This window comes from Micromonospora sp. LHW51205 (assembly GCF_003315815.1).
GTDB classification, from domain to species: Bacteria; Actinomycetota; Actinomycetes; order Mycobacteriales; family Micromonosporaceae; genus Micromonospora; species Micromonospora chalcea.
Genome location: NZ_QMEZ01000003.1, coordinates 113,462 through 339,574, shown reverse-complemented (window position 1 = coordinate 339,574; position 226,113 = coordinate 113,462). Strand labels below are relative to the sequence as shown.

The 226,113-nt window shown below is 74.3% G+C and carries 212 protein-coding genes and 2 riboswitches (2 of these 214 only partly in view); of the genes, 121 read left to right on the top strand and 91 right to left on the bottom strand.

All coding sequences use genetic code 11. The features are described 5' to 3' along the window. The 3 genes from DQE82_RS13875 to DQE82_RS13870 form a co-directional block, all read right to left on the bottom strand. Positions 1-800 carry the 5' portion of an ABC transporter substrate-binding protein gene (locus tag DQE82_RS13875; RefSeq protein ID WP_113972900.1) on the bottom strand. Its footprint begins 55 nt before the window's first position, so only the first 800 of its 855 coding nucleotides appear in the window; its start codon is at positions 798-800; the stop codon falls past the left edge of the window. Positions 801-910: 110 nt separating this feature from the next. Next, positions 911-1,036 carry a hypothetical protein gene (locus DQE82_RS31325; protein ID WP_255361248.1) on the bottom strand — a complete coding sequence of 42 codons (126 nt, stop codon included), beginning with the start codon at positions 1,034-1,036 and terminating at the stop codon, positions 911-913. Positions 1,037-1,069: 33 nt separating this feature from the next. Next, positions 1,070-1,180, bottom strand: a riboswitch (SAM riboswitch). Positions 1,181-1,249: 69 nt separating this feature from the next. After that, a complete protein-coding gene (locus DQE82_RS13870) occupies positions 1,250-2,725 on the bottom strand; it encodes an NAD(P)/FAD-dependent oxidoreductase (RefSeq protein ID WP_069088492.1) in 1,476 nt (491 codons plus the stop codon). A 328-nt stretch (positions 2,726-3,053) separates the two neighbouring features. On the opposite strand from DQE82_RS13870, the gene DQE82_RS13865 reads away from it, so the two are divergent. Both DQE82_RS13865 and DQE82_RS13860 read left to right on the top strand, forming a co-directional pair. Then, positions 3,054-4,370, top strand: a complete 1,317-nt coding sequence (locus tag DQE82_RS13865; RefSeq protein WP_113972899.1) for a hypothetical protein — start codon at positions 3,054-3,056, stop codon at positions 4,368-4,370. Between the two features lie 64 nt (positions 4,371-4,434). After that, the gene (locus DQE82_RS13860) at positions 4,435-4,887 is read left to right on the top strand and encodes a hypothetical protein (protein ID WP_064445687.1); all 453 of its coding nucleotides are present in this window, start codon (positions 4,435-4,437) and stop codon (positions 4,885-4,887) included. A gap of 1 nt (position 4,888) precedes the next feature. On the opposite strand, the gene DQE82_RS13855 is transcribed toward DQE82_RS13860, so the two are convergent. Together DQE82_RS13855 and DQE82_RS13850 are read right to left on the bottom strand one after the other, a co-directional pair. Continuing rightward, positions 4,889-7,420, bottom strand: a complete 2,532-nt coding sequence (locus DQE82_RS13855) for a DUF6493 family protein (RefSeq protein ID WP_113972898.1) — start codon at positions 7,418-7,420, stop codon at positions 4,889-4,891. Continuing rightward, positions 7,417-8,751: an SWIM zinc finger family protein gene (locus DQE82_RS13850; protein WP_113972897.1), complete on the bottom strand. Its 1,335-nt coding sequence runs from the start codon at positions 8,749-8,751 to the stop codon at positions 7,417-7,419. The genes DQE82_RS13855 and DQE82_RS13850 overlap by 4 nt, the downstream gene beginning before the upstream one ends. A 59-nt stretch (positions 8,752-8,810) precedes the next feature. On the opposite strand from DQE82_RS13850, the gene DQE82_RS13845 reads away from it, so the two are divergent. Then, positions 8,811-9,353 carry a GNAT family N-acetyltransferase gene (locus tag DQE82_RS13845; protein WP_043323469.1) on the top strand — a complete coding sequence of 181 codons (543 nt, stop codon included), beginning with the start codon at positions 8,811-8,813 and terminating at the stop codon, positions 9,351-9,353. A gap of 38 nt (positions 9,354-9,391) precedes the next feature. Next, entirely contained in the window at positions 9,392-9,802 is a 411-nt protein-coding gene (locus DQE82_RS13840; protein WP_064445691.1) for a hypothetical protein, read from the top strand. A gap of 47 nt (positions 9,803-9,849) precedes the next feature. On the opposite strand, the gene pgi is transcribed toward DQE82_RS13840, so the two are convergent. Then, the gene (pgi, locus tag DQE82_RS13835) at positions 9,850-11,484 is read right to left on the bottom strand and encodes a glucose-6-phosphate isomerase (RefSeq protein WP_064446469.1); all 1,635 of its coding nucleotides are present in this window, start codon (positions 11,482-11,484) and stop codon (positions 9,850-9,852) included. A gap of 243 nt (positions 11,485-11,727) precedes the next feature. Here pgi and DQE82_RS13830 point away from each other — a divergent pair, with 243 nt between their 5' ends. The 3 genes from DQE82_RS13830 (at position 11,728) to DQE82_RS13820 (ending at position 15,581) form a co-directional block, all read left to right on the top strand. Beyond that, on the top strand, positions 11,728-13,698 hold the full coding sequence (locus tag DQE82_RS13830) for an ABC transporter ATP-binding protein (protein ID WP_113972896.1): 1,971 nt from the start codon (positions 11,728-11,730) through the stop codon (positions 13,696-13,698). Positions 13,699-13,777: 79 nt separating this feature from the next. Then, on the top strand, positions 13,778-14,827 hold the full coding sequence (locus tag DQE82_RS13825) for an aldo/keto reductase (protein WP_113972895.1): 1,050 nt from the start codon (positions 13,778-13,780) through the stop codon (positions 14,825-14,827). A 211-nt stretch (positions 14,828-15,038) separates the two neighbouring features. Then, the gene (locus DQE82_RS13820; RefSeq protein WP_113972894.1) at positions 15,039-15,581 is read left to right on the top strand and encodes an RNA 2'-phosphotransferase; all 543 of its coding nucleotides are present in this window, start codon (positions 15,039-15,041) and stop codon (positions 15,579-15,581) included. Positions 15,582-15,588: 7 nt separating this feature from the next. On the opposite strand, the gene DQE82_RS13815 is transcribed toward DQE82_RS13820, so the two are convergent. The 6 genes from DQE82_RS13815 to DQE82_RS13790 form a co-directional block, all read right to left on the bottom strand. Then, a complete protein-coding gene (locus DQE82_RS13815; protein WP_113972893.1) occupies positions 15,589-16,872 on the bottom strand; it encodes a sulfite oxidase in 1,284 nt (427 codons plus the stop codon). An 84-nt stretch (positions 16,873-16,956) separates the two neighbouring features. Then, positions 16,957-17,595: a hypothetical protein gene (locus tag DQE82_RS13810; RefSeq protein ID WP_113972892.1), complete on the bottom strand. Its 639-nt coding sequence runs from the start codon at positions 17,593-17,595 to the stop codon at positions 16,957-16,959. Further along, positions 17,592-18,998, bottom strand: a complete 1,407-nt coding sequence (locus DQE82_RS13805; protein WP_113972891.1) for a selenium-binding family protein — start codon at positions 18,996-18,998, stop codon at positions 17,592-17,594. The genes DQE82_RS13810 and DQE82_RS13805 overlap by 4 nt, the downstream gene beginning before the upstream one ends. A gap of 16 nt (positions 18,999-19,014) precedes the next feature. Beyond that, positions 19,015-19,740 (bottom strand): ABC transporter ATP-binding protein, encoded by a 726-nt coding sequence (locus DQE82_RS13800; protein ID WP_064445698.1) that lies wholly within the window; start codon positions 19,738-19,740, stop codon positions 19,015-19,017. Continuing rightward, positions 19,713-20,549: an ABC transporter permease gene (locus tag DQE82_RS13795; RefSeq protein WP_043323484.1), complete on the bottom strand. Its 837-nt coding sequence runs from the start codon at positions 20,547-20,549 to the stop codon at positions 19,713-19,715. Before DQE82_RS13795 ends, DQE82_RS13800 begins: the two co-directional genes overlap by 28 nt. Further along, positions 20,546-21,520 carry a sulfonate ABC transporter substrate-binding protein gene (locus DQE82_RS13790; protein ID WP_064445699.1) on the bottom strand — a complete coding sequence of 325 codons (975 nt, stop codon included), beginning with the start codon at positions 21,518-21,520 and terminating at the stop codon, positions 20,546-20,548. The genes DQE82_RS13795 and DQE82_RS13790 overlap by 4 nt, the downstream gene beginning before the upstream one ends. Before the next feature lie 140 nt (positions 21,521-21,660). Between DQE82_RS13790 and DQE82_RS13785 the strand changes: the two genes are divergently transcribed. After that, on the top strand, positions 21,661-22,827 hold the full coding sequence (locus tag DQE82_RS13785) for an LLM class flavin-dependent oxidoreductase (protein ID WP_113972890.1): 1,167 nt from the start codon (positions 21,661-21,663) through the stop codon (positions 22,825-22,827). 30 nt (positions 22,828-22,857) lie between these two features. Here the strand turns inward: DQE82_RS13785 and DQE82_RS13780 are convergent, their stop codons facing one another. The 7 genes from DQE82_RS13780 to DQE82_RS13750 all read right to left on the bottom strand — a co-directional run bounded on the left by DQE82_RS13780 (position 22,858) and on the right by DQE82_RS13750 (position 28,457). Then, positions 22,858-23,367 (bottom strand): NUDIX domain-containing protein, encoded by a 510-nt coding sequence (locus DQE82_RS13780; RefSeq protein WP_113972889.1) that lies wholly within the window; start codon positions 23,365-23,367, stop codon positions 22,858-22,860. Positions 23,368-23,408: 41 nt separating this feature from the next. After that, on the bottom strand, positions 23,409-23,999 hold the full coding sequence (locus tag DQE82_RS13775) for an NADAR family protein (RefSeq protein WP_043323490.1): 591 nt from the start codon (positions 23,997-23,999) through the stop codon (positions 23,409-23,411). A 287-nt stretch (positions 24,000-24,286) separates the two neighbouring features. After that, on the bottom strand, positions 24,287-24,928 hold the full coding sequence (locus DQE82_RS13770) for an SRPBCC family protein (RefSeq protein ID WP_113972888.1): 642 nt from the start codon (positions 24,926-24,928) through the stop codon (positions 24,287-24,289). After that, entirely contained in the window at positions 24,925-25,290 is a 366-nt protein-coding gene (locus DQE82_RS13765; RefSeq protein ID WP_104114089.1) for a helix-turn-helix transcriptional regulator, read from the bottom strand. The genes DQE82_RS13770 and DQE82_RS13765 overlap by 4 nt, the downstream gene beginning before the upstream one ends. Before the next feature lie 91 nt (positions 25,291-25,381). Then, positions 25,382-26,056: a peptidoglycan recognition family protein gene (locus tag DQE82_RS13760; RefSeq protein WP_113972887.1), complete on the bottom strand. Its 675-nt coding sequence runs from the start codon at positions 26,054-26,056 to the stop codon at positions 25,382-25,384. Between the two features lie 73 nt (positions 26,057-26,129). Further along, positions 26,130-26,876: a lysozyme gene (locus tag DQE82_RS13755; RefSeq protein WP_113972886.1), complete on the bottom strand. Its 747-nt coding sequence runs from the start codon at positions 26,874-26,876 to the stop codon at positions 26,130-26,132. A 126-nt stretch (positions 26,877-27,002) separates the two neighbouring features. Continuing rightward, positions 27,003-28,457 (bottom strand): NAD(P)/FAD-dependent oxidoreductase, encoded by a 1,455-nt coding sequence (locus tag DQE82_RS13750; protein WP_113973097.1) that lies wholly within the window; start codon positions 28,455-28,457, stop codon positions 27,003-27,005. On the opposite strand from DQE82_RS13750, the gene DQE82_RS13745 reads away from it, so the two are divergent. The 8 genes from DQE82_RS13745 (at position 28,449) to DQE82_RS13710 (ending at position 35,741) form a co-directional block, all read left to right on the top strand. Beyond that, the gene (locus DQE82_RS13745) at positions 28,449-28,799 is read left to right on the top strand and encodes a YciI family protein (RefSeq protein WP_064445706.1); all 351 of its coding nucleotides are present in this window, start codon (positions 28,449-28,451) and stop codon (positions 28,797-28,799) included. The two genes, DQE82_RS13750 and DQE82_RS13745, sit on opposite strands and share 9 nt — an antisense overlap. Then, positions 28,796-30,001 carry an RNA polymerase sigma factor gene (locus DQE82_RS13740; RefSeq protein ID WP_113972885.1) on the top strand — a complete coding sequence of 402 codons (1,206 nt, stop codon included), beginning with the start codon at positions 28,796-28,798 and terminating at the stop codon, positions 29,999-30,001. The genes DQE82_RS13745 and DQE82_RS13740 overlap by 4 nt, the downstream gene beginning before the upstream one ends. 140 nt (positions 30,002-30,141) lie before the next feature. Then, complete coding sequence (locus tag DQE82_RS13735) at positions 30,142-30,954, top strand: ABC transporter ATP-binding protein (RefSeq protein ID WP_113972884.1); 813 nt, start codon at positions 30,142-30,144, stop codon at positions 30,952-30,954. Then, positions 30,951-31,667: an ABC transporter ATP-binding protein gene (locus DQE82_RS13730; RefSeq protein ID WP_043323500.1), complete on the top strand. Its 717-nt coding sequence runs from the start codon at positions 30,951-30,953 to the stop codon at positions 31,665-31,667. The genes DQE82_RS13735 and DQE82_RS13730 overlap by 4 nt, the downstream gene beginning before the upstream one ends. A gap of 13 nt (positions 31,668-31,680) precedes the next feature. Next, the gene (locus DQE82_RS13725; protein ID WP_043323502.1) at positions 31,681-32,559 is read left to right on the top strand and encodes a branched-chain amino acid ABC transporter permease; all 879 of its coding nucleotides are present in this window, start codon (positions 31,681-31,683) and stop codon (positions 32,557-32,559) included. Continuing rightward, positions 32,556-33,701, top strand: a complete 1,146-nt coding sequence (locus DQE82_RS13720) for a branched-chain amino acid ABC transporter permease (RefSeq protein WP_113972883.1) — start codon at positions 32,556-32,558, stop codon at positions 33,699-33,701. Before DQE82_RS13725 ends, DQE82_RS13720 begins: the two co-directional genes overlap by 4 nt. A 52-nt stretch (positions 33,702-33,753) precedes the next feature. Further along, positions 33,754-35,025, top strand: coding sequence for an ABC transporter substrate-binding protein (locus DQE82_RS13715; protein WP_064445709.1), 1,272 nt, complete (start codon positions 33,754-33,756; stop codon positions 35,023-35,025). Between the two features lie 89 nt (positions 35,026-35,114). Beyond that, a complete protein-coding gene (locus DQE82_RS13710; protein WP_064445710.1) occupies positions 35,115-35,741 on the top strand; it encodes a TetR/AcrR family transcriptional regulator in 627 nt (208 codons plus the stop codon). Positions 35,742-35,757: 16 nt separating this feature from the next. Here the strand turns inward: DQE82_RS13710 and DQE82_RS13705 are convergent, their stop codons facing one another. The 4 genes from DQE82_RS13705 to DQE82_RS13690 all read right to left on the bottom strand — a co-directional run bounded on the left by DQE82_RS13705 (position 35,758) and on the right by DQE82_RS13690 (position 39,295). After that, on the bottom strand, positions 35,758-36,345 hold the full coding sequence (locus tag DQE82_RS13705) for a cysteine hydrolase family protein (RefSeq protein ID WP_043323509.1): 588 nt from the start codon (positions 36,343-36,345) through the stop codon (positions 35,758-35,760). A 10-nt stretch (positions 36,346-36,355) separates the two neighbouring features. Further along, the gene (locus DQE82_RS13700) at positions 36,356-38,443 is read right to left on the bottom strand and encodes a glycogen debranching N-terminal domain-containing protein (protein WP_113972882.1); all 2,088 of its coding nucleotides are present in this window, start codon (positions 38,441-38,443) and stop codon (positions 36,356-36,358) included. After that, positions 38,436-38,804, bottom strand: a complete 369-nt coding sequence (locus DQE82_RS13695) for an SCP2 sterol-binding domain-containing protein (protein ID WP_064445712.1) — start codon at positions 38,802-38,804, stop codon at positions 38,436-38,438. Before DQE82_RS13695 ends, DQE82_RS13700 begins: the two co-directional genes overlap by 8 nt. Positions 38,805-38,878: 74 nt before the next feature. Further along, a complete protein-coding gene (locus DQE82_RS13690) occupies positions 38,879-39,295 on the bottom strand; it encodes a MarR family winged helix-turn-helix transcriptional regulator (RefSeq protein WP_064445713.1) in 417 nt (138 codons plus the stop codon). A 90-nt stretch (positions 39,296-39,385) separates the two neighbouring features. Here DQE82_RS13690 and DQE82_RS13685 point away from each other — a divergent pair, with 90 nt between their 5' ends. Both DQE82_RS13685 and DQE82_RS13680 read left to right on the top strand, forming a co-directional pair. After that, complete coding sequence (locus DQE82_RS13685) at positions 39,386-41,167, top strand: ABC transporter ATP-binding protein (RefSeq protein WP_370446796.1); 1,782 nt, start codon at positions 39,386-39,388, stop codon at positions 41,165-41,167. A 103-nt stretch (positions 41,168-41,270) separates the two neighbouring features. Then, entirely contained in the window at positions 41,271-41,828 is a 558-nt protein-coding gene (locus DQE82_RS13680) for a M23 family metallopeptidase (protein ID WP_083297014.1), read from the top strand. 91 nt (positions 41,829-41,919) lie between these two features. Here the strand turns inward: DQE82_RS13680 and DQE82_RS13675 are convergent, their stop codons facing one another. Continuing rightward, entirely contained in the window at positions 41,920-42,717 is a 798-nt protein-coding gene (locus tag DQE82_RS13675; RefSeq protein WP_113972880.1) for a hypothetical protein, read from the bottom strand. 330 nt (positions 42,718-43,047) lie between these two features. Here DQE82_RS13675 and DQE82_RS13670 point away from each other — a divergent pair, with 330 nt between their 5' ends. Then, positions 43,048-43,593 carry a hypothetical protein gene (locus tag DQE82_RS13670; RefSeq protein ID WP_113972879.1) on the top strand — a complete coding sequence of 182 codons (546 nt, stop codon included), beginning with the start codon at positions 43,048-43,050 and terminating at the stop codon, positions 43,591-43,593. Here the strand turns inward: DQE82_RS13670 and DQE82_RS13665 are convergent. Together DQE82_RS13665 and DQE82_RS13660 are read right to left on the bottom strand one after the other, a co-directional pair. Beyond that, positions 43,521-43,826 (bottom strand): hypothetical protein, encoded by a 306-nt coding sequence (locus tag DQE82_RS13665; protein ID WP_113972878.1) that lies wholly within the window; start codon positions 43,824-43,826, stop codon positions 43,521-43,523. The two genes, DQE82_RS13670 and DQE82_RS13665, sit on opposite strands and share 73 nt — an antisense overlap. A gap of 2 nt (positions 43,827-43,828) precedes the next feature. After that, a complete protein-coding gene (locus DQE82_RS13660; RefSeq protein ID WP_064445717.1) occupies positions 43,829-44,104 on the bottom strand; it encodes a DivIVA domain-containing protein in 276 nt (91 codons plus the stop codon). Between the two features lie 299 nt (positions 44,105-44,403). Between DQE82_RS13660 and DQE82_RS13655 the strand changes: the two genes are divergently transcribed. From DQE82_RS13655 to DQE82_RS13635, 5 genes are all read left to right on the top strand, one after another. Beyond that, on the top strand, positions 44,404-44,643 hold the full coding sequence (locus tag DQE82_RS13655; protein WP_064445718.1) for a winged helix-turn-helix domain-containing protein: 240 nt from the start codon (positions 44,404-44,406) through the stop codon (positions 44,641-44,643). A gap of 58 nt (positions 44,644-44,701) precedes the next feature. Continuing rightward, positions 44,702-45,547, top strand: a complete 846-nt coding sequence (locus tag DQE82_RS13650) for an alpha/beta fold hydrolase (RefSeq protein WP_113972877.1) — start codon at positions 44,702-44,704, stop codon at positions 45,545-45,547. Between the two features lie 315 nt (positions 45,548-45,862). Beyond that, on the top strand, positions 45,863-48,772 hold the full coding sequence (locus tag DQE82_RS13645) for a M36 family metallopeptidase (protein WP_255423710.1): 2,910 nt from the start codon (positions 45,863-45,865) through the stop codon (positions 48,770-48,772). Positions 48,773-48,959: 187 nt separating this feature from the next. Continuing rightward, positions 48,960-49,400 (top strand): ribonuclease domain-containing protein, encoded by a 441-nt coding sequence (locus DQE82_RS13640; RefSeq protein ID WP_030499301.1) that lies wholly within the window; start codon positions 48,960-48,962, stop codon positions 49,398-49,400. A gap of 61 nt (positions 49,401-49,461) precedes the next feature. Continuing rightward, entirely contained in the window at positions 49,462-49,878 is a 417-nt protein-coding gene (locus tag DQE82_RS13635) for a barstar family protein (RefSeq protein ID WP_064445722.1), read from the top strand. A 199-nt stretch (positions 49,879-50,077) separates the two neighbouring features. Here the strand turns inward: DQE82_RS13635 and DQE82_RS13630 are convergent, their stop codons facing one another. The 9 genes from DQE82_RS13630 to DQE82_RS13590 form a co-directional block, all read right to left on the bottom strand. After that, positions 50,078-50,806: an HD domain-containing protein gene (locus DQE82_RS13630; protein ID WP_113972875.1), complete on the bottom strand. Its 729-nt coding sequence runs from the start codon at positions 50,804-50,806 to the stop codon at positions 50,078-50,080. 57 nt (positions 50,807-50,863) lie between these two features. Then, on the bottom strand, positions 50,864-54,127 hold the full coding sequence (locus tag DQE82_RS13625) for an ATP-binding protein (RefSeq protein ID WP_147265138.1): 3,264 nt from the start codon (positions 54,125-54,127) through the stop codon (positions 50,864-50,866). Between the two features lie 110 nt (positions 54,128-54,237). Then, positions 54,238-54,657, bottom strand: coding sequence for an ATP-binding protein (locus DQE82_RS13620; protein WP_113972873.1), 420 nt, complete (start codon positions 54,655-54,657; stop codon positions 54,238-54,240). A 281-nt stretch (positions 54,658-54,938) separates the two neighbouring features. After that, on the bottom strand, positions 54,939-56,282 hold the full coding sequence (locus tag DQE82_RS13615; RefSeq protein WP_113972872.1) for a polysaccharide lyase family 1 protein: 1,344 nt from the start codon (positions 56,280-56,282) through the stop codon (positions 54,939-54,941). 28 nt (positions 56,283-56,310) lie between these two features. Continuing rightward, positions 56,311-57,477 (bottom strand): Gfo/Idh/MocA family protein, encoded by a 1,167-nt coding sequence (locus DQE82_RS13610; RefSeq protein WP_113972871.1) that lies wholly within the window; start codon positions 57,475-57,477, stop codon positions 56,311-56,313. A gap of 25 nt (positions 57,478-57,502) precedes the next feature. Beyond that, positions 57,503-58,987, bottom strand: coding sequence for a mannitol dehydrogenase family protein (locus DQE82_RS13605; protein ID WP_113972870.1), 1,485 nt, complete (start codon positions 58,985-58,987; stop codon positions 57,503-57,505). Then, positions 58,978-60,279: an enolase C-terminal domain-like protein gene (locus tag DQE82_RS13600; RefSeq protein ID WP_113972869.1), complete on the bottom strand. Its 1,302-nt coding sequence runs from the start codon at positions 60,277-60,279 to the stop codon at positions 58,978-58,980. The genes DQE82_RS13605 and DQE82_RS13600 overlap by 10 nt, the downstream gene beginning before the upstream one ends. Further along, positions 60,276-61,709 (bottom strand): glucuronate isomerase, encoded by a 1,434-nt coding sequence (uxaC, locus tag DQE82_RS13595; RefSeq protein WP_113972868.1) that lies wholly within the window; start codon positions 61,707-61,709, stop codon positions 60,276-60,278. The genes DQE82_RS13600 and uxaC overlap by 4 nt, the downstream gene beginning before the upstream one ends. 17 nt (positions 61,710-61,726) lie before the next feature. Next, positions 61,727-63,055 carry a Gfo/Idh/MocA family protein gene (locus DQE82_RS13590; RefSeq protein WP_113972867.1) on the bottom strand — a complete coding sequence of 443 codons (1,329 nt, stop codon included), beginning with the start codon at positions 63,053-63,055 and terminating at the stop codon, positions 61,727-61,729. Positions 63,056-63,296: 241 nt separating this feature from the next. On the opposite strand from DQE82_RS13590, the gene DQE82_RS13585 reads away from it, so the two are divergent. The 8 genes from DQE82_RS13585 to DQE82_RS13550 all read left to right on the top strand — a co-directional run bounded on the left by DQE82_RS13585 (position 63,297) and on the right by DQE82_RS13550 (position 70,687). Next, positions 63,297-64,343 (top strand): LacI family DNA-binding transcriptional regulator, encoded by a 1,047-nt coding sequence (locus tag DQE82_RS13585; RefSeq protein WP_043323558.1) that lies wholly within the window; start codon positions 63,297-63,299, stop codon positions 64,341-64,343. A gap of 97 nt (positions 64,344-64,440) precedes the next feature. Beyond that, positions 64,441-65,784 carry an ABC transporter substrate-binding protein gene (locus DQE82_RS13580; RefSeq protein ID WP_113972866.1) on the top strand — a complete coding sequence of 448 codons (1,344 nt, stop codon included), beginning with the start codon at positions 64,441-64,443 and terminating at the stop codon, positions 65,782-65,784. Positions 65,785-65,805: 21 nt separating this feature from the next. Continuing rightward, positions 65,806-66,786: a carbohydrate ABC transporter permease gene (locus DQE82_RS13575; RefSeq protein WP_047892450.1), complete on the top strand. Its 981-nt coding sequence runs from the start codon at positions 65,806-65,808 to the stop codon at positions 66,784-66,786. Next, entirely contained in the window at positions 66,783-67,652 is an 870-nt protein-coding gene (locus tag DQE82_RS13570; protein WP_043323561.1) for a carbohydrate ABC transporter permease, read from the top strand. The genes DQE82_RS13575 and DQE82_RS13570 overlap by 4 nt, the downstream gene beginning before the upstream one ends. Beyond that, positions 67,649-68,257, top strand: a complete 609-nt coding sequence (locus tag DQE82_RS13565; protein ID WP_113972865.1) for a hypothetical protein — start codon at positions 67,649-67,651, stop codon at positions 68,255-68,257. The genes DQE82_RS13570 and DQE82_RS13565 overlap by 4 nt, the downstream gene beginning before the upstream one ends. After that, entirely contained in the window at positions 68,254-69,096 is an 843-nt protein-coding gene (locus DQE82_RS13560) for a PmoA family protein (protein ID WP_113972864.1), read from the top strand. Before DQE82_RS13565 ends, DQE82_RS13560 begins: the two co-directional genes overlap by 4 nt. Next, positions 69,093-70,076, top strand: a complete 984-nt coding sequence (locus tag DQE82_RS13555; RefSeq protein ID WP_113972863.1) for a sugar kinase — start codon at positions 69,093-69,095, stop codon at positions 70,074-70,076. The genes DQE82_RS13560 and DQE82_RS13555 overlap by 4 nt, the downstream gene beginning before the upstream one ends. Further along, positions 70,073-70,687, top strand: coding sequence for a bifunctional 4-hydroxy-2-oxoglutarate aldolase/2-dehydro-3-deoxy-phosphogluconate aldolase (locus DQE82_RS13550; RefSeq protein ID WP_113972862.1), 615 nt, complete (start codon positions 70,073-70,075; stop codon positions 70,685-70,687). Before DQE82_RS13555 ends, DQE82_RS13550 begins: the two co-directional genes overlap by 4 nt. On the opposite strand, the gene DQE82_RS13545 is transcribed toward DQE82_RS13550, so the two are convergent. The 17 genes from DQE82_RS13545 to DQE82_RS13460 form a co-directional block, all read right to left on the bottom strand. Then, a complete protein-coding gene (locus DQE82_RS13545; RefSeq protein ID WP_113972861.1) occupies positions 70,680-71,444 on the bottom strand; it encodes a hypothetical protein in 765 nt (254 codons plus the stop codon). The genes DQE82_RS13550 and DQE82_RS13545 overlap by 8 nt on opposite strands. A gap of 18 nt (positions 71,445-71,462) precedes the next feature. Beyond that, on the bottom strand, positions 71,463-71,939 hold the full coding sequence (locus tag DQE82_RS13540; protein ID WP_069088529.1) for a hypothetical protein: 477 nt from the start codon (positions 71,937-71,939) through the stop codon (positions 71,463-71,465). Beyond that, entirely contained in the window at positions 71,936-72,856 is a 921-nt protein-coding gene (locus DQE82_RS13535; RefSeq protein ID WP_113972860.1) for a hypothetical protein, read from the bottom strand. The genes DQE82_RS13540 and DQE82_RS13535 overlap by 4 nt, the downstream gene beginning before the upstream one ends. After that, a complete protein-coding gene (locus DQE82_RS13530) occupies positions 72,853-73,515 on the bottom strand; it encodes a phage tail protein (protein ID WP_113972859.1) in 663 nt (220 codons plus the stop codon). Before DQE82_RS13530 ends, DQE82_RS13535 begins: the two co-directional genes overlap by 4 nt. Continuing rightward, entirely contained in the window at positions 73,496-76,117 is a 2,622-nt protein-coding gene (locus DQE82_RS13525; protein WP_113972858.1) for a putative baseplate assembly protein, read from the bottom strand. The genes DQE82_RS13530 and DQE82_RS13525 overlap by 20 nt, the downstream gene beginning before the upstream one ends. Beyond that, on the bottom strand, positions 76,114-76,554 hold the full coding sequence (locus DQE82_RS13520) for a GPW/gp25 family protein (protein ID WP_069088533.1): 441 nt from the start codon (positions 76,552-76,554) through the stop codon (positions 76,114-76,116). The genes DQE82_RS13525 and DQE82_RS13520 overlap by 4 nt, the downstream gene beginning before the upstream one ends. Next, the gene (locus DQE82_RS13515) at positions 76,551-76,889 is read right to left on the bottom strand and encodes a hypothetical protein (protein ID WP_064445743.1); all 339 of its coding nucleotides are present in this window, start codon (positions 76,887-76,889) and stop codon (positions 76,551-76,553) included. The genes DQE82_RS13520 and DQE82_RS13515 overlap by 4 nt, the downstream gene beginning before the upstream one ends. Beyond that, entirely contained in the window at positions 76,889-78,460 is a 1,572-nt protein-coding gene (locus DQE82_RS13510) for a phage baseplate assembly protein V (RefSeq protein ID WP_113972857.1), read from the bottom strand. The genes DQE82_RS13515 and DQE82_RS13510 overlap by 1 nt, the downstream gene beginning before the upstream one ends. 49 nt (positions 78,461-78,509) lie before the next feature. Beyond that, the gene (locus DQE82_RS13505) at positions 78,510-79,268 is read right to left on the bottom strand and encodes a hypothetical protein (protein WP_113972856.1); all 759 of its coding nucleotides are present in this window, start codon (positions 79,266-79,268) and stop codon (positions 78,510-78,512) included. A gap of 1,410 nt (positions 79,269-80,678) precedes the next feature. Next, positions 80,679-81,161 (bottom strand): phage tail protein, encoded by a 483-nt coding sequence (locus DQE82_RS13495; protein WP_043323571.1) that lies wholly within the window; start codon positions 81,159-81,161, stop codon positions 80,679-80,681. A 1-nt stretch (position 81,162) separates the two neighbouring features. Further along, complete coding sequence (locus tag DQE82_RS13490; protein WP_064445747.1) at positions 81,163-82,404, bottom strand: phage tail sheath subtilisin-like domain-containing protein; 1,242 nt, start codon at positions 82,402-82,404, stop codon at positions 81,163-81,165. Between the two features lie 16 nt (positions 82,405-82,420). Next, complete coding sequence (locus tag DQE82_RS13485; protein WP_113972854.1) at positions 82,421-83,101, bottom strand: carboxypeptidase-like regulatory domain-containing protein; 681 nt, start codon at positions 83,099-83,101, stop codon at positions 82,421-82,423. Beyond that, positions 83,098-83,706, bottom strand: coding sequence for a glycine zipper family protein (locus DQE82_RS13480; RefSeq protein WP_113972853.1), 609 nt, complete (start codon positions 83,704-83,706; stop codon positions 83,098-83,100). The genes DQE82_RS13485 and DQE82_RS13480 overlap by 4 nt, the downstream gene beginning before the upstream one ends. A gap of 13 nt (positions 83,707-83,719) precedes the next feature. Then, positions 83,720-84,064 carry a hypothetical protein gene (locus tag DQE82_RS13475; protein WP_069088684.1) on the bottom strand — a complete coding sequence of 115 codons (345 nt, stop codon included), beginning with the start codon at positions 84,062-84,064 and terminating at the stop codon, positions 83,720-83,722. Positions 84,065-84,202: 138 nt separating this feature from the next. Beyond that, positions 84,203-85,039, bottom strand: a complete 837-nt coding sequence (locus DQE82_RS13470) for a DUF3153 domain-containing protein (RefSeq protein WP_233514659.1) — start codon at positions 85,037-85,039, stop codon at positions 84,203-84,205. 179 nt (positions 85,040-85,218) lie between these two features. After that, entirely contained in the window at positions 85,219-85,470 is a 252-nt protein-coding gene (locus tag DQE82_RS13465; RefSeq protein WP_233514658.1) for a hypothetical protein, read from the bottom strand. 32 nt (positions 85,471-85,502) lie between these two features. Further along, entirely contained in the window at positions 85,503-86,492 is a 990-nt protein-coding gene (locus DQE82_RS13460) for a LacI family DNA-binding transcriptional regulator (RefSeq protein WP_064445751.1), read from the bottom strand. A gap of 118 nt (positions 86,493-86,610) precedes the next feature. Between DQE82_RS13460 and DQE82_RS13455 the strand changes: the two genes are divergently transcribed. Beyond that, positions 86,611-87,870, top strand: coding sequence for an MFS transporter (locus tag DQE82_RS13455; RefSeq protein ID WP_113972851.1), 1,260 nt, complete (start codon positions 86,611-86,613; stop codon positions 87,868-87,870). An 88-nt stretch (positions 87,871-87,958) separates the two neighbouring features. Further along, the gene (locus DQE82_RS13450; RefSeq protein WP_030499339.1) at positions 87,959-88,291 is read left to right on the top strand and encodes a hypothetical protein; all 333 of its coding nucleotides are present in this window, start codon (positions 87,959-87,961) and stop codon (positions 88,289-88,291) included. Positions 88,292-88,300: 9 nt separating this feature from the next. Here DQE82_RS13450 and DQE82_RS13445 read toward each other — a convergent pair whose 3' ends face one another. Both DQE82_RS13445 and DQE82_RS13440 read right to left on the bottom strand, forming a co-directional pair. Further along, positions 88,301-88,663, bottom strand: a complete 363-nt coding sequence (locus DQE82_RS13445) for a CrcB family protein (RefSeq protein ID WP_113972850.1) — start codon at positions 88,661-88,663, stop codon at positions 88,301-88,303. A 22-nt stretch (positions 88,664-88,685) separates the two neighbouring features. Next, positions 88,686-89,156 carry a CrcB family protein gene (locus DQE82_RS13440; RefSeq protein WP_043330057.1) on the bottom strand — a complete coding sequence of 157 codons (471 nt, stop codon included), beginning with the start codon at positions 89,154-89,156 and terminating at the stop codon, positions 88,686-88,688. A gap of 230 nt (positions 89,157-89,386) precedes the next feature. Between DQE82_RS13440 and paaK the strand changes: the two genes are divergently transcribed. Together paaK and paaI are read left to right on the top strand one after the other, a co-directional pair. Beyond that, positions 89,387-90,694 (top strand): phenylacetate--CoA ligase PaaK, encoded by a 1,308-nt coding sequence (gene paaK / locus DQE82_RS13435; RefSeq protein ID WP_113973096.1) that lies wholly within the window; start codon positions 89,387-89,389, stop codon positions 90,692-90,694. Between the two features lies 1 nt (position 90,695). Next, positions 90,696-91,103, top strand: a complete 408-nt coding sequence (gene paaI / locus DQE82_RS13430; protein WP_043323587.1) for a hydroxyphenylacetyl-CoA thioesterase PaaI — start codon at positions 90,696-90,698, stop codon at positions 91,101-91,103. A gap of 76 nt (positions 91,104-91,179) precedes the next feature. Here paaI and DQE82_RS13425 read toward each other — a convergent pair whose 3' ends face one another. Next, positions 91,180-93,345 (bottom strand): adenylate/guanylate cyclase domain-containing protein, encoded by a 2,166-nt coding sequence (locus DQE82_RS13425; RefSeq protein ID WP_113972849.1) that lies wholly within the window; start codon positions 93,343-93,345, stop codon positions 91,180-91,182. A gap of 189 nt (positions 93,346-93,534) precedes the next feature. On the opposite strand from DQE82_RS13425, the gene DQE82_RS13420 reads away from it, so the two are divergent. From DQE82_RS13420 to DQE82_RS13405, 4 genes are all read left to right on the top strand, one after another. Next, positions 93,535-96,471: a LuxR family transcriptional regulator gene (locus DQE82_RS13420; RefSeq protein ID WP_113972848.1), complete on the top strand. Its 2,937-nt coding sequence runs from the start codon at positions 93,535-93,537 to the stop codon at positions 96,469-96,471. Positions 96,472-96,583: 112 nt separating this feature from the next. Next, the gene (locus DQE82_RS13415) at positions 96,584-97,354 is read left to right on the top strand and encodes a DUF5995 family protein (RefSeq protein WP_043323591.1); all 771 of its coding nucleotides are present in this window, start codon (positions 96,584-96,586) and stop codon (positions 97,352-97,354) included. 96 nt (positions 97,355-97,450) lie between these two features. Beyond that, positions 97,451-97,861 carry a hypothetical protein gene (locus DQE82_RS13410; protein ID WP_043323592.1) on the top strand — a complete coding sequence of 137 codons (411 nt, stop codon included), beginning with the start codon at positions 97,451-97,453 and terminating at the stop codon, positions 97,859-97,861. Between the two features lie 65 nt (positions 97,862-97,926). After that, a complete protein-coding gene (locus DQE82_RS13405; RefSeq protein ID WP_043323594.1) occupies positions 97,927-100,023 on the top strand; it encodes an amino acid transporter in 2,097 nt (698 codons plus the stop codon). Between the two features lie 8 nt (positions 100,024-100,031). On the opposite strand, the gene DQE82_RS13400 is transcribed toward DQE82_RS13405, so the two are convergent. The 6 genes from DQE82_RS13400 to DQE82_RS13375 all read right to left on the bottom strand — a co-directional run bounded on the left by DQE82_RS13400 (position 100,032) and on the right by DQE82_RS13375 (position 105,442). Beyond that, the gene (locus DQE82_RS13400; protein WP_113972847.1) at positions 100,032-100,994 is read right to left on the bottom strand and encodes a TIGR03557 family F420-dependent LLM class oxidoreductase; all 963 of its coding nucleotides are present in this window, start codon (positions 100,992-100,994) and stop codon (positions 100,032-100,034) included. A gap of 168 nt (positions 100,995-101,162) precedes the next feature. Then, positions 101,163-101,369: a hypothetical protein gene (locus DQE82_RS13395; RefSeq protein ID WP_030504423.1), complete on the bottom strand. Its 207-nt coding sequence runs from the start codon at positions 101,367-101,369 to the stop codon at positions 101,163-101,165. A 121-nt stretch (positions 101,370-101,490) separates the two neighbouring features. After that, positions 101,491-102,690: a low temperature requirement protein A gene (locus DQE82_RS13390; RefSeq protein ID WP_113972846.1), complete on the bottom strand. Its 1,200-nt coding sequence runs from the start codon at positions 102,688-102,690 to the stop codon at positions 101,491-101,493. 220 nt (positions 102,691-102,910) lie between these two features. Beyond that, positions 102,911-103,987 carry a helix-hairpin-helix domain-containing protein gene (locus tag DQE82_RS13385; RefSeq protein WP_113972845.1) on the bottom strand — a complete coding sequence of 359 codons (1,077 nt, stop codon included), beginning with the start codon at positions 103,985-103,987 and terminating at the stop codon, positions 102,911-102,913. A gap of 243 nt (positions 103,988-104,230) precedes the next feature. Continuing rightward, a complete protein-coding gene (locus DQE82_RS13380; RefSeq protein ID WP_030504426.1) occupies positions 104,231-104,578 on the bottom strand; it encodes a TcmI family type II polyketide cyclase in 348 nt (115 codons plus the stop codon). Between the two features lie 63 nt (positions 104,579-104,641). Beyond that, positions 104,642-105,442 carry a BTAD domain-containing putative transcriptional regulator gene (locus DQE82_RS13375; RefSeq protein WP_113972844.1) on the bottom strand — a complete coding sequence of 267 codons (801 nt, stop codon included), beginning with the start codon at positions 105,440-105,442 and terminating at the stop codon, positions 104,642-104,644. Positions 105,443-105,871: 429 nt separating this feature from the next. Here DQE82_RS13375 and DQE82_RS13370 point away from each other — a divergent pair, with 429 nt between their 5' ends. The 21 genes from DQE82_RS13370 (at position 105,872) to DQE82_RS13270 (ending at position 126,713) form a co-directional block, all read left to right on the top strand. Then, positions 105,872-106,225: a TcmI family type II polyketide cyclase gene (locus DQE82_RS13370; RefSeq protein WP_043323608.1), complete on the top strand. Its 354-nt coding sequence runs from the start codon at positions 105,872-105,874 to the stop codon at positions 106,223-106,225. After that, positions 106,222-107,946, top strand: a complete 1,725-nt coding sequence (locus DQE82_RS13365; protein ID WP_113972843.1) for an acetyl-CoA carboxylase carboxyltransferase subunit alpha — start codon at positions 106,222-106,224, stop codon at positions 107,944-107,946. Before DQE82_RS13370 ends, DQE82_RS13365 begins: the two co-directional genes overlap by 4 nt. Further along, positions 107,946-108,425: an acetyl-CoA carboxylase biotin carboxyl carrier protein gene (accB, locus tag DQE82_RS13360; RefSeq protein WP_113972842.1), complete on the top strand. Its 480-nt coding sequence runs from the start codon at positions 107,946-107,948 to the stop codon at positions 108,423-108,425. The genes DQE82_RS13365 and accB overlap by 1 nt, the downstream gene beginning before the upstream one ends. After that, positions 108,425-109,990, top strand: a complete 1,566-nt coding sequence (locus tag DQE82_RS13355) for an acetyl/propionyl/methylcrotonyl-CoA carboxylase subunit alpha (protein WP_113972841.1) — start codon at positions 108,425-108,427, stop codon at positions 109,988-109,990. The genes accB and DQE82_RS13355 overlap by 1 nt, the downstream gene beginning before the upstream one ends. Further along, on the top strand, positions 109,987-110,694 hold the full coding sequence (locus tag DQE82_RS13350) for an SRPBCC family protein (RefSeq protein ID WP_113972840.1): 708 nt from the start codon (positions 109,987-109,989) through the stop codon (positions 110,692-110,694). Before DQE82_RS13355 ends, DQE82_RS13350 begins: the two co-directional genes overlap by 4 nt. After that, positions 110,691-111,101: a cupin domain-containing protein gene (locus tag DQE82_RS13345; RefSeq protein WP_018784080.1), complete on the top strand. Its 411-nt coding sequence runs from the start codon at positions 110,691-110,693 to the stop codon at positions 111,099-111,101. The genes DQE82_RS13350 and DQE82_RS13345 overlap by 4 nt, the downstream gene beginning before the upstream one ends. Beyond that, positions 111,098-112,369 (top strand): beta-ketoacyl synthase, encoded by a 1,272-nt coding sequence (locus tag DQE82_RS13340; RefSeq protein ID WP_113972839.1) that lies wholly within the window; start codon positions 111,098-111,100, stop codon positions 112,367-112,369. Before DQE82_RS13345 ends, DQE82_RS13340 begins: the two co-directional genes overlap by 4 nt. Beyond that, a complete protein-coding gene (locus DQE82_RS13335) occupies positions 112,366-113,613 on the top strand; it encodes a beta-ketoacyl synthase N-terminal-like domain-containing protein (RefSeq protein ID WP_069088551.1) in 1,248 nt (415 codons plus the stop codon). Before DQE82_RS13340 ends, DQE82_RS13335 begins: the two co-directional genes overlap by 4 nt. A gap of 264 nt (positions 113,614-113,877) precedes the next feature. After that, complete coding sequence (locus tag DQE82_RS13330) at positions 113,878-115,275, top strand: class I adenylate-forming enzyme family protein (RefSeq protein WP_064446474.1); 1,398 nt, start codon at positions 113,878-113,880, stop codon at positions 115,273-115,275. A gap of 180 nt (positions 115,276-115,455) precedes the next feature. Next, positions 115,456-115,719 carry an acyl carrier protein gene (locus tag DQE82_RS13325; protein ID WP_043323623.1) on the top strand — a complete coding sequence of 88 codons (264 nt, stop codon included), beginning with the start codon at positions 115,456-115,458 and terminating at the stop codon, positions 115,717-115,719. Continuing rightward, a complete protein-coding gene (locus DQE82_RS13320; RefSeq protein ID WP_043323626.1) occupies positions 115,719-115,964 on the top strand; it encodes a hypothetical protein in 246 nt (81 codons plus the stop codon). Before DQE82_RS13325 ends, DQE82_RS13320 begins: the two co-directional genes overlap by 1 nt. Beyond that, positions 115,957-117,087 carry a beta-ketoacyl synthase gene (locus tag DQE82_RS13315; protein WP_069088552.1) on the top strand — a complete coding sequence of 377 codons (1,131 nt, stop codon included), beginning with the start codon at positions 115,957-115,959 and terminating at the stop codon, positions 117,085-117,087. Before DQE82_RS13320 ends, DQE82_RS13315 begins: the two co-directional genes overlap by 8 nt. Before the next feature lie 146 nt (positions 117,088-117,233). After that, entirely contained in the window at positions 117,234-117,674 is a 441-nt protein-coding gene (locus DQE82_RS13310) for a beta-ketoacyl synthase chain length factor (RefSeq protein WP_104115201.1), read from the top strand. Further along, positions 117,671-119,290, top strand: a complete 1,620-nt coding sequence (locus tag DQE82_RS13305; RefSeq protein ID WP_069088553.1) for a class I adenylate-forming enzyme family protein — start codon at positions 117,671-117,673, stop codon at positions 119,288-119,290. The genes DQE82_RS13310 and DQE82_RS13305 overlap by 4 nt, the downstream gene beginning before the upstream one ends. After that, the gene (locus DQE82_RS13300) at positions 119,287-120,549 is read left to right on the top strand and encodes a beta-ketoacyl synthase (protein WP_043323632.1); all 1,263 of its coding nucleotides are present in this window, start codon (positions 119,287-119,289) and stop codon (positions 120,547-120,549) included. The genes DQE82_RS13305 and DQE82_RS13300 overlap by 4 nt, the downstream gene beginning before the upstream one ends. A 60-nt stretch (positions 120,550-120,609) precedes the next feature. Further along, positions 120,610-121,707, top strand: a complete 1,098-nt coding sequence (gene hppD / locus DQE82_RS13295) for a 4-hydroxyphenylpyruvate dioxygenase (protein WP_113972838.1) — start codon at positions 120,610-120,612, stop codon at positions 121,705-121,707. Continuing rightward, positions 121,704-122,627: a phytanoyl-CoA dioxygenase family protein gene (locus tag DQE82_RS13290; protein WP_043323636.1), complete on the top strand. Its 924-nt coding sequence runs from the start codon at positions 121,704-121,706 to the stop codon at positions 122,625-122,627. The genes hppD and DQE82_RS13290 overlap by 4 nt, the downstream gene beginning before the upstream one ends. 2 nt (positions 122,628-122,629) lie before the next feature. After that, the gene (locus DQE82_RS13285) at positions 122,630-123,427 is read left to right on the top strand and encodes a DUF3050 domain-containing protein (protein WP_013286631.1); all 798 of its coding nucleotides are present in this window, start codon (positions 122,630-122,632) and stop codon (positions 123,425-123,427) included. After that, complete coding sequence (locus DQE82_RS13280) at positions 123,424-124,395, top strand: thiamine pyrophosphate-dependent dehydrogenase E1 component subunit alpha (RefSeq protein WP_113972837.1); 972 nt, start codon at positions 123,424-123,426, stop codon at positions 124,393-124,395. The genes DQE82_RS13285 and DQE82_RS13280 overlap by 4 nt, the downstream gene beginning before the upstream one ends. Further along, on the top strand, positions 124,395-125,360 hold the full coding sequence (locus DQE82_RS13275; RefSeq protein ID WP_064445768.1) for an alpha-ketoacid dehydrogenase subunit beta: 966 nt from the start codon (positions 124,395-124,397) through the stop codon (positions 125,358-125,360). Before DQE82_RS13280 ends, DQE82_RS13275 begins: the two co-directional genes overlap by 1 nt. Positions 125,361-125,363: 3 nt before the next feature. Next, positions 125,364-126,713 (top strand): hypothetical protein, encoded by a 1,350-nt coding sequence (locus DQE82_RS13270; RefSeq protein ID WP_043323644.1) that lies wholly within the window; start codon positions 125,364-125,366, stop codon positions 126,711-126,713. A 144-nt stretch (positions 126,714-126,857) separates the two neighbouring features. Here DQE82_RS13270 and DQE82_RS13265 read toward each other — a convergent pair whose 3' ends face one another. Genes DQE82_RS13265 through DQE82_RS13245 form a run of 5 tightly spaced genes read right to left on the bottom strand, consistent with a single transcriptional unit; the run spans position 126,858 to position 131,429 of the window. Then, complete coding sequence (locus tag DQE82_RS13265; RefSeq protein WP_113972836.1) at positions 126,858-127,538, bottom strand: SGNH/GDSL hydrolase family protein; 681 nt, start codon at positions 127,536-127,538, stop codon at positions 126,858-126,860. Positions 127,539-127,579: 41 nt separating this feature from the next. Beyond that, positions 127,580-128,212, bottom strand: coding sequence for an HAD family hydrolase (locus DQE82_RS13260; RefSeq protein ID WP_113972835.1), 633 nt, complete (start codon positions 128,210-128,212; stop codon positions 127,580-127,582). Next, the gene (locus tag DQE82_RS13255) at positions 128,209-128,601 is read right to left on the bottom strand and encodes an MmcQ/YjbR family DNA-binding protein (protein WP_113972834.1); all 393 of its coding nucleotides are present in this window, start codon (positions 128,599-128,601) and stop codon (positions 128,209-128,211) included. Before DQE82_RS13255 ends, DQE82_RS13260 begins: the two co-directional genes overlap by 4 nt. Positions 128,602-128,637: 36 nt before the next feature. Further along, complete coding sequence (locus DQE82_RS13250; RefSeq protein ID WP_113972833.1) at positions 128,638-129,858, bottom strand: MFS transporter; 1,221 nt, start codon at positions 129,856-129,858, stop codon at positions 128,638-128,640. After that, the gene (locus DQE82_RS13245; RefSeq protein ID WP_113972832.1) at positions 129,855-131,429 is read right to left on the bottom strand and encodes a class I adenylate-forming enzyme family protein; all 1,575 of its coding nucleotides are present in this window, start codon (positions 131,427-131,429) and stop codon (positions 129,855-129,857) included. Before DQE82_RS13245 ends, DQE82_RS13250 begins: the two co-directional genes overlap by 4 nt. A gap of 285 nt (positions 131,430-131,714) precedes the next feature. Between DQE82_RS13245 and DQE82_RS13240 the strand changes: the two genes are divergently transcribed. From DQE82_RS13240 to DQE82_RS13215, 6 genes are all read left to right on the top strand, one after another. Then, positions 131,715-133,025 carry an SGNH/GDSL hydrolase family protein gene (locus tag DQE82_RS13240; protein WP_043323654.1) on the top strand — a complete coding sequence of 437 codons (1,311 nt, stop codon included), beginning with the start codon at positions 131,715-131,717 and terminating at the stop codon, positions 133,023-133,025. Between the two features lie 66 nt (positions 133,026-133,091). Then, positions 133,092-134,315: a cytochrome P450 gene (locus DQE82_RS13235; RefSeq protein WP_113972831.1), complete on the top strand. Its 1,224-nt coding sequence runs from the start codon at positions 133,092-133,094 to the stop codon at positions 134,313-134,315. Further along, entirely contained in the window at positions 134,312-135,322 is a 1,011-nt protein-coding gene (locus DQE82_RS13230; RefSeq protein WP_231915428.1) for an alpha/beta hydrolase, read from the top strand. Before DQE82_RS13235 ends, DQE82_RS13230 begins: the two co-directional genes overlap by 4 nt. Next, the gene (locus tag DQE82_RS13225; protein WP_113972830.1) at positions 135,315-136,448 is read left to right on the top strand and encodes an alpha-hydroxy acid oxidase; all 1,134 of its coding nucleotides are present in this window, start codon (positions 135,315-135,317) and stop codon (positions 136,446-136,448) included. The genes DQE82_RS13230 and DQE82_RS13225 overlap by 8 nt, the downstream gene beginning before the upstream one ends. Before the next feature lies 1 nt (position 136,449). Then, positions 136,450-137,793: a PLP-dependent aminotransferase family protein gene (locus tag DQE82_RS13220; protein ID WP_113972829.1), complete on the top strand. Its 1,344-nt coding sequence runs from the start codon at positions 136,450-136,452 to the stop codon at positions 137,791-137,793. 27 nt (positions 137,794-137,820) lie between these two features. Further along, positions 137,821-138,072: a hypothetical protein gene (locus DQE82_RS13215; RefSeq protein WP_013286617.1), complete on the top strand. Its 252-nt coding sequence runs from the start codon at positions 137,821-137,823 to the stop codon at positions 138,070-138,072. A gap of 65 nt (positions 138,073-138,137) precedes the next feature. On the opposite strand, the gene DQE82_RS13210 is transcribed toward DQE82_RS13215, so the two are convergent. The 5 genes from DQE82_RS13210 to DQE82_RS13190 all read right to left on the bottom strand — a co-directional run bounded on the left by DQE82_RS13210 (position 138,138) and on the right by DQE82_RS13190 (position 143,620). Continuing rightward, a complete protein-coding gene (locus tag DQE82_RS13210; protein ID WP_030499908.1) occupies positions 138,138-139,574 on the bottom strand; it encodes a glycine hydroxymethyltransferase in 1,437 nt (478 codons plus the stop codon). Between the two features lie 18 nt (positions 139,575-139,592). Further along, positions 139,593-139,682: riboswitch (ZMP/ZTP riboswitch) on the bottom strand. Positions 139,683-139,803: 121 nt separating this feature from the next. Next, positions 139,804-140,304: a hemerythrin domain-containing protein gene (locus DQE82_RS13205; protein ID WP_030499909.1), complete on the bottom strand. Its 501-nt coding sequence runs from the start codon at positions 140,302-140,304 to the stop codon at positions 139,804-139,806. Between the two features lie 107 nt (positions 140,305-140,411). Further along, complete coding sequence (locus DQE82_RS13200) at positions 140,412-141,896, bottom strand: S8 family serine peptidase (RefSeq protein WP_069088562.1); 1,485 nt, start codon at positions 141,894-141,896, stop codon at positions 140,412-140,414. Between the two features lie 145 nt (positions 141,897-142,041). Next, positions 142,042-142,905, bottom strand: a complete 864-nt coding sequence (locus DQE82_RS13195) for an NAD(P)H-hydrate dehydratase (protein ID WP_113972828.1) — start codon at positions 142,903-142,905, stop codon at positions 142,042-142,044. Continuing rightward, the gene (locus DQE82_RS13190; protein WP_043323666.1) at positions 142,889-143,620 is read right to left on the bottom strand and encodes a histidine phosphatase family protein; all 732 of its coding nucleotides are present in this window, start codon (positions 143,618-143,620) and stop codon (positions 142,889-142,891) included. The genes DQE82_RS13195 and DQE82_RS13190 overlap by 17 nt, the downstream gene beginning before the upstream one ends. A gap of 135 nt (positions 143,621-143,755) precedes the next feature. Here DQE82_RS13190 and DQE82_RS13185 point away from each other — a divergent pair, with 135 nt between their 5' ends. From DQE82_RS13185 to DQE82_RS13155, 7 genes are all read left to right on the top strand, one after another. Beyond that, positions 143,756-144,085, top strand: a complete 330-nt coding sequence (locus tag DQE82_RS13185; protein ID WP_043323668.1) for a hypothetical protein — start codon at positions 143,756-143,758, stop codon at positions 144,083-144,085. 67 nt (positions 144,086-144,152) lie between these two features. Continuing rightward, complete coding sequence (locus tag DQE82_RS13180) at positions 144,153-147,836, top strand: DUF4132 domain-containing protein (protein ID WP_113972827.1); 3,684 nt, start codon at positions 144,153-144,155, stop codon at positions 147,834-147,836. Next, complete coding sequence (locus DQE82_RS13175; RefSeq protein ID WP_113972826.1) at positions 147,833-148,963, top strand: AAA family ATPase; 1,131 nt, start codon at positions 147,833-147,835, stop codon at positions 148,961-148,963. The genes DQE82_RS13180 and DQE82_RS13175 overlap by 4 nt, the downstream gene beginning before the upstream one ends. Next, positions 148,960-151,269: a DUF5682 family protein gene (locus DQE82_RS13170; protein WP_113972825.1), complete on the top strand. Its 2,310-nt coding sequence runs from the start codon at positions 148,960-148,962 to the stop codon at positions 151,267-151,269. Before DQE82_RS13175 ends, DQE82_RS13170 begins: the two co-directional genes overlap by 4 nt. After that, a complete protein-coding gene (locus DQE82_RS13165; RefSeq protein WP_113972824.1) occupies positions 151,266-152,378 on the top strand; it encodes a VWA domain-containing protein in 1,113 nt (370 codons plus the stop codon). Before DQE82_RS13170 ends, DQE82_RS13165 begins: the two co-directional genes overlap by 4 nt. A gap of 9 nt (positions 152,379-152,387) precedes the next feature. Continuing rightward, complete coding sequence (locus DQE82_RS13160) at positions 152,388-154,430, top strand: hypothetical protein (RefSeq protein ID WP_113972823.1); 2,043 nt, start codon at positions 152,388-152,390, stop codon at positions 154,428-154,430. Positions 154,431-154,464: 34 nt separating this feature from the next. Next, on the top strand, positions 154,465-155,445 hold the full coding sequence (locus DQE82_RS13155; RefSeq protein ID WP_113972822.1) for a DNA polymerase domain-containing protein: 981 nt from the start codon (positions 154,465-154,467) through the stop codon (positions 155,443-155,445). 5 nt (positions 155,446-155,450) lie between these two features. On the opposite strand, the gene DQE82_RS13150 is transcribed toward DQE82_RS13155, so the two are convergent. After that, complete coding sequence (locus tag DQE82_RS13150) at positions 155,451-155,957, bottom strand: Lrp/AsnC family transcriptional regulator (RefSeq protein ID WP_030499924.1); 507 nt, start codon at positions 155,955-155,957, stop codon at positions 155,451-155,453. A 72-nt stretch (positions 155,958-156,029) separates the two neighbouring features. On the opposite strand from DQE82_RS13150, the gene pdhA reads away from it, so the two are divergent. From pdhA to DQE82_RS13130, 4 genes are all read left to right on the top strand, one after another. Then, entirely contained in the window at positions 156,030-157,229 is a 1,200-nt protein-coding gene (gene pdhA / locus DQE82_RS13145) for a pyruvate dehydrogenase (acetyl-transferring) E1 component subunit alpha (RefSeq protein WP_199496010.1), read from the top strand. Next, complete coding sequence (locus DQE82_RS13140; protein ID WP_069088570.1) at positions 157,229-158,233, top strand: alpha-ketoacid dehydrogenase subunit beta; 1,005 nt, start codon at positions 157,229-157,231, stop codon at positions 158,231-158,233. Before pdhA ends, DQE82_RS13140 begins: the two co-directional genes overlap by 1 nt. A 92-nt stretch (positions 158,234-158,325) precedes the next feature. Then, the gene (locus tag DQE82_RS13135) at positions 158,326-159,678 is read left to right on the top strand and encodes a dihydrolipoamide acetyltransferase family protein (protein WP_370446795.1); all 1,353 of its coding nucleotides are present in this window, start codon (positions 158,326-158,328) and stop codon (positions 159,676-159,678) included. A 593-nt stretch (positions 159,679-160,271) separates the two neighbouring features. Beyond that, positions 160,272-161,543 carry an Ig-like domain-containing protein gene (locus DQE82_RS13130; protein WP_069088571.1) on the top strand — a complete coding sequence of 424 codons (1,272 nt, stop codon included), beginning with the start codon at positions 160,272-160,274 and terminating at the stop codon, positions 161,541-161,543. 60 nt (positions 161,544-161,603) lie between these two features. Here DQE82_RS13130 and DQE82_RS13125 read toward each other — a convergent pair whose 3' ends face one another. Further along, the gene (locus DQE82_RS13125) at positions 161,604-162,623 is read right to left on the bottom strand and encodes an SMP-30/gluconolactonase/LRE family protein (RefSeq protein ID WP_113972820.1); all 1,020 of its coding nucleotides are present in this window, start codon (positions 162,621-162,623) and stop codon (positions 161,604-161,606) included. Positions 162,624-162,797: 174 nt separating this feature from the next. On the opposite strand from DQE82_RS13125, the gene DQE82_RS13120 reads away from it, so the two are divergent. Then, positions 162,798-163,196, top strand: a complete 399-nt coding sequence (locus tag DQE82_RS13120) for an STAS domain-containing protein (RefSeq protein WP_083297017.1) — start codon at positions 162,798-162,800, stop codon at positions 163,194-163,196. A gap of 74 nt (positions 163,197-163,270) precedes the next feature. Here the strand turns inward: DQE82_RS13120 and DQE82_RS13115 are convergent, their stop codons facing one another. Then, entirely contained in the window at positions 163,271-163,639 is a 369-nt protein-coding gene (locus DQE82_RS13115) for an FKBP-type peptidyl-prolyl cis-trans isomerase (RefSeq protein ID WP_030499930.1), read from the bottom strand. Between the two features lie 154 nt (positions 163,640-163,793). Continuing rightward, positions 163,794-164,375 (bottom strand): hypothetical protein, encoded by a 582-nt coding sequence (locus tag DQE82_RS13110; protein WP_369799256.1) that lies wholly within the window; start codon positions 164,373-164,375, stop codon positions 163,794-163,796. A 217-nt stretch (positions 164,376-164,592) separates the two neighbouring features. Between DQE82_RS13110 and DQE82_RS13105 the strand changes: the two genes are divergently transcribed. Further along, on the top strand, positions 164,593-165,291 hold the full coding sequence (locus DQE82_RS13105; protein WP_113973094.1) for a CBS domain-containing protein: 699 nt from the start codon (positions 164,593-164,595) through the stop codon (positions 165,289-165,291). 14 nt (positions 165,292-165,305) lie between these two features. On the opposite strand, the gene DQE82_RS13100 is transcribed toward DQE82_RS13105, so the two are convergent. Next, entirely contained in the window at positions 165,306-166,025 is a 720-nt protein-coding gene (locus DQE82_RS13100; protein ID WP_113972819.1) for a helical backbone metal receptor, read from the bottom strand. 26 nt (positions 166,026-166,051) lie between these two features. Beyond that, positions 166,052-167,143, bottom strand: coding sequence for a DICT sensory domain-containing protein (locus DQE82_RS13095; protein ID WP_043323680.1), 1,092 nt, complete (start codon positions 167,141-167,143; stop codon positions 166,052-166,054). Between the two features lie 131 nt (positions 167,144-167,274). Between DQE82_RS13095 and DQE82_RS13090 the strand changes: the two genes are divergently transcribed. Continuing rightward, entirely contained in the window at positions 167,275-168,141 is an 867-nt protein-coding gene (locus DQE82_RS13090; protein WP_113972818.1) for a hypothetical protein, read from the top strand. Positions 168,142-168,412: 271 nt separating this feature from the next. Then, positions 168,413-169,705, top strand: a complete 1,293-nt coding sequence (locus DQE82_RS13085) for a hypothetical protein (protein WP_069088576.1) — start codon at positions 168,413-168,415, stop codon at positions 169,703-169,705. Positions 169,706-169,939: 234 nt separating this feature from the next. On the opposite strand, the gene DQE82_RS13080 is transcribed toward DQE82_RS13085, so the two are convergent. Further along, the gene (locus DQE82_RS13080; protein ID WP_043330078.1) at positions 169,940-170,287 is read right to left on the bottom strand and encodes an Lsr2 family protein; all 348 of its coding nucleotides are present in this window, start codon (positions 170,285-170,287) and stop codon (positions 169,940-169,942) included. A 245-nt stretch (positions 170,288-170,532) separates the two neighbouring features. Here DQE82_RS13080 and lon point away from each other — a divergent pair, with 245 nt between their 5' ends. After that, positions 170,533-172,869, top strand: coding sequence for an endopeptidase La (gene lon, locus DQE82_RS13075; protein ID WP_113972817.1), 2,337 nt, complete (start codon positions 170,533-170,535; stop codon positions 172,867-172,869). Between the two features lie 60 nt (positions 172,870-172,929). On the opposite strand, the gene DQE82_RS13070 is transcribed toward lon, so the two are convergent. Further along, on the bottom strand, positions 172,930-174,687 hold the full coding sequence (locus tag DQE82_RS13070) for a DEAD/DEAH box helicase (RefSeq protein ID WP_043323686.1): 1,758 nt from the start codon (positions 174,685-174,687) through the stop codon (positions 172,930-172,932). A 118-nt stretch (positions 174,688-174,805) separates the two neighbouring features. Beyond that, positions 174,806-175,633, bottom strand: a complete 828-nt coding sequence (locus DQE82_RS13065) for a hypothetical protein (protein WP_113972816.1) — start codon at positions 175,631-175,633, stop codon at positions 174,806-174,808. Between the two features lie 132 nt (positions 175,634-175,765). Here DQE82_RS13065 and DQE82_RS13060 point away from each other — a divergent pair, with 132 nt between their 5' ends. From DQE82_RS13060 to DQE82_RS13020, 9 genes are all read left to right on the top strand, one after another. Continuing rightward, entirely contained in the window at positions 175,766-176,911 is a 1,146-nt protein-coding gene (locus DQE82_RS13060) for a sensor histidine kinase (RefSeq protein ID WP_113972815.1), read from the top strand. Further along, a complete protein-coding gene (locus tag DQE82_RS13055; protein WP_064445796.1) occupies positions 176,908-177,513 on the top strand; it encodes a response regulator transcription factor in 606 nt (201 codons plus the stop codon). The genes DQE82_RS13060 and DQE82_RS13055 overlap by 4 nt, the downstream gene beginning before the upstream one ends. 44 nt (positions 177,514-177,557) lie before the next feature. Then, positions 177,558-178,091, top strand: coding sequence for a 2'-5' RNA ligase family protein (locus DQE82_RS13050; protein ID WP_113972814.1), 534 nt, complete (start codon positions 177,558-177,560; stop codon positions 178,089-178,091). Between the two features lie 85 nt (positions 178,092-178,176). Next, positions 178,177-179,121, top strand: coding sequence for an inositol-3-phosphate synthase (locus DQE82_RS13045; protein ID WP_043323695.1), 945 nt, complete (start codon positions 178,177-178,179; stop codon positions 179,119-179,121). A 57-nt stretch (positions 179,122-179,178) separates the two neighbouring features. Further along, complete coding sequence (locus tag DQE82_RS13040) at positions 179,179-179,922, top strand: helix-turn-helix transcriptional regulator (protein ID WP_113972813.1); 744 nt, start codon at positions 179,179-179,181, stop codon at positions 179,920-179,922. A 105-nt stretch (positions 179,923-180,027) separates the two neighbouring features. Then, on the top strand, positions 180,028-181,032 hold the full coding sequence (locus tag DQE82_RS13035) for a cytochrome P450 (protein ID WP_233514656.1): 1,005 nt from the start codon (positions 180,028-180,030) through the stop codon (positions 181,030-181,032). Next, the gene (locus tag DQE82_RS13030) at positions 181,029-181,823 is read left to right on the top strand and encodes an isocitrate lyase/phosphoenolpyruvate mutase family protein (protein ID WP_113972811.1); all 795 of its coding nucleotides are present in this window, start codon (positions 181,029-181,031) and stop codon (positions 181,821-181,823) included. The genes DQE82_RS13035 and DQE82_RS13030 overlap by 4 nt, the downstream gene beginning before the upstream one ends. 102 nt (positions 181,824-181,925) lie before the next feature. Then, positions 181,926-182,885, top strand: coding sequence for a hypothetical protein (locus DQE82_RS13025; RefSeq protein ID WP_113972810.1), 960 nt, complete (start codon positions 181,926-181,928; stop codon positions 182,883-182,885). A gap of 4 nt (positions 182,886-182,889) precedes the next feature. Continuing rightward, complete coding sequence (locus DQE82_RS13020) at positions 182,890-184,500, top strand: asparagine synthetase B (RefSeq protein ID WP_113972809.1); 1,611 nt, start codon at positions 182,890-182,892, stop codon at positions 184,498-184,500. 31 nt (positions 184,501-184,531) lie between these two features. Here the strand turns inward: DQE82_RS13020 and DQE82_RS13015 are convergent, their stop codons facing one another. Next, positions 184,532-185,407: a transglutaminase domain-containing protein gene (locus DQE82_RS13015; protein ID WP_113972808.1), complete on the bottom strand. Its 876-nt coding sequence runs from the start codon at positions 185,405-185,407 to the stop codon at positions 184,532-184,534. A gap of 122 nt (positions 185,408-185,529) precedes the next feature. On the opposite strand from DQE82_RS13015, the gene DQE82_RS13010 reads away from it, so the two are divergent. Next, a complete protein-coding gene (locus DQE82_RS13010; protein WP_113972807.1) occupies positions 185,530-186,003 on the top strand; it encodes a DUF1203 domain-containing protein in 474 nt (157 codons plus the stop codon). A gap of 48 nt (positions 186,004-186,051) precedes the next feature. Beyond that, positions 186,052-187,044 (top strand): carcinine hydrolase/isopenicillin-N N-acyltransferase family protein, encoded by a 993-nt coding sequence (locus DQE82_RS13005; protein WP_069088584.1) that lies wholly within the window; start codon positions 186,052-186,054, stop codon positions 187,042-187,044. A gap of 104 nt (positions 187,045-187,148) precedes the next feature. On the opposite strand, the gene DQE82_RS13000 is transcribed toward DQE82_RS13005, so the two are convergent. Further along, positions 187,149-188,591 carry an LVIVD repeat-containing protein gene (locus DQE82_RS13000; protein ID WP_369799352.1) on the bottom strand — a complete coding sequence of 481 codons (1,443 nt, stop codon included), beginning with the start codon at positions 188,589-188,591 and terminating at the stop codon, positions 187,149-187,151. A gap of 147 nt (positions 188,592-188,738) precedes the next feature. Here DQE82_RS13000 and DQE82_RS12995 point away from each other — a divergent pair, with 147 nt between their 5' ends. The 5 genes from DQE82_RS12995 to DQE82_RS12975 all read left to right on the top strand — a co-directional run bounded on the left by DQE82_RS12995 (position 188,739) and on the right by DQE82_RS12975 (position 194,838). Continuing rightward, positions 188,739-189,434: a DUF305 domain-containing protein gene (locus tag DQE82_RS12995; RefSeq protein ID WP_113972806.1), complete on the top strand. Its 696-nt coding sequence runs from the start codon at positions 188,739-188,741 to the stop codon at positions 189,432-189,434. 139 nt (positions 189,435-189,573) lie between these two features. Beyond that, positions 189,574-190,776, top strand: a complete 1,203-nt coding sequence (locus DQE82_RS12990; RefSeq protein WP_370446794.1) for a sensor histidine kinase — start codon at positions 189,574-189,576, stop codon at positions 190,774-190,776. Beyond that, the gene (locus tag DQE82_RS12985; RefSeq protein WP_113972804.1) at positions 190,773-191,438 is read left to right on the top strand and encodes a response regulator transcription factor; all 666 of its coding nucleotides are present in this window, start codon (positions 190,773-190,775) and stop codon (positions 191,436-191,438) included. The genes DQE82_RS12990 and DQE82_RS12985 overlap by 4 nt, the downstream gene beginning before the upstream one ends. A gap of 200 nt (positions 191,439-191,638) precedes the next feature. Then, positions 191,639-192,352 (top strand): ABC transporter ATP-binding protein, encoded by a 714-nt coding sequence (locus DQE82_RS12980; RefSeq protein WP_051611472.1) that lies wholly within the window; start codon positions 191,639-191,641, stop codon positions 192,350-192,352. A gap of 5 nt (positions 192,353-192,357) precedes the next feature. Then, positions 192,358-194,838, top strand: coding sequence for an ABC transporter permease (locus DQE82_RS12975; protein ID WP_113972803.1), 2,481 nt, complete (start codon positions 192,358-192,360; stop codon positions 194,836-194,838). A 63-nt stretch (positions 194,839-194,901) separates the two neighbouring features. Here DQE82_RS12975 and DQE82_RS12970 read toward each other — a convergent pair whose 3' ends face one another. Continuing rightward, positions 194,902-196,281, bottom strand: coding sequence for a serine/threonine-protein kinase (locus tag DQE82_RS12970; RefSeq protein ID WP_113972802.1), 1,380 nt, complete (start codon positions 196,279-196,281; stop codon positions 194,902-194,904). Between the two features lie 496 nt (positions 196,282-196,777). Between DQE82_RS12970 and DQE82_RS12965 the strand changes: the two genes are divergently transcribed. From DQE82_RS12965 to DQE82_RS12935, 7 genes are all read left to right on the top strand, one after another. Continuing rightward, positions 196,778-197,413: an RNA polymerase sigma factor gene (locus tag DQE82_RS12965; protein WP_069088687.1), complete on the top strand. Its 636-nt coding sequence runs from the start codon at positions 196,778-196,780 to the stop codon at positions 197,411-197,413. A 16-nt stretch (positions 197,414-197,429) separates the two neighbouring features. Then, the gene (locus tag DQE82_RS12960) at positions 197,430-198,149 is read left to right on the top strand and encodes a hypothetical protein (RefSeq protein ID WP_069088588.1); all 720 of its coding nucleotides are present in this window, start codon (positions 197,430-197,432) and stop codon (positions 198,147-198,149) included. 156 nt (positions 198,150-198,305) lie between these two features. Beyond that, complete coding sequence (gene egtA, locus DQE82_RS12955) at positions 198,306-199,541, top strand: ergothioneine biosynthesis glutamate--cysteine ligase EgtA (protein ID WP_069088589.1); 1,236 nt, start codon at positions 198,306-198,308, stop codon at positions 199,539-199,541. Beyond that, the gene (gene egtB / locus DQE82_RS12950; RefSeq protein WP_113972801.1) at positions 199,538-200,866 is read left to right on the top strand and encodes an ergothioneine biosynthesis protein EgtB; all 1,329 of its coding nucleotides are present in this window, start codon (positions 199,538-199,540) and stop codon (positions 200,864-200,866) included. Before egtA ends, egtB begins: the two co-directional genes overlap by 4 nt. A 9-nt stretch (positions 200,867-200,875) precedes the next feature. Continuing rightward, positions 200,876-201,622 (top strand): ergothioneine biosynthesis protein EgtC, encoded by a 747-nt coding sequence (egtC, locus tag DQE82_RS12945; RefSeq protein WP_113972800.1) that lies wholly within the window; start codon positions 200,876-200,878, stop codon positions 201,620-201,622. Positions 201,623-201,660: 38 nt separating this feature from the next. After that, the gene (gene egtD / locus DQE82_RS12940) at positions 201,661-202,626 is read left to right on the top strand and encodes an L-histidine N(alpha)-methyltransferase (protein ID WP_113972799.1); all 966 of its coding nucleotides are present in this window, start codon (positions 201,661-201,663) and stop codon (positions 202,624-202,626) included. A gap of 227 nt (positions 202,627-202,853) precedes the next feature. After that, positions 202,854-203,441 carry a TMEM165/GDT1 family protein gene (locus DQE82_RS12935; RefSeq protein WP_043323720.1) on the top strand — a complete coding sequence of 196 codons (588 nt, stop codon included), beginning with the start codon at positions 202,854-202,856 and terminating at the stop codon, positions 203,439-203,441. Positions 203,442-203,496: 55 nt separating this feature from the next. On the opposite strand, the gene nhaA is transcribed toward DQE82_RS12935, so the two are convergent. Next, positions 203,497-204,795, bottom strand: coding sequence for a Na+/H+ antiporter NhaA (gene nhaA / locus DQE82_RS12930; protein WP_113972798.1), 1,299 nt, complete (start codon positions 204,793-204,795; stop codon positions 203,497-203,499). 154 nt (positions 204,796-204,949) lie between these two features. After that, complete coding sequence (locus tag DQE82_RS12925; protein ID WP_113972797.1) at positions 204,950-206,797, bottom strand: nucleoside-diphosphate sugar epimerase/dehydratase; 1,848 nt, start codon at positions 206,795-206,797, stop codon at positions 204,950-204,952. 185 nt (positions 206,798-206,982) lie between these two features. Between DQE82_RS12925 and DQE82_RS12920 the strand changes: the two genes are divergently transcribed. Further along, positions 206,983-208,434 (top strand): polysaccharide biosynthesis tyrosine autokinase, encoded by a 1,452-nt coding sequence (locus DQE82_RS12920; RefSeq protein ID WP_043323724.1) that lies wholly within the window; start codon positions 206,983-206,985, stop codon positions 208,432-208,434. Here the strand turns inward: DQE82_RS12920 and DQE82_RS12915 are convergent. Continuing rightward, entirely contained in the window at positions 208,415-208,969 is a 555-nt protein-coding gene (locus DQE82_RS12915) for a protein-tyrosine-phosphatase (RefSeq protein WP_043330096.1), read from the bottom strand. The genes DQE82_RS12920 and DQE82_RS12915 overlap by 20 nt on opposite strands. A 144-nt stretch (positions 208,970-209,113) precedes the next feature. Between DQE82_RS12915 and DQE82_RS12910 the strand changes: the two genes are divergently transcribed. The 8 genes from DQE82_RS12910 (at position 209,114) to DQE82_RS12875 (ending at position 218,079) form a co-directional block, all read left to right on the top strand. Then, positions 209,114-210,355: a glycosyltransferase family 4 protein gene (locus tag DQE82_RS12910; RefSeq protein WP_113972796.1), complete on the top strand. Its 1,242-nt coding sequence runs from the start codon at positions 209,114-209,116 to the stop codon at positions 210,353-210,355. A 99-nt stretch (positions 210,356-210,454) separates the two neighbouring features. Continuing rightward, on the top strand, positions 210,455-212,239 hold the full coding sequence (locus tag DQE82_RS12905; protein ID WP_113972795.1) for a DUF4012 domain-containing protein: 1,785 nt from the start codon (positions 210,455-210,457) through the stop codon (positions 212,237-212,239). Between the two features lie 13 nt (positions 212,240-212,252). Beyond that, positions 212,253-212,873: a hypothetical protein gene (locus DQE82_RS12900; protein WP_043323730.1), complete on the top strand. Its 621-nt coding sequence runs from the start codon at positions 212,253-212,255 to the stop codon at positions 212,871-212,873. A gap of 98 nt (positions 212,874-212,971) precedes the next feature. Further along, on the top strand, positions 212,972-213,388 hold the full coding sequence (locus tag DQE82_RS12895) for a protein-tyrosine phosphatase family protein (protein ID WP_030499976.1): 417 nt from the start codon (positions 212,972-212,974) through the stop codon (positions 213,386-213,388). Positions 213,389-213,486: 98 nt separating this feature from the next. Then, positions 213,487-214,755 carry a D-alanyl-D-alanine carboxypeptidase family protein gene (locus DQE82_RS12890; protein WP_064445816.1) on the top strand — a complete coding sequence of 423 codons (1,269 nt, stop codon included), beginning with the start codon at positions 213,487-213,489 and terminating at the stop codon, positions 214,753-214,755. 54 nt (positions 214,756-214,809) lie between these two features. Beyond that, the gene (locus DQE82_RS12885) at positions 214,810-215,973 is read left to right on the top strand and encodes a glycosyltransferase (RefSeq protein WP_064445817.1); all 1,164 of its coding nucleotides are present in this window, start codon (positions 214,810-214,812) and stop codon (positions 215,971-215,973) included. After that, entirely contained in the window at positions 215,970-216,692 is a 723-nt protein-coding gene (locus DQE82_RS12880) for a polysaccharide deacetylase family protein (protein WP_069088599.1), read from the top strand. Before DQE82_RS12885 ends, DQE82_RS12880 begins: the two co-directional genes overlap by 4 nt. Positions 216,693-216,792: 100 nt before the next feature. Beyond that, positions 216,793-218,079, top strand: coding sequence for a D-alanyl-D-alanine carboxypeptidase family protein (locus tag DQE82_RS12875; protein ID WP_113972794.1), 1,287 nt, complete (start codon positions 216,793-216,795; stop codon positions 218,077-218,079). Positions 218,080-218,094: 15 nt separating this feature from the next. On the opposite strand, the gene DQE82_RS12870 is transcribed toward DQE82_RS12875, so the two are convergent. Next, positions 218,095-219,120, bottom strand: a complete 1,026-nt coding sequence (locus DQE82_RS12870; protein WP_113972793.1) for a LacI family DNA-binding transcriptional regulator — start codon at positions 219,118-219,120, stop codon at positions 218,095-218,097. A 199-nt stretch (positions 219,121-219,319) separates the two neighbouring features. Here DQE82_RS12870 and DQE82_RS12865 point away from each other — a divergent pair, with 199 nt between their 5' ends. Genes DQE82_RS12865 through DQE82_RS12855 form a run of 3 tightly spaced genes read left to right on the top strand, consistent with a single transcriptional unit; the run spans position 219,320 to position 221,709 of the window. Further along, a complete protein-coding gene (locus tag DQE82_RS12865; RefSeq protein WP_043323736.1) occupies positions 219,320-220,285 on the top strand; it encodes an acetylxylan esterase in 966 nt (321 codons plus the stop codon). A 48-nt stretch (positions 220,286-220,333) separates the two neighbouring features. Beyond that, positions 220,334-221,158, top strand: coding sequence for a M15 family metallopeptidase (locus DQE82_RS12860; protein WP_113972792.1), 825 nt, complete (start codon positions 220,334-220,336; stop codon positions 221,156-221,158). Positions 221,159-221,202: 44 nt separating this feature from the next. Next, positions 221,203-221,709, top strand: coding sequence for a DinB family protein (locus tag DQE82_RS12855; protein WP_064445820.1), 507 nt, complete (start codon positions 221,203-221,205; stop codon positions 221,707-221,709). 10 nt (positions 221,710-221,719) lie between these two features. Here the strand turns inward: DQE82_RS12855 and DQE82_RS12850 are convergent, their stop codons facing one another. Further along, positions 221,720-222,493: an alpha/beta hydrolase family protein gene (locus tag DQE82_RS12850; protein WP_113972791.1), complete on the bottom strand. Its 774-nt coding sequence runs from the start codon at positions 222,491-222,493 to the stop codon at positions 221,720-221,722. 147 nt (positions 222,494-222,640) lie between these two features. Here DQE82_RS12850 and DQE82_RS12845 point away from each other — a divergent pair, with 147 nt between their 5' ends. From DQE82_RS12845 to DQE82_RS12835, 3 genes are all read left to right on the top strand, one after another. Further along, a complete protein-coding gene (locus DQE82_RS12845; protein ID WP_113972790.1) occupies positions 222,641-223,033 on the top strand; it encodes a hypothetical protein in 393 nt (130 codons plus the stop codon). 76 nt (positions 223,034-223,109) lie between these two features. Next, positions 223,110-223,784, top strand: a complete 675-nt coding sequence (locus DQE82_RS12840; RefSeq protein ID WP_064445822.1) for an HAD family hydrolase — start codon at positions 223,110-223,112, stop codon at positions 223,782-223,784. 373 nt (positions 223,785-224,157) lie between these two features. After that, positions 224,158-225,357, top strand: coding sequence for an RtcB family protein (locus tag DQE82_RS12835; protein ID WP_064445823.1), 1,200 nt, complete (start codon positions 224,158-224,160; stop codon positions 225,355-225,357). A gap of 32 nt (positions 225,358-225,389) precedes the next feature. Here the strand turns inward: DQE82_RS12835 and DQE82_RS30810 are convergent, their stop codons facing one another. The 3 genes in view from DQE82_RS30810 to DQE82_RS12825 are tightly spaced (each overlapping or abutting the next) and all read right to left on the bottom strand, a layout consistent with a single transcriptional unit that may run on beyond the window. Further along, entirely contained in the window at positions 225,390-225,554 is a 165-nt protein-coding gene (locus DQE82_RS30810) for a hypothetical protein (RefSeq protein ID WP_166455878.1), read from the bottom strand. Continuing rightward, the gene (locus tag DQE82_RS12830; protein ID WP_030499989.1) at positions 225,551-225,769 is read right to left on the bottom strand and encodes a helix-turn-helix transcriptional regulator; all 219 of its coding nucleotides are present in this window, start codon (positions 225,767-225,769) and stop codon (positions 225,551-225,553) included. The genes DQE82_RS30810 and DQE82_RS12830 overlap by 4 nt, the downstream gene beginning before the upstream one ends. Further along, a protein-coding gene (locus DQE82_RS12825; protein WP_043323747.1) for a DUF2975 domain-containing protein crosses the window boundary here: on the bottom strand, positions 225,769-226,113 show its 3' portion. Its footprint extends 135 nt past the window's final position; only the last 345 of its 480 coding nucleotides appear in the window; the start codon falls outside the window, past its right edge; it ends in the stop codon at positions 225,769-225,771. Before DQE82_RS12825 ends, DQE82_RS12830 begins: the two co-directional genes overlap by 1 nt.

Genomic DNA, 226,113 nt, shown 5'->3' with positions numbered 1-226,113 from the left:
TCGGCCGGGATCGGCCGCCCCGGGTAGTACTCCGCCTGCAGGCGGCTCCACGTGCCGTCCGCGATCACCTCGTCGAGGCCCTTGTTCAGCGCCTCGCGCAGCTTGTCGTTGCCCTTCGCCACGGCGAACGCGGTCGGGGTGGGGCTGAGCTGCTTCGCCGCGACCTTGATCTTGCCGTTGCTGTCGGCGGCGGACTTGTCGCCGATCTCCGCCGGGGCGATCCAGGCGTCCGCGGTGCCGGCCTTGAGCTGGTTGATCGCGCTGTTGTAGTCGGGCACGCGCACCGGGTCGAGGTTCTGCTTGGTGGCGTAGTCGTCCTGCACGGTGCCCTGCACCACCACCACGCGCTTGCCGGCGAGCTGGTCGAAGCCGGTGAGCGTGGAGCCGGCCGGCACGTCCAGGCCGAAGTAGCCGAAGTCGTAGCCGTTGCCGAAGTCCACTGTCTTCTTGCGCGCCTCGGTGATCGTGATCGAGGAGCTGCCCACGTCGAACTTGCCGCTGTTGACCTGGGCGAGCAGGGCGGAGAAGTCGGTGCCGACGAACTCCACCTTCAGGTCGATCTTGGCGGCCACGGCGCGCAGCAGCTCGTTGTCGAAGCCGGTGAACTTGCCGTCCTTGAGGAAGACGTTCGGCGGCGCGTCGGTGAGCGTTCCGGCGCGGATCACGCCGGGCTGGAGCAGGCCGTACGGGTTGTCGGCCGCGTCGGTGTCGTCGCCGCCGCAGGCGGTGAGCGCGGTGACGGCGAGCAGGGCCGCCGCGCCGACGGCGGCGGCACGGGTCAGGACGGTACGGAAACGCACGATGTCTCTCCAGAGTGGATGGACGCGCGGAGGCGCGCGTCGGCGCCGGCCCGCCGGACGGACGACCGGGCCGGAGAAGGATGGATCGGAAAGAGGGGGGTGGCGCTCGCTCAGCGCGCGGGGCGACAGGCGTCGCTGCACACCCGCATCAGGTCGACGTGGCGGCGCTTGACCAGCGCGAAGCGGGCCGGGTACGCGGCGACGTCGCCGGAGGGGGTGGAGGGTGGTACGGACATCGGTCTCCCTGGTCTGGTGCTGACCTGGGTGCCAGGCCACGCTTGCACCGGCGGCTGCCGGTGCCTGGTCTTCACCCGGGGCACCCCACCGCGGAGGAGGGTTGCCGGCCAGCGAGCCGGGGCTTCGCGCTGGCGCTCATGACCTGCCCAGAAGGCTAGCAGCACCGCCGGGGCGGCCGTCCAGCGGTTATGACCACCCTCACGCGCGGCGCCTTACCGACGGGCCGGGACGACCGGCGCGTCCCGGCCGGTGCCGTGCCGCGACGGGCTGCGCTGCTCGTGGTAGTCCTGTTCCACGTTGACGGTCCAGACGTCGTGCTCCGCGCCGTGCGCGATGTTCTCCGCGGTCAGCATCGCGGTGAGCATCGAATGGTCGGCGTTGTTGTACCGGTGCATGCCGTTGCGTCCGACCGGGTGCACGTTCGGCACGTTCGCAGCAAGCCAGCCCCGGATGACGTCGACGTTGCGCTGGTACCGCTCGTCGTAGACCGGGTACGCCTTCGGCATCCGGACCACGTAACCGGTCTCCACGCAGCCGGGCTTGACCAGGCCCAGCCGCTCCAGCTCGGCGGTGGCGAACGCGACCAGTTCGGCGTCCGGCGTCCGCCACATCTCGTCGCCCTCGAACACGAAGTACTCCAGCCCCAGGCACGTCCGCCCGTCCTTGACCAGGTACGGCGACCAGGAGCCGAAGTTCTGGATCCGGCCCACCCGGGCCGCCGGGTCGTGCACGTAGATCCAGTTGTCCGGGAACGAGAACTCCTCCGGCACCACGAGCGCGACGGTCAGGAAGTCCCGGTACCGCAGGTCGTCGGCGGCGGCCCGCACCTCGGGCGGTGCCTCCGGCCGCATCGCCCGCACCAGCGCGGAGATCGGCATCGAGGAGATCACATGATCGGCCGGCTCGGTCCGCTCACCGTCCGCGTCGACGAGCGTCACCGCTGTCGCCCGCCGGGCCGCCGGGTCCCGCCGTACCTCGGTCACCCAGGCGCCGGTGCGTACCGTTCCGCCGCGTCGGGCGACCTCCTCGGCGCAGCGCTCCCACATCATCCCGGGGCCGTGCTTCGGGTACTGGAACTCCTCGATCAGGCTGGTCACGTCCGTGCGGTCGCGCCGGGGCAGCAGCGCGTTGCGCATCGCGGTGGCCAGCGACAGGTTCTTGATCCGCTGGGCCGCCCAGTCGGCCTGCAACTGGTCCGCCGGCATCCCCCAGACCTTCTCCGTGTACGTCTTGAAGAAGATCGAGTAGAGCCGCCAGCCGAACCGCGCCGACACCCACCCCTCGAAGTGCGACTGGTCCTTCGGAGGGCGCAGCCGGGCCCGGCCGTACGAGGCCAGACAGCGCGCCGCCTCCAGCAGGCCGAGGTTGCGCAGCGCGTTTCCGGCGCTGAGCGGATAGTCGAACAGCGCCCCGCGGTAGTAGATCCGGCTCATCCGCGGCCGGAGCAGGAAGTCCTCGTCCGGCAGGATCTCGTGCCAGAAGTCCTCGACCCGGGACACCTTGGTGAAGAAGCGGTGCCCGCCGATGTCGAAGCGCCAGCCCTCGCGTTCCACGGTCCGGCTGATCCCGCCGACCACGTCGTCGGCCTCGTAGACCCGGACCGGCTCGCCGTGCCGCAGCAGCTCGTACGCGGCGGTCAACCCGGCCGGCCCCGCCCCGATGATAACGGTTCCGTCGCCGTCACCCATGCCGTCCGCGCCCCCCGCCGCCAGCCTCCCGATGCGGCACCGCGCATACCCGCCCCACCGGCAACTTCACCTGCGCACCCACCCGGATCCGCCGTCCGCTCGCCGCCCCGCCCGTCCCGGCCCGCCCGACTCCGTCGATCATGAAGTTGACGGCGTTTGGTGTCCGATATGCCGCCGCCAACCTCATGATCGACCGGGCTGTGGCCGGGGCTGTGGGGCGGGCCGGACGGGCGGGGCTGAGCCGGACGGGTGTGGGCGGGGACGGATGGGGAATGCGGGCCGGGTTTCCGGCCGGCACGTCGGCCAGGGGCCGACCGGTGGGAGCGCGATGACGGAGGAGCGGCGGGTCGATCCCGGTGGCGCGGCCGACCCCGAACGCGCGGCCGAATCCTTCCGCGCGGCCGAATCTGAACGCGCGGCCGGCCCTGCCGTCGGGGCGCGCTCCGGGCGTACCCGGTGGTGGTCGCGTGGAATCCGGGTCGCCCGCGGGGTGCCCGAGCCGTGGGGATTCGTGTTCGCCGTCTTCGTCGGCTCGAAGCTCGTGCTCAGCCTGCTCGGCGTGCTGGTGCTGGCCGCCTGGGACGGGGTGCCCGGCGCGCCGCCGGCCGGCGAGACCGGGATGCGGGAGCAGCAGGACGCGATTTCGTCGCACCGCTGGTTCTCGCTCTGGTTCGCCTGGGACTCGTTCCTCTACGAGCACCTGGCCCGGCTGCCACTGGACCGGCCGTGGCCGGACTTCGGCTTCCCGCTGCTCTATCCGTTCCTGGCCCGGCCGCTCGCGCCGCTGCTCGGCGGTCACACCGCCTGGGCTCTGCTGCTGGTCAGCAACGTGGCGCTGGTGGTGCAGCTCTACTTCGCGTACCGGCTGGGGGGCCGGCTGCTCGGCGGCGCCGCACCGGCCGACGGCCGGCGAGCGGTCCGGTACCTGCTGCTCCTGCCGACGGCGTTCCTGTTCCAGGCGGCGCTCACCGAGTCCCTGTTCGTCTGCCTGGCGCTGGCCACCTTCTGGTACGCCGAACGACGCCGCTGGCTGGTCGTCGGCGTGGTCGGCTACTTCCTGGCGATGAGCCGATCGGTAGGCTTCCTCGTGGTGGCGCCGCTGGCGCTGGTGCTGCTGCGCCAGCACGGCTGGCGGGCCGGCCCGCGCGCGTGGCCGCGCCTGCTGCGCGAGGGCTGGCCGCTGGTGCTGGTCCCGGCGGGATGGCTGACGTTCATGGCGTTCTGCCGCTGGCAGAGCGGGGACTGGTTCGCCTATCAGCACACGCAGGAGACCGGCTGGGGGATCCGGTTGCAGAACCCTCTGGCGGTGGCCGGTTCCGCGCTGTTCGGCGGCAACTCGGCCGATGCGCTGCGGGTGTGGATCGCGGTGGCGACGCTGGTGGTGGCGGTCGTCGGGCTGCGCCGCCGGACCGACTGGCCGTACCTGGTCTACACGCTCGTCGTGGTGCTGGTGCCACTGTCGATGGGGCCGCCGGTGTACAAGAGCCTCCTGCGCTACCTGCTCGCCGCGTTCCCGGTCGCGTTCGTGCTGGCCCGCTGGGCTCGCCGGCCCGGCCTCGACGGCTGGCTCACCGCCGCGCTGGCGCTGCTGCAGGGCGCGTTGTTCGCGGTCTGGCTCACCTACTGGACCCACCTGATCATCTGACGGCCGCCCCGGCCCGCCGCCCCGTCGTCCGGCGCTTCGCCCGGGCGGACCGCAGAATGGGCTGATGACCGATCGGCGGGTGACCCTGGACGACCTCGGCGCCTGGTTGATCAAGGGCAACGCGGACGCGGTGGACCTTACGGCCCGCTTCGCCGCCGACCCGCGCGTCACCGGCTGGTGCGTCCGCCCCGGCTACCGGGTACGCCTGATGCGCGCCGGCCAGCCGGTGGTGTTCTGGGCCAGCGGCAGCCGGGGCCGGACGCCGTACGGCGTCTGGGGCGTCGGGCGGATCGCCGCCCCGCCGCAGCCCGGCGCGCCGGGCGAGCCGTGGACCGCGCCGCTGGACCTGACGATCCTGGACGAGCCACTGCGGGTACGCCGCGAGGTGCTGCGCGCCGACCCGCGGCTGGCCGGGGCCGAGGTGCTCCGGCAGCCGCAGGCGGCGAATCCCTCGTACCTGACCGTGGCGCAGTTCGACGCGCTGTGCGCCTACCTGCCCGGCGACGGGGGCGGCTGACTCAGGCGGCCAGGGCGGCGGCGAGCCGCCGGGCCTCGGCGACCAGCCGGCTGCTGCCGCCCCGGGCCACCACGTCGGCCAGCCCTGGTACCTCGATCCGGACGCCCGTCGCGGTCGCCGCCTCCGCCGCCAGCGCGAGCAGGTCCGGCGTGCCCCGCGGTGGCGTCGGCCCGGCCAGCAGGGGCGGCAACGCCGCGGCGAGCAGCCGCCAGACGCTCAGCCGGGCGCCCGCCGCCAGCGCGTCCCGCAGCGGCGTGACGGCCCGGGTGAGGATCACCTGCCCCTGCGCCCCCATCTCGCCCAGATGCCCGCCCACCGCCGGCGCGTCCAGGTCACCGGCGGCGGCCAGGAGCAGCAGCGCGTCGAGCGCGGCGACCCGGTCCGCCTCGTGCCGGGCACACAGCCCGTACGCCACGGCCAGGTCCAGCGCCGGACCGCCCGCGCCTGTGCACTCGGCGAGCGTCAGCAGGACCGGCCCACGCCCGGCGAAGTCCTCCTGGGCGGCCATGGCCAGCTCGGGAAGGACCTGGGCGGCGACCACGCCCCGGTGGCCGGGCAGGACGGCCGGCCACAGGTGCCCGGCGTCGAAGATCCGGCGGCCGATCGCCGCCGGCCGCACAGTGAGCAGGCCGAACCGGTCGTCCACGTCGGCCGGTGGGGTGAGCGCGACGAGCCGCCGTCGTTCCGGCAACTGGTCGTAGCTCCAGTCGTAGCGGCCGGACCGGTCCCGCCGGCCCACCGTCACCACCTCCTGCACCGGCGCCGGCACGCCACCGCCGCGCAGCCAGGCCGCCAGCTCGACGCCGCCCGGCGTGCCGAGCGCCTCGGCGCGGGCCGCAAGCGGCTCGTCGACCCCGGCCGGCAGGCGCAACAACGCCTGCGTGTAGTCCCACCTCCAGTACGGCCGGTCGCCGAGCGCCGCCAGCCGCTCGTAGAGCACCTGCGGTTCGACCGCCCCGGTGGCCGAGGTGGGCGCGGACAACAGCCCTGGATCGTCACGGCCGTCCAGGCGCTGCCCGGCCTCGGCCAGCCGGAGGCGGTATAGCCACATCGGCGCGGGGCGGCCGGAGGCCACCGCGGCAGGCCCGCCACCGGCCGTAGCCAGCGTCGAGGCCCAGCCGTCGCGGCGCCGGGTGGCGTCCCCGATACGCGCGACGAACAGCAGCAGCCGGTCGATCTCGAACGAGGGGTCGGACCGGGCCCAGATGTGCTCGTACTCGGCCACCTCCTCCCGGCGCAGCACCGGCGCCAGCGCGACCTCGAGACGGTCGCGGTCACGGGTGCCCAGCCGCAGCAGCCCGTCCATGACCCGTTCCAGCACCGAGGCCGGCCACAGTCCGCGCAGTGTCGCCGCCACCTCCTCCACCAGCTCGTCCACGTCGGCGATCGGCGGTGGCGCGGCCGCTGCCGGCAGCGGCGGCGGCAGGTCGTCACGAGGCTCGGCCACGGTGGTGACCGCCTCTGGCCGGTGACCGTGCCGCGCCGCCAGCGCCAGCGCGCGCTCGCGCAGTCCGGCGTCCGGGTGACCGGCCGCCACGGCGAGCACCGCGCCGACCTCCGTGGCCTGATCCGGGTGCTGCCGGGCCAGCCGGTCGAGCCAGGTCAACTGTGCCCGGACCAGCGCCTTCTCCGGCCGGGCCAGCACCGTCCGGGCGGTTTCCCACAGCGCCTCCGGCTCGGCGGCGTCACCGGCCTCCCGCAGCGTCCGCTGGGCGGCGCGGGCCACCGGCCCCGGCCCGTCGGCGAGCAGCCGCAGATAGGCGCTCGACCGCACCGCCACCTCGTCGGGGGTCGGCGCCAGCAGGTCGTGCAGCGCCAGGAACGGGCGCAGCGCGCCGGGCCGGTCGCCGCGCAGCAGCCGGCCGAGCACGCCGTTGAGCAGGGCAGCGCGGTCGAGCCGGCCCTCCGCCGCCAGCGCCGCCAGCGCACGGGGCAGGGCATCCGCGTCCGTGCCCGCGCCGTCGCCGCGGGCCAGTTCGGTGCCCACGCCGTCCACCTCGAACAGGCGCGGCAGCAGCGCGTCCAGGAACGGGTCCGCGCGCAGCCGGTCCACAGTGGGTGGGCGCGTCCCGCGTGGGGCCGGGGAGCCCTGTGCGGCCGCCCACCCGCGCACGAAGTCGTCCCCGGTCGGCGGCGGCGCCTTCTCCGCCAGCAGGAGACCGGCGACGAACCGCCAGCCCGCGAGCATCCGGTCCCGGGGCAGCCGGTCGGCCAGCTTGTACGCCACGTCCGCCAGCCAGGTCACCCCGCGTTCCCGGGCCACGTCGACCACCGGCGCGGCGTCGACGCCGCTCAGCCAGACCGAGCGGCGGCCGAGCAGCGCGGCCACCTTCGTCGGCGTGCTCAGCGTCCCCACCGCTGCGACCGCCAGCGTCGCCGCCTCGCCCTGCCACCACCAGGCGTCCCGCCTGCGGCGCACGTCGGCGACCAGTTCGTCGCCGAGCGCCCGCCGGGCCGGCTCGTCCAACCCGGCCAGGGCGGAGCGGACCTCGGACATCCTGCCGCGCACCACCGCCTCGACGAACCCGGTCACGACAGCACCTCCACCGGCGCCGCGACCATCGACACGGCCAGCGCGTGCCGGCACGGCCCCCGCTGCCCGCGGTGCCGCGCCCACCAGCGACAGGTGCAGGAGTATGCGCCGTCCGGGTGGCGGCGCACCCGGTAGACCTCGGCGTCGGTGCGTACCGTCGCGTCCTCGCCGTCGCGCTCGACCGCGCCGCGCTCGACCAGCGCCCGCGCGCCGAGCAGCCGCGGGTTGTCCCGCTCCGCGCGGCCCGCGTCGTAGGGCATCACCCGGTGGAAGTACGCCCCGTCCGCCACGTCGTACCCGACCCGCCCGGCGGTGCCCAGCTGGGCGAGCGCGGCACGCACCCGCCCGTCGGGCAGCGCGGCGGCGTCGGCCAGCGCGGCCACGTCGATCGTCGGATCCCAGTTGAGCAGCGCGCCTACCAGTTCCGCGTCGTCGACCACGTCGTCACCGGCGAGCGCTGCCAGCGCCGCGCCCTCGCCGGAGAACCCCCGGTACGGCTCGGGGGACAGCGTCAGCGACACCCGCAGCGCCCCGGTGTCCAGCTCCCACGTGCTCGGCACGGCCGGCGATCCGGCGCGCACCGCCGGGCCGTACACCCGCAGCGTGCGGGCGTGGCGCAGCACGTCGCGCAGCGCCGCCAGCCGGCCCGCGCCGGCCAGGCAGACCGCGCCCGGCGCCGGGCGGGAGGTCAGCCGCAGCGTACGCCCGGCGGGCACCGCCCACAGCACGCTGCGGTCCGTCGCGGCGGGCAGCCGGCGCAGGAACGCCGCCGCCTCCGCCGCCGGGATCTCGGCGCGCGGCTCGAAGCCGGCGGTGAGCACGTGCACCTCGGCGAAGCCGCGCAGCCAGCGTCCGGGCAGCGGCACCTTCCGCTCGACCACCGAGCCGTCCATGGTGGAGACGGTCAGGTCGTCCGGGCCGACCGCCACGTGCAGCGGCTCGATGCCGCCCACCCGGGCCAGCGCCTCCCGCAGCGGCGGGTTCACGTCCACGTTCGTGGTGCCGTGGCCGCTGATCTCGCCGTCCAGCCCGGCCGGCAGGACGTCCATCCGGGCGTACACCCCGCAGCAGCCGGAGAACGACTCGAACCGCAGGCGGCCCCGGCTGCCGGTGACCACCGGGTCCAGGCTGGCCGGGTTGACCGGCTGGTGGTAGCGGGTGCGGGCCACCTCGGCGACGGCGAGCAGCCCGGCCGCCGCGGCGGCGGGAGCGGTGAGGAACCCGGCGAAGAAGCGCGGGTTGGCCGCCGGGCCGCCGCAGGTCTGCAGATCGAGACCGGCGGCGCGCAGCGCGGACGGCTGAAGGTATCGGTACGTCTGGACGGCGTTCACGGCGCAGACCGTAGAGGGACCGACCGACAAAAGCGCGACGGTCCTGCTAGCTTCCTCTGATGTTCGCCCACGCCCTCACCGACGACGCGGAGCTGCGTCCACTGTCGCCCTGGCACGCCGACGAGTTCCTGGCCAACCTCGACCGCTGCCGCGAGCACATCTCGCCGTGGGTCGGCGCGTCCTTCGTCGCCACCGACGCCGAGTCGGCCCGCAAGGTCCTCCAGGCGTACGCCGACCGGTGGGCCCGCGACGACGGCGGCCTCTGGGGCATCTGGCAGCGCGGCACGCTCGTCGGCGGCGTGCTGTTCGTGTCGCTGAGCACCGCGCGCGGGGTGTGCGAGGCGGGCTGCTGGCTGGAACCGGGCGCCGAGGGGCAGGGCCTGGTCACCCGCGCCGCGCGCGTGATCATCGACTGGGCGGTGCGGGAGCGCGGCATCCACCGGGTCGAGTGGATCACGAAGGCCGGCAACGACCGCAGCATCGCCGTCGCCAAGCGGCTCGGTATGAGCCGCGACGGCGTCCTGCGCGGGGCCGCCGCGACGCCGGAGGGCCGCGCCGACATGGAGGTCTGGTCGGTGCTGGCGCCGGAGTGGACGGCCTGACCGCCGAAACTGTCGTACCCGGACGTGAACATGTGTCCATGGCTGTCCCCGCACTGGCCGACCGGTCCCCGCAGCCGCGCGCCCTGCCGCTGCGCGAGGTCCGCACCCGGCTCACCCAGCTCGTCTCCCTGGCCGAGCTGACCGACACCGTCACCCTCGTCACCCGCGACGGCGATTCCCGCCCGATCGCCGCGATCGTGCCCGCGCCGGCCGCCCGCACCGGGGCCCAGGCGCGCGCCGACGCCGACCGGGTCGCCGCGATCAGCGCCGGCTGGGCCCGCCGCCTGGAGGAGCTGCACCAGCAGTCCGGCCGGCGGCACGCCGCCGAGTTGCGGGCGCTGGCCGACGCGCTGGCCGAGGCGTGGGCCGAACTCGACCGCCGCGCCCCGGCCGGCGACCCGGCGCTGATCCGGCTGCGCGCCGCGCACGCCGACCTGCTGCGCCGCTGACCCGTGGCGTCCCGGCCGGTCGCGCGCGGGACGCCACGGGTACGCGGTCAGCTCCGGCCGCGCTCGGCCCGGTAGCGGCGGATCAGTTCGGCGGTCGAGGTGTCCACGTCGGCCAGGTCCGGGTCCGGCCCGGTCAGCTTCGGCGCGAGCTGGTTGGCCATCACCTTGCCCAGCTCCACACCCCACTGGTCGAAGGCGTTGATGTCCCAGACCGCGGCCTCGGTGAACGTGATGTGCTCGTAGAGCGCGATCAGCTGGCCCAGCGTCGACGGGGTGAGCTTCGGCGCCAGGATCGACGTGGTCGGGTGGTTGCCGGCCATCACCCGGTGCGCCACCACCTCGGGCGCGGTGCCCTCGGCCTCCACCTGCTCCCGGGTCCGCCCGAACGCCAGCGCGGCGGTCTGGGCGAAGAAGTTCGACATGAACAGGTCGTGCATGTCGCCCAGGTCGTGGTTGGGCCGGCTGAACGCGATGAAGTCCGCCGGGATCAGCCGGGTGCCCTGGTGGATGAGCTGGTAGAAGGCGTGCTGGCCGTTGGTGCCCGGCTCACCCCAGAAGATCTCCCCGGTCGGGTACGTCACCGGCGAGCCGTCGACGCGTACCGACTTGCCGTTGCTCTCCATGGTGAGCTGCTGCAGGTAGGCGGGGAAGCGGTGCAGGTACTGCGAGTAGGGCAGCACCGCGTGGGTCTCCGCGCCGAGGAAGTCGGTGTACCAGACGTTGAGCAGGCCGAGCAGCGCCGGCACGTTGCGTTCCACCGGAGCGGACCGGAAGTGCTCGTCGACCGCGTGGTAGCCGGCCAGCATCTCGCGGAACCGGTCCGGCCCGATCGCGAGCATCACCGACAGGCCGACCGCCGACGGCAGCGAGTAGCGTCCGCCCACCCAGTCCCAGAAGCCGAACATGTTCTCCGGGTCGATGCCGAAGTCCCGGACCCGCTGCTCGTTGGTGCTGACCGCGACGAAGTGGCGGGCCACCGCGTCGTCGTCCGCGTCCAGCCCGGCGAGCAGCCAGCGCCGCGCCTGGTCGGCGTTGGCGAGCGTCTCCTGGGTGGAGAACGTCTTGGAGACCACCACGAACAGCGTGCTCGCCGGGTCCAAGTCGGCGGTCTTGTCGTGGATGTCGGTCGGGTCGATGTTCGACACGAACCGGCAGCTGATGCCCGCGTCCCGGTACGCCTTCAGCGCCTCGTACGCCATCACCGGCCCCAGGTCGGAGCCGCCGATGCCGATGTTCACCACAGTGGTGATCCGCTCGCCGGTGTGGCCGCGCCACGAGCCGGAGCGCACCCGCTGCGCGAACGCCGACATGCGGTCCAGCACGGCGTGCACGTCGGCGACCACGTCCTGGCCGTCCACGGTGAGCGAGGCGTCCGCGGGCAGGCGCAGCGCGGTGTGCAGCACGGCCCGGTCCTCGGTCACGTTGATGTGCCGCCCGGCGAACATGGCCGCGATCCGGTCGGCCAGCCCGACCCGCTCGGCGAGCGCGCCGAGCAGCGCGACGGTCTCGTCGGTGATCAGGTTCTTGCTGTAGTCCACGTGCAGGTCGGCGACCTCACCGGTGAGCCGCTCACCCCGCTGCCCGTCGGCGGCGAACAGGTCGCGCAGGTGCGTGCCGCGCATCGCCTCGGCGTGCTTGCGCAGCGCCTGCCATTCGTCGGTGGTGGTGACGTCCACAGCCATCGGGTCGATCTTCTCCTTCACGACGGGCGGTCGGCCGGCCTGCGCCGGCGAACCCCACAAGCCTGCCACCCGGACCGGTCGCGCGCGACGCGACCCGGCGGCGACCACCGTGCGGGCGGTCTTTCGCCCGCCGCCCGGTGGACACGCGGTTGGGACGCCTGTACGACACGCCGAACACGGGGAGACATCTGTCGATTGCGGAACGTAAGCTCCGGAGTCGTCGGCGTACCGGAGGAGACGCGTATGGCAGCGGTTTTCGGTCCTCGGCGCCCCTCGGACGAGCACCCGCCGGACGAGCCCGCCCCGGCCGGGAGCGCGGCGGGCGACGAGACGCCGCTGCCGGAGCTGGCGGACGGGCACTGGATGAACCGCGCCACCGAGTTCGCCCACACCAGCTTCTGGTCGGTGGCGCGCCGGCTGCCCGCCCTCGTCCGCGAGGCCATCGGCCTGGCCTGGGCGACCAGCCGCCGAGACACGCTCGCCTCGATCGGGCTCAACGTGGTCGCCGGCCTGCTCACCACCTTCGGCCTGCTCGCCACCACCGGCGTGCTCCGGCAACTCTTCGCCGACGGGCCCACACCGGACCGGATCCGGGCGGCCCTGCCCGCGCTCCTGCTCGCGGCCGCCGCCGTGACGGCCCGGGGAGCGCTGACTGTCGCCGCCGGCTGGGCGCAGGCGCGGCTCATCCCGCAGATCAACTACCAGGTGGAACTCCGGCTGTTCGAGGCGACCACCGCTGTGGAACTCGCCGCGTTCGACGACGCCGGCTTCGCCGAGGAGATGGATCGTGCCCGGGATCGGGGCATGGCCGAGGCCGCGTCGATCGTGGACCACACCGTGAACCTGGTGACCGGGGTCGTGGGTGTGCTGGCCACCGCCGCCGCGGTCACCGTCATCCAGCCCGTCCTGCTGCCGTGCCTGCTGCTCGCCGCGGTGCCCGAGGCGGTCACCGCGGTCAAACTGGCGCGGCGGCAGTACCTGGCGCTGCTGGCCTGGATCACCCGTCGCCGCCGGATGTACCTGCTGGCCCGTTTGATGGCCGATCGGCACACCGCCGCCGAGATCCGTGCCTACCAGATGCGGGACTTCCTGCTGGCCGAGTACCACCGGATGATGACCGTCGAGACCCAGGCCCAGCTCCGGCTGGCCCGTTCGCAGACCGTCACCCGAGGACTCGGCCTGTCGGTGACCGGCGTGGCCGCGTTCGCGGTCTACGCCGTACTGGGCGGGCTGCTGATGGGCGGCGTGGTCGCGCTGGCGGCGGCGGCCACCGCGCTGCTCGCGCTCCAGTCCGCGCGTACGAGCCTGCGCACCGCGATCTTCGCCACCAACTCGCTCTACGAGGACGCGCTCTACTACCAGGACTACCGCGACTTCCTCGACCGGGCCACCCGGCGGATCCCAGCCGGCGGGCACCTGCCCGTCGACGGGTTCACGCGCATCGACGTCGAGCGGGTCAGCCTGCGCTACCCGGACACCGACACGGCGGCGGTCGACGAGGTAAGCCTCACGTTCCGGCGCGGTGAGGTGATCGCGCTGGTGGGGGAGAACGGCTCCGGCAAGACCACGCTCGCCAAGCTGATCGCCGGCCTCTACCGGCCCACCGGCGGCACGATCCGCTGGGACGGCGTGGACACCGCCGAACTGGACCCACGGCAGACCGCCGCCCAGGTCGCGGTGATGAGCCAGGACTGGTGGAAGTTCCCGTTCACCGCCCGGCAGAACATCCGCGTCGGCCGCCACGACCGCGCCGACGGGCCCGGCCCCAGCGTGGAGACCGCCGCCCGCGACGCCGCCGCGCACGACATGATTAGCGAGCTGCCGTTCGGGTACGACACGCTGCTGGACCGGCAGTTCAAGGACGGCCAGGACCTGTCCGGCGGGCAGTGGCAGCGGCTGGTGGCCGCACGAGGCCTCTACCGCGACGCCCGGCTGCTGATCTGCGACGAGCCGTCCGCCGCGCTGGACGCGCGTGCCGAGCACGCCCTCTTCCAGCATCTGCGGCGGCACCCGGACCGGGCCGTCGTGCTGATCACCCACCGGCTGGCGAACGTGCGGCACGCCGACCGGATCTTCGTGATGGACCACGGCCGGCTCGTGCAGTCCGGCAACCACGACACGTTGATGGCCCAGGGCGGGCTCTACCGCGAGCTGTTCGAGTTGCAGGCGGCCGGCTACCTCGCCGGCAGCGCGGAACCCGCCGCCGACGGTTGACCTCCAGCGCACTCGAACTCCTACCGTGACCGGACCGCGCGCCATCCGGCCGGCGCGGTGCGAACCAGGGAGCTCACACATGCGCTATCGCGTCCTCGGCGGCACCGGCATCGAGGTCAGCGTCCACTGCCTCGGCACCATGATGTTCGGCGCGGTCGGCAACCCCGACCACGACGACTGCGCCCGGATCGTCCACGCGGCACTTGACCGCGGCGTCAACTTCGTGGACACCGCCGACATGTACTCGGCCGGCGAGTCCGAGGAGATCGTCGGCAAGGCCCTGCGTGGCCGCCGCGACGACGTGGTGCTCGCCACGAAGGTCCACTTCCCGATGGGGGAGGGGCCCAACCGGGGCGGCAACTCGCGCCGCTGGATCGTCCGTGCGGTCGAGGACAGCCTGCGCCGGCTGGGCACCGACTGGATCGACCTCTACCAGGTGCACCGCCCCGACCACACCACGGACGTCGAGGAGACGCTCGGCGCGCTCACCGACCTGGTCCGGGCCGGGAAGATCCGCGCGTTCGGCTGCTCGACCTTCCCGGCCGAGGAGATCGTGGAGGCGCACCACGTCGCCGAGCGGCGTGCGCTGGGCCGATTCCGCACCGAGCAGCCGCCGTACTCGATCCTGGCGCGCGGCATCGAGACGTCGGTGCTGCCGGTCTGCCGCCGCTACCGGATGGGCGTGCTGGTGTGGAGTCCGCTGGCCTCCGGGTTCCTGTCCGGCCGGTACCGGCAGGGCCGGCCCGTCGACCTCGGCGCCGGGCGCCCGGCGCTCACCCCGGCCCGCTTCGACCCGGCGCTGCCGGGCAACGCCGCCAAGTACGCCGCCGTCGAGCAACTGGTGGCGCTCGCCGACGAGGTGGGCTGCACGCTGCCGCAGCTCGCCGTGGCGTTCACCGCCGTGCATCCGGCGGTCACGTCGACCATCATCGGGCCGCGCACGATGGACCAGCTGGACGCTCTGCTCGCCGGGGCGGAGCTGACGCTCGACGACGCGGTGCTGGACCGTATCGACGAGATCGTCCCGCCGGGCACGAACCTCTACCAGCCCGACGGCGCCTGGTCCCCGCCGACCCTGACCGACCCGTCCCACCGCCGCCGCCCCCTCCCGGACCGAGCCGCAGCCTGACCCGTCCCGCCCACCCGCCCTCTCCCCGTCCCTCCTTCCTCGCCGCCCTCGGCTCCCCGCCCGTCGATCATGAAGTTCCGGCCCCGGCAAACAGCGCGATCCGGACACCCGAGGGGCGGAAACCGCAAGATCGGCGGCGCGGGGGCAAGGCGGGGAGGGCGGCTGGGGAACTGCGTCGACAGGGGGGCGAGGGCGGCTCCACACTGGACGGGTGGAACATCGCGATCTTGTTCGGGTGAGCAAGCGGCTGTCGCTGGCGTTGCGGCACCGGCCCGACGCGTACGGCCTGCGGCTCGACCGGGCGGGCTGGGTGCCGGTCGCGGACGTGCTCGCCGGGCTCAGGATCAGCCGTGCCCACCTGGACGCCGTGGTCGCGGGCAACGACAAGCAGCGCTTCGCGGTGGAGACCGGCCCGGACGGGGCCGACCGGATCCGCGCCAACCAGGGGCACTCCGTTCCGGTCGACCTCGGCCTCACCCCGGCCGCGCCGCCGCCCCGGCTTTTCCACGGCACCGGCGAGGCCGTGCTGGACGCGATCCGGGAGCAGGGGCTGCGCCGGGGCGGGCGGCACCACGTACACCTGTCACCTGATGTGGCGACGGCCCGGCGCGTCGGCGCGCGCCGGGGCGGCGCGGTGGTGGTGCTGACGGTGGACGCGGCGGCGATGGCCGAGGCGGGGTACCTGTTCTACCGCTCGGCCAACGGGGTGTGGCTCACCGACACCGTGCCGCCGGCCTACCTCGGCGCCACCTGAGCGGCGGTCAGCAGGCGGTGACCGGGTGGGCCACCACGGCGTCGAACAGGTATGCGAGGTCGTTCACGGCGGCCCGGTCGGGCTGGACGGCGCCGGTGCAGTCGGTGGCCCGGGCACGCAGCGTGTGCCGGCCCGTGGCCGGCGGGCGCCAGCGGACGGTCCAGCGCTGCCAGGCGCCGCCCCGGTCCGCGGTGACCAGGTCGGCCGGGCGCCACCCGTCGCCGGTGTCCACCTCGACGTGCGCGATCGGGCCGTTGCCGGACCAGGAGCGGCCGGTCAGCAGCACCTCCTCACCGGCCGGCAGCCGGGCGTCCCAGGGCAGCTCGAACGCGCTGCGCACCGGCTGGGCGGTGAGCGCGGTGCCGCCGGCGGGGTGGCCGGGGCCGAACATGCGGTAGAACTGCGTGTTCCACGGCGAGAACAGCGGGGTGGTGGAGACCTCGATCGCGCCCACCCACTTGATCGAGGCGATGCCGACCCAGCCGGGCACCACGACCCGCACCGGGAAACCGTGGTCGGCTGGGAGCGGCTCGCCGTTCATCTCGTACGCCAGCAGCACGTCGTCCAGCGCCTTCGCGATGGGCATCGGACGGCGTACCCGGCCGAGGTTGACCCCGCCGGAGACGTAGTCCGGGTCGAGGCCCTCGGGCATCACGTCGACCGCCTCGTCGCGCAGCCCGGCCAGGCGCAGCACGGTGCCGAGCCGCACGCCCCGCCAGCGGGCCACGCCGACGCTGCCCAGCCCCCACGCCACGCCCGGGGCGGGGTCGCCCTGCTGCTCGGCGAAGTAGCGGCGCCCGTTGCCGGCGCACTCCAGCAGCGCCGCGTGCTCCTCGGCGGGCAGCCGGCGCAGCTCGTCGAGGTCGAACTCGATTGCGTCGTCCCGGGTCGGCGCGCCGCGCAGCCCGTCGCCGAACAGGCGCAGCCGCCAGGTGGCCGCGTCCAGGTGCGGCGTGACCGTGTGGTTGCGGACGAAGAAGCGGTCGATCGGGACCACGTACCCCTGGCCGGCCATCGACGGCCAGCGCATCTCGGCGTTGGTGTCCAGCGGGCGCAGCAGCTCCGCCGGCAGCGGCTTGACGATCGGCGCGCCGGGGTCGACGCCGACCGGCGCGGACGCCACCGCTACCGGCTCGCGCTCCGCGGCGGCGGCGGTCACCGCGGCCATCGCCGCGCCCACCTCCAGCAGCCGGTCACGGTCGACGCCCGGCCCGTGTGCCTGCCCGGCGAGCCACTGCCGGCTCCGGTCGGCGTCGTGGACGGCTTCGGCTGAGGACGAGGACTGACTCACGGCTGACCTCCGGGGTGGGCGACGCTGCCTTTCCTATTCAACCAGTAGGACTTCCCGTCGATCCATAGCAGGTCGGCGGCACGGTCACGCCGCGCCGATCAGCGTCACCACCCCGGCCACCACGAGCACGCCGGCCCAGAGCCGGTCGACGTTGAACCAGGCCCGGCGCAGCACACCGACGCCGAGCACCTCGTACACGGCCACGGCCACGGCCAGCGCGACGCCGAGCATGGCGGCGGTGTGCACGGCCGCCGCGAACAGGCCGGTCAGCGCGCCGGCCGGCGCGGCGGCGAGGTGTCCGGCGTGCGGGCCGCCGCCGACCGCCGGTTCGGCGAGCAGCACCGGCAGCAGCATCAGGCCCGCGCCGTGCGCCGCCGACATCAGGAACGACCAGGCGGTGAGCTGCGCGGCCGACAGCCGCATGCCCGCCCACCGGAAGTGCCGGTCGGACAGCAGCCGCCACAGCCCGAACCCGACGAGCAGCACCCCGCCGGCCACCGCGACCGCAGTGCTCGCCGTCACCGACCGGGTGGCGCTGACCAGCGCGGCGACCACCGCCACCGACGCCAGATGACCGGCCGCGATCGGCGGCAGCGCCGCCAGCAGCGCCGCCCGGCGGCGCTCCTGCAGGCCCCGGGCCACCGCGAACAGCCAGCCCATCGCCGGGTTCAGGCCGTGGAACGCGCCGAGGCCGGCCAGCGCCGCCCAGGTCGCGCCGGTCACGGGAAGCAGTACGAGTCGGACGACGCGTCGCCCCCCTGCAACCGGGTCTGGTGCACGCGCAGGCCGCGGAACTCCTCCCCGCGCGGGAAGAACCGCGGATCCGGCACGAGGCCGCCGTGCTCCGGGTCGACGTCGAGCTTCGCCACCCAGGCACCCACCCCGTCGGGGTAGAACTGGTCGTCCCAGGCGCCGTAGAGCGAGTTGCTGACGTAGACGCGGCGGCCGTCGCGGCTGATCTCGACCATCTGCGGGCCGCCGGCCAGCGGCTCGTCCGGGTACGCCGGGTGCGGCGTGCGGTTGACGATGCCGCCCAGGCGCACCGAGCCGACGCGTACCGGGTGGAACGGGTCGCTGACGTCGTAGCGGATCAGCTCTCCGGTGCCCCAGCAGGAGACGTGCAGGAACCTGTCGTCCACTGACAGGTCGATGTCGGTGACCAGCGGCGGCACCGCCCCGAACGGCTTGAGCAGGTCCGGCAGGTCCGCCGGGTCGGCCGGCTCGGCCGGGATGTCGATCACCTTGGTCACGGCCCAGGCGTCGCCGTCACGGTGCCACAGCCAGATCGAGGCGGACAGGTCCTCGACGCTGATCACCACGCCGACGAAGCCGTACGACTTCGTCGGGTCGTGCGCGGGGCGCAGCTCCAGCGGCATCTGGTACTGGTCGCCGAGGTCGACGCGCTGCACGTGCCGGCGCTTCGCCAGGTCCCAGAAGTGGATCGCGTGCCCGTACCTGCGGCCCAGCAGCAGCTCGCCGACGATGCCGTCCTCGATCATCGACGGCGTGCCCCACTCGCTGGTGACCAGCACGTCCTGCGTGTAGTGCCACCAGAAGTCGTACGCCAGGAACTGCGGCCCCCGGTCGGCCTCCCACGCGCCGCGTACCTCGAAGGTGGTGTGGTCGAGCACGGCGATGCCGCCGGGTCCCTCCTGCCCGTCCGCGTCGCCGAGCGCGGAGACGTAGATGCCGTCCGGCCCGCAGTGCACGGTGTGCGGGCGGGAGTATCCGGCGCGCTTGCCGAGTTCCTCCGGGCCGATCACCTTCACCAGTTCGGGGCGGCGCGGGTCGGGCTTGGTGTCGAGCACGTGGATCCGGGACGAGCGCAGGCCCGGCACGATCAGGTAGCGGCGTTCCACGTGCGGGTGCGGCGCGGTCGGGCAGAGCGCGCTGCTGCACGCGTTCCAGCCGAAGTGGTGCAGCTCGTCGCCGGTGTTCGGCAGCTCGGTCCAGCCCACCACCCGGCCGTACGAGTCGGAGTCCGGGTCGGTGTCGAGCACCGCGATGGCGTCGGGGCGCTGCCCGGCGCGGTCGAACGCGGCGACGTACGCGAGCTTCTCGGCCGGCGCGGTGGCGGCGAGCGCGGGGGAGGGGTAGAAGGTCGGGTCGGGGGTCCAGCGGGTCATCGGTTCTCCCTCGCGGTCAGCCGGCGGGTACGCCGAGGCGGTCGAGCAGGTGGCGGCGCAGCGCGCCGAGGGCCGGGTCGTCGGGGCTCGGGGTGGGGCCGAGGCGTACCGGCACCTCTTCGGCGATCACGCCGTCGTCGAGGAGCAGGACGCGATCGGCGAGCAGCAGCGCCTCCTCCACGTCGTGGGTGACGAGCAGCGCGGCGAAGCCGTGCTGGGCGCGCAGCCGCCGCAGCAGCCCCTGCATGCGCAGCCGGGTCAGCGCGTCCAGCGCGCCGAACGGTTCGTCCAGCAGCAGCAGGTCCGGTTCGCGGACCAGCGCGCGGGCCACCGCGACCCGCTGCGCCTGCCCGCCGGACAGCTCGGCGGGCCAGGCCCGGCCCCGGTCGGCGAGCCCGACCTCGGCCAGCGCGCGGCCGACCCGGTCGCCCACGTCCGGCCCGGTCAGGCCGAGCGCCACGTTGTCCGCCACCCGCTTCCACGGCAGCAGTCGATGCTCCTGGAACACCACGGCGGCGGTGCCGTGCACCGTGTGCTCGCCGCCCGCGTCGCCGTCGAGCCCGGCCAGCACGCGCAGCAGCGTGCTCTTGCCGGATCCGCTGCCGCCGAGCAGCGCCACCGTCTCCCCGGCGGCGATGGTCAGGTCGACCCCGGCCAGCACCACCGCCGGGCCGAAGGACCGGGTCACCGCGCGTGCGGTGAGCACCGGCCCGGTCAGGTCGCGCGCAGTCCGCGTCGCCACGCCAGCGTCCTCCTCTCCGCGTACCGGATGAGCAGGTCGGAGGCGAGCCCCAGCAGCGCGTAGATGAGCAGGCCGAGCACCACCACGTCGGTCTGGCTGAACTCGCGTGCCTCCATCATCAGGAAGCCGACGCCGGTCTGCGCGTTCACCTGCTCGCCGACGACCAGGCTGAGCCAGGCCGCGCCGATGGCCAGCCGCAGCCCGAGGAACAGCGACGGCAGCGCGCCGGGCAGCACCACGTGCCGCAGGCGGGCCGCCGCGCCGAGACCGCAGGTGCGCGCCGCCTCGACCAGGCGTTCGTCGATGTCGCGGATGCCGGCGTACGTGTTGAAGTAGATCGGGAAGAACGCGCCGAGCGCGACGAGCGTGACCTTCAGCGACTCGCCGATGCCGACCCAGATGATCAGCAGCGGGACCAGGCCCAGGTGCGGCAGCATCCGGGCCATCTGCACCGGCGGGTCGACCAGGTCGTCACCGAGGCGCAGCAGCCCCGCCGCCGCGCCGAGCACCAGCGCCAGGCCGCCGCCGATGAGCAGGCCGAGCGCGGCGCGGGTGAGCGAGTCGAGCAGGTGCACGCCGAGCGTCCCGTCGCGCGCCAGCCGCCACCCGGTCGCCAGCACCGCGCTGGGCGCGGGCAGCTTCTCCGCGGCGAGCAGGCCGGTGCGCGCGGCGACCTCCCAGGCGAGCACCAGCACGACCGGGCTCACCGCGCGCCGCCACCGCCGCGAGGCGCGGGCCCGGGACCGCCGCGGCGTCGCCCGATCGGGTACGACAGCGGGGATCGCCTCGGCCAGCGCCGGACCGCTCACTGGAACGCCTCGTTGAACCGGCCGTCCACCCGCCCGGCGATGTCGACCGGTCCGGGCACCAGCTTCAGCTCCACGAAGCTGTCCGCGATGGCCTGCAACTCTGCGCCGATCTCCGGGGTGACCGGGGCGAGCGGCTTGGCGCTGCGGGCCAGCGCCCGGGTGGTCACGTCGAGCGGGATCTTCAGCTCCGGGGCGAGGACGGCGGCCCGCTCGGTCGGGTGGGCGATGCCCCAGTCGGTGGTCTGCCGGTACGTGTCCAGGAACGCGCGTACGTCGGCGGTGCGGTTCTTCACCGCGTCCGGCGCGGCCAGCACGTACTCGCGGTTGCCGGCCAGGCCGGTGGCGTCGGCGAGCACCCGTACGCCGGGCTGCTCGGCCAGCGCGAAGTAGGGATCCCAGATGATCCAGGCGTCGACCTGCCCGTTGTCGAACGCGGGCCGCCCCTCGGCGGGCTTGAGGTACTTCACCTTGATGTCGGCGAGCGTCATCCGGTTCGCCTCCAGCAGCTTGACCAGCAGCCAGTGCACGTTGGAGCCCTTGTTCAGCGCGACCGTCTTCCCGCGCAGGTCGGCGAATCCACGATACGGGCTGCCCGCCTTGACCAGAACCGCCTCGCCCTGCGGGATCGGCTGGGACGTGCCGACCACGGAGAACGGGATCTTGCCGGCGGCGGCGAACACGGGTGGGGCCTCGCCGACCTGACCGATGTCGATCGAGCCGGCCTTGAGCGCCTCGGTCAGCGCCGGGCCGCTCTCGAACAGCGACCAGGTGACGTTCTTCGCGTCGCCGCGCGCCTTGACCAGGCTGAGCCCGCCGAAGCGCTGGTAGCCGATCCGCAGCGGGCCGTCACTGCCGCCGCCGCTGGCGTCGGCCGCCTCGCCGCCGCAGGCCGTCAGCGCCGTCGCGGCCAGCAGCGCGAGGGTGGTGAGCAGCGCGGCCACCGGCCGGCGGCGGGTTCTGGGGGTACGCATGGCGACTCCTCGGGGAGGGAAGGGCCCGGCATCGACGGGCGACAGCAACCTACCAACCCGATAGGTTTTATGGGTAGTCTGTCGGCGCGGTCGTCCCACCACTCAGGAGACGGCCCGTCCGACGCGCACCGGAGGCCCCCATGTCGCTCACCTTCCACTGGTTCCTGCCGACCTACGGCGACAGCCGGGACATCGTGGGCGGCGGACACGGCGTACCGGTCGGCACGGCCGGTGGCGCGCGACCCGCGAGCGTGGCGTACCTGGGGCAGATCGCCCGCACCGCCGAACAGCTCGGTTTCGCCGGCGCGCTCACCCCTACCGGCGCCTGGTGCGAGGACGCCTGGCTGACCACCGCCATGCTCACCGAGGTCACCGAGCGGCTGAAGTTCCTCGTCGCGTTCCGGCCCGGCCTGCTCTCACCCACCCTCGCCGCGCAGATGGCGTCCACGTTCCAGCGCCTGTCCGGCGGGCGGCTGCTACTGAACGTGGTCACCGGCGGCGAGTCGGCCGAGCAGCGCGCGTACGGCGACTTCCTGGACAAGGACGCCCGCTACGCGCGTACCGACGAGTTCCTGCACGTGGTGCGGGCGCTGTGGCGCGGCGAGACGGTCGACCACGACGGCGCCCACGTGCGGGTCGAGGGCGCCCGGCTCGGCCGGCTGCCCGACCCGGTGCCGCCGGTCTACTTCGGCGGGTCGTCCGGCGCGGCCGGGCCGGTGGCCGTCCGCCACAGCGACGTGTACCTGACCTGGGGCGAACCGCCCGCGCAGGTGGCCGGCAAGCTGGACTGGATCCGCGGGCTCGCCGCCGGGGCCGGTCGCGAGCTGCGGTACGGCATCCGGCTGCACGTGATCAGCCGGGACACCGCCGAGGAGGCGTGGGCCCAGGCCCGCAAGCTGCTCGACGGCATCCCCGAGGCCGACGTGCGCGCCGTGCAGGAAGGGCTGCGACGCAGCGAGTCCGAGGGGCAGCGGCGGATGCTCGACCTGCACGGCGGCTCCCGCGACGGGCTGGAGGTCTCGCCGAACCTGTGGGCCGGATTCGGGCTGGTACGCGGCGGCGCGGGCACCGCACTCGTCGGCAGCCACACCGAGGTCGCCGACCGGATCGCCGAGTACCACGCGCTCGGCCTGGACGAGTTCATCCTCTCCGGTCACCCGCACCTGGAGGAGGCGTACTGGTTCGGCGAGGGCGTGCTGCCGATCCTGCGGCGGCGCGGGCTGTGGCGGCACCCGGCCGGCGAGCCGGAGATCGAGGCGCCGGCCGCAGTGCCGTTCTCACCCCAGCCGGTTCCGGCCCGCGGCTGACCGCGCCGCACGCTGCCGGGGCCGGTCCGGTCAGAGCGGGCGTTGCCCGGCGAGGAAATCGGCGAGCACCCGGGTGTGCGTGGAGAAGGCCAGCTCGACCGGATCGGTGAGCACCAGCCACTCGGTGGCCTCCTCGGTCGGCGCCGACGGCGGCAGGTCACCGATAGCCCGCTCGGGCAGCACCCCGAAGACCATCATGGTGCCGCCAGCCGGAGCGCCGTGCACCGCGAACAGCCGCGCCTCGCCGGCCTCGGCCAGCAGCCCGGTCTCCTCGCGCAGCTCCCGCACGAGCGCCTCGGACCACTCCTCGCCGTACTCGACGAAGCCACCCGGGAGCGCCAGCAGCCCCCGGGCCGGTTCGATGTCGCGGCGCACCACGACCACGCCGAGCCCCCGCGGCGTGCGGACCGGCAGCACCGCCACCGCCACCGGCAGCGGATTGCGCCACACCGTCTCGCCGCACGAGGAACAGACCCGCGGCCACCCGGCGCCCGCCGGGTAGGCCGCGCCGCAGAAGGAGCAGTGCGAGTACGGGGTCACGCCGCAGCACGTTACCCGCACCTGCCGCCCGAGGTCAGACGTCACCCCCTCTGGCCGGCGAGCTGGGCGCGCGCCTCCATCAGGGCGAAGCCGAGCAGGTTGTCGCCCCGCCAGGTCGCCGGGTCGGCGGCGCGCGGGTCGTCGGCGGTCAGGCCGATGCCCCAGACCCGGTCCGTCGGGCTGGCCTCGACGAGCACCCGGTCGCCGGTGCCGAGCAGGAACCGCCGCAACGGCTCGTGCTGGGCGAACTTGGCCACGCTGCCGGCCACCACGATCTCGTAGCGGCGGGCCGCCCAGGTCGCCTCGTCGAAGTCGCGCACCTGCCGGCCGAGCGCCTTGGCCCGGTGCGGGTGCCCGGCGGCCAGCACCCGCTCGGCGACCGCGTGGTCACCGAAGAGGGTGGCCTTGTGCCACATCATCCAGTGCTCGGCGGTGGCGAACTCCCGGCCGTCCACTGTGAACGCCGCCGGCCACCACTGGCTCAGGCAACCGGCGCCGACACCGCCGTCGCGCTGCGGCCGGTGCCCCCAGAAGCGCAGATACTTGAACGTCGCGCCGGTGTCGAGCGCGGCGGTCAGGTCGGCGACGGAACGGATCGGCATGCCCCGCAGTCTGCCCCACCCCACCGACATCCCACCGCCGCTTTTCGCCCCCGCAACGATCACCCGCATCTCCGCCGGGACAACGACGGATGTCCTGCTTGGAGAGGCCTGCTCCACATCACGAGATGCAAAGAGATCTTGAAAGGAAAGGCTCCTATGGCGACCCTTTCCTTCCAAGATCTCGAAGAGCTCGACCGAACCCGCCGATCTTGCGATTTGGTGCCCCGCAAACTCCGTCAAACGGACATTCCGAGGGCCCAAACCGCAAGATCGACGAGGAGAGGGAGGGGGAGGGCGGGAGAGGGGGGAGAGGAGGGTCAGGGCGTGGGGGCGCCTGTGTAGAACGCGGTGACGCGCTCGCCCGCGCCTTGTGCCTCCTCGGCCGGGGTGCCGGCTTCGATGCTTGCCTCCGTCCAGCTCCTGCTGGACTCGGTGACGAAACGGAGGCCCTCGGGTGAGGCCATCCACTCGGCTGCGGCGGCCGGGTCGACGCCCGTGCCGTCGGCCGCGAAGTGGGAGGCCAGCCCGACCAGCGCCAGGTCCCAGCCGATGCCGACCGCGCCCGGGCCGTACTCGGCCCACCGCTGATCGTCGACGTGTGCGACGTGCTCCAGCTCGAAGCGGGTACGCCCGGGGCCGGCCTCGCGCAGCCGCACCTCGATCCAGCTCACCTCGCCGCCGAACTCCCAGGTGGCGGCGAAGCCGTGCGGCGGGTCGCAGCGTTCGACGGTGCCACCGGCGTTGCCCTCCAGCTGGTAGCGGCCGCCGAGGCTCAGGTCGCCGGAGACGGGCAGGAACCAGCGCGGTATCCGTTCCGGGTTGGTGCAGGCGTCGAAGACGTCGTCCACCGGCGCGTCGTACGTCTGGGCGATGGTGAGCACCCGCGCCTGCCCGGCGGGGAGCGTACGGTCGCCGATGCTGCGCTCGACGGCGCTGATCTGTCCGGTCACGTCGATCATGGGTCGGTCCTCTCGTCGTCGGTGTCGTCTGCGCGCAGCCGTCGTTCGCGGCGGCCCCGGGCCAGCTCGGTGGCGAGTGCGGCCAGTGGCGGCGTCCAGAAGCGGCGGAACCCGTCCAGCCACGCGTCGATCTCGCGCAGCGGGCCGGGGTCCACGGCGTAGAGCCGGCGGGTGCCGTCGGCGCGCACCGTGGTGAAGCCGTGTTCGCGCAGCACCTTGAGGTGCTGCGAGACGGCGGGCTGGCTGATGCCGAACTCGCGCCGCACGGTCTCACCGAGCGCCCCGGCGGGCTGCTCACCGTCGGCGAGCAGTTCCAGGATCCGGCGGCGGACCGGGTCGCCGAGGACGTCGAAGGCGTGCACGACACCTTTGTATCAGACGCGGCTTATATAAGCGAGCACTGACGCGCTGCGGGACGCCCGTCGCACCCGGGCGTCCCGCGTACCCCCGTGGTCAGCCGCCGAGACGAGCGGCGACGGTACGGCGCAGCTCCGGCAGGCGGTCGTGCAGCAGGCCCGGGCACTGCGTGTCGTTGAAGTCCTTGTGTCCGTAGATCTCGGTGGGCGCAATGCCGTACTGCTGGCAGGTGAACGCGCAGAACGTCACCAGGCTGTTCCAGAGCGCCTGGGGCGGCTGCACATCCAGGTAGATGCCGTCGTTCTCGATGCCGATGGCCTGGCTGTTCTGCCCGACGCAGTGCGCGCCCTGCACCATGGTCTGGCCGTGCAGCAGCGCGTAGAGGCTGCCGTGCCGGCCCTCGGTCAGGTAGCCGCCCCGGCTGTTGGTGAAGTGCTGCCCGGAGTCGAGCCAGCCGTTGCTGTCCATGTGCAGGTTCTGGATGTCGCGGGAGTTCCGGTACGCCTGGGCGAGGCTGTAGTCGGTGGTGTTCGGGAACGCGGTGTGGTGCACGATGATCTTGTTGGGCCGGCTGGACACCACGCTCACCGGCGACGAGGGCGGGCGGGCGCCCCAGGTCGCGCAGTTGGCGATGGTCGGCTGGTCGACCCGGGTGGCAGCGGCCCGCGCGTCGGGGCCGGAGCCGATCTGGGTCAGCGCACCGACGCCGGCGGCGGCGCCGAGCAGGACCGCGCCGCGCAGCACGGTCCGCCGGTGGACGGGAACAGACATCGCAGCCTCCTCGTGGAGTGAGGTACGGCCGGGCGTGGCGGGACCGGCACCGCCCGCCACGCCCGGGCCGGGGTCAGCAGGGTCCGTTGCAGGCCAGCACGCGCAGCCGGTCCAGCGAGCCGTTCCACACGTTCTGGTCACCGGGGAAGACCCCGGAGGAGGACCACTGCCAGAACGAGTACGTGCCCCAGCCGGCCGGCAGCGTGCCGACGCTGCTTGCGTAGCGGGCGATCCACAGTGGGTTGTTGGCCGCGAACTGCGAGGTGTTGCCGGTGCAGGTGCTCCACCAGTCGGTGGTGGTGTAGATGGTGGCCCACCGGCCGGTGCGGGCGTAGTACTGGTTGACGAACGAGGCGATCCAGCTGCGCATCGACGCCTGGCTCAGGCCGTAGCAGGTCGCGCCGTACGGGTTGTACTCGATGTCCAGCGCGCCGGGCAGCGTCCGCCCGTCCTTGGACCAGCCGCCGCCGTGGTCGACGAAGTAGTTGGCCTGGACGGCGCCGCTGGTGGTGTCGGGGCGGGCGAAGTGGTACGAGCCGCGGATCATCCCGACGTTGTAGGAGCCGTTGTACTGCTGGGCGAAGTACGGGTTGGTGTAGTACGTGCCCTCGGTCGCCTTGACGTAGGCGAACCGGGCGCCGTTGGCCCACGCCCCGGACCAGTTCACGTTGCCCTGGTAGCTGGAGACGTCCATGCCGGGTAGTCCGGCCGGGGCGGCGGAGGCGGGTGCCGCTGCGGACAGGGTCGCGGCGGCGACGGTGACGGTGGCGAGCAGCGCGGCTCCGGCCGCGCGCAGCGCCGATCGGATCGAACTGTGCATCTGTCCTCCCTGGGGGTTGCCGCGCTCCGGCGGCGGGAGTATGACGAAAGGAACTGTCGTCATTAGTGCACAGGGCGGAGAAACTTTTCAATAGAACGCATCGAAGAATCTCACTGAATCGGGTGCTCAGCCGAGCTGGGCGAGCGCCTCGGCGGCGGCGCGCTCGCCGGCGGTCACCGCGCCCTCCAGGTAGCCGCTCCACCGGGTCGCGGTCTCCGTGCCGGCCCAGTGCACCCGGCCCACCGGCGTGCGCAGTTCCGGGCCGTACGCGCACCACGCGCCGGTCGGCAGGACGCCGCAGAAGCAGCCGCGCGTCCACTCGTCGGCAGACCAGTCGTACTCGACGAGGTCGTCGGGGCGCGCGGCGGCCGGGCCGAAGATCGCGGCGAGCGCCTCGCACAGCGCGTCCCGGCGCGCGCCCTCCGGCAGCCGGCGCAGCGCCCGGGCCTGCGCGCCGTAGCTGAACGCGGTGAGGATCCCACCGGGTACGTCCGGCAGCGAGTTGTCCACCGTCTCGGTGAGCGGCCCGGTGTCGGTGCTGGACACGCCGGAGCGGCCGTCGGCCCGCCAGAACGGCTCCGGATAGAGCGCGTGGACCTTGAGCGCCGCGCCCATCGGCATCCGCTGGGTCAGCCCGTCGCGCAGCGGCGGCAGCGGCGGGTCGTACCGGATGCGCCCGGCCAGCGTCGGCGCCAGCGCGACCACCACCGCGTCGCCGCGGTACGTCTCGCCGCCGCAGCGCACCCGCACCCCGTCGCGGTCCTGCGCGACGCCGTCCACCGGCGCGCGCAGGCGCAGGCTCCCGGGAGGCAGCGCGGCGGCCATCCGCTCGGCCAGCGCGGCCGGGCCGCCGGCGATCCGGTCCTGCTGGGCGCCACCGGCCATGCGCAGCAGCGACCGGGTGCCGCCGCCGCTGCGCAGGTAGAACAGCATGTGCAGCAGCGAGACCTCGTCCGGCGAGGCGGCCAGCAGGCCACCGGCGAGCATCCGGCCGGCGTACCCGGCGGTGACCGGGTCGGCCCCGCTCGCGTCGAGCCAGCCGCCGAACGTGACCCGGTCCCACAGTGCCGCCTCGGCGGCCCGCCACGGCGCGGCCGGGTCGAGCCCGGCCGCCATTTCGTCGAGCGTGCCCAGCAGCGCGGACAGCCCCGGCGGCTCGCCGGTGGCCGGGCGTGCGCCGAGCAGCAGCGTCGCCGCGCCGCGCGCGGGGGAGGGGAACGTGGCCAGGCCGTACGCGGCGGCGAGCGCGTACATCCGGTCCTGGGTCGGGCCGATCCACTGCGCGCCGAGATCGAGCCAGCCGCCGCCTGGTAGCGGTCGGCTGAGCGTGCGGCCGCCCACCCGGTCCCGGGCCTCCAGCACCCGCACCTGCGCGCCCGCCGCGTCCAGCGCGAGCGCGCAGGCCAGACCGGAGAACCCGGCGCCCACGACGACGACCCGGTGGCGGCGCACGCGACGGCGTACCCCGCTCCCGGCCGGATTCACCCGGCCCGGCGTGTCGAAACCGGCGCCAGCCGTTCGTGTGGAGGGTGAAGGGGCGGCGCGGGGCCGTCCGGTGACGAGGAGAAGCCGATGAAGCAGTACCTGATCAGCATGTACCAGCCGGCCGGCCAGGGACGCCCGGACCCGGAGTTCCTGGCCGGGGTGATGCGCGAGGTCGAGGCCATCGGCCGGGACCTGCGGGAGGCGGGGTGCTGGGTGTTCGGCAACGGCCTGCACGACCCGCAGACCGCCACCGTGCTGCGCCCGGCCGGTGACGAGGTGCTGGTCACCGACGGGCCGTTCGCCGAGGGCAAGGAGTACCTGGGCGGCGTCACCATCATCCGGGCGCCCGACCTGGACGCCGCGCTGGACTGGGGCCGCCGGTACGCGCTGGCGACCACGCTGCCGATCGAGGTCCGCCCGTTCCAGGGCGAGGGATGACCGACGTCGAACGGGTCTTCCGGGCCGAGTACGGCCGCGCGGTAGCCGTCCTGGTCCGTCTCCTCGGCGACATCGACCTCGCCGAGGAGGCGGTCCAGGAGGCGTTCACGATCGCCGTCTCGCGCTGGGCCGCCGACGGGCCGCCGCCCAGCCCGGCCGGCTGGATCATCACCACCGCCCGGAACCGGGCGATCGACAGGTTGCGCCGCGAGGCCACCCGGACTGCCCGGCACGCCGAGGCCGCCCTGCTGCACGCCGCCGACCCGCCCGCCGAGGAGGGGCCCGTGCCCGACGACCGCCTGCGCCTGATCTTCACCTGCTGCCATCCGGCGCTCGCCGCGCCCGCCCGGGTGGCGTTGACGCTGCGCCTGCTCGGCGGCCTGAGCACCGCCGAGATCGCGCGCGCCTTCCTGGTGCCGGAGCGGACGATGGCCCAGCGCCTGGTCCGGGCCAAGGCGAAGATCCGCGACGCGGGTATCCCGTACCGGGTGCCGCGCGACGCGGACCTGCCGGACCGGCTGCGCGGGGTCCTCGCGGTGGTCTACCTGATCTTCAACGAGGGCCACACGGCCAGCGCGGGGGAGCGGCTGGGCCGCGTCGAACTGGGCGCCGAGGCGATCCGGCTGGGCCGGCTGCTGGTGACGCTGATGCCGGACGAGCCGGAGGCGCTCGGCCTGCTCGCGCTGATGCTGCTCACCGAGGCGCGCCGGGACGCCCGGACCGGGCCGGACGGGGCGCCGGTGTCGCTGTCCGAGCAGGACCGTGGCCGGTGGGACCGGGAGCTGATCGCCGAGGGCCAGGATCTGGTCCGCCGGTGCCTGCGGCGGGGCCGGCCCGGCCCGTACCAGCTCCAGGCCGCGATCGGCGCGGTGCACGCGGACGCGCCGACCGCCGCCGCGACCGACTGGGGACAGATCCTCGCGCTCTACGACCAGTTGGCGGCCGTCGCGCCGGGAGCGGTGGTGGCGCTGAACCGGGCGGTCGCGCTGGCCGAGGTACGCGGACCGGCGGCCGCTCTGGCCGAAGTGGACCGGCTCGACCTGACCGGATACCACGTGTGGCACGCGATCCGGGCCGACCTGTTGCGCCGCCTCGACCTTCCGGCGCAGGCCCGGATCGCGTACGACGCGGCGATCGCCGGCACCGGCAACGCGGCGGAGCAGACGTTCCTGCGCCGCGCCCGCGACCGGATGGCGGGATGATCACACCGACAGTGCACGTTGGAGGCCGATAACCCCGGGAAATGAACCGTGATCGTCTGGGCATTGACGCGGCGGCAGAGAAAAGTACACTCCCGGTGTAATTAGTTTTTCCGCGCTCCGTCGACCGGCACGAGGTGACGATGAGCCCACCGGCCACCCCCGCCGACGATCAGGGTCTGGCGCTGCACCACGTCGGCGTACGCTTCGGCGGCCTGGTCGCCCTCGACGACGTCTCGCTGCGCGTACCGCCCGGCCGGGTCGTCGGCGTGATCGGGCCCAACGGCGCCGGCAAGACCACGCTGTTCAACGTGGTCTGCGGCTTCGTCCGACCCACCGAGGGCTCGCTCACGCTCGACGGCCGGCCGTTCCGGCCCCGCCCGCACGCCCTCACCCGGCTCGGCATCGCCCGCACGCTGCAGGGCGTCGGCCTGTTCGCCGGGCTGACCGTGCTGGAGAACGTGGTGGCCGGCGCGAGCCACACCGCCCGCGCCGGTTTCGCCGCCGCGCTGTTCGGCCTGCCGCGCAGCGACAACGACGAGCGGCGGCTGCGCGCCCGGGCCCTGGACCTGCTCGCCGAGCTGGGCATCGACAAGCACGCCGACGCCGCGCCGGGCACCCTGCCCTATGCGGTACGCAAGCGGGTCGCGCTGGCCCGCGCGCTGATCGCCCGCCCCCGGCTGCTGCTGCTCGACGAGCCGGCCGGCGGTCTCGGCGCCGACGACGTGGCCGAGCTGGCCGACCTGGTCCGCGCGCTGCCCGACCGGGCCGACGGCTGCGCCGTGCTGCTCGTCGAGCACCACATGGACCTGGTCATGTCCGTCTGCCACGACCTCGTGGTGCTCGACTTCGGCAAGGTGATCGCCGCCGGGGCGCCGGAGAGGATCCGCGACGACCCAAGGGTCACCGAGGCGTACCTGGGCGCCGACGTGCCGGTCGAGGGGAGCACGCCGTGACCGCCGTGCTGGAGGTGGAGGCGCTCAGCAGCGGCTACGGCCCGGTGCCGGTGCTGCGCGACGTCGCGTTCACCGTCCCGGCCGGCACCGTCACCGCCGTGCTCGGCGCCAACGGGGCGGGCAAGACCACGCTGCTGCGTACCCTCTCGGGCCTGCTGCGGCCCACCGGCGGCCGGATCCGGTACGCGGGCGAGGACCTGCGCGGCGTCCGGGTGGAACACCTGGTCCGGCGCGGGCTGGCGCACGTGCCGGAGGGGCGCGGCGTGGTGACCGAGCTGACCGTGGCCGAGAACCTGCGCCTGGGCGGGCTGTGGCGGCGTGACCGGGCCGACGCCCGGCGCGCGCAGGACGAGGTGTACGAGCTGTTCCCAGCGCTGGCCCGCCGCCGCGACCACGCCGGACACCAGCTCTCCGGCGGCGAACGGCAGATGCTCGCGATCGGCCGCGCGCTGATCGCCCGGCCCCGGCTGCTGCTGCTCGACGAGCCGTCGCTCGGGCTGGCGCCCAAGGTCACCGCGCAGATCATGGCGCTGCTGCGGCGGCTGCGCGACGAACGGGGGCTCACCGTGCTGCTGGTCGAGCAGAACGTGCGCTCCGCGCTCTCCGTCGCCGACCAGGGCATCGTCATGTCGCTCGGGCGGGTGGTGACCGCCGCGCCGGCCGCCCGGCTGCGCGACGACGACCAGCTCCGGCACGCGTACCTCGGATTCTAGGAAGGGGTCGCGGATGGAGCGGTTCTGGTTCCTCACCTTCGACGGGCTCGCCGCCGGGGCGGTCTACGCGGCGTTCGCGCTCGCGCTGGTGCTCATCTGGCGGGCCGCCCGGGTGGTCAACTTCGCCCAGGGCGCGATGGCCGTGGCCACCGCCTACGTCGGCTACGCGGTCGTCTCCGCCACCGGCTCGTACTGGCTCGGCCTGGCCGCCGCGATCCTGTCCGGACTGGCCCTGGGCGCGCTGGTGGAGCGGGTGCTGATGCGGTTCGCCGGGCCCGGCGGGCCGCTCAACCAGGTGATCGTCGCGCTCGGCCTGGTGCTCGTCATCCAGGCGGTGCTCGGCATGATCTTCGGCAACGAGTACCGTCCCGCCCCGGCGCCGTTCGACACCGACGCGCTCACCATCGCCGGGGTGGCCGCGCTGTCCCCGTACGACCTCTGGGTGCTCGGCGCGGCGCTCACGGTGGTGGCGCTGCTCGCGGTGCTGTTCACCCGCACCCCGATCGGGTTGCGGATGCGGGCTGCCGCGTTCGCCCCCGAGGTGTCCCGGCTGCTCGGCGTCAGCGTCGGCCGGATGCTCACGCTCGGCTGGGCGCTCGCCGCCGCCGTCGGCGCGCTGGCCGGGATGCTCGTCGTCCCCACCGGACTCGGCCTGCACTCGCACGCCATGGACCTGGTCTTCGTGATCGCGTTCACCGCCGCCGTGGTCGGCGGCCTGGACAGCCCGGTCGGCGCTGTCGTCGGCGGCCTGCTGGTCGGGCTGATCCTGTCCTACGTCACCGGCTACCTCGGACCGGACACCACCCCGCTGGCCGTCCTGGTGCTGCTGCTGGCCGTCCTGCTGGTCCGCCCCGGCGGGCTCTTCTCCGCGGCGAGAGCGAGGCACGTGTGACGACCACCCCGACCGAGACCGCGCCCGTCACGGCGTCCCCGCTGCGCCGGCTGCTGCCCGGCGCGCCGGCCGGACGCGATCCGCGCGGTTCCACGCTGCTGCGCCACCTGGCCGTGGCCGTGTTCGCCGGCACGCTCGTCGTGCTGGTCACCAACCAGCTCGCGCCGTACCAGAACCTCCAGGTGGCGCGCGTCTGCGCGTTCCTCTGCGTCACCGCCGGGCACACCGTGCTGGTCGGGCTCAACGGCCAGCTCTCGCTCGGGCACGGCGCGCTGATGGCCACCGGCGCGTACACCGTGGCGCTGACCCAGCAGGCCCTCGACGAGCGGGCCGTACGCGGGTGGTGGACGCTGCCGGCGTCGCTGCTCGCGGGGGTCGCGGTGACCGCGCTCGGCGGACTCGTCGTCGGGCTGGCCGCGGCCCGGCTGCGCGGCCCCTACCTGGCCGGCGTGACCCTCGCCGTGGCGACGCTCGTCCCGGCGGTCACCACGATCTTCACCGGCGTGTTCAACGGCGAGCAGGGGCTGTCGTTCCCGGCGCAGACGCCACCGGCCGCGCTCGGCGCCTACTTCCAGCCCGAGCGCTGGCTGGCCTGGATCGCGCTGGCCGCCGCGCTGCTCACCATGCTGCTGCTGGCCAACCTGGTGCGCAGCCGTTTCGGCCGGTCGCTGCGGGCGGTCCGCGACGACGAGGTCGCGGCCCGGCTCGCCGGCATCCCGGTGGCCCGTACGCAGGTGCTCGCGTTCGTGGTCAGCGCCGCCTGCGCCGGGCTGGGCGGCGGCGTGTACGCCATGCTCACCGCCACCGTCGCGCCCGGCAAGTTCCCGCTGGACCTGTCGCTGTTCCTGCTCATGGCGATCGTCATCGGCGGGCTGGGCAGCCTGGCCGGCGCGGTCTGGGGCGCGGTGCTGCTGGTCGCGCTCCAGGACCTGCCCGGCCTGCTCACCGAACACCTCAGCCTCTCCGCCGGGCTGGCCCAGCGGCTGGAAGGCAACCTCGCGCTGGCCGTGTTCGGCCTGGTCCTCATCGTCGTCATGCTCGCCGCCCCGGGCGGCCTGCAGGGCGGCGTGCGTGCCCTCACCGCCCGCCTACGCGGGGCCGTCCGCCGCCGTCCCGCCACCCGCCGGCCGCCGGACCGCTGACCTCACCGGTTCCACCCACACCGTTCGCACCGTCGCACCGGAATGGAGAACCATGCGCACCACCACCCGCCGCGTTCTCGCGGCCGCCGCCGGCCTGGCCCTGCTGGCCGCGCTGCCGGCCTGCGCCGACGACGAGAAGCAGGCCGCCGAGAACGTTCCCGGCGTCAGCGACTCCGAGGTCGTCATCGGCACCCACCAACCGCTCACCGGACCGGCCGCGCCCGGCTACTCGAAGATCTCCGCCGCCACCAAGGCGTACTTCGAGCACGTCAACGCCAAGGGCGGCGTGCACGGCCGGAAAATCGTCTACAAGGTCATGGACGACGGCTACAACCCCGCCAACACCGAGAACGTGGTCCGCAAGCTGGTGCTCGACGACAAGGTCTTCGCGCTGCTCGGCGGCCTCGGCACGCCCACGCACACGAACGTGCTGGAGTTCGTCAAGACGCAGAAGGTGCCGGACCTGTTCGTCGCCTCCGGCAGCCGCAACTGGAACGAGCCGGACAAGTACCCGACGACGTTCGGCTGGCAGCCCGACTACACGGTCGAGGGCAAGATCCTGGCCAGCTACGTCAAGCGGGAGTTCCCCGGCGCGAAGGTCTGCCACTTCGGGCAGAACGACGACTTCGGGCGGGACTCGCTGGTCGGCGTCGAGCAGGTCCTCGGCCCGGTCGCGGCGAAGCAGACGTACACCACCACCAACCAGCAGGTCGGCCCGGCGATCGGGGCGCTGCGCGCGGCCGGCTGCCAGGTGGTCATCTCGGCGACCATCCCCGGCTTCACCGCGCTGGCCATGGGCCAGGCCGCCGGGCAGGGCTTCAAGGCGCAGTGGGTGGTGTCCAACGTGGGCGCCGACTACACCACGCTGGCCGCCCAGCTCGGCGACAAGAAGGTGATCCTCGAGGGCATGGTGGCCGACAACTACCTGCCGAACGTGGCCGACACCGCGAACCCGTGGATCCAGGAGTTCACCAAGATCCACCAGAAGTACAACGCGGGCAACCCGGTCGACGGCAACGCCATCTACGGCTACTCGATGGCGTACACGTTCGTCCAGGCGATGCTCGCCGCCGGGCCCGACCCCACCCGGGAGAAGCTGGTCGAGGCCGTGCGCAAGGGCGGCTTCCGCGGGCCCGGCCTGGTCCCCTTCCGGTACGCCGACGGCGTGCACGCCGGCTACGGCGGCGTCCGGCTCACCAAGGTGAGCAACGGCGTGCAGGAGTACTTCGGTCCCGCGTACACCACGGACGACGGCGACGGCGCGGTCACCGAGTTCACCGAGCCGCCGACGAACCCGCCCGCCGACGCGGTGCCGACCGCCTGAGGCGTCCCGCCGGGCGGCCGGGTGCCGGTCGCCCGGCGGTACGCACGTAGAGTTGCCGCCGGTACCCGAGCAACAGGAGATCCGTACCCATGATCGAGGTGGAGGCCGACCCGCCGGAGCGGGTGGACGGCCGGGCGGCGCGAGCCGAGCGGACCCGGGCCGCGATCGTGGAGGCGCACCTGGCCCTGATCGACTCCGGTGACCTGCGCCCCACCGGGGAACGGATCGCCGAGCGGGCCGGGGTGTCGCTGCGCACGCTCTGGACCAACTTCAAGGACATGGAGACGCTGTTCGCCGCGACCGGGCGGCGGGTCGGCGAGCGGCAGGCCGCGCTCTGGCGGCCGGTGTCGCCGGAACTGCCGCTGACCGCCCGGATCGCCGCGTTCTGCGACCAGCGCGCCCGGCTGCTGGAGGTGCTGGCGCCCTCGGCCCGCGCGTCGGCGCTGCGGGAGCCGTTCTCCCCGCAGTTGCGCCGCAACCGGGAGGCGGCGGTCGCCCGGGTCCGGCACGAGATCGAGGCGGTGTTCGCCCCGGAGCTGGCGCACGCCGGTCCGGGCCGCGCGCAGTTGCTGGACGCGCTGACGGTGGCCGGCACCTGGTCGTCCTGGTCGATGATGCGCGACTCGATGGGTCTCGACGTGGACGCCGCCCGAGCCGTGATGGCCCGGATGCTCGGCGCGTTGCTGGTCGACGCGATCGCCGCCGGCCTGCGCTGAGCGCCCCGGCGGCCGGTCAGGCGATCTCGCCGGTGGTGGCGATCTCGCCGAGCTGGCCCAGCGTGCTCAGGTACGCCTCGTGCAGCTCGTCGGTGGCCGCCGTGCACGCGTCGGAGACGGTGACGATGCGGTACCCGTTGTCGACCGCCTGGTAGGCGGTGGCGGCGACGGCCAGGTTCGTCGCGACGCCGGTGAACACCACGGTCCGCACGCCCCGGCCGCGCAGGATCAGGTCCAGTTCGGTGCCGGAGAATCCGCCGAGCCGGGTGCCGGTGACCACGACGTCGCCGGGCTGTCGCCCGACCTCGTCGACGATGCGGGTCTTCGGGTCGCCCTCCAGGAACGCCCCGCGTTCGGCGATCATTGCGAAGCTCGGGGTGTTGGTGATCAGGTCCGGGTAGCCGGGCCGGTAGGCGACCCGGGTGAAGACCACGAGGCCGCCCGCTGCCCGCGCGGCGGCGGCGACCCGGGCCGCGTTCGCCGCCACGCCGTGCCGGGCCACCTGGTCGGCGAAGAACGGGCCGAAGACGCCGTCCGGGCTGACCACCTCGGGTTGCCAGTGGACGCCCACGACCGCGGTGTGCTCCCAGTCGATGCGCTGCATGTCGATCCCGTCACGGTGCGGAGAGCTGCTGTGGCGCCAGCTCGTAACGGCTCAGGCCGCCGGCGGCGGTGCTCCTGCCGAAGGCGTCCAGCCGCCCCCAACGACCGGGGATGTCGAGCAACGCCACGTAGTCGAGGCTAGCAGGCAGAGCCGGCCGGGCCACGAGATCGTCGCCGACCGGCCGCAGGCCGAGCATCGTCCGCAGGAGCAGCAGCGGCGCTCCGGCCGACCACGCCTGCGGGCTGCACGCGGTCGGATACCGGATCGGGTAGCGGGTCTCGGACCGGCCGTGCCCGGCGAACGCCTCCGGCAGCCGGCCGTCGTAGAAGGCCGCCGCGTCCAGGATGCCGGCCGCGACGCGGGCCGCCTCCTCGGCGTACCCGTAGCGCCGCAGTCCCCAGGCGATGAACGAGTTGTCGAACGGCCAGATGGTCCCGACGTGGTAGCCCACCGGGTTGTAGCGCGCCTCGCCCTCGGCCAGCGTGCGGACACCCCAGCCGCTGAACATCGCCGGTGACATCAGGTGCCGCACCAGGGCCTCGGCCTTCGGCTCCTCGACGATGCCGCTCCACAGCAGGTGGCCGATGTTCGACGACAGGGCGTCCACCTTGCTGCCGTCGCCGTCCAGCGCCAGCGCCATGTACTCGCCGTCGTCGATCCAGAAGTCGTGGTTGAAGCGGCGCTTGAGGTCGGCGGCGTCCCGCTCCAGCCGGTCCGCGTACGCCGCGTCGTGCCAGATCTCGCGGGCCAGCCGGGCGGTGCGCACCTTCGCGTCGTACGCGTACCCCTGGAGTTCGCAGGTGGCGCGCGGGAAGCCCGGCAGCCGGCCGTCGCGGTAGGAGATGCTGTCCCAGGAGTCCTTCCAGCACTGGTTCTCCAGGCCGTTCACCGGGTTGCGCCGCTCGTAGGAGACGTAGCCGTTGCCGGCCCGGTCGGCGTAGTGGTCGATCCAGTCGACGGCCGCCCGCGCCTCCTGCTCCACCGCGCGCACGAGGGCGGCGTCGCCGGTCCACCGCTCGTACTCGTCGAGCAGCACGAGGAACAGGGGAGTGGCGTCCGCGCTGCCGAAGTAGGGGCTGTGCGGCGTCTCGTCGAAGACGGTCAGCTCGCCGTAGCGCATCTCGTGCAGGATCCGGCCCGGCTCCTCCTCCCGGAAGTCGTCGATCCGGCTGCCCTGGCGGAACGCGAGCACGGTGAGCGTGGTGGCGGCGAGCTCCGGTGCGAACGGCAGCGCCTGGAGGCTGGTGAGGATGCTGTCGCGGCCGAACAGGCTCATGAACCAGGGCAGCCCGGCGGCCAGCACGCACCCGGTCCCGGCGAGGAACGGGCTGAACCGCAGCGCGGCCAGGTCGATGAGGCTCTGCCGGTAGGTGTTCTGCAACGGCCCCCAGCTGGTCTCCAGTCGCGGCGCCCGGTCCAGCCACTCCCGTAGCTCGGCGGGCTTGTCCCGGGCGTTGCCCTCGACCCGTCCGGGCAGGCTGAGCCGTTCCAGCCCGCGGGGCAGGGGGAGGTCCGGCTCGGCGGTCAGCCGGGTCTGCCACCGGCCGTGCGGTTCGATGTGCACGCGCAGCGTCAGGCCGTTCTCGTCCACCTCCGCCGGAGCCGTCGCCGACACGATCGTCTCGCGGCGGTAGCGTTCGCGCTGGTAACCCAGGACGAGTCGCGGGCCGTCGACCCGCCGGTAGTGCCGCCCCTCCCGGTTCGTCGTGCCCTCCTTGACCGCGAAGAGGTCCGCGAAGTCCGCGTCCACCTCGATCCGTACGGTCAGGTCGACGGCTCGCCGGTCGTTGTTGACCAGGACCAGTTCCTCGTGGAGTCCGCTGTTCAGCCTGTGGGTGCGGCGCACCTCGAGCGTGCTGTTGACGTAGACGTCCTGCGCGCCCGGGACCAGGTAGAACCGGTTCTCGAAGTACTGGATGTCGTCGATGGACAGCGTGCTGAGCCGCTCGCCGTCGATGGTGAGCTGCCACCGGGACAGCAGGCGGGTGTCGTGGGCGAACAGGCCGTGGGTGCCGTCGGCCGCCGGGACGATGTCGCCGGCCCGGTCGCAGACCAGGAAGATCGTCCCGTCGAAGATGCCGACGTGGTCGTCACCCATGATCGTCTCCCCGGTGTCCTTCCGGGCGCGAGCCGGGCGGGGAGGGGAACAGCCGGCGTACGGTCGCGAACAGCCGGGGGCTGCCCTCCACCTCGGCCTCGCCGCGCAGGACGGTGGTCAGGAAGTACGCCTCGCCCCGGGCGATCCGGTCGAAGACGGCCCGGTCCGCCCGGACGACCGCGTCCCCGCCGGTGGCCTGCCGTGCCGCGGTGACCTCGCCCCGGGCGATGGAGACCAGCCAGTGGTCGACCGACCCGTCACCGGCGATGTCGAACCGGACGCTGCCCTCGTGGAGCGCTGTCAGCCCGCGCTGCCGGCGCTGCCCCAGGCTCCGGAAGAACTCTTCGGTGGCGTCGACCATCGGCCCTCCTCCCGATGGCGCTATTCCCCGCCACGGGGCCTGTCGCCTCACCCGGATCGGGTGAAACCGCTGATCTAGTCCTCGCGCAGGCGGCGCAGGATGCGGGTCAGCTCGTCCCGGTCGTCCGGCGAGAGCGCGCCGAAGAACCGTTCCGCCTCGGTGGCCCGCGCCTGCCGGATCGCGGCGCCCACCCGCTCGCCCTCGGCGGTGGGCGCGACCAGCGTGGCCCGCCGGTCGGCCGGGTCGGGCCGGCGTTCGACCAGCCCGCGCTCCTGCAACCCGTCGATCACCTCGGTGGCCGATCGCGGCGCGATGCGCAGGTGCTCGGCGAGCGCGCCGGGACGCAGCGCGCCGTGACGCATCAGCACACCCAGCGCCCGCGCCTGCCCGGGGCTGATCTCCCACGGCGCAAGCGCGCGCTTGGTCTGGTGCCGCAGCCGGCGGGTCACCGCCCAGAACGTCTCGGCCAGGCTCTCGTCGCTGCCGTCCACGGGGAATACGGTAACAGGCTTTCGTGTTGTTCCCTCATGTTGAGGTAACCTCAGCATTGTCCCCCCACATGAGGAGCACCCTTGGATCGCATCCCCGACGGCCGCCGCGACGGCCGAACCGTCTCCCCGGCCGAGAAGGCCCAGGCCCGCGACGTGTCCCTGCGCCGGATCGGCGGCCTGTTCACCGCCCACCGCGGCCCGCTCGCCACCGTGGTGGCGATCATCGTGGCGTCCTCGATCATCGCGATGGCCACGCCGTTCCTGCTGCGTACCGTGATCGACAGGGCCCTGCCCGAGCGTGACCTGACCCTGCTGGCCTGGCTGGTCGCGGGCATGGTCGCGGTCGCCGCCGTCACCGCCGTGCTCGGCGTCGCCCAGACCTGGATCTCCACCCGCGTCGGCCAGCAGGTCATGCACCGGCTGCGCGCCGACGTCTTCGCCCACCTCCAGCGGCAGTCGATCGGCTTCTTCGTGCGCACCCGCACCGGCGAGGTCCAGTCGCGCATCACCAACGACATCGGCGGCATGCAGGCGGTCGTCACCTCCACCGCCACCTCGATCGCCGCCAACCTCACCACAGTGGTCGCCACCACCATCGCCATGCTGGCGCTGAGCTGGCGCCTCACGCTCGTCTCGGCGGTCGTGCTGCCGCCCGCGCTGTGGCTCACCCGCCGCGTCGCCCGGCTGCGCCGGGAGATCACCGCCCAGCGCCAGCGCGAGCTGGCCGACCTCACCGTGACCATCGAGGAGGGGCTGTCGGTCAGTGGCGTCCGGCTGGCCAAGACGCTCGGCACCGGCCCGGCCCTGGTCGACCGGTTCACCGCGTCCTCGGCCCGCCTGGTCGACCTGGAACTGCGCTCCGAACTGGCCGGACGCTGGCGGATGGCCGCCATGAGCATCGTCTTTGCCGCCATCCCCGCGGTGATCTACCTCGGCGCCGGGTTGCCCGGCACCGCCGGCACGCTCACCATCGGCACGCTCGTCGCGTTCACCGCCCTGCAGGGCAACCTGTTCCGGCCGCTGATGGGCCTGCTCAACGTGGGCGTCACGCTCACCGCGTCGCTCGCCCTGTTCGCCCGCATCTTCGAATACCTCGACCTGCCCGTCGAGGTCGCCGAGCCGGCCCGCCCGGTCCCGCTCGACCCGGCCACCGCCCGCGGCCACCTGCGCGTCGAGGACGTCACCTTCAGCTACCCGGGCAGCGACACCGCCGCCCTCGCGGGCGTCAGCCTGGACGTCCCGGCCGGCACCAGCCTCGCCCTGGTGGGGGAGACCGGCTCCGGCAAGAGCACGCTCGCCGCGCTGATCAGCCGGCTGCACGACCCGGACGCCGGCCGTATCACCATCGACGGGATCGACCTGCGCGACCTGCGCCCGGCCGATCTGGCCGCCGTCGTGGGCGTGGTCAGCCAGGAGACGTACCTGCTGCACGGCACCGTGCGGGACAACCTCCGGTACGCGCGTCCGGCCGCCACCGACGCCGACATCGAGGCCGCCGCCCGCGCCGCCCGCATCCACGACCTCATCGCCGCGCTGCCCGACGGGTACGACACCATGGTCGGCTCGCGCGGCCACCGGTTCTCCGGCGGCGAGCAGCAGCGCCTGGCGATCGCCCGGACCCTGCTGCGCGACCCGCGGATCCTGGTGCTGGACGAGGCGACCAGCGCGCTGGACACCGAGACCGAACGCGCGGTCCAGCGGGCGCTGGACGAGCTGGCCCGGGGCCGCACCGTGGTGACCATCGCGCACCGGCTCTCCACCGTGCGCGACGCCGACCGGATCGCGGTGCTCGACCACGGCCGGATCGTCGAGTCCGGCACCCACGACGCGCTGCTGGACCGGCGCGGCCGCTACGCCGCCCTGGTCGGCTGACCGTAGGAAAGTTTTGATCGAGCATTCATCCGTGTAGCTATTTACCCGGCCTCCGCGCGGCCCATAGCATCGACCTGGATCACTCGATGCGAGGAGGGGAACGATGTCGCTGATGACCACCGCCGCCCGGTGGCGCGTGCCGGCGCTGCTCACGACCGCCGTCGTCGCGGGCGCGATGCTCGGCGTGCAGCCCGCGCAGGCCGCCCGGCCGGGCTTCCGGATGCCGTTCCTGTGCGGCCAGACCTGGCAGGGCAACAACTGGAACGGGCACAGCCCGGCTCACGCCATCGACTGGAACCACTACGACGCCAACGGCAGCCCGGACGACCTCAACCGCCGGACGGTCGCCAGCGCCGCCGGCACCGTGCTGGAGTCGTACTACTCCACCACCTCCGGCTACGGGAACACCATCGTCATCGGGCACGGCGACGGCTGGCGCACCCGGTACGCCCACCTCAACTCGCGCGCGGTGGCCACTGGCGACACCGTGAAGCGCGGCGACGTCATCGGCCGGGTCGGCGCGACCTCGGCGAAGTACGACCTCAGCCCGCACCTGCACTACGAGCAGATCCACAACGGCAGCGTCGTGGTGGCCGTCGTGCAGGGCGTGACCTGGTCAGACGGGCTGAAGCGCAACCAGAAGAGCACCAACGGCTGCTGATCGGCCTCGCCGCGTACCTGACCGCCCGCCGGACCCGGCCGGACGAGGCGGCCGTAGCGGGCTGACCACCGCCGTCCGCCCGTGCGGCGCGTCAGACTGCCGGTGGCTGCGGCTCGCCGGGACGCGGTCGCTGCCCCGGAGCCGGGCGCGGCGCGGGCGGGGGGAGCAGCGGCTCCAACGGGAACAGGTCCGCCGGCCCGTCGGCGTCCGGCGCTCGCGGCGCGGGCCTCGCGCCCGCCGCCTCCGGCTGCCGGTCGCGTCGGTCCCGCTCGTCGGCGTACTCGGCGCGGCGGCGGGCCAGGTCGCGCTCGCACTCCAGCGCGATGCGCTGCTCCCAGTACGGCTGGAGCAGCCGGCGCACCCGCTCGTCCAGATGCACCGTGACGTCCGGCTCGCAGGCGAACGTCACCTCCCCGCGCGCGTACGTCCAGGGCGGTGGATCGTCCTCGGCCAGCGCCGCCGTCAGCGCGGCGTGCAGGTCACGCGGCCGGTGCGGAGGCACCTCCACCGCGTACCGGACGGCCAGCCGGTGCAGCCGCTGCGTGGCCTGCGCCTGGAAGTAGTCGACGTACCAGCCGAACAGCTCCGGCCGCGCGGTCTCCGACGACCAGGTGTAGGTGGCCCGCACCAGGAACACGTACACCTGGCCCTGCGCCGGCACCACGAGCGGCTCCGGGGCGCGCCGGTCGACGGTGGTCACCGGCGTCTCCGGCTCCTCGGTCCACCAGAGCCGCCGCAGCGTGGGCTGCGCGCCGTCCCAGAAACGCCGGGTCCGCAGGCGCGCCGCGTCGCCGAGCGCCCGCGCCCGTACCCGCCAGCGTCGCCGCCAGCCGTCGCCGGGCGCGGGCCGCTGGTCGGCCGGCCCCGGATCCTCCGGCACCGCGGTCATCGCACCCCCTCCCTGCCGGATCGCGGCACCGCGCCCCGCGGCGTCGCCGGGACGCGCGGGCCGTCGGGTGAGGGGTGGCCGGACCGCCGTGGCGGTCCGCGATCCACGCTAACAACAGCGACCGGTGTACGCGCGCAGCCGCGCGGACGGCTCCGCCCCGCCGGTTGACCGATCGGACGAGCCGTCCCGTAGTCCTATCCGTGGGACTCGGGGCGGGTTCGGTCCCGTTCACGAGACCGACCATCCAAACTCGATCGGCATGCCTTGATCTGTTATCGAAGCGCTTCGTAGCGTGAGGCTCCGCGATGCTTCGGGGGAGGACCAGAACGCATGGGCGTAGACGCTCGCCACGCCGCCGGCCAGACCGTGACGTACGTGCGGTCCCTGGCGGAGCGGCAGTACGACCGGGTCTGGACTCCGGACTTCCTGCACCTCACCCCCGACGTACAGGGCTTCGCCGTCTTCCACCGCGGTGGCCTGGTGCTGGTCTACGGCGCGGTGTCGCCGGACGACCCGGCCCGCTGGGTCTTCCGGATGGCCTGCGCGGCCGGCGCCGACGTGCCGGACATCTCCGGGGCCATGGCCTGGGCGAACATCCGCAACCGGCTGGCCGAGGAGGGGCGCTACTACTGCGTCGTCAAGGCCGACCAGAGCGCCTGCCACGTGGTGTTCGCGCTGGACGTCCGCAGCCCGCTGCTCGACGACGCCACCGCGCCCGACGCGCAGGCACTGCGCGAACTGCTGCACTTCTCGCTCGCGGTGTGCGTGCACAACGCCGTGGCGGACTTCCGCGATCTGGCGTCCTACCTGCCGGCGCGGCCCCTCGCGCCGACCGAGATCGACGCCTGGACGCTGTTCGCCGGCACCCAGGACTGATCGCGCGGCAACGGTTCGCCGGCCCGGCGCAGCCCGGCGAGCTGCACGAAGATCTCCCGCTTCGCGGTCGCGGTGCCTCGACGGTTGAGCACGTAGCCGGTCAGCCAGATCCAGCCGGTGTGCGTCACCTCGGCGCCGACCGACACGACCCGGAACGTGAGCGCCCGGTCGCCGCCGAACTGCACGGACGCTCGGCCGTCGACGCGCAGCAGGTCACCGGGTTGCGGGCGCACCGCTACCAGTGGCCGTCGTTCGGCGGGCGGCACTCGCGGGCGTGCATGGTCTGCCAGTCCCGCAGGGCGCGCTTCAGCCTGTCGTTCTCCTGCGCGAGCAGGCGTACCTGTCGGTGCAGCTCGGTCAGCTCGTCGGCGACCCGGGCCTGGAACTCGCGTACCTGATCGGGGTCGACGCCGCGCCTGCGGGCGTCGAAGGCGCGGGTGCGCACCTCGTGCGGGGTCAGCCGGGCCGGTGGGGCGGTCAGGTAGAGCCGACCGGATCGATGCGGCGTCATATCGGTCCTTCCAGGAGCGGGGGACAGGTGCGGTGGGTCTGGAGGGGCGGGCCGTCCGCACGCCGGCCGCGGGCGGCCCGCCCGCTCCGCCGCCGCAGCCCGGATCGGCGGTACGGAGGCGGAGCAGTCCGGAGGGTCGGGACGGGTACGCGCACCCGCCCCGACCGGGGGATGAGCCGAACTCGTTGCCACGCGAGGAGCGGCCCGGAATCAACATATCTAGACATCTCAGATGAGTCAACGCTGCTTGTTAGGCGAGTCGCGGTGTGATCGAATCGGATCGCCACGCGAGGAGTGCCATGCGAGAAGTGCCGGATTACTGGCGCATCGCCGATGATGTGATCGCCGACGTCAGAGGAAAGAAGCTGAAGCCGGGGGACAAGCTGCCCTCAATCGCTGAGCTGCGCGATCGCTACGACGTCAGTCATGGGACCGTGCAGATGGCGTATGCGCGGCTGGAAGCGTTGCGGGTGATCCGACGACAGCAGGGCAAGGGCGTCTTCGTGACCGATCCGAAGACCTGGATGAGAGAGCCGTAACCGGCGTCAGCCGAGCAAGCCCTCATCGGCCGGCGCGCGACTCGCGATACTGTCGGCGATGACTGGGGATGTGCGTACCGAAGACGGTTGCCGCCTTTGGGCCGACCAGGGCGGCGCCGGAGCGCCGCTGGTGCTCTGTCACGGCGGTCCGGGCATGTGGGACTACCTCGGCCCGGTCGCCCGGCTGCTCGACCGGCACGCCCGCGTCATCCGGTGGGACCAGCGTGGTTGCGGGCGCTCCGAGCGGCGCGGTCCGTACTCGATCGGCCGCTTCGTCGCCGACCTCGACGCGGTACGCGAACGCCTGGCCGGGCCGCGAACGGCGGTGCTGGGCCACTCGTGGGGCGCGCACCTGGCGCTGCGGTACGCGATCGACCACCCGGAACGGGTCAGTCACCTGATCTACGTGTCCGGCACCGGCATCGACCCCGATCGCGGCTGGCACCCGCACTACGAACGGAATCTCCGGCGGCGGCTCGGGCCGCACCTGGATCGGTGGGAGGCGCTTGGCGCACGGGACCGCACCCCGGCCGAGGATCGGGAACGGGCGGTCCTGCAGTGGTCGGCCGACTTCGCCGACCCCGACGACGCCGTGCGGCACGCCGAGGACATGGCCACGCCGTGGCTAGGTGTCAACGGCGACTGCAACCGGGCGATCAACGCCGAGGTCAAGCAGGAACTCCGCATCTGCGACCTCGCGGCGCGGTGCCGGACGCTCGACCTGCCCGTGCTGATCATCGACGGACCCGAGGACATCCGTCCCCGATGGGGCGTCGACTCGCTGGAGAAGGCGCTGCCGAACTGCCAGCGGGTCAGTCTCCCCGGATCCGGTCATCTGCCGTGGGTCGAGAATCCGCACGGCTTCCGCCGGGCGGTGACCACCTTCCTCGACGCGACGATGTAAGCCGGGGTGCCCCCGTCCGGCACGCTACCGACCTGTGGAGATCTTGGTACGAAAGGGCCCTCATAGGGGCCGTTTCGTACCAAGATCTATTCGCGTCTCGTCTGGTGAGACGTTTGTCTCGAAACTGCTCGGCCAGGGGTGCCTGTGGGTGCCATCGAGAACCAGGGGTGCCTGTGGGTGCCATCGAGAAATCGACGCAGCAACATTTATGGATGTTCGGATGGTGTCGGCGCGTCGATCGTGCTGGTCGGATGGCGGAACGGACATCGCCGTTCGACGATGACAGGAGGGACCGTGCGCACACCATCCCGTGCGTTGACGGGGACCACCGCGCTGCTGCTGGCAGCCGGTCTGGTCCTGACCGCCGCTGGCGGCGGCCAGGCGGCACCCCGGGAACAGACCCGTACCCAGGCGCCACCCGACCACCTGCCGGGCGACCGGCACGACACCAAGGCCACCGACAACCGCAAGGGCCGCGTCGCCGCCACCGAGCGGCAACGGGACCGGGCCGCCGCGCTCGGCGCGCGCGTGCGCTGGACCGACTTCGGTACGCCCGCCACGCTCACCTCCACCGGCAAGCCCCTGGCCACCGGCCTGCCCGCCGACCCGGTCGCCGCCGCGCGCGCGTACGTGGCCGCCAACCGGGACGTGCTGGGCCTGACCGCCGAGGGCGCCGCCGCGCTGGAACTGCTGACCGTGGCGCCGATGGGGCAGGGCGCGACGGTGCTGCTCCGGCAGCGCTTCGGTGACCTGCCGGCCGCCGTCGACGGCATGCTGTCGGTCGGCGTACGCGACAAAGCGGTGTGGCACGTCAGCTCCTCGCTGGCCCGGGACGCCGGTACGCCGGCCCCGGCCACGATCAGCGCCGAGCAGGCCCGCAAGGCGGCGATCGCCGATGCCGGCCGCGGCGACGCGCAGGTCATACGTACCTCATTGGTCGCGGTGCCCACCGCGGACCGTGGGCCGCGCGCGGCGTGGGAGGTGGTCCTCGGCGCGGACACCACCGGCGCGGACCCGGCCGCCTACTCCACCTACGTGGACGCCCGCGACGGCGCCGTGCTGGTCCGCGAGGACCTGATCGACCACGCCTCGGATCACCCGTCCTGGGAGGTCTTCCCGAACTCGCCCCGGGTCGACAGGTCCTCCGTCGACACCCGTAAGCGGTGGTGCGCCGTCCCGGCGCGCGGTTGCGCCGAGGTCGTCGGCGTGCCCGGGCACCCGGCCTGGGACGTGGACCCGGCGACCGGCGAGTCCACCACCACGACCAAGGGCAACAACGCGATAGCCGTGCAGAACTGGTTCAGCAACGACGCGTTCAGCGTCGGCACCGAGACCGCCACGCCCCGCCCGGACCGCAAATACGCGTACCCGTGGACGAACCAGTGGCAGGAGCAGCGCTGCAACCCGGAGGTGTTCACCTCGCCGCGCGCCAACGACATCGACGCGGCCCGGGCCAACCTGTTCGCGATGCACAACCGGATGCACGACTGGACGTACCACCTCGGGTTCACCGAGGAGACCTGGAACATGCAGCAGGACAACCTCGGCCGCGGCGGTCTCGGTAACGACCCCGAGCAGGGCAACGCCCAGGCCGGTGGCGTCAGCGGCGGCCCGCCGACGTTCCCGGCCCGCAACAACGCCAACCAGATCACCCCGCCGGACGGCGTCGCGCCGACCACCAACATGTACCTGTGGCAGCCCACCGCCGGCTCGTTCTACGCGCCCTGCGTCGACGGCGACTTCGACATGTCGGTGATCGCCCACGAGTACGGTCACGCGGTCACCAACCGCATGATCGCCGGCCCGAGCGCCGGGGTCAGCACGCCGCAGGGCATGAGCGAGAGCTGGTCCGACCAGCTCGCGATGGAGTACCTCTTCGAGCACGGGTACGCCGCGCCCGGCCGGCGCGGTTTCACCATCGGCGAGTACACCACGCAGGACCCGAACGCGGGCATCCGCAACTACAACATGAGCGACAGCCCGCTGAACTACAGCTCGCTGGACTACGACTTCGTCGGCCTGCAGGTGCACGCCTCCGGCGAGGTGTGGAGCGCCACCAACACCGACATCCGCGCGGCCATGATGCGCCGCTGGGGCAGCGGCACCCCGGCGATCCAGAAGGCGTGCGCGACCGGCGCTCGCGACGTGACCGCCTGCCCCGGCAACCGGCGCTGGATCCAGCTGGTCTTCGACTCGTTCCTGCTGATGGCGGTCAGCCAGGTCAGCATGGTCGACGCCCGGGACGCGATGCTCGCCGCCGACCGGATCCGCTTCGGCGGGGCCAACCAGGACCTGCTCTGGAACGCGTTCGCCAAGCGCGGCCTGGGGGAGGGCGCGGTCAGCGTCGGCCACACCGACCCCGACCCCACGCCGGGCTTCACCTCCCCGTACGCCCGGGAGGGCTCGCTGCGGCTCCTGCCGGTGGGCGAGCGCGGGCCGGTGGCCGGTGCGCAGCTGTTCGTCGGGCGCTACCAGGCGCGGGCCGTGCCGGTCGCGGACACCGACGCGGCGACCCCGCTGACCGACCGGGTGGACCTGGTGCCCGGCACGTACGAGTTCGTGGTGCGGGCCCCCGGCTACGGGCACACCCGGATCGGCCCGGTGACGATCAAGGCGGGCCAGAACCGGACGCTGCCGGTGAAGCTGCGACCCAACCTGGCCTCGGCGACCACCGGCGCGACAGTGGCCGGTGACGGGATCAACCTGCCGCAGATCGTCGACGACGACGAGGCCACCAACTGGGCCTCGCTCGGCGCGCCGGTCGCCGGCCGGCAGGTCACCGTCGACCTGGCCGGCGGCGTCCAGCAGGTACGCCGGGTGCAGTTCAGCGCGATGCTGCGCCCGCCCGTCACCGGTGACGCGGACACCGGCACCCAGAGCCGGTACTCCGCGCTGCGGCAGTTCCGGGTCCTGGCGTGCACCGCGCAGGGGCCGGTGACGTGCGCCGACGCGGCGGACTTCCGGCCGGTCTACACCAGCAAGCCGGACGCCTTCCCGTCGGTGGCGCCGCGTCCCCGGGCGCCGGAGCTGATCATGCGATCGTTCGACATCCCGCGCACCACTGCCACGCACCTGCGCGTCGAGGTGCTGACCAACCAGTGCACCGGCGCGCCGGACTACGCCGGTGAGCAGGACGACGACCCGCGGGCGGCGACCGACTGCGCCACCGCCAGCCCGCAGGCGCAGAACGTGCGGATCGCCGAGTTCCAGGCGTTCTCGCACTAGCTCCACGCGGCGGGTGCGGACGGGCGGCCCCTGTCGTCCGTCCGCACCCGCCGCCGTGTGTTCACGCGGGGTTCGGAGCGCCGTCGCCGGATCGGGGCTGTACCGGGGGCAGGATCCCGGACAGACTGAGCGTCGACCGGTCATCAACGCCGGTCGATGCGCTGTCGTCCCGTTCAAGGAGGATCCCTTGACCCCGTTCCGCGCCGCCGTCACCCGCGTACGCCGCGCCCTCGCCGCGTCCGCCCTGGTCGCCGCCGTGGCCGCCGCCGCGCTCGTCGCCCCCGCCACTGTCTCCACCCGGCTCGCCGAACCGGCCGCTGCCGCCGTCTACGGCTCCTGCACCCAGTCCCGCTGCGCCGACGCGCGCACCGCGCGGTCCGGCTGGTCCGCGAAGAGCTTCCCGACCAGCCGCGGCTGGTACTCGTGGAGCGGCGGCCAGTGCAACTTCGCCGGCGGCCGGTTCTACAACTACGAGGGACAGCTGCCCTCCGGCGCCACCTACTACGAGTACGACGTCTACCCGCGCGCCTGCAACGCCTCCCGGGACGCGTACCGGATCGTGGTCAACAAGAGCACCGGGGCGACCTGGTTCTCACCCGACCACTACGCCAACTTCTACCGGCTCTGAGCAGCCTCGACGCCGGCCGGGCTCCCGACGCCCGGCCGGCGCCGTCGGGAAAGGACGGATCATGGGTACGCGGTTGCCGGCCTGGCTCGGGTACGACTTTGCGCCGTCCGAGCCGGACGGTGTGCCGGTCTCCGGCGTGGCCGGCCGCACCCGGGCCGGGCTGCACGAGACGCTGGCCGGTGCGCTGGACCTGCCCGACTGGTACGGCCGTAACTGGGACGCCCTGGCCGACGCGCTCGCCGACCGCCTCGACGCCGGTCCGCTGACAGTGGTCGTGACCGACGCGGCGTACCTGCTCGCCGACGAGCCGCCCGCGCAGCTCGGCACGCTGCTCGACGTGCTCGGCGCGGTCGCCGCCGGTGGCCACGAGACGCTGCGGGTGGTGCTGCACGACCACCCGGACCGGCTGCCCGCCCTGCGCGACCGCGTCGCCGCCGTGCTCGGCGGACGGCTCGCCGGCCCACCCGCCACCGGCTGATCCCACCACCCGCACCCGTCACCCTCACCCGGCCTGCCAACCGGGGCGGTGATCAAGGAGTTTGTGTCCGAATCAGGCCGCCGGAGCGACCCAAACTCCTTGATCAACGCCGCGAGGACGGGTGGTGATCATGAAGTTGGCGGGGGTGGGGAGCGCTCTCCCGGCGGTCAACTTCATGATCGACGGGGCGGGGTGGGGGTCAGGTGGGGTGGTCGAGGATGGCGCTGAAGCGCTCCTCGGCCAGGTCGAGCTGGGCCAGGATGTGCTGCTTGACCGGTGGCGACAACGGTGTGTCCGGGCGGGCGACCAGGTCGCGGAAGACCGGCACCAGCGGGCGGTACTTCGCGGCGGCGCGGGCCACCTTCGGCCCGACCGTGTGGATCACGCCCACACCGTTGTCGGTGAAGTCGGACACCTTGATCACCCGAGCCCAGGGCTCCCGTTCCAGGCTGGCCGCCACGTGCTCCCGGTACTGCTCGTCGCGGTCCCGCCCCGGGTCGTACTCCGGGTTGGTGACCGCCGCGACCAGCCGGGCGACCCGCGACCCGAACCGGCCGGACAGCGCGGCGAGCGCCGCCGAGGTCACGTCGGGCCCGGTGGCCGAAGGGTCGAGCCCGGCCAGCTCGGCGGGGTGGTCCTCGACCGCGTCGTGCAGCAGCCCGGCGACGATCACGTCCACGTCCCGCACCTGGTAGTGGTGCATCAGCCGGATCGACACCCGCAGCAGGTGGTTGAGGTACGGCTCGCGTACCCGCCGGTCGTCGCGGTGCAGGTCGGCGGCCAGGTCGAGCGCCTCGGTCAGCCGGTCGCGGTCGGCCTCGTCGAACGCCTCGATCTCCAGCCGGAACCGGGCCAGCAGGCCGGGCTCACCGTGGATCTCGGTGATCGCGTGCATCGGCATGGTGGCGAGGTACGCGGGGAACTCCATGCGTCCCTTATAGCCGATCTTCGCTAGATCCGGGGTCCGACACCGCGGCCGAGCAGTTCACCAGCGGCGCCACCTCGGCAGGTCGCGGCGGGACATCTGTCGCCAGAACCGGCGCATCCGTGCACGCCGCACGTTCTGCCAGGAGGCGCGGGCGGAGATCGCGTACCACAGGGAGGTCAGGTCGGCCTGCCGGGCGCAGAAGTTCTGGTCCATCCGGTGCGGCAGCGGCTCACCCTTGGGCGGCAACGGGCACAGCCGGAAGGCGCAGTCGTCCAGGCAGGTGGCGCCGGGTACGCAGGCATCGCCCCGGCGGGTGCTGCGTTCGGGCTCCAGCGGTTCCCGGTCGTCGGTGAGGCAGGGCGGGAGATCACACCGGTCGGCCCGGTGCAGGCGTTCCTCACGCTGCTTCACCGATCCGCCCCGGTCGGCGAGGTTCAGCAGCAGCATGACGTCGGCGAGCAGCCGTTCGGCGGTTGGTTCGAGCACGCTCCAACCCGTGGAGTCGGGAATCCACAGCCGTTGGCTGCGCCGTACCTCGGGCGACGGGCTGCACGACCCGACCCGGCCGGCCGTCTCGCCCTCCTCGATCCAGCAGAACCGTTCCGGCTGCCGGGTGACGAGTGCCGACATGCAGAGCCGCGCCGCGGCCAGCAGGAAAGGATGGGCCGGGCACGGCTCGCGGTCGGTGACCGCGCTTCCCGCCGTACGCAACCAGTGCTGCACCAGGCCGATGGGATTGGCGCCGGCCCCCCGTTTCGGCAGCGGCTCGCTCGGGTTCATCGGCAGCGACAGCAGGGTCAGCGCCTGGATCAGCACCAGGTGGCTGTACCAGAAGCGGGAATGGGCCAGGGCGAACTCGGCCTTCTCGACCAGGAAGCTGCGATCGGCCTCCTGCCGGCCGATCGGCAGGTGACGGATGTTCGCCGCGATGCGGAAACCCTGCGCGAGCGCGATCTCCAAGGAGACGCCGAGTCCACGGTCGTCGCCGGGGCCGTGCTTCGCCGCCAGTGCGTCGAGCCAGGCATCGAGTTGACGCTCGGTCCGCAGCCGGGTCTCCGGGCTGCCCTCGGTGTCGCGGGTGACCGAGAGGAGCAGCAACGGCGCGCTCCACGTCCGCAGCCGCTGGGGCCAGAGCGCCGAAGCGGAGGCATTCCGGTCGGGCAGGTGCGGGAGCACGCCGCCCTCGGGTCGCAGCGCGTCCGCGGCGTCCGCGCCACCGAGTCCGATCTCGCGGGCGGCGGCCAACTGGACCCGGTAGGAGGCCTCCCCGGCGGCGAGACGGAAGAGACTGGCGTAACTCGACGGCAGTCCGGGCGGTGGCTGCGGCACCTGGTGCCGGCGACGGCGTTCGGCGAGGTAACGGGCGGCGTCGCCCCACCGGCGGACGAGCCCGAGTTTCGCCTCGTCCAGCGGGCGGTCGCCGACGTCGCCCTCCTGGAACTGGGACCAGCTCGCCTCGATCCTCGCGGCGATCCGCTCCTGCTGCGGACAGTTTGTGCCGGCGTCGATCTCGAACGCGGTCGCGTACATCTCCAGCCGCCAGCAGGGGTTACGCCCCTTCTCGGCGTGGTGCAGCAGCCGTTCGACCAGATCGGCGTCGGATTCGCCGTGGCTCGTCCCCCGGGACAGGAGGACCAGCGCGATCAGCGCCTCCCGGCTGGGTTCGTCTGCGACGAGGAGCGGCAGCAGGGCGTCCCGCACCTGCGTGTCGGCCAGGAACCGTGCCCCGAGATAGGCCTGGACGACACCGTGCTGGAAGCGCATGCCGTCGGGATGCAGGGTGACGAGAGAGAACTCACCGGCGGTGGTGACGGCCGTGACGAGGTCGGCGCGGCTTCGCACGTCGAGCCCGCCCTCGACCTGGTCTCCCAGGTGGTTCGTGACGGCTTCGAGCGCTTCCCTGAAGTCCTTCCCGCCGTCGCCGGCGTCCGTCAACTGGTCGTAGGTTACGTTCAGCGACTTGCGCAGCAGGCCCGCGCACGCGAAGGCGGACACCACGGCCAGGGCGTGCCGGCGCTCATCCGAGCCGTGCGCGAAGTCCTCGCAGATGTATCCGTCCTGGAGCGCCTGCAGCCATGCGTCGAGCAGGCGGCGGCGGATGTCTGCCCGGTCCACCGGACGGACCGATCCGCCGGTCTCCCGGTGGCTACCGAGCCCCTCCGGCAGCCGCCCGAGCCGGTTGAGGTCCCGGATGACCTTCAGATAGACGGGTGACTCGGTCACGTCGGCGTCGTTGATCAGATGCGCGACGGTCATCCGGGCCGGCCTCGGCGCCTGGTCGTCGCTGTCCAGGCCGAAGGTGAGCGCGTGGGTCTCGCTGAGCGGCTCGAGCCCGATCACCACCGCCGGCATGCTGCGCAGCGGGTCGTAGGGGCGGGTGGCGGTGACCAACGGAAGCCGGTTCTGCGCGGCCCGGGTGAACGCCTGGCGGAGCACACTGTCGTGCTGGCCCTCCTGACCCTCCTGGCCCTTCCCGTACTGCCCGCCGAGTTCTTCCAAGCCGTCGGCCAGCACCGCGATCTTGTTGCTCCACCGCAGTTGGCGCCACAACCGGTCGGCCTGTCCACCGTTCCACAGGTACGGGTCGACGTACTGCGTGAACTGCTCGCGCGCCGCCTTCTCGAAGTCGAGGGAGTCGACGTCCTTCACCTCGCGCAGCGAGAGGGCGACAGGTACGACGCCGCGCCGCGCCAGCTCGTGGGTCAGCCGCAACATCACCGCGGTCTTGCCGGCGCCGACGCCGCCGACGAGGATCATCGGGCACCGGACGTCCGGGTCCCGGATCCGTTCGATCAGTACCTCGCACAGCTCGTCGCGGCCGACGATGTCGGCGAGCGTGTCGTTCGAGGTGCCCACCAGGTCCTCGGCGTGCTCCTTGGCGATCCGCTGGTACCGCCGATAGACCCGGACGAAGGTGAGCAGGTAGAAGCCGACGAAGGCGATCGCGACCGCGAGGACCGTGCCGAGGAAGCCGCTGATCTTCTTGCACTGCCCCTGGTTCGCGGCGCCGTCGCAGAACTGGTCCTGGACCCAGGCCAGCGGCGGGAGCTGCTCCACCCGCCAGTGCCCCACCGTCACGTTCCACAACGGCAGTACGAACTGGGTGAGCACCCAGACACCCACCACCACCGCCGCGCCGACCGCCAGCACCAGCCACCACCAGGGACGGTGCCACCATCGGGCCGGAGCCGCGGGACGGGTCGCCGCTCTCCGGCGCTGTCGTTGCGACCGCTCCCCGTACCAGGTGGTGGCCCGGCGGGACGCCATCGCGGCCCAGACACGGGGCGTCCAGAGCCAGCCGCGCCACAACGGACCCCGCATGCCGGCACCCCCCGGGCTCGCGTGCCGCCCGTACGGCGGAGGCGAGCGACGCTCACTTGGTCTCCGGGCCGAGGCTAACCCCTGCCTGAGCTGGGAGGAGGGGGTTTGCGTCAGCCGCCGGGGGTGAGGCGCTTGACCAGGCGTACGCAGGTGCCCTCGGGCGTGCCGACGATTGTTGCCTCGTCCATCACCCGCGCCATGATCAGCCGCCCGCGTCCCCGGTCGCCGCTCTCGTCGCCGTCGGCTGGCCGCCAGCCGCCCTGGTCGCGTACCTCGATCTCCAACCGGTCGCCGCGCAGCTCGGCCCGCAGCGTGGTGATCCCCTCCGGTGCGAAGCGGTACCCGTGCTCGATGGCGTTGGCGCACGCCTCGCCGGTGGCGATGAGGACGGTTTCGACGTCCCACTCGCTGACGCCCCGGGCGTGCAGCCAGCCGCGTAGCCGCTCGCGGGTGGCGGCGAGCCGGCCCGGGTCGGCCGGCAGCTCGATGGTGAGGACCGGGCCGACGTCGCCGGATGTCCCACCCGTCACGTCCGGCCCTCCGTCCCGTGCCCGTCCCCGGACCTGGGCGCCCACTCGCGCTGTCACCGCCCGATTCTCACCCTGTTGTCCCCGGTGACCGCCGATTCATTCCCCCGGCGGCGCTGTCCGTCAAACGTGATCATTGCGCATCGGGGGCGGCGTGTCAGCCGGCGGCCCGGCAGGGCGGCAACGGCGGCGGGCCGGCGCCCCCGGAGGGGACGCCGGCGCGGGATGAGCGGACGGTCACGCCGGCGGCGTCGAGGCGGTACGCGTGCGGGCTCGGGCGCAGGTCAGAGCGGCAGCCGCCCGGCGCCGGCGAAGGCGTCGACGGCGAGCGGGACCAGCGGGGCCGGCAGCGGCCGGGCGGCGCGCAGCGTCGGCGTCCACCCGGCGTCGCCGCCGAGGTCCGGGTCGTGGGCGGCGTTGTACGCGGCGAGCAGGCTCACCGGCCGGGGCAGGCGGTCGCCCTGGCGCACCCAGCTGCCGCGCTCGGTGAGCGCGGTGCCGCCCCAGTCGTACAGCAGGTCTGCGGGGCCGGCGTCGCCGGTGAGCGTGAAGAAGTTGTTCTCCGCGTACAGCGCGGACTGCACGCCGACGCCGAGGGCGTACTCGAAGCCGGGCCCGCCGAGCCGGTAGTGGTTCTCGTGCACGTCGACCTGGCCGAACCGTACCCGGGGCAGCCGTTGCAGCGTGCCGTCGAACAGGTTGTGCCGCACGGTGACGGCGAGCCGGCCCACGTCCGGCCCGACGGTGTTGGACGAGCCGATCAGCATCACCTTGTCCCGGCCGGTGAACCGGTTCCAGGAGACGGTGACCAGGCTGGCGGTGTGCGTGACGTCCAGCGAGCCGTCGTGCACCTGCCAGGGCCGGCCGAAGAAGACGGGCTGCGTGCTGTCCGGGTTGTCGCCGTCGGTGAACGTGTTGTGGTCGATCCAGACGTGTTCGCTGCGCCGCACCGAGATCTGGTCGTACTGGGAGTTCCAGTTGCCGGTGTCGCCGTCGGTGGGGGACCAGGCGGGGAAGCAGTCCCGGGCGTCGACGAATTCGATGTTGCGCACGATCACGTTGTCGACCCGGTCGATCATCAGCGTCAGGCCGGTGAGCCGGGCGCCGCGCAGCCCGATGATCGTGGTGTTGGAGCCGACGTTGATCTGGGTCAGCCGGGTCTGGTTGGCCACCGACCGCACCCGGGCGGCCTCCAGCGGCCCGCTCGGGTTCGTCCGCCCCCAGGTCGCCGGGTCGTACGCGGCCAGGTAGGCCTGCAGCGAGTACTCCGGGTCGGCCAGGTCGGCGCAGTCCAGCGGCGTGCCGTCCGGGCCTTCGAAACCGTCGACGGTTCCGGCCACGTACACAATCTTGGAGGTGGCGTCGGTGGCGTTCGTGGCGTTGTCGCCGCCGAGCGCGGCGACCAGCTCGGCCCGGGTACGCACGACGCGCACCCGCTCCGGCGTGGCGGCCGACCCGCCGGTGGTGCCGGTGCCGGCGGCGGCCCAGCCGTCGTTCGCGGCGAGGGCCTGGCGGCCGATCAGCTCGGCGGCCCGGGACGGCTCACCAGGTGCGGCCGGCGCGGGCGCGGCGGTGGTGAGGACGAGCGCGGCGGTCAGCGCCGCGACGACTGCGGTTCGGGTACGCATGACTCGTTCCGTTCTCCTGGAGGGACATTCACTGCGCGGGCAGGTCCACCACGTACGGCGTGACCGCCCACGGCACGTCCGCCTCGGACGGCAGCGCGCCGGTCTGCGCGGCGGTCCGCAGCACCGCGCCGACGCCCCGCACCATCCGCACCCGCTGCGGGCCGTCGCCCGCCACGCGCACCAGGTCCCCGTCGAGCAGCGTCGGAACGGGCGCGTCCCGCAGCGCGTCCAGCACCGCGGTGAACGGTTCGGTACGCGCCAGCGGCGCGATCAGCGGCGTGCCGTCCGCGCGGTGGTCGAGCAGGTTCGCCAGCAGCCCGCGGCGGCCGGGCACCGGGCGTGGCGTGTCGTCGCCGGGTAGCCGCAGCCGGTCGGTGGGGTACTCCAGCACCGCCCGGCCCCGCTCGCCGGTGACCAGCACCTCCCCGGGTACGTGTTCCTCGGCGGCGAGGGTGAGCGCGGCCAGCACGGGCGGCCCGGCGTGCGGGGTCAGCCGCAGCACTGTGGTGTCGTCCACCTCGATCGGGCGCACCCGGTAGCGCTCCACGGCGATCCGGGCGGGGCGGACGGGTGCGCCGGTGACCGATTCTGCGACGGCGAGGCACTGCATGAGCGCGTGGGCGAGCGGGTTGGCGAGCGCTCCGTCCAGCGCCGGGCGGCCGTCGACGGTGCGTCGCCCGGCCCAGGGGGAGCGGGCGTAGTAGGCGTCCGGGCGTTGCCAGGCGGCGAGTGTGGCGATGCCGGTGACCGGGCCGAGCCGCCCGAGCGCGCCGGTCAGTTCGGTCAGCGCGGCCGAGCCGAGCGCCTGGAAGTTGACCTGCACGGCCCGGCCGGCGGCGTCCGCGGCGGCGGTGAGCGTCAGGTGTTCGGCGAGGTCGAGCACCGGCGGCTTCTCCAGCAGCAGGTCCGCCCCGGCGGCGAGCGCGTCGAGTGCGATCGGCAGGTGGGTGTGCGGCGGCGTGCAGATCACCACCACGTCGGGCCGGGACTCGGCGAGCATGGCCCGGTGGTCGGTGAAAACGGCCGCCTCCGGCGGGACCGGCGCGTCCGGTTCGGCCTCCAGCGGCCGCACGTCGACCAGCGCGACCAGTTGCGCCCGCCCGGCCGCGTGCAGTTCCGCGATGGTCCGGCGGTGCCAGCGGCCGTGCCCGTTCGCCCCGATCAACGCCACCCGTGGCGGCCCGCCGGCGCTCACCGGGCGCCGCCCGGCGTGCTCCCGGTCACCGGGCGTCCGCCAGCGTGGCCCGGACGCCGTGGCGTTCCAGCGCGGTGAGCCAGCCGGTCACGTCGGCGCGGAACTCGTCGTCGGCGGCCAGGTCGGGCGGGAACACCTCGCGCAGCGCGAAGACCGCGTCCACCACCCCGGCCGGGGTGTGCGCTCCGGCGGCGAGGGCGGCGCGCAGCCGGTCGGCGAGCGGGTCGTCCAGCGGCAGCGGCCGGCCGTCGTCGGCGTACCCGAGCAGGAACCGCAGCCAGGCCGCCACCACGAGCGCGCTCCACCGCGCCGACCGGCCGGCCGCCCGCAGGTCGGCGACGGTGTGCAGCACCCGCTGCGGCAGCTTCTGCGAGCCGTCCATGGCGACCTGCGTCGTCCGGTACCGGATCGCGGGGTTGGCGAAGCGGGCGAGCACCTGCTCGCCGTAGGCGGTCACGTCGACGCCGGCCGGCGGGGTGAAGCTCGGCGTGATGTCCTCGGCGACCAGCCGCCGCAGCACCGCCTCCAGGTGCGGCAGCGTCAGCGCCTCGGCCACCGTCTCCGCGCCGGCGAGCGCGCCCAGGTACGCGGTGGCCGAGTGCACGCCGTTGAGCGCCCGCAGTTTCAGCCGCTCCCACGGGCCGGCGTCGTCGGTGAGCACCGCGCCGGACCGCTCCCAGGCCGGGCGGCCGCCGGGGAAGTCGTCCTCGATCACCCACTGCGACCACGGTTCGGCGGCGATCGCCGCCAGGTCGGTCACGCCCAGCGCCCGGCGCGCGGTGTCCCGGGTCTCGTCGGTGGCGGCCGGCACGATCCGGTCGACCATGGTGCCGGGGCAGGTGACGGCGGTGAGCACCCGTTCGGCGCTCGCGTCCGGCACCCGGGCCAGCGCGAGGCACTGCTCCACCAGCCCGCGCAGACGGCGTCCGTTGGCGGGCAGGTTGTCGCAGCTCACCAGCGCGATCGGCCCGGCGTCGGCGGCGGCGCGGGCGAGCAGCCCGCGCACCAGCAGACCGGGCACGGTACGCGGGGGACGGCCGGTGGTGAGGTCGGCGGTCAGGTCCGCGTCCACTGTGAGCGCTGCGGTCACCGGGTCCAGCCGGTACGCCTTCTCGGTCACCGTCAGCGTGACCACCCGGATCGCCGGGTCGGCGAGCAGGCCGACCACCGCGTCCGGGTCACTCGCGGCGTGCCGTACCCCGGCGAGCGCGCCGACCACCCGGGTGGCCGCGGCGTCGGGGGCGAGCGTGGTGACGCTGAACAGGCAGTCCTGCGCGGCCAGGGCGTCGACCACGTCGGTGCTGCGCGGCGCGACGCCGATGATGCCCCAGTCGCCGCCGGCCGCGCCGACCGCCGCCTCGGTGTGCACCGCCTGGTGGGCGCGGTGGAACGCGCCGACGCCGAGGTGGACGATGCCGGCCGGCACGGTGCCGGGGCGCAGCAGCGGCCGGGACTCCGGCGGCAGGTGGCGCAGCGTGGCCAGGCCGAGCCGGTCGGGGGTCAGCGCCATGCCGGGCCGTCCGGGAAGCGGAACCGCGCGATCGACTCCGGGCGCATGGTGGCGCTGTAGCCGGGAGCGGTGGGCAGCAGGTAGCGCCCGCCCCGGGTGCGGACCGGGTCGGTGAAGTGCTCGTGCAGGTGATCGACGTACTCGACCATGCGGCCGTCCAGGCTCGTGCCGACCCGCAGGTGGTCGAAGATCGCGAGGTGCTGCACGTACTCGCACAGGCCCACGCCGCCCGCGTGCGGGCAGACCGGCACGCCGAACTTCGCCGCCAGCAGCAGCTCGGCGAGCACCTCGTCCACGCCGCCGACGCGGCAGGCGTCGATCTGCATCACGCCGATCGCCTCGGCCTGGAGCAGCTGCTTGAAGATGACCTTGTTGGCGGCGACCTCGCCGGTGGCGACCCGGCAGCGTCCGCCGGTCAGCTCGGTGACCGCGCGGGCGATCCGGGCGTGGCCGAGCACGTCGTCGGCGTGCGTGGGCTCCTCGATCCAGTACGGGTCGACCTCGGCGAGCACGCCCATCGCGGCGATCGCCTCGTCCACGTCCCACACCTGGTTGGCGTCCATCATCAGCAGCGCGTCCGGGCCGATCTCGGCCCTGATGATCCGGGCCCGCCGCAGGTCGTCCTCGATCCGCCCGCCGACCTTCATCTTCATCGCGCGCCACCCGGCGGCGTACGCGTCGCGGGTCAGCGCGCGCACCTGCTCGTCCGGGTAGCCGAGCCAGCCCACCGACGTGGTGTACGAGGGGAACCCGTCGCGTTCCAGCCCGGCGAGCCGGTCGGCCAGGCCGTCGCGTCCCTTGTCGAGGATGGCCGCCGCCTCGTCCGGGGTGAGCGCGTCGGTGATGTGGTGGAAGTCGACAGTCGCGACCAGCTCGTCGGTGGGCATCTCGGCGAGGAGGCGCCACATCGGCTTGCCGGCGAGCTTGGCGCGCAGGTCCCAGACCGCGTTGACGAGCGCGCCGGTGGCCATGTGGATCACGCCCTTCTCCGGGCCCAGCCAGCGCAGTTGCACGTCGGCGGCCAGGGAGCGCCAGAACGCGACGGGTTCGGCGGCGATCTCGGCGACGGTGCGTCCGCGTACGTGGTGGGCGAGCGCGCGGACCGCCGCGCAGGTGATCTCGTTGCCCCGCCCGTTGGTGAACGTGAACCCGGTGCCGGTCGGCCCGCCGTCGGTGGTCAGCTCCACGTACGTGGCCGAGTAGTCGCCCCGGTTTATCGCGTCCGACCCGTCGCCGCTGGCGGCGGTGGGGAAGCGCACGTCGTGCACCTCGACGTCGACGATTGTGGTCATGACGGCCCACCTCCGAACTTGAAGACCTGCTTCGGCAGCCGGTACGCCAGGTCGACGATCGTCTCGGCGGCCTCGTCCCCGGTCATCCGGTGCTCGGCGACGAGGCGGGCGAGGAATCCGGCGTCGACCCGGCGGGCCACGTCGTGGCGTACCGGGATGGAGCAGAACGCGCGGGTGTCGTCGACGAACCCGGCGGTGTTGTAGAAGCCGGCCGTCTCGGTGACCGCCTCGCGGAACCGGCGCAGCACCTCGGGGGAGTCCAGGAACCACCAGGGCGCGCCGAGGCGCAGCGCCGCGTAGCCGCCGGCCAGGGGGGCGAGTTCCCTGGTGAACGTGTCCTCGTCGAGCGTGTAGAGCACCACTGTGAGCCGCGGGTCGTTGCCGTGCGCGTCCAGCAGCGGCGCGAGAGCGTGCACGTACTCGGTGGCCTGCGGCACGTCCCCGCCCACGTCGCGGCCGTGCCGGGCGTGCAGCCACCGGTTGTGGTTGCGCACCGCACCGGGGTGCAGCTGCATGACCAGGCCGTCGTCGAGCGACATCCGGGCGAACTCCAGCAGCATGTGCGCCCGGAACGCCTCCGCGTCGCCCGTGTCGGCCAGGCCGCGCCGGCCCCTGTCGAACAGGGCCGCGGCCTGCGCCGGACTGAGATCGAGGGTACGGGCGGTCGGGTGCCCGTGGTCGGTGGAGGTGGCCCCGGCGGCGGCGAACGCCTCCCGCCGGGCCCGCAGCGCGGCCAGGTATCCGGCGTACGTGCCGGTGTCCTCGCCGGAGACCTCGGCGAGCCGGTCCACGTTTGCCGCCCAGTTGCCGAACTCCATGTCCACCACGTCGTCGGGGCGGAACGTGGTGACCACCCGCCCGCCCGGCCCGCCCCAGCCGTCGGCGGCGAGCTTGGCGTGCCGGCCCAGGTCGTCCAGCGGCGACTCGGTGGTGGCGAGCACCTCGATGCCGAAGCGCTCGAACAGCGCCCGGGGACGGAACCCCGGTTCGGCCAGGCGCGCCGCGAGCGCGTCGTAGACGGTGTCGGCGGTGGCCGGGCCCAGCGGCGTGTCGACGTCGAACACGTTGCGGAACGTCTGCTCCAGCCACAGGCGGGACGGGGTGCCGCGGAACAGGTGCCAGTGCGCGGCGAATCGCCGCCAGATGGTCCGCCCGTCGGTCTCCACCGGGCTGCCGTCGACGCTGGGCACGCCCAGGTCGGCCGGGGGTACGCCCTGGCTGAGCAGCATCCGGGTCAGGTAGTGGTCGGGTACGACGAGCAGCCGGGCCGGGTCGGGGAACGGCTGGTCGTCGGCCAGCAGCCCGGGGTCGACGTGCCCGTGCGGGGAGATGATCGGCTGCTGCGCGGCGAGCGCGTACAGCTCGCGGGCCAGGGCACGCAGGCCAGGCTCGGCGGGCAGCAGCAGATCGCTGGGGGAGATGATCGGCACGGGGGCGGGCTCCTCGGTCAGGGCAGGGTGAGCAGGTCGGCGACGCGGGTGGGGGCGCCGGTCTCCAGCGAGCGGTTGGCGGCCAGGCCGGTGAGCAGCGCGAGCGCGCCGTCGCGGGCGGTGGCGGCCCGGCCGAGCGGGTCGGGTTCGCCGCCGAGCAGCACCCGGGTCATCCGGGTGTCCGCGCCGCCGTGCCCGCGCCGGGTCCAGCCCTCGACCGGGATCTGGACCGGCGGCGCCCAGAACGGGCGCAGCGTGAGCCGGGCCGCGCCCCGCTCGACGGCGGCCTCGTCGCCGTGCAGCGCCGCGCCCTTCAGTGCACCGGCGACGGACGGGCTGACGTGGTCGCTCTCGGTCACCTCCAGCTCCAGGCGGCCCCGGCTGCCGTTGACCATCACCCGGTAGCCCTCCCAGGGGGCGTACGCGGTCAGGTGGTAGGTCATGGTCGCGCCGGTGTCGTAGCGGGCGAGCACCGCGAGGTCGTCCTCGATGGTCACGCCGGGGGCGAAGACGTTGCGGTCGCGGTGGTAGCCGTCCTCGGCCTCGGCGTCGAGGTACAGCTCGCGCAGTCGCGGGTGGTCGGCCAGGCGCAGCGCGAACGGGTCGCCGTCGGCGGCGGGGGAGCCGTGCGCCCGGTCGTAGTCGCGGGCGTAGCCGTGCCGGCGGCCGTGGGCGCCGTAGAAGAACAACCTGCCGTACGCGTGCACCTCGACCGGGCGCGCGTCCAGCCACCAGTTGACCAGGTCGAAGTGGTGGCCGGACTTGTGCACCAGCAGCCCGCCGGAGACGGACTTGTCGCGGTGCCAGCGGCGGAAGTAGTCGGCGCCGTGGCGCACGTCGAGCAGCCACTCGAAGTGCACCGACCCGATCTCGCCCACCGCGCCGTCGGCGAGCAGCCGCCGGACCTGCTCGTGCAGCGGGTTGTAGCGGTAGTTGAACGCGACTGTGACGCGGCGGCCGGTCTCGGCGACCGCGTCCAGGATGCGCCGGCACCGTTCCGCGTCGACCGTCATGGGCTTCTCGACGATCACGTCGCAGCCGGCGCGCAGCGCCGCCGTCACGTACTCGTCGTGGGTAGCGTCCACGCTGGTCACCAGCGCCACGTCGACGCGCTCCTTGACGAGCATGGTGGTGAAGTCGGCGGCGGCGTACGTGGGCACCGGCGACCGGCCCAGCTCGGCCAGCCAGCGGTTGTGCGCGTCCATCCTCCTCTGGTTGACGTCGGCGAACGCGACCAGCTCGGCGGTGTCGGCGTGGTCGAGCGCCAGGGCGCGGACGAACATCTCGGCGCGCGCCCCGGCGCCGACCAGGGTGTGGCGGACCCGTTCCCGGGCCGGTGGTGACATGACGTCGGCCTCCCCGGCAGTCGGCTGCAAAGGTTTGCAGCCGAAGAAACCACGACGATGGATACGTCGTCAACGGATGGCGGTCAAGCCGCCCTATCCATCCGCATTGATGAGGTTTCGCGCGCCCAGCGGCACCGTCGCCGCAATCGAGCCGCAACAATGGACCGTTGACACGGGCGCAACCGTTTGCATTAATGGGCGGCACCCGTGACCCCCACCACATCGGACGAGGGAGCCCGCCGTGCCAGCCACCATCCGGGACGTCGCCCGCGCCTCCGGTGTGCACATCTCCACCGTGTCCCGGACGTTCTCGGCCCCGCACCTGGTCAACCCGGAGACCCGGGTCCGGGTGCTGGCCTGCGCGGAGGACCTCGGCTACCGGCCCAACCGGGCCGCCCGGGCCCTCATCACCGGCCGTACGCACAACATCGGCCTGATCGTGGCCGACATCGCCAACCCGTTCTTCCCGCCGCTGATCAAGGCGGCGGAGGGGCAGGCCCGGCACCGCGACTACCACGTGTTCGTCGCCGACACCAACGAGGACCCGGTCGCCGAGGAGGACCTGGTCCACGCGCTGGCCAAGCAGGTCGACGGCGTGCTGCTGTGCAGCCCCCGGATGAGCAACAGCCTGATCGAGCAGGTCAGCCGCGAGGTCCCGGTGGTGGTGATAAACCGCCAGGTCGCCGGCCTGCCCTGCGTGATGATGGACGTCGGGCAGGGCGCCCGGGCCGCGATCGAGCACCTGCTCGGGCTCGGCCACCGCCGGATCGCGCTGCTCGGCGGCCCACGCGGCTCGTGGACCGCCCGGGAGATGCGCCGCGCCGCTACCGCCGCCGCCCGCAGCGGCTCAGCGGAGCTGACCGTCCTCGGACCCAACCAGCCCACCGAGACCGGCGGCGGCGCCCTGGCCGAACAGGTACGCCGCAGCGGCGTCACCGCCGTGCTGGCCTACAACGACCTGATGGCGATCGGCCTGATCGAAGGGCTGGACGCGCTCGGGACGCGGGTGCCGCACGACGTGAGCGTGGTCGGCGTCGACGACATCGCGCTGAGCCGGCTCACCCGCCCCAAGTTGACGACGGTGGCCACGCCGACCGCGGCCGCCGGCCGGACGGCCGTCGACATGCTGCTGCAACTCGACTCCGACGCGCCACGCGGCGCCCGGGGCCGGGGCGCGGCGGCCGGCGACCGTCGCACCACCGCACAGGTAATGCTCCAGACCGAACTGGTCGTCCGCGACTCGACCGGGCCCGTCCCCGCGCCCGGCCGGGACGGCACCGGGGCCTGAGCAGGTGGCCCGGGCCCGCACAGCACTGCGGACCCGGGCGGCCCGTGGACGGCCGCCGGTGACGTCGTCGCCTCCCACAGCCGAGGAGTGAGCGCAGATGCACCCCGCAACGTCCCCCACCGCCGGCGCACCCGCCGGGCGGCATCACCGTACCCCTGTGACCCGACGCCGACTCGTGCGCGGCCTGGCCGCCGTCGCGCTCGCCGTGCCCCTCGCCCTGGGCGCGGCCGGCTGCGGCGACGACGACGCCGGCGGCGACGGCGGCCCGGTCAAACTCTCCGTCTTCTGGTGGGGCGGTGAGGCCCGGGCCAAGCTCACCGAGGACGCCCTGGCCCTCTACACCAAGAAGCACCCCGACGTGACGTTCGAGAAGACCTGGCAGGCCAACCAGGGCTACTTCGACAAGCTCGCCACGCTCACCGCCGGCGGCAACCCGCCGGACCTGTTCCAGATCGACGACAACTACCTGGCCGAGTACGCCGGCCGCAGCACCACGCTCGACCTGGGCAGCTACCAGGACTCCGGCAAGCTCGACGTGTCGAAGTTCCCCAAGAGCCTGCTGGAGTACGGCGTGGTCGACGGCAAGCTCGCCGGGGTGGCCGCCGGGGAGAACACCCAGGGCCTGGTCTACAACAAGACGCTGCTGCAAAAGAACGGGCTGCCCGAGCCGACCACCGGGATGAGCTGGGAGGAGCACATCGCCTGGGCCGAGCAGGTGGCGAAGAAGACGAAGGTGCCCGGCACCCAGGACCCGAGCGCCGACTACAAGGCGCTCTGGGTGTGGCTGCGCCAGCAGGGCAAGGACCTGTACAACGGCAAGGAGCTCGGCTTCACCGCCGAGGACGTGACGAAGTGGTTCGAGCTGTGGAAGGGCGCGCGGGACCGGGGCGCCACCCCGAAGCCTGACGTCATCCACGAGGGCAACTCCAGCGACATCACCAAGCAACTGGTGGTCACCGGCAAGTCGGCCACCTCCTGGGTCTGGGTCAACCAGATGCCGGACCTGAAGAAGAACACCAAGGACGAGCTGGGCGTGGTCGCGTACCCGGGTGACCCGAGCGGGCAGTGGGCGCGCGCCTCGATGTACTGGTCGGTGTTCAAGGGCAGCAAGCACAAGGACGTCGCCGTCGACGTGATCAACTTCCTGAACAACGACCCGGAGGCGGTCGCGCTGCTCGGCACCGACCGTGGTCTGCCGTCGAACATGGATCTGCGCGCCAAGGTCAGCGAGACCGCCACCGACCCGGCCATGAAGCAGTCCATCCAGGTCGAGTCCGACCTGGCGCAGAAGTTCGGCGCCTCGCCCCAGGTGCCGATCAAGGGGCACAGCAAGGTCAAGTCCGAGCTGGTCAAGGCCGCCGAGAACGCGCAGTACGGCCGCGCCACCCCGGCTCAGGCGGCGGAGCAGTTCGTCACCGCCTGCAAGTCCGCGATCGCCTGACCACACGAAAGGACCGGTCCCGTGGCTCTCACCACGGCGCCCGGCCGGACCCCGCGCACCGGACCGGCCGGCCCCCGCCCCACGCGGCGTCGGGCTGGCCGGGCCCGGCTCGGCGAGGGCCTGGCGGGGTACGTCTTCCTCTCGCCCTGGCTCATCGGACTGATGGGCGTCACGGCGATCCCGATGCTGCTGTCGCTCTGGCTGAGCTTCACCGACTACGACATCCTCACGCCGCTGTCCGAGGTGCGGTGGGTGGGGCTGGCCAACTACGAGCGGATGTTCACCGCCGACCCGTCGTACTGGCACGCGGTGCGGGTCACGCTGACGTTCGCGCTGATCGCGGTGCCGCTGAAGCTGGCCGCCGCGCTCGGCGTGGCGCTGCTGCTCAACCGGGCCTGGCGCGGCGTCGGGCTGTTCCGCAGCCTGTTCTACCTGCCGTCGCTGCTCGGCGGCAGCGTCGCGCTGGCCATCGTCTGGGTCAACATGTTCAACCGGGACGGCGCGTTCAACTCGTTCCTCGCCCTGTTCGGCGTCGAGGGGCTGCCCTGGGTCAGCGACCCGGACTGGGCGCTGGAGACGCTGATGGTGCTGGCCATCTGGCAGTTCGGCGCGCCCATGGTGATCTTCCTGGCCGGGCTCAAGCAGGTGCCCACCGAGCTGTACGAGGCGGCGGCGGTGGACGGCGCCGGGGCGTGGCGGCGCTTCCGCGCGGTCACCCTGCCCATGCTCTCCCCGGTGATCTTCTTCAACCTGGTGCTGGAGACCATCAACGGCTTCCAGGGCTTCACCGCCGCGTTCGTGCTCAGCAACGGCACCGGCGGCCCGGTCGACTCCACCCTGATGTACACGCTGAAGCTCTACATCTCCGGCTTCACCGACCTGGAGATGGGCTACGCGTCGGCGATGGCGTGGGTGTTCCTGGTGGCGATCGGCGTGGTCACCGCCGTCTTCTTCAGCACCGGCCGGTTCTGGGTGCACTACTCGGACGGAGACGACTCATGACGGCGCTTCCTGTCGCCCGCCGCCGGCCGGGCAGCGGCCGCAACGTCCTGCGGCTGGTCGTGCTCGTGGCGATCGTCGCGGTGGTGCTCTACCCGCTGTTCTGGATGCTCGGCACGTCGGTCAAGTCGCAGGCCGAGATCGTCAACAACGTCGGCCTGCTGCCGGAGGTGTTCACCCCCGGCAACTACGTCGACGGCTGGACCAACTTCGACATCAGCTTCGGCCGGTTCTTCCTCAACAGCGCAGTGGTCAGCGCGCTCACCGTCGTCGGCAACGCGCTGTCCTGCCTGCTCGCCGCGTACGCCCTGGGCCGGCTGCGGTTCCGGCTGCGCAAGCTGTGGTTCACCGTGATGATCGGCACGCTGCTGCTGCCCGGGCACGTGCTGATCGTGCCGCAGTACATCCTGTTCCGCAGCCTCGGACTGGTCGGCGGCGACTGGCCGTACCTGCCGCTGCTGGTGCCGCAGTTCCTGGCCACCGAGGCGTTCTTCGTCTTCCTCATGGTGCAGTTCATGCGCGGCATCCCGCGCGAGCTGGACGAGGCGGCCACCATCGACGGCGCGTCCCCGTACGGCGTGTTCCGGCACGTCATCCTGCCGCTGAGCCGCCCGGCGCTGGTCACCACCGCGATCTTCTCGTTCATCTGGACCTGGAACGACTTCTTCCGGCAACTGGTGTTCCTGTCCAGCCTGGAGGACTACACGGTCCCGGTGGCGCTGACGCTGTTCATCGACTCGACAAGCCAGAGCGCCGTCGGCCCGATGTTCGCCATGTCGGTGCTGTCGCTGCTGCCGGTGTTCCTGTTCTTCCTGGCCTTCCAGCGGATGCTCGTCGAGGGCATCAACACCAGCGGGCTGAAGGGATGACCGCCGTGCCTGCCCGTGGCGACTGGCGGGACACGCTGCGCGAGGCGACCGACCTGGCGCTGCTCGGCTTCGCCGTGGCGCTCGCCGCGCTGCCGGTGCTCACGCTCGCCCCGGCGCTCGCCACCGCCAGTGCCGCGCTGCACGACAGGTCGGTCACCGGTTCCTGGCCCGACGCGCGGACCGGCCTGGCCCGGTTCGGCCGCGCGCTGCCCGCCGGGCTGGCGGTCAGCGCTGTCGCCCTGGCCGCCGTCGCGCTGCTCGCCGCCGACCTGGTCGCGCTCGCCACCGGCCGGGTTCCCGGCGGCGAGCCCGCGCTCGCGCTCACCGCCGTCGTGGTCGCGGTCCTGCTCGGGTACGCGGGCCTGGTCACCGTCGCGGTCGGGCGCAGCGGCGGCCGGGGCTGGCGGACGGCGGCGCGTGACGTGGCCCGCACCTGCCCGCAGCGCCCCGGCGTGTGGGCCGCCGCCTCCGGCATCTGTGCCCTCGCGGTGCTGCTGGGCGTGCTGGTCACGCCGGTCGCGGTGCCGATCCTCGGCGGGTACGCCCTCGCGGCGCTGCACGCGCTCGACGCCCGCCGCCCGGTCCCCGCCCCGGACCCGACGTGACCGCCGAACCCCGGCTGGTGGTGGACGGTGTCGAGGTGGCCCGGTACCTGGTCCGGCCGGAGCTGGACCCGCGCCACGGGCCCCGGCCGTACCTGCATCCGGTGCGGACCCGGGCCGGCACGCCGGTCACCGACGCGCTCCCGGCCGACCACGTCTGGCACCTCGGCGCGTCACTGGCCGTGCAGGACGTGGACGGCGTCAACCTGTGGGGCGGCCGGACGTACGTGCGCGGCACCGGCTACGCCTGGCGCGACGACCACGGCGTCATCGCGCACACCGGCTGGCGGGAGCGGACCGCCGACCGGCTGGACCACGACCTGGAATGGCGGGACCGGCACGGCCGGGTGCTGCTGCGCGAGCACCGGCGGATCACCGCCACCCCGGCCGGGGAGGACGCCTGGTGGCTGGACCTGTCCGTCACGCTCACCTCCGCCACCGGCGCCGACGTGCGCCTGGGCAGCCCGGCCACGAACGGCCGCCCGGGCGGTGCCGGCTACGGCGGCTTCTTCTGGCGTGCCGTGGCCGACGGGGAAGCGCGGGTGCGCACCGCCGAGGCGGCGGGCGAGGAGGCGGTGAACGGCTCGGCCGCGCCCTGGCTGGCGTTGTCCGCCTCCGCGCCCGGCGGTGGCGCGTACACGCTGGTGTTCACCGGTCTGGGGCCGGGTGACAGGTGGTTCGTGCGCACCGCCATGTACCCGGGCGTCTGCGTCGCGTACGCGTTCGACACCCCGACGGTGGTCGCGGCCAGCCGGCCCCGGCACAACCGGCACCGGGTGCTGGTCGCCGACGGCCACCTGGACCCGGACGACGTGTCGGCCCGCCTGGGGGTGACGCCGTGAGCCCGGCGGGCGGGCCGGAGGTGGTCTGCGTGGGCGAGACGATGGTGGTGCTCGCCCCTGACGACGGCGGGTCGCTGGAGCGCGCGGCGCGGCTGACCGTCGGCGTGGGCGGCGCGGAGTCGAACGTGGCGGCCGGGCTGGCCCGGCTCGGGCACCGCGCGGCGTGGGTGAGCCGGGTCGGCGACGACCCGTTCGGGCGGCGGGTGGTGGCCGAGGTCGCCGCCGCGGGCGTGGACGTCAGCCTGGTCACCGTGGACCCGGACGCGCCGACCGGGCTCTACCTGAAGGATCCGGGGCCGTACGGCACCCGCGTGCACTACCACCGCGCCGGGTCGGCCGCGAGCCGCCTCGGTGCCGCCGACCTCACGCGTTCCGGGCTGGCCGGGGCACGCCTGCTGCACCTGTCCGGGATCACCGCGGCGCTCTCCGGCACCTGCCGTGACCTGCTCGTATCAGCGCTGGACGGGCGCGCGCTGCCGGGTGCCCGGGTCAGCTTCGACGTGAACCACCGCCCGGCGCTCTGGCCCGCCGACCGGGCCGCCCCGGTCCTGCGCGGCCTGGCCGACCGCGCCGACGTGGTGCTGGTCGGGCTGGACGAGGCGGCCGGACTGTGGGCTGCGGACGATCCGGCCGACGTTCGTGCCCTGCTGCCCGGCCCGGAACTGGTGGTGGTCAAGGACGGGCCGGTCGGCGCGACGGCGCTGCCGCGTACCGGGCCGGCGGTGTTCGTGCCGGCGCTGCCGGTGGACGTGGTGGAGCCGGTCGGCGCGGGTGACGCGTTCGCCGCCGGGTTCCTGTCCGGGCTGCTGCGCGGCCTGGACCTGCGCGCCTGTCTGCGGCTGGGGCACCTGACCGCCGCGCCGGTGCTGGTCGTGCCGGGCGACACCGCGCCGCCGCCTGATCCGGGGACGATCGCGCGGGCGCTGGCGCTGCCGGAGACGATGTGGACCGCGCAGGTCAGGGGAGGGAGTGGGAGATGAGCGGGCACGACTTCGAGGCACTGTTCGGCGACGCGCGGGTGATGGTGATCCTGCGCGACCTGCCTGTCGACGAGACGGTCCGGCTGGCGGAACTGGCCTGGGATCTCGGCATCGCCGTGGTGGAGGTGCCCATCCGTACCCCGGAAGCGGTGCCGGCGCTGCGCGCCGCCGTGACGGCCGGGCGGCGGCGGGACCGGATCGTCGGCGCGGGCACCGTGCGTACCCCGGCGCAGGTCCACGACGCGGTGGCCGCCGGGGCGGCGTTCACGGTGGCGCCGGGCCTGGATCTGGCGGTGGCCGACGCGGCGGCCGGTCTCGGCGTGCCGCACCTGCCCGGCGTGGCCACCCCGACCGAGGCGCAGCGGGCGCTCGACCACGGCCTGGTGTGGCTCAAGGCGTTCCCGGCGGTCAGCCTCGGCCCGGCCTGGTTCCGGGCGGTCGCCGGGCCGCTGCCGGAGGCCCGGTTCGTGGCCACCGGCGGTGTCGACGCCGGCAACGCGGGTGACTTCCTCGCGGCCGGGGCGCGCGTGGTGGCGGTCGGGTCGGCGCTCACCGACCCGCAGCAGCTGCCGCGCCTGGCCACGCTCGCGGCCGGCGGCGCGGTCACCTGACGGTACGGCCGGACGTGGTGGCGGTGGTCCGGATCGCCTTCACGATCGCCGGGATCGACCCGATCAGCAGCACCAGCGCCCAGATCAGCGCCACCACCGCGAACACCACGGCGCCCAGGTCGTCCAGGATGCTGACCAGGATCACCGGCACCAGGCCGTGCAGGAACTGCAGCACCACTGTGCACAGCAGCGTGGTCAGCATCAGCGCGACGAGGCCCTTGTTGCGCAGGAACCGGGGCTGGGCGGCGAGCAGCAGCCCGGCCCAGACCAGTTTGAGCAGCAGCGCCAGCCCGAGCAGCACCGCCGCGTCGTCGACCGGGAAGAACCCCCACACCGCGAGGTACGCCAGCGTGCCGAACGGCGGCGCCAGGAACAGCGACACCATCACCGTCAGCTCGACGAACGCGACGACCAGCAGGACCAGCGACACCAGCAGCAGCACGATCGAGAAGACGAGCGTGGCCGCGCCCTGCACCCGGCCCTGCACCCGGTCCGGCAGCACCAGGCTCAGGCAGAACAGCCCGGTCGTCCAGAGCGCCACCACGTCGATCAGCGCGAGGTAGCCGATGCCCCGGCCGGACGGCTCGGACACCGCGCCGACGTCGCCCAGCTCGACGCCGAGCCGGCCGGCACTGTCCCGCAGCGCCCCGCTCGCGTCGCCGCCGCCGGTCAGCGCCGCCGCGCCCAGCTCCACGCCGACCACGAGCGCCACCGCGAGCAACGCCAGCAGCAGGAACGGCTTGCGCAACTCACCCATGCCGCGTCTCCGTCCCGGTCAGGACCGGGCCAGCGTGACCGAACATCCGCCACCTCCCGGACACCGCAGGAGCACCTCGGTCTCCCGGTCAACAGCCACCTTCGCCACCGCCGGGCCGTCCGCGTCGGGCGCGACCTCGTCGGTGACCGTCACGTCCGCGTCGCCCGGCGCGCGGGCTGTCACCTCGAACGGTGTCGTGCCGCGCAGCACCAGCGTGCGCAGCGCGCCCGGGTCGGCCACCCGCAGCCGGCACACCGTGCCGAAGGTGAGCGTCACCCCGTCGGCGGTGGTGGCCGGTTCCGCGGCCGGCGGCAGGCAGCTCACCGCCACCGTCGCCGGGTCGACCGTCCCGGACCCGCGTCCCAGCCGGGCCAGCGCGCCCGGCCCGGCCGCCGGGTCGCCCCTGTCGTCGCGGCGTCCGGCCACCGCCACCACGTACAGCGCCACCAGCAGCACTGCCACCGCCACCAGCAGCACCTTCTGCCTGGTGGTCATGGCCGGACGACGGGCGTGAAGCGGATCTCGTCCACCCCGGCGAAGTACCTGTCGGTGCCCTGCGTCTTGCTCACCGCCACGAGCGTCAGCTTGTGCGGGCCGCGGGTCAGCTCCAGGGTCCCCACGTCCACCTCGTCGGTGCGGACCACCGTCGGGGTGAACCCGAAGAACGTGTCGCCGACCTGCCGGCCGTCGACCAGCCAGATCGTGTTCGCGTAGTCGAACGACGTGGTCCGCACGGTGGAGAACCGCCAGGTGCCGTCGGACGGCAGGTCTACCTGCACGGTGACCCGGTCGCCGACGCCCCGGCCCAGGAAGAACAGCTGGGCGTCGCCGGACCACACCACGTCGCAGCAGTTCTTTTGCGCCACCACGTCCGCCTTCGCGCCGGTGGTGGACTGCACCGTCGCGCCGGAGACCAGCGTCTCCGCCTCCACGGTCACCGCGTCGGCCTGCGGCGGCGCGGGGGTGTCCGGTCCGCGGGTCACCAGCCAGGCCACCACCCCGGCCACGACCAGCACCAGCGCCGCGGCGGCCGCGATCCACGGCCACGGCGTGCGCTTCGGGGGTACGACGGCCCGTACGTCGTACGTGACCCGGCCGCTGGAGCGGGAACTCTCCTCCGGCGCGGTGTTCGCCGAGTACGCGAACCCGGTCATGTCGTAGCGCCGGGGCGGCGTGCCGGGCGGCACGGCCAGGCGTACCAGGAACGACACCGAGCCCTGCCCGGGCACCACCCGCTGCGGCTCGGCCACGGTGAACCAGGCCCGCTGGCTGCCCTCGCCGGGCGCGACGTCGAAGACGACGGTGTCCGGCGCGGTGCCCGGGTTCGACACGGTGAACGTCAGCTCACCGCTGTTGCGGGCGTCCAGGGTGAACTGTTCGGCGGCGGCGACGACTGTCCATTCGGTGGTCATGACGGCTCCTCGGGCGGATCGTGGGGCAGGGGTACGTGCGCCCGGCCGACCGCGCGCACCGTCGCCACCCCGGCGGCGGGCTCGGCGACGTCCGGCTCGGGCGTGGGCGGCGGGTCCGGGTCGGGCGGCGTCGGGTCGGAGGGCGGGTCGGGCGGGTCCCCGGTGACGACCTCGACGGTGACCGCCGCCGGTTTCTCCGCCTCGACGATGCGGGTGACCAGCGCGAGCCGGTCGGCGGCGGCCGGTGGGACCCGCACCACCAGGTGGAACGGCCGGTCCGGCGGTTCGTCCAGCACGAACCCGGTCACGCCGGTGGCCAGCTCCAGCGCGGTCCGCATGCCGTACGGGGTGCCGCGCCACCGGGCCAGCAGCGCGCCGTGCGCCACCAGGTCCCGCAGCCGGCCCGCCGGCAACGGCAGCGGCGCGTCGGCGCGGGGCGCGGCGACCACGTGGTCCATCGCCACCCAGCGGGTCAGGTACGCCACGAACCCGTCCGGCGTCCGGTACGGCCCGAACAGCGCGTCGACGTCGGCGAGCACCGCCTCGTCCGGGGCGTGCAGCGCCTCCATCACGTCCAGCAGCGCGCCCAGCACGCTGCCCGGGCCGGCGGCCCGCTGGTACGCGGCCGGCAGCAGCCGCTCAATCGCCGCTCGGCGCATCCTGCCGCACCACCTCGATGTCGTGCTCGCCGGAGCAGAGCAGCCAGGTGCCGGGGACGGTGACCACGTCGGCGGTGGCCTGGTTGGCGCTCGCCGTCCAGTCCTCGCCGTCGCCGCTGCGGAACACGCCGCGCTCGCCGCCGGCGAGCACCAGCCGCCCGGCGCCGGAGGTGCCGGTGGGCGCGGTGGCGGCGATGGCGTCGACCGGGACGAACCGGGTGCGGTCCCGCAGCGGCAGGCCGCAGTTGACCATCACGGGCGACCACTGCGGCTGCCCGGCGAGCGTGTCCAGGCGGACCACGCCGCCGCTCTGCGTCGCGGCCAGCGCGAGCGGGCCGCTGAACGCCAGGTCACGGCAGGTGCCGCCGATCCAGCCTGATGCCATCGACTGCCACTTCACGTCCGACTCGAACAGCCGGGTGCGGTGGCAGCCCTGGCCGGGCTTCTTCGGGTCCGGCTCGCCCGCGCCGCACCACAGCAGCGTGGCCGGGCCGTCGTACTGGACGGCGAGGATCCGGTTGTCGACGTTGGCGAGGCCGACGTGGGCGAACGTGCCGGGCCGTCCGGCGGATGTGGACAGGTAGACGCCGAATCCGGCCTGCGCGGCCACCGCCACCCCTGGTGCGCCGCGCTCGGAGACGAACGCGCGCACCGCGTAGAAGCCCCGGTCCGCGTCGGCCGGGTCGACCAGGATCTGCAGCGGCACCGCGCCGGGTAGCAGCGGCACCTCGTACAGGCCCGCGTCGGTGGCCAGCAGCAGCGCGCCGGTGCCGTCCCGGTCGATCCAGGCCAGATCGCGTACGCCGGAGTCGAGGTCGGTCAGCAGCGTCCACGTCTCGCCCAGGTCGGTGCTCAGCCGGACTCGGGAACCTCCGGCGTCGCGGGTGGTCACCACCGCCACCGAACCGGCCCGGGGGACCACGCCGGGGCGTACCGGGGCGGGCGCGGGCACCACCCGCACCACTGTCTCGTCGTCGAACCGGCCGGCCGGTTCCCAGCCCGCCCCGGCGTTGGTGGAGCGGAACAGCACCGGGCCGCCGCCGGCGTACCAGGTGTCGGCCTGGTACTGGTCCACCGCCACGGTCCGTACCTGCGCGTCCGGCGCCTCGTCGACCACGAACCGCACCGACTCGACGTAGCGCACACCCGGCTCGGCGTGCTCCAGCATCCGGTACACGTTGGAGGCGCGCAGCGGCTCGCCGAACGCCCAGCCGGCCGGGTTCAGCGGCGTCGGCAGCGGGCTGAGCGTCTGGTGCAGCCGGTCGTGGATGCGGCGGCGCACTGCGTCCACGTCCTCCTCGCGGCGCACCACCACCCGGGCCCTGATCGACACCGCCTTGTACCGGGCCCAGCCCGCCCGCACCGCCGTACCCAGGGCACGGCGGCGTTCCAGGTCGGCCTCGACCCGGCGGCGGGCCTCCTCCACCTCGTGCTCGCGCAGCACCGCCACCGGCAGCCGGCCGCCGGGACGGGCCGCCTCCGGCACGTACGGCACCAGCACCACCTCGACCTCGCCGGGCCGGGCGAAGCTGTAGACGGCGGCCCGGGTGAACGCCCGCGCCCGCGCCACCGCCCCGGAGCCGGTGGCCAGGATCTCGAAGTCCCGGGCGGTCACCGCGCGCTGCTGGGCGAAGAACTCGTACGGCCCGCGCGCCAGCACCGACTCCAGCGACTCCAGTTCCCGCCCACCGGTGGCCGGCTCCGGGTTGTCCACCCTCACCCCCGGCAGCGGGTCGCGCAGGCTGGTCAGCACGCCCGCCGCGACGTTCCCGGCCGGTCCGCCGCCGCAGCGGTACCAGAGCCGCACCTGCCGTCCGTCCGGCGGCACCGCCGCCACAGTGGTCGCCCCGGCCGCCCCCTCGACGGCCGGGGCGCCACCGTCCGGGCGCAGGTCCAGCGCCGGGGCGAACGTGACCACCCCGGAGGCCCGGTCCACCAGGTAGACCTTCGCCTGCGGGCCGACACCGGCGAAGCTGTCCACCGGCCGCCAGATCTCGTACGTGCGCCCCTCGTGCTCGCGGGCGGCCGCGCCCAGCTCCACCGAACCGGCCGGCACCTCCACGCCGAGCAGCAGATCAAGCGCCTCGGTGGTACGGGTCAGCGGCGCACGGGCCGCCCGCAACACCTGACCGGGCTGCCCGGTGCCGGTGCCCAGCAGTTCCGCCTCGACCGGCTCGCAGTGGTGCACGCGTACCGTCGTCGTGGTCTCCCCGGCGGGCAGCACCGCCGGTTCGGTGGTCACGAAGACGACCGGCCGGGGGTCCGCGCCGCGGGCCGCGGCGACCCGGGTGCCGGCCGGCACCCGCACCGGGCCGCGGTCCGGGCCGGTACGGGTCAGGCGCACGTCCGCCCAGGCCGCCGCCGGTGGATGCCGGGTGACGCCGAGCAGGTTCAGGAACGCCACGTACGCCTTCTCCGGCAACTGGTTCAGCCGGTAGATCATCACCTCGGTCAGGTACGCGAACGCCTCCACCAGCGCCATGCCCGGGTCGTGCGCGGACAGGTCGGTCCAGTCCGGGCAGGACCGGGCGATGCGTTCCCGCGCCTCGGTGACCAGGTCGAGGAAGGCGCGGTCGTCCAGGTGCGGCACCGGCAGCGTCATGACGTGCCCTCCTCGTCTGCGGTTTCCTCGTCGGCGGGCAGCAGGTCGACGGAGAACACCAGGTGGCCGGGGGAGAGGCTGGCCCGCACCCGGTAGTCCAGCCGGATCACCAGGCGCCACGGGTCGTCCGGGTCGGGGCCGGCGTCCACATCGAGCACCTCGACCCGGGGCTCCCAGCGCCGGATCGCCTGCCGCACGTAGTGGATCGCCAGCCCGGCGGTGGTGTCGTCGTTGGGCGCGAAGACGAGCCGGTGCAGCCGCGACCCGTACCCGGGACGCATCAGCCGCTCCCCGGGCGTGGTGGACAGCAGCAGGTACAGCGCCTGGCGTACCGTCTCGTCGCCGTCGGTCATGGCGAGCGAGCCTGCGGCGGTGAGCGCGAGACCACCGGCGCGGCCGGCGTCGAAGCCGGCGCCGACGAAGCGGAAGGCCCTCATGCGTCCGCCCCCAGGAAGCTCTGCCGCACGTCGCGGACCTGGTGGTGCACGGTGCCCGGCGGGGTGCCGTCGGTCAGGCCGTCCAGGTGCGACAGCACCACCGGCTGCCGGTCCACCCGCACCCACGTGCTGTAACCCACTGTCACGGTCAGCGTGTGCAGGCACGGTTTGATCGTCGGGCCGTAGTTGGGGCAGGCGGTGATGTCGCGCCCCTCCGGGTCGGGGCGGATCAGCACCGGCACGGCCTGGACCGTCACCCACTGCTGGGACGGGCGGTTGCTCACCCGCCCGTCGTGTCCGCAGGTGATCAGCGAGTCGCGGTGGATCCAGCGCATCAGCCACCTCCGGCGGAACGGGCGAGCGTACGGGCCTGCGCGGCGGCGGTCTCGGCGTCCTCGGCCGCCGGGGCGTGCAGGAAGTCGACGGTGCGGCCGCGTACCACGACGGCCCGGCCGGGCGCGGAGAGCACCAGGTCACCGGCGGCGTGCACGGTGGTCAGCTCGGGGCGCAGCTCGACGAAGCTGCCCGCGTCGGTGGCCAGCCGCAGCGTCCGCCCGTCGTCGTCGATCACGATGGACTGCCCGGTGCCGGTCCGCATCGACCAGCGGCGCGAGCGGCCGGACACGATCCCGGTGTCGTACGGCTCGACCGCGCCGAACAGCGAACCGAGCACCACGCCCGAGGCCGGTTCGCCGCCGGGCAGCGCCACCAGCACGGTGTCGTCCGGGTCGGGCAGCGCGACGATCCCCTTGCCCCGGCCCGCGCCCGGGCAGAGCACCGCGAGCCAGCCGGCGTCCAGATCGCCGTACGCGGGCAGCGTCACCCGGGCCCGGCCCAGCCCGTCCGGGTCGTCGACGTCGGTGACGGTGCCGAGCGTGACAGTCGCCGCCGGGGGCGCGGCCGACGGCGGCGGGCCGGGCGGCACCGTGGAGAACCGGGTCAGGTGCCCGTCGGCGTCCACCGTGTGCACCACCTCGGTGAGCACGTACACCCCGGCCAGCGGCTCCGGGACGCCGGCCAGCGCGATCCGCCGGCCCGGCCGCAGCGCCGGGTCGCCCTCCGCGGTGCCCTCGGCGGTGACCAGCGCCGCCACCCGGGCGTCCAGCCCGGCCTGGGCCAGCGCGGCCAGCTCGTCGTCGCTGCGGCCCGGCTGGTCCACAGCGGTACGGACGCCGTCCGCGCCCACGTCGCCCGGGTCGGGGCGCAGCGGAATGCGCCGCCCGCTGCGCGCCTCGTCCGCGCGCTGGCTCAGCGGCTCGGCGCGCTGCGGGTGCCAGCCGAGCACTGCGCACTCCGCGCCCGCCCGGTCCAGGTTCTCGGTGATCCGCAGCGCGTGCACCGTCTCGCCGAGCGTCAACGGCAGCGGCTCCCCGTAGCCGTCCAGCGTGCACAGCCGCAACCGGTCACCGTCCACGCCGAGGTGCAGCCCGGCGCGACCGGCCACCTCGCACAGCAGATCCAGGTCGGTGTGCCGGTGCTGGAGCAGCCGGTCCAGGCGCGGCCCGTCGTCCTCGGCCGCCACGCTCAACCCCAGCCCGGCGCACAGGTCGGCGGCCAGCTCGGCGGCGGTCACCGACTCGAACACGCGCAGCTCCTGCCGCTTGCGCAGCCGGTGCAGCGGGTCGTACGCCCGGATCCGGGCCAGCGCGGCGCCGTCACCGGCGTACTCCCGCTCGACTGCTGTCACCTCGCCGGTGAACAGCGCCTCCGCCTGCCCGTCGAGGCGGACGTCGACTGTGGCGCCGGGGCGTACCGGAGGGTCGAGCGGACCCGCGCCGGGAGCGGCGGCGAGGGTCAGCTCGCACTGTGCCGGGCGGTCGAGGCGGGCGGCGACGCGGATGCCGCGCAGCCGGGCCGGATCGGCCAGCGGTCGCCCGTCGACTGTGACCAGGGCGGCCCGGCTCACGGCGCACCCCCGGCGGCCGCTCGCCGCGCCGGGCTGGCCGCGTGGCGGGTCACGGCGTGCCTCCCGCGGTGACAGCGTCCGGCGCGACGGTGGTGGCGCCGACCGGCGGGACGGCGAGCGCGGTGCCGGCGGGCACGGTGAGCGGGTCGGTGATCCGGTTGTGCTCGGCGAGCAGCCGCCAGCGCAGCGGCGAGCCCAGCGCGTCGTGGGCGAGCAGGTCGAAGCGCACCCCGGACCAGCCCGGCTCGGCCGCGCCGTCGGCGGCGGCGACCACCGCGGACCCGGGCGCGACAGCGGGTGTGCTCGCCGCGGCCAGTTCCTCCTCGAACCCGGCGCGCGCCGCCTCCGCGCCCTCGGCGACGCGGACCAGCTTCAGCCGCAGCCAGGAGCGCCGGGGCGTACCGGTGAGGGTGAACGCGTCGAAGCGTTCCGCGATCGCGGTGATCACGCCCGGGACGTTCCAGGTCTTGCCCCAGACCAGGCGGACCAGCGGCGGGCGTAGCCAGCCGTGCTCGACCGCCGAGTTCTCTGCCAGCATCCACAGCGGCCGGGTCAGCGCGCGGACGTCCTCGGGCCGGGCCGGCGACTCCACGAAGTCGACGTCGAAGAGCAGGTCCAGGACCAGTTCGGTACGCCCGCCGCCGGTGAAGACCAGCGGGTCGTCGGCCAGCCCGGCGCCGGTCAGCGGCCCGTCCGGTCCGCCGCGCGGGCGTACCCCGGCCACCCGGGTCACCTGCACGGTCTCCGGGTTGAGCAGGCAGTCGACCCGGGTGCCGGACTCGTCCACGAGGAAGGCGACGCGCTCCATCAGTCACCCGCCTGTTCCTGGTCCAGCCGGGCCGTGTCGCTCCACGGCGTGGGCCGCGCGCCAGGCCAGGCCGGTTCGGCCGGGAGCGCCGGCCACGGATCCGCGTGCGTCCCGCCGCCCTCGGCCATCCCGGTCGCCACCTGGCCCGTCGTGCGGATCGGGTCGGAACCGTCCGGCAGGGCCGGCCACGGGCTGCTGTACGTGGGACGCGCGGGCCACCGACCCTGCCTCTCCCCGGACGCCGGGTCGTGTCCGCCCGGGTACGGCAGGCCGGCGGCGCGCCCCGGGTACTGGGCGACGGATCCGTCCCTTGTCCCGTCGCGACCGTTCGTTGATCCGGTTCGACCGCCCTTGATGCGTGCGGCCGGTCCGCGCGGCAACGACGGTGGCGCAGCCGCGAAGGCGAGCGGGGGCATGTCCCCTCGACCGGACGGCACGTCCGCTCCGGCGATGTCGTCCCTGCGCGTCGGCCGGCCCCGGTCGACCTGTGGGAGGTTGCGGAGCGGGTCCATCCGGTCGGGGCCGGGCCTGCGCTCGGACGGTGACGGCCGGTCCGATTCGCCGGATCCCACGCGACCCGGCGATCCGATCGTGTCCCGGCTGCCGGCGGGGTGTACGGGCCCGGCGGTGCCAGCGGGCACGCCCGGGTCGGTGGGCCGACCGGTGCCGTCGCCGCTCGCGCCCCTCGTGCCGGTGAGGGCCGGCCTGAGGGCGCGGGTCACCACCGGCCGGCGTGCCGGGGGCGCGCCACCGATGGCTTCCGTGGTGCTTGCGGTACCGGTCGGGCCGACGGCGCCCGGTGACCCGGTCCGGTCCGGCATACGCGCCGCTCTCGTCCTCTCCGGTGCCCCGGCCAAGCCGATCGGCTCCGTCACGAACCGGTTCGCGGGTTCACCCGCAGACGCCCCGTTGTCCCACGACCGCGAGGCCCCGTCCGAGCGGGACCGGGCGCCCGGCGTCGGCGTGGAGGGCGCCGCCCCGCTCACTTCCCACCCGGCACTCGTCGCTCCCGGCGACCGCGCACCGCGCCCCGGCTCCGAGTTCCCGCTTGCCGAGATCCCCGTCCCACTTCCCAGGAGCTCCGGGAGATCTTGGTAGGAAACGGCCCCTATAGGGGTCCTTTCGTACCGAGATCTCGGCGGGCTGTTGCGGAAAGCGGCGAGTCCGTTGATCAAACGTGCCATCCAGCGCCACCGGCCCCTCTGGCGCCGCTCGTCGGAGAGCGGGGGAGGAGCGGAAACCGGCGGAAGGTCGCGCAGCAGGCCGGGGGCGTGCGCCGCCACCAGCCGCCGCCAGTGCTCGGGCGGCTGACCGGGGGCGGGCTGCTGGCCGGGCAAGGATGGCGCGTCCTCGGCCGGGGCCGGACCGGACAGGCGATCCGCAGTGACCCGCAGCGCGCGGGCCAGCCGGTCACGCGCCCGCCGGGGCGGCGGCACCGCCGGCCTCCAGTTCCAGGCCCTCGTACGCCAGGGTCAGCGCCTCGATGGCGATCTCCTGCGACAGGGTGTTCAGGTGCGCGCCCCGCCACCGGGTCGGCCAGGCATTGATCATGTTCCAGCGCAGCACCTCGGCGGTGCCGGCCGGGTCGAGCAGCACCACCGAAACGTTGCGCCGGTTGACGGTGCCCTTCGCCGCCGCGTTCACCCAGTCCCACAGCTCACGCGAGCTGGTCAGGCCGAAGTGGAGCGTGACCGGGGCGTACTCGACCTGTCCCGGCACGGCCCGGATGCGCTCGTTGCCCGCCTCCCGGTACGACAGCGCGGGAATCGCCACCTCGAAGCCGCTGACCTCGGTGAAGTGCCCGTTGGTGATGCCGTTGATCAGCAGCTTGAAGTGGTAGGCGCGGTACGGGTCGACGGGCGCCCCCGGCTGCGGCGTCGCGGTGGTGGGCATGTCAGCCTCCGATCGTCTCGGTCTCGGTGCCGCCGGCCCACTGGCTCAGCTTGAACACCACGAACTCCGCGGGCTTGACCACCGCGATGCCGATGTGCGCCACCACCATCCCGGCGTCGCGGACGTCGGCCGGGTTGGTCTCCTCGTCGCACTTGACGAAGAACGCCTCCTCGGGCGTACGGCCGAGCAGCGCGCCGTCGCGCCACACCCGGGTGAGGAACGCCCCGATGTCGCGGCGGATCGAGCGCCACAGCGTGAAGTCGTTCGGCTCGAACACCATCCACCGGGTGCCGCCCGCGATGGCCTGCTCGATCGAGATGGACAGCCGCCGTACGTTCAGGTAGCGCCACTCGCTGGCCTCGGCGGCGAGCGTACGGGCGCCCCACAGCCGGATGCCCTCCCCGGCGAAGAACCGGATCACGTTGACGCCCTTGGGGTTGAGCACGTCGTGCTCGGGCCGGGTCACCCGGTACGCGAGGTCGACGGCGCCGCGTACCGGCTCGTTGGCGGGTGCCTTGTGCACGCCGCGCAGCGCGTCGGTGCGGGCCCAGATGCCGGCGACGTGCCCGCTCGGCGGGGTGAGCACCAGGTCGCCGCTGAGCGGGTCACGGACCCGGATCCACGGGAAGTAGAAGGTGGCGTAGTCCGACTGCCGGGGCCGGTCGCCGCCGGGCGGTTCGTCGTCGGCGTCGCCCGGCGTACCCTCGGCGGGTTTGTCGGCCGAGCCGGCCGACGCGGGCTTGGGCGGCTTGCCCGGCGTGGCGACGCGGGTGAGCCGGGAGACGTCGGTGACCTCCGGCGGCGGGTCGCAGATCGCCACCATGGTGCGCAGCCGCTCGGCCATGCTGATCAGGGCCTCGTGCGAGACCGGGTCGTGGTAGCCGGGCGCGGCCACTATGGAGACCTCGTCGATCGCCTCCAGCAGTTCCAGGCCGCCGCGCCGCCCGCCGGTGCCGGTGAGGCGGCCGCCCTCGCCGACGTTCACCACCCAGCAGCGGGTGCCGCCGTTGTCCAGGAAGCCGAACACGGCGCGGGCCAGCGGGGTGCTCTCCAGGTGCTCGCCGTCGGCGTACAGCCGCAGGAACTCGGTCCAGCTGTTCACCGCCAGCGCCTCGCCGACGTGGGCGCCCCGGTCGGGCGCGACCCCGACGAACGCGGCGGTGCTCATGCCGACCGGTCCGATCGGGCGGGCCCCGCTCGGTACCTCCTCGACGTAGATGCCGGGGGAGAAGTAGGTGGGCATCGGTCCTCCTCGGACGTCAGTCGGGCGCGCGGACGACGATCAGGTGGTCGCCGTCCGGATCGAGTTCGGCGGTGTGGACACGTCCCGCGCCGACCAGCCGGATCCGCACCGGGGCCTCCGGCGCGTCGGGGTCGTGCGGCACGCCGGTCAGCCGGAACCGGCCGGCGGTGTCGGTCTCGGTGGCCTGGGCGGTGCCCACCAGCTCCACCCGGACGGCGGCGAGCGGCTGGTCCTGCGGGCCGACCACCCGGCCGTCGAGCGTGCGCATGCCGAGCTGCCGCAGTCGCAGCGGGTGCCGCACCGGCGGCGCGACCGGGACCGGCCGGTCGATCCGGGCCGGCACGTCCAGCAGCAGCGCCGGCCGGGGCGCCACGCCGAGCGCCCGCCACAGCGCCGGGTCGCCGGTGGCGAGCACCAGCTCCGGCCGGCCGGACGTGGTGGCGGCGGCGAGCACCCGGTCCAGCGCGGGCAGCGCCGCCGGCCCGCCGCCGGAGACCAGCAGCCGGACCACGAACCGGTACGGCTCGCGCGCCGCGCCGCCGGTGGCGGTCTGCCGGGCCGGCCGCAGCTCCAGCGGCCAGACCGTGAGGCCGCCGCCGGGGTCGTCGCGCGGCGGGCCGACCGGTACGGGCTCACCCGTGGCTCCGGTCAGCCAGCTCGCGACGTCCGCGACGGCCGCCTCGATCGCGCCGGTCATCGCGGTGGCGTCCCCTGGATCCGGTACGCGATGGCCTCGTTCCACACGTGCGGGTAGACGCCGATCTCGAAGTAGCGGGTGAACCGGTTGATCGGCGCGTTGGTGTGGTCGTGCCAGAGCAGCCACACCGGGGCGATGGTGAACAGCACGTAGTTGAGCGCGACCAGCGGCAGGTAGAACGGGCCGAGCAGCCGGGCCTGGAACACGTGCACGTCCTCGTGGCGCTGGATGCCCGGGCTGGAGCCGGCGCACACGGTGCCGATCGTGGTCGCGTACCGGGGTGAGACGCCCTCGATCACGTTGACCCGGCCGCTGCCGGCCGAGACGATCCGGTCGAGCTGGTGGCCGAAGACCAGGTGCAGGGCCAGGAAGAGCGCCCCGGCGAACGTGTTGAGCAGGCTCCAGGTGTGGTCGACCACGAACAGGAAGATCCCCTTCGGGTCGGGGCCGTACGTGCCGGCGGACGCGGACGCCCAGCCGAAGGGCGCGCCGACGAGCAGGCCGACGACCGCGCCGGTCAGCAGGCCGACGGTGCCGGCGGCGAGTTGCCCGAGTACGGCGCCGAAGACGACCTGGACGGCCGCGCTGAGGATGCCGAAGATCATGGGGTCACCTCTCTCAGACCCAGGAGCGGACGTAGCGGGGCTCGCGGCCCTGGGCGAGCTGGGTCGGCGACGCCTGCGTCGCCTGCCGGTTACCAGGGGGGAGCTGGTTGACGCCGAGCGCGGCGGAGAAGATCACCAGCCCGTTGAAGAACGCGATGATCCACTTCTCCGGGCCGGCGTCGGCGGCGAACGCGGCGGTCAGGTAGGACAGCAGGAGCGCGAAGCCCAGCGCGATCCACTTGCGCGCCTTGTCGCCGCTCGGGCCGATCAGCCCGCCGATGACGTTCGCGGCGAGCAGGGTGGCGGCGCTGGCGCCGGTGAGGCTGCCCAGGGCGGCCCAGGTGAAGAGATCGTTCACGGCGATCCCCCTCTTTTCGGTGGTGCGGTGGTGCAGGTCGGGGTGGGATGGTGCGGCGGCGTTCCGGGTCACGTGACCCAGCCTCCGCCCGGTGTGCTGGTGGGCCGCCGGCGCGGACGCCGTCGGTGGTCGGTGGGCTCAGGCCGGCGGACCGGCGGGTCGAGTCGGTGCGTCGGGCGCGGCCGGGGCGCCGGTGGAGGCCGGGGCGGGGTCGGCCGGCACGCCCGGGCCGGTGGTCGCCGTCGCGTCCGGGCCGCCGCGGGAGCGCCGCCGCCGCATCAGCAGCACGAGCACGACGGCGGCGACCAGCAGCAGGACGACCACGGCGGCCACCACCGGCAGCCACGGGAAGGAACCGTCACCGGTCACCACGGCGGCCGGGCTGGTGGCTGGCGGCGGGGGCGCCTGGGCCACGGCGCGCAGCTCGGACGGCTTGGGCTGGTTGGCGACCACCTTCCAGGTGACCGAGCGCCCGGTGACAGTGCCGTTGGTGTCGAGCACCCGGCCGGGGAACGTCACCGAGATCTCGAACGCCATCAGCGTCATGAACGCCTGCTGCTGGCGCGGATCCTGCTGCCCGAACTTGCCGCCGTATTTCTTCGGGTCCAGCGGGAGCGAGAAGCGATACAGATCATCGTCCCGGACAAGATTCACGCTTTCGCTCGTGAATTGTGCCAGCGGTGTTTTCCGGTACGTGATCTGAATGCCGTACGAGGTGGCGTCCTCGTACCGGGTCTCCGCTCCGGGCGGAAGTGAGGGAATGTTCGGCCGCAGTTCCGCGAAGGCCACCGCCGGGTCCGGGTTGCGCTGCTTGAGCACGGACTTCGGCGCGGTGAGCAGGAGCTGACCGGAGACCGTGTCGTCGTCGTTCACGGTCAGCCCGAGGTTGAGCTGCATGCAGCCGCTCAATATCGCCACGAGGGCGAGACACACCGCGAGGCGGAATGCCCGGCTGCGGCGGAGTCTCGTATTCATGCGCTCAGTGTGAGCCGGTGCAGCCCGCCGGGCAGTCCGTGATCGGTCGCCGTTCTGTCGCCGATCTTACCGGCGTCCTCTCCCATTCGGACGACGTCGAAAACGTGAGCGATCGATATTCTGAAGGATTGTCGTGTCGCCGTTCCGCCGGGGTTCCCGGTGACGACCCGGGCGGCGGGTCACCGCGCCGGGGACTCCGCCGCGACGATCCGGAAGACCGGGATGCCGGGGGCGACCCGGGCGAAGTCGGTGAGCGGGGCGTGCCGGTCCACCGGCGCGTGCGGGCGCGCGCCGGGAGCGAGCGCGAGATGCCGGCGCAGGATCGGTGGCCGCTGCGCCACCGGCACCTCGACCAGCCGGACCGGCTCGCGGCGGCGACGGCGCAGCACCACCCGGCCGCCTCGGTACATCCACGTCATGACACCGCCCACCGGAGGCCCTCCTTCGCCGTACCCGTCGACCGTCAGGCGCTCTCGCGGGCCACCAGCGTCGACGGGAACGCGGTGCTCGGGGCGACCGGCGCGCGCGTCAGCACGGCCGTGGCCGCGGCGGCGGCGATCCGGTCCACCGGGTGGGTCGCGGTGGTCAGCGGCGGGCTGCTGATCGCCGCGTACGGCAGGTCGTCGAACCCGGCCACCGCCACGTCGTGCGGCACCCGCACGCCGCGCCCGCGCAGCGCGGCGATCACGCCGAACGCGGTGGCGTCGCTGGCCGCGTAGACCGCGTCGGCGTCCGGCCACCGGCGCAGCGCCTCCAGTGCCGCCCGGCCGCCCCGCGCCGCGGTGAAGTCGCCGGTGACCAGCCGCTCCGGCGACCCGGACTCCCGCATCAGCTCCCGGTACGCGGTCACCGACCGTTCTGCGCAGCTCAACCAGCGCGGCCCGGTGACCATGACGACGCGGCGCCGGCCGGTGGCGTACAGGTGACGCAGCACCTCACCCGCGCCACCGGCGTTGTCGACGTCGAACGACGGCACCGCCGGAGAGCCCTGACCGATCGAGACGACCCGGCCGCGCAGCCTCGGCGGCACCGCGTCCAGCGCGGCCTGGGTCGTGTTGACCAGGATCACCCCGCACACGCCCCGGTCGGCGCCCAGCCGGGTCAGCCCGGACGGGTCGGCCAGCGGCAGCCACTCCAGCGCCACCCCGACTCCGTGCGGCGCGCCCACCCGCGACGCCGCGCCCACCACCCGGTGCACGTACGGGTCGTCCAGCACGGTGTCGTCGCGGCCCACCACGGCCACCACCAGGCGTACGCCCGCTCCGCGCACCAGCGACCGGGCCGCGAGGTCCGGCACGTAGCCGAGGTGCTCGGCGGCGGCGTGCACCCGGGCGCGGGCGTCCGCCGAGGCGAACCCGTAGCCGCCGAGCACCCGGGAGGCGGTGGCCCGGGACACCCCGGCGCCGCGGGCGACGTCGTCGAGCGTGGCGGGACGTGCGGTCGGCGTACCCATGTCCGCATCATGCCTGCTCCGGCGTGGATGGGCGAAGCCATAACGGCGCTTGTGGTGGAAGCGCTCTCAGGTGTGCGATTGTCGTCGGGAACCAGACGGGGGAAGGGACCACCGCACCGTGAGCAGCACCATCGACGCACCGGCCGGGAAGCGGCCACCGGCGCCCCGGGCGGTGCTGACCGCCCGCAACGGCGTCGCCGTCGTCTTCGCCCTCAACGGGCTCGCGGTGGCGAGCTGGTTCTCCCGGGTCCCGGCGGCCCAGGAGGCGCTCGACCTCAACCCGGGGCGGCTCGGCCTGCTGCTGCTCTGCGCGTCGGCGGGTTCGCTGCTGGCCATGCCGACGGCCGGCCTGGTCACCCAGCGGCTCGGGCCCGCGCGCACTGTCGCCGTGTCGGTGGTGCTGGTCTCGCTCGGCCTGACCGTGGCGGGTCTGTCCGCCAGCCTGGTCGGCTCGGTCGTCGGGGTGGGGTTCGGCCTCGCCGCGTTCGGCTTCGGCTCCGGCATGTGCGACGTGGCGATGAACGTCGAGGGCGCGGCCGTGGAGAAGCGCCTCGGCTACACCATCCTGCCCCGGTTCCACGCCGCCTGGAGTCTCGGCTCGGTGGCCGGGGCCGGGCTCGGCGCCGGCGCCGCGCACTTCGGCGTACCCGTGGGCGTGCACCTGCCGGTCCTGTCCGTGCTGATCCTGGCCGGCACGCTGGTCGGCGCCCGGGCATTCCTCGCGGCCACCGCCGAGGCGGCCGGGGCCGGGGAGCCGGCCGCCCGGCGGCAGGCGCTGCTGGCCGCCTGGCGCGAGCCCCGCACCCTGCTGGTCGGCCTGCTCGTGCTGGTCATGGCGTTCACCGAGGGCAGTGCCAACGACTGGCTCGCGGTGGCGTTCGTCGACGGGTACGGGGTCGACGAGGCGGTCGGCGCCGCGGTCTTCGGCGTGTTCGTGGTGGGCATGACGATCGGCCGCACCGTCGGCACCGTCGCCATCGACAGGTGGGGCCGGGTGCCGGTCCTGTTCACCACCATCGCGATGGCGTCCGCCGGCGCGGCGCTCGCCGTACTGGCCGGGAACGGCCCCCTCGCGGTGGTCGGCGTCGCGCTGTGGGGGCTCGGCGCCTCGCTCGGCTTCCCGGTCGGGATGAGCGCCGTCGCCGACGACGAGGACAAGGCCCCGGCCCGGGTGAGCGTGGTCGCGGTGATCGGCTACACCGCCTTCCTGGCCGGCCCGCCGCTGCTCGGCTTCCTCGGCGATCACTTCGGCGTGCTGTCCGCGCTCGGCGTGGTGCCGCTGCTCCTGCTGCCCACGCTCGCGCTGGTGCCGGTGCTGCGGGAGCGCCCCGCCGCGCCGGACACGCAGGCCGGCGCAGCGGCGGCGAAGGTCGGCTGAGCCGGTCCAGCCGACTCCCACCGCGCTCCCAGCCGCCTGCCAGGCCGGCGTGCTGCACTGGAGCGAACGCCGAGGAGAGGAGGCGGGCATGGGCTGGTTCAGCCGCCGGGCCGCCGACCCGACGACGCCCACGAAGCTCGACCGCGAGGCGACCAAGGAGGACCTGGCGCAGCTGGAGGCGTTCGTCACCAGCCGGCGCGGGGTCGAGTTCTACCTGGAACCGGAGACCACCGCCACCGACACCACAGTCGTCGCCATCGCGCACGACGGTGAGTGGATCCGCCGCCGTACCGGCTCGCCCCGCGCCGCCGGCAAGATCGCCCAGAAGCACGCGGTGCCGCTGTACGAGGCGGCCCGCACCGGCTACCCGGAGCGGATGCGGGCGTGGAACCGGGCCCACCCGGAACGCCGGGCCCGCTGACCGGCGCGGTCAGCCGGTCAGCGCGGTGACGAGGGCGTAGCCCAGGAACGCCGCGCCCAGGCCCGCGGCCACGCTGAGCGCCGCATTCGCGTACGCGAGGCGGCGCTTCCCGGTGCGGGCCAGGCGCAGCGTCTCGTAGCTCAGCGTCGACCAGGTGGTCAGCGCGCCGCAGAAACCGGTGCCGACCAGCGCGGTCACCGCCGGGTCGACGGGCGCCGCGAGCAGGCCGCCGAGCAGCAGCGACCCGGACACGTTCACGGTGAGCGTGCCCCACGGGAACGGTGAGCCGTGCCGGGCCTGCACCGCCCGGTCGGTCAGGTAGCGCAGCGGCGCGCCGAGCGCGGCGCCGAGCGCGATCAGCAGGACGGTCATCGGCCCGCCACCGTCTGGGCGGTCACGGGGCCCGCCCGTGCCGGGCGGCCAGCAGGCGCGCTGTCACCGCGTCCCCGGCCGCGACCGCGGCCAGCGCGCCGAGCACCGTGGCGGCCAGGTAGACGCCCGCCGTCGCCGCCGCGCCGTCGGTCAGCAGCCGCTGCGCGTCGACCGCGTACGCGGAGAACGTGGTGAACCCGCCGAGCACGCCGACGCCGAGGAACGGCCGGGTCAGCGGGTGGGCCGGGCGGGCGGCGAGCATCGCCGTCAGCGCACCGATCAGCAGGCAGCCGGTGACGTTGACGGCGAACGTGGCCCACGGAAACTCGCCGGGCCGGTGCGGCACCGCCGCCTGCGCGCCCGCCCGCGCGAGCGCGCCGAACACGCCACCGGCGGCGATCACGCCGAGCACGGCCGCCGGGTGCGCGGACAGTTCCGACCGGTCCGCCGGTACGCGCAGGTCGACGTCCGGATCAACGCGCGGATCCGACACCACACCTCCCACCGCCCCCCGCGAGCATAACCCCGCTCCCGCCGTCCGCCCGCGCCCCCGCTCTCGGTGATCTTGCGGTTCCAGCCCCGGCATTGCGCGTAAAGCGGACACCCGAGGGGCGGCAAGTGCAAGATCACGGGGGCGGGGGGTGGGGGAGGGATGAGGGGCGTACGGTGGGCGGCAGCGCCCGGCGCGGCGGTGCCCGGGGCCCGTCGCGCCAGGAGGAAGCCGTGCAGGACCGCACCCCTCGTCCGGACGAGCTGGATCCCGTCGAGCGGATCGGCGTCGACGAGCTGCGCGCCCTGCAGCTGGACCGGCTGCGCCACTCGCTGCGGCACGCGTACGACAACGTGCCGCACTACCGCCGCGCGTTCGACGACGCCGGCGCGAACCCGGGCGACCTGCGCGAGTTGACCGACCTGGCCCGCTTCCCGTTCACCACGAAGGCGGAGCTGCGGGAGAACTACCCGTTCGGCATGTTCGCGGTGCCCCGCGAACGGGTCGCCCGCCTGCACGCGTCCTCCGGCACCACCGGACGCCCGACCGTGGTCGGCTACACCCGCGCCGACCTGGACACCTGGGCGAAGCTGATGGCCCGCTCGATCCGGGCCGCCGGTGGCCGCCGCGGTGACCGGGTGCACGTCGCGTACGGCTACGGGCTGTTCACCGGCGGCCTCGGCGCGCACTACGGCGCCGAGGAGCTGGGCTGCACCGTCGTCCCGGTCTCCGGTGGCATGACCGAGCGCCAGGTCATGCTGATCCGCGACCTGGAACCGGAGGTCATCATGGTGACCCCGAGCTACATGCTCGCCATCGTGGACGAGATGGAACGCCAGGGCGTCGACCCGCGCGCCACCTCGCTGCGGGTGGGCGTCTTCGGCGCCGAGCCGTGGACCGAGGACATGCGCCGTGAGCTGGAGCAGCGCCTGGACATGCACGCGCTGGACATCTACGGCCTGTCCGAGGTGATGGGCCCGGGGGTGGCGGTCGAGTGCGTGGAGACCAAGGACGGCCTGCACCTGTGGGAGGACCACTTCTACCCGGAGATCATCGACCCGGTGACCGGGGAGGTGCTGCCCGACGGACAGCGGGGCGAGCTGGTGCTGACCTCGCTGACCAAGGAGGCCATGCCGGTGGTCCGCTACCGCACCCGGGACCTGACCCGGCTGCTGCCCGGCACGGCCCGCCCGATGCGGCGGATCGAGAAGATCACCGGACGGACCGACGACATGATGATCGTCCGGGGGGTGAACGTCTTCCCGACGCAGATCGAGGAGCTGATCCTGCGTACCCCGGCCCTGTCGCCGCACTTCCAGTGCGTGCTCGACCGGCGGGGGCGGATGGACACGCTCGCCGTCCACGTGGAGCGGCGCGCGGACGCCGCCGCCGACGAGGCCGAACGGGCCGGCGCGGCCCTGGCCGAGCAGGTCAAGAACACCATCGGCGTCTCCGTCGCGGTGCGGGTGATCGAACCGGACGGGGTGGAACGGTCGATGGGCAAGATGCGCCGCATCGTCGACCAGCGGCGGGAGCGCTGACATGGCGGACGACGGCGGCCGCACCGCGGCGCACGACATGTTCGACGCCGACGTGGCGTCCAAGGGGCTCGGCATCGAACTCGTCTCGGCCGGTGACGGCGCGGCCGTGGCGCGGATGCGGGTCACCCCGGCGATGCTCAACGGGCACGCGATCGGGCACGGCGGCTTCGTGTTCCTGCTCGCCGACACCGCGTTCGCGCTCGCCTGCAACAGCCACGGCCCGGCCACCGTCGCGGCCGGCGGCGAGATCAGCTTCCTGCGACCGGTACGCGAGGGCGACGTGCTGGAGGCGTACGCCACCGAGCGGGTCCGGCAGGGCCGCAGCGGCATCTACGACGTCACGGTGCGGCGCGGCGACGAGGTGGTGGCGGAGTTCCGGGGACGCAGCCGCACCATCGCCCGCGGCTGACGGCCATCGCTCGACCCGCCCGACGAGCCGCCCGGGCCGGAGTGGCCCCGTGCCCGCTCCGACCCGGACGTCGCCGTCATGCGGCGAGCCCAGTCGCGTACCCGCCGGGCTCGGCTCTTCGCCGCGCGCGGCCCGCCCTCTCAGGCCGCGCCGCGGCTCCGGGTAACGGGACGGTCCGCCACCCGGGCCACGCCGCGAGATCGCCGGCAGTCGCCGGTCCGGCCCAGGACGGCCCGGGCACCGCCCGGAGCACGCCGCTCCGATCCGGCGGGCCGGGCGCCGGTCGGGCCCCTCCACCCGACCGGCGCGACCGTCCCGCCCCGAGCGGGCAGAGTTCCCGCTCGTCGGGGTCCCGCGCGGGGACACCGGCTCCCGCTCCCGGCGCGAAGCCGGCAGCGGTGTCCTCCGGGACGCGGGCCGGATGCCGACCCGCGCCCACTCCGGCCGTCCGGGCGGCGGCGCGTCCGCCACCGGCCACGCCCGGCGGTACGGCCGCGCCGACGGTCCGGACACCGGCCCGGGCGGCGACGCGCTCGCCGTCCGCCATTGCGCCGATGTCGCCGACTCCGGACGCGGCGCGAAGACGGCGGGCGAAATCCGCTCGCACGGCCCGGGAGAGCCGGTGCGCGGCCACCCGCGCCACCAGCGGCTCGACCGTCCACCCGCCCGGCGCGACGGGCCGCAGCAGTCCGGCCGCGGCCAGGGCGCGCAGCGCCGGCGTGGCCCGGCCGGCGGGCCAGCCGAGCATCGCCTCCACCGTCGCGGCGGCGACCGGGCCGCCGCGGGCGGCGGCGGCCATCAGCACCGCCCGGTGCGTGCCGTCCAGCCGGTCCAGCCGGGCGTCCACCAGCCGCCGCGCGGCCGAGGGCACACCGGCCGGCTCGTCCGCCGGGTCGGTCAGGGCGTACGCGGTCGCGACGGCCGGATTGCCGCCGGCCAGGGGGAGCAGCCGCGCGGCGAGCGCGGCCGGCCGGCCGGTGTGGCCGAGCAGGTGCCGCAGCAGCCGTCCGGTCTCCAGCGGACTCAGCGGGCGCAGCGGGATCCGCCGGGTCCCCGGGGCGGGCAGCGGGTCGGCCGACCCGGAGCCGTACGTGGTGACCACCGCGAGCGGCAGCCCGCGGTCGCTCGCCGCGACGTGGAGCTGGCGCAGGAACCGGCGCAGCGCCGGCGCGGCCCGGTCCAGGTCGTCGACGGCCACCACCACGGGCGCGTCGGCGGCCAGGCCGAGCAGCGCCTCCCGGCAGGCCACCACGGCCCGCGCCGCCGTGGTGTCGTCGTGCGGCGCGGCCAGGAACGCGGCCAGCGCCCCGCCGCCCGGACCGTCGACGGCCACGCCCGGCAGTGGGCGCGGCGCCTCGGCCCGGGTGCGGAGCAGGTCGGCCAGGGGCGCCAGCTCGCCGGCCGGGTACGGCGGGCAGTACGCCACCCGCCGGAGTACCGGGACACCGTCCACCTGGGACACCGCGCGGATCACCTCGTGCAGCAGCCGGCTGCGGCCGCTGCCGGGCGGCCCGACCAGCGAGATCCACCGGGGACGTCGCTGCCGGAGCGCGGCGGTCACCTCCTCGGCCGCGGTGGCCAGCTCACGCCGTCGCCCGACCAGCGGGGCGCGATGCCGCGCCGGCCGGCGCCCGGCGGTCCCGGTCACCCGCCACACGTCCAGCGGCAGCGACTTGCCGGCGAGCGTCATGGTGGCCAGTGGACGCTGCTCGACCAGGCCGGCCACCGCGTCGCGGGTGACCGGGCAGACCACCACGCCACCGGGCGGCGCGTGCTCCTGGAGCCGGGCCGCGGTGGTGATGACCGCGCCGCTCGCCGCGCCGTGGCCGCCGTCGCGGGCGCCGGCCAGGTCGAGCAGCACCTCGCCGGTCGCCACGCCGACCCGCACGCGCAGCCGGACGCCGCCCGGCCGCCGCCGGTCCAGCGCGGCCTGGATGTCCAGCCCGGCCCGCACCGCCCGGTACGCGTCGAAGCCGTCCGAAGCGGACGCGCCGAACAGCGCCATCACCGCGTCGCCGACGTACTTCTCCACCACGCCCCGCCAGCGGCGCAGCACCGACGCGACGGTGCCGAAGTAGGCGCGTTGCAAGGCCCGCAGGTCCTCCGGGTCGAGCCGCTCGACCAGGCGGGTCGAGCCGACGATGTCGACGAAGAGGACGGTCACCGTGCGGCGTTCCTCCGGCACCGGCGGGCAGGCCGCGACGACGGCTTCCCGACTTACCACGGGCGTGGTGATCAACATCGCACCCACCCTTTCCCTGGTCCGGTGCCTGACGACCTCCGAAGACTTTCACCACCGGGTTCTCGGGGGATCGGTAGGACGACGTATGTCGGCCACCCGCAACCATTAGTCGTGTAGTCGACGCGAGGAGTACGAGTCCGACCCCGAGGCCGTAGAACGGTGCGGGGCCCTGTGACTAGGCTGCGTCCCATGGCCAGCGAAGTGGACACCGCACCGCTCGTCGGCCGCACCGGCACCATGGCGACGCTGCGGTCGGCGCTCTACGACGACCTGCGGCCCGGGCAGACCGGGGCGGTGTTCCTCACCGGCGAGAGCGGAGTGGGCAAGACCCGCCTGCTGAGCGAGGTCGGTGACCAGCTGCGGCAGGCCGGGGCCCTGGTGCTGACCGGCGCCTGCCTGGACATCGGCGACGCCTCGCCGCTGCACCCGGTACGCCAGGCGTTGCGCCGGCTCGACGCCGAGCAGGGCGAGGCGCGTACCGCGTCGGCGATCCGCGGGCTGTTGCAGGTCTTCGACGAGGAGACGCCCGGCCCGGACGGCGCCGGGGCGCTGCTGGAGCGCGTCGCCCAGGGCCTGCACCTGGTGGCCGGCGGGCGGCCGCTGGTGCTCGTCCTCGACGATCTGCAGTGGGTCGACCGCAGCACCCGGCAGCTCCTGCTCTACCTGCTCGCCGGTCTGGGCGACCTGCAGCTCTCCGTGCTGGCCGCGATCCGGGCCGAGTCGCTGCGCGGCGCGCACCCGCTGCGCCGGGTCCTCACCGAACTGCGCCGGCTGCGCTCGGTGCAGGTGGTCGATCTGCTGCCGCTGGACCGGGCCGCCACCGACGAGCTGGCCGCCGCCGTGGTCGGGGCGCCGCTGCCGCCGGAGGCCGCCGACCAGCTCTGGCGGCGCAGCGGCGGTAACCCGTTCGTGGCCGAGGAACTGGCCCGCGACCGGCGCGACGGCCGCGACGGCATCTCCGACACCGTGCGCGAGGTGTTCCTGGACCGGGTCGACGCGCTGCCGCAGCCCGCGCACGCCGTGGTGCACGCGGTGGCAGTGGGCGTCGAACCGGTCGAGCACTGGCTGCTGGCCCAGGTGGTCCGGCTGCCCGAGGAGGAGCTGCTCGACGCGGTCCGCGAGGCGGTGGCGCACCGCCTGCTGGTCGGCGCCGACGACGGCTACCGGCTGCGCCATCGGCTGGTCGCCGAGGTGCTGGCGAGCGAGCTGCTGCCGGCCGAGCGGGCCGCGCTGCACCGCCGCTTCGCCGAGGCGCTCACCGCCGCCCCGGGCGAGCTGCACCAGGCGCGGCTGGCCCACCACTGGCGGCACGCCGGTGAGCCGGCCCGGGCGCTGCCCGCCGCGATGGCCGCCGCCCGCGAGGCGGAGCGGCTGCACGGGTACGCCGAGGCGCACCGCCACTGGTCGGCCGCGCTGACGCTCGCCACCGAGCCGCCTGCGGTGCTGCCCGACGGCGGCCGGCCCGAGCCGGTCGAGGTGGACCGGGCCGAGCTGCTCAGCCACGCCGCCGAGGCCGCGCACCACAGCGGGGAACACGCCCGCGCCCTGACCCTGCTGGAGGAGCTGGCCGCCGAGGAGTCCGGGCCGCCGGTCTGCGCGCTGCACATCCGCCGCGCCCGCTACCTGGCCGCGGCGGGCCGGTCCGCGCCGGCCGAGGAGGAGTACCGGCGGGTGCTGGCCTCGCCCGACTGCACGCCGCACGAGCGCTGCACGGCCGCGGCCCGGCTGGCCGAGCTGCTGCTGCACCTGGGCCGCTACGCCGAGGCCGGTGAGCAGGCCCGGGAGGCGCTCGCGCTCGCCGCCGACGTGCCGGGCTCCACCTCCGAGGTGGTGATGGCCAGCGCCGCGCTCGGGTTCAGCGAGGCGTTCCTGGAGGATCCGGCCGCCGGGCTGGCGGTCATGCGCCGCGCTCTGGACACCGCCGAGCGCTCCGGCGGCCCGGAGGACGTGGCGTGCGCGTACCTGCACCTGGCCGACCTGATGACCGGGCCGCTGAACATCCTCGAGGAGGGTGTGGTGGTGGCCCGCCGTGGCGCCGAGCGGGTCGCCGAGCTGGGGCTGGGCCGCACCTGGGAGACCCGGCTGCTGGCGGTGGCGACGAACGGGCTGTTCCGGGTGGGGCAGTGGGCCGAGGCGGAGAAGGTCGTCGCCGCCGCGCTGCGGCACCGCCCCTCCGGCGCCGACGCGGTCGAGCTGCTGCTGGCCCGGTGCCGGCTCTCCGTCGGGTACGGCGACGTCGAGGCGTCCGACCGTGACCTGGAGGCGGTCGCCACCATGCTGGCCGGCGGCGGCGCCCGGCACGTGCTGCCGATGCTCATCCTGCGCGCCGGCCTGTCCATGTGGCAGGGCCGGCACGACCTGGCCCGGCAGGCGGTGCAGCGGGGCCTGACCGAGAGCCGGTCCGACGACGTGATCGTGCTGGCCACGCTGGCCTGGCACGGGCTGCGCGCGGAGGCGGAGGCCGCGGCCGGCCGCACCATCGAGCCGGATCCGAAAGCGGTACGCCGGCTGCGCGAGGCGGTCGACCGGGTGACCCGCAAGAGCGCCCGGGCGGGCGCGCCGGTGCGGTACGTCGCCGACGGGTTCCTGGCGCTCTGCGACGCCGAGCTGAGCCGGCTCGACGACGGCCGTGGCGACCCCGCGCTGTGGGAGCGTTCGGCGCTCGAGTGGGACCGGCGCAACCACCCCTATCCGGCGGCGTACTCCCGGTTGCGGCAGGCCGAGGCGCTGCTGGGACGGCGCAGCCGGGTGGCCACCGCGGGCAAGCTGCTGCGCCAGGCGTACGAGATGGCCCAGTCGCTCGGCGCGGTGCCGCTGACCGCGGAGATCCGTACCATCGCCTCGCGGGCCCGGGTGACCGTGGACGCCGCGCCCGGCCCCGCGCCGGTGCCCCGGCCACGGGCGGCGCCGGCCGGGCCCGCGGTGGACGAGCTGGCCACGCTCACCGCGCGGGAGCGGGAGGTGCTCGCGGCGGTCGCCGAGGGGCTGACCAACCGGGAGATCGGCCAGCGGCTGTTCATCAGTGAGCGGACCATCGGCGTCCACGTCTCGCACATCTTCGACAAGCTGCAGGTCCGCACGCGAGTGCAGGCCAGCGCGATCTTCCTGCGCAGCCGTCCGGGATAGACGTACGTCGGCAATACGTCGTTCTACCGATCCGGCGCGCGGGCGCCGGCTGGCACGCTGTGCGCCGGAGCGCCGGTGGCGTCGTGGGGGCGCCGACCATCGTGGAGGAGAAATGACCGAACCGGTCTGGGGTCCTGTGCACCAGGACATCGTCGGGTTGCTCGCCGATCACCCGGCCGACGTGCCGGCGGTCGTGGACCATCTCACCAAGCTGCAGGATCTGCTGGTCCGGCTCCCCCCGCTGGAGGAGAGCTGCCCGCTCGCCGACTTCAACAAGCTCTACCTGGTCATCACCAGCACCGTGCTCGACGGCCTGTACGACGACCGGTTCCGTGACCCGGCGTTCCTGGCCCGCCTGGACGTGGAGTTCGCGGCCCGGTACTTCGACGCGCTGCGGTTCTGGACCGACTCCAGCCCGAGCACGCCGAAGGCGTGGGCGTGCCTGTTCAAGCGGATGCGCGGCCCGGACGCCCGGCCGCTGCCCTCGGCCGCCGCGGGCGTCAACGCGCACATCAACTACGACCTGCCGTTCGCCCTGGTGACGACGTTCGACAGCCTGGACTCCGAGCCGATCGACGGCAGCGACCAGCACCGCGACTACCTGGAGATCAACAACATCTTCGCCGAGCGGATCCCGCAGCTGCGCCGGGGCTACCTGGACAACTGGCAGCTCATGATCGACATGGTGAACGGTGACATCGACGACTGGTACCAGGGCGAACTGGTGGAGTACACCCGGAACGTGGCCTGGCGCAACGCGCAGAAGATCTGGCGCTGCCGCCACGACCCGGAGGCCCGCGAGTGTGAGCGGACGCGGCTGGACGACAACGCCGCGCTGCTCGGCCGGCTGCTGCTGTCGCCCCTCGGGGCGTTCCTGCAGTAGCCGGGACGGGGGGTTCCCGCGTCCCGCCGTCCGGGCGCGGGACGCGGGAACGCCGCCGGCGGGTGTCGGCCCCGCCGGACCGGGTACGTCGCCGCCGTGCCGCGAGACGAACCGACCCGCCGTTTCCCGTTCCGCTTCGACCCGGTCTTCCGGCTGCCCCTGGCGCTGCTCGGGGTACGTCCCGCCACGGCCTGGGTCGACTGGGGCCCGGACGGTCTGCTCGTCCGGTTCGGCCCCTGGCTGCTGCGCACCACCAGGGACAACGTCACCGGCGCCGAGCTGAGCGGGCCGTACCGCTGGTGGCGGGCGATCGGCCCGCACCTGTCGCTGGCCGACGGCGGGGTGACCTTCGGCGCCGGCCTGGCCGCCGGGGTCTGCCTGCGCTTCGCCGAGCCGGTGCCGGCACTGGCGCCCGGTCCGTGGCTGCGGCACCCGGCGGTCACCGTCACCGTGGCCGACCCGGCCGCGCTGCGCGACGCGGTGACCGCCGCCGCAGCGGATCTTTGACCGGTTCGGCCGGGCCGCGACCGGGACAACCCCTACCGTCTTTGCCAGGGGACGAAGGGGAACAGATGGGGCAGGCGGGGGACGCGGAACAGCCCAGGCGTACGCGGGAGCGGCGCCGGGAGGCGCACGCCGCCGCGGCCGCCCGGGCCGGCCGGCACGGCGACCACGCCGAGCGGTCCGGTCGTCCCGTGCCGGAGCTGCCGGAACGGGTGGCCGCCCCGGCCCGGCCGGCCCCGCCGCCCGGCCGGCTGCACCGGTGGCTGTTCGCCCACCGCGTCGAACCGGTCGGCCCGGAGGTACGGGAGCACCAGACCCGGTCGCACCCGTGGTGGCAGGTGATGTGCCTGACCGGCGTCGACTACTTCTCCACGCTGTCCTACCTGCCGGGCATCGCGGTCGTGGCGGCCGGCGCGCTCAGTCCGCTGGCCACCCTGCTGATCGTGGCGCTGACCCTGCTCGGGATGCTGCCGATGTACCGCCGCGTGGCCCGGGAGAGCCCGCACGGGCAGGGCTCGGTGGCGATGCTGGAGCGGCTGCTGCCGTTCTGGCGCGGCAAGGTCTTCGTGCTGGTGCTGCTGGGCTTCGTCGCCACCTCGTGGATCATCACGATCACGCTCTCCGCCGCCGACGCCAGCGTGCACCTGCTGGAGAACCCGGCCCTGCCCGCCGCGTTCCCGCACGGCCGGACAGCGGCGGTGCTGGTCACCGTGGCGCTGCTGCTCGTGCTCGGCGGCGTGTTCCTGCTCGGGTTCAGCGAGGCGGTGCAGGTGGCCATCCCGCTGGTGGCGGTGTTCCTGGCGCTGAACGCGGTGGTGGTGGTCGCCGGCGTGGCCGAGCTGGCCGCCGACCCGGCGCCGCTGGCCGACTGGACCGGCCGGCTGGCCGACGCCGGCGGACCCGGGGACGTCCTGGCCACCAGCGCGCTCGCGTTCCCGCTGCTGGTGCTCGGCCTGTCCGGCTTCGAGACCGGGGTGAGCATGATGCCGCTGGTGCGCGGCCGCGGCGCCGATCCGGAGCAGCGGCTGGCCGCCCGCATCCGCAACACCCGCCGGCTGCTCACCGCCGCCGCGCTGATCATGTCGGTCTACCTGATCGCCACCACGTTCGTGACCACCGTGCTGATCCCGCCCGAGGCGTTCGCGCCCGGCGGGCCGGCCAACGGCCGGGCGCTCGCGTTCCTCGCCCACGAGCATCTCGGCCAGGCGTTCGGCACCGTCTACGACATCAGCAGCATCCTCATCCTCTGGTTCGCCGGCGCCTCGGCGATGGCCGGGCTGATCAACATCGTGCCGCGCTACCTGCCGTCGTACGGCATGGCGCCGGAGTGGGGCCGCGCGGTCCGCCCGGTGGTGCTGGTCTACACCGCGATCAGCGTCGCCATCACCATCGCGTTCGCCGCCGACGTCAACGCCCAGGCCGGCGCGTACGCCACCGGCATCCTGGCGATGATGGTCTCCGGCGCGATAGCGGTGACCATCGCGGCGCTGCGGGCCGGCAGCCGCGCGGCCGGCGCCGGGTTCGCGCTGCTCACCGCCGTGCTGCTGTACGCGCTGGCGGAGAACGTGGTGGCCAAGCCGGACGGCATCACCATCTCCGGGTTCTTCATCGCCGGGATCGTCGCGGTGTCGCTGATCTCCCGCGTCACCCGGACCACCGAGTTGCGCGCCGAGCGGATCGAGTTCGACGAGGCGGCCCGCCGGTTCGTCGACGAGTCGGTGGCCCGGGACGGGCGGCTGCACCTGATCGCCAACAAGCGGCAGCGCGGGTCGGTCAAGGAGTACCGGGTCAAGGAGCGGGCGCAACGGTCGATGAACCCGGTGCCCGGCGCCGCCGACGTGCTCTTCCTGGAGATCGACGTGAGCGACCCGTCGCAGTTCAGCCAGGTGCTGCGGGTGCACGGGGTGGAGGCCGGCGGCTACCGGATCCTGCGGGCCAGCAGCCCGGCCGCGCCGAACGCGATAGCCGCGATCCTGCTGGCGCTGCGCGACGCCACCGGGGTACGCCCGCACTGCCACTTCGAGTGGTCGGAGGGGAACCCGATCGCGCACCTGCTGCGCTACCTCATCCTCGGCCGGGGCGACACGCCGCCGGTGGTACGGGAGATCATCCGCAAGTCCGAGCCGGATCCCACCCGCCGTCCCGGCATCCACGTCGGCGGCTGACCCGCCGGCTACGACCCGAGGGCGCGTACCCGGGCCAGCAGGTCGCGGGCGCAGAAGTCGAGGAAGCCGTCCGGGTCCGGGCCGGCGTTCTGCAGCACGATGTGGTCGAAGCCGGCCTCGACGTACGCGCGCGCCTTCTCCACGTGCGGCCCGGCGTCCGGGCCGACGGAGAACTGGCTGCGGATGTGGTGGTCCTCGACCCAGGTGGTGGCGGCGTCGAAGTTCACCGGGTTCGGCAGCTCGCTCATCACCTTCCAGCCGGTGACCGCCCAGCGGCTGGTCTCCTTCGCCGCGCGTACCGCCGACTCCTCGTCGGTGGCCCAGGCCATCGGCACCTCGGCGTAGCGGGGGCCCCGGCCGCCGGCGTTGCGGTACTGGTCGACGATGGACGCCTTCGGCTCGGTGGCGAACAGGCCCGTGCCCAGCTCGGCGGCCAGGCCGGCGGACTCCCGGCCGCTGGCCGCCACGGCGATCACCGGTAGATCGTCGGGCAGGTCCCAGATCCGCGCGTCCTCCAGCTTCAGGTGCCGGCCCTCGTAGGACCGGTAGCCGCCCTGCCAGAGCAACCGGATGATCTCCAGCGCCTCGCGCAGCCGCTCGTGCCGCCCCCGTACGCTGGGGAACCCCTGCCCGACGACGTGCTCGTTGAGCCGCTCGCCGGCGCCCACGCCGAGCGTGAACCGCCCGTTGGAGATCAGCGCCATGGTAGCCGCGGCCTGCGCGACGATCGCCGGGTGGTAGCGGACGGTGGGGCAGGTGACGCCGGTGGCCAGGCCGAGCGTGCTGGTACGGGCGGCGATCGCGCCGAGCGCGCTCCACGTGAAGCAGGAATGCCCCTGCGACTCCAGCCAGGGGTGGTAGTGGTCGCTCATCTCGACGAAGTCGAAGCCGACCTCCTCGGCCCGGATCGCCTGCCGGATGAGTTCCCGGGGCCCGAACGCCTCCGAGGCGAGCTTGTAGCCGATCCGCATGCCCGGTTCTCCGTTTCCGTCGTCGGCGAACCGCTGCCGTTCCCGCCCCTCCGCCGGGCAAACCCCGGCCAAACCCAGCCTCCTAGGACGCCTTAGGGGTGGTGGCGTGCCGCGCCCCGGGCACGGAACGGCCCGCGCTCGCCGGGCGGGCGCGGGCCGGGAGGTGATCTACTTCGAGGGCTCGGGCAGCTTGCAGTCCACCTTCGGGTTGGCGCCGATGTAGTTCAGCGGGCCGGCCACGATGGTGACCAGGATCGTGCCCGCCTCCGCGCAGTTCGTCTCGTCGTTGCCGTAGTAGCCGCGCTGACCGGCGGCGATGGCACCGATGATGAGCCAGATGACGACCAGGACGCCGAATATCGAGGTGCCGCGCATCAGTTGCCTCCACTGGGGTTGTGGTGGATTCGAGGTGGAGGCCATGTACCCCGGGCGGGTGATCCGCCAAACGGCGCGCTGGCGCCCGGTGCGGCCGATTCCGATTACCGGCGGCGCCCGCTCAGTGCGGCGGCATCGGCTCCTCCGGCGGGCGGCCCCGGCTGCGGTGGTAGTCGGCGGACGCCACCCCGGCCAGCACCAGCATCGCCCCGGCCGAGGCGTAGACCGGCGCGAGGAACAACCCGGCCGGCGCGATCGTGAGCAGCGCCAGCACCCCGCCCGGCCGGGACGACGACACCCGGCTGAACACCTCGTACTCGAAGGCGGCCCGCCCGGTCAGGAACAGCGCCGGCCCGCCGAGGATCACCGCCAGCCAGGCCGGTGGCGTGTGCCCGGTCGGCTCCAGCAGCACCAGGTCGAAGCCCGCCGCGGTGGTCACCACGCCCGCCACCATCATCAGATGCGTGTACGGCGCGGTGTTGAGGAACCGGCTCGGCTGGGCGGCCCGGGCGATGGCGTGCGGCAGCAGCTCGCCGGACTTGTGCACGTAGATGCGCCAGAGCAGCAGCGTGGTGGCGAACGCGACGGTGAAGGCGGCCAGGTTCTCCACCTCGGAGTGGTGCAGGCTGAACACGGTGCCGGCGACCAGCACGGCGTCGCCGAGCGCGATGATGAAGAACTGCTGGTACCGCTCGGACAGGTGCTCGGCGGTCACGTTGCGCTGGGAGTCCGGCACCGCGCCCAGGACCGGCACCGGGTACGCCAGCCGGAATCCGAGATAGTCGATGGCCAGGGCGCCGAACCAGAGCAAAAGCCGTGCGGTGCCGTGCGCGGCCAGCGCGCCGACCAGCCAGGGCACCGCCGACACGGCGAACCAGACGAAGATGCGCAGGGCCCGCTGGTTGCTCTGCGGGTGCCGCCGTACGGCGGGCATGAGGAACAGGCCGCGTCCGAGATGGATCGCCACGTACGTGCCGGCGAACACCAGCCCTCGGGAGCTGAACGCCTCCGGGATGGCGGTGGTCATCAGCAGCGCGCCGAACATCACCGCCACGATCAGCAGCTTGATCTCGGTGCGCTGCGGATCGTAGATGTCGGTGACCAGCGTGGTGATCGCCCAGGTCCACCAGATCGCCATCAGCATGACCAGGGACTCGGCGGCCCGCTCCCAGGACACCGACCCGACCAGGTGACGCGAGATCAACGCGAGCGCGGCCACGTAGACCAGGTCGAAGAAGAGTTCGAGCAGCGTCACCCGGCGCGGCGCCTCCGGATCGCGGACCGGCGGTCGCCGGCCGGGCTCCGGCGCTGCGGTGGGCACGACATGCTCCTGCGGGTGGCGGTTCGTGCGGCGGGCCGTGAGGGCCCCTCACCGACCGTAGCGATGCCTGTCCGCAAGCGGTCAGTTTTCCGACATACCGGTCCGGGTGGGGGCTGATGGTCGCGCGGTGATGTCACCACTTCGGGGTTCTGGTGGGGCGGGAAACGCGCCGGGCCGGTGGCGACGATCGTCACCACCGGCCCGGAACACGGAGGAGCGTCTACTCGGCACCGGCCGGGAGCACCCGATCGGCCTCAGCGCCGGCACCCGCCAGCACCTTCGCCTGCTGCGGCCAGGTGGCCAGACCCGGCGCGGAGCGCAGGCCGGCGGCCTTCACCGTCTGCCGCAGTGCAGCCTCGTCCAGCTCGGCGAGCTGCCGGTAGGTGCGGATCCCGGCGTCCTGCAGGGCGGCGGCCAGCTTCGGCCCGATGCCCTGGATTCGCCGGAAGTCGTCCGACGCGTCGGTGTCCGCCGCGGCCGGGACATTCTCGACCGAAGTACGCGGCGCGGGCACGGCGACCGGCTCGATGGCCTCGACCGGCGCGGCCTCGGTGGCCGGCGCGTCGACGGCCGTGCCGACCGCGGGCTGCTTCTCCGTGGCGGGCTCGTCCTCGGCGAGGGTTGCCGAAGCCGCCACCGGCTCGGCGTCAACGGTGGCCGGAACCGTCACCGAGTCGGAGTCAACGACGGCCGGAGCCGGCTCGGCGTCGGCCACGGGCGCGGCAACCGGCCCGGCGTCGGCCGAGGGCGACACCGGCTCGGCACCGACGGGCTCGGACTCGACCCGCTCGGAGGCAACGGGTGCGGAAACGACGGGCTCGGAAACGACGGGCTCGGCGCTGACCGGTTCGGAAACGACCGGCTCGGAGGCAGCGGGCTCGGACACAATGGGCTCGGCGGCGACGGGCTCGGCAGTGACCGACTCAGACACGACGGGCTCGGCGGTGGCCGGCTCAGACCCGACCGGCTCGGCGGTGGCTGGCTCAGACACGACCGGGTCGGAGGCGGCGGGGGAGGACTCGGCCGGCTCGTCGGCGGTGCGGGCGGCGGTGGCTACGGCCGGTTCGGCGGTCGCGGACTCGGTGGGGGCGGGCTCGGTCACGGTGGCGGTCGCCGGCGGCTCGTCGACCACGGCGACCGGACGCGGCTCGTCGACGGTGGCGGTCACCGCGGGGGCGCCCTCCACCGTGGGCGTCGCCGGGGCGCCGGGTCGGCGGCCGAAGAGCACCCAGCCGGCGACCAGTCCGATGAGCAGGGCCAGGATCACGAACAGCCACTGCCCGAAGCTCGACGGCATGGCCAACCTCCTTCTATGTACGTGCACGACGGTGGCGAAAGACTCGGGGCAGCTTCGCACACGCGCGCCGACGACGACAGGCAGGCTGGTGCCGGGCCGCGACTGCGGGACGGGTGGTGTCCGCCGGTGGCCGGCGAGTGACCGAGCGTGCGTCGGGAATCGAATGGTGCACGGCCGGGAGGCGCCCCGGAACCTGGGTGCCGTGCGTGGTTCCGGGGCGCCCCGTCCGTCGCCCGTGTCCGGTCAGCGGATCCGGTCGGGCGCAGGGGTGCCGGCGGCGGTCCAGCTGTAGAAGCAGCCGGCCACCGCGTCCCGGGGCGAGTCCCAGGTCGGCAGGTACGGCGAGGTGTGCGCGGACAGCCGCTTGTTCACCTGCTCGTAGAGCGGGTGGTCGCGTAGTTCCGCGGTCAGGTCGGGCGCCACGTCGACGGTCTCCATCAGATGGACGCACAGGTCGTGCAGGTAGTACAGGGACCGGTGCCGCACGCCGGTGAGGTGGGGCAGTTCCGTCGCGTCGGACTCGGCGAAGATCTGCGCCACCCGTCCCTGTGCGCCCGGCACGATCCGGCTGACCACCAACAGTCGACTCATCGTGTGACCCCCTCTGCCGCGCGGTGCTGGGCTCACCGTGCCGGTCGCGCTGTCACCTCGCCGTCACCGCGTACCCCGGGGGATTGATGGCGGTGCCGCCTTGGCGGCCCGGTCCGTGCGGCGCGGCGGCGGCGGTTCCGGGCGGCTGGCCCGCCGGATCGGCGCGAGCGTGTCGTCCAGCAGCGCGGTCATGGCCGGGGACGGTTCCAGGCGCAGTTCGCGCAGAAGCAGGTCACGGTAGACGTAGAAGGAGTGGACCGCCTCGAACGCGTTGCCCTCGGCCAGGTGGATGCGGACCACCAGGCGGTGCGGGGTCTCCCGCAGCGGTTCGGCGGCCATCGCCTCCAGCGCGGCCTCGAGCGCCTCGCCGTGCCGGCCGGCGGTGAGGTGGTTGCCGGCGAGTTCCTCCAGCATGTGCAGGCGCAGCTGGCGCAGCCGTTCGCGTTCCAGCAGCACCCAGTCGTCGTACCAGCCGGGGAGCAGGTCGTGGCGTCCGGCGCCGGCAGCGCCGCGGGGGACTGCGCCTTCGCGTACCCGGGTGGCCGTCTCCACCAGGTCGTCCACGTCGAGGCGGACGGTCGGTCCGAGGCGGACGGTGTCGCCGTCGGTGCGCAGCGGGCAGCACGGGTCCTGCCGCAGCCGCCACAGCGCGGTCCGCAGCGACGACAGCGCTCGCTCCTCGGGGGTCTCGGGCCAGAGCAGACCGGCGAGGTGGCTGCGGGTGGCGGCCGGGCGCAGGCCGATCAGGGCGATGACGCGCTGCAACCCCCGGGGTACGACCACCGGAGTGTCGTCGTGCAGCAACTGGAAACCGCCGAGCAGGTGCAGTGCCACCCGTGGGGCGGGTTCGCCCGCCGTCGGCATCCTCGATCCACCCGACACGGCGCACCCCCCAGCACCGGAACCCTCGTCCCGACCGTCGTCTCCCGGCCCGTCGCCCGCGACGCCGGTGTCGGAACGCCTCCACCACGGTCCGGAACCTCCACCGTGGCCGGGCTGACCGAGACGGAGAATATCAATGCCTGTTACTCTCAGTCAACGGTCGGTCGGCCACCTGACCGTCCGGCGCGGACTCGTAACACGCCTGTGATCTGCGAAAAAGTGTCGCCGCCCGGAATCCGGAAGGTGATCTTCCCATAGCTCACGCACAGCTCCCGTCAACGCAGCGTCACCATGTTTGTGGCGCGATGGGGTGCGGTTGACGCCCGGTAGACGGCCCTGGCGGCACCGTGTGGCAATCCGTGCGGCGCGACCGGTTCGCCGCGCACCGGGACGTACGCAGGGAGGCCGCGAATGGACCGTTCGCTCATCGTCGCCAAGGTGGTGCCCACGGCCGAGGACCGGGTGGCCGAGATCTTCGCCGAGTCCGACGCGACCGAGCTGCCCGGCCTGGTCGGTGTGCGGCACCGCTCGCTGTACCGGCTGCACGATCTCTACGTCCATCTGCTGGAGACGGAGACGCCGGCGCAGGGCGCGGTGGAGGACAACCGCGGGCACCCGGAGTTCATCCGGATCAGCGAGCGGCTGCGGCCGTACATCTCGCCGTACCTGCCGACCTGGCGCTCGCCCCGCGACGCGATGGCGCACTGCTTCTACCGGTACGACGCCCCGGCCCACCTGCACGACGCCGCCGGGCGGCTTCAGTGACCACCACCGCGCCGCGCGACGAGCAGCTGTGGTCCCGGTGCGACGGGTGCGCGTCGCTGCTCTACCGCAAGCGGCTGCGCCGCAACCTGGACGTGTGCCCGGAGTGCGGCTCGCACGCCCGGCTCGACGCGCCGGACCGGGTGGCGCAGCTCGCCGACCCGGACTCGTTCACGCCGCTGCCGGACCGGGCGGTGCGCGTCGACCCGATCGAGTTCGTCGACGCGCTGCCGTACCCGCACCGGCTCGGCGCGGCCCGCGCGGCGACCGGCCTGGACGAGGCGGTGCTCTGCGGCACCGCCCGGGTGGGCGGGCACCCGGTGGCGCTGGCGGTGATGGACTTCCGCTTCCTCGGCGGCAGCCTCGGCTGCGCGGTCGGTGAGCTGATCACCCGGACCGCCGAGCGGGCCCTGGCCGACGACGTCCCGCTGGTGCTGGTGACCGCGTCCGGCGGCGCGCGGATGCAGGAGGGCGCGCTGTCGCTGATGCAGATGGCCACCGTCAGCCAGGCCCTCGCGGGGATGCGCGAGGCGGGTCTGCTGACGGTCAGCGTGGTCACCGATCCCACGTACGGCGGGGTGGCCGCCTCCTTCGCCACAAACACCGACCTGGTGCTCGCCGAGAGCGGCGCCCGGCTGGGCTTCGCCGGCCCCCGGGTGATCCGCCAGGTCACCGGCGCCACGCTGCCGGAGGGCTTCCAGACCGCCGAGTACCTGCTGCGCCACGGCCAGGTGGACATGGTGGTGCCCCGGCACGCGCTGCGCGGCCGGCTCGCCGCGCTGCTCGCCGCCGCCCACTCCGGCCGCCGCGCGCCGGTGGGCGCGCCCGCGCCGCGACCGGCGCCGGCCGTGAGCACCGTGGCCGCCGCGCCGGACCGCGACCCGTGGGAGACGGTACGCACGGCGCGGCACCCGGGCCGCCCGACCACACTGGACTATCTGGAGACCGCGTTCGACGGGTTCGTGGAGCTGCACGGGGACCGGCTCGGCGCGGACTGCCCGGCCGTCGTCGGCGGCATCGCCCGTCTCGACGGCCGGCCGGTGATGGTGATCGGCCACCAGAAGGGGCACACCACCGCCGAGCTGGTGACCCGCAACTTCGGCATGGCCAGTCCGGCCGGTCACCGCAAGGCGCTGCGGTTGATGCGTCTCGCGGCGCGGCTGCGGCTGCCGGTGGTGACGCTGGTGGACACGCCCGGCGCGGATCCGGGGGTGACCGCCGAGCAGCAGGGCCAGGCGGCGGCGATCGCGGAGAACATCCTCGCGCTCACCGTGCTGCCCACGCCGGTGGTGGCGGTGGTCACCGGCGAGGGCGGCAGCGGCGGCGCCCTCGCGCTCGCGGTCGCCGACCGGGTGCTCATGCTGGAACACGCGGTCTACTCGGTGATCAGCCCCGAGGGCTGCGCCGCGATCCTCTGGCCGGACAGCTCGGCGGCGCCGAAGGCGGCCCGCGCGTTACGGCTCACCGGCGCCGACCTGTGTCACCTCGGCGTGGTCGACGAGCTGGTGCCGGAGCCGCGGCCGGCCGCGCACGCCGACCCGGCCGGCGCGGCCGAGCTGCTGCGCCGGGCGGTCGCGGCGAACCTCGCCCCGTTGCTCACCGTGCCTCCCGCCACGCTGGTCCGCCGACGGCGTCAGCGGTTCCGCCGCTTCGGGGCGGCCCGCTCGGCCACCGCCGGTCCCGCCGCGACGGCGCGCGCCGCCGAGCGGCCGGAGGTGGCGTGATGGCCGACGTGGAGTCCGAGCAGGTGCTCGACGGGCTGCGCCGGCAGGCCCGCAAGCTCGTCGCCGACCTGGCCGGGCCGGTACGCCGGGTGCGGCTGCGCAGCGGCGAGTCGGTGCTGGAGGTCGAGTGGCACGACCCGGCGGCGCCGGCGCCGCGCGCCGGGACCGAACCGGTGGGCGCGCGCATCGAGGAGCCCGCCCGGCAGTCGGCGCCGCCGGTCGACCGGCCGGCCGTGCGCTCGCCGGTGGTGGGCACGTTCTACCGGGCTCCCGAGCCCGGGGCGATGCCGTTCGTCGCGGTCGGCGACGTGGTCCGCCCGGGCCAGGTGGTCGGCATCGTCGAGGCCATGAAGCTGATGAACGAGGTGACCGCCGGCCAGGCCGGACGGGTGGTCGAGGTGCTTGTCGACGACGGCAAGCCCGTCGAGTACGACCAGCCGCTGATCGCCCTGGAACCGGTCACCGGACAGGACGGCTGATGTTCGACAAGGTGCTGATCGCCAACCGGGGCGAGATCGCGCTGCGGGTGCTGCGCGCCTGCCGGGAGCTGGGTGTGCGCACCGTGGTGGTGCACTCCAGCGCCGACGCCGACTCGCTGCCGGTGCGGCTGGCCGACGAGGCGGTCCGGATCGGCCCGGCGGCCAGCCGGCGCAGCTACCTCAACGCGGCGGCGATCGTGGAGGCAGCCCGGCAGACCGGCGCGCAGGCGGTCCACCCCGGGTACGGCTTCCTGTCCGAGGACGCCGACTTCGCCGAGATCTGCGCGGAGAACGGGTTGGTCTTCGTCGGCCCGCCGCCGCAGGTGATGGCCGCGCTCGCGGACAAGTCGACGGCGCGGGCGCTGATGAGCGCCGCCGGGCTGCCGCTGCCGCCGGGCAGCGTCCGGACACTGCCCACCGTCGCCGAGGCGCAGGAGGTGGCCGCCGACGTGGGCTACCCGGTGATCGTGAAGGCCGCTGCGGGCGGGGGCGGGCGCGGCATGACTGTGGTGCGCGCGGCCGCCGAGCTGCCCCGCGCGTACGCCCGCACCCGCGCCGCCGCGCAGGTCGCGTTCGGCGACGACCGGGTGTACGTCGAGCGGTACCTCGCCGACGCCCGCCACGTCGAGGTTCAGGTGCTCTGCGACGGCCAGGGCAACGGCGTGCACCTGGGCACCCGGGACTGCTCGGTGCAGCGCCGGCACCAGAAGCTGATCGAGGAGGCGCCCGCGCCCGCGCTGCGGCAGGCCACCCTGGACACCGTCGCCGAGGTGGCGCTGCGCGGCGCGCTGTCGGTCGGCTTCACCGGCGCCGGCACCGTGGAGTTCCTGGTGGACGAGGCGGAACGCTGCCACTTCCTGGAGATCAACTGCCGGATCCAGGTGGAACACCCGGTCACCGAGATGGTCACCGGCGTGGACCTGGTGCAGGAGCAGCTGCACATCGCGTACGGCACCCCGCTGCGCCTGCGTCAGTCCGACGTCCGGCTGACCGGCGTGGCGATCGAGTGCCGGGTCAACGTGGAGGACCCGGACCGCGACTTCGCGCCCGCGCCCGGCCGGCTGGACCGGTTCCGGCCGCCCGGCGGCCCGTTCACCCGGGTCGACACCCACGGGCACACCGGCTACCTGGTCAGCCCGCACTACGACTCGCTGCTGGCGAAGGTGGCGGTCTGGGCGCCGGACCGGGACGCCGCGCTGGACCGGCTCGACCGGGCGCTGGCCGAATTCGACGTGGCCGGTCCGGGTGTGCGTACCACGATTCCGTTCGCCCGGCGGGTGCTGCGCGACCCCGCGTTCCGGGCCGCCCGGCACACCACCGCCCTGGTGGAACGCCTGCTCACCCCGCCCGCCGTGGCCACCGACGGGCCCGTCGGGAGCGCCGCCGACGCCGGGAGCGCCGACAGCGCCCCGGCCGGCGAGCGGGCCGACGGCGCCCACGCCGGCGCCGTCGTACCGCGGCTGCGGTCGGCGGTGCCCGACCCGCGCGCCGAGGCCGACCCGGCCGGCCGTACCCCCGTTCGCGCCGTGCCCGCCGCCGGCCCGACCACCTGGAGGAACCGATGACAGTCGCCCCCGACCGCCCGCTCGCCCGCGAGATCACCGACATCCTGGTCACGCACTGCGGCCTGGACCCGGACGCCGCCGCCAGCACGCCCGCCGCGAGCCTGGAGGAGCTGGGCATGGACTCGCTGGCGCTGCTCGAACTGTCCGCGGTGGTGGCCGACCGGTGGCGGGTGAAGATCCCGGAACAGGCCGGGCAGCTCAGCATCGCCGGCGTCGCCGACCTGGTCGCCCGCAAGGCCGATCCGCCCGGGCACACCGAGAACGCGGTGGAGATCGACGCGCCGCTGCCGCTGGTCTGGGAGATCACCAACGACGTGGCCCGGTGGCCCGAGCTGTTCACCGAGTACGCGGTCGCCGAGATCCTGCACCGCGACGGCGACACGGTCCGCTTCCGGCTCACCATGCACCCCGACGAGAACGGCGTGGCGTGGAGCTGGGTCAGCGAACGTACCGCCGACCCGGCCACCCGCGAGGTGCACGCCCGGCGCGTCGAGACCGGGCCGTTCGAGTACATGCGCATCCACTGGCGGTACGAGGAGATCCCCGGCGGCACCCGGATGACGTGGACGCAGGACTTCGCGATGAAGCCGACCGCACCGGTCGACAACGCCGGCATGACCAACCGGATCAACACCAACAGCGCGATCCAGCTCGCCGTGATCAAGGAAAAGATCGAGCGGGCGTACGCGGGAGGCACGCGATGACCGACACCACCACCGCCCGGGTCTCCGTCCACGACGTACCGGCCGACCGCCGTCGCGGCGGGGAGCTGCGGGTCCTGCTCGGCCCGAAGACGGTCGGCAGCACCTCCGGTTTCATGGGCGTGGCCACGCTCGCGCCGGGGGAGCGGATCGCCGAGCACTACCACCCGTACAGCGAGGAATTCCTCTACGTCGCCCGCGGCGCGATCACCGTGGACCTGGACGACGTGCCGGTGCCGGTCGCCGCCGGGGAGGCGCTCTACGTACCGAAGGACGTGCGGCACCGGCTGCGCAACACCGGCGACGAGCCCGCCGAGGTGGTGTTCCACCTCGGACCGCTCGCCCCGCGCCCGGAACTCGGCCACGTCGACACCGAGAGCGCGGCCCCGCCGCCACGGGAGCCGTCGTGACCGGCCGGCGCACCGTGGTCACCGGCGTCGGCGTCGTCGCGCCCGGCGGCGCCACCCGGGACCGGTTCTGGAAGACGATCACCGAGGGCCGCACCGCGACCCGGCGGATCAGCTTCTTCGACCCGTCGCCGTTCCGGTCGCAGATCGCCGCCGAGTGCGACTTCGACCCGGACGCCGCCGGGATCACGCTCGCCGAACGGCAGCGCGCCGACAGGTACGTGCAGTTCGCGCTCGCCTGCTCCGCCGAGGCGCTCGCGGACAGCGGACTCGTCCTCACCGACGCGGAGCGCGAACGCGCCGGGGTGGTGCTCGGCACCGCCGTCGGCGGGACCATGGCCCTGGAACAGGAGTACGTGCGGGTCAGCGACTCCGGCCGGCACTGGCTGGTCGACCACGCGCTCGGCGGGCCGTACCTCTACCAGGCGCTGGTGCCCAGCAGCCTGGCCGCCGACGTGGCGTGCCGGCACGGCCTGCACGGCCCGGCGCAGGTCATCTCCACCGGCTGCACCTCCGGCATCGACGCGATCGGGTACGCCCACCAGCTCGTCGCCGACGGCGAGGCCGACGTGGTGCTGGCCGGGGCGGCCGACTCGCCGATCTCCCCGGTCACCGTCGCCTCGTTCGACGCGATCGGCGCGACCAGCCCGGACAACGACGACCCGGAGCACGCCTCCCGGCCGTTCGACGCCGACCGGCACGGGTTCGTCCTCGCCGAGGGCGCCGCCGTGCTGGTGCTGGAGGAGGCCGAGCACGCCCGCCGCCGGGGCGCGCACGTGTACTGCGAGGTCGCCGGGTACGCCAGCCGCAGCAACGGCTTCCACATGACCGGGCTGCGCCCGGACGGCGCGGAGATGGCGGTGGCGATCAGCGACGCGCTGCGGCAGGCCCGGCTCGCCCCGTCGGCCGTGTCGTACGTCAGCGCGCACGGCTCCGGCACCCGGCAGAACGACAGGCACGAGACCGCAGCGTTCAAACGGGCGCTGGGGGAGACCGCGTACCGGGTGCCGATCAGCTCGATCAAGTCGATGGTCGGCCACTCGCTCGGCGCGATCGGCTCGATCGAGATGGCCGCCTGCGCGCTGGCCATCGAGTACGGCGTGGTCCCGCCCACGGCGAACTGGACCACCCGCGACCCGGAGTGCGACCTGGACTACGTGCCGAACGAGGCGCGGGAGGTGCCGGTGGACGTGGCGCTGTCGGTGGGCAGCGGGTTCGGCGGCTTCCAGTCCGCGATGGTGTTCCGCCGGCTGGCGGCGGTGCCGACATGACCGCGCGGGCCGTGGTGACGGGCATCGGTGTGGTCGCGCCCAGCGGGATCGGCGCCGAGGCGCACTGGAACACCGTGCTGGCCGGCACCCGGCGCATCGGGCCGATCACGCTGTTCGACCCGGAGCGCTACCCGACCCGGGTGGCCGGGGAGGTGTCCGACTTCGACCCGGCCGGGTTCAGCGACACCCGGCAGCGGGTGCAGACCGACAGGTGGACCCACCTCGGCTTCGCCGCGACCAGGCTGGCGCTGGCCGACGCCGGGCTGCCCGAGGTGTCGCCCGACCCGTACCAGTGGGCGGTCACGCTCGCCAGTTCCTCCGGCGGCAACCTGTTCGGCCAGCGGGAGCTGCAGCGGCTGTGGGGCGGGCCGACCCGCACCGTCGGGGCGTACCAGTCGATCGCCTGGTTCTACGCGGCCAGTGTGGGCCAGCTGTCGATCCGCCACCAGTTCAAGGGGCCGTCCGGGGTGACCGTGTCCGAGTCGGCCGGCGGGCTGGACAGCCTCGCGCACGCGGTGCGCACCGTCCGCCGGGGCACGCCGGTGGTGATCGCCGGGGCCACCGAGTGCCCGCTGAGCCCGTACGCGCTCGCCTGCCAGCTGCGCTCCGGCCTGCTCAGCGACGTGTCCGACCCGCAGGCCGCGTACCGGCCGTTCGACGTCGCGGCCAGCGGCTACGTGCCGGCCGAGGGCGGCGCGGTCTTCGTGGTCGAGGAGCTGGGACACGCGCTGGCGCGGGGCGCGCGCGTCTACGGGGAGATCACCGGCTGGGCCGCCACCCACGACGCCGCGCCCACCGACCCGGCCACCGGCCCCGACCCGGCGCACTACGCCCGGGCGCTGCGGCTGGCGCTGGAACGCGCCGGGGTACGCCCGCACGACGTGGACGTGGTCTGGCCGGACGCGCTCGGGGTGCCCGCGTACGACCGGGCCGAGGCGACCGCGTTGCGTGCCGTCTTCGGCGACCGGACCCCGCCGGTGACCACCCAGAAGCCGCTGACCGGCCGGGCGCACCAGGGTGGGTCCGCGCTGGACGCGGCCACCGCGCTGCTGGCGTTCCGCCGCGGGATGCTGCCCGCCTCGGCCGGCCCGGACGAGCCCGCGCCCGGCTGCGAGCTGACGTTCCTGCGGCAGCCCCGCCCGCCGCGCAGCCGGATCGCGCTGGTCGGCGCGCGCGGCTTCGACGGGTTCAACAGCGCGCTGGTGCTGCGCGGCGCCGCGCCCCCACCGGCGGGCGAGCGCTGAGCGGGGCCACCCGGGAGCGTCGTCGCCCGCCGTCCGCGCGGGAGCCCGCGCGCACAGCATCCGGCGGCCGGCGGACTACCTTGCCGGCGTGGCCCCGATCCTGCCTGTCCGATCGAGCCTGAGCAATCCACCCAGCCGCTGTTTTGGATCTAGCCATTTGCATCTGGCGATGCAGAAGAGGGTCGTCGTAGGGTTCCGCCATACCCCGAACGACGTACCCGCTGGGCGGATCCGCCCAGTTCCTCATTGGAACGGTGGCTGGTCGTGACTGCACATCCCGTGGCAGAAGATCCTGCCTCGACGACGGTGGACTGGGTGGACGACATCCTGTTCACCGGCCGCGACACCGACGTCTGCCTGCGCCTGCCCGAACCGGTGGACAAGGGCACGCTGCGCCGGCTCGTCGGCGAGGCGCAGGACCGGCTCGCCGAGGCCGGGCTGCGCGCCGGAGGCGCCGCCGCGCTGCGTCTGCCGCCCTCGCTGGCGTACGTGGCGCACCTGCTCGCCACCTGGCGTACCGGCGCGCAGGCGGTGCTGCTGGACCACCGGCTCACCGACCACGAGGTCGACCAGGCGCTGCGCCGGCTCAGCCCGCAGGTGGTGGTCGCCCCGGTGCGCTCCGGCGGCGGCGCGCTGCGGATCTTCGTCGACGTCACCGCCGGCGTCAGCGCGTACTCCGACCGCCCGGCGGGCAGCCCGCACGCGGTGATCCAGCTCAGCTCCGGCTCCACCGGGCCGTCCAAGGTGATCGGCCGCACCGCCGCCGACCTGGTCGGCGAGGTGCGCCGCTACACCCGCATCGACGGCGTCGCGCTGCCCGGCGAGCGGATCATCCTGCTGCCCAGCATGGTGCACGTGCTCGGCCTGGTCGGCGGCCTGCTCTACGGGCTGCACGCGGGCGTCGAGCTGTGCCCGCCGGAGCGGCTCAGCGGCGACGCGATCCTCGCCGCCGTGGCCGCCCAGGACACCCCGGCCACTGTGCTCGGCGTGCCGTTCCACATCGGGCTGCTCGCCTCCACCACACCGGCCGGGCCGCTGCCGCAGCTCAAACGCATGACCACCGGCGGTGAGCTGGTGAGCGCCGCCGTGGCCAATGCCTTCACCGACCGCTACGGCGTGCCGCTGGGCAACATGTACGGGATGACCGAGGTCGGCGTCATCGGCACCGACCTGTACGGGCGGCACCGCCCCGCCATCGCGCCCGCCCCCGGCATCGAGGTGCGCGAGCGTGACGGCGAGCTGTGGGTCAGCTGTCCCGCCAACCCGTACGTCGGACTGGCCGACCCGACCCGGTGGGCCGACGGCTGGCTGCACACCCGCGACGCCGGGGTGGTCGACCCGGACACCGGCCTGGTCACCATCAAGGGCCGGCTGGACTCGCAGGTGTCGGTGGGCGGCCTGAAGGTCGACCTGACCGAGGTGGAGGCCACAGTGGCCGGGCTGCCCGGCGTCGTCGCCGCGGTGGTGGTCTGGGACGACGGCATCACCGCGTACGTCCAGGCCGACGGCTCGCTGACCGAGGAGACGCTGGACAAGCTGATCGCCGAGCGGCTGGCCGGCTTCAAGCGTCCCCGCACGCTGCGGCTGCTCGACCAGATGCCCCGCACCACCACCGGAAAGCTGGTCCGGTCGGTCCCGGCGCTGCGGGACGCGGCGTCGTGACCGGACCGCTGTACGAGCCGCGCAATCGCCGGACTTCCGCCGGACGTCCGATCCACCCCGATTCCCGACCCGCCCCGGCCGAGCGGCGCGCCACCCGCGCGTCCGAGCCGGCCGGTCCACACGCACACGGTGTCCCGACCGGGCACCGTCAGCCGGTACACGGAGAAGAGGTCTGAACCCATGCGAGACCAGGTCCGCACTTTCGTCGTCGAACAGCTCGCCGACATGAACTACGACGTGGACGAGCTCGACGACGACACCACGCTCGGCCCTTCCGGCGTCGACCTGGAGTCGCTGGCCCTGGCCGACCTCGCGGTCCGCGTCGAGGACCGGTACGGCGTGAAGTTCGCCGACGACGAGTCGGAGAAACTGGCGCTGATGACGGTCGGCGAGTTCACCACGATGGTCGCCGACCGGGTGGCCGCGAACAGCGACAAGTCCTGATGTCCGGTCAGCCCGACCTGGGGCGAGCTGACCTGGTGAGCATGCTCGCCGAACTGACCGCGAAACCCGCCGACCAGGTGCCGGACCGGCTCGGCTCGATGGAGCTGGCCTGGCTGGTGCACATGGTCGAGCAGCGCCACGACCGCCGGCTGGACCTGAGCGACGACGAACTCGCCGGCATCCGCACCGTCGACGACGCGCTCGCGGTGTTCCGCGGCGCGCTGACCGCTCCCGCAGATGGCTGAGCGGGAAACCGTACGGATCACCGGCACGTACGCGCTCAGCGCCCTCGGCAGGGGCGCGGACGCGCTGCTGGCCGGGGTGCTCACCGGCGCCCCGGCGTTCGGACCGGTGCGCCGTTTCGACACCACCGGCCGCCGGGTCACGGTGGCGGCCACAGCGCCGGACGTCGGCACGCTCGCCGACGAGCTGGCCGACGCGATCGACGCCGCCGCCGGGGCCGCCGGACTGGACCGGGCCGGGCGCGCCGGGTCGGCGCTGTTCCTGGCCACCCACGGCGGGCCGCACTCGCTGCCCGTACCGCAGGGGCGGGACGCTCCGACGGTCCCGGCGCTGGCCGGTCACCTGGCCGCGCGGTGCGGCCTCGGCGGGCGGACCCGGATCTACACCACCGCCTGCGTGTCGGCGAGCAGCGCGGTCGCCGACGCCGCCGCGCTGATCCGCCGGGGCGACCTGGAGCGGGTCGTGGTCGCGGCCGGTTACCTGGTCGAACCGGACCAGTACGCGCTGTTCGACGCCGGGCGGGCGCTCGCCGCCGACGGCGCGGTACGCCCGTTCAGCGCCGGCCGCAAGGGCCTGCTGCTGGGCGACGGGGTGGCCGCTGTGGTGCTGGAGTCGGCGAGTGCCGCCGCCCGGCGGGGCGCCGAGACGGTGGCGACGGTGGCCGGGTGGGGGCGGGCGGGGGACGCCTACCACGCGTGCCAGCCGCACCCGGAGGGGCTGGGGCTGGCCCGGGCGGTCGAGGCGGCGCTGCGCCGCGGCGGGCTGCCACCGGACGCGGTCGGTTACGTCAACGCCAACGCCACCGGCACCCCGTTCAGCGACGCCTCCGAGGCGGCGGCGCTGACCCGGGTGTTCGGCGACGGCGCCGGGCGGCTGCCGGTCAGCTCCACCAAGTCGGTGCACGGGCACGCGCTGGAGGCGTCCGGGCTGCTGGAACTGCTGGTCACCGTGCTGGCCCTGCGGCACGGCAAGCTGCCGGTCACCGCCGGCTGGCTCGGCCCGGACCCGCAGTGCCCGCTGGACGTCATCCGCGACGCCCCGCGCCCCGCGCGCACCGGGCACGCCCTGACCCTCAACGCCGCCTTCGGCGGCGCCAACACCGCACTCCTGGTGAGCACCTCATGACCGCCTCCACCCCCAGCCCTCCGCGATCTTGCACTTCCGGCCCCGGCGAAACGGGCACAACGCCCGCCGAGAGGGCGCCAACCGCAAGATCGCGCAGCGAAGCAGAGGCGCGGTGGCCCGAGGACGGGGATGAGGGGCCGGCGGGGGTGCCGGGGTTTGTGCACTCGGCGTTCGCGCCTCTCGTGGTGGCGGTGGCCGAGCGGTGCCTCGCGCGGCGCTACGGCACCGGGCCGCTGCCGCCGGGCAACGGTACGGCGGTGGTGCTGGTCAGCGCCGGCGGGGACACGGCCAGCGCGGCGCACGTCCGGGCCGCGGTGGACGCCGGTGACCGGATCGGGCCGCTGTTCTTCTTCCAGTCGGTGCCGAACAGCGTGGCCGGGCACGTCGCAGCGCGCTGGGGACTGGACGGGCCGGTGGTGTGCCTGAGCCCGACCGGCGATCCGCGGGCCGAGGGGGAGGCCGAGGCGGACCTGCTGCTGCACGACGGCGACGCCGCACAGGCGTTGCTGATCCTGATCGAACTGGCATCGGACGGTACGCCGGGCGAGGCGACCGCGGTGCTGCTGGGGGAGGGAACACGTCAATGAGGACGAAGGGACTGCGCGGCGCGCTCGCAGCCGACGCGGAACTGGGCGCGGGCAACGTGCTCGCCCGGGTGCTGGCCCACGGCGCCGACCCGGACGGGCCGGGGCTCACATTCGACACCGAGGTCGACGGCCACCCGGCCGAGACCCCGCTGACCCTGGGCCGGCTCGACCGGATGGTCGCCGCCCGGGCGGCCTGGCTGCACGAACGCGGGGTGAAACCCCGCGACCCGGTCGCCGTCTGGGCCGGTACGGCCGCCGACATGGTGCTGTCGTTCCTGGCGCTGACCCGCCTCGGCGCCATCCCGGCGCTGATGAACGGCAGGCTGCGCCCCGAGATCGCCGCCGAGTACATCCGCCGGCTGCGCGCCGCCGGGGTGCTCGCCGACGCCGCGCACGCGCAGGCGCTGGCCGGGCACGACCTGGGCGCGCCGATGCTCGGCGAGCCCGCGCAGGCCGGGACCGGCGACCCGGACGCGGCGCCCGCGCACTACCGGCACCACCCGGACGACCCGATCGTCATCACCCACACCTCCGGCACCACCGGAGTGCCGAAGGCGGTGCTGCATTCGCACGCCAGCCTGTTCGCCGCGACCCGGCACCTGCTGTCCATGCCGCAGGCGCAGGGCACCACGCGCATCCTCAACGCGCTGCCCGCCCCGCACACCGCCACCGTGCTGATGGTCAACCAGGCGCTCGGCAACCGGGCGGAGATGTTCCTGCTCTCCGAGCAGGGCGGCGAGCGGGTGCTCGACGCGATCCAGCGGTGGCGCCCGGACGGCGTGTTCGGCTTCTCCGTCACCTGGGCCGAGCTGGCCCGCTTCGACCTGTCCGGCTACGACCTGGACTCGGTGCGGCTGTGGTTCAACACCGGCGACTGCTCGCACGAGCCGCACGTACGGCGGCTGGTCGCGGTGGGCTCCCGCGACGTGGTGACCCGTCAGGGCGTGACCCGGGTACCCGGGTCGGTGTTCATCGACGGCCTGGGCTCCAGCGAGATGGGCCACTCGATGTTCCACATCACGCACACCTCCGACACCGACAGGTACGGCCGCTGCGTCGGCCGCCCGTACCGGTTCACCAAGGTCGCCGTGCTCGACACGGACGGCAACGAGCTGCCGCCCGGGCAGGTCGGCTGGCTCGGCATCGACTCGCCGTCGCTGTTCCGCGGCTACTGGAACGACTCGGTCACCACGTACCGGTTCCGGCTGCGCGGCTGGTACCTCACCGGCGACCTGGTGTACGCCGACGAGGACGGCCGCTACTACCACCTGGACCGGGCGGTCGACTCGGTCGAGGCGGGCGACGGCAAACGGTTCTTCACCGCGCTGTCCGAGGAGCGCATCCTGGCCGCCAGCCCCGACGTGACCGACTGCACCGTGGTGATCGTCAAGGCGGACGACGGCACGGTCACCACCGACGTGCTGCTGGAACTGGCCGCCGGCGCCGACCCGGACGCGGACCGCACCGAGCGGATCCGTACCGCGCTGGGCCCGGACGTGGGCGCCACGCTGCGCCGGATCGTCCCGGTGCGCGCCGACGACATCCCGGTCACCGTCACCGGCAAGGTACGCAAGGTGGCGCTGCGCGAGCGCTATCTGACCGAGGCGCCGTCGTGACCGCCGTCGTCACCGGCATGGGCCTGTTCACCCCGGCGGGGCGCGGCGTGGCGGACACGTTCGACGCGCTGCTCACCGGCCGCTCCGGACTGCGTCGCCCGCCCGAGGGACACCCGGCGGCGGGCAGCCTGGAGGTGGCCGGCGTGCTGCCGGACATCGACCCGCGCAGCGTCGCCTCCGGACCGGAGACGAAGGTGCTCGACCGGGTGGTGCTGCTGGCCCTGATCACCGCCGCCGAGGCGCTCGCCGACGCCGGTATCGAGGTTGGCCGCGACGTCGACCCGGAGCGCATCGCGGTGATCGTCGGCGGTGTCGGCGGGATGTCCACGCTGGAGGGGCAGGTGCTGGCGCGGGCCGCCCGGGGCCGGGCGGCGGTCAGCCCGTATCTGCTCACCGGCATCCTGCCGAACATGCCGTCGGCGCGGATCGCCATCGCGCACGGCATCCGCGGCTACAGCTCGTCGGTCGGCACGGCCTGCGCCTCCGGCGCCCAGGCGGTCGCCGACGGGGTACGCCTCATCCGCTCCGGCGAGGCCGACGTGGTGGTGTGCGGGGCGAGCGAGGCGCCGCTGTTTCCCACGTTCGCCGACACGTTCGGCAACGCCCGGGCGCTGGCCCGGGGCTGGGACGAACCCACCGAGGCGAGCCGCCCGTTCGACAAGCGGCGCAACGGGTTCGTGCTGGCCGAGGGCGCGGCGCTGCTGGTGCTGGAGCGCGCCGGGCACGCCGACGGTCGGGGCGTGCGCGGCTACGCCGAGGTCGCCGGTTTCGGGGCGAACACCGACGCGTACCACCCGACCGCGCCGCGCCCGGACGGCGCGGGAGCGGCCGCGTGCATGCGCCGGGCGCTGGCCGCCGGCGGGATCGGGCCGGGCGACGTCGGGTACGTCAACGCGCACGGCACCGGCACCAAGCTCGGTGACGTCGCCGAGACGATCGCCTTGGCCGAGGTGTTCGGCCTCGGCGGCGTCCCGGTCAGCTCCACCAAGGCGCTCACCGGGCACCTGCTCGGCGCATCAGGGGTGCTGGAGGCCGCCGCCACCGCGCTGGCGCTCGACAGTGGCCTGCTGCCGCCCACCTACCACCTGGACGACCCGGACCCGGAGTGCGAGGCGGACCACGTCCGCGCCGTGCCCCGGCCCACCCGGGCCGACCACGCGCTGACGAACTCGTTCGGGTTCGGCGGCCAGAACGTCAGTCTGCTCCTGCGCCGGCTCTCCGGGCCGGCCCGCCGGGCCGCCACCCCGGCCGCCGGCTGACCGGACTCCAGTCCCGGGCGTCCGTCCGGGTCGCGATCACGGGGGGAACAGGGGAAGCCCATGACCATCAACGGGATAGACCATCTCGAACTGTACGTGGGAGACGCCCGGCAGGCGGCCTTCTACTTCGACAACGCCGTCGGTTTCCGGCTGCGCGGGCAGGGCGGGCCGGAGACCGGGCTGGACGGGCAGCGTTCGCTGCTGCTGGCCCAGGCCGGCATCCGGCTGCTGCTGACCACCGGGCTGTCCGCCGAGCACCCGGCAGCCACGTACGTGCACCGGCACGGCGACGGCATCGCCGTGGTGGCGCTCGCCGTCGACGACGCCGCCGGGGCGTACGCGGAACTGGTGGAACGCGGCGCGACACCGCTGAGCCCGCCGCGCACCTTCACCGGCGCGGACGCCGAGGTCGTGGTCGCCGAGGTCGGCGGTTTCGGCGACGTGGTGCACCGCCTCGTCCAGCGCAGCGGTGACCCGGAGGTGTTCCTGCCCGGGGCGATCGAGCCGGTGGCCGCGCCGGACGGCGACGAGCTGCTGGCCGAGGTGGACCACCTGGCCGTCTGCGTACCGCCGGGGCAGCTCGACGAGATCGTCGCGCACTACGAGAAGGTGTTCGGCTTCGCCGACATCTTCACCGAGCACATCGAGGTCGCCGGTCAGGCGATGAACTCCAAGGTGGTGCAGAGCCCGTCGGGGAAGGTCACGCTGGTGCTGCTGGAGCCGGACACGAGCGCCCGGCCCGGCCAGATCGAGGACTTCCTGCGCTGGCACGCCGGCGCCGGAGTGCAGCACCTGGGGCTGCGCACCGACGACATCGTCACCGCCGTCGGCGCGCTCGCCGGGCGCGGGGTGCGGTTCGCCAGCACGCCCGGCGCCTACTACGACGGCCTGGAGCAGCGGGTCGGCCGCCTCGACGCGCCGGTGGACCGGCTGCGCGAGCTGAGCATCCTGGTCGACTCCGACCACGACGGGCAGCTGCTGCAGATCTTCACCGAGTCGATGCACGTGCGCCGCACCCTCTTCCTCGAACTCATCGAGCGGCGCGGGGCGCGCACCTTCGGCAGCGGCAACATCAAGGCGCTCTACGAGGCCAAGGAACGCGAGCTGGCCGCGGCGGGGGCGACCCCTGCTGCCGCGGCCGGAGGGGTAGGGGCATGACCACCATCGATCCCGGGCTGACCGCCGAGGAGGAGGCGCTGCTTCCCTCCGACGAGGACGTCCGGCACTACGCCGAGCACGGCTGGTACCTGTCGAAGAAGCTGCTCACCGACGACGAGGTGGACGAGCTGGTCGCCGCCACCGACAGCTACTACGCCGGGGAACGCGACCGGCGGCTGCCGGTGCGGCCGCCGAAGCTGGCCTACTGGGAGCCGGCCAAGGGCGACGTGCAGCGGCACAACGACTACGTGCACCACGAACACGACGGCATCGCGCGCATCCTGCGCAAACCGCTGATCGGGGCGGTCGCCGCCCGGCTGGCGCAGGCCACCGAGATCCGCATCTTCCAGTCCACGCTGATCTGGAAGCCGCCGATCGCCGGTGAGCCGTCGAACATCGTGCCCTGGCACTTCGACAAGCACTACTGGGCGTCCTCGTCGTCGGAGAACATGCTCACCGCGTTCATCCCGTTCCACGACTGCGGCGAGGAGATGGGCACCATCACCATGGTCGACGGCTCCCACCGCTGGCGGGAGATCGGCGCCGACGACACGGTGGTGCGGCACTTCGCCGACCGGGACCGCGACCAGCTCGAAGTCATGCTCGCCGAGAACGCGGCGTACAACGGGGCGACGATCCGCAAGATCCCCATGGTGATCCCCAAGGGACACATGAGTTTCCACCACTGCCGCACCTACCACGGCAGCGGTGCGAACGTCAGCGGGCGGCCCCGCCGGGCCATCTCGCTGCACCTGCAGGACGGCGACAACGCCTGGCGGGAGTATCCGCTCTCCGACGGCACGCTCGCCGCGTACAACCACGACGTGCTGGTCCGCCGCACCCACGAGGGCCGGCCGGACTACGCGGACCCCGATTACTGCCCGGTCATCTGGCGCGACCGCGCCCAGCAGGGAGGCTGACAATGTCACGGTACGACTGGGGTAAGACGCACCCGGGCATCGAGCGACTCGAGCGGGCGGTGACCGAGCGCCGCGACGTGGTGGTCAAGCACCCGCTCTACGCCAACCTCGACACCCACGACGCGCTCGTCACGTTCATGGAGCACCACGTCTTCGCGGTCTGGGACTTCATGTCCCTGCTGAAGTCGCTGCAGCGGCAGCTCACCTGCGTCACGGTGCCGTGGATCCCGACCGGCCCGACCGGCAGCCGCCGCCTGATCAACGACATCGTCATGGTCGAGGAGAGCGACGAGCTGGGCGACGGCTACATCAGCCACTTCGAACTGTACGTGCAAGGCATGACCGAGGCCGGCGCCGACACCACGGCCGTGAACAAGCTCGTCGACCTGCTGCGCGACGGCACGCCGGTCACCGAGGCGCTCGGCGCGGCGGGCGTACCCGCGGCGTCGGCCGCGTTCGCCGGCACCACCTGGCGGATCATCGAGACCACCCCGGTGCACTGCCAGGCCGCGGCGTTCGCGTTCGGCCGCGAGGACCTCATCCCGGAGATGTTCACCCAGGTCGTCGCCGTCAACGAGCGCAGCAACCGGCTCAACAAGTTCGTCGACTACCTGGAGCGGCACATCGAGGTCGACGGCGAGCAGCACACCCCGATGGCCATGCAGATGCTGGCCGACCTGTGCGGCGACGACGACACCAAGTGGCAGGAGTGCGCCGACACGGTGAACGCCGCGCTGGCCGCCCGCGCCCGCCTCTGGGACGACATCCTCGCCGCCGTCAAGGAGGGCCGTCCGGCGTGACCGGCTCCGACCCGCTCCGGCTCTACCGGACGGTCCGGCTGATCCGCCGCTTCGAGGAGCGCGCGATCGAGCTGGTCCGCGCCGGACAGATCGTCGGTGGCATCCACCCGTACCTCGGTCAGGAGGGGATCGCCGCCGGCGTCTGCGCGGCGCTGGACCGGGAGGACCTGGTCACCGGCACCCACCGCGGGCACGGGCACGTGCTCGCCAAGGGCGCCGACCCGGCCCGGATGCTGGCCGAGCTGTGCGGCCGGGTCACCGGGCTCAACCGGGGCCGGGGCGGGTCGATGCACGCCGCAGACTTCGGCGTCGGCGTCCTCGGCGCCAACGCCATCGTCGGAGCCGCCGGCGCGATCCTCACCGGAGCGGTGTGGGAGCGCCGGCGGCGCGGCGCCGACATCGTCGGCGCCACCTTCTTCGGCGACGGCGCGGTCAACGAGGGCATGCTCCTGGAGGCGTTCAACCTGGCCGCGCTCTGGCGGGTGCCGGTGCTGTTCGTCTGCGAGAACAACGGCTACGCCACCACCATGCCCGTCGAGGGCGCGGTCGCCGGCACCATCGCCGGGCGGGCCGCCGCCTTCGGCATGCCGGCGGTCGCCGTCGACGGGCAGGACCCCGAAGCGGTACGCGAGGTCACCGCCGCCGCCGTCGCGCGGATGCGCGCCGGCGGCGGCCCCGAGCTGGTCGAGGCCCGCACCTACCGCTTCGACGCCCACCACACGTTCGAACATCAGGTACGCCTCGACTACCGGCCGCCGGAAGAGGTGGCCGAGGGCCGGTCCCGCGATCCCGTCGACATCGCCGGAGCGCGACTCGACCCGGCGGTACGGGCCGAGGTGGACGCCGCCGTCGAGGCGGAACTGGACGCCGCCGTCGAATACGCGCTCGCCGGTCCGCACCCCGACCCGGCGACCGCCCTGGACCACCTGTACGCCAGCGGGCTCACCGCCCGGACCGGAGGTGGCTGATGCCCCGGCTCTCCTACCGCAGGGCGCTCACCCGGGCGCTCGCCGACGAGATGGCCCGCGACGAGTCGGTCGTGGTGCTCGGCGAGGACATCCGGGTGGCCGCCGCGAACGTCACCACCGGCCTGCTGAAGAAGTTCGGCCCGGAACGGGTCCGCGACACGCCCCTGTCCGAGCAGGCGTTCACCAGCTTCGCCACCGGCGCGGCGCTGGCCGGGGCCCGCCCGGTGGTGGAGTTCCAGATCCCGTCGCTGCTGTTCCTGGTCTTCGAGCAGATCGTCAACCACGCGCACAAGTTCCCGCTGATGACCGGCGGCCAGTGCGCGGTGCCGGTCACCTACGTGGTGCCCGGCTCCGGCTCCCGCACCGGCTGGGCCGGGCAGCACTCCGACCACCCGTACGCGTTGTTCGCCCACGTCGGGGTGACCACAGTCGTACCGGCCACCCCGGCCGACGCGTACGGGCTGCTGGTCTCCGCGATCCGCTGCGACGACCCGGTGGTGGTCTTCGCCCCGGCCGGCGCGCTGGACCTGCGCGCCGACGTCACCGACCTGACGCCGGTGCCGCTGGGCCGCGGGATCGTCCGCCGCCCCGGCGCCGACGTGACGGTGGTGGCCGTCGGACACCTGGTGCACGACGCGCTCGCCGTCGCCGAGGAACTCGCCGGGCAGGCGTCGGTGGAGGTCTTCGACCCCCGCACGCTCTACCCCTTCGACTGGGACGGCCTGGTCGAGTCGGTGAGCCGCACCGGGCGGCTGGTGGTAGTCGACGACGGCAACCGCTCCTGCGGCATCGCCGGGGAGATCATCGCCACCGTGGTCGAGCGGGTCCGGCTGGCCGCGCCACCCCGGCGGGTCACCCGCCCCGACGGTGCCGTGCTGCCCTTCGCCCCGGCCCTGGACCGGGCCGTGCAACCCGGCCGCGACCAGCTCACCGCCGCCATCCAACTGACCCTCAAGGACGGATGAACGATGGACCCGAACTACACGTGGCCGCCACTCGGCCAGGCGTGGACCGACCTGCCCGAGTCCACCCGTACCGCGATGGTGACCACCGGCGCCGCGGCCTGGGAGAAGATCTTCCACGGCCGGGCCACGTACAACAAGCAGTGGCGGCTGGCCCGTCCGCCCGTCTTCACCGCCGACGCGTTCGGCGAGCTGAACGAGGTCTGCGACCGCATCGCCCAGCTCATCCTGGAAGCCTGCCGGCGCCGTGCCCGCACCGCCGGTGAGCTGCAACGGCTCCTCGACGTGCCGGAGGGGGAAACCCGGCTGCTCGACCCGGAGGAGGAACTGCACGAAGGGCTGCTCGCCGCGTACCGGCCGGACGTGCTGTTCTCCGGCGGCGTGCCGTGCATCGTCGAGTACAACATCGACAGCAGCCTCGGCGGCGGCTTCGACGCCGACACCGTCATCCAGCGGTACGCCGAGCTGTACCGTACCCATGACCTGCTCGACGGCGCGCGGCCCGCGCCGTCCCTGCTGGACCAGCGGTTCGCCGCCATCCGGGACACGCTCGGCCTGGCCGACGGCGCGCGGGTGGCGCTGCTGATGGACTTCGACGCCGACTACCCGGGACTGGACGACCCGGAGACGTTCATCCGGATCCTGTCCCCGCTGATCGACCAGGCCCGCCCGTTCGGCATCGACCTGGTCATCGCCCCGGTCGCGACCGCCGGCCTGGACGCGCAGAGCCGCCTGGTCGTCGGCGGCGCCCCGGTGGACGCCCTGTTCCGGCTGTTCGTGCCGAACCGGGTCACCCCCAGCCCCGGCCTGGACGCGGTCGCCGGCGCGCTCGCCGCCGGCACGCTGCCGATGTTCGTCAGCAGCGCCGCCTGGCTGCTCAGCAACAAGCTCAACTACGCCTGGCTCTGGGAGGATCTGGACCTGCTGCCGGAGGACGACCGGACGCTGATCCGCCGGTACGTGCCGCACACCGTCGCGCTCACCGCCGACCAGCTCGACCGGGCGCTGGCCGAACAGGCCGACCTGGTGGCCAAGCCGGCCGGCGGATCGGCCGGGCACGGGGTGCTGATCGGCCGCGAGATGACGGCTGTGGCGTGGGCGGACGGGGTGCGCGCGGCGATCGCCGAGGGCGGCAACATCCTGCAGCGCTACCACGAGGCGGACCGGGTGGCGATGGACTTCGTGCAGATCGAGACCGGTGAGACGGTCACCGCCGATGTCCCGTACAGCCTCGCCCCGTACCTGTTCGGCCGTACCGGTTCCGGCGCGCTGGCCCGGGTCGGCTACCCGGGCTGCGACGAGGTCCTCAACCTGGCCCGAGGCGTCCTCCTGACCGGCATCCTCCTAACCGACTGACCCCCTCCCCGGCCGCCCTTGCCCCGTTGATCAAGGAGTTCGTGTCCTCATCGGGGCGCGTCACCGACCCCAAACTCCTTGGTCAACAACGTGGATCCGGGCCGAGGGCGCCGGGCGCGGGTAAGGGGGAGGGGGAGGGCGCGGTCAGGGGTGGGGGAGGTGGGTGGCCAGGACTCTCAGGGTTTCGGCTGTGGCTATCGCGTCGCTGCGGGCGCTGCCGTGCCGCCCGTCGCTGCTGTACAGCGACGGGTCGGCCACCAGCGGATGGTCGGTCAGGTGCACGTGCAGCGTGCCCAGCCGCTCGGCCACGCCGCGGGTGTGCCGGGACAGCCGGCGCATCCGCTCGCCCAGGCCCGCGCGCAGCGTCTCCGGCACGGCTGGGCTGTGCGAGACGTCGAACATGCCCACCGTGATCACGTCCGCCCCCGCTTCCCGCAGCGCGGTGATCATGGCGGTCAGCTCGGCGTCGACCGCGTCGGGGTCGTAGGCGGACCGGAACGCGTCGTTGCCGCCGCACACCACCAGGGCCAGGTCCGGTGCGAAGGCCAGCGCGTCGGCCAGCTGGGCCGCCCGCACCTCGTGCGCGCGCAGCCCGCGCCGCCCCAGGTTCAGGTACGCCAGCTCCGGCCGGACGGCGCGCAGCTCGGCGGCGATCCGGTCGGCCCACTGGAGGTCCGGGTAGCCGTCGACCGGCTCGCACAGTCCTTCCGCGACGCTGTCGCCGAGCACCACGAACCGGCGCCACGGGTGCCCGCGCAGCAGCTCGGTGGCCTCGCCCGGACGCAGGCACCACGGATCAGTCGCCTCGGTCAACGTCGATGCCATGATCGGCAGGCTAGCCGAGCGCCCGGCGCGGGAAAAGGGGCTCAGCTCAGCAGGGTCAGCAGTTCGCCGGGCCGGGCCAGGTTGAGGTCGGCCGGTTCGGCCGGATCGTACTGATGGCCCCACGCGGCGGCCACCGCCACCGCGCCGCTGCTGCGGGCGGCCCGCAGGTCCAGCGGCGAGTCGCCCACGTACGCGGCCCGGCCGGCCGGCACGCCGAGCCGCCGGCAGGCCACCTCGACGCCCTCGGGCGCCGGTTTGGGGCGGGTGACCTGGTCGCCACCGAGCACGACCCGGAAGTGACCGAGCAGGCCGACCCGGTCGAGCATGATCTCCGCCGCCCGGTGGCTCGCGCCGGTGAACACGCCCACCGGCACCCGGGCGGCGAGGTCGGCGAGCATCTCCGCGACTCCGGGGTAGACGCTCACCCGCCCGGCCGTCGCGGCCAGTTCGGTGTGGTAGCGGTCGAGGTCAGCGGCGGTGGCGGGGCGCCGGAGCAGGTGCGTCAGCAGGTCGGACGGGGAGCCGATCGAGTAGCCGGCGATGACCTCGGCGTCGGTGTACGACGGGCCGCCACCGGCCCGCACCGCCGCCCGGTACGCCGCCGGCACCACTTCGTGCGACTCGATGAGCGTGCCGTCCATGTCGAAGACGACGGCGTCCACCGGGCGGCTCACGCGGCCCCGGCCCGGTGCGCGGCGGCGAGGCGCTTCGGCGCGCGGGTGTGCCACGCCTCGGTGATCAGCTCGGTCAGGTCGTCCACGGCGATCCGGTCGAGCCGGACCAGCACCGCCGGGTAGCCGACGAGGTGCGGCGTGGTGAAGTAGACCGCCGGGTCGTCGGCGAGCAGCGCCTCCTTGGCGCCCAGGTCGGGCACCCGGGCGCCGAGGATCGGGCCGTCCGGCGCGGCGTCGCCGAGCGCTTCGAGGTCGCTGCGGCGCAGCGGCCGGTCCCAGACGAACATCTTGTCGCGCACCCGCCAGGCGGGCAGGTCGTCGTACGAGCCGCGCTCGGTGGTCTCCGGCAGGGCCAGCGCGATGCGCCGCACGTCGTCCCAGGTCGCCATGGCCCCGACCCTACCGCCGCCCACCGACACCCCGCCTCAGACCGGCGTGGGGGTCGCCGGTTCCGGGGCCGGGCGGCGGGACGCGCGGGTCAGCAGCAGCGGCCCCACGGTCAGCACCAGGCAGACCACCGACATCACCAGCAGCGCCGGGGTCAGGTCGAGCAGCGCCACCGACCAGCCGCCGAGCAGCGCACCGACGGGCAGGCCGAGGAACGCCACCGACCCGGAGATGCCCAGCACCCGGGTCTGCAGCTCGCCCGGCACCCGCTGGTAGAGCGCCGCGCCGAGCAGCGGGTTCACCGCCGCGATGCCGATGCCGGACAGGAACGTCACCACCAGCACCACGACCAGATCGTCGCTGAGCGCCAGCGCGAGCAGCCGGGGCGCGCCGCTGAGCGTCAGCCCCAGCGCGAACGTCGTCCCGGCGGGCAGCCGGGTGCCGAACATCGTGAACAGCACGTTGCCCAGCAGCGCGCCGCCCGAGAACACACCGAGCAGCAGGCCGAAGCCGGCCGGGTCGCCGAGCACCTGGTTGACCCAGAGCGGGATCCAGACCGCGACGCTGGCGTTGGCGAACATGTTCGACACCGAGACCACGATCAGCATGATCATCAGCGTCCGGTCGGTGCGCAGGTACGCGAAGCCGCCGCGCAGCGCCCGCAGGTAGCGCTCCCGGGGTGCGGGTTGCGCCGGCGCGGGCGGCCGGACCAGCACGCCGATGAGCAGCGCGCAGACCGCGAACGTGGCCGCGTCGATCCAGATGGCCCGGGTCAGCCCGACCCAGTCGATGAGCAGTCCGCCGAGCACCGCGCCGAACAGCGTCATGCCCCGGGCCAGGCCGTCGTAGGCGCTGGTGAGCCGGATCAGCGGCACCCCGGCCCGCTCGGCGGCCGGTTTGAACAGTACGTGCTTGACCCGGTCGCCGATGCCGCGCAGCCCGCCGGCGACCGCCACCAGGACCAGCAGCGTGCCGAACCCGAGCCAGGGGGCCAGCGCCACCACCGCCATCGCGACGGCGCTCGCCGCGTCCACGAACACGGAGGTACGGCGTACCCCGAAGCGGTCCGCCCACGGCGTGGCCAGCGCGCTGGAGAGCATGTACGGCAGCGTCTCCGCCGCCGCGACGAGTCCCATCTTGGTGGGGCTGCCGGTGGTCTCCAGCACCAGCCAGGGGATGGCCACCACGGAGATCCGGGTGCCGAGGTTGGACAGCAGGTCGGCGCCGACCAGGGTGTACAACTCCCGGCGCGGGTTCATGCCGAGCTGCCGATCACGGTGCCCAGCGAGTCGGCGTCGGCGGGATGCGCGGCGGCGTACCGGGCCCGAAGCGCCCGTTTGTCCACCTTCGCGGACCGGTTCAGCGGCAGCGCGTCCACGAACTCCACGGCGCCGGGCGCCCACGTCTCGCTCAGCTCCCGCACCACCAGCGCGATCAGCTCCTCGCCGGTCACCGACGCGCCGGGCGCCGGCACCACGTACGCGTACGGCAGCTCCCCGGCCACCGGGTCCGGCACGCCGATCACGGCGGCGGCCCGCACCTCGGGATGGCCGGCGAGCACGTCCTCGATCGGGCGGGAGTAGATCGGCCAGCTGCGCGCCCGGGTGAGGATCCGGTCCTGCAACCGGTCGACCAGGTAGAGGTAGCCGTCGGCGTCGAGGTGGCCGATGTCGCGGGTGCGGACCCAGCCGTCGACGAGCGTCTCCGCGGTCAGCTCCGGCCGGCCGTGGTAGCCGGCGAAGCTCAGCTTCGTCCGGACCCACACCTCGCCGTCGGCGCCGGGCGGCAGCACCTTGCCGTCGGCGTCGCGGATCTCCACCGTCACGTCGCCGTACGGGCGGCCGCAGGAGCGCAGACGCTCCGGGTGCTCCGGGTCCTCGGTCAGCCCGGGCAGCGCGCAGATGACCACCGCCTCGCTGAGGCCGTACACGATGCGCAGGCACGGGCCGAAGCGGGCGATGGCCTGGCGCAGCCGGGCGGGCGCGGCGGGCCCGGCGCCCACGTTGAACATGAACATGGCGGAGAAGTCGGCGCCCGGCAGGTCGGGGTGGTCGAGCACCTCGTAGAGCATCGGCGGGGTGACGAACGTGGAGGTGAGCCGCTCGGCGTCCACTGTCGCGATGAACGCGGCCGGGTCCCACTGCTCGCGCAGGAACAGCACGCCGCCGGTGAACAGGTTGAACAGCGTGGTGATCTGGCCACTGGCCAGCCACATCGGTGAGTGTGACAGGTGCCGCAGCAGCGGGAACCCGGCGCCCCGGAAGTCGGCGGCCAGGGCGAGGACCTGCCGGTAGAAGCTCTCCCGGTGGTGCACCAGCTTCGGCGTGCCGGTGGTGCCGCTGGTCTGCAGGAACGACTCCGGCGCGGGCGCGTCGGCGGGCAGCTCCGCGGCCGGCTCGCCGGCCGTCGCGGTCAGGTCCGGTCCGGCGCCGCCGGGGCCGAGGCAGAGCACCGGTACGTCGGACAGCCCGGCCGCGATCTGGACCGCCTGCGGGTCGCGCGGGTCGTACACGAACGCCTCCGGCGCGGACAGCGCGACGAACTCGTCGACCTCCCGCCGCGAGGTCACCGGGGCGACCCACATGCTCCGGCAGCCCAGCAGGTGCAGCGCCAGTTGCAGCAACGGACCCTCGACCGTGTTGCCGAGCATCACCAGCACTGCCGCGCCGGGGCGTACCCCGTGCCGGCGCAGCGCGGCGGCCAGGCCGCGCACCCGCGCGGCGACCTGGGGGTAGGTGAGGCGGCGTCCGCCGCCGACGAGCGCCTCCCGGTCGCCGAAGCCGGCGAAGAGCTCCAGCGCCTCGTGCACATAGTTCGGCCGGTCGGTCATCGGGCAGCCCCCATCATGGTCCGCGAGCGGCGTCCGGCCAGGTCAGGGCCGGGACATGACGGCAGGTGCCAGGTCGGCGACCGCACCGCCGCCAGCTTCCGAGCCTAGGCAGCGGCGGTCCACCGCGGACAGAGCCGATCGTCGCTGCGTCCCGCGACGTGGGCATTTGATCATGTCGATCAGGTTGATTGACGCTCGTCACCGCCGGAAGCTAGTTTCCGGTCCATCGCCCGGGCCGGTGCCGCCGACCGCGTCACGCCCGGGGCTGCCGACCATGGAGGATCGATGCCGACCCCGAAGAGATGGCACGTCATAGCTTCCGCCGTAACGCTCCTGATCGCCGCCACCCCGGCGGTCACCGCGAGCGCCGGCCCGACCGACACCGACCGCGCCGGGCACGGGCGCGCCGAGTGGGCCGGGACCTGGGCCGCGGCGGTGACCCGCGGGAACACCGTGGGCCTGACCGAGACCGGCCTGAACAACCAGAGCATCCGGATGACCGTGCAGACCTCGGTGGGCGGGCCGCGCCTGCGGGTACGGCTGACCAACCTCTACGGCCAGCAGGCCATCCAGGTCGGCCGCGCCACCATCGCCCGGCCGAACACCGCCACCCCCGACGACCTGTCCGACATCGTCCCGGCCAGCGTCCGCCAGCTGACCTTCTCCGGCGCCGGCTCGGCGACCATCAACAAGGGCGCCGAGCTGCTCAGCGACCCGGTGGCCTTCCCGGTGGCCGAGCAGGAGGACCTGGTGGTCACCCTGTACTTCCCGGTGCTCACCGGGCCGGTCACGTTCCACGGCCAGTCCCGGGTCACCAACTTCATCGGCGCCACCGACCTCACCTCGGCGGCCGACGGCGCCGGCTTCACCATCCGGCCCAACTGCTGCTGGATGTTCCTGTCCGGCATCGACGTGGAGCGCAAGGTGACGCCCGGCTCCGTGGTGGTGCTCGGCGACTCCATCAGCGACGGCAACGGCAGCACCGTCAACGCCGACCGCCGCTGGCCGGACCTGCTCGCCAAGCGGCTGATCGACGCCCGCCCGGAGCCGCGTACGCCGGGCGTGCTCAACCTCAGCCTGGCCGGCAACCGGCTCAACCACGAGGGCACCGAGCCCGGCGCGGGCGACTTCCCCGGCTACTACGAGCTGGGCCCAAACGCGCTGGCCCGGCTCAACGAGGACGTGTTCCCGCAGACCGGGGTGCGTACCGTCATCACCCACCTGGGCATCAACGACATCTGGATGAACGGCGACAGCCCGGAGGCGATCATCGCCTCGCTGCGCCAGCTCAACCGGCAGGTCCAGGCGCGCGGCCTGACCAGCATCGCCGGCACGCTCATGCCGTACGAGGGCAACGGCGGGCCGGGCGTGTGGACGCCGGAGAAGGACGCCACCCGGCAGGCCGTCAACACCTGGCTGCGCGGGCCCGGCCGGGCCGAGTTCGACGGCGTCGTCGACTTCGACGCGGTGATGCGCGACCCGGCGCAGCCCAGCCGGCTGCTGCCGGCGTACGACTCGGGTGACCACATCCACCCGAACGACACCGGAGCCGCGGCGATGGCGAACGCGGTGCCGTTGAAGCTGCTCGGACTGTGACACCGGGCGGGGGCGGCGGTCGACACGACGCCGCCCCCGCCGCCGTTTTCCTGGGGAGGAAAGACAGTGGACGTCAGCGAGATCCTGACCGGGCTCTACAGCGAACAGGGCCGGCAGAACCCCTATCCCTTCTACGCGGCCCTGCACGAGCACGGGCCGATAAACGCCGTTCCGGCCCGCGCCGAGCACAGCACCGTCAGCGCGGTGGCCGGCGGGTACGACATGGTGGACCAGATCCTGCGCGATCCCGGCTGGTACAAGGGCTTCCCGCCCGGCTGGGAGGACCAGGAGATCCTGCGGACGTTCCTGACGTCGATGATGTTCGTCAACCCGCCCGACCACACCCGGATGCGCGCGGTGTTCGCGAAGACGTTCACCCCGCGCCGGCTGGTCGCGCTGGAGCCGGTGATCGAGCGGGTCGTCGCCGAACGCCTGGACCACATGGCCGAGGTGGGCGCCGACGGGCACGAGGTGGACTTCGTGGCCGACTTCGCGTACCCGGTCCCGGCGCTGGTGATGGCCGAGTTCATCGGCCTGCCCCCGGCCGACCTGGCCTGGTACCGGCAGCGGGTCGACTGGATCGACGAGTACATGGACGTGTCCGGCAAGACGCCGGAGCGGCTGGCCCGGGCCAACCAGGCCGCCGAGGAGCTGCGCGTCTACTACCGCGACCTGATCGCCCACCGGCGCCGTACGCCCGGTCACGACCTGATCAGCGGGCTGGTCGAGGTGCTCGACGCGGGCGGCGTCGACCTCACCGAGGACGAGTTGATCAGTAACCTGATCGTGCTGTTCAACGCCAGCTTCGTCACCACCGTCTACATGTTCAGCAACGGCCTGCCGCTGCTGCTGGACCACCCGGACGTGACCGCCGCGCTACCCGGTGACGACGCGCTGGCCCGGGGCTGCGTGGAGGAGGTGCTGCGGATGGAGAGCCCGGTGCACTTCCTGGCCCGCTCCGCGCCCGCCGGCGTCGACCTCGGCGGCGTGCCGGTCGACCGGGACGACAACGTGCTGCTGCTGATCGCCGCCGCCAACCGCGACCCGGCCCGGTTCCCCGACCCGGACCGCTTCGACCCGCGCCGTCCCGGCCCGCCGTCGCTGGCCTTCGGCGTCGGGCTGCACTTCTGCCTCGGCTCGGCGGTGTCCCGGCTGGAGGGCCGGCTGGCGCTGCCGCGCCTGTTCGCGCGCTTCCCGCGGCTGGCCGTCACCCAGCCGTACACGTACAGCGGGAGCCTGTTCCTGCGCGGCATCGACAAGCTCTTCGTCACCACAGGGGAGGCCGGATGACACTCGATCCGCAGGTGGTCGCGTGGCGGACCGCGCGGGCCGCCGCCGGGACCGTGCCGCTCTACACCCAGACCCTGGCCGAGGCCCGCGCCGCCGACCTCGCCGCGATCCGTGCCGGCTCCGGCGCGGTCGAGCCGGTCGCCGAGGTACGCGACACGACGGTGCCCGGCCCGGCCGGGCCGCTGCCGGTGCGGATCCACCGGCCGGACGGCGACGGCCCGCTGCCGACGCTCGTCTACTTCTTCGGTGGCGGCTGGACCCTCGGCAGCGTCGACACCGCCGACGGAATCTGCCGGCGGCTGGTCAACCTGACCGGCGCGCAGACCGTGACGGTCGGCTACCGGCTCGCCCCGGAGCATCCGTTCCCGGCGGCGGTGGAGGACTGCCATGCCGCGGTGCGGCACCTCGCCGCGCACGCCGCCGAGTTCCGCGTCGACCCGGACCGGCTGGCGGTCGGCGGGGACAGCGCGGGCGGGAACCTGGCCGCCGCGGTGACGCTGCTGGCCCGCGCCGACGGCGGTCCCCGGCTCGCCGCCCAGCTGCTGGTCTATCCGAACACCGACCAGCGGCCCGGGCACCGCCCCGGCGACGACGAGGACCCGATGCTGTTCAACAGGCACTCGGTGGGCTGGTACCGGAGCCACTACCTGGCCGACCCGGGCGACGCGGCGCACCCGCTGGCGTCTCCGCTGCTCGCCGAGGACCTGGGTGGCCTGCCCCCGGCGCTCGTGATCACCGCCGGGTACGACCCGCTGTGCGCCGAGGGCCGGCGGTACGCCGAGCGGCTGGGCGAGGCCGGCGTGCCCACCGAGACGGCCCACTACCCGGGGATGGTGCACGGGTTCTTCGCCATGCCCGGCGTGTTCGACGCGGGCCGGCAGGCCCAGGAGCGGGCCGCCGCCTTCCTGCGCCGCACGTTCGGGCTCGACCGCACGCCCGGCGCGGGCGAGTCCGCTGCGGGCGTGGACCCGGCCGGGAACACGGTGGGCGCGGGCGGCCATGGCTGATCCGGCACGCGACACGCAGCCGCCCGGCGACGCGGCGGACGGCTTCGTGCCGCCGGTCAGCCTGGCCGACTTCGCCGCGCTGGCCCGGGCGGTGCTGCCGCCCGACGTGTGGGACTTCGTCGACGGCGGCAGCGGCGCCGAGACCGCCCTGGCCGCGAACCGGGCCGCGCTCGATCGGGTGGCGGTGCTGCCCCGGATGCTGGCCGGCGTGGACGACCCGTCCACCGAGGCGGCGCTGCCCGGCGGCCGGGCCGCGTTGCCGGTGGCTGTCGCGCCGATGGCGTACCAGCGGTTGCTGCACCCCGACGGCGAGCCCGCGCTCGCGGCGGCGGCCCGCGCGGCGGGCGTGCCCTACGTGGCCAGCACGCTGGCCAGCACGCCGATCGAGGAGATCGCGGCGACCGGCGCGACGGTGTGGTTCCAGCTGTACTGGCTGCGCGACCGGGCGCTGGTGGCCGACCTGCTCGACCGGGCGTCGGCGGCCGGCTGCGCGGCGGTGATGGTGACTGTGGACGTGCCGGTGCTCGGGCGGCGCCTGCGCGACGTCCGCAACGGGTTCGCGCTGCCGCCGCACGTCACCGCCGCGAACCTGCCCGGCGGCCGGGACGACCTGGCGCACCAGGGCACCCCCGGCGTGTCGGCGGTGGCGGTGCACACCGGCGCGGTCTTCGCCCCGGCGCTGAGCTGGGCGGACCTGGAGTGGTTGCGGGAGCGTACCCGGGTGCCGTTGCTGGTCAAGGGCATCCTGGACGCGCGCGACGCGGTCCGCGCGGCGGACGCCGGCGTGGACGCCGTGGTGGTCTCCAACCACGGCGGCCGGCAGCTCGACGCCGCCCCGGCCAGCGCGGCCGTGCTGCCCGAGGTGGTCGAGGCGGTCGACCGGCGGTGCGCGGTGCTGCTGGACAGCGGCGTCCGCGGCGGCGTCGACGTGCTGCGCGCGCTGGCGCTCGGCGCGGACGGCGTGCTGCTGGGCCGGCCGCTGCTCTGGGCCCTGGCCGCCGGTGGCCGGGCCGGCGCCGAGGCGGCGCTCGCGCTGCTCGCGGCGGAACTGCGCGACGCGCTCATCCTCAGCGGCTGCCCGGACCCGGCCTCGGCCCGGCGGCTGCGCACCCGGATCGGAGGCTGACGTGGAACCGGTCGACCTGGCCGTCACGGCGCTGCACGGCAGTGTCGGCGACCCGGCGCTGAACTCGATGAACTTCCTCAACGAGGTGGCGCAGCACTACCCGGACGCGGTGTCGCTGGCGGCCGGGCGGCCGTACGAGGAGTTCTTCGACTCCGCGGTGCTGCACACGCACCTGGACCGCTTCCGCCGCCACCTCGCCGAGGACGTCGGGCTGGACCGGGCCGGCGTGGACCGGACGCTGCTGCAGTACGGCCGGACCAAGGGCGTCGTGCACCACCTGATCGCCCGGCACCTCGCCGTGGACGAGGGGCTCACCGTCGACCCGGAGTCGATAGTGGTGACAGTCGGCTGCCAGGAGGCGATGTTCCTGGTGCTGCGCGCGCTGCGGACCGGCCCGGCGGACGTGCTGTTCGCTGTCGCGCCCACGTACGTCGGGCTCACCGGCGCGGCCCGCCTGGTCGACCTGCCGGTGCGCCCGGTGGCCGGCGGGCCCGACGGCGTCGACCTGGCCGACCTGCGCGCCGGGGTGCGCCGCGCCCGCGCGGAAGGGCTGACGCCCCGGGCCTGCTACGTGATGCCCGACTTCGCCAACCCGTCCGGCGTCAGCATGGGCACCGGGCAGCGGCGGCGGCTGCTGGAACTGGCCGCCGAGGAGGACCTGCTGCTGATCGAGGACAACCCGTACGGCCTGTTCCCGGCCGACGGCACCGCGCGGCGGCCCACGCTCAAGGCGCTGGACACCGCGCGCCGGGTGGTCTACCTCGGCTCGTTCGCCAAGACCGTGCTGCCCGGTGCCCGGGTCGGCTACGTGGTCGCCGACCAGCGGGTGGGGGAGGCCGACGGCACCGTGGCCCCGCTCGCCGACCACCTCGCCAAGATCAAGAGCATGGTCACGGTGAACACGTCACCGATCAGCCAGGCGGTGATCGGCGGCGCGCTGCTGGCGCACGACTGCTCGCTGGTGGCCGCGAACGTGCGGGAACGGGCCGCGTACGCCCGAAACCTGCGCCACCTGGTCGACGGCCTGGCCCGGCGCTTCCCGGCCGGCAGTCCGGTCACCTGGACCGTCCCGGCGGGCGGCTTCTTCGTGGTGGTGAGCGTCCCGTTCCCGGTCGACGACGCGCTGCTGCACCGCTCGGCTCGCGAGTACGGCGTGCTCTGGACGCCGATGGCCCACTTCTACGATGCGGGCACGCCGGTGAATGCGTTGCGGCTGTCGGTGAGCGCTGTCACACCGGAGTCGATCGATCTCGGGCTGGACCGGCTCGCCACGCTGGTCACGGACACCATGTCCGGCGGCGTGACGCCGGAGTGTCAGGGTTCCGGCACACTACGTGTTTCCTGACGCCGTTCGTCTGTTGATAATGGACCAATGGTTGCCTGGGAGTACGCGTTGCTCGTTCGTCGGTATCAGGGTCAGGGACGCAATTTCCACGTCTCGTTCGTGTGGTACGGCCCGGACGGGTCACGCACCGACGTGACCGCGTACGGCGACACCGCCATCGCGCACCTGAACCGGGTCGGCCGGGAGGGCTGGGAACTGGTCTCCGCCGCCGAGGACGTGAACAACGTGCAGGGCAGCACCGAGGTCCACCGCTACCACCTGAAGCGCCCGCTGCGCTGACCCCGTAACCGCCGGCACCCCGGGAGACTCCTTCTCCCGGGGTGCCGCTTCGTCTTGTCGGGCGCTCAGCCCAGGTCGACCGAGGGGTAGAGCGGGAACGGCGTGAGCAGGTCGGCGGCCTGCTTGCCGACGGACTCGGCGACCGCCGGGTCCAGCACGTACTTCGCCTTCGACGGCGCGCCGTCCGGGCCGGTGCCGGGCGTGGTCTGGCTGAGCACGGTGTGGATCAGCTCGGCGGTGGCGTCCATCTCGGCGGCGCCGAGGCCCCGGGTGGTCAGCGCCGGGGTGCCGATGCGGATGCCGGAGGTGTACCAGGCGCCGTTCGGGTCCTGCGGCACCGAGTTGCGGTTGGTCACGATGCCCGAGTCCAGCAGCGCCTGCTCGGCCTGCCGGCCGGTCAGGCCGTACCCGGACACGTCGATGAGCACCAGGTGGTTGTCGGTGCCGCCGGTGACCAGCGTCGCGCCCCGGCGCAGCAGCCCGTCGGCGAGCGCCTGCGCGTTGTCCACGATCCGCTGGGCGTAGTCGGCGAAGTCGGGGCGGCGTGCCTCGGCCAGCGCGACCGCCTTGGCGGCCATCACGTGCGGCAGCGGCCCGCCGAGCACCATCGGGCAGCCCCGGTCGACCTGGTCGGCCAGTTCCGGGCCGCAGAGCACCATGCCGCCGCGCGGGCCGCGCAGCGACTTGTGCGTGGTGGTGGTGACGATGTGCGCGTGCGGCACCGGGTCGAAGTCGCCGGTGAAGACCTTGCCGGCGACCAGCCCGGCGAAGTGGGCCATGTCGACCATGAAGGTGGCGCCGACCGAGTCGGCGATCTCCCGCATGATCCGGAAGTTCACCTTACGCGGGTACGCGGAGTAACCGGCGACCAGGATCAGCGGCTTGAACTCGCGGGCCGCCTCGGCCACCCGGTCGTAGTCGATCAGGCCGGTGGCCGGGTCGGTGCCGTAGCTGCGCTGGTCGAACATCTTGCCGGAGATGTTCGGCCGGAAGCCGTGGGTGAGGTGCCCGCCGGCATCCAGCGACATGCCCAGCATCCGCTGGTTGCCCAGCTCGCGGCGCAGCGCGAACCAGTCGGCCTCGGTGAGGTCGTTTACCTGCCGGGCCTGCGCCTTGCGCAGCGCGGGGGACTCGACCCGGTCGGCCAGGATCGCCCAGAACGCGACCAGGTTGGCGTCGATGCCCGAGTGCGGCTGCACGTAGGCGTGGGACGCGCCGAACAGCTCGCGGGCGTGCTCGGCGGCGAGCGCCTCGACCGTGTCGACGTTCTGGCAGCCGGCGTAGAAGCGGCGCCCGACGGTGCCCTCGGCGTACTTGTCGCTGAACCAGTTGCCCATGGCCAGCAGCGTCGCCGGGGAGGCGTAGTTCTCGCTGGCGATGAGCTTGAGCGACTCGCGCTGGTCGGCCAGTTCCGCGGCGATGGCGTCGGCGACGCGCGGCTCGACGCCGCGGACGACCTCCAGCGCGCTGCGGAAGGCGGTGGACTCGGCGTTGCGCGACATGCGACCTCCAGGTGACGTGCGGAAGGCCCAGGCGCTCGGCATGCGTCCTCATGACGAGGCCGCTCCCCGATGGTGCTCCATCTCCACGCGCCAGTCACGGCCCGTGCCGATCCTACCGGCCCGGCCCGGACCTGCGGGGTTGGGCCGCCGGTCCCGGCGACTGAACCCCGCGACGCGAGCGGGACCGCCCCTCTGCCTCGGGGCGGTCCCGCTCGCGTCGCGGCCGGTGTCAGGCGACCACGGCATCGAGGGACTTCTTCAGCGCCTTCGGGGCGGTCGGCGTCTTCGGGGCCTTCGGGCGCAGGTCGAGCATCCGCTGGCCGATCTCCTGGAGCTGGTTACGGCCGAGCGCCTCCCGGACCTTCGGGAACCACTCCTGCTCCTCCTCCTCGACGTGGTGCAGCACGTTCTCGATCAGCACCGTCGTCTTGGCGTTGAACCGCTCGTCGTCGGCGTCCATGGTGAACAGCTCGAAGCAGAGCACGTCCGCGACGTGGTGCTCCTCGTACGACTCCAGGATGTCGTCCTCGACGTCGGGCACCAGCTTGCGGACCTCCGGGTACATCACTTCGTTCTCCAGGTAGGTGTGCACCGTCAGCGCCTCGAGGATCTGCTCGACGATCTTCCCGCGCTTGCTCGCCGGTCCCTCCTCGGCCTCCTGGAAGGCCTTGAACAGGCGGCGGATCTCCTTGTGGTCCTCCTTGAGCAGGACGATCGCGTCGGTGGACACCGGTTACCTCCTATAGTCGGCTGACGCTGCCCCCCTACCCGGGGCCCGACCAGGACAAACAGACCGGGCCCGGCGCGCTCGCCGGGCCCGGTCCACGCGGGTACGGGTTACTTCACCGCGTTGTACGCGTCCACGACACCGGCGCCGTAGAACCCATTGCGCTTCCCGCCGGAGCAGGTCGCGTCGTACGCGTTCGGGCCGGCCGGGATCAGCGGCACCGGGTTGTACACGCCCGCCGGGCAGGACTTCGCCACCGCCGTGCGCTCCAGGAACGAGGAGAGCTGGCCCGGCGTCATGCCCGGGTGCGCGGACAGCGCCAGCGCCGCGACGCCCGCGGCGTGCGGGCCGGACATCGAGGTGCCCTGCTTGTAGCCCCACCCGTTGGTACGGGTGGCGGTGTTGAAGGTGGTGGACAGGATGCCGTCGGTGGACGTCGAACGCGCGCCCTGGGTCCGGAACCGGGTGTCGCCACCGGGCGCGGTCACGTCGATCACGCCCTGGCCGTACGAGGAGTAGTAGCTCTTGTCACCGGTCGGGCCGACGGCGGCGACGGTCACCACGCCCGGCGCCTCGGCCGGGAGGACCAGGCAGGCGTTGGTGAGGTTCGCGCGCTCCTCCGGCGTGCCGTTGTTCGGGCTGCCGGTGTCGGTGATCTTGTGGGCCAGGTCGAAGTTCGCGTTGCCGGCCGACGCCACGTGCAGCACGCCCTGCGACTGCGAGTAGCGCAGCGCCCGCTGCACGGCCTGCCACACCGGACGCTGGCGGGCGTCGTTGCGGCAGTTCAGCTGCCACGGGTCGATGTAGTAGCTGTTGTTGGTGAGCTGGAAGCCGTGCTCGGCGGCCCACATGAACCCGCAGACCGCGGCCTCCGGGAAGATGTAGCCGTCGTCGTTGACCACCTTCACGGCGGCGACCTTGACGCCCGGGGCGACGCCGGTGACGCCGACGCCGTTGACCGCGGCGGCGATGGTACCCGCCACGTGGGTGCCGTGGTCGCTGGTGGTCGGGTTCCACGCCGGCTCGGCGGTGTCGGTGACGCCGCCGATGCAGGACGTGCTCTTGTCCTTGGCGATCTGGGTCGCCAGGTCCGGGTGGCTGCTGGAGATGCCGCTGTCCAGCACGCCCACCACGACCGACGGGCTGCCGCCGGTCACCGCGTGCGCCTGCGGGACGCGGATCATGTCCATGTCCCACTGCTGGCCGTACAGCGGCTCGGCGGTCGGGTCGCCCGCGGCGCGGACCACGTCGGCGGCCGGGACCTCGACCGTCTCGCCCTCGTCGAGGGCGGTGCCCAGACCGGCGGTGGAGGCGACCGACTCGACGCCGGCACCGGCCACGCGGGTGGCGAAGTCCGGGGCGGAGGAGCGCGCGACGAGCACGCCGATCTTGTCGTACGCGGCCACGACAGTGCCGTCGGCGGCGGCCACCCGCGCGGCGGCCTTGGCGGTGCCGTTGCCCTGCGGGGCGAGGACGAGGTACGACGTCTCCGGTCCGGCGGCCGCCACCGGCGCCGGGACGCCGATCAGGGCGAGACCGGCGCCGAGCGTCACGGCGGACGCGGCGGCGAGTGTCTTGCGACGGAGATTGTTCACACAGACTCCCAGGGGGTTGGTGCGGCCGGGCCGCTCCCTGGACGGGGGTACGGCCCGGTGGAGACGCGCAGGCTGCACGCCTCGCCGCAACAGCGCCCACCGACGGCGGGGTGTTACACGCCTCACCCCGCCGAGCTGTGGATCGTCAGACCGTGGCGATCGTGTACGGGATCTCGTCGAGCAGTTCCCGGGCGAGGAAGCCGATCCGCCCGTACCGGGGGACCAGCCGCTGCCCGCTCACCGCGTGCGCGAACGCCGCCCAGCAGGCGGCCTGCGCCGGGTCGGCGCCCCGGGAGAGCAGACCCGCGAGCAGCCCGGAGCGCACGTCGCCGCTGCCCGAGGTGCCCAGCCCGGCGTCACCGCTCTCCTCCCGCCAGGCCCGGCCGTCCGGCGTCGCGATGTGCCCGTACAGCGAGACGACCGCGTCGTACCGGCCGGCCAGTTCCACCGCCTCGGCGTCCAGGTCGTCGCCCGGATCGCGGCCCAGCAGGTGCTTCGCCTCGGTCAGGTTGGGGGTGAGCACCACCTTGCGGCCGGAGCCGACCAGCAGGTCCGGGGCGTGGCTGAGCGCGCCCAGCGCGTACGCGTCGAGCACCAGCGCGGTCTCCCGGCCGGCCGCGTCCAGGACCAGGCGCAGCAGCTCCCCGGTGGTCTCGATGTCGGTCAGGCCGGGTCCGACCGCCACCACGTCGGCCTCGGCGACCAGGCCGTGGAGCAGGTCGCCCGGGTCGCCGCGGACCGCGCCGTCACCGGTCTCCGGCAGGCCGACCACGAGCGCCTCCGGCACCTGGATGCTCAGCGACGCCGCCGTCGACTCGGCCGCGGCGAGCTGGAGCACGCCGGCCCCGGCGCGCAGCGCGGCCACCCCGGCGAGCAGCACCGCGCCGGGGGTGAACCGGGAGCCGCCGACCACCAGCACGGTGCCGCGCGCCTCCTTGCCGCCGGTGGGCACCGGCAGCGCCCAGTCCCGCAGCAGCGCGGGGGTGATCACGTCAGACCGGCTCGGCATTGACCTCGTCCTCCCTGGTGGGCGTCGCCCCCTGCCGGTGCAGGTGGGCGACGTCGTTGAACACGTCCGGCACGAGCCGGCCGGTGTCGTCGGCGTGCCAGCCGGTGACCGAGCAGTTGGCGATTACGTGCTCGCGGGTCAGCGCCATCAGCTCGGCCTCGGTGAGCCCCTCCACCAGGTAGCGCAGCAGGAAGACCAGCGCGTCGTGGCCGAACAGCAGTACCCGGCCCCCCTCGTGGTCGCGGCGCAGGTCGCCGAGCAGCGCCCGCAGCCGCAGCGCCACGTCGGTCCAGGACTCGCCGCCGGGCGGGCGGTAGTAGAACTTGCCGAGCCGGGTGCGCCGCCGCGCCTCCTCCGGGTAGCGCCGGTTCACGCCGTGGCCGGTGAGCCCGTCGAGGACGCCCAGCTCCCGGTCGCGCAGCCGCTCGTCGACGCTGGCCGGGATCCCGGTGCCGTGCAGCGCCAGCTCGGCCGTGCGCACCGCCCGCAGGTACGGCGACACCACCGCGACGTCCGGCCGTTGCGAGTCCGGCAGCCCGGCCAGCCACCGGCCGGTCGCCCGCGCCTGCTCCTCGCCGGTGGGCGACAGCGGCACGTCCGCGTCCCGGTGGCTGAGGTCGATCAGCTCGGCGCCGGACGTCTCGGCCGCCGTGGCCGCGACGTTCGCCGTGCTCTCGCCGTGCCGGACGATCCAGAGCGATGCCAACTCCGCCATGCGGCTCCCGGTACCCGGGCCCGACCGGGGATAACCGTGCCGGACCGGCCCGGCGCGGGACTGCGCGGCCGTGCATCGACCCGGCACAATGTCCCACGACGCGGGACGGACGGCCCGGGTACGAGGGAGGCGCACATGGCGACTGTGGTGCGGGGGCTGCGGGAGGCGCTGGTGCTCTTCCTGATCGCGGTCCTGGTGATCGCGGCGGCGGTCGGCATCTGGGTGGCCGTCGGCGGCGGCGACTTCACGCACCGGCTCGGCGTCGCGTTCATGATCGTCGGCGCCGTGATCGGGATGACCGGTGACCTCACGTTGAGCCGCATCGGCATGCTGCCGGCCCGGTCGGCGTTCGGCCTCGCGCCGGAGCGGGAGGACGGCGGCGGCGGGCGGGTGCTCACCGGCGTCGGCATCTTCCTGTTCGTCTCGGTGCCGCTGATCGTCGTCGGGGCGCTGCTGATCACCTGAGCGGTTCTCACGCTGTCGGTGCCGCCGGTTATGGTCCCCGCACACTGCGGGCGATCAAGGAGACGGTGTGCGCAGATTCGAGTTCGTGGGCGGCGGTTCGGCCAAGTTCTGGGAGGTCGGGCAGCGCGACGCGACGGTGACGGTCCGCTATGGATCCCTCGGCGCGCAGGGCCGCACCCAGGTCAAGGAGCTGGGTTCGCCGGCCGAGGCCGCCGCGCACGCCGACCGGCTGATCGCGGAGAAACTACGCAAGGGGTACGCCGAGGCGACCGCCGCACCCTCCGCCGGGCACACCGGCGCGCCGGCCGTCGGGCCGGCCGGGCCGAGCCACGAACCGGAAGCGACCGTCGCCGATCCGGCCGGCGCTGGTTCGGCCGGCAGCGACCGGGCCGGGACGCCGTCGGCCGCGTCGCCCGCCGGCGACCTGCCGGACGAGGACGCGTTCGAGGTCCCGGCCGGCTGGCGACGGATGCTGGCCCCGCGCCGGGGCGGCGCACCGGGCCCGACCCTGCCCAGCGCCGCGAAGGGGCGGGCCGCCGGGCGGAAGGTGCTGGACTCGGTGGCCGACCAGGTCGCCGCCATCGCCCTTGCCACCACCGACCCGGAGCTGGGTCCGGCGCTGCGCGGCTACCTCGACGGCGAGCCCGGTCCGCTGGGCGGTGCCGCGCTGGTGGCGGCGGTGGCCATGGCGCTCGGCTATCACGGGCGCGACCAGCAAGGGCTGGCCCTCGGCGACCTGCTGGCCGCCGATCTCGGTCCGGCCGGTGCGGCCGTCGCCGCGACCGAGCAGATCACCGTGGCTGCCGCCGGGTCGATGTCCCCGCTGCCGCTGAACCGCATCAGGGCGGAGAAGTCGCAGAACTACGGCCACTGGCGGCTGCGCCAGTCCGTGCTGCGCCGGGTCCGCGCCCATCTCGCGGCGGCCGGCGACGACGACTACGCCGCGGCCCGCGCCGCGCTGGTCCCGTACCGGTCCGGGCCGTTGGCGACGCGGGTGGTCACCTCGTTCCTGCTGCCCACCGAGCGGGAGTGGGTGGCCCGGGACGCCGCCGACGTGGCGCGCGACGGGGGCCCGCTGCTCGCCGAGCTGCTGCTCGGCGCGGTCGACGAGGTGGACGCGATCCACGCCCTCAGCGGGCACCTGGCGGTCTACCGGCTGATGTACGACCAGGCGCCGATCGTCACCGCCACCGCGGCGGTCGGGTCGCCGATCGCGCCGCTGCTGACCGAATGGTTCGACCACGAGCACGCCGGCGCGGACGCGCGGCAGCGGCTGGCGTCGCTGCTGGCGGCCCTGCCCGGCGACGAGCCGATGGCGGCGCTGCTCGACCGGCTGGACCGTAGGTACGTGCCGCCCGCGGTGACGCAGATGCTGCGCCGCTTCCCGGTGCGCGGCGTGCGCCTGCTGTCCGCCGCCGCCGAGGGGCGCAGCCCGGCTGCGCGGGAGGCAGCCACGTTGCTGCGCGCCCACGTGCTGGCCAACCCGGCCGCTGTCGAGGCGGCGCTGCCGACGCTGGCCCCGGCACAGCGGGAGCGGATCGAGCGGATCCACGACGACGCCTCCACGCTGCCGGCCGCCGGGCCGGACCGGCTGCCACCGGTGCTGGTGTCCCCGCCCTGGTCGGTCCGCCGCCCACGTTCCGCCCCGCCGGTGGTGGACGGGCTGGCCCGTCCCGCCGGGTCCGCCACGGCCTGGCTGCCGGGCGAGCGGGAGCGGTGGGCCGCGGTGGTGCCCCGCTGGTCCGGCTGGTGGCGGGGTGACGACCTGACCGTGCTGGCCGCCGAGGTCGCCGCCGGGCGAGCCGGATCGTCAGCGGCGATCCACTTCTTCGTCCGGGCCACCGAGGAACTGGCCCGGCCGCTGCTGCCGGCCTGGCGGCCCACCGAGTCCTGGGGCGCCGACGAGTGGATGTCCCGCCTCGCCGGGCGCTACGAGCTGGACGCGCTGCCCACCGCGCTGCACCTGGCCCGTACCGCGCCGAAGAGTGTCGGCGAGGTGCTGCTGCCGTACGCCGACGGCGAGGTCGCCGACCTGATGGCCGACTGGCTCGACCGGCTCAAGACGGCCCGCCCGGTCGCCCGGGCCTGGCTGCGGCGGCACCCGGAGTACGCCGTGCGGGCGCTGCTGCCGGCTGCCCTGGGCGCGCCCGGCCCGCGCCGCCGGGCCGCCGAGCGGGCGCTGCGCCTGGTCGCCGCCGAACACCGCGACACGCTCCTCGGCGTGGCCCGCGAGCACGGCGAGGAGGCGCTCGCCGCCGCCACGGCGATGCTCGACGCGGACCCGCTGGCGCAGCTCCCGGCCCGGATGCCGAGCCTGCCGGCGTGGCTGGACCCGGCGGTGCTGCCGCAGGTGCTGCTGCGGGACCGTTCGGCGGCGCTGCCCGCCGAGGCGGTACGCCACCTCTGCACGATGCTCGCCATCTCCGCGCCCGGCGAGCCGTACCCGGGGGTGGAGATCGTCCGCGCGGCGTGCGACAGCGACTCCCTGGCGGAGTTCGGCTGGGCGCTGTTCGAGAGCTGGCAGGCCGCCGGCGCGCCGTCGAGGGACGGCTGGGCGTTCACCGCGCTGGGGCTGCTCGGCGACGACTCGACCGCGCGGCGGCTCGCGCCGTTGGTCCGGGCCTGGCCGGGCGAGAGCCAGCACGCCCGGGCGGTGACCGGCCTGGAGGTGCTGGCGCAGATCGGCACCGACGTGGCGCTGATGCACCTGTACGGCATCTCGCAGAAGGTGAAGTTCCGCGGCCTGCGGGAGCAGGCGGCCCGCAAGGTCACCGAGGTCGCCGACGGGCTGGGGCTGACGCCCGAGCAGCTCGGCGACCGGCTGGTGCCCGACCTCGGGCTGGACGCCGACGGCAGTCTGGTCCTCGACTACGGGCCGCGCCGGTTCACCGTGGGCTTCGACGAGCAGCTCAAGCCGTACGTGGTGGACGGCGCCGGCGCCCGCCGCAAGGACCTGCCCAAGCCCGGCGCCCGGGACGACGCCACGCTCGCGCCCGCCGCGCACAAGCGTTTCGCCGGCCTGAAGAAGGACGTGCGCACCCTCGCCGCCGATCAGATCCGCCGCTTCGAGTCGGCAATGGTGACCGGGCGGCGCTGGCCGGCCACGGACTTCCGCCGCTACTTCCTGTCCCACCCGCTGCTCTGGCACGTCGTGCGCCGGCTGGTCTGGGCCACTGTGGACGACGCCGGTCAGGTGGTCGCCGCGTTCCGGGTCGCCGAGGACCGCACGCTCGCCGACGCCGACGACGAGACGTACGCGCTGCCGGATGACGCCACCGTCACCATCGCGCACCCGCTGCGCCTCGGCACGGCGGTGCCGGCCTGGGCGGAGGTCTTCGCCGACTACGAGATCCTCCAGCCGTTCCCGCAGCTCGGCCGCGACGTGCACCGGCTGGACGAGGCCGAGCGCGCGGAGAAGCTGCTGCGGCGGCACGCGGGCGTCACGGTCCCGGCGGGGCGGCTGCTCAGCCTGGAGCGGCGAGGCTGGCGGCGCGGCGACCCGCAGGACGCCGGCATCCAGAGCTGGCTGGAACGCGAGGTCCCCGGCGGCGGGGCGGTGGTGATCGACCTCGACCCCGGCATCGCGGTCGGGATCGTCGACATGTTCCCCGACCAGAAGATCGAGGCGATCTGGGTCAACGACGTGCCGTACGGCGGCTGGTTCCAGCGCGACGGCAAGGTCCGCCTCGGCGACCTGGACGACGTCACCGTCTCCGAGGTGCTGCGCGACCTGGCGGAGGTGACCCGGTGACCGCGCTCGACCCGACCGCCGAGCGAGCGCAGCGGCCTCCGGCCGTCGAGCGGGCCCAGCGGCCTCCGGCCGAGGTGCGGTACGCCGACGAGCTGACCGCGCTGGCCGCGAACGACAGTGACCCGCGCCCGCCGGGCTGGCGGCTGAGCCTGCGCGCCGCGCGCCGGTTCATCCTCGGTGACCCGGCGGCCGGGATCCGGCGCAAGTTCGTCGGCGACCCGTCGCTGATCGACAGGGCGCTGGTGGCGCTGGCGACCAGCCGCGGGCTGATGCTCGTCGGCGAGCCCGGCACCGCCAAGTCGCTGCTGTCGGAGCTGCTCGCGGCCGCGGTCAGCGGCGACTCCACGCTCACCATCCAGGGCGGCGCGGCCACCACCGAGGACCAGATCCGCTACTCGTGGAACTACGCGCTGCTGGTCGCCGACGGCCCGTCGCCGCGCGCGCTGGTGCCGGCGCCGCTGCTGCGCGGCATGGCCGAGGGGCGGGTGGTCCGCTTCGAGGAGATCACCCGCTGCCCGCTGGAGGTGCAGGACTGCCTGCTCTCCCCGCTGTCGGACCGCGTGCTCGCCATTCCGGAGCTGCCCGGCGCCGACGCCATGGTGTTCGCCCGCGAGGGCTTCAACGTGATCGCCACCGCGAACACCCGGGACCGGGGCGTCAACGAGATGAGCGCCGCGCTGAAGCGGCGGTTCAACTTCGAGACCGTCTTCCCGATCCCCGACCTCGGCACCGAGCTGGAACTGGTGGAGGCCGAGGCGGGCGAGTTGCTGCGCCGCTCCGGCGTGACCGCGCCGTCCCGCCGGGACCTGCTGGAGGTGCTGGTCACCACGTTCCGGGAGCTGCGGACCGGGATCACCGAACGCGGCGACGCGATGGAGCGGCTGTCGGCGGTGATGAGCACCGCCGAGGCGGTGTCGGTGGCGCACGCGGTCGGGCTGCGCGGCTGGTTCCTGCGCGGCGAGCCCGGCGACGCCGCCGACCTGGTCGCCTGCCTGGCCGGCACCGCCGCGAAGGACGACGCGGAGGACCTGGCCCGGCTGCGCCGCTACCTGGAACAGCAGGTGTCCCGCCGCTCCGGCGCGCAGTGGCGGGCGGTGCACGACGCCCGGCACCTGCTGCCCGGGTGAGCACCGTCGAGGCGCCCGGCGGCGTCACCTTCCTCGGCGTGCGCCACCACAGCCCGGCCTGCGCCCGGCTGGTCGCGGCCACGGTGGCGCGGCTGCGCCCGGCGTACGTGCTGGTGGAGGGGCCGGCGGACCTGAACGGGCGGATGGACGAGTTGCTGGGAGACCACGAGCTGCCGATCGCCGTGTTCACCGCGCACCGCGACGGCAACCGGCGGCACGCCTCCTGGAGCCCGTTCTGCGCGTACTCGCCGGAGTGGGTGGCGCTGACCGCCGGACGTGAGGTGGGCGCGCAGCTGCGCTTCATCGACCTGCCCGCGTGGCATCCCGCGCTGTCCGGCCGCGCCAACCGGTACGCCGACGCCGACCAGCGGTACGCCGAGGCGGTGCGCCGGCTCTGCGCCACCCTCGCCGTGGACAACGTGGACGCGCTCTGGGACCACCTGTTCGAGATCGGCCCGGACGACGGGCTGGCCGAGCGCCTCGACACGTACTTCGACGTGCTGCGCGGCGAGTCGGCGGCCGGGGCGGACGACACGGCCCGGGAGGCGTACATGGCCCGCTGGGTACGCGCCGCCCGCCGCCGGGCCGCCGGCCGCCCGGTGCTGGTGGTGACCGGTGGCTTCCACCGTCCCGCCCTGGTCCGGCTCACCGCCGGGGCGGGGGACGACGGACCGGAGGACGAGGACTGGCCGGAGGTGCCCGCCCCGGCTCCGGACGCGGTGGCGGGCAGCTACCTCGTGCCGTACTCGTTCCGGCGCCTCGACGCGTTCGTCGGCTACCAGTCCGGGATGCCGTCCCCGGCGTACTACCAGCGGGTCTGGGAGGACGGGCCGCGCCGGGCCGCGGAGGCGCTCACCGAGGCGGTGGCGGCCCGGCTGCGTGCCCGGCGGCAGCCCGTCTCCACCGCCGACCTGATCGCCGCCCGGACCATGGCCGGCGGCCTGGCCCGGCTGCGCGGCCACGCCCACCCGGGCCGGGTCGACGTGCTCGACGCTCTGGTGTCCGCGCTGGTCACCGACGCGCTCGACCAGCCGCTGCCGTGGGCGACCCGGGGCACCCTCGCGCCCGGCGCGCACCCGGTGGTGGTGGAGATGGTCGCAGCGCTCAGCGGCGACCAGGTCGGCCGCCTGCACCCGGACACGCCACTTCCGCCGCTCGTGCACGACGTCGACGCCGAGCTGGCACGGCACCGGATCGATCCGCAGGAGACGGTCGAGCTGGACCTGACAGTCTCCGGCGACCTGGCCCGCAGCCGCCTGCTGCACCGGCTGCGGCTGCTCGACGTACCCGGTCACAGCCGCGAGAGCGGCCCCCGGGTGGGCGCGGACGCGCTGCTCACCGAACGCTGGACGCCCGCGCCGTCGGCGGACCGGCTCGCCCGCATGATCGAGGCCGGTGGGTACGGGCCGACCGTCACCGACGCGGTCACCGCCCGGATCGAGGAGCGGGTGACGCTGCTCGGCGCCGACGTCGACGCGCTCGCCACGACGCTGTTCGACACCGCGCTGGCCGGGCTGCCCGAGCACTCCACCCGCACGCTCACCGCGATCACCCGCGCCACCGGCACGGTCACCGACCTGCGGGCGCTGGGCCGGGCGCTCGCCGTCGCGCTGGCGCTGTGGCGGCACGACCGGCTCCTCGGCAGCGCCGGAACCGCACCGCTGGGCGCGCTGATCACCGCCGCCGTACGCCGGGCGCTCTGGCTCGTCGAGGGCGTGCGGGCCACGGCCGCGCCGGCCGACCCGGGACGGCTGGCCGCGCTCGTCGCGGTCCGGGACGCGATCCGCCACGCCGGTCCCGCGCTCGGGCTCGACCGCGACGGCGCGCTCGCGGTGGCCGGGCGGGTCGCCGCCGACGCGGCGGCCCCGCCGGACCTGCGCGGCGCGGCGCTGGGCCTGGCCTGGTCGCTGGGCGACGTGCCGGACGCCGCCCGCGCGGTCCGGGCCGTGGCCGCCCCGGACACGCTCGGTGACTGGCTGTCCGGGTTGTTCGCGCTGGCCCGCGAGGAGGTGGTGGCCGGCGACGCCGCGCTGCTCACGGTCGTCGACGAGCTGCTGGCCGGGATGGGCGCGCACGACTTCCTGGTGGCGTTGCCCGCGCTGCGGCAGGCGTTCGGCTGGTTCCCGCCGCGGGAGCGGGCGGAGGTGGCCCGGCACGTGCAGGCGCTGCACGGCGGCGACGCGCCGCCCGGTGACCTGCTGCGGCTGGACGCCGACCCGCTGCTGGTGGCCGCCGCCCGCGCGGTGGAGGAGCGGGTCGACGCGGTGCTGACCCGGGAAGGGCTGTGGGAGGGGGAGCGGGCGTGACGGACCCGATGCGGGAACGCTGGCGGCTGGTGCTCGGCGACGCCGCGCAGGACAGCCTGGGCGGTCTGTCGGCGGAGGCGGCCGGCCGGGACGCGGCGCTGGACTGGCTCTACGGCCGCGACGCCGACCTCGGCCGCCGCGACGTGCGGCGCGGTGGGTCCGGCCCGTCCGCGCTGACCACTGTGGACTGGCTGGACGGGATCACCCGGCTGTTCCCGAAGGAGACGGTGCAGCGGCTGGAACGCGACGCGGTCGAGCGGTACGGCATCCACGAGGTCGTCACCGACCCGGCGGTGCTGGCCCGGGTCGAGCCGAACCCGGCGCTGCTGCGCGCGGTGCTGCGCACCAAGCACCTGATGGACCCGGAGGTGCTGCGCCTGGCCCGCAAGCTGGTCGAGGCGGTGGTGCGGCAACTGGTCGAGCGGCTGGCCGCCGAGGTGCGGCAGTCGTTCTCCGGGCCTCGGGCGCGACGACCCAGCCGGTTCCGGCAGGCCCGCAACTTCGACGTCCGGCGCACCATCCGGGCGAACCTGGCGCACTGGCGGCCGGACGAGCGCCGGCTGCACGTACGGCAGCCGCACTTCTTCTCCCGTACCCGCCGCCACCTGGACCGCTGGCAGGTGATCCTGCTGGTGGACCAGTCCGGTTCGATGCTCGGCTCGGTGATCCACGCCGCGGTGACCGCCGCCTGCCTGTGGGGGCTGCCGGGCGTACGCACCCACCTGGTCGCCTTCGACACCGACGTGGTGGACCTGACCTCCGACGTCGACGACCCGGTCGAGCTGCTGATGAAGGTGCAGCTCGGCGGCGGCACCGACATCGCCCGCGCGGTCGCGTACGGCGCGCAGCTCGTGGAGAACCCGCGCCGGGCCATCGTCGCGCTGGTGTCCGACTTCTACGAGGGCGGGAACGCCGGACGTCTGGTCCGGTCGGTGCAGCAGCTGGTGGAGCAGGGCACGCACGTGCTGGCGCTCGCCGCGCTGGACGAGGAGGCCGACCCGGCGTACGACCGGGCCACCGCCCAGCGGCTGGCCGACGTGGGCGCCGCGGTGGGCGCGATGACGCCGGGCGAGCTGGCCGCGTTCGTGGCCGAGCACGTGGGCCGGTAGGGGGACCAGATGACCCGTGACGACCTGATCGCGCTCACCCCGGACGTGCTGGCCGCGCTGAGCAACAGGGGCCTGGTGAAGCGCGCCACCAGGGAGGTCGACGCCGGTGAGCGGCCGGTGCTTACCGAGGACGCCGACGGCGCGGTGCGCGCCGCGTACCCGGACGGGGTGACGGTGACGCTGCCCGTGGGTGGCGGCCTCGCGGCCGGGATCTGCTCCTGCCCGGCGCCCGGCGTGTGCCGGCACCTGCTCACCGTCGTGCTGACCTACCAGCGCACGCACGCCGACGCCCCGGCACGCGAGGCCGCGCCGGACGGGGAGGCCGCGCCGGACGGGGAGGCCGCCCCGGACACGGATACCGCGCCGGGCCGGGAGGACGCCGGCTCCGGCGGCGAACCGTGGCGGTGGTCGCCGGGCGACGTCACCGACGAGGAACTGGCCGCCGCGATCGGCGCCCCGGCGCTCGCCGCCGCGAAGCGACGGCTGCGCCGCGGCTACACCGCCGTGGTCCACCGGCCGGACGCCGCCGACCCGGTCCCGCGCGTGGAGCTGCCCACCGGCACGGTCCGGTTCCTCGTGCCCCGCCAGATCGGGTACGCGCGCGGCGACGCCGCCGACGACGGCGGAGAGTCGATCGCGCTCGCCGTGTGGGCGTGCCGGGCGGCCGACCGGGAACACCCGGACCGTCCCGAGGCGCAGGTACGCGTCGGCGGACCGGCCACCGTGACGGATCACCCGGCGCTGGACGCGGCGGTGGCGCTGGCCGCCGACGTGCTGCTGACCGGCGTCGCGCACCTGGGCTCCGGCGTGGACGCCCGGCTCGCGGCGGCCCGGCGGGACCTCGACGCGGCCGGTCTGCGCTGGCCGCTGCTGGCGGTGGAGGACCTGGCCGGGCAACTGGAAGCGTACGCCGCGCGCGGCGCCCGGTACCGGCCGGAGACCCTCGCCGACCTGCTCGCCGTGCTGCCCGCGCGGCGGCGCGCGGTGGTCAACGCCGGGGCCACCCCGCCGGAGCGGGTACTCGGCACCCACGAACCGGCGGAGACGCCGCTGCGGCGGGTACGGCTGACCGGCCTCGGCGCCCGGGTCCGGTCCAGCGGCGGCGAGGTGGGCGTGGACGTGGTGCTCGCCCACCCGGCCGCCGTCTCGGTGCTGGTGCTGCGCCGCGCCTACCCGGTCACCGGCGACGACCCGCCCACCGGGCGCGAGCTGGCCGGGCGGCGGATCACCGGCGCCACGCTGGGCGCGCTCGCCGGCGGCAACGTGGTCTCCGAGTCGGCGGTGCGCAGCGCCGCGCACCAGCTCCGGTTCGCCGCCGGCCGGCTGGCCCGCACCACTGTCACGCCCGGCGCGGGAGACTGGTCCGGTCTGCCGCCGGGCCTGCTCGCCCGCGACCCGGACGCGCTCGCCGCCGAGCTGGCCGGACGGCCGCCCCGGTTGCTGCGCCCCCGGACCGCCGCCGAGTCGGTGCGGGTGCTCGCGCTCGGCGAGGTCCGCGCCATCGGGTACGCGGCCGGCGAACAGCGCCTGCACGCCACGGTGACCGGGGCCGACGGCGGCACGGCGACCGTCACCGCCACTCACCACGCCGCCGCCCCGGGTGCACTCGACGCGCTCGCGGCGGCACTGGACGGCACACACGGGCCGCCGCGCTACGTCAGCGGGACAGTCCGCCGGGGCGCCGACGGACTCGTCGTCGAGCCGCTGGCGGTGGTCGCCGACACTGTGGTCGTACCCGATCTGGCGCCTGGGGTGGGTGACGGGCGGCTGGCCGGCGCGGTCGACGCCCGGCCCGACCCGGTCGCCGCGGCGCTGGGTGCGGCGGCGGCGCTGCTCGCGCAGGCCGCGCACACCGGCCTGCGGCACCTGCCGGCCGCCTTCCCGGAGCGGTTGCGCGCGACGGCGGCCGGGCTCGCCGCGGTCGGCCTGGACCGCTGCGGCGCGACAGTGTCCGGCCTGGCCGGCGCGCTCGGCGCCGACCCCGGCGAACCGGCGGTACGGGCCTGGGTGGACGCCTGGATCCGGCTGTCGGTCACCGGGGAGTCCCGGTGAGCCGGTCCCCACGGCCGGGCCGGATCGCTACGGTGTGACGGTGGCGACCACGGCGGCGCAGGAGATCCAGGTGGGGGAGCGGCTGGTCCGCGTCTCCAGCCCCGACAAGCCCTACTTCCCGGAGCGCGGGCTGACCAAGCTGGACGTGGTCAACTACTTCCTGTCCGTCGGCGACGGCATCCTGCGCGCGCTGCGGGACCGGCCGACCATGCTGGAACGCTGGCCGCGCGGCGTGTTCGAGGGCGCAAAGGTGGCCACCCGGCAGACCAACAAGGGCGACGCGTTCTACCAGAAGCGGCTCCCGGCCGGCGCGCCCGACTGGGTGCGCACCGCGCACATCACGTTCCCCAGCGGCCGTACCGCCGACGAGGTGGCGCCGAGCGAGCTGGCCGTGGTGATCTGGGCGGCCAACCTGGGCACGCTGCGGTTCCACCCGTGGCCGGTGTCGAAGGGCGACGTGGAACGCCCCGACCAGTTGCGCATCGACCTCGACCCGATGCCGGGTGTCGACTTCGCGCAGGTGGTGCCGGTGGCGCACGAGGTACGCGCGTACCTGGCCGAGCTGGGCCTGGAGGGCTTCCCGAAGACCACCGGCGGGCGCGGCATCCACGTGTACGTCTCGATCGAGCCGCGCTGGAGCTTCGGCGAGTGCCGGCGGGCGGTGCTCGCGCTGGGCCTGGAGATGCAGCGCCGCCTGCCCGACCTGGTCACCACCACGTGGTGGCGCGACCAGCGGGACCGGCCGGTCTTCGTCGACTACAACCAGATGGCCCGCGACCACACGATGACGTCGGCGTACTCGATCCGGCCGACCCCCGCGGCGCTGGTCTCGGCGCCGCTGGAGTGGTCCGAGCTGGACGACGCCCGCCCGGAGGACTTCGACGTGGTCAGCATGCCCGCGCGGTTCGCCGACCGCGGCGACCCGCACGCCGGGCTGGACGGGCGGCGGTACTCGCTGGAACCCCTGCTGGAGCGGGCCGACGCCGAAGGGCTGGAGTCGCCGCCGGAACGCTGAGGCGGTCAGTCCCAGGGGCTCTGCGTGCCGTCGAACTCCTCGAACACCAGCCAGGTGCGCGTCGACAGCACCCCGGCGATGCTCTGCACCCGGTCCAGCACCACGTCCCGCAACGTCGCGTTGTCCGGCGCCCGGACCAGCGCGAGGACGTCGTGCTCGCCGCTGAGCAGCGCCGCGTGCTCGATGTAGCGCACCCGGGCCAGCTCGGCGGAGACCTCCCGCCAGGTGTTCTGCTCGATGGTCAGCGCGATGTACGCCGACGTGCCCAGCCCGGCCGGCTCCGGCGCGACCCGCGCGGTGAACCCGGTCAGCACCCCGTCGCGCAGCAGCCGCTCCACCCGGGCGTACGCGTTGGTACGCGAGACGTGCACCCGTTCGGCCAGCGTACGGATGGACGTGCGGGCGTCACGGACCAGCTCGCGCAGGATCCGCCGATCCACCTCGTCCAACGGCCCGGCCGAACGTCCCGTTCCGCCCGCCGCGCCCGGTGTGGTGCCGGTCTCCTGGCTCACCGCAGCCGCCCTCCCGTGCCATTCGTCCCGCGTTCATCCCGCATGTTGAGTCAATCATCCACGACCGGGAGCATAGGGCCACCACACGTCCAGGAGGTCCCCGCCGTGACGACCACACCCCAGGCGGTCCGCAGGGCATCCCCGCGCACCCGCCGGAAGACCACCCCGGCCGCACCCGACCCGTCGGCCGGCTTCATGCCGCAGCGGGAACCGGTCCGGCTGCTCGAACCCGACGGGACCCCGCTGCCGGCCCGCGACGACTACCCGGAGCCGCCGGTCGAGACGCTGCGCGAGATGTACCGGCGGATGGTCGTCGGCCGCCGCTTCGACGTGCAGGCCACCGCGCTCACCAAGCAGGGCCGCCTCGCCGTCTACCCGTCCGCGCGCGGCCAGGAGGCGTGCCAGATCGGCGGCGTCCTCGCGCTGCGCGAGGACGACTGGGTGTTCCCCACGTACCGCGAGTCGATGGCGCTGACCGCGCGCGGCCTCGACCCGGTCGAGGTGCTCACGCTGCTGCGCGGCGACTGGCACTGCGGGTACAACCCGGCCGCCACCCGCACCGCCCCGCAGTGCACCCCGCTCGCCACCCAGTGCGTGCACGCCGCCGGGCTGGCCTACGGCGAGTCGTACCAGGGCCGCGACACCGTGGCGCTGGCGTTCATCGGCGACGGCGCCACCAGCGAGGGCGACTTCCACGAGGGCATCAACTTCGCCGCCGTGTTCAAGGCGCCCGTCGTCTACCTGGTGCAGAACAACAAGTACGCCATCAGCGTGCCGCTGTCCCGGCAGACCGCCGCGCCGAGCCTGGCGTACAAGGGCGTCGGCTACGGCGTACCCAGCGAGCAGGTCGACGGCAACGACCCGGTCGCCGTGCTCGCGGTGCTGGAGCGCGCCGTCGCGCACGCCCGCGCCGGCAAGGGCCCCTACCTGGTCGAGGCCCACACCTACCGGATGGAACCGCACACCAACGCCGACGACCAGACCCGCTACCGCGACGCCGACGAGGTCGAGGCGTGGCGCGACCGCGACCCGATCGCCCGGCTCGAGGCGTACCTGCGGGCCAAGGGCGTCCTCGACGACGACGCCGTCGCGGCGATCGCCGAGGAGGCCGAGGAGTACGCCGCCGCGCTGCGCCGCCGGATGGACGACCAGCCGACGGTGGACCCGCTGAGCCTGTTCGACCACGTGTACGCCGAACCGACGCCGCAACTGGTCGAGCAGCGCGAGATGGTCCGGGCCGAGCTGGCCGCCGACGCGGAGGGGGACGCCTGATGGCCACCATGACCATGGCGAAGGCGCTCAACGCGGCGCTCGCCGACGCGATGCTCGACGACGAGCGGGTGGTCGTCTTCGGTGAGGACGTCGGCCAGCTCGGCGGCGTCTTCCGGATCACCGACGGGCTGCAGGCCCGGTTCGGCGACAAGCGCTGCTTCGACACCCCGCTCGCCGAGGCCGGCATCGTCGGGTTCGCGGTCGGCCTGGCCATGTCCGGGCTGCGGCCGGTCGTGGAGATGCAGTTCGACGCGTTCGCCTACCCGGCGTTCGAGCAGATCGCCTCGCACGTGGCGAAGCTGCGCAACCGCACCCGCGGCGCGTTGAGCGTGCCGATCGTCATCCGCGTGCCGTACGCCGGTGGCATCGGCGGCGTGGAGCACCACTGCGACTCGTCCGAGGCGTACTACGCGCACACGCCCGGCCTGAAGGTGGTCACGCCCGCGACCGTGGACGACGCGTACTCGCTGCTGCGCGCCGCCATCGACGACCCCGACCCGGTGGTGTTCCTGGAGCCCAAGAAGCTCTACTTCACCAGCGCCGAGGCGGAGCTGCCGGCCCGTACCGCGCCGATCGGCAGCGCCGTGGTGCGCCGCCCCGGCACCGACGCGACGCTTATCGCGTACGGGCCGGCGGTGCCTGTGGCGCTGGCCGCCGCCGAGGCCGCCCGCGAGGAGGGCTGGGACCTGGAGGTGGTCGACGTGCGCAGCATCGTGCCGTTCGACGACGCCACGGTCACCGCCTCGGTACGCCGTACCGGCCGGTGCGTGGTGATCCAGGAGGCGCAGGGCTTCGCCGGTGTCGGCGCGGAGATCGCCGCGCGGGTGCAGGAGCGCTGCTTCCATGCGCTGCACGCGCCGGTGCTGCGGGTGTCCGGGCTGGACATCCCGTACCCGGCGCCGATGCTGGAGCACACCCACCTGCCCTCGGTCGACCGGGTGCTGGACACCGTGGCCCGCCTGCAGTGGGACGACCAGCCCGACACGAGGTGGGTGGCGGCATGACCGAACGCACCGAGCGGAGCGAGGGCCGTGAGGGCATGTCCGGCCGGCACGGCATGACCGAACGCACCGAGCGGAGCGAGGGCCGTGAGGGCATGCCCGGCGGGCACGGCATGAGCACGGCTGTGGGGACCCGCGACTTCCTCCTGCCCGACCTCGGGGAAGGGCTGAGCGAGGCGGAGATCGTCGAGTGGCGGGTGGCCGTGGGCGACGTGGTCACCGTGGACCAGAGCGTGGTCGAGGTGGAGACCGCCAAGGCCGTCGTCGACGTGCCGTGCCCGTACGCCGGACGGGTCGTGGCCCTGCACGGCGCGGCCGGTGAGGTACGCCCGGTCGGTCAGCCGCTGATCACCATCGCCCCGCTCGACGACGCCCCCGACCCGCACGCCACCTACCGCGAGGAGGAGCGGGCCGGGTCCGGAAACGTCCTGATCGGCTACGGCACCGGCCACGGCGGCTCGGGCCGGCGGCGGCGTCGGCCGCGTCTGGCGCTCGCTCCCGAGGCCGCGCCGGCGTCGGTCGACCCGGCGCGGACCGGCGGACCGGCGGCGGCGCCGCTTGTCATCTCGCCGATCGTGCGGCGGCTGGCCAAGGAGCACGGCATCGACCTGGCGTCGCTGCGCGGCACCGGGCCGGGCGGCGTGATCCGCCGGGCCGACCTGGACGCCGCCGTGGCCGCTGCTGCTCCGGCGGCCCGGCTGGCCGCGGTGCCGGACGCCCCGGCCGCCCACGTCGGGCTCGCCCCGGCCGGCGACGGTGACACGGTCATCCCGCTCACCGGCATCCGCAAGGTGATCGCCGACAAGCTCTCCCGCAGCCGCCGGGAGATTCCGGAGGTGACCATCTGGGTCGACGTGGACGCCACCGGCCTGCTGGAGACGCGCGCCGCCATCAACGCCGCCACGCCGGAGGCGCCGGTGAGCATCCTGGCCCTGCTGGCCCGGATCTGCCTCAGCGGCCTGCGGAAGTTCCCGCAGCTCAACGCGCACGTCGACACCGAGGGGCAGCGGATCATCCAGTCCGCCGGCGTGCACCTGGGCATCGCCGCGCAGACCGACAGGGGCCTGGTCGTGCCGGTGCTGCGTGACGCGCAGCGGCTGACCACCCGGGAGCTGGCCGCCGCGCTCGCCGAGACCACCGCGGCGGCCCGGGCCGGCACGCTGCCCCCGGCACGGCTGACCGGCGGGACGTTCACGCTCAACAACTACGGCGTGTTCGGCGTCGACGGCTCGACGCCGATCATCAACCACCCGGAGGCGGCGCTGCTGGGCGTCGGCCGGATCGTGGACAAGCCGTGGGTGGTGGACGGGCAGCTCGCCGTCCGCAAGGTGACCCAGATCAGCCTCACCTTCGACCACCGGGTCTGCGACGGCGGGGTGGCGGGCGGCTTCCTGCGCCACGTCGCCGACTGCGTCGAGCAGCCCGCCCTCCTGGTCGCCAACGTCTGACCGGTCAGGCTCCCGGCCCCGGCCCTCCCCACGGAGGTCCGGGGCCGCGCCGCGTCCCCGCCCCCGCTCCCCGCCCCGGGCTCCCCGTCCCCCGCTCGCGATCTTGCACTTGCGGCCCTCGACGTGCCCGATTCGCACCCTTCTCCGGGGCCGCAAGTGCAAGATCGCCGCGGCGGCGCGGGTGACGCGAGCGAGGGAGTCCAGCGCTGGCCGTCTTGCGGGAACCTTGTTCCGGTGGGTGGGATCGGTCGAGATCTTGGTAGCAAAGTGGCCCTGTGGAGGCCGTTTCGTACCAAGATCTCGCCGGGTCGGAACCTCACGGCGCCCTCTCTTCGTCGATCATGAGGTTGACGCGGACAAAAAGGACGCCGCGCGCCGTCAACTTCATGATCGACGGACAAGGGGCGGTCACGAGGTGAGGAGGGCGGTGGTGGGAACCGGGCGGAGGGCGCGTGCGGCGCAAGCGGGGACGGGAATTACCTGTCCGGCACGATTCTCCGCAGCCTTTTCCGAGCAATTCCGCCGAAGGTGCCACGGCGTGATCCTGGGCCTACAGAATGTGGGCGAGAGGGTTCGGAAATGGGGGGCGAAATATGTTTGCGAGGCGCCGACTGACGCTTTTCGCGATGACTGTCGCAGCCGCGCCGCTGGCGGTCGGCGCGTGCACCGCCGGCCCGAAGTCGGTGGCGAAACAGGCCGAGGCGTCGCCGCCGTCGGTCACCGTGACACCCGCCGATCGCACGAAGAACGTGCCGATCAGCGCGGAGGTGGGCACGAAGGTCAGCAACGGCAAGGTGACAGCCGTCAAGCTGACCGACGACAAGGGCAACGCCGTACCGGCCCAGCCGCGCGAGGACGGCTCCGGCTGGGTGCCGGACCGGCCGCTGGCCAATTCCCGGACGTACACCGCGGAGGTGACCGCGACCGGCGATTCCGGCAAGACCGCCACGCAGAAGACGACGTTCACGACGATGGCCAAATCCACCAAACCGGCCGTCACCAGCGAATTGTATTTCCGGCCGAATCAGACGTACGGGACGGCGATGCCGGTGGTGCTCGGATTCGACCCGCCGATTCCGAAGGAGGCCCGCGCGGACGTGCAGCGCCGGCTGTTCGTGAAGACCGACCCGCCGCAGCCCGGCACCTGGTCGTGGGTGGCCGACGGCAAGCAGGCCGAGTACCGGGCGCCGGACCGCTGGAAGCCGGGCACGAAGATCAGCGTGCGCAGCGCGTTGCAGGGGCTGCCCATCGGCAAGGAGGCGATCGGCGACTCCGACCGGGTCGCGACCGCCAAGGTCGGCCGGCAGGTGACGCTCGACATCGACAACGGGACCAAGCAGATGACCGTCTACGAGGACGGCAAGGTGCTCAAGAAGATCCCGGTCAGTCTCGGCAAGGAGAGCACGCCGACGTCCAGCGGCACCATGGTGATCATGGAGAAGCACGAGCACACCACGTTCGACACCCGGGGTGAGCCCAACGGCGGCTACGTGGTCGACGTGGACGACGCCCAGCGGCTGACCTGGGGCGGCGAGTTCATCCACTCCGCGCCGTGGTCGGAGGGGGAGCAGGGCTACACCAACACCTCGCACGGCTGCACGAACGTGTCGGCCACGGCCGCGGACTGGCTCATGGGCGTCACGCAGGTCGGTGACCTGGTGACAGTGCGGGGCACCGAGGTGAAGCTCGACCAGGGCAACGGCTTCACCGCCTGGAACGTCAGCTGGGACGAGTTCGCCAAGGGCAGCGCGCTGCCCGTACCGGCGGGGCTGAAGCCCACGCAGAGCGCCACGCCGCACCCGGGCGCGGTGGCCGGCGGGTCGGCGCCGGCGCCGGCGCCGTCGCGGAGCAACAGCGGCGGCTGAACCTGGGGAGGAACGGCCCCGGGGCCGGCCCGCGTCGCGCGGGCCGGCCCCGTGCCGTGCTCAGTCCAGGTCGACGCGGGCCACCCCGGCCGCGGTCAGGCTGCCCAGCCAGAGCCGGCGGCCGTTCTGCCGCACACCGGTGACCATCGGGTACGCCCCGCTCGGGCCGTGCAGCGTCCGCAGCACCCGCCCCGCGCCGTCGACCAGCGCGACCAGCCCGTAACGGCGCGGCCGGGGCTGCACCGCGCCGGGCAGCAGCGCGACGAGCTGGCGGACGCGCGGATGCGGCAGCAGCCGTTCCATCGCCGCCAGCCGGGGGCTGGGCAACGCGACCCAGTACGTCCCGTCACCCACCGCGGAGATGTTGTCCGGGTACGCCGGGAGGTCGGTCAGCACCGTGGCCCGCCCGCCCGGCAGGTCGATCCGGAGCAGCCGGTGGGTGGCGGTCTCGGCGAGCATCAGCGCCGACTCGTCCGGGGTGAGCGCCAGCCCGTTGGGGAAGTAGAGCCCGTCGGCCACCACGTCGGTGCGCCCGGTGCGCCTGTCGTAGGCCAGCACCCGCCCGTTGGGCTGGTGCTCCAGCAGGTCCCGCTTCCAGTGCGACAGCGGGAAGCGGTCGGAGGAGTCGGTGAAGTAGACGGTGCCGTCGCTCGCGACCGCCGCGTTGTCGGCCAGGTGCACCGGCGGGGCGGTCCCGGTCAGCTCGTGCACCGCGCCGGCGGGGTCGACCCGCAGCAGTCCCCGGTACGCGTCGCAGACGAGCAGCCCGCCGTCGGCCGGGTCCCGTTCGATGCCCAGCGGCCGTCCGCCGGTCTCGGCCAGAAGCGTGGGCCGGGTGCCGGCCGGCGCGTCGGCGGGCCACCACCAGAGCCGGCCGTCCTCGTCGCCGCTGACCACCCGGCCGTCGGCGTCGACCACCACGTCCTCCGGCCCGTGCCCGCCGGCCGGCAACGGCAGCAGGTCGGCCCGGTCGAGCCGGGTGTCGGCGGGCGCCCAGGGCCCGGTCAGCGGCGGCGGCACGGTCGCCGGCTCGCGGACCGGCCGGATCAGCAGGGGCGCACGCGGGCGGGGGACGGCCATCGGCTCATTGTGGCCCGGCGGCGTCGCGAAGGGCAGTGCCCGACGGCGTTTCGCGCCCGTGACGCGGCGGCTGCGGGATGACCCTGAGACGGCTCGGGGTCGGTTCCCGGACAGTACCCGGAACCCCCGCCGCGAGGCCCGGAAATGTCGGTGGGGCCGGGTAGGTTTGGCCGCATGGTACACAGCGTTGAGCGCTTCCACGTGGCGATGGACGTGCACGATCACGTGGTCGAGCTGCGTCCGGTCGGCGAGATCGACATCGCCACCGTGACGGCGTTCCGGGCCGCGCTCTGGGCCGCGCCGGCGCGGCCGGTGCTGCGGGTCGACCTGTCGGGTGTGCGGCTGCTGTCCGCCGCCGGGGTCCGCGCGCTCGTCGCCACCCACCTGCGGGTCCGGGCCCGCGGTGGCGAGCTGGTGCTCGTCGACCCGGACCCGGTGGTGGCCCGGGTGCTGCGGGTGACCGGCCTGCACCGGGTGCTCCCGGTGCGCTGCTCCGACCGCTCGCAGGACGTGCCGAGCCGTGCCCACGACCGGTCCGGCCGCACCCACGAGATGGTGGCGTGCGCGGCCTGAACGGGAGCGGGCCGCCGGGCACACGTCGGGCCGCCGGCGCGAGTGCCGACGGCCCGACGTGAACGGCGCTGCGCTCAGCGCACGCCGAGCAGGTCCACCACGAAGACGAGCGTCTCGTTCGGCTTGATGACGCCGCCGGCGCCGCGGGCGCCGTAGCCCAGGTGCGGCGGGATGGTGAGCTTGCGCCGGCCGCCGACCTTCATGCCGACGACGCCCTGGTCCCAGCCGGCGATGACCTGGCCGCCGCCGAGCGGGAACTCGAACGTCTCACCCCGGTTCCACGAGGCGTCGAACTCGCGGCCGTTCGAGTGGGCCACGCCCACGTAGTGCACGCTCACCAGTTGGCCCGGGCGGGCCTCCGGGCCGTCGCCGACGGTGATGTCCTCGACGACCAGATCCGCGGGCGGCGCGCCCTCGATCGGGCCGACCTGGGGCTTGTCCATGAACGGTCTCCTCGGTGCTGACGGTGTGGTCACCGTCGATCCTGCCGGATCGCGACCGGCCGATACGCGCCGGTCCCCGCACACCGGCGTGGCGGGGACACGAGAAGGGGGCGGGCGCCGCCTGTCGGCGACGCCCGCCCCGCAGCGGGCTGGTTCACTTCAGCCAGGGGAGACGCTGGACCAGGGGGAGCTTCGCCCAGATCCGGCCGAGGCCGAGGGTGTTGCCGGCGCCCACCAGGGCGAGACCGGCCAACAGGCCCGCGTAGATGAGGTGGTCGTCCATGAACGGGTTGTTCGCCGGGGGCAGCACGGCCGTCCACATCAGGACCAGGAGCAGTCCGCCGGCCACGGCGGCGATCCGGATGCCGATGCCGAGCATCAGCGCGACACCGATGCCGAGCAGGCCGAGCATGAACAGCGTGTCCGCCCAGGCCGCGCCGGCGATGTTCCGGTAGAGGTCCGCGAACGGGCCCTCGACCGCGTTGCCCAGGAAGCCCTTGGTCGGGCTGCCGCCGTTGATCCAGGCGTTCTTCGCCGCGGTCTCGTGGCCGAGGCCGAACATCTTGTCGAGGAAGGCCCAGAGGAAGATCCAGCCCAGCGCGAGCCGCAGGCCGGCCCACACGTACCGGGTGGCCTTCTGCCGGGTGGTCTCGATGTGCGCCGCCGGAGCGGTGGTGGCGGCGGGGGTCCGCTTGACGGCGGGGGTCCGCTCGATTGTCGCGGTCATGGTCTCCACGTCCCTTCCTGTGCCTCGCACCGCGCTTCCCGGTGGCACATTCATTCCACCGCCGAGCCGCCTCCCGGAGCAGGGTCTACCGGTGCCCTGATGACCGGGTCATTGGTCCCGTCCGTACCCGGTCCGGTCGGCCCCTCCCCGCCGGTCCGCCGCCCCTGACCAGGGCGTTTGCGGCGGCCTATCGTCGCAGGTGAAGGCCCGGTACGAGGAGGTCGTGATGAGGACGTGGCAGCTGGCCGACGTGATGACCAGGGACGTCGCGGCGGTGACGGAGCAGACCCCGTACCGCGAGATCGTCGACGTGCTGGTGCGTAAGCGGATCAGCGGCGTGCCGGTGGTCGACTCGTTCCACCGGGTGCTCGGCGTGATCTCCGAGGCGGACCTGCTGCACAAGGTGGAGCGGGCCGGTCACCCGGACGAGCGCCGGGTGTTCGAGGGGCGGCGGCGCCGTACCGCCCGGGAGAAGGCCGACGCGCTGGTGGCCGGGGACCTGATGACCGCACCGGCGGTCACCACCCACGAGCGCGCCTCGCTGGCCGCGACGGCCCGGCTGATGGACCGCGAGGCGGTCAAGCGGGTGCCGGTGCTGGACGACCTGGGCCGGCTGTCCGGCATCGTCACCCGTGGTGACCTGCTCCGGGTGCACCTGCGTACCGACGCGGAGATCCGCGAGGAGGTGGTGCACGAGGTGCTGCGCCGGGTGCTGTCGGTCCGCGACGGCCTGGTCACGGTGCAGGTCCGCGGCGGCGAGGTCACCATGGACGGTCGGCTGGACCGGCGCAGCGCCGTCGAGCTCGCCGGTCGCCTGGCCGGACAGGTCGCGGGCGTGGTCGCCGTGCACAACGCGATCGGGTACGACCTGGACGACACCACGCTGATGGAGCTGGACCCGGTGCACGCCACCCCGGTTGCCTGAGCGTGCCGGCGCGGTCAGGCGGTGGCGCTCGCGAGCTGGGCGGCGAGCAGCGCCGGGGCCTCGGCCAGCGACGGGCCGTACCAGGTGAGGTGCCGGCCGGACACCAGCGCCGCCGGCACCCCCGGGAACGCCTCCGGCCCGTCGTCGGCGGTGAACCGGTACGGCTCGTCGGGCAGCACCACCAGCTCCGGTGACCGGGCGCGCAGCTCGTCGAGACTGGGCCGGGGATAGCGTTCCGCGTCCCCGGCCCAGCCGTTGAGCACGCCGAGCCGGGCCAGCACGTCCCCGGCGAACGTGTCCCGGCCGAGCACCACCCACGGGCGCCGCCACACCGGCACCACAGCGGTGCGGACGCGCGCCGGCGTGCCCAGGGCCGCCCAGGCGCGACGGGCCGCCGTCAGCCACGGCGGCTCGGCCGACGCGCCGAGCGCGACCACCAGCTCGCCGAGCTGGTCGAGCGCCTCCGGCACGGTACGCGGGAACGTGACCCGCACCGGCGCCCCGGCCGCGCGCAACGCCTCGGCGTCGGCCAGCCGGTTCTCCTCCTCGTTGAGCAGCACCAGATCCGGCTTGAGGGCGAGCACCCGGTCCAGGTCCGGATACTTCGTCCCGCCGACCCGGGCGACGTCCAGCCCGGCCGGATGGGTGCACCAGTCGGTCGCCCCGACCAGCACCTCCGGGCGGGTGGCCGCCACCGCCTCGGTCAGCGACGGCACCAGCGACACCACCCGCACGGCGTGTTCTCCCCTCGTACCGCGGATCAGCGGGCCGGCGCGGTCGCGGCGTCGGCCGTCTCCGGCGGCAGGCCCGCCACCGGCAGGCCCTTGCGGGCCGCCCAGTCGACGGCGGCGCGCAGGTCTGCGGTGGGCAGCGGCCGCCGGGTGCTCACCCCGACCGCCGCGTGCATCGTGTAAACCAGGAACGGGTACGACTTGGCGAGCGCGGCGATCGCGTCGTGCAGGCGGCGCACCACCTCGAGCGCGGCCGGCTCGTCCAGCCCGGGCAGCAGGAGCTGGTACTCGTTCTCGGCGACCCGCAGCGCGCGGTCGACCGGGCGCAGCGCGCCGGTGACGGCGGCGAGCACGGCATGGCCCTCCCGGGCGCCGTTGCGCCGGCCGAATCGTTCCGGCGAGCCGGGCGGCTCGTCCACCCGCAGGCCGACCAGCGCCACCGGCAGCGTGCCCGAGGCGGTCACCCCGTCCATGCCGGCCCACCGGCGCAGGCCCGGCTCGTCGAGGAACGCCTCGGCCGGCTGGACCGGCGGCGTGACCCGGTCGGCGCGGCGGGCCAGCAGCCGCAGCGCCGCCTCGGCGCGCGGCTCGCCCGGTCCGGCCGGGATGTCGCGCACCCGGGCGATTGCCTCGTCCAGCGCCGTGCGCGCCTCGGCGGGCAGCCGCTCGGCGAGTTGTTCGCGCAGCCGGATGGCCTCGTGCAGCGCCTCGTCCCGGCGGAATCCCCAGCGGCCGTCGAAGAGCCGGCCGGCTTCCAGCGTCGGCGCGGGCGTCGCCTCGGCGCGGTCGTGGGCCACGAGGGTGGCGCCGAACCGGGGGCTCAGCACCACCACGCTCCACTCGCGGGCCAGCTCCTCCGCCTCGTCGAGCGTCACGCCGTACGTGCGCTCGGGCAGGTCGGGCGGCGGGCCGCCGACCATCGCCACCACCGTCGCCGCGGCGCGGCCGGCGATGCGCCGGTAGACCTCGCGCTCCCGGTCGAAGTACGGCAGCCGCTGGAACAGGGCGAACACGATCAGCGGGCCGTCCTCGGCCTCGGCGAGCGCGGCCCGCTCGATGGCGTGGGAGAGGGCGACGAGACTGCGTTTGGTGAACTGCTCCGGGGTCCGTCCGCTGTGCACGGGCAGAGCCTAGAGGCACGGACGCGGCTGCGCACCGGTCGGCGGGCCCCGGCGTGCTCCACCGCACCGCCGGGGCGGACGCCCGACGCCCTACACTCGGGCGTCGACCGGACGACGGGGGGCGGGGCGAGATGACGAACACCGGCAGCGTGACCGCCTCCTGGCTGCGGCCGGTCCCGTCCGGCGCGACGCCGTGCCTGACCCGCCACGGGCACGTCGGGTACGCCGGTCGGCGGCTCGGCGAGCTGGTGCAGGGCCGTCCGCCGGGGGTCACCGGCAACCAGTGGAGCACGGCCGGACGGGCGCCGCTGGACCTGGTGGTCGGCGCCGCCGACACCGGCCTGCCGCGCTTCGCGGTGCGGTTCACCGCGCCCGCGTCCGACGGGTCGCCCGCCCGCCGGGAGGAACGGCTGACCGACGCGGTGTCCGCCGCCGTCGGCCTGCGGCTGCTGCGGGTCGAGTCACCGACGCTGCGCGGCGCCGATCACGTCCGCCGCTTCGTCGAGTACGTCCTGGACGCGCGGGCCTACGCCGAGGGCACCGACCCGGACGCCGGGGACGCGGTCGGCTTCCGGGACATCATCGGCCGGCTACCGGACGGCCGGCGTGGACCGGTGAACGACCTCGGGGCGCTCGCGCGGGTCGAGGCGGTCGAGGCGTACGTGGCCGGCCGGCTCGCCGACCCGATCGTGCGCGGGCTGCACGTGCGCTGGACCGGCGGCCCGGCGGAGGGCTGGTGCTGGGTCGAGGTGCGGCCCGGCGGCTGCCTGCTGGAGCGGGTACGGCTGACGTCGCGGGGATTCTCCTGCGGCGTGGACCCGGGCCGGCTCGCCGAGGACCTGGCCGCGATGGCGCTGGGGGAGCGACTGCGCGATCTCGACGCCGCCGGGGCGTCTCTGGTGGACCGGGAGGAGCTTCGCGGTCGGGTGCGCGCGCTCGCGGCCCGGCGGGACTCCTTCGACGGCGGCTTCGCCTTCGACCACCTCTGCGCGGACTGAACCCTTCCTGGCCGCGGCGCCGAGCCGACCCCGGCCCGGCACGTCCCGATTTTTTTTCGATCTCCGGTTGAACCTTCGCCGACGGCGCTCCGTACCTCATCGGGAATGGACGCAGACTTCCCCGCCGCGCCCGGACGGCGCGGAGACGATGCGGAAAGGGCATCGTCGGCCATCGACGCGCGACCCGAGCGTCGCAGTGATCTCACACCCCGAATTCATCGGTCCGCCGGGATCACCAGTCAACTACCGGATCGAGAAGGAGAGCAATTCGATGCGCAGGTCCACACGGGCGCGCCGGTCATCCGGTAACGCGCGGAGCAAGCGGGTGCTGGCAGTGGTCGGCACGCTCGCGGTCTTCGGCGGCATCGTGGCCGTCACCCAGATCTCGTCCGCCCAGGACCGGCGGACGACCACGCGCGCCGCCTCGGCGTCCTGTGTGCCCGCCAGCCCGGGGGCGACCGCCCCGGACGGCCAGGGCAGCAGCACCCGTACCTGGCAGAACGGCCGCTGGGTCCGTAACCACTGGGGCGACGGCCAGATGTCGCCGGCCGAGTGCCAGCAGACGACCGCGGGTGGCGCCGGCGCCGGCACTCCGACCGTGACCTGCCCGGACGTCCGGGGTCGGCTGCCGCAGGTGCCCGGCCGGGCCCGTGCCGAGGTGGATCGAGAACTGGCGGCGCTGACGTCCCAGATCGCTGAGGCGAACCGGCGGCTCGCGGCGGAGGGCCGCAACGGCGGCGAGTTCATCAACAACGCGATCCTGGGTCCGCTCGCGGACAAGCGGACCGCGGCGCTGAACCGGATCGCCACCGCCATCGGCCGGTTCGGCCAGCGCCCGCAGGGGCTGGACCAGTTCGCCCGGTGCGCGTTGACCGACGTCCCCGGCAACGGTGGGGGTCAGAACGGCGGGGGTCAGAACGGCGGCAACAACAACGGCGGTCAGAACGGGGGCCAGAACGGCGGGAACAACGGCGGCGGGAACAACAACGGCGGCGGCCAGAACAACGGTGGCGGCAACGGGCTGAACGTGCTCGCCAAGGACTGCTCCGGCAGCCAGCTGCAGGGGCACGACGGCTTCCAGAACGGCAACCGGTGCGTCAGCACCGCGTTCGGTGAGGTGGGCGCCGCGGCGAACAACCCGTCGCTGCTGATCACGCAGTTCCCGAACCAGGTGCGGCGCAACCAGCCGTTCACGCTCCGGGTGACCACCAAGAACCTGGTGCGGGACCGCTTCCTCGCGGCCGGGCAGGGCGGCTACTACCTGGAGAGCTCGCTGCTCAACGGTCAGGGCCTGGTGCGCGGCCACTTCCACACCGCCTGCCGGATGCTCGGCAGCACCCGGCAGCCCCCGAACCCGCAGGACGTGCCGGCGTTCTTCGTCGCCACCGAGGACGGCCGCGGCGGCAACCAGCCGGACGACGTGCTGATCCAGATCCCGGGCCTGGCGCAGTCGGGCGTGGCGCAGTGTGCGGTCTGGGCCGGTGACGGCTCGCACCGCATCCCGATGATGGAGCGGGCGAACCAGACTCCCGCCATCGACGTGGTGCGCATCCGGGTCAACTGAGGACACGCGACGGCCGCGGCCGCCCGGGAACCGTCCGGGTGGCCGCGGCCGTGTCGTGTCCGCGTGGTGGGTACGCGAGGCGGGTCCGGCAGGGGAGCGTGGGAATCGTTCCGGGAAGAAGTTTCGTGCCGTCGGACTCCAGCCCGATGAAAGTCACCGACAACACAAAAGGCCGGCCGGGCGCTGCGATTTCTCAGCGTGACCCTGGGATACCCGACGGTGAGTGTTTAGCGCTCAGCGGTTCTTGTACGCCTCGACGACCGACACCGGGATGCGCCCGCGCTCGGAAATCTCGTACCCGTTCTTGGCTGCCCATTCGCGGATGGCGCGGTTCTGCTCGCGGTCCATTCCCGAGGTGCTCGGCCGGCCCGCGCGCCGGGTGGCGCGGGCGACCTCGGTGGCGCCGCGGCCGATCCGCCTGCCAGCGCTGATGTACGGGTCCAGCGCCTTGCGCAGAACGCCCGCGTTCTCGTCGGACACGTCGATCGTGTACGCCACGCCGTCCAGGCTGAACTCGACGGTCCGATCGGCCTTTCCGCCGTCGAGGTCGTCGGTCAGAACGGTGATTACTTTCCTTGCCATCGCCATTACTCCCTGTGTCGGGCGGGGTGTGCTAAGAGTCTGACTTACCTCACGGTAATTTCGCAACAATACCCGCCTCTTTGCATTCGGCGGGTCGTGCCAGGTAAGCGTCGCGGCCAATAGAGGACCGGTGCGCGAACAGGCGTCGGGAAGGCCGGACAGTGGCGTGGGTCACAACCCGGAACAAGGGACACCTTTTGTTACTTGAGCCAGACACGCTCAACCAACGTGATGGCAGGTGTCCGATGGCAACTCTTCCGGTACTTCCCCTGACCGACACCGTCCTGCTGCCCGGGATGGTCATCCCGGTCACCCTCGACCCGACCACCCAGGCCGCCGTCGACGCGGCCCGCGCCACCGGCGACAAGGAACTCCTGGCCGTGCCCCGCCTTGACGGCGAGTACGGCTCCGTCGGCGTGGTCGCCACGATCGAGAAGGTGGGCCGGCTGCCCAGCGGCGAGCCGGCCGCCGTGATCCGCGGTCTCGTCCGGGCCCGTATCGGCTCCGGCGTGCCCGGTCCCGGCGCCGCGCTCTGGGTCGAGGCCGCGACGCTCGACGAGCCCGCCCCGGCGGGCCGCGCCCGGGAACTCGCCCGCGAGTACCGCGCGCTCATGACCTCGGTGCTCCAGCAGCGCGGCGCCTGGCAGGTGATCGACGCGATGGAGCGGATGACGGACCTGTCCGAGCTGGCCGACTCGGCCGGCTACGCGCCCTGGCTCAGCCTGGCGCAGAAGACCGAGCTGCTCGCCGCGCCGGACGTCACCGCCCGGCTGGAGCTGCTGGTCGGCTGGGTGAAGGAGCACCTGGCCGAGCAGGAGGTCACCGAACAGATCAACAGCGACGTGCGCGAAGGGCTGGAGAAGTCCCAGCGCGAGTTCCTGCTCCGCCAGCAGCTCGCCGCGATCCGCAAGGAACTCGGCGAGGACGAGCCGGACGGCTCCGCCGACTACCGCTCCCGGGTGGAGTCCGCCGACCTGCCGGAGAAGGTACGCGAGGCGGCGCTGCGCGAGGTCGGCAAGCTGGAACGGGCCAGCGACGCCTCACCCGAGGCGGGCTGGATCCGTACCTGGCTGGACACCGTGCTGGAGATGCCGTGGAGCACGCGTACCGCTGACAACACGGACCTGGCCGCGGCGCGGGCCGTGCTCGACGCCGACCACGCCGGCCTGGCCGACGTGAAGGACCGCATCCTGGAGTACCTCGCGGTGCGCAACCGGCGCGCGGAGCGCAACCTCGGCGTGGTCGGCGGACGCGGCTCCGGCGCGGTGCTCGCCCTGGCCGGCCCGCCCGGTGTCGGCAAGACCAGCCTCGGCGAGTCGGTCGCCCGGGCGCTGGGCCGCAACTTCGTCCGCGTCTCCCTCGGCGGCGTCCGGGACGAGGCGGAGATCCGCGGCCACCGGCGCACCTACGTCGGCGCGCTGCCCGGCCGGATCGTGCGGGCGCTGCGCGAGGCCGGCTCGATGAACCCGGTCGTGCTGCTCGACGAGGTCGACAAGCTGGCCGCCGGCTACTCCGGCGACCCGGCGGCGGCTCTGCTGGAGGTGCTCGACCCGGCGCAGAACCACACGTTCCGCGACCACTACCTGGAGGTCGACCTCGACCTGTCCGACGTGCTGTTCCTCGCCACCGCCAACGTGGTGGAGGCGATCCCCGGCCCGCTGCTGGACCGGATGGAGCTGGTCGCGCTGGACGGCTACACCGAGGACGAGAAGGTGGCCATCGCCCGCGACCACCTGCTGCCCCGGCAGCGGGAGCGGGCCGGGCTGACCGGCGAGGAGGTGAGCGTCGCCGACGACGCGCTGGCGCTGATCGCGGGCGAGTACACCCGGGAGGCCGGTGTCCGGCAGCTCGAACGGGCCCTGGCGAAGATCCTGCGCAAGGTCGCCGTCGCGCTCGCCACGGACGCCGCGCCGGTACACGTGGACGCCGGGAACCTGGCCCGCTACCTGGGCCGGCCGAAGTTCACCCCGGAGTCGGCCGAGCGGACCGCCGTGCCCGGCGTGGCGACCGGCCTGGCCGTCACCGGCGCCGGTGGCGACGTGCTGTTCATCGAGGCCACCACCATGGAGGGCGAGCCCGGGCTGACGCTCACCGGGCAGCTCGGCGACGTGATGAAGGAGTCCGCGCACATCGCGTGGTCGTACCTGCGGTCGAACGGGCGGCGCTACGGGCTGGACCCGAACGCGCTGGCCGGGCGGCGGATCCACCTGCACGTCCCGGCGGGCGCGGTACCGAAGGACGGCCCGAGCGCCGGCATCACCATGGTGACCGCGCTGGCCTCACTGGTGACCGGGCGTCCGGTGCGGCCCGAGTTCGGGATGACCGGCGAGGTGACGCTCTCCGGCCGGGTGCTGCCGATCGGCGGGGTGAAGCAGAAGCTGCTCGCCGCGCACCGGGCCGGTCTCACCGAGGTGATCATCCCGAAGCGCAACGAGCCGGACCTGGACGACCTGCCGGCGCAGGTGCGGGAGGCGCTGACCGTGCACACCCTGTCCGACGTGGCGGACGTGCTCGCGCTGGCGCTGCGCCCAGCCGAACTCGACACGCAGGCGCTGGACGGCCCGGCGCTCGCCGCGGCCTGACGGCCGTCGCCCCGGCCACCGTACGCACGGTGGCCGGGGCGACGCCGTGTCCGCCCGCGCTCAGCGCCGGTCGCGCCGCTCGTAACCCCGGTCGCGGCGCTCACCGGAACCGTCGCCGTCCCGGTCCCGGCGTACGGTCGCCTTACGGCCCTTGATCGTGGTGCCCCGCAGCCCTGAGATGATCTCGTCGGCCACCGCCTGCGGCACCTCGACCAGCGAGAACCGGTCGGCGATCTCGATCGAGCCGATGTCCCGGCCACTGATCCGGGTCTCCCCGGTGATCGCGCCGACCAGGTCCTGCGGCCGTACCCCGGCACGCCGGCCCAGCCCGATGAAGACCTGGGTGGTCCCCCCGGTACGCGGACGGCCCGGGCCCCGGCGCTCGCCCCGCCCACCGGTCTCCGGGCGGCCCTCGCGCGGGCCCCGGACCGGAACCTGCGGGATCTCCTCCTCGTCGTCCGAGCCGGGCGACGTCGCCTCGTGCGCCAGCTTCACCGCCGCCAGCGCCACCTCCACCAGGTCGAACTCGTCGGTCAGCGACTCGACGATCACCCGGTACGGGTCGAGGTCGTCCTCCAGCAGGCTCTCCCGCAGCGCGCCCTGGGTCAGCTCCAGCCGCCGGGTCCGCATGTCCGCCACCGTGGGGATCTTGTCGATGGTGATCCGCTGGCCGGTGACCCGCTCGATGGTCTTGAGCATCCGGTGCTCGCGCGGCTCGGCGAGCGTGATCGCCACACCCTCCCGCCCGGCCCGGCCCACCCGGCCGATCCGGTGCACGTACGACTCCGGCGCCGACGGGACGTCGTAGTTGACCACGTGGGTGAGCTGCTCGACGTCCAGCCCCCGGGCGGCCACGTCGGTGGCGACCAGCAGGTCCGCCGTACCGGCGCGCAGCCGGCCCATCACCCGGTCGCGCTGTTCCTGGCTCATCCCGCCGTGCAGCGCCTCGGCCCGGTAGCCCCGGCCGTTCATCGTCTCGGTGAGCCGGTCGACCTCCTCGCGGCTGCGGCAGAACACGATCGCCGCGGTCGGCGACTCCACGTCCAGCACCCGGCCCAGCGCGGCCGGCTTGTGCCCCCGGGCCACGATGTACGCGCTCTGCCGCACCCGGGGCGCCTCCCCGGCGACCGGCCGCTCCCGCTCGATCTGGATCCGGACCGGATCGGTCAGGTGCTGCCGGGCCAGCCCGTCGATGCGGGCCGGCATGGTGGCCGAGAACAGCACCGTCTGCCGGCCGGCCGGCGCGTGCTCCAGGATCGCCTCGATGTCCTCGGCGAAGCCCATGTCGAGCATCTCGTCCGCCTCGTCCAGCACCACCGTGGCCAGCGCGCCCAGCCGCAGCGTGCCCCGGGCGATGTGGTCCAGGGCCCGGCCCGGCGTCGCGACCACCACGTCGACCCCGTGGTCGAGCGCGCGCAGCTGCCGGCCGATCGGCTGCCCGCCGTAGATCGGCAGCACCCGGGCGCCCAGGTCCTTGCCGTAGCGGTGGAACGCCTCGGAGACCTGCACGGCCAGCTCACGGGTCGGCACCAGCACCAGCGACACCGGGTCGCCGTCCGGCCGTCCCACCGGCATCCGCTGCAGCAGCGGCAGCGCGAACGCGGCGGTCTTGCCCGTACCGGTCGCCGCCTGTCCCAGCAGATCCTGCCCGGCCAGCAGCGGGGGGATCGCCTCCCGCTGGATCGGGGTGGGTTCCTCGTAGCCGAGCGCGGCCAGCGCGCCCAGCAACTCGGTGCGCAGCCCGAGATCCGCGAAGGCGGTGGCGTCCTCGGCGTCGGCGGGAATGGCGGGGTCGGTCGGGGTCGGTGCGGCGGTCATGCGACAAGTTTTTCATCACCGCCGCGCGGCGGTCGCGGCGACCGGGCCAAACGTTCGCCGCGCCACCTGCGTGCCGTCCCCTCCGGGTGGTCCGGCGCGGCCCCGTGCCCCCGCCGGATCACCGGGACAGGACGGCCAGCAACGTGGTGACACCGACCGCGACGTCGAACACCGCGCACCACAGCGCGTACCCGCGCGGAACCACCGCGCCGGTGCGGTGGTACCAGGCGTCCCAGGCGGCGTGGACGAGCCAGCCCACCCCGACGAGCACCCCGGCGACGTCGGCGGAGGCGACCATCGCCACGACCGCCAGGCTGCCCCACCCGGCCGCCCCGGCGAGCTGCGCGGCCAGCGCGCGCCGGTCGCCCCACTGCCGCCGCCAGGTGCCGATCAGCAGGTAGCCGGCCGGCAGGACCAGCAGCGTCCACGGCGCGAAGACGGTCGGCGCGAACCACATGTCCACGGTCATGAGCAGCGCCAGCCCGGCCGGCCACCCGCGCGCCACGGCTGCCGCGACCGGGTGTCGGCGGGGCGGCGCGGCGGACGTGTGCCGGTGCCGCAGCGCCACCAGCAGCATCGCCGGCACCATCAGCAGGTGGCCGCCGAGCAGCAGCGCGTCGTCGCCGACCCACCCCGCCCACCAGGGCGGGAGCAGCAGCAGGAACGGCACGTACATGGCCGCCGACATCTCCGCGGTGGCGGCCCGCCCGTACCCCCGGTGCCACATCCACGCGGCCATGCCCGCCGCCATGTTCGTCGCCATCACCAGCGCGCCCACGTCCGGCCGCGCCAGCACCGCCGCGCCGCCCAGCACGCCCGCGCCCACCCGCCACAGCGGCCCGAGCAGCACCATCCCGGCCAGTATCGCCACCACCATCGCGGCCAGGTGCCGCGTCCGCGCCCACCCGGCCCACCGCCGGGGTACGACCACAGTCATCTCCGTCATGCCCCGACCCTGCCGCCGCCGGGCGCGCCGGAGAAGGCGCGTCAGTCATCGGGAAACCGTGCGGATCGCACGGCCCGGCCGTGACGTTTCTCAGGAGTGGGCGGACCGGTGCACGCCCTAGGATCAGCGGGCATGAGCGTCGATCCGGCGGACCACCGGCTGCGCCGGGCCCGGCGGGTCACGCTGCTGTCGCTGGCCACGAACGTGTGGACGACGGTGCTGCTGCCAGCGGTCGGACTGGCCCGCGAACCCGACCCGGTACGCGTCGCGCTCGGCGCCGCCGGGCTGCTCGTGTTCACCGCCGCCCAGGTCGCGGTGCTGCACGCCGCCGTCACGCCGTGGCTGCCCGTGCCGGCGCGCCGCCGCCGGCACGCCGCGCTGACCGTGGCGGCGCTGCTCAGCCTGCCGCTGCTCGGCCCGGTCGCGGCCGGCTCCTGGCCCACCTGGGCGTGGCTCGGCGCATCACTGGTCGGCATGACGCCGCTGCTGTTCCGGCCCGTCGTGGCGGCGGTGGCGGCGGCCGGCGTCCTCGCGGCGTCCGCGGCCGTCACCTGGTGGACCGATGGCCCGCTGACCACGGCGCTGCTGGTCACCGGCCTGGTGGGGGCCGGGACAGCCGCGCTCACCTGGATCCAGGTCTGGTTCTGGGACCTGCTGGTCGAGGCCCGGCAGGGGCAGGCCGCCCAGGCCCGGCTGGCCGCCGCCGAGGAACGGCTGCGCTTCGCCCGGGACGTGCACGACCTGCTCGGCCACGACCTGACGGTGATCGCGCTGAAGGCCGAGCTGGCCGAGCGGCTGGCGCCGACCGACCCGGACCGGGCCGCCCGGGAGGCGGCGCAGGCGCGGCGGCTCGCCGCAACGGCGCTGACCCGGGTACGCGCGGCGGTGCACGGCTACCGCGCCGTCGACCTGGCCGAGCAGGCCGCCGCGGTGGGGGAGGTGCTGCGCTCCAGCGGCGTACGCACGACTGTGGTCCCGCCGTCCGGCGACGTGCCCGGGCCGGTCGCCGCCGACCTGGCCGCCGTGCTGCGTGAAGCCGGGACGAACGTGCTGCGGCACAGCCGGGCCGGCTGGTGCCGGATCGAGATCACCCGGGAGGACACGGCGGTGACGCTGACCGTACGCAACGACGGCGTGCGTGACGGCGACGGCCCGGACCGGCTCAGCGGCGGCCTGCGCGGCCTGTCCGACCGGCTCGCCCCGGTCGGCGGCCGGGTCCGGGCGGACGCCGCCGACGGCGTGTTCAGCCTGGTCGCGACCGTGCCGGTGGCGCGATGATCCGGGTGCTGCTGGCCGACGACGAGGAGCTGATCCGGCTCGCCCTCGCCGCGCTGCTCGACCTGGAGCCGGACATCGAGGTGGTGGCGCACGCGGGCGACGGGCGCGCGGCCCTGGACGCGGCGCTTGCCCACCGGCCGGACGTCGCCGTGCTCGACCTGGAGATGCCGGCGCCCGGCGGGGTCGAGGTCGCCGCCGAGCTGACCCGGGCGCTGCCCGGCTGCGCCCCGGTGATCCTCACCGGACACGGCCGCCCCGCCCAGCTCCGGCCGGCGCTGGCCGCCGGAGTGCGCGGCTTCCTCGCCAAGGGCGCTCCCGGCGGCGCGCTGGCCGACGTGATCCGCCGCGTGCACTCCGGCGCCCGGTACGTCGATCCGGCGCTCGCGGCCGACGCGCTCACCCTGCCCGAGTGCCCGTTGACACCACGCGAACTGGAGACGCTGCGCCTGGCTGAGCTGGGCACCCCGGTCGCGGTGATCGCCCGGCGTACCCACCTGGCCGCCGGGACGGTCCGCAACCATCTGAGCGCCTGCGTGCAGAAGCTCGGCGCCGCGAACCGGGCCGAAGCGGTACGGCTCGCCCGCGAGGCCGGCTGGCTCTGAGGTACGGGACGCCGTGGCACGCTGCCGGCGGCTAGCCTGATCACGTGCGGACGGTCGAACTGCTCTGCTCATCCGAACTGGAAGCGGCGGTTCGCGCTGCCTGGGACCGGCTCGCCGCCGCCGGGCTGCCCAGCCTGGCCCGCAACACGCACCCGACGAACCGGCCGCACCTGACGCTCGCCTCCGTCGAGGAGTTCCCGTCCGGCGCCGAGCAGCGACTGGCCGACCTCTGCGACGCGGCGCTGCCGCTGCCGGTGCGGCTGGGCCGGGTGGCGGTGCTCGACGGCAGCGCGCCACTGGTGTGGCTGGTCCGCCCGACACCGCAGCTCGTCGCGCTGCACGGCGCGGTCTGGGACGTGCTAGCCGAGGCGTCCGGCGGGCACTCGTGGCACCAGCCCGGCCGGTGGGTGCCGCACCTGAGCCTGGCGCTGCGGTTCGGCGCGGCGGACCGGCGGCGCGCCCGGGCGGTCGTCGGGGCGCACCCGCCGGCCGGGGCGTTCGTGGCGGCGCGCAGCTACGACGGCGACACCCGCACGATCAGCGAGCTGACCACCGCCTGCCCGCGTTCCGGCGGCTGACCGAGAGGTCATACCCGGCGCTGGTGGGCGTCGGTTCCGCTGACCGGGACCCCCGGCGTGGGCAGATCCGGGTACTCTTCGCCCCATGATCGACAGTGTTCGATTGGCGGTCGTCGGTGTGGGCAACAACACGTCGGCGTTGGTGCAGGGCATCGCCTTCTACCGCAACACCGGCAGCCTGGTAGGGCTCCACCGGCCAGAGATCGCGGGACTGGGCGTCAGCGACATCGACGTCGTCGCCGCTTTCGCCATGTCCGACCGAAAGGTGGGCAAGGATCTCCACGAGGCGATATTCATGCCGCCCAACAACTTCCCGCGCCTCGACACCGAACTTCCGCCCGCCGGCGTGACGGTGCGGCGTGGCCTGGTGGACTCGACGGAAGTCGAACGGGTGGCGCACGCGCTGGAAGGGGCGGAGGTGCTGCTCTACTCCGCTCCGAGCGGCCGGCCGGACACGGCTCGGGCTTACGCCGAGGCGGCTCTGACAGCGGGAGTCGCGTTCGTGAACACCACGTCGGATCCGGTGGCCAGGCACGAGTCACTACTGGCACGTTTCGAGGAAGCCCGTGTGCCGTTGCTCGGCGACGACCTGGCCAGCCAGTTCGGCACCTCCGTGCTGCACCACGCACTACTGCGGCTGATCGAGGAGCGCGGCCTCACCCTGGGCAGCTCCTACCAGGTCAATCTGGGCGGGACCGAAGACTTCCGCAACCTGGTCGAGAACCCGAACACCAAGAAGCAGTCCAAGCTGAACGCCCTGGGGTCGTCCGGCAAGGTCCAGATGGCGCCCCTCGCGTACATGCCGCACCTGCGATCCCACAAGATCGCCCACCTCAACATCGAAGCGCAGGGCTGGGCCGAGACGGCGGTGAGTGTGGAGGTGCGCCTGCAGGTGCATGACCCGAGTGGTGCTGCCGGCGTCAACATCGACCTGATTCGTCTGGCGGCCATCGCCCTGCGGTCGGGTCGTGGCGGCTACCCGGCCGAAGCGGCATCCCTCCTGAAGTCCCCACCCGGAACCGCGATCTGACCCCAACCCCCGGACCGTTCGGCGCGGCCCGAACCGTGCCCGTGTCAGCATGGGCCGATGACCACCGGTGCCGACGGACGCGGACTCGCCGGGTTCGCCGCGCTGCTCGCCGACCCCACCCGGGCCGGCTTCTGCCTGGCCCTGCTCGACGGCCGCGCCTGGACCGCCGGGGAGCTGGCCCGCGCCGCCGGGGTGGCCGCGTCCACCGCGAGCGGCCACCTCACCCGGCTGGTGGCGGGCGGTCTGGTGGTCGAGGAGCGGCAGGGCCGCCACCGGTACGTCCGCCTCGCCGACCCGGGCGTCGCCCAGCTCGTCGAGGACCTGGCCGCGCGGGCGCCCGCACCGGCGACCCCGCCCCGCACGTTGCGCGCCGCGTCGGCCGGTGCCGCCCTGGCGTACGCGCGCACCTGCTACGACCACCTGGCCGGGCGGCTCGGCGTGCTGCTGCACGACGCCCTGCTCGACCGTGGCGTGCTCGACCGCACCGGCGGCCTCGCGCTGACCGAGGCCGGCATGAGCTGGCTGGACCGTCTCGGCGTACCCGTCGAACCACTGCGCGGCACCCGGCGGCCGCTCGTCCGCGACTGCCTGGACTGGACCGAACGGCGCCCGCACCTGGCCGGCGCGGTCGGGGCGGCGCTGTGCGGGCGCTTCCTCGACCTCGGCTGGACCGCGCGCGGCAACGGCCGGGCGGTACGGGTCACCCCGGCGGGGCGGGACGCGCTGGCCGAGGCGCTCGGGCTCGACCCGGTGCTGCTGGCCGCGCCCGCCACCCGCGACACCGGCCCGGCGCGCGCCTGACCCGCCCGTGCCCCGCGGCACCGGTCCCGCCTGCGGCTGACCGCCGGGTGTGCCCGGCCGGATCGTTCGGTCCGGGCCGAACTGTCGGCGCCCTACGGTCCGGTGATGGATTCACCGACGATCACGGCTGCTCCGGGCACGCCGCCCTGCGGGCCGCCGACCTCGGACGACGGCGGCTGGGTGGTCACCCGGTACGCGGACGTCGTCTCCGTCCTGACCGATCCCCGCTGCGTGGTGCCGCCCGCCGAGGATGCGCCGGAGGGCGGCCTGGCATGGCTGCGCGCCTCGGTGAGCCGGTTCAGCCCGCCGGACCGGCATGCCGCGCGGCGAGCCGTCGGGGTGGCGGCGCTCGACACGCTCGACCCACGGGAACTGCGCGTGATCGCGGAACGGCTGACCGGGCGGATCCTCGACCGCGCCGCGAGCGCGGACAACGGCGGCGACCGGGTGGACGTGACCGGTGACCTGGCTCGGCGCGTACCCCTTGTGGTGCTGGCGGAGCGGCTCGGGCTGGCCGACTCGGCGGCGGCCGTCGCGGAGGTGACGGCGGTGGCCGCCGCCTACCACCCGGGCGCCGGCCCGGCGGCGGTGCGGCGGGCGGACCGGGCGGTGGCGGCGCTGCTGGCCATGTCGCCGCCCGCTCCGGCCGAGGTGACAGCGAACCAGCTCGGGCTGCTGGTGCAGGCCGCCGACGCCACCGCCGGGCTGATCGTGGCCGCCGTCCGGCACGGGCTCGACGCGCCGGACGGGCTCGAGACCGACGCGCTGCTCGCCGAGGTGCTGCGCCTCGACCCGCCGGTACGGGTCACCCGCCGGGTCGCCGCCGACCCGCTGACCCTGGACGGCCAGCCGGTGCGCGTGGGGGAGCGGCTGCTGCTGCGGTTCGACGCCGCCAACCGCGACCCGGCGGTCTTTCCGGAGCCGGACCGTTTCCGCGCCGGCCGGGCGAACGCCGCGCTGACGTTCGGCGCCGGCCCCCGCGGCTGCCCCGGGCAGCGGCACGCGCTCGCCCTGGCCGCCGGCGTGGTCGGCGTGCTGCGCCGCCGCTGCCGTCCCGCCGGCCCTGCCCCTGACGTCCCGCCGACCCCACTCGAGGTGATCCTCCGATGACCGACCGGTACCGCGCATTCCGTGACCTGCACCGGCCCGGCGAACCGCTGCTCCTGCCGAACGCCTGGGACCACGCCTCCGCCGCGGCGCTCGCCGCCAGGGGCCATCAGGCGATCGGCACGACCAGCCTGGGCGTGGCGGCGGCCGCCGGGCGGCCGGACGCCGTCAGGGCGACCCGCGCCGAGACGCTGGAGCTGGCGTACCGGCTGCGGGACCTGCCGGCGCTGCTGACGGTGGACGTCGAGGACGGCTTCCACGATGACCCGGCGCAGGTCGCCGGGTTCGTGGGCGAGCTGGCCGCGCTCGGGGTGGTCGGTGTGAACCTGGAGGACGGGCGCCCGGACGGGCGACTGGCCCCGGTGGACCACGTCGCCGCCGTGATCGCTGCGGTCCGCGCGGCGGTGCCGCGGATGGTCGTCAACGCCCGCACCGACGCCTGGTGGCTGGGCGTGCCGGCGCCGCTGGACGAGGCACGGCGGCGGGCGGCGGCGTTCCGGGCCGCCGGTGCCGACTGCCTGTTCGTGCCGGGCGCGCCGGACGACCTGGTCGGCCTGCTCGCCGCCGAGGCGGGGTTGCCGCTGAACGTGCTGTACCGGCCGGGCGGCCCGGACCTCGCAGCCCTCGGGCGGCTCGGCGTGGCCCGGGTCAGCACCGGATCGCTGCTGTTCCGGGCCGCGCTCGGTGCCGCGCTGCACCTGACCGACGCGATCGGCGCCGGGCGCGACGCGGGCCTGCCGGCGCCGCCCGGATACGAGGAGGTGCAGGCCCTGGTGTCGCCGTCCGCCACCTGATCGGGCACTTCAGGGGAGATGGGAGGAATCGCGCCTTCTCCGGTCTTTACGGTGTGCGCAGGCCCAATCACGCCGTGTCCCGACCGAGAGGGGACGGAGACCATGCGAGTGCCCAGCCGCAGCCCCGGTCGCCAGCCCGGTCCCGCCGCCGTACCCACCGCTCCCGCCCGCCGGGTGCCCGCAGCCGGCCGGCGCGGCGACGCTGTCCCGGACCTGTCCGCGTACCGGGCGGCGGTGGCGGACCTCCTGGTCGAGGTGGGCGCGCTCGCCGACGCGCCGTCGGCCACCGCCCGCCAGGTGCTGCTCGACCAGCGGCTGCGCGAACCCGCCATCGCCGCCGTCCTCGACGCCACGCCCCAGGGGCTGATCGGGGCCCGGGAGACGCTGCTGCTGGAGATGGCCCGCTACCAGCCAAACGCGCGCAGCTCGGCGCAGGACCTCACCGCGCTGGTCCGCATCTACCTGCTCTCCCGTGTCGACGTGCTCTGGTGGCGGGACGCCCCGACGTTCCTCACCGACGACCAGGTCCGCACCAGCGCCGAACTCGTCGACCTGGAGTGGCTGCGCCGGCGCGGGCTGATCGAGTTCCGCTATCAGGAGCAGCCCGCCACGGTCGTGGGCCGGGGCCTGCGCGCGGTGCGCCGCCGGTTGCTTCCGGCCGCCACCCCGCGTACCGCCGGGCTGCTGTTCCGCCGGGCCCGCCGCGAGATGATCGCGTTCCTCAACGACCTGGCCCGGGAGTTCGCGGCCGTCGCGCCGGACGGCACGCCGCCGCTCTGGGTGACCAGCCTGGCCCGCAGCGCCGAGCACCAGTACCGGCTGCGCCGCCTGGGGTACGCCGCGATGGTGCCCAGCGGACACTGCCTCGGCTGGGCCGCCGATGTCGAGCTGGAATGGTACGAGCGCTTCGGCGCCCGTTCGGCCCTCGCCGGGTTGCTCCTGGCCCGTCAGGACGCCGGCGAGGTGAACGTGGTCGACGAGGGACAGGCCTGGCACGTGTGTCTCGCCCCGGACGCCCGCCGCCGCTACCGGCGGGCGTACGAGGCCGAGATGGGGGTGTGACCCGGTGTGCGGCATCGCGCTGAGCATCGGCCCCGAGGCCGACCCGGCCACGTTCCGCCGGATGCTCACCGCGCTCGCGTCGCGCGGTGAGGTCACCGAGACCCGCCAGGAGAACGGCCTCCTGGCCGGCGTACGGCGGCTGAAGATCGTGGACCGGGAACGGTCCGTCCAGCCGTGGATGTCGCCGGACGAGCGGCACCTGCTCTGCTACAACGGCGAGATCTTCAACCACCACGAGCTGCGCGTCGAGCTGACCCGGCTCGGGCACGAGTTCCGCACCACCGGCGACACCGAGGTCGTGCTGACCGCGTTCCGCCAGTGGGGCGAGAACGCGGTACGCCGGCTGCGTGGGGAGTACGCGTTCGTGATCGTCGAGCGGGACAGCGGGCGGGCGTACCTGGCCCGGGACCCGCTCGGGGTCAAGCCGCTGTACTGGTCCCGCCTGCCCGGCTGCCTGCACCTCGCCTCCGAGGTCAAGGCGCTCGTCGGGCACGGCGCGCCGATCGGCGAGGTGGCGCCCGGGCACCACGGCTGGGTCGAGCCCGGCGAACCGGTCCGGCCGCGCCCGCACGTCGACCTGCTCACCCTCGGCGACGGCCTGCCGGTGATCGACGACCCGGACGAGGCGGCCCTGCTGGTCCGCGTCGCGCTCACCGACGCGATGCGGGCCCGGCTGGACACCGACCTCACCGTCGGCGTGGTGCTCTCCGGCGGCCTGGACAGCTCGCTGGCGCTGCTGCACGCCCGCGAACTGCACCCGGACTGCGTGGCGGTCACCATCGGCGTGCCGGAGAGCCCCGACGTCGCGTACGCCCGGCGGCTCGCCGCCGACCTCGGCGTGCCGCACGAGGTGATCGAGCTGCGCCCCCGCGACATCCGGCTGGCCGACGTGCGTGAGGCGATCCGGGTCTCCGAGCTGACCGAGTACGGCGACATCATCAACGCTGTCGTCTCGGTGCCGATCTTCCGGCGGCTGCGCGAGCTGGGCGTACGGGTGGTGCTCACCGGCGACGGCTCCGACGAGCTGTTCGGCGGCTATCCGATGTACCACCAGGTCGGGCCGGAGCGGTCCCGCCGGCTGTTCCTGCACAAGATCCGCAACCTGTGCCGGACCGAGCTGCAACGGGTGGACCGGGCCAGCATGGCGCACGGGGTGGAGGCCCGGGTGCCGTTCCTCGACCTCAGCGTCGTCGAGCTGGCCATGCGGCTGCCGCTGGACCTCAAGCTGCGCGACGGGCAGGAGAAGTGGATCGTCCGGCAGGCCTTCGCCGACCTGCTGCCCGCCTACGTCCGGCAGCGGCCGAAGAACCCGATGTCGTACTCGTCGGGCCTGCACGAGCGGGCCCGCCTCTACAAGCCGCTGTTCGCCCGGCTGCACCGCTCCTTCGGCTACGACCTGCTGGAACCGGTCCGCCGTGACTTCGACAGCGTGCTCACCCGCTGCGGCAACGACCTCGACCGGGCCATCGCCGAGGGCATGGCCCGGCCCGACTACACCGTGCTGGAACACGCCCGGGACCTGGTCGGCGCGGCCCGGTGGAACGCCGCGCCGATGGTCCGGCGGCTGGTCAACCCGCGCCGCACCCGAGGCGACGAGGCGCCCCTGCCCGGGTGAGCCCGCGTGGCCCCGGTAGGAGGCCGCCGGGTCAGCGTCGCAGGTCCACGTCGGCGGCCACGCCGGAGACCGGGTCCATGCAGTGCACCGTCGGGCCCGGACGCAGCCGGGCGTCCGAGGCGTACCGCCGGGCCAGCTCCCGCCCGGCGGCGGCGTCGCCGCGGTCGGCGCCCACCAGCAGCGCGGCGACCTCGTCGACGAGCGTGAGGTCGGCGCCGGTCAGGTCCTCGGTCATCGCCCCGAACCCGTCCCAGAGCAGCACCTCGTCCTTGTGCCGGTGGGCCAGCTCCAGCAGCACGTAGTCGTGGATGAACCAGTCGCCCCGGATCGGCAGCGACGGGTCCACGCCGTAGGTGTCCGGGTCGACCCGGCCCGCCCGGTAGGCCAGCCACACCCGGGCCGCCGACTCGAAGTGCCCGGCCTCCGGGTCGATGTCGTAGCCGTCGAACGGCCGGTCGCCGGCCGGGTCCAGCTCCGGGTCGGACCAGACCCACCGCTCGCCGTCCCACCACTCGGCGAGCACATGGTCGTGGTGCCAGCCGGGCACGAAGTAGCTCGCGAACCCGACCCGGCTGCGGGCCGGGACGCCGTGCTGGCGCAGCGCCGCGACGGTGAGCAGCGTGTGGTCCCGGCAGCACCCGGCGACCCGCTCGGCGGCCGGGCGCTCGGCGGTCAGCGGCAGCGGGAACCGCGACTGGTCGGCGTCGAGGATGCGGTCCGTCCAGCGCAGATTCACCTCGGCCCGGCGGACGTCCGGCAGCTCCACCCCGCCGGCCCGGTAGTGGATGATCACGTTGCGGGCGGTCGCCGCGACGGTGGCCAGGTCGGCCGGCACGGCGTCGAGCAGCGCCGCGTGGTGGCGGGGATCGCTGTACGGGGAGTGGGTCCGGTAGTCGTCGACGTCCATCCGGCCATTGTCGGCGCGGGACGCGGCCGGCGGGTGCCCGCTCGGCGCGCAATCTCGCGGCGCCCGAATGCCAGGTCCGATCACCGCCAGCGCCGCGGTCCGGGCCGCGCCAGGCTGGGACCGTGACGACCACCCGTACCGCGTTCCGGATCCGCCCGCTGCCCGCGGGGACGCTCGCCGAGCTGCGCCGCACCGGCCGCGACGCCACCGGGCAGCCGCCCGAGCACCGGCGCGCCACCGGCGGCGAGCCGCTGCGCTGCTGCCTGCGCGACGCCCGGCCGGACGAGACGCTGCTGCTGTTCGGGTACGCCCCGCCGCTGCCGCCGAGCCCGTACCGCGAGGTGGGACCGGTGTTCGCGCACGCCGCCGAATGCGCCGGCCCGCACGACGTGACGGCGTACCCGTCCCAGTGGCGCGGACGGGAGCAGGTGCTGCGCGCGTACGACAGCCGGGGTCGCATCGTGGGCGGACGGCGACACGACGGCGGCGACCCGGAGGCGGTGGTCGCGGAGCTGTTCGCCGACCCGGCGGTGGACCTGCTGCACAGCCGCAACGTCGTGTACGGCTGCTGGATGTTCGCCGTCGTGCGGAGTTGACCGGGTCCCGGATGGACATCGGCGGACGCCTCTTCTAGCGTCGCTGTCATGCGGAGGACCCTCATCGCCGGCGGGCTCGCGTTGCTCCTGCTCGGCACGGCCTGCGGGGAGAGCCGCCGGTCCGACCCGCCGGCCGCGGCCGGCTCGCCCACCGCCTCGCGGCAGGACCCCGGCCAGGTCGAACGGACGCTGGCCAGCCTCCGCAAGATCGACGATCTGCCGATGTACGAGATGACGTACGACGGCGACTACGACCCGACCGCCGGGCTGGCCGGGTCGACGCCGCCGAGCCCGTTCGGCTGCTCGCTGTTCGCCGCGCTCGGCGACCGGGAGCGGCCGGTGTTCGCCCGCAACTTCGACTGGGAGCCGAACCCCGCGCTGGTGCTGCGCACCGACCCGCCGGACGGGTACGCCTCGATCTCGCTGGTCGACATCTCCTACCTGGGGGTGGCCGCCGACCCGACGGGGGACCGGCGGCTGCTGGACGCGCCGCTGCTGCCGTTCGACGGCATGAACGAGCGGGGTCTCGCGGTCGGGCTGGCCGCCGACGACGGGGCGCGCGCCGAGCCGGTGCCCGGACTACCGAAGGTGGGCTCGGTGCGCATCCTGCGCCTGGTGCTCGACTCGGCCGCGACCGTGGACGAGGCGGTCGCCGTGTTCAAGCGCTACAACCTGGACTTCGACGGCGGGCCGCCGCTGCACTACCTGCTGGCCGACGCGACCGGCACGTCGGCGGTGGTGGAGTTCGTCGACGGGAAGATGACTGTGGACCGGCGCAGCGGCCCGTGGCAGGCGCTGACGAACGTGCCGGCCGTCGGTGTGCCGGACCGGGAACTGCGCCAGGACCGCAGGTACGGGGTGCTGGCGAAGGAACTGGACCGTGCCGGTGGGGTGGTCGACGCGGCCGGGGCGCTGCGGCTGCTGAACGCGGTACGCCAGTCGCACACCCGCTGGTCGGTCACGTACGGGCTGCGCAGCGGCGAGGTGCGGGTGGTCACGGCCGGTGGCGGCACCCGTGACTACCGCCTGCCGATGAGCTGATCCGGGCCGGGTGGACCGCTCCGGCCGAGGTCGTCGGCGCTGACAACGCACCGGGCCCGGCGGCCCCCGCGAGGGGAGCGCCGGGCCCGGGACGGGTCAGCGGGTCACCAGCTCAGGTAGCCCGCCTGGGTCTGCACGTTCAGCTCGGGAACCAGCAGGAACTGCGCCAGCCAGGTACGCGGGTCACGCAGCTCCAGCACGTCCAGTCCCTTCTGGATGTCGCTGGAGTAGATGTGGCCGTTGTACCAGTACGCCGACCAGGACCCGCCGGTACGCAGCTGCGTGGCGTCCAGCGGACCGCGCTCCCAGTAGGCGATCTCGGTCGGCTTGCGGGAGTTGGTGAAGTCCCACACCGAGATGCCGCCCTGGTACCACGCCTGCACCATGATGTCGCGGCCGGGCACCGGGATCAGTGAGCCGTTGTGGGCCACGCAGTTCTCGGTGTCGGCGTTGACGCGCGGGATCTTGTAGTAGCTGCGGAATTCCAGCTTGCGGGCGTTGCCGCGGCCGGTGATGTCGTAGATGGCGTCCGCGCCACGGTTCGGGCCGACCACCTCGTTGCAGGTGGCCGCGCCGCCGCCGCCCAGCTCGTCGGTGAAGACGACCTTGGTGCCGGAGTTGTTGAACGTGGCCGAGTGCCAGAACGCGAAGTTCTCGGCGTCGGTCACCCGCTCGATCACCCGGGGCGCCTCACGGTCCTTGATGTCCAGCAGGATGCCGTCACCCATGCACGCGCCGGCGGCCAGGTCCTTCGCCGGGTACGCGGTGATGTCGTGGCAGCCGGTGGTGGCCGACGACTGACCGGGGATGCCCGGGTAGCCGCCGTCCGGGAACAGGTTCGGCGTGGCCACCACGGAGGCGGTGGTGGGGTTCTTCACCGGCACCTTGACGATGGAGATGGAGTCGTGCGGCGGCTGGCAGTCCGGGAAGTCGGCGCGCGGGCTGTACGACGAGACGTACAGGTAGACGTTGCGCTTGTCCTTGCCGGGCACGAGCGTGTGGGTGTGCGAGCCGCACGCCGTCTCGACCGACTTGATGTAGCGCGGGTTGCGCTTGTCGCGGATGTCGAAGATCTTGATGCCCTCCCAGGACTCCTTCACCGACGCCGGCTGGCTGGTGCTGGCGCAGGAGTCGTCGCTGCGGGAGGAGTCGGTGGACAGGAAGAGCAGGTCGCCGTGGACCGAGATGTCGTTCTGCGAGCCGGGGCAGAGCACCTGCGACACGATCGTCGGGCGGCTCGGCCGGAGGATGTCGTAGATGACGAACCCGTCGTAGTTGCCGACGAACGCGTACCGCCCCTGGAAGGCGATGTCGGTGCCGAGGGCTGCGGTGGTGTCGAACGGCGCCTGCTTCGGCAGGTTGGCCACCTGCCGCAGGTTGGGGCTGCTGGAGATCTCGTCGACACCGGGGACGGCGCTGTCCACGGTGGCCGGCGCGGCCTGGGCGCGGGGGATCTCCTGGGCGCTGCTCGGCGGCGCGGCGACCACGCCGGCGAGCAGCAGGCCGGCGGCGGCGAGGCTGATGATGCGGGTGCGGGACGTGCGGATGCTGATCACCGGCAACACCCTTCGAAAGGGGATGATGATTCGCCAAACCTTACCTATCGGAGACCGTCATCAATGTGACCTGGGTCACACTAGGGAACTTTTATCTATGTATAGGATCGCCTTCACCTTGACCGGAGGAGGCGTCGTATGACCAGCCGGCAGGCGCGCGTGTGGGTGGGCGTCACAGCGCTCGTCATGCTCGTGGTGATCGGCGGGCTGGCGCTCGCCGGGCGCGACGACACCCGGCCCGAGGCCGCGGCGGGCAACGCCGCGACGGGCGCGCCGAGCCCGAGCGCCACCACCTCGGCGCCGCCGCTGCTGGTCCCCGGCCGCCCGGGGGAGTCGGCCGCCACCCGTGCGCCCGATCAGGTGCGGGCAGCGTCGACGCCCCGGTTCAACAGCCTCGACGTCTGGTACGTCCGGATGATGATCCCGCACCACGAGCAGGCGCTGGAGATGGCGACGCTCGCCCCCGACCGGGCCGCCGACCCCCGCATCCGCGCCGTGGCCGAGCGGATCCGCGCCGCCCAGGGGCCGGAGGTCGGCCTGCTGCGTGCCTGGCTCAGCACCCGCGACCTGCCCGCCGACGTGCCGGGACACGACCACGGCAGCATGCGCGGGATGCAGTCCGCCGAGGCGATGCGGCAGCTTGCGGACGCCAAGGGCGCGGCGTTCGACAAGCTCTTCGTGCGGATGATGACCGACCACCACCAGGGCGCGATCGTGATGTCCACCGACCTGCTGAAGGTCGGCGCCGACCAGGCCATGCAGGAGTTCGCCACCGGGGTGGCCGTCGAGCAGTCCGCCGAGATCACCCGCATGCGAGCCCTCCTGCCCTCCTGACCCCCGCACCCCGCCGATCCTCGCGGTGATCATGAGGTTGGCGGCGACAAATCGGACGACGACGCCCGTCAACCTCATGATCATCGCGAGGTGGGGCGGCGGGGGAGGGGTGGGGAGGGCGGGCCTAGGCTGGGGAATCGTGGCTCGCCTCATCCTCGGCCGTCCGCTGCGCGGCATCGCCTTCGACACCGCCGTCTGCGGGCTGGTCGTGTTCTTCGCCGTCTCCGCGTACGTCGCCGGCCAGATCGGCGTCGCCGCGTTCGCGGTCGGGCTGGCGGCGGCGGTGGCGGTGTTCTTCCGGCGTACCCACCCGACGGCGGTCGCCGTCGCGGTGGCCGCGCTCGCGCTGGTCCAGGTGATCGCCGGCTGGGGTCCGCTCGCCTACGACATCGCCGTGCTGATCGCCCTCTACAGCGTGGTCAAGTACGCCGACCGGCTCCGCGACGGCATCGTGGCCGGGGTCGTCGCCGTGCTCGGCGGCGTGCTCGCCGCGCTCCAGACGCCCGGCGCCGGGCCCTGGTGGATGGGCGCGTTCTTCTACGCCCTGATCGTCGGCGCGGTCTGGCTGGCCGGGCTGAACCTGCGGACCCGCCGGCTCTACGTGCTCAGCCTGGAGGACCGGGCCGCGACGCTGGAACGGGAACGGGAGGCGCAGGCGCGGGCCGCGGTCGCCGAGGAGCGCACCCGGATCGCCCGCGAGCTGCACGACGTGGTCGCCCACAGCATGGCCGTGATGATCGTGCAGGCGGACGGGGTGCGGTTCACGCTCGACCGGGATCCGGCCACCGCCCGCGAGGCGGCCAAGGTGGTGGCGGACACCGGCCGGGCGGCGCTGGAGGAGATGCGGCGGCTGGTCGGCGTACTGCGGGAACCCACAGCGACGCAGCCGGACCCGGCGGACGGGCCCGCGCACCGCCGGCCCGCGCTGGTGGAGCTGCCCGCGTTGCTCGACCGGTTCCGCGCCGCCGGGCTGCGGGTCGCCTGCGGCGGCGCCGGCGCGCCGCCGCCGCTGCCCCCCGGCCTGGAGCTGACCGTCTACCGGGTGGTGCAGGAGAGCCTGACCAACACGCTCAAACACGCGGGCGTCGGCGCGTCGGTGGAGCTGACGCTGGACTGGAGCGCCGACGCCGTCGTGATCCGCGCCGTGGACGACGGGCGCGGCCGTCCGGTCGACGGCCCGGCGCCGTCCGGCGGTCACGGCCTGGTCGGCATGCGGGAACGGGTCGGGGTGTACGACGGCAGCCTCGCCGCCGGACCCACACTTGCCGGTGGCTGGCGGGTGCGGGCGCGGCTGCCGCTGTCCCCGGCGGCCGGCACCGGGGAAGGGAGCGCGGCGGCGTGACGGTACGGGTGATGATCGTCGACGACCAGGCGCTGGTACGCGCCGGGTTCCGGATGGTGCTCGGCTCCCAGCCCGACCTGGCGGTGGTCGCCGAGGCCATCGACGGCGCGGACGCGCTGCGGGTGCTGGACCGGGTCGCTGTCGACGTGGTGGTGATGGACCTGCGCATGCCGACCATGGACGGGGTGGAGGCGACCCGGCGGATCTGTGCCCGGCGCGACGACGGGCGCCCCCGCGTGCTGGCGCTGACCACGTTCGACACGGAGGCCGACGCGTTCGCGGCGCTGCGCGCCGGGGCGAGCGGGTTCCTGCTCAAGAACGTGCCGCCGGAGGAGCTCATGGCCGCGATCCGGGTGGTCGCCCAGGGCGACTCGGTGGTGGCCCCGTCGATCACCCGGCGGCTGCTCGACCGGTTCGCCGGGCAGCTCGGCCCCGCGCCGGCCGCCGATCCCCGGCTGGCCCAGCTCACCGAGCGGGAACGGGAGGTGCTGCTGCTGGTGGCGCAGGGGCTCTCCAACGCCGAGATCGCCGCCCGGGTGCACGTCGCGGAGGCGACGGTGAAGACCCACGTCGGCCGCATCCTGGCCAAGCTCCAGCTGCGCGACCGGGTCCAGGCGGTCGTCCTGGCGTACGAGAGCGGCCTGATCACGCCCGGCGGCTGACCCGGCGTACGCCTCAGGTCGTACGGGTTTCCCCGGTGGGGGACGACCTCCGTCGCATCGAGGTCGAGCGCGCAGGTGGAGATCAACCAGGTGGTGCCGCCCCTAGCGTCGGAACTGTCAGAAAGACCGTGTCCGACAGGAGCACCTCAGTGTCCGCACCACCGACCACCGGCGTCACCCTCGCCGCCCGCGCGCTGCGCATGGAGTACGGCGCCGGGCAGTCCCGCGTCGTCGCGCTCGACGGCGTCGACCTCGACCTGGCCGCCGCCCGGTTCACCGCCGTCATGGGCCCGTCCGGCTCCGGCAAGTCCACCCTGCTGCACTGCCTCGCCGGCCTCGACCGGCCGACCGCCGGGGCGGTACACATCGGTGACGCCGACCTGACGCGCCTGGACGACCGGCGGCTCACCCGGCTGCGCCGGGACCGGATCGGCTTCGTCTTCCAGAAGTTCAACCTGCTGCCCACGCTCACCGCGCAGGAGAACATCGTCCTGCCGCTGGCGATCGCCGGCCGTCGCCCGGACCCGGCGTGGCTGGGGCAGGTGGTGGCGGCGGTGGGCCTGACCGACCGCCTCGGGCACCGCCCGGCGGAGCTGTCCGGCGGGCAGCAGCAGCGCGTCGCGGTGGCCCGCGCGCTGATCACCCGACCCTGGGTGATCTTCGCCGACGAGCCGACCGGCAACCTCGACTCGCGCTCCGGCGCCGAAGTGCTGCGGCTGCTGCGCGAGGCGGTGGACATGCTCGGTCAGACCGTCGTCATGGTCACCCACGACCCGGCCGCCGCCGCGTACGCCGACCGGGTGGTCTTCCTGGCCGACGGCCGGCTGGTCGACGAACTGCACGCGCCCACGGTCGGCGCGGTCCGGGACGCGCTCAGCCGGCTCGACCCGGCCGTCGCGCCGGCAGGGCGGTGAGCGGGATGCTGCGGCTGACCCTGCGCCAGGTCCGCGCCGACGGCCTGCGCCTGCTGCTGTCCTCGCTGGCGATCGTGCTCGGCGTCGCGTTCGTCGCCGGCACGCTGATGTTCACCGACGGGATGCGCGCCGGGGCGTACGAGCGGGCCGGTGAGTTCGACAGACACACCGACCTGGCCGCGTACGCCGAGACCGACCCGCTGCCCCCGGCGCTCGTGGACCGGGTACGCGCCCTCGACGGGGTGGCCGCCGCCGCGGGCGAGCTGACCGGCTCCGCCGGAGTGGTCGGCGCCGACGGCCGTCCCGTGCTCGGCTACGCGGTGCTCGCCGCCGTCCCCACCGAGGCGGCCCTGCAGTCCTACGACGTGGTGACCGGGCGGCTGCCGCAGCGCCCCGGCGAGGTGGTGCTCGACGACGAGACCGTCGCCGAGGAGCGCTTCACCGTCGGCGGCCCGGTGTCGATCGGCGGACGCGACGGCGCGGCCCGCCCGTACACGCTTGTCGGCACCGTCGACGTGGACGGCAGCTCCCGCGACGTCGGCGGCCCCTACATCGGGCTGACCGGCCCGGACGCGCTCACCGTCAGCGGCGAAAAGGGCTACGGCCGGATCATGGTGGCGGCCCGCCCCGGCGTGGACACGGCGGCGCTGGCCGACCGGATCCGCGCCGTGGTGGGACCGGACGTGACGGTCCGGGACCGCGACGCCATCCTCGACGCGGCGGTCGACGACGCGGTACGCGACCTGCGGCAGTTCGGCATGCTGCTGGGCACGTTCGCCGCCGTCGCGGTGGTGGTGGCCGGCTTCGTGATCGCCAACACCTTCGCCATCGTGCTCGCCCAGCGCTCCCGGCGTACCGCGCTGCTGCGGCTGGTCGGCGCCACCCGGGGGCAGATCTACCGGGCCACGCTGTCCGAGGCGGCGGTAACCGGCCTGCTCGCCTCCGTCGTGGGGGTGCTGGCCGGCGCGGCGGTGGCCGGCGGCCTCGGCGTGCTGCTCGCCGGCACCGGCGCGCCGCTGGGCAGCGGGCTCACCCTGACCCCGCGTACGCTGCTGCTGTCGCTGGGGCTGGGGACGCTGCTCACCGTGGCGTCGGCCGCGCTGCCGGCCTGGCAGGGCACCCGGGTCGCCCCGGTGGCCGCGCTCACCGACGCGGCGGTCAACCCGGTCCGTCCGGCCGGGCGGATCCGGCTGGCGGTCGGCGCGCTGGCGCTCGCCGCCGGTGTGGCGGCGCTGGCCGGCGCCGGCGCCACCGGCCAGGTGGTGCTGGTCGCGGCCGGCGGGTTGCTGGCCTTCGGCGGCATCGTGGCGTTCGGCCCGGTGCTGGTGCCGGCGCTGGTACGGGTGCTCGGCGGGCCGTTCCGCGCGGCGTTCGGCGCCACCGGCGGGCTGGCCGTGTCGAACGCGGTGCGCAACCCGCGCCGGGTCGCCGCCACCGCGACGGCCATGGTGATCGGCATCGGGCTGGTCTCCGCCTTCGTGGTCGGCGCGGCGAGCGTCAAGTCCGGCATCGAACGCGCGGTGGACGCCCGGATCGGCGTGGACTTCCTGGTCACCGGCATCGGCGGGGACCTGCCGGCCACCGTTGCCGGCGAACTGGCCGCCCGCCCGGAGCTGGGCGTGGTGCACGAGCAGCGCAGCCGGGTGGTCGGCGACGTGCAGCTGCGCGCCGCGCACCCGGCGCTGGTCCGGCGCACGCTGTCCGCCGTCGACGCCGGTGACCCGGCCGGCCTGGGGCCGGGAGCGGTGCTGGTGCACCGCGAGCTGGCCGCGACCAGGGGCTGGACGGCCGGTTCCACGATCACGCTCGCCGGGCGGCCGTTGCGGGTCGCCGCGGTGGTGGCCGACGAGGAGCCGGTCCTGGCCGGGAGCCCGGTGCCCCCAGGGCACCTGGTGGACGTGCTGGACGCCGACTTCACCGCCATGTTCCCGACCGTGCGCGGCCACCTGGCCGAGGTGGATCCGGCCGCCGGGGTGAGCGTCGACGAGGCCCGGACCGCCGTCGAGTCGGTGCTGGCGCGCTACCCGACGGTGAACGTGATGGACCAGGCCGCGTACAAGAAGATGCTCACCGGCACCGTCGACCTGGTGCTGGGGTTCGTCACCGCGCTGCTCGGCCTCGCCGTGGTGATCTCGCTCGTGGGGGTCGCCAACACGCTCAGCCTGTCCGTGGTGGAACGCACCCGGGAGACGGCGGTGCTGCGCGCGGTCGGACTGAGCCGGGCCGGGATGCGGGGTGTGCTGGCGGTCGAGGCGGTGCTCACCGCGCTCGTCGGCACGCTGCTCGGCATCGCGCTCGGCGCCGGGGCGGCCGCCGGGGCGATGGCAGTGGTGGCCCGCATCGGCGGGGACTTCACGCTCGTCCTGCCCTGGGCGCGGATCGGGCTGATCGTCGCGGTGGCGGTGGTGGCCGCGCTGCTCGCCTCGGTCCTGCCGGCCCGCCGGGCGCTGTCCCGGCCGGTGGTGGCGTCGCTCGGCGCGGACTGAGCACCACCGCCCGGACACGACGAGGAGCCGGCTCCGCCGCGGGCGGGGCCGGCTCGTCGTGGGTCAGGGTTGGGTGGCCGGCTGCCCGCCGGTGTCACCGCCGGTGCCGGGGTCGGCGGTGGTCGGTTCGGGTGCCGGCGTAGTGGTGGGCGCCGTCGTCGCCGGCGTGCTGGGCGGCGTGGTGGTCGGCGCGCCGGTGGGCGCCGGCTCCTCGCTGACGCTCGGCTGCGCCGACGGGACCGTCGAGGCGCTCGGCGTCACCGACGGCGTGGCCGACGGCCGGCCGCCCGGGCCGACCGGCCGGTAGGTGTAGTCGTCGCCGGCCGTCGGCTCGTCGACTACCGGCTCCGCGGCCGGGTCGCTCGGCGCCACCGCGGGCGCCGTCTTGTCGATCTTCGTGGCGGGTTCGGCGGTGTCGTTCGCGGCGGCCACCAGCGCGCCCAGCGCGCCCATCGCCACCAGCACCGCGCCCAGCGCCCCGACGAGCGTGCCGCGCCGGCCCCGCCGCCGCGACGTCGCCACCGCGGCGCCCGGCCGGACCGCCGGCTGGTCGTCGCGGGACCGCGCCGGGCCCGCCGCGCCGCGCAGCGCCATCGTCGCGGTCGGCGAGTCGGTACGGGCGGCTCGCGCCGCGTCGGCCATCGCCGCGGCGCTCGGGTAGCGGTCGGCCGGGTCCTTGGCCAGCGCCCGGGACACCAGCTCGCGCACCGACGCCGGGATCTCCGCCGGCAGCTCCGGCGGCTCGTCGTCGAGATGGCGTACGGCCACCTGCAGCGGGTTGTCACCGGTGAACGGCGGGCTGCCGGTGAGGCAGCAGTACGCGACCGCGCCGAGCGCGTACACGTCGGTGGCGCCCGAGACCGGCCGGCCGGCGGCCTGCTCCGGCGCCATGTAGAGGGCGGTGCCGGGCACCGCGTTGGTGCTGGTGATGCTCGTGACGTTGGTCGAGCGGGCCACCCCGAAGTCGACGAGCACCACGGTGCCGTCGTCCTGCACCAGCAGATTGCTCGGCTTCACGTCGCGGTGCACGATGCCGCGCCCGTGCGCCGCGTGCAGCGCCTGCGCCACCTGGGCCACGATCGACATGGTCTCGGCGACCTCGAGGCACCCCGCGTCCTCGATCCGCCGCGACAGCGGCTCACCGGCGACGAACTCCATCACCAGGTAGTCGGCCCGGCCGCCGCTGGGCAGCTCGTCCTCGCCGCAGTCGAAGACCTGGACCACGCCGGGGTGGCGCAGCGAGGCCATGATCCGCGCCTCGGAACGGAAACGGGCGATGAAGTCGGGGTCGGACACCAGGGCGGGAAGAAGCACCTTCACCGCGACCGGACGACCGAGGACCAGGTCGGTGGCACGCCAGACGTCGCCCATGCCGCCGGTGGCGACACGGTCTTCCAGGCGGTACCGACCGCTGAGTACGACGTCTGAGGACAGCACCCCCATACCGTACCCACAGCGGGCGCGAAGTATTTCCCGCGATCTCGGCACGGGATCGAAAGCCTTCAGCGGGGCGTTCCAGCAGCCGGGACGCTGATCGGCGCACCGTGACCGGACCGGCACGATCGGCCAGAATGTGACAGCACGTCGCTGTCCGCCCGCGGGGCCCGGCACGATCGGTTGCGCCGGGGAGCGTCGATTCCGTACGTTGCGTTACCTCGACACGCCGGTGACGGGCGTAGACATTTCTCTCTCTTCCTCCGGCCCTGGCGTCTTGCCGGAGCGCCCCGCGTTCCCAGGCGTCGGCCCGGCTCCCGGCCGCCCCGAGCCGTCGGTACCGTATGTCCGCCGACGCCCGTGCCGCGCGGCAGTGTCCATGGCTCATCGCACCCGTGTGCGAGTGTCAGATCAACTCACCGGGGGGCGGGGTGCGGATGGCGGTGTGGCCACTGGCTCCCCGGCGTGCCCGGTGCCCGCACACGACCCGGTCCGGACGGCGACCGTGACGGCCGAGCTGAACGAGGCGGTCGCCGCGGCGCAGGCCGGCGACGAGGAGGCGTTCCGGTTCCTCTACCGCAGCCTGCAGCCCGCCCTGCTGCGCTACCTGACCGCTCTCGTCGGCGCCGACGCCGAGGACGTGGCCTCCGAGGCGTGGCTCCAGATCTCCCGCGACCTGCCCTCCTTCACCGGTGGCGAGTTCCGCGCCTGGGCGGTCACGATCGCCCGCAACCGGGCCATGGACCATCTGCGCCGGCAGCGGCGGCGTCCGTCGGTACCGGTGCCGGTGCAGGCGCTCAACGACCTGGCCGCCGACGCGGACACCGCCGACCGGGCCGGCGAGGCCATCGCCACCGAGAGCGCGCTGGCCCTGATCCGTACGCTGCCACCGGCCGAGGCGGAGGCGGTGATGCTGCGGGCCGTCATCGGCCTCGACGCGGAGACCGCCGGGCGGGTGCTGGGACGGCGGGCCGGAGCCGTGCGCACCGCGGCGCACCGGGGCCTTCGCCGGCTGGCTGCCATGCTGGAGCGCTCGGCGGCGGACACTGCCCCGGACGACTCCCGGGGCGCCCTCGCGCCGCGTCCCCGTACCGACCGCCAGGTGCCGCACGCGCCCGAGGCCGAGCCGGCGGAGGGCTGACGTGAGGAGAGACGGCATGCACCCTCGCCGGTCCGGCGGGCCCGCCGACCGGGCGGAATCCGATCGTCTGCTCGACGCCGCGCGCGCCGGGTCGCCACCGGGGCCGCAGACCGACCCGCTGACCCGGCTGCTGTCGGCCGCGGCCGGCCCGGCCACCGCCGGTGAGATCGCCGGCGAGGACCGGGCGGTCGCCGCCTTCCGGGCCGCCCGCGCCGGGCCCGTGCCCGCGGTCCGGCCGCGCCGGCGCCTGCGGATCGCCGCCGCGCTGTCCGGGCTGGCCGCCACCGCGGTCGCCGGGGTGGCCTTCGCCGCCGTACGCCTGGACCGCCATCCGGACCCGGTGATCCCGCCGGCGCCGGCCACCAGCGGCCCGGGCGTCACCGGCCCCACCGCCACCGGGCCGTCGCGGCCGGCGCCGAGCACACCGGCCGGCGAGGCGTCGGGCGCGGCGTCCCGGCCGGCCCGCGACGTGACGCCGACGCCGACGTCGACGCCGAGCGTCCCGGCCGCGCCGCCCGCGCCCCCGGCGGGGAACAACCGGATCGTCGCCCACTGCCGCGCCTACCTGGTCAAGTCGGAGCGGCAGCGGGAGAAGGCGCTGACCAGGCCCGGCTTCGCCGACCTGGTGGCCGCCGCCGGCGGCCCCGAGCAGGTGGAGAGCTACTGCCGGAATCTGGTGGGGGAGCCTTCGGGGACCCCGCCAGCCGAAGACGACGACCAGGACGAGGACGACTGAGCGCGGGGGGCGCAATCAGATTCCGGACAAAAATTCATCTCTCCGGGCAAGCGGATCACGTCTGCTAGACAGAGGATGGTGTGACGGCGTCCCGCGCCGAACGGGCCGGGCGCGTCGCGACACCGTGGTCGTCCGTCGCCGAGGAGGAGCCGCCCCATGGTGATGTCGCCGGACCTGGACCGCGCCGTCGTCCTGGGCGACGAGCAGGCGGCCCGGGGCCACCTCGCCCGGATCTGCTTCAAGACCGGACCACCCACGCTCGTCGGCGTCGAACTGGAATGGACCGTGCACGACGCCGCGGACCTGGCCCGGCCGGTCGACCGCGAGCGACTACGCAGGGCGCTGGGGCGGCACAGCCCCGTGACGCTCGACCCCACCAGCCCGGCCGACGAGCTCCGGCGCGCGAGCGCCGTGACCGTGGAGCCCGGCGGGCAGGTGGAGATCTCCGCCGCGCCGCGACCGACTGTCGGCGCGCTCGTCCTGGCCACCGAGGCCGACGTCGCCGAGCTACGGGCCCGGCTGGACGCCGCCGGGCTGGTGCTCGGCCGTAGCGGCATCGACCCCTGGCGGCTGCCGCGACCCGTCGTGGAAACCCCCCGCTACCGGGCCATGCGGTGCGCCTTCGACCGGCGCGGCCCGGCGGGGCGGGCGATGATGTACAGCACGGCGGGCCTGCAGGTCTGCCTCGACGCGGGCGAGCCGGAGCACCTCGCGCAGCGGTGGGCCGCCGCGCACGCCGTCGGCCCGCCGCTGCTGGCCGCCTTCGCCACCGCCGACCGGCACGCGGGCCGGGCCACCGGCTGGGCCTCCGCCCGGATGGCCACCTGGCTGGCCATCGACCCGGCCCGGACCCGTCCGGTGTGGTCGCCCGAACGCGCCGACGAGGATCCGGTGGCCGCCTGGACCGGGTACGCGCTCGCCGCGCCGCTGCTCTGCGTACGCGGCGACGGCCCGGACTGGACCGCGCCGCCGGGCGTCACGTTCGCCGACTGGCTGGCCGGCGCGCTGCCCCGCCCGCCCACCACCGACGACCTGGAGTACCACGTCAGCACGCTGTTCCCGCCGGTGCGCCCGCGCGGCTACCTGGAGCTGCGCTACCTGGACGCACAGCCCGGGGCGGCGTGGACCGTGCCGCTGACGGTCCTGGCCGCGCTCTTCGCCGACCCGGTGACCACCCGCGACGCGCTGGCGGCGGCCGCGCCGGTCGCCGACCGGTGGCGCGCGGCGGCCCGGTGCGGACTGGCCGAGCGCCCGCTGGCGACCGCCGCGGCGGCGCTGTTCGACCTGGCCCTGACGGCCCTGCCCCGCCTCGATCTGCCGCCCGCCATCCACGAGGAGACCCACCGAGAGATCCGGCGGCGACGTGCCGCCGCGGAGAGGGGACACCGGTGACCACGACCGAGCGACCGGGCACTGACGCCGAACGACTGCGCGACCGGATCGCCGCGGAGCTGGAGCGGACCCGCGCCCGCACCGCGGCGCTCACCGACGCGGTGGACGACGACGACTTGGTCCGGCAGCACTCCACGCTGATGTCGCCGCTGGTCTGGGACCTGGCGCACGTCGGCAACCAGGAGGAGCTGTGGCTGGTCCGCGACGTCGGCGGCCGCGAACCGGTGCGCCACGACATCGACGACCTCTACGACGCGTTCAAGCAGCCCCGCAAGGACCGCCCGGCGCTGCCGCTGCTGCCGCCGGCCGAGGCGCGCGCCTACGTGCGTACGGTCCGCGACAAGGTGTTCGACCTGCTCGACGGCATCCGCTTCACCGAGCGTCCCCTGGTCGCCGACGGGTTCGCGTTCGGCATGATCGTGCAGCACGAGCAGCAGCACGACGAGACCATGCTCGCCACCCACCAGCTGCGCGCCGGCGCTCCGGTGCTGGACGCGCCGCCACCGCCGGAGCCCCGGGCCCGGGTCGGCGGGGAGGTACGGGTGCCGGCCGGGCCGTTCACGATGGGCACCTCCACCGACCCGTGGGCGCTGGACAACGAGCGCCCGGCGCACACCGTCGACGTGCCCGCGTACCTCATCGACGCCGCGCCGGTCACGAACGGGCAGTACCGCGCGTTCATCGCCGACGGCGGATACGACGAGCCGCGCTGGTGGAGCGAGGCCGGCTGGCGGCACCGGATCGAGGCGGAGCTGAGCGCGCCGATGCACTGGCGGCGCGACGGCGACGGCTGGGCGTACCGCCGGTTCGGCCGCTGGTCGGCGGTCCGCGACGACGAGCCGGTGGTGCACGTCTGCTGGTACGAGGCGCAGGCGTACGCGGCGTGGGCCGGCAAGCGGCTGCCCACCGAGGCGGAGTGGGAGAAGGCGGCCCGCTGGGACCCGGCGTCCGGCCGGTCCCGCCGTTACCCGTGGGGCGACGAGGATCCGGGCGCCGAGCACGCCAACCTGGGCCAGCGGCACCTGTGGCCGGCGCCGGTGGGCGCGTACCCGGCGGGCGCCTCGCCGCTGGGCGTGCACCAGCTCGTCGGCGACGTGTGGGAGTGGACCTCGTCGCCGTTCCGCGGGCACCCGGGCTTCACCGCGTTCCCGTACCGGGAGTACTCGGAGGTCTTCTTCGGCGACGACCACAGGGTGCTGCGGGGCGGCTCGTTCGGCACCGACCGGTCCGCCTGCCGGGGCACGTTCCGCAACTGGGACTACCCGATCCGGCGGCAGATCTTCAGCGGTTTCCGCTGCGCCCGTGACGCCGGACCGGAGGAGTGAGCCGGCCCGATGTGCCGTCACCTCGCGTACCTCGGTCCACCCCTGCTCCTGGGCAGCCTGCTGTTCGACCCGCCGTACGGCCTGCTGCGCCAGTCGTGGGCGCCGCGTGACATGCGCGGCGGCGGCACCATAAACGCCGACGGCTTCGGCGTCGCCTGGTACCCGGACGACGGCGACCCGGTCCGGTACCGGCGGGCCCAGCCGATGTGGAGCGACACCACGCTGCCGGAGCTGGCCGCCGTGACGCGGGCGCGGGCGGTGCTGGCGGCGGTCCGGTCCGCCACCGTCGGCATGCCGCTGCACGAGACGGCGGCGGCCCCGTTCGCCGAGGGACGGTGGCTGTTCAGCCACAACGGCGTGGTGCGGGGCTGGCCGGACAGCCTGGTCCCGATCGCCGCCGGCCTGCCCGTGCGCGACCTGATCACGCTCGACGTGCCGACCGACTCGGCGCTGCTGTGGGCGCTGGTCCGGCACCGGCTGCGCGCCGGGGCCGCGCCGGACGAGGCGGTCGCCGACACGGTCGCGGCGGTCGCCGCAGCCGCTCCCGGCTCGCGGCTGAACCTGCTGCTCACCGACGGTACGACGGTGGTGGCGAGCACGGGCGGCCACGCGCTGGCGGCGCGCCGCGGGCCGGACTCGGTGCTGCTGGCCTCCGAACCGTTCGACGACGACCCGGCCTGGCAGGCGGTGCCGGACGGCCGGCTCGTGGTGGCGTCCACGGGCCGGTTCGACGTGCGGGAGCTGACCGCCGCCTGACCTTCTTCCCATCACCGGCAGGACAGAGAGGACACCTGATGAGCGCGGAGCCGCTGGAGATCCACCTGGAGGAGCGGGACCTCGACCGTGGGTTGCGGGAGGACGTACGGGTGGGGCTGGCCGCGACGCCGAAGTGGCTGCCGCCGAAGTGGTTCTACGACGCCCGGGGCAGCGAGCTGTTCGAGGAGATCACCCGCCTGCCGGAGTACTACCCGACCCGGGCCGAGCGGGCCGTGCTCGCCGCGCACGCCGACGACGTGGCCACCCTGACCGGCGCGAAGACGCTGATCGAGCTGGGGTCGGGCTCGTCGGAGAAGACCCGCCTGCTGCTGGACGCCTTCACCCGGCACGGCGACCTGGGCACGTTCGTGCCGCTGGACGTGTCGGTGAGCGCGTTGCGCTCCTCCACCGAGCAGATCGCCGCCGCGTACCCGGGGCTGCGGGTGCGGGGAATCGTCGGTGACTTCACCCGCCACCTGGACCGGCTGCCCACCGGCGGCCGGCGCCTGGTGGCGTTCCTCGGCGGCACGATCGGCAACCTGCTGCCGGTGGAGCGGTCCGGGTTCCTCACCGCGATGCGCGCGGCGCTGGAGACCGGCGACTGGCTGCTGATCGGCACCGACCTGGTGAAGGACCCGGCGGTGATCGTGCCCGCGTACGACGACGCGGCGGGCGTGACCGCCGAGTTCAACCGCAACGTGCTCCGGGTGATCAACCGGGAGCTGGGCGCGGACTTCGACGTCGACGCGTTCCGGCACGTGGCGGTCTGGGACCCGGAGCGGGAGTGGATCGAGATGCGGCTGCGCGCCGAGCGCCCGGCGACGGTGCGGGTGCTGGACACCGACGTCGTGTTCGCCGCCGGCGAGGAGCTGCGTACCGAGGTGTCGGCCAAGTTCCGGCCGGAGGGGATTGCGGCCGAGCTGACCGCCGCCGGGTTCACCCGGCAGGCGTTCTGGACCGACCCGGGCGGGCTGTTCGGGGTGACCCTGGCCCGGGCCGACTGAGTGCCTGGGTGGTCCGGGCCACACCCGCTGACGGGCCCGGCGGGTGATCGGCTAGGCTGGCTGCGCGAAGGGGAGTAGCCCCCAATGTCGTGGTCGACACACTGGTGCGTTCCGCATCCGGCCACGCGGCCCCGGTCTCCGGGGCGGGCGAGACCTTCGACTCAGGCTGTCGCAGCCGGGTCGAGGGCGCCCCCGTTCCTCCTCCCGGCTTGATCGGGAAGGTTCACATGGAGGGTTTCCTCGTCGCGCTGGTGGTCAGCTTCGGCGTGATCTTCGTTGCGGAGCTGGGCGACAAATCCCAGCTCATGGCGCTGACATTCGCCACTCGGTTCAAGACGGTGCCGGTGCTCATCGGCATCACGATCGCCACCGCGATCGTGCACCTGGCCTCGGTGGCCATCGGGTACGGCCTGAACGCCGCGCTGCCCACCGGCTGGATCTCGCTCATCGCCGGCCTGGCGTTCCTCGGATTCGGCGCGTGGACGCTGCGCGGCGACAAGCTGACCGAGGAGGAGAAGCGCAAGGCCGAGCGCAGCGGCAAGTCGGCGATCCTCGCGGTGGGTGTGGCGTTCTTCCTGGCCGAGCTGGGCGACAAGACCATGCTCGCCACCATCACGCTGGCCACCAAGTACGGCTGGTTCGGCACCTGGCTCGGGTCGACGCTCGGCATGGTCGCCGCGGACGCGCTGGCGATCCTGGTGGGCCGGATGCTCGGCCGGCACCTGCCGGAGCGGGCGATCCGTTACGGCGCGGCAGTGCTGTTCGCCATCTGCGGCCTGTGGCTGATCTTCGAGGCGGTGGCGGAGCTGAACTGAGCGGCCCGCGTCGCGCCGGCCGTTCCCGCTCCGGGGACGGCCGGCGCGACACGGGTCAGGCGGTTCCGCCCTGGTAGACGTCCGGGATGCCGTCACCGTCGGCGTCCCGGTTCTCCCGTTCGCTGATCCGGCGGTAGACCCGGTTGCGGCGGACCAGCACCACCGAGGCGAGCAGGGCGGAGGTCAGCGAGCCGAGCAGCACCGCCACCTTGACGCCGTCCTCCTCCGGGCTGCCCGTGCCGAACGCCAGCTCGCCGATGAGCAGCGACACGGTGAAGCCGATGCCGGCCAGCAGCGCGAGTCCGAGCAGGTCGGCCCAGGTGATCTCCTCGTCCAGTTCGGCCCGGGTGAACCGGGCGAGCAGGTACGTCGAGCCGAACACGCCGACGACCTTGCCCAGCACGAGTCCGGCGGCGACCGCGAGCACCACCGGGTTGCTGAGCACGCCGCCCACGTCCACGCCGACCAGCGTCACCCCGGCGGCGAAGAAGGCGAAGACCGGTACGGCCAGGCCGGCGGAGACCGGCCGCCAGCGGTGCTCCAGCCGCTCGGCCAGGCCGGGCGAGCCGTCGCGTCCGCGCAGCACGGGCACGGTGAAGCCGAGCAGCACGCCCGCGACCGTGGCGTGCACGCCGGAGGCGTGCACGAGCGTCCAGGCGGTCACGGCCAGCGGGATCAGCGCCCACCACCAGGTGCGGCGCCGCTGCACGAGCAACCCGAACACGGCGATCGGCAGCAGCGCGCCGAGCAGCGGCAGCGGGTGGAAGTCGGCGGTGTAGAACACCGCGATGATGGTGATCGCGAAGAGGTCGTCCACCACCGCGAGGGTGAGCAGGAACGCGCGCAGCCCCTGCGGCAGGTGGGAGCTGACCACGGCGAGCACTGCGAGGGCGAACGCGATGTCGGTGGCGGTGGGGATGGCCCATCCGCGCAGCCCGGCGCCGCCGGCGCTGAGCGTCACCGCCAGGTAGATCAGCGCGGGCGCGACCATGCCGCCGACGGCCGCGATCACCGGCAGCGCGGCCCGGCGGGGATCCCGCAGGTCACCGGCGACGAACTCGCGTTTGAGTTCCAGGCCCACCACGAAGAAGAAGATCGCCAGCAACCCGTCGGCGGCCCAGGTGCGCAGGCTGAGGTCGAGGTGCAGCGCCGCGCCGCCGGGCCAGGGCACCCAGTGGCTCAGTTCCGCGTACCCGGCGCGCCACGGCGAGTTGGCCCAGATCAGCGCGATCACGGCGCCGAGAAGCAGCAGAGCGCCGCCGACCGTCTCGGTGCGCAGCACGTCGGCCAGGAACCGGGCCTCCGGCCAGGAGCGGCGGGAGAGCAGGCGCGACGGAGGTGGGGTGTGGGTCATGCGGCGTCCGTTCGGGAGCTGGGGTCGGCGAATCCATCGCCGACCAGGCTTCCCGGCACACCGGTTCCAAGCCTAACGGCCGCCGGGACCGGCGGCGAGCTGGGCCGGTGGGACGCTCGTCCCATCTCGTGGGCGGGCGTCCCACCGGCTCCGGTCAGCGCTGGCCGGGCAGCGCCGGCAGGGCGGCGCCGGCCGGTTCGCAGAACGCCGCCAGTCGCTTGATCAGCTCGTCCGGTTCCGCGTACGGGTCCAGCGTCCGCACCTCGTCCGGGTCCAGTTCCGGCACCGGGACGTGGGAGATCAGCGGGTGCAGCGGGCGGGTGTCCACCTCGTCCGCGCCGAACAGGTGCTCGTGCAGCTTCTCACCGGGCCGCAGGCCGGTGAAGACGATCTCCACGGGCCGGTCCGCCTCGGCGGCGAGCCGGCGCGCCACGTCCGCGATCCGGACCGGCTCGCCCATGTCGAGCACCAGCGCCTCGCCGCCCCGGCCGATGGTCGCGGCCTGGAGCACCAGGTGCACCGCCTCCTGGACGGTCATGAAGTAGCGGGTGACGTCGGGGTGGGTGACGGTGACCGGCACGCCGGCGCGGATCTGCGCCTGGAACGCGGTGAGCACCGACCCGCGGCTGCTGAGCACGTTGCCGAACCGGACGCTGAGGTAGGTGCCGTTGAGCCGCTGCGCGTGGTACGCGGTGAGCCGCTCGGTGATCCGCTTGGAGTAGCCGAGCACGCTCGCCGGGTTGGCCGCCTTGTCGGTGGAGATGTTCACGAACTGGGCGACGTCCCGGCACGCCTCCAGCACGTTCAGCGTACCCAGGATGTTGGTCTTGATCGCCTCACCGGGATGGCGCTGGAGCAGCGTGAGGTGCTTGAGCGCGGCGGCGTGGAACACCACGTCGGGCTGCCGGTCGGCGATCACCCGGGCGATGCCCTCGGCGTCGCGGATGTCGGCCAGGATCAGCTCCGGGCCGTCCAGCAGCGCGCGCCCGTGCAGGGACATCTGCAGCGCGTGCAGCGCCGACTCGTCCCGGTCGAGCATCATCAGCTCGTCCGGCTCGCAGCGGGCGATCTGCCGGCACAGCTCCGAGCCGATCGAGCCGCCGGCGCCGGTCACCAGCACCCGCCGGCCGGCCAGCCCACCCCGCTCCACGCTCAGCTCCGCCACCCGGTGCGCCCGGCCCAGCAGATCGGTGAGCTGGACGTCGCGCACGTCGGTGGCGGCGACCGGCCGGTCGAGCAGCTCGCGCACCGGCGGCAGCACCTTGAACGCCGCCCCGGCCTCCAGGGTCCGGGTACGCACGTCGCGCAGCAGCTGCGGGTCCGAGCCGCTCATCGAGAAGATGACGGTGGTCGCCCCGGTCGCCCGAACGGCGTCGCCGACCTGCTCGCGGCCGCCCAGTACGCGCAGCCCCTCCAGCCGCAGGCCGCGGCTGTCGGCCGCGTCGTCGAGCAGGCCGACCGGCCGGTAGCTGCTGTCGGGATCCTGCAGCAGCACCCGGACGAGCCGCTCGCTGGCCGCGTCCACCCCGTAGACCAGGCAGCGCTCGGCGTTCCGTGGGGCGGGTGGCCGGCGGTCGGCGTGGGCACGCCACAGGCCGCGGGCGGTCGCCATCACCACCAGCGCCACCGTGCCGCCGACGAGCGGCGTGCTGGCCGGTACGGGATGCCGCGTCCACTGCATCACGGCGACGGCGCCGACGGCCGCGACGAGCGCGACGGTGACGGCGAGCCCCTGCGCGTCCCCAGAGCTGCCGATCGGGTAGCGGCCGTAGATCCGGGAGCGCAGCAGCGTGAGCGCGGCGTACAGCGCGGCGCAGGCCAGCGCCAGGCCGAGCGTACGGGCGCTGGCGGCGACGGTCAGGTCGAACTCGTACCTCGTCCAGGCGGCGCCGAGAAATCCTCCGCACCACGCGGCCGTGTCCAGCGTTAACAGGGAAAGGGTGGCGGCGCGGTGGGTGATCCGGCGGTGCGGTCGCACTGCTGTGCTGGCTTCACGATCCATGGGCTGCCCTCTGTGTCCTATCCGGATTGAAAGGATTAGACCTTCTGTGCCTGTTCGGTCGTTTACATTCGTCAAGTCACGTAACGTCGTGAATAGGCGATTCGATCCTGGCACGGGTACGGGTGCTTTTAGGGGGCTTTCGTGCAGTTTCATCGGCAGACCGGCGTGTCGCTAGGGAGGGCGTGATGGACGTTCTCGGCTACCTGCGCCTGGTCCGACGCCACTGGTGGATCGTGTTGGTGACGGTGATGCTCGCCCTGGGCACCGCCGCGCTCGTGACGGTCCGGACGGCGCCTCGGTACGAGGCCTCGGTGACGTTCTTCGTCACCACGCCCAGCCAGGGCGTCACCGACGCCTACCAGGGCAGCCTCTTCCTCCAGCAGCGGGTGAAGTCCTACGGTGACCTGCTCACCAGCGACCGGCTGGCGCAGAGCGTGGTGGCCGACGCGCCGCTGGGTCTCACCGCCGACCAGGTGCGCAGCCGGATCCGGACCGCCAGCACGACCGGCACGGTCCTGCTCAAGGCCACGATCACCGACACCGACCAGACCCGGGCGCTGAAGACCACCGAGACGCTCGCGACGAAGTTCACCGAGCTGGTGCGCAAGGTCGAGACGCCGCCGGACGGCAATGCCCCGCCGATCAAGATCGAGGTCGTCAGCGGTCCCCGGGTGACGTCCAGCCCGGTCTCGCCGCAGCCCACGCGCAACCTGGTCATGGGCGGTGTGCTGGGCCTGCTGCTCGGCGCCGCGCTGGCCGTGCTGCGCGGGCTGGCCGACGTCCGGATGCGCGACGGCGCCGCGCTGCAACGGGTGACCGGCAGCCCGCTGCTCGGCGAGATCCCGTACGAGAACGGCGCGAAGGCGGCGCCGCTGATCGTCGGCGCGGCGGCCACCTCCGCCCGGGCCGAGGCGGTCCGCAAACTGCGCACGAACCTGCGCTTCGTGGACGTGCACGAGCCGGCCCGGGTCATCGCGGTCACGAGCGCGTTGCAGGGCGAGGGGAAGACCACGATGGCCTGCAACACCGCCATCGCGCTGGCCGAGGCGGGCTGGCGGGTGCTTCTCATCGACGCCGACCTGCGCCGCCCGAAGGTGGCCGACTACCTGGGCCTCGACGGCGGCGTCGGCCTCACCGACGTGCTGGTCGGCGACGTCCAGGTCGGTGACGTGGTGCAGCGCTGGGGGGAGAAGTCCCTTCTCGTGCTGCCCAGCGGCGCCACCCCGCCCAACCCGAGCGAGCTGCTCGGCTCGAAGTCCATGGCGGACCTGCTGGTGGCGCTGCGGGACTCGGCGGACATCGTGGTGATCGACACCGCGCCGCTGCTGGCCGTCACCGACGGCGTGGTGGTGGCCGTGCAGGCCGACGGCGCGCTCCTGGTCACCCAGCAGGGCCGGACCTCGCGCAGCCAGGTGGCGGCGGCGGCGAACGCGCTCAGCTCGGTCTCGGTGCGCCTGCTCGGCTGCGTGCTCAACATGGCCAAGGTGGCCAAGTCGGACGCCTACCAGTACGAGGCGTACAAGGTGGTCGTGCCGCCGGCCGCGCCCTCGGTGCCGGCCGACCGGGCCGGCAGCCGCCGGGGCGCCAAGGCCGTCGGGGGCGACCGGACGCAGGAACTCACCCGGCTGTCGCGATGAGCGCGAGCACGGGGCGGATCGACCGCTCGATCTCCTCCGCGCACCGCCGGAAGTCGGCCGGCGAGCCGCCGATCGGGTCGCGCAGGTCGTCCACGTCGGGGGCGGCGGGTTGCAGCCGCCCCCGGGCGCGCACGGCGGCCGACACCGCCGCCCGCAACGGCGTGCCCGCCTCCGCCTCGTCCGCCCGGGCCTCGGTGGCCAGCCGGGCGAACTGCCGGAGCGTGAACGTCCGCGCCAGCGTGGCCGGGGCCATCGCGGTGCAGGCCGAGCGCTGGCGGCGGGTCGCGGTCAGCACCAGCGCCGCTCCGGTCAGGTGCTCGGGGCGCAGCCGCCGGGTGCGGAAGGCCGCCGGGTCCGCGCCGGTCCGGGCGGCCACCTCGACCGCGTACGGGTGCATGGCGGCGCCGTCGATCGCGTCGGTGCCCGCGCTGGCGACCGCCAGCGGCAGACCGGCCAGCATCCGGCGGGCGATGAACTCCGCCATCGGTGACCGGCACATGTTCGCGTGGCAGACGAAGAGGACCTCGTCGACCATCTGCACCCCTCTCGTCGGCACGGTCGCGGCGCAGAGTGCCGCGACGGCGTTCTTCCGGCTGTCGCGGCCGGACGCAGAGGGGTTGCCGGAATCGTACGCGCCGCGCCGCGCGCCCGTCCGGCAAGCCGCGCCGGGAGCGTGGACATGAGGATCGGCATCCTGTCGTACCACTTCCCGCCGGAGCCGGCGTTCGTCCCGGGCAGCCTGGCCGAGGAGCTGGTCGCCCGGGGCCACGAGGTACGGGTGCTCACCGGGTTCCCGGACTACCCGGGTGGCCACGTCTATCCGGGCTGGCGGCAGCGCTGGCGGCACCAGACGCACAGCGAGCGGCTGACCGTACGCCGGGTGCCCCGGTACGCCGGCGGCGACGGCACGCCCCGGGCCCGTACCGCGAGCTGGCTCTCCTTCGCCGGCAGCGCCGCGCTCGCCGGGCGGGGCCTGCTGCGGGGCGTCGACGCGCTCTACGTCTTCGGTCACCCGGCGGTCACGTTCGCGGCGTCCGGGCTGCTGCGGCTGCTCGGGCGTACGCCCACCGTCCTGCACGTGCAGGACGTCTGGACGGAGCACGAGCCGGGCCCGGCACAGAGCGACCGGGCGCCGGCCCGGCTGGAGGCCGCCATGCGCCGCCTCTACCGGGAGGCGGCAGTGGTGGCGGTCAGCTCGCCGTCCATGGCGGATCTGGTGCGCGCCCGCGGGGCCGATCCGGCGCGGGTGCGTACGGTGCTCAACTGGACCGACGAACGCATCTTCCGTCCGACCCAGGCCGGTCCGGCCGTCCGCCGGCTCATCCGGCGGGACGACCGTTGCGTGGTGATGCACGCCGGGACGATCGGCGTGCGCCAGGGGCTGGAGACGGCGGTCCGCGCGGCGGCGGCGCTCGGCGACCGGATGGACCTGGTGCTGGTCGGCTCCGGTCCGCAGGAGCGGCGGGTGCGGGGGCTCGCCGCCGAGCTCGGCGCCGACAACGTCCGGTTCGTCGAGCGACGGTCCGCCGTGGACATGCCGCAGCTCTACGCGGCCGCCGACTATCAGCTCGTGGCGCAGCGCGACCTGCCCGAGCTGCGGGGGACCGTGCCCGCCAAGCTCCAGGCCGCGCTCTCCTGTGCCGCGCCGGTGGTCGCCTCCGCCGGTGGGGAGACGGCGGAGCTGGTCGAGCGGGCCCGCGCGGGGCTGTCCTGCCCGCCGGAGGACTGGGCGGCGCTCGCCGACCGCTTCTGGCTGGCCGCCGCCATCCCGGCGGCCGCCCGGATCGACATGGGTAGGCGGGGCCGGGGCGCGTACCTGCGGGAGATGTCGATGCGGACCGGCGTGGACCGGATCGAGGCCCTGCTGCAGGAGGCGGCGGGTGTGGCGTCGAAGCGAGCAAAACTCGCAGAAGCGATGTAAGCCAACAGAGCGGCGGAATAGCCAACTAAAGCTTCCTTTTCCATGCTAGAAAGCAACTCGATTGCGAAAAGTGTCCTATTCGTCTCGTAGGAGGATTTTGTGTCCGGACCCGGTCCTTCGCCCGGCCGCCGACGGCGCTCGCGGCGGCGCCGGCGCGCCCGGGTCCGCCGGATCCTGCTGACCGGGCTGGTCGTCGTCTCGGTGCTGCTCAGCGCCGGTGGCTGGGTGGCGTTCCGGGGCTGGCAGGCCCGCGCCCACCTGGTCAACGCCGCCGGGCTGGCCAAGGAGCTCAGCGCCCAGGTGCTCGACGGCGACGTGGCCCGGGCGCAGCGCACGCTCGCCGCGTTGCAGGAGCAGGCGGCCGCCGCGCGCGGCGCTACCGGGGATCCGGTCTGGTGGGCCGGCCAGCAGGCCCCCTACGCGGGGGACAACCTGGCCGCGGTGCGGCAGATCTCGGTGGCGGTGGACGACCTGGCCCGGCTCGCGTTCCCCACGCTGCTGCGGGTCGACCTCGCCTCGCTGGTGCCGAAGCAGGGCCGGCTGGACCTGGCCCGCCTGCGCGGGGTCTCGGCCGAGGTCGCGGCGGCCGACCAGGCGGTCCGGGCCACCGCCGAGCGGTTGCGGCAGGTGCCGGTGGACAGCCTCGTGGCGCAGGTGCGCGACGCGGTCACCGCGCTGCGCGCGGAGCTGGACAAACTGGGCGAGCTGACCTCGGCGGCGGATCGGGGCGCGCGGCTGCTGCCGCCGCTGCTCGGTGCGGACGGGCCACGCAGTTATCTGCTCGTCTCGCAGAATCCGGCCGAGCTGCGCGCCACCGGCGGCATGTTCGGCGCGTACGCGGTGCTGCGGGCCGAGGGCGGCCGGGTCCGGTTGGTCAAGCAGGGCAGCTCGTCGGACCTGCGGTCCTTCGACCCACCGCTCAAGATCGGCGCGGAGGCGAAGCGGCTCTGGGGCGACCTGCCGGGCATCTATCCGGCGGATGTGAACCTCAGCCCGGACTTCCCGGCCGCCGCCGCGCTCTACCGGGACATGGTGCGCCGCCGTACCGGCACCACCGTGGACGGCGTGCTGGCGGTGGACCCCGTGGTCCTGTCGTACCTGCTCGGCGTGGTCGGCCCGGTGACCGTGCCGGACGGGCCTTCGCTGGCCGCCGCCACCGCCGTGCGGACGCTGCTCAGTGACTCGTACCGGGACCTGGACACCAAGGACCAGGACGTGTTCTTCGCCCGGGCCGCGTCCGGCGTGTTCGACACGTTGTTCACCAAGACGGTCGACCCTCGGTCGCTTTTGACCGTTTTTAGTCGTTCCATTAGCGAACGTCGGATATTGTTCTGGAGTGTCCGATCCGATGAGCAGCGCGCGCTGGCCGACACCCGGCTGGCGGGTCAGCTCCCGGAGAAGGACACCGTGCCGACTGTCGGCGTGTTCCTCAACGACGGCAGCGGCGCGAAGCTCGGTTACTACCTCAGGTTCTCGGCCACCGTGACGGTCGGCGAATGCCATCCGGACGGGCGCCGCGAGCTGCGGCTGAAGGTGACGGTGAACTCCACCGCCCCGAAGTCGGGCCTGACCAAGTCGGTGACCGGGCTGGCCCTGTCCGGCGACAAGTACACCGCACGCACCTTCGTCTCCGTCCACACGCCCACCGGGGGCGCCGTCCTCACCGGGCGGCTCGACGGGAGGGACACCGCGATGGGCAGCGGCACCGACGGCCGCCGCCAGGTGGCGGTGGCCAACGTGGAGACCCGCCCGGGGCAGACCCGGACGCTCGACGTCACGGTGCTCACCGGCCAGACCGGCGCCGGGACGGCCGAGCTGGTGCACACGCCCACCGTCACCCCATGGACCACCCAAGTAGTCAACGCACCAAGCTGTGAACAGTAGGAGGGAAACCATCATGCGGCTATCCCGCATCATCATGGCGCTCACGGTGGGCCTGGCCGTAGCGGCCGTGCCGACCGCGGCCGGGGCGGCGCAGCCGCAACCCCCGGTCTACCCGCCCGAGGTCGCGTCGCTGACCGTCTCACCGACGACCATCCGGCTCGGCGAGACGTTCACCCTGCGGGGATCGAACTTCGGGCCGAACGAGACGGTCCGAATCGACGTGGCGATCTCGGGCCTGCCCGCGGCCGCCCCGGCCGACGGTTCCGCGCGACGCAGCGACGGCAGCACGGTGGCGATGGCGCCGGTCGCCTACACGCCCAACCGTGCCCAGCCGCAGCCCGCGCCGACCACGTTCACCGTGACGACCGACGCCAGCGGCAACTTCACCGTGACCTACCGGCCGACCCGGCCCGGGCGGTACACGTTCACCGCCACCGGTCTGACGTCCGGTCGGATCGCCAGCGCCACCGGCACCGTCCTGCCGCCGCGGCCGACCAAGTCCCCGCACCACGGCGGGCTGCCGGTCACCGGTGACAGCATCGGCACGCCGCTGAAGCTCGGTGGGGGCCTCGCCGCCGCCGGCGCGGTGCTGCTGCTGGCCTCCATGGCCTGGCGTCGCCGTCGCCTCGGCTGATCCGGGGCGCGCCGGGAAAGACCCGGCTCGATCGTGAGTGCCCGCCGGACGGAGTCCGGCGGGCACTCACGTGTCCGTGCCACACGACACAATGGGCCATGGACGCGACACCGTGGACCGATCAGGCCGGCCTGCTCACGCTGCCCGGGGGCGCCACCGTCCGCGGGCGGCGAGTCGCCGAGCCCGCCTCGCCCGCCGACTTCGCGCTGCTGCTGGCGCCCGGCCCCGAACCGGAGTGGCCCGCCCGGCGCATCCGCTGGCCCGACTTCTGGATCCCGGCCGACCGCGCCGACGCGCTCGACGCGCTCCGGGAGGCGTGGCGGCGCGCGTACGCGGGCGAGCGGGTCGAGGTGGCCTGCCACGGCGGTGTGGGGCGTACCGGAACCGCGCTCGCCGCCTTCGCCGTACTGGACGGGCTGCCGCCCGCCCGGGCGGTGGCCTGGGTCCGCTCCCGCTACCATCGGCGGGCGGTGGAGACGCCCTGGCAACGATGGTGGTTGCGCGGCGTCCGCTGACTCGCCCGGTCACCGAGCGGGGCCGGGCGATCGGCGCCGCGTCACGGCCCCGGTGAGCCACCCGGCCCTGATCAACGGGCTCGGTATGGTGCCTTCTCATGAGAGCCCGGGTCCTGGCCGCCGTCACCGCCGTCACCCTGCTCGCCGCCGGGACACCCGCACCGGCGCCGGCCGCCCCCGGGACGGCCCCCGCGCCCGGCGCCACCGTGCCCTGCCCCCGGCAGCCCGCGCCGAAGGTGAGCCGGCCGCCCCGCCCGACGCCGCCGGCCACGACACCCGAACAGGCGGCGGTGGGCGGGGAGGCGCTGGCCGGCGCCGGACTGGTCGCGCCGCCGGGCAGCCCCGCGCCCCCGGCGGTCACCGCCAGCACCTGGCTCGTGGCGGACCTGGACACCGGCGCCGTTCTGGGCGCGTGCGGGGCGCACGTCCCCGGCACGCCGGCCAGCACCCAGAAACTGCTGCTGGCCGCCACCATGCTGAGCCGGCTCGACCCGAAGCAGGTGGCCGTCGCGACCCGCGCCGACCTCGACATCGAACCGGGCAGCTCGGCCGTCGGGCTGCTCGTCGGTGGCCGCTACAGCGTGGAGACGCTCTGGCTGGGCCTGCTCCTGCAGTCCGGCAACGACGCGGCGAACATGCTGGCCCGTCTCGGCGCCGGCAGCACGCAGGCCGGCGTCGCCGAGATGAACGCGCAGGCCCGCCGGCTCGGCGCCGGGCAGACCCACGCGGTCACCCCGTCCGGACTGGACGGCCCCGGGCAGTTCACCACCGCGTACGACCTGGCGCTGATCGCGCGGGCCTGCTTCGCCGACGCCGCGTTCCGCCGGTACGCGCTCACCGAACGCACACAGATCCCGGCCCAGCCCGCCCTGAAGAAGGGCGGGTTCCAGATCCAGAACGAGAACCAGCTGATCTACCGCTATCCGGGCGCGCTCGGCGGCAAGACCGGTTTCACCGAGCTGGCCCGGCACAGTTACGTCGGCGCCGCGCAACGCGGCGGACGCCGTCTCGTGGTGACGCTGCTCGGTGCCGAGGCCCGGCCGGTACGCGGCTGGCAGCAGGGCGCCCAGCTGCTCGACTGGGGCTTCGGGCTGCCCCGGGACGCCTCGGTCGGCCGGCTGGTGGAGCCGGGTGAGGGGGACGCCGAGGCGGCGGAACCCCGTAACGCTCCCGCCGCCGCGCCGGCCCGTACCGTCTCGCCGCCGTGGCGGGGGCCGGCCGGCACCGCGCTGCGCCGCGTCGGCGAGGGGGACTGGCGGATGATCGTGCCGCTCGCCGGTCTGCTCGCCCTCACCGTCGGCGGGGTGGCGGCGGTGCTCGCCGCCCGCCGGGGCCGGTCCCGCCGCCGCGGACGCCGCCGCGCCTGAACCCGGCGTCCCGGCGGGTCGCGTGGACACCGATTCCGTGGGTATGCGCCCGGCATGGAGCACCCGGGCCGGATCGTGGTGGTCTCGGCGGACATCGGCGCCGGACACGACCGGGCCGCTGACGAGCTGGCGCAACGGCTGCGTGCGCGGGGCTTCGCGGTGGACCGGCTGAACCTTCTGCACCTGCTGCCCCGCCCGCTGCACCGGGCGGTGCGCGAGACGTACCGGGGGGTGCTGCACCGGCTCCCGTGGGGCTACCACGCGCTGTTCCGGCTGACCGGCAGCTCACCGACGGCCGTACGCGCGATCCGCGCGCTGCTGAGGCCGTTGCGCCGTCGCCTGCGCCGCCGCATCCCGTCCGACACCCGGGCCGTGGTCACCACCTATCCGTTCGCCAACCAGCTCCTCGGCCCGTTGCGGCGGCACGGGCGGCTCCGTGTCCCGGTGATCACCTACGTGACCGATTTCGTGGTGCACCCGACCTGGCTCGCGCCGGGCGTGGACGTGTACTGCGCGGTCCGCCACGCCGAGACGCGCCAGGCCGACGCCGCCGACGTCACGGTGGTGCAGCCGCTGGTGTCCCGCGCCTTCGCCCGTCCCGGCCCGGAGGACCGGCAGCGGGCCCGGCAGCGGTTCGGCCTCCCGGCCGACGGTGTGCTCGCGCTTGTCGTCGCGGGCTCCTGGGGCGCCGGCGAGGTGCCGGCGACGGTGGCCGAGGTCGCCGCGGCGGGTGTCCGCCCGGTGGTGGTGTGCGGGCACAACGCGGCGCTGCGCCGCCGGCTGCACGGCGCCGGCCGGTACGTGCTGGGCTGGGTCGACGACATGCCGGCACTGATGCGCGCCGTCGACGTGATGGTGGAGAACGCCGGTGGGCTGACCTGCCAGGAGGCGCTGGCGGCCGGGCTGCCGGTGGTCACGTACCGGCCCATCGCCGGTCACGGGCGTGCGAACGCCGCGATCCTGGCCCGCGCCGGCCTGAGCCGGTGGGCGGGCACACCGCAGCAGCTCGGGCCGGTGCTCGCGGCGGTGATCGGGACTTCACCGGTGGTCCCGTCCCACGACGACGTGTCCCAGGACCCGGCCGGTCTGGTCGCCGAGGCGGCTCGCCGGGCGCCGCCCGCGGGTTCGGCCGGCACGCGCCGCCCGTTGCTGGACCCGGTCGGCGACGCGGTCGCCGTACTCGCCGCGATGCTGCAGTCCACCGGCGGTCTGCGATGAGAGCGGCGACCCTGGCCCGGGCCGCCGCGCTCGCGCTGCCGGTGTTGCAGGTGGCGCCGTCGGTCACGGCGCTGCCCGCCGTGCGGCGGCGGTGGCTGCCCGGCCTGCACGGAATCGGGGCGCCCGACCGGGTCGCGCTGACCTTCGACGACGGCCCGGACCCGGAGTCCACCGGCCACGTCCTGGACGTGCTGGCGGCGCACCGGGTCCGTGCCACGTTCTTCGTGCTCGGCGCGATGCTGCGGCGCAACCCGGCGCTGGGCCGCCGGCTGGTCGACGACGGCCACGAGGTGGCCGTGCACGGCTGGACGCACGACAACCTGCTGCTGCGCGGCCCGGCCCGCACCGTCCGGGACCTGACCCGCGCGTACGACCTGGTCACGGACGTGACCGGCCGTGCGCCCCGGTTCCTGCGACCGCCGTACGGCGTGCTCACCGCCGCGGCGCTCACGGCCGCCCGGCGGCTGCGTCTGCGGCCGGTGCTGTGGAGCTGCTGGGGGCGGGACTGGACCGCCACGGCCACCGCCGACACGGTCGCGCGAACCGTCCTGTCCGGGCTGGAGGGAGGCGGCACGATCCTGCTGCACGACTCCTCCCGTACCGCCGCGCCGGGCGCCTGGCGGGCCGGTGTCGCCGCGCTTCCGCGCGTGCTGGCCGAGTGCCGTCGCCGCGGATGGCACGTCGGCCCGCTCAGCGGTCACGGGCTGCCCGCGCGCTGATCCGGGCACGGGCGGGGGAGCCTACCGCGTGGCCCCGGCGCCGGGGCCCGAATCCCGGAGCCGGTGACCCGTTCGGGTCGGCGTGGCTAGCGTCCGGGTCATGAGGACCTGGGGATCCTTCGTGGCGCTGGCCGCCGCCCTGCTGGTGCCGGTGTCGGCGACGCCCGCGGTGGCGGGCGTCCGCGCGCCCGTACGCCGGATGCCGGCCGCGCCGCCCTGCCCGAACGTGCCGCCCCCGTCGACCCGGCCGCCGCAGCCGCCGCCCGCGCCCGATCCGGCCGCGCGGGCCGTCGGCGGCGCGACGCTGGACACCGCCGGGCTGGTCGTCCCGCCCGCGTCGACCGCGCCGCCGCCGGTCACCGCCACCTCCTGGGTGGTCGCCGACCTGGACAGCGGCGCGGTGCTCGGCGGCTGCGGGCCGCACGAGTACGCGGTGCCCGCGAGCGTGCAGAAGCTGCTGCTGGCGGCCACGATGCTGCCCCGGCTGGACCCGAACCGGGAGGTCACCGTGACCGCCGGGGATCTGGCCGTGGAACCGGGCAGCTCGGCGGTCGGGCTGGTCGAGGGCGGGCGGTACCGGATCGAGACGATCTGGCTGGGACTGCTGCTGCGTTCCGGCAACGAGGCGGCGAACGCGCTGGCGCGCCTCGGCGGCGGCCCGGACGGGCTGGCCGGCGGGGTGCGGGCGATGAACGAGGAGGCGCACCGGCTCGGCGCGCGGCAGACCCACGCGGTCACCCCGTCCGGGCTGGACGGTCCGGGCCAGTTCACCAGCGCGTACGACCTGGCGCTCATCGCGCGGGCGTGCTTCGCGAACCCGGCCTTCCGCCGGTACGCCGCCACCCGTACGGCGCAGATCCCGGCCCAGCCGGCGCTGCGCAAGAAGGCGTTCGCGATCTCCAACGACAACATGCTGCTGGACCAGTACCCGGGCGCGATCGGCGGCAAGACCGGCTTCACCGACCTGGCCCGGCACACCTACGTCGGCGCCGCCGAGCGCGGCGGGCGGCGGCTCGTGGTCACGCTGCTCGGCGCCGAGGTGACCAGCCAGCGGGGCTGGCAGCAGGGCGCCGCGCTGCTGGACTGGGGATTCGCGCAGCCTCAGGACGCCTCGGTCGGGCGGCTGGTCGAGCCGGGTGAGCTGGACCGGACCGCGCCACCGGCGGGCGGCGGGGCGTCGGCCCTGGCCGGGCACGCCGACCTGCGTGGCGGCGCGCCGGGCCCCGGCGCCGCGCCCAGCGCCGGTGTGACGGTGGCGGTGGGCGCGGTGCTGACGGCCGGGGGAGCGGTGCTGCTGGCACGGCGGCGCCGGCACGCCGCGGCGGCCGCCGCCACCATGTCGACCGGGTCGGTTCTGCGCGAGCCGGAAATTCCGGAACAGGACTGAAAGCGGCGGTCCGGGTCAGTGGCAGGCGGGCGCCGCGGTGCTGTCGCGCACCACCAGTTCGGTGGCCAGTTCGACCCGGGGCGAGTCGATCTCCTCACCCTGGGCCAGCCGCAGCACGGTACGCGCGGCGAGCCGCCCCATCTCGACGAGGGGCTGGCGGACGGTGGTCAGCGGCGGTGAGGCCCACCGTGCCTCGGGCAGGTCGTCGAAGCCCACCACGCTCACGTCGTCGCAGACCCGCAGTCCGCGCCGGCGCACCGCCTCGTACACCCCGAACGCCATCTGGTCGCTCGCCGCGAAGATGGCCGTCGGCGGCTCGTCGAGGTCGAGCAGCGCGCCACCGGCGGTGAACCCGGAGGCGTGGTAGAAGTCGCCGGGCTGCACCAGCCGGTCGTCGGCGGCCACACCGGCAGCGGCCAGCGCGGCCCGGTAGCCGTCCAGCCGGGCCCGGCTGCACAGCAGGTGCGGCGGGCCGGCCACGAAACCGATCCGCCGGTGGCCGAGCTTGAGCAGGTGCTCGGTGGCGGCCAGGCCGCCGGTCCAGTTGGTGGCGCCGATCGCCGGCACGTCGGTGGCGGCCACGCCGGCGGCCGGGTCGACCACCACCACCGGCACGTTGAGGCGGCGCAACTGGGCCTGCACGGCCGGGCTCAGGTGCGAGGTCACCACGATCACGCCGTCGGACGCGCGGGCGCGCAGGTTGTGCAGCCACTGCCGGGTGGAGCTGGACTCGCGGTGGATCGCCGAGACGACGGTGCCCACCCCGGCGGCGTGACTGACGTCCTCCACGCCGCGGATGATCTCCACGGCCCAAGGGCTGTCCAGGTCGTTGAAGACCAGGTCGACCAGGTCCGCCCGGCGCACCGTACGGCTGCCCCGGCGCCGGTAGCCGTGGTGGCGCAGCAGCTCCTCGACCCGTTCCCGCGTGTCCGGCGCGACGTCGGACCGCCCGTTGAGCACGCGCGACACGGTCGGGACCGAGACGCCGGCCTCCCGTGCGATCGCGGTGATGGTCACCCTGCGTTCGTCGTCCGCGCTCACCCGTGTTCCCTTCGCCGGCTGCCGGAACCGACCGGTAGACCGTCCCGCCCCACGCACATCTTGCCGTACGCAGAGGGCTTGACGACAGGCCGGACCGGCCCTAGCGTTCGCACGAGTTGCGGAAACGTTCCGGAAATGCGCCAGTCATCTTCCGGCGGCTCGCCGTCCACCCCCGACGAACGACGAGGAAGACCGAGGCGTGCTCACCGACCTGACCGAGGCCGAACTCCGTACCTACCGCAGCGACCTGCACGAGCCTGCCGACTTCGACGCCTTCTGGGCTGACACTCTCGCACAGGCGCGCTCGTGCGGCGACCCCGTGACGGCGACCCCGCTGCCGACGCCGCTGACCGGTGTCGACGTCTTCGACGTGACCTTCCCCGGCTTCGCCGGACAGCCGATCCGCGCGTGGCTGCGGGCGCCGCGCGGCGCGTCCGGCCCGCTGCCCACGATCGTGCAGTACGTCGGGTACGGCGGCGGGCGCGGCCACGCGCTGGAGAACCTGCTCTGGTCCGCGGCCGGCTTCGCCCACCTCCAGATGGACACCCGTGGCCAGGGCTCGGGGTGGAGCCGGGGCGACACCCCGGACGTGGCCGCCGCCGGGCCGCAGGCCCCGGGCATGGCCACCCGGGGCATCGAGGACCCGAACAAGTACTACTACCGTCGTTTCCTCACCGACGCGGTCCGCGCCGTGGACGCCGCGCGTGAGCTGCCGGCAGTCGACCCGGACCGGATCGCCGTTCTCGGTCACAGCCAGGGCGGGGCCGCAGCGCTCGCGGCCGCCGCGCTGGCGCCGTCGGTACGCGCGGCGGTGGCGTACGTGCCGTTCCTCTGCGACATCCCGCGCGCGATCACGATCACCGACTCGGCGCCGTTCCGGGAGATCCGGGACTACCTCGCCGTGCACCGCGACCGCGAGGAGCAGACGCTGCGCACGCTCGGCTACGTCGACGGCGTCGCGTTCGCCCGCCGCGCCACCGCGCCGGCCCGGTTCTCCGTCGCGCTGATGGACGAGATCGTCCCGCCGTCCACGGTCTACGCCGCCTACCACGACTACCGGGGCGACAAGGACCTGACGGTGTGGCGGTTCAACGGCCACGAGGCGGGCGGCATCGACGACGACGCCGCCGCTGTGGACTTCCTGCGTACCGTCCTGGGCGCCTGACCACCGGTTCCGCCGATGCCGGCCCGCCCGGGCTGGTAGACACGGCGGGTGGGCACCGGTAGACGCGCGACGGCGGTCCTCGCCGTCGCGGCCACGCTGCTGGCCGCCGCCTGCCAGCGGCCCGCGCCGTCGCCGCCGCCGTCCGCGCCGCCGTCAGCCACCCCGACCGGCCCGCGGGCCCCGGCGGACTTCGTGGACCTCAGCACCGTCGACCCCACCGTCCGCACCGACATCCGGTACGCGGGCCCGCACAACTTCGTCGGCCGCCCGATCGACGGGTACGCCGAACCACGCTGCCTGCTCACCCGCCCGGCGGCGCAGGCGCTGCACCGGGTGCAGACCGCCGCGCTCGCCGGCGGGCACAGCCTCAAGGTGTACGACTGCTACCGCCCGCAGCGCGCGGCCGACGACTTCGTCTCCTGGGCGAAACTCCCCGGCGAACAGCTGATGAAGGGCGAGTTCTACCCCGCCGTGCCGAAGGACCGGCTCTTCGCCGACGGGTACATCGGCGCGCCCACCGCGCACAGCCGGGGCAGCACCGTCGACCTGACCCTGGTCCCGGTCTCCGGGCCCCCGCAGGCCGGGTACACGCCCGGCCAGCCGCTGGTGCCCTGCACCGACCCGGCCGGCCGCCGCTTCGCCGACGACTCGATCGACATGGGCACCGGCTTCGACTGCTTCGACCCGCGTGCCCACACCGCCGACGCGCGGATCAGCGACACCGCCCGCAACAACAGGGACCTGCTGCGCCGGCTGATGTCCGCGCAGGGCTTCGAGAACTATCCGCTGGAGTGGTGGCACTACCGCTACGTCGACGAGCCGTACCCGGACACCTGGTTCGACTTCCCGGTGGCCGGTTCGTCGCTGCGGTGACGCGGCCGTTCCACCATGATCGATTGCGGCTAGGGTGGGCGTTCATGGAGACCGAACGGATCGGCCCGCCGCTGCTCGGCGGGGAGCGGGAGTCGCTGCGCGCCTTCCTCGACTTCCACCGGGCCACGCTCGCCCTCAAGTGCGAGGGGCTGACCGACGAGCAGTTGCGCCGGCAGGCGTCGCCGCCGTCCACGCTGTCCCTGCTCGGGCTGGTCCGGCACATGGCGGAGGTGGAGCGCACCTGGTTCCGCCGGGTCATCGCCGCCGAGGACGTGCCGCTGGTGTGGTCGGACACCGGTGACTTCCAGCAGGCGTACGACGCCCGCGACGCCGACGTGGCGGAGGCGTTCGAGGCGTGGCAGCGCGAGATCGAGCACGCCCGGCGCATCGAGCGGGAGGCCGAGTCCCTCGACGTGACAGGTCACCAGGCCCGCTGGGGCGAGGACGTGTCGCTGCGCCTGGTCATGCTGCACATGCTGCACGAGTACGCCCGCCACAACGGGCACGCCGACCTGATCCGCGAGGCGATCGACGGCACGGTCGGCGTCTGAGTCCGGCCGCTCAGCGCGTGCGCAGCGGCAGCCAGGCCAGCACGTCGGAGATGCGTGCGTCCCAGTACGCCCAGTCGTGGTCCCCCGGACCGAAGTCGACAGTGACCGGCACGTCGCGCTCGCGGGCCGCGTCGAGGAACCGCACGTTGTCCTCGTACAGGAAGTCCTCGGTGCCGCACGCGACGTAGAGCGCCGGCCGGTCGTCGCCGGAGCGCTCCAGCAGCCCCACCGTGTCGTCGTCCGCCGGCACCGGGTCGTCGCCCCAGACCGTGTGCCACACCGCCGGGTCGACCGGGTGGGTCGGATGGTGGCGGCGGCGGGTCACGTCCAGCGCGCCGGACAGGCTGGCCGCCGCCGCGAACCGCTCCGGCCGGCGCAACGCCCACTTGAGCGCGCCGTAGCCGCCCATCGACAGGCCCGCGACGAACGTGTCCTCCCGGCGGTCGGACAGCCGGAAGAACGTCCGGCACACCTCGGGCAACTCCTCGCTGAGGAACGTCCAGTAGCGGTTGCCGTGTGCCTCGTCGCAGTAGAAGCTGCGCTGCACCTGCGGCATCACCACGGCCAGCCCCAGCGGCGCCACGTACCGCTCGATGGACGTGCGGCGCGTCCACACCGTGTCGTCGTCGGTCAGCCCGTGCAGCAGGTAGAGCACCGGCGGGTCACCGTCGGCGCCGGGCGCCGCCATGCCGATCCCGGCGGCGCCCGGGTCGGGCAGCAGCACCGTCATCGAGGTGCCCACGCCGAGCGCCTCGGAGAAGAAGTCACACCGGATGTGCGCCATGAGGCGGGAGCGTACCTCGCAGGGGTTCGATGAGGGCGTTCCTATTGCCCCCGGACGGTCGTACGGGACAGGATGGCCGTGCGTGCCGGTAACACACCCGTAACCTGCGCGCTGCTGGTCTCTGTCACAAGGAAGTGGGAGTCAGGCATGAGTGACGTGTCGGCCGCACTGGGTGTGCGCCTCTACCCGGACCTGGTCGAGCCGGGTGGTCTCGCCCCCGCGCTCGTGGCGACCGCCGCCGCGCACCAGCTCGACGTCGGCGCGGTCTCCGCGCCCGAGCAGGGGCGCAGCCGCTTCACCTGCGCCGAGATGACCTCCCCCCGGGGCGTGGTCTGCGTCAGCCTCGGCTCCCAGGCCCGCTACTTCATGATCGACCTGAGGGTGGACGGCGACGTCCAGGCCCGCGGCGACGCCACCGACCTGCTCCAGGTCGCGCAGGTGGCGGCCGCCTGGCGGGCGGGGATCACGCTCGCCGAGCTGACCGCGCGCTACCCGTTCATGGAGGAGATGCGGCGCCACCCGGTCGGGCAGGCCGGCTGAGGCCGGGCACCCTGGCCCGGCCCGATCCAGGTCGACCGCCGCTCCCGGACGCGCCGTGTCGATCTAGGGTGATGCGATGACCGCCAGGCGCGTGACGACAGTACTGTTCGACTTCGCCTGGACTCTGTTCGCCAGAGACTCGGAGCGCTGGGTGGGCAACGCGGCGGCATCGATCGACCGGACATTGGCTGTCGGCGAGGCGCACCGTATTGCCGGCGACTTCGCGGAACTGTTGCGGGAGACGGCCACGGATCCGGCCCACATCGCCCGAGATCTGGACCCGCGAGTCTGGGATCGGGCGATCCTCGCTGTGCTGGAACAGATTCCTGGGGTGGACCAGGCGCTGGCATCGGCCATGCACGAAACACACGCCGAAGCAGTCGAGCCGTACGCCGACACCGTCGCCACCCTGTCCGCATTGCGTGACAGCGGTGTTCGCATCGGCGTCGTCAGCAACGTCGGCTGGGACATCCGCACATGCTTTGCGCGGCATGGACTCGACGGCTATGTCGATGCGTTCGTACTGTCCTACGAGGTCGGCTTCGTCAAACCGGACCCTCTGATCTGGGTCGCCGCCCTCGAAGCCCTCCATGCCGCACCGGGCCAGACCCTGATGGTCGGTGATCATCCCGCCGGCGACGGCGGATCGGTTGCCGCCGGCATACCGGCGCTGATCCTGCCAATGGTGGATTCGCCCGCGCAGAAACGCGGATTCGAATACGTGCTCAGGCTTGCCCAGGTTCCGTCCTGACGGGTCTTTCGCTGGTCACTCACGTGAAGCTCCTGGTAATCAGCGCGTGCGCGGAAAGGTTCAGTGCTGTCGCAAATTCGCGTTGCCGCCGGTGCGTGGCGGCCGTACGGTGAGCGGGCAACGTCGATCTGATCCACCAGGGGAGTCCACCGTGTCGCAGCAGAACCGCACCCGCGCCGAGCGGCAAGCGCCGCGCGCCGGTGCCCTGCTGCCCGAACCGGGCACGGGCCGGGAACGGCAGTGGCAACCAGGGTGGTGGCGCGTCTAGCGCCGGCGCGACGATCCGCGCGAACCGCCCGCCCCGACACCGGAGCAGGGCGGTTCTCCGTTTCCGGGGTACCTATCTCCGACGGACACGAGCAAGGAGACGACGATGGGTTTCACCCCGCTGGCCGGTACCCGGGCGCCGGTCCGGGTCTGGACCGACCCGTACACGATCGAGGCGCAGGCGGCCCGGCAGCTGCGCAACATCGGCGCGCTGCCGTGGGTGCAGGGCGTCGCGGTGATGCCGGACGTGCACTTCGGCAAGGGCGCCACTGTCGGCTCGGTGATCGCGATGCGGCAGGCCGTGTCGCCGGCTGCGGTCGGCGTGGACATCGGCTGCGGCATGTCCGCGGTGCGGACCTCGCTGACCGCCGCCGACCTGCCCGACGACCTCGCGCCGCTGCGTTCGGCAATCGAGGCGGCGATCCCGGTCGGCTTCGCGATGCGCGACGACGCTGTCGATCCGCGGCGGGTCCGGGGCCTGGAGCAGGCCGGCTGGGACGAGTTCTGGCGGCGGTTCGCCACGCTGGACCGGAAGGTCGCCCAGCTCGAGACGCGGGCGCAGCGGCAGCTCGGCACGCTCGGCGGCGGCAACCACTTCATCGAGGTCTGCCTGGAGCAGGGTGGCCCGGACGACGGCCGGGTCTGGCTGATGCTGCACTCCGGTTCCCGCAACATCGGCAAGGAACTGGCCGAGCGGCACATGTCGGTGGCGCGCGGGCTGCCGCACAACACCGACCTGCCGGACCGGGACCTCGCGGTGTTCCTCGCCGGCACGCCGGAGATGGAGGCGTACCGGCGGGACCTGTGGTGGGCGCAGGAGTACGCCCGGCGTAACCGGGCGGTCATGCTCGCGCTGCTGAGCCAGGTGGTCCGGGAGGCGTTCCCGCACGTGCGCTACGACGAGCCGATCTCCTGCCACCACAACTACGTGGCGGAGGAGAGCTATGACGGGGTGGACGTGCTGGTCACCCGCAAGGGCGCGATCCGGGCCGGTAAGGGGGACCTGGGCATCATCCCCGGCTCGATGGGCACCGGGTCGTACATCGTGCGCGGCAAGGGCAACGTCGACGCGTACTGCTCGGCGTCGCACGGGGCCGGGCGGCGGATGTCGCGGGGGCAGGCGAAGCGCACGTACAGCACGGCGGATCTGGCCGCGCAGACCGCCGGTGTGGAGTGCCGTAAGGATGCCGGTGTGGTGGACGAGATTCCCGGCGCGTACAAGGACATCACCGAGGTGATGGCCCAGCAGGAGGACCTGGTCGAGGTGGTCGCCCACCTCAAGCAGGTCGTCTGCGTGAAGGGCTGAGCGGTAGGGCCGGCGTCGAGGGGGCGCCGGCCCTACCGGGTACGCCGGGCGACGCGTACGCCGATGGCTACCGCGCCGATGACGAGCAGCGCGGACAGGAGTTGCAGGCCGGGGGAGTCGTCGGCCTCGCCGTACACGAAGCCGGCGACGCCGAGCACGACGGCGAGCACCGCCACGGCGGCGGCCAGGTGCCTCATCGCTCCTCCTCGTCGGGGACCCATTCGAGCAGGTCGCCGGGCTGGCAGTCGAGCACCCGGCACATGGCCTCCAGGGTGCTGAACCGGACGGCCTTGGCGCGGCCGTTCTTGAGCACGGCGACGTTGGCCGGGGTGAGCCCGACGCGTTCGGCGAACTCGCCGACGCTCATCTTGCGCTTGGCCAGCTCCACGTCGATGCGCACGACGATCGGCATCAGATCACCGCTTCCATGTCGGTGCGCAGCGTGGTGGCCTGGCGCAGCAGCGCGCGCAGGACGACCATCAGCAGCCCCAGCACGCTGACGCCGGTGACCAGCAGGAACAGCAGCAGCGGCAGCCCGGGGTCGTCGGCGTTGAAGCCCACATAGAGGAACACCCCGACGAGCACCACCCAGGCGGCGGCGACCGCCCAGACGATCCCGTCGACCCAGCGCAGGGACGCCTCGGTGAAGATGCGGTCGCGCTTGACCAGGGTGAGCAGGTGCCAGGTGCAGACGATCACCACCTGGACGCAGAGCACCCAGAAGACCGTGACCGCGGTGGCGGGCCATCGCAGGTA

Coding starts and splice junctions, on each gene's coding strand:
- DQE82_RS31325 (WP_255361248.1), bottom strand. CDS start 1,036: ATGTCCGTACCACCCTCCACCCCCTCCGGCGACGTCGCCGCGTACCCG.
- DQE82_RS13870 (WP_069088492.1), bottom strand. CDS start 2,725: ATGGGTGACGGCGACGGAACCGTTATCATCGGGGCGGGGCCGGCCGGG.
- DQE82_RS13865 (WP_113972899.1), top strand. CDS start 3,054: ATGACGGAGGAGCGGCGGGTCGATCCCGGTGGCGCGGCCGACCCCGAA.
- DQE82_RS13860 (WP_064445687.1), top strand. CDS start 4,435: ATGACCGATCGGCGGGTGACCCTGGACGACCTCGGCGCCTGGTTGATC.
- DQE82_RS13845 (WP_043323469.1), top strand. CDS start 8,811: ATGTTCGCCCACGCCCTCACCGACGACGCGGAGCTGCGTCCACTGTCG.
- DQE82_RS13840 (WP_064445691.1), top strand. CDS start 9,392: ATGGCTGTCCCCGCACTGGCCGACCGGTCCCCGCAGCCGCGCGCCCTG.
- pgi (WP_064446469.1), bottom strand. CDS start 11,484: ATGGCTGTGGACGTCACCACCACCGACGAATGGCAGGCGCTGCGCAAG.
- DQE82_RS13830 (WP_113972896.1), top strand. CDS start 11,728: ATGGCAGCGGTTTTCGGTCCTCGGCGCCCCTCGGACGAGCACCCGCCG.
- DQE82_RS13825 (WP_113972895.1), top strand. CDS start 13,778: ATGCGCTATCGCGTCCTCGGCGGCACCGGCATCGAGGTCAGCGTCCAC.
- DQE82_RS13805 (WP_113972891.1), bottom strand. CDS start 18,998: ATGACCCGCTGGACCCCCGACCCGACCTTCTACCCCTCCCCCGCGCTC.
- DQE82_RS13790 (WP_064445699.1), bottom strand. CDS start 21,520: ATGCGTACCCCCAGAACCCGCCGCCGGCCGGTGGCCGCGCTGCTCACC.
- DQE82_RS13785 (WP_113972890.1), top strand. CDS start 21,661: ATGTCGCTCACCTTCCACTGGTTCCTGCCGACCTACGGCGACAGCCGG.
- DQE82_RS13775 (WP_043323490.1), bottom strand. CDS start 23,999: ATGTCGGTGGGGTGGGGCAGACTGCGGGGCATGCCGATCCGTTCCGTC.
- DQE82_RS13770 (WP_113972888.1), bottom strand. CDS start 24,928: ATGATCGACGTGACCGGACAGATCAGCGCCGTCGAGCGCAGCATCGGC.
- DQE82_RS13760 (WP_113972887.1), bottom strand. CDS start 26,056: ATGTCTGTTCCCGTCCACCGGCGGACCGTGCTGCGCGGCGCGGTCCTG.
- DQE82_RS13755 (WP_113972886.1), bottom strand. CDS start 26,876: ATGCACAGTTCGATCCGATCGGCGCTGCGCGCGGCCGGAGCCGCGCTG.
- DQE82_RS13745 (WP_064445706.1), top strand. CDS start 28,449: ATGAAGCAGTACCTGATCAGCATGTACCAGCCGGCCGGCCAGGGACGC.
- DQE82_RS13740 (WP_113972885.1), top strand. CDS start 28,796: ATGACCGACGTCGAACGGGTCTTCCGGGCCGAGTACGGCCGCGCGGTA.
- DQE82_RS13735 (WP_113972884.1), top strand. CDS start 30,142: ATGAGCCCACCGGCCACCCCCGCCGACGATCAGGGTCTGGCGCTGCAC.
- DQE82_RS13725 (WP_043323502.1), top strand. CDS start 31,681: ATGGAGCGGTTCTGGTTCCTCACCTTCGACGGGCTCGCCGCCGGGGCG.
- DQE82_RS13715 (WP_064445709.1), top strand. CDS start 33,754: ATGCGCACCACCACCCGCCGCGTTCTCGCGGCCGCCGCCGGCCTGGCC.
- DQE82_RS13710 (WP_064445710.1), top strand. CDS start 35,115: ATGATCGAGGTGGAGGCCGACCCGCCGGAGCGGGTGGACGGCCGGGCG.
- DQE82_RS13705 (WP_043323509.1), bottom strand. CDS start 36,345: ATGCAGCGCATCGACTGGGAGCACACCGCGGTCGTGGGCGTCCACTGG.
- DQE82_RS13700 (WP_113972882.1), bottom strand. CDS start 38,443: ATGGGTGACGACCACGTCGGCATCTTCGACGGGACGATCTTCCTGGTC.
- DQE82_RS13695 (WP_064445712.1), bottom strand. CDS start 38,804: ATGGTCGACGCCACCGAAGAGTTCTTCCGGAGCCTGGGGCAGCGCCGG.
- DQE82_RS13680 (WP_083297014.1), top strand. CDS start 41,271: ATGTCGCTGATGACCACCGCCGCCCGGTGGCGCGTGCCGGCGCTGCTC.
- DQE82_RS13675 (WP_113972880.1), bottom strand. CDS start 42,717: ATGACCGCGGTGCCGGAGGATCCGGGGCCGGCCGACCAGCGGCCCGCG.
- DQE82_RS13670 (WP_113972879.1), top strand. CDS start 43,048: ATGGGCGTAGACGCTCGCCACGCCGCCGGCCAGACCGTGACGTACGTG.
- DQE82_RS13660 (WP_064445717.1), bottom strand. CDS start 44,104: ATGACGCCGCATCGATCCGGTCGGCTCTACCTGACCGCCCCACCGGCC.
- DQE82_RS13655 (WP_064445718.1), top strand. CDS start 44,404: ATGCGAGAAGTGCCGGATTACTGGCGCATCGCCGATGATGTGATCGCC.
- DQE82_RS13650 (WP_113972877.1), top strand. CDS start 44,702: ATGACTGGGGATGTGCGTACCGAAGACGGTTGCCGCCTTTGGGCCGAC.
- DQE82_RS13635 (WP_064445722.1), top strand. CDS start 49,462: ATGGGTACGCGGTTGCCGGCCTGGCTCGGGTACGACTTTGCGCCGTCC.
- DQE82_RS13630 (WP_113972875.1), bottom strand. CDS start 50,806: ATGGAGTTCCCCGCGTACCTCGCCACCATGCCGATGCACGCGATCACC.
- DQE82_RS13625 (WP_147265138.1), bottom strand. CDS start 54,127: ATGCGGGGTCCGTTGTGGCGCGGCTGGCTCTGGACGCCCCGTGTCTGG.
- DQE82_RS13615 (WP_113972872.1), bottom strand. CDS start 56,282: ATGCGTACCCGAACCGCAGTCGTCGCGGCGCTGACCGCCGCGCTCGTC.
- DQE82_RS13605 (WP_113972870.1), bottom strand. CDS start 58,987: ATGGCGCTGACCCCCGACCGGCTCGGCCTGGCCACGCTGCGCCACCTG.
- DQE82_RS13600 (WP_113972869.1), bottom strand. CDS start 60,279: ATGACCACAATCGTCGACGTCGAGGTGCACGACGTGCGCTTCCCCACC.
- DQE82_RS13590 (WP_113972867.1), bottom strand. CDS start 63,055: ATGTCACCACCGGCCCGGGAACGGGTCCGCCACACCCTGGTCGGCGCC.
- DQE82_RS13580 (WP_113972866.1), top strand. CDS start 64,441: ATGCACCCCGCAACGTCCCCCACCGCCGGCGCACCCGCCGGGCGGCAT.
- DQE82_RS13570 (WP_043323561.1), top strand. CDS start 66,783: ATGACGGCGCTTCCTGTCGCCCGCCGCCGGCCGGGCAGCGGCCGCAAC.
- DQE82_RS13565 (WP_113972865.1), top strand. CDS start 67,649: ATGACCGCCGTGCCTGCCCGTGGCGACTGGCGGGACACGCTGCGCGAG.
- DQE82_RS13550 (WP_113972862.1), top strand. CDS start 70,073: ATGAGCGGGCACGACTTCGAGGCACTGTTCGGCGACGCGCGGGTGATG.
- DQE82_RS13545 (WP_113972861.1), bottom strand. CDS start 71,444: ATGGGTGAGTTGCGCAAGCCGTTCCTGCTGCTGGCGTTGCTCGCGGTG.
- DQE82_RS13540 (WP_069088529.1), bottom strand. CDS start 71,939: ATGACCACCAGGCAGAAGGTGCTGCTGGTGGCGGTGGCAGTGCTGCTG.
- DQE82_RS13535 (WP_113972860.1), bottom strand. CDS start 72,856: ATGACCACCGAATGGACAGTCGTCGCCGCCGCCGAACAGTTCACCCTG.
- DQE82_RS13530 (WP_113972859.1), bottom strand. CDS start 73,515: ATGCGCCGAGCGGCGATTGAGCGGCTGCTGCCGGCCGCGTACCAGCGG.
- DQE82_RS13525 (WP_113972858.1), bottom strand. CDS start 76,117: ATGACGCTGCCGGTGCCGCACCTGGACGACCGCGCCTTCCTCGACCTG.
- DQE82_RS13520 (WP_069088533.1), bottom strand. CDS start 76,554: ATGAGGGCCTTCCGCTTCGTCGGCGCCGGCTTCGACGCCGGCCGCGCC.
- DQE82_RS13515 (WP_064445743.1), bottom strand. CDS start 76,889: ATGCGCTGGATCCACCGCGACTCGCTGATCACCTGCGGACACGACGGG.
- DQE82_RS13505 (WP_113972856.1), bottom strand. CDS start 79,268: ATGGAGCGCGTCGCCTTCCTCGTGGACGAGTCCGGCACCCGGGTCGAC.
- DQE82_RS13495 (WP_043323571.1), bottom strand. CDS start 81,161: ATGCCCACCACCGCGACGCCGCAGCCGGGGGCGCCCGTCGACCCGTAC.
- DQE82_RS13490 (WP_064445747.1), bottom strand. CDS start 82,404: ATGCCCACCTACTTCTCCCCCGGCATCTACGTCGAGGAGGTACCGAGC.
- DQE82_RS13485 (WP_113972854.1), bottom strand. CDS start 83,101: ATGACCGGCGCGATCGAGGCGGCCGTCGCGGACGTCGCGAGCTGGCTG.
- DQE82_RS13480 (WP_113972853.1), bottom strand. CDS start 83,706: ATGATCTTCGGCATCCTCAGCGCGGCCGTCCAGGTCGTCTTCGGCGCC.
- DQE82_RS13470 (WP_233514659.1), bottom strand. CDS start 85,039: ATGAATACGAGACTCCGCCGCAGCCGGGCATTCCGCCTCGCGGTGTGT.
- DQE82_RS13460 (WP_064445751.1), bottom strand. CDS start 86,492: ATGGGTACGCCGACCGCACGTCCCGCCACGCTCGACGACGTCGCCCGC.
- DQE82_RS13450 (WP_030499339.1), top strand. CDS start 87,959: ATGGGCTGGTTCAGCCGCCGGGCCGCCGACCCGACGACGCCCACGAAG.
- DQE82_RS13445 (WP_113972850.1), bottom strand. CDS start 88,663: ATGACCGTCCTGCTGATCGCGCTCGGCGCCGCGCTCGGCGCGCCGCTG.
- paaI (WP_043323587.1), top strand. CDS start 90,696: ATGGCGGACGACGGCGGCCGCACCGCGGCGCACGACATGTTCGACGCC.
- DQE82_RS13425 (WP_113972849.1), bottom strand. CDS start 93,345: ATGTTGATCACCACGCCCGTGGTAAGTCGGGAAGCCGTCGTCGCGGCC.
- DQE82_RS13420 (WP_113972848.1), top strand. CDS start 93,535: ATGGCCAGCGAAGTGGACACCGCACCGCTCGTCGGCCGCACCGGCACC.
- DQE82_RS13415 (WP_043323591.1), top strand. CDS start 96,584: ATGACCGAACCGGTCTGGGGTCCTGTGCACCAGGACATCGTCGGGTTG.
- DQE82_RS13405 (WP_043323594.1), top strand. CDS start 97,927: ATGGGGCAGGCGGGGGACGCGGAACAGCCCAGGCGTACGCGGGAGCGG.
- DQE82_RS13400 (WP_113972847.1), bottom strand. CDS start 100,994: ATGCGGATCGGCTACAAGCTCGCCTCGGAGGCGTTCGGGCCCCGGGAA.
- DQE82_RS13395 (WP_030504423.1), bottom strand. CDS start 101,369: ATGCGCGGCACCTCGATATTCGGCGTCCTGGTCGTCATCTGGCTCATC.
- DQE82_RS13385 (WP_113972845.1), bottom strand. CDS start 103,987: ATGCCGTCGAGCTTCGGGCAGTGGCTGTTCGTGATCCTGGCCCTGCTC.
- DQE82_RS13380 (WP_030504426.1), bottom strand. CDS start 104,578: ATGAGTCGACTGTTGGTGGTCAGCCGGATCGTGCCGGGCGCACAGGGA.
- DQE82_RS13375 (WP_113972844.1), bottom strand. CDS start 105,442: ATGCCGACGGCGGGCGAACCCGCCCCACGGGTGGCACTGCACCTGCTC.
- DQE82_RS13370 (WP_043323608.1), top strand. CDS start 105,872: ATGGACCGTTCGCTCATCGTCGCCAAGGTGGTGCCCACGGCCGAGGAC.
- accB (WP_113972842.1), top strand. CDS start 107,946: ATGGCCGACGTGGAGTCCGAGCAGGTGCTCGACGGGCTGCGCCGGCAG.
- DQE82_RS13355 (WP_113972841.1), top strand. CDS start 108,425: ATGTTCGACAAGGTGCTGATCGCCAACCGGGGCGAGATCGCGCTGCGG.
- DQE82_RS13350 (WP_113972840.1), top strand. CDS start 109,987: ATGACAGTCGCCCCCGACCGCCCGCTCGCCCGCGAGATCACCGACATC.
- DQE82_RS13345 (WP_018784080.1), top strand. CDS start 110,691: ATGACCGACACCACCACCGCCCGGGTCTCCGTCCACGACGTACCGGCC.
- DQE82_RS13335 (WP_069088551.1), top strand. CDS start 112,366: ATGACCGCGCGGGCCGTGGTGACGGGCATCGGTGTGGTCGCGCCCAGC.
- DQE82_RS13325 (WP_043323623.1), top strand. CDS start 115,456: ATGCGAGACCAGGTCCGCACTTTCGTCGTCGAACAGCTCGCCGACATG.
- DQE82_RS13320 (WP_043323626.1), top strand. CDS start 115,719: ATGTCCGGTCAGCCCGACCTGGGGCGAGCTGACCTGGTGAGCATGCTC.
- DQE82_RS13315 (WP_069088552.1), top strand. CDS start 115,957: ATGGCTGAGCGGGAAACCGTACGGATCACCGGCACGTACGCGCTCAGC.
- DQE82_RS13305 (WP_069088553.1), top strand. CDS start 117,671: ATGAGGACGAAGGGACTGCGCGGCGCGCTCGCAGCCGACGCGGAACTG.
- hppD (WP_113972838.1), top strand. CDS start 120,610: ATGACCATCAACGGGATAGACCATCTCGAACTGTACGTGGGAGACGCC.
- DQE82_RS13290 (WP_043323636.1), top strand. CDS start 121,704: ATGACCACCATCGATCCCGGGCTGACCGCCGAGGAGGAGGCGCTGCTT.
- DQE82_RS13285 (WP_013286631.1), top strand. CDS start 122,630: ATGTCACGGTACGACTGGGGTAAGACGCACCCGGGCATCGAGCGACTC.
- DQE82_RS13275 (WP_064445768.1), top strand. CDS start 124,395: ATGCCCCGGCTCTCCTACCGCAGGGCGCTCACCCGGGCGCTCGCCGAC.
- DQE82_RS13270 (WP_043323644.1), top strand. CDS start 125,364: ATGGACCCGAACTACACGTGGCCGCCACTCGGCCAGGCGTGGACCGAC.
- DQE82_RS13265 (WP_113972836.1), bottom strand. CDS start 127,538: ATGGCATCGACGTTGACCGAGGCGACTGATCCGTGGTGCCTGCGTCCG.
- DQE82_RS13255 (WP_113972834.1), bottom strand. CDS start 128,601: ATGGCGACCTGGGACGACGTGCGGCGCATCGCGCTGGCCCTGCCGGAG.
- DQE82_RS13250 (WP_113972833.1), bottom strand. CDS start 129,858: ATGAACCCGCGCCGGGAGTTGTACACCCTGGTCGGCGCCGACCTGCTG.
- DQE82_RS13245 (WP_113972832.1), bottom strand. CDS start 131,429: ATGACCGACCGGCCGAACTATGTGCACGAGGCGCTGGAGCTCTTCGCC.
- DQE82_RS13240 (WP_043323654.1), top strand. CDS start 131,715: ATGCCGACCCCGAAGAGATGGCACGTCATAGCTTCCGCCGTAACGCTC.
- DQE82_RS13230 (WP_231915428.1), top strand. CDS start 134,312: ATGACACTCGATCCGCAGGTGGTCGCGTGGCGGACCGCGCGGGCCGCC.
- DQE82_RS13225 (WP_113972830.1), top strand. CDS start 135,315: ATGGCTGATCCGGCACGCGACACGCAGCCGCCCGGCGACGCGGCGGAC.
- DQE82_RS13215 (WP_013286617.1), top strand. CDS start 137,821: ATGGTTGCCTGGGAGTACGCGTTGCTCGTTCGTCGGTATCAGGGTCAG.
- DQE82_RS13210 (WP_030499908.1), bottom strand. CDS start 139,574: ATGTCGCGCAACGCCGAGTCCACCGCCTTCCGCAGCGCGCTGGAGGTC.
- DQE82_RS13195 (WP_113972828.1), bottom strand. CDS start 142,905: ATGCCGAGCCGGTCTGACGTGATCACCCCCGCGCTGCTGCGGGACTGG.
- DQE82_RS13190 (WP_043323666.1), bottom strand. CDS start 143,620: ATGGCGGAGTTGGCATCGCTCTGGATCGTCCGGCACGGCGAGAGCACG.
- DQE82_RS13185 (WP_043323668.1), top strand. CDS start 143,756: ATGGCGACTGTGGTGCGGGGGCTGCGGGAGGCGCTGGTGCTCTTCCTG.
- DQE82_RS13160 (WP_113972823.1), top strand. CDS start 152,388: ATGACCCGTGACGACCTGATCGCGCTCACCCCGGACGTGCTGGCCGCG.
- DQE82_RS13140 (WP_069088570.1), top strand. CDS start 157,229: ATGGCCACCATGACCATGGCGAAGGCGCTCAACGCGGCGCTCGCCGAC.
- DQE82_RS13135 (WP_370446795.1), top strand. CDS start 158,326: ATGCCCGGCGGGCACGGCATGAGCACGGCTGTGGGGACCCGCGACTTC.
- DQE82_RS13130 (WP_069088571.1), top strand. CDS start 160,272: ATGTTTGCGAGGCGCCGACTGACGCTTTTCGCGATGACTGTCGCAGCC.
- DQE82_RS13125 (WP_113972820.1), bottom strand. CDS start 162,623: ATGGCCGTCCCCCGCCCGCGTGCGCCCCTGCTGATCCGGCCGGTCCGC.
- DQE82_RS13120 (WP_083297017.1), top strand. CDS start 162,798: ATGGTACACAGCGTTGAGCGCTTCCACGTGGCGATGGACGTGCACGAT.
- DQE82_RS13115 (WP_030499930.1), bottom strand. CDS start 163,639: ATGGACAAGCCCCAGGTCGGCCCGATCGAGGGCGCGCCGCCCGCGGAT.
- DQE82_RS13105 (WP_113973094.1), top strand. CDS start 164,593: ATGAGGACGTGGCAGCTGGCCGACGTGATGACCAGGGACGTCGCGGCG.
- DQE82_RS13090 (WP_113972818.1), top strand. CDS start 167,275: ATGACGAACACCGGCAGCGTGACCGCCTCCTGGCTGCGGCCGGTCCCG.
- DQE82_RS13085 (WP_069088576.1), top strand. CDS start 168,413: ATGCGCAGGTCCACACGGGCGCGCCGGTCATCCGGTAACGCGCGGAGC.
- DQE82_RS13080 (WP_043330078.1), bottom strand. CDS start 170,287: ATGGCAAGGAAAGTAATCACCGTTCTGACCGACGACCTCGACGGCGGA.
- lon (WP_113972817.1), top strand. CDS start 170,533: ATGGCAACTCTTCCGGTACTTCCCCTGACCGACACCGTCCTGCTGCCC.
- DQE82_RS13070 (WP_043323686.1), bottom strand. CDS start 174,687: ATGACCGCCGCACCGACCCCGACCGACCCCGCCATTCCCGCCGACGCC.
- DQE82_RS13065 (WP_113972816.1), bottom strand. CDS start 175,633: ATGACGGAGATGACTGTGGTCGTACCCCGGCGGTGGGCCGGGTGGGCG.
- DQE82_RS13060 (WP_113972815.1), top strand. CDS start 175,766: ATGAGCGTCGATCCGGCGGACCACCGGCTGCGCCGGGCCCGGCGGGTC.
- DQE82_RS13055 (WP_064445796.1), top strand. CDS start 176,908: ATGATCCGGGTGCTGCTGGCCGACGACGAGGAGCTGATCCGGCTCGCC.
- DQE82_RS13045 (WP_043323695.1), top strand. CDS start 178,177: ATGATCGACAGTGTTCGATTGGCGGTCGTCGGTGTGGGCAACAACACG.
- DQE82_RS13040 (WP_113972813.1), top strand. CDS start 179,179: ATGACCACCGGTGCCGACGGACGCGGACTCGCCGGGTTCGCCGCGCTG.
- DQE82_RS13035 (WP_233514656.1), top strand. CDS start 180,028: ATGGATTCACCGACGATCACGGCTGCTCCGGGCACGCCGCCCTGCGGG.
- DQE82_RS13030 (WP_113972811.1), top strand. CDS start 181,029: ATGACCGACCGGTACCGCGCATTCCGTGACCTGCACCGGCCCGGCGAA.
- DQE82_RS13025 (WP_113972810.1), top strand. CDS start 181,926: ATGCGAGTGCCCAGCCGCAGCCCCGGTCGCCAGCCCGGTCCCGCCGCC.
- DQE82_RS13015 (WP_113972808.1), bottom strand. CDS start 185,407: ATGGACGTCGACGACTACCGGACCCACTCCCCGTACAGCGATCCCCGC.
- DQE82_RS13005 (WP_069088584.1), top strand. CDS start 186,052: ATGCGGAGGACCCTCATCGCCGGCGGGCTCGCGTTGCTCCTGCTCGGC.
- DQE82_RS12995 (WP_113972806.1), top strand. CDS start 188,739: ATGACCAGCCGGCAGGCGCGCGTGTGGGTGGGCGTCACAGCGCTCGTC.
- DQE82_RS12980 (WP_051611472.1), top strand. CDS start 191,639: ATGGAGTACGGCGCCGGGCAGTCCCGCGTCGTCGCGCTCGACGGCGTC.
- DQE82_RS12975 (WP_113972803.1), top strand. CDS start 192,358: ATGCTGCGGCTGACCCTGCGCCAGGTCCGCGCCGACGGCCTGCGCCTG.
- DQE82_RS12970 (WP_113972802.1), bottom strand. CDS start 196,281: ATGGGGGTGCTGTCCTCAGACGTCGTACTCAGCGGTCGGTACCGCCTG.
- DQE82_RS12960 (WP_069088588.1), top strand. CDS start 197,430: ATGCACCCTCGCCGGTCCGGCGGGCCCGCCGACCGGGCGGAATCCGAT.
- egtA (WP_069088589.1), top strand. CDS start 198,306: ATGGTGATGTCGCCGGACCTGGACCGCGCCGTCGTCCTGGGCGACGAG.
- egtC (WP_113972800.1), top strand. CDS start 200,876: ATGTGCCGTCACCTCGCGTACCTCGGTCCACCCCTGCTCCTGGGCAGC.
- egtD (WP_113972799.1), top strand. CDS start 201,661: ATGAGCGCGGAGCCGCTGGAGATCCACCTGGAGGAGCGGGACCTCGAC.
- DQE82_RS12935 (WP_043323720.1), top strand. CDS start 202,854: ATGGAGGGTTTCCTCGTCGCGCTGGTGGTCAGCTTCGGCGTGATCTTC.
- nhaA (WP_113972798.1), bottom strand. CDS start 204,795: ATGACCCACACCCCACCTCCGTCGCGCCTGCTCTCCCGCCGCTCCTGG.
- DQE82_RS12925 (WP_113972797.1), bottom strand. CDS start 206,797: ATGGATCGTGAAGCCAGCACAGCAGTGCGACCGCACCGCCGGATCACC.
- DQE82_RS12920 (WP_043323724.1), top strand. CDS start 206,983: ATGGACGTTCTCGGCTACCTGCGCCTGGTCCGACGCCACTGGTGGATC.
- DQE82_RS12915 (WP_043330096.1), bottom strand. CDS start 208,969: ATGGTCGACGAGGTCCTCTTCGTCTGCCACGCGAACATGTGCCGGTCA.
- DQE82_RS12910 (WP_113972796.1), top strand. CDS start 209,114: ATGAGGATCGGCATCCTGTCGTACCACTTCCCGCCGGAGCCGGCGTTC.
- DQE82_RS12900 (WP_043323730.1), top strand. CDS start 212,253: ATGCGGCTATCCCGCATCATCATGGCGCTCACGGTGGGCCTGGCCGTA.
- DQE82_RS12895 (WP_030499976.1), top strand. CDS start 212,972: ATGGACGCGACACCGTGGACCGATCAGGCCGGCCTGCTCACGCTGCCC.
- DQE82_RS12890 (WP_064445816.1), top strand. CDS start 213,487: ATGAGAGCCCGGGTCCTGGCCGCCGTCACCGCCGTCACCCTGCTCGCC.
- DQE82_RS12885 (WP_064445817.1), top strand. CDS start 214,810: ATGGAGCACCCGGGCCGGATCGTGGTGGTCTCGGCGGACATCGGCGCC.
- DQE82_RS12880 (WP_069088599.1), top strand. CDS start 215,970: ATGAGAGCGGCGACCCTGGCCCGGGCCGCCGCGCTCGCGCTGCCGGTG.
- DQE82_RS12875 (WP_113972794.1), top strand. CDS start 216,793: ATGAGGACCTGGGGATCCTTCGTGGCGCTGGCCGCCGCCCTGCTGGTG.
- DQE82_RS12855 (WP_064445820.1), top strand. CDS start 221,203: ATGGAGACCGAACGGATCGGCCCGCCGCTGCTCGGCGGGGAGCGGGAG.
- DQE82_RS12850 (WP_113972791.1), bottom strand. CDS start 222,493: ATGGCGCACATCCGGTGTGACTTCTTCTCCGAGGCGCTCGGCGTGGGC.
- DQE82_RS12845 (WP_113972790.1), top strand. CDS start 222,641: ATGAGTGACGTGTCGGCCGCACTGGGTGTGCGCCTCTACCCGGACCTG.
- DQE82_RS12840 (WP_064445822.1), top strand. CDS start 223,110: ATGACCGCCAGGCGCGTGACGACAGTACTGTTCGACTTCGCCTGGACT.
- DQE82_RS12835 (WP_064445823.1), top strand. CDS start 224,158: ATGGGTTTCACCCCGCTGGCCGGTACCCGGGCGCCGGTCCGGGTCTGG.
- DQE82_RS30810 (WP_166455878.1), bottom strand. CDS start 225,554: ATGAGGCACCTGGCCGCCGCCGTGGCGGTGCTCGCCGTCGTGCTCGGC.
- DQE82_RS12830 (WP_030499989.1), bottom strand. CDS start 225,769: ATGCCGATCGTCGTGCGCATCGACGTGGAGCTGGCCAAGCGCAAGATG.